Source organism: Enterobacter sp. JBIWA008 (assembly GCF_019968765.1).
In the GTDB taxonomy this organism is placed as follows: Bacteria; Pseudomonadota; Gammaproteobacteria; order Enterobacterales; family Enterobacteriaceae; genus Enterobacter.
On sequence record NZ_CP074149.1, the window covers coordinates 2,397,714 to 2,625,520 of the forward strand.

At 56.4% G+C, this 227,807-nt stretch carries 207 protein-coding genes and 3 pseudogenes (2 of these 210 cut by a window edge); 111 read left to right on the top strand and 99 right to left on the bottom strand.

The annotated features are described in order from the left end of the window. The 4 genes from KGP24_RS11655 to KGP24_RS11670 all read right to left on the bottom strand — a co-directional run. Nucleotides 1-1,721: the 5' portion of a glucose/quinate/shikimate family membrane-bound PQQ-dependent dehydrogenase gene (locus tag KGP24_RS11655; protein WP_223563428.1), read on the bottom strand. The gene continues 661 nt to the left of window position 1, outside the view; only the first 1,721 of its 2,382 coding nucleotides appear in the window; its start codon is at nucleotides 1,719-1,721; the stop codon falls past the left edge of the window. A gap of 258 nt (nucleotides 1,722-1,979) precedes the next feature. Then, entirely contained in the window at nucleotides 1,980-2,903 is a 924-nt protein-coding gene (locus KGP24_RS11660) for a LysR substrate-binding domain-containing protein (RefSeq protein ID WP_223563429.1), read from the bottom strand. Nucleotides 2,904-3,072: 169 nt separating this feature from the next. Next, complete coding sequence (locus KGP24_RS11665; RefSeq protein WP_223563430.1) at nucleotides 3,073-3,957, bottom strand: SDR family oxidoreductase; 885 nt, start codon at nucleotides 3,955-3,957, stop codon at nucleotides 3,073-3,075. Nucleotides 3,958-4,021: 64 nt separating this feature from the next. Next, a complete protein-coding gene (locus KGP24_RS11670; RefSeq protein ID WP_223563431.1) occupies nucleotides 4,022-4,411 on the bottom strand; it encodes a YdeI family stress tolerance OB fold protein in 390 nt (129 codons plus the stop codon). 131 nt (nucleotides 4,412-4,542) lie between these two features. Here KGP24_RS11670 and KGP24_RS24755 point away from each other — a divergent pair, with 131 nt between their 5' ends. Further along, on the top strand, nucleotides 4,543-4,674 hold the full coding sequence (locus KGP24_RS24755; RefSeq protein ID WP_262319566.1) for a hypothetical protein: 132 nt from the start codon (nucleotides 4,543-4,545) through the stop codon (nucleotides 4,672-4,674). A gap of 179 nt (nucleotides 4,675-4,853) precedes the next feature. On the opposite strand, the gene cydB (KGP24_RS11675) is transcribed toward KGP24_RS24755, so the two are convergent. From cydB (KGP24_RS11675) to KGP24_RS11690, 4 genes are all read right to left on the bottom strand, one after another. Beyond that, a complete protein-coding gene (gene cydB, locus KGP24_RS11675) occupies nucleotides 4,854-5,864 on the bottom strand; it encodes a cytochrome d ubiquinol oxidase subunit II (RefSeq protein ID WP_223563432.1) in 1,011 nt (336 codons plus the stop codon). Continuing rightward, on the bottom strand, nucleotides 5,864-7,267 hold the full coding sequence (locus KGP24_RS11680; protein ID WP_223563433.1) for a cytochrome ubiquinol oxidase subunit I: 1,404 nt from the start codon (nucleotides 7,265-7,267) through the stop codon (nucleotides 5,864-5,866). Before KGP24_RS11680 ends, cydB (KGP24_RS11675) begins: the two co-directional genes overlap by 1 nt. Before the next feature lie 307 nt (nucleotides 7,268-7,574). Then, on the bottom strand, nucleotides 7,575-8,069 hold the full coding sequence (locus tag KGP24_RS11685; RefSeq protein ID WP_223563434.1) for a ferritin-like domain-containing protein: 495 nt from the start codon (nucleotides 8,067-8,069) through the stop codon (nucleotides 7,575-7,577). A 93-nt stretch (nucleotides 8,070-8,162) separates the two neighbouring features. Continuing rightward, nucleotides 8,163-8,348 carry a general stress protein gene (locus tag KGP24_RS11690; RefSeq protein WP_014883792.1) on the bottom strand — a complete coding sequence of 62 codons (186 nt, stop codon included), beginning with the start codon at nucleotides 8,346-8,348 and terminating at the stop codon, nucleotides 8,163-8,165. Nucleotides 8,349-8,870: 522 nt separating this feature from the next. Between KGP24_RS11690 and KGP24_RS11695 the strand changes: the two genes are divergently transcribed. Continuing rightward, complete coding sequence (locus KGP24_RS11695; RefSeq protein ID WP_223563435.1) at nucleotides 8,871-10,214, top strand: VOC family protein; 1,344 nt, start codon at nucleotides 8,871-8,873, stop codon at nucleotides 10,212-10,214. 43 nt (nucleotides 10,215-10,257) lie between these two features. Next, nucleotides 10,258-11,763 carry a carboxylesterase/lipase family protein gene (locus KGP24_RS11700; RefSeq protein ID WP_223563436.1) on the top strand — a complete coding sequence of 502 codons (1,506 nt, stop codon included), beginning with the start codon at nucleotides 10,258-10,260 and terminating at the stop codon, nucleotides 11,761-11,763. On the opposite strand, the gene KGP24_RS11705 is transcribed toward KGP24_RS11700, so the two are convergent. After that, nucleotides 11,750-12,592 carry a LysR family transcriptional regulator gene (locus KGP24_RS11705; RefSeq protein WP_223563437.1) on the bottom strand — a complete coding sequence of 281 codons (843 nt, stop codon included), beginning with the start codon at nucleotides 12,590-12,592 and terminating at the stop codon, nucleotides 11,750-11,752. The two genes, KGP24_RS11700 and KGP24_RS11705, sit on opposite strands and share 14 nt — an antisense overlap. A 115-nt stretch (nucleotides 12,593-12,707) precedes the next feature. On the opposite strand from KGP24_RS11705, the gene KGP24_RS11710 reads away from it, so the two are divergent. From KGP24_RS11710 to rimL, 4 genes are all read left to right on the top strand, one after another. After that, nucleotides 12,708-13,877, top strand: coding sequence for a pyridoxal phosphate-dependent aminotransferase (locus KGP24_RS11710; RefSeq protein ID WP_045399212.1), 1,170 nt, complete (start codon nucleotides 12,708-12,710; stop codon nucleotides 13,875-13,877). 10 nt (nucleotides 13,878-13,887) lie between these two features. Beyond that, nucleotides 13,888-14,661, top strand: coding sequence for a transporter substrate-binding domain-containing protein (locus tag KGP24_RS11715; RefSeq protein WP_223560517.1), 774 nt, complete (start codon nucleotides 13,888-13,890; stop codon nucleotides 14,659-14,661). A 242-nt stretch (nucleotides 14,662-14,903) separates the two neighbouring features. Continuing rightward, nucleotides 14,904-16,559 carry a glucan biosynthesis protein gene (locus tag KGP24_RS11720; RefSeq protein WP_223560518.1) on the top strand — a complete coding sequence of 552 codons (1,656 nt, stop codon included), beginning with the start codon at nucleotides 14,904-14,906 and terminating at the stop codon, nucleotides 16,557-16,559. A 45-nt stretch (nucleotides 16,560-16,604) separates the two neighbouring features. Next, entirely contained in the window at nucleotides 16,605-17,153 is a 549-nt protein-coding gene (gene rimL, locus KGP24_RS11725; RefSeq protein ID WP_223560519.1) for a 50S ribosomal protein L7/L12-serine acetyltransferase, read from the top strand. Here the strand turns inward: rimL and ydcK are convergent. Further along, complete coding sequence (gene ydcK, locus KGP24_RS11730; RefSeq protein ID WP_223560520.1) at nucleotides 17,148-18,128, bottom strand: YdcK family protein; 981 nt, start codon at nucleotides 18,126-18,128, stop codon at nucleotides 17,148-17,150. The two genes, rimL and ydcK, sit on opposite strands and share 6 nt — an antisense overlap. Nucleotides 18,129-18,263: 135 nt before the next feature. On the opposite strand from ydcK, the gene tehB reads away from it, so the two are divergent. Further along, nucleotides 18,264-18,857, top strand: a complete 594-nt coding sequence (gene tehB, locus KGP24_RS11735) for a tellurite resistance methyltransferase TehB (RefSeq protein ID WP_223560521.1) — start codon at nucleotides 18,264-18,266, stop codon at nucleotides 18,855-18,857. On the opposite strand, the gene pepT is transcribed toward tehB, so the two are convergent. Then, nucleotides 18,854-20,083 (bottom strand): peptidase T, encoded by a 1,230-nt coding sequence (gene pepT / locus KGP24_RS11740; RefSeq protein ID WP_223560522.1) that lies wholly within the window; start codon nucleotides 20,081-20,083, stop codon nucleotides 18,854-18,856. The two genes, tehB and pepT, sit on opposite strands and share 4 nt — an antisense overlap. A gap of 111 nt (nucleotides 20,084-20,194) precedes the next feature. Here pepT and KGP24_RS11745 point away from each other — a divergent pair, with 111 nt between their 5' ends. Together KGP24_RS11745 and KGP24_RS11750 are read left to right on the top strand one after the other, a co-directional pair. Continuing rightward, the gene (locus KGP24_RS11745; protein ID WP_223563489.1) at nucleotides 20,195-21,790 is read left to right on the top strand and encodes an ABC transporter substrate-binding protein; all 1,596 of its coding nucleotides are present in this window, start codon (nucleotides 20,195-20,197) and stop codon (nucleotides 21,788-21,790) included. A gap of 135 nt (nucleotides 21,791-21,925) precedes the next feature. Beyond that, nucleotides 21,926-22,600 carry a DUF3313 domain-containing protein gene (locus KGP24_RS11750; protein ID WP_223560523.1) on the top strand — a complete coding sequence of 225 codons (675 nt, stop codon included), beginning with the start codon at nucleotides 21,926-21,928 and terminating at the stop codon, nucleotides 22,598-22,600. A 34-nt stretch (nucleotides 22,601-22,634) separates the two neighbouring features. On the opposite strand, the gene KGP24_RS11755 is transcribed toward KGP24_RS11750, so the two are convergent. Then, nucleotides 22,635-23,531 (bottom strand): EamA family transporter, encoded by an 897-nt coding sequence (locus KGP24_RS11755; protein WP_223560524.1) that lies wholly within the window; start codon nucleotides 23,529-23,531, stop codon nucleotides 22,635-22,637. A 175-nt stretch (nucleotides 23,532-23,706) separates the two neighbouring features. On the opposite strand from KGP24_RS11755, the gene KGP24_RS11760 reads away from it, so the two are divergent. After that, nucleotides 23,707-24,579: a helix-turn-helix transcriptional regulator gene (locus tag KGP24_RS11760; protein ID WP_223560525.1), complete on the top strand. Its 873-nt coding sequence runs from the start codon at nucleotides 23,707-23,709 to the stop codon at nucleotides 24,577-24,579. Here KGP24_RS11760 and KGP24_RS11765 read toward each other — a convergent pair. Next, the gene (locus KGP24_RS11765) at nucleotides 24,559-25,725 is read right to left on the bottom strand and encodes a benzoate/H(+) symporter BenE family transporter (RefSeq protein WP_223560526.1); all 1,167 of its coding nucleotides are present in this window, start codon (nucleotides 25,723-25,725) and stop codon (nucleotides 24,559-24,561) included. The two genes, KGP24_RS11760 and KGP24_RS11765, sit on opposite strands and share 21 nt — an antisense overlap. A 92-nt stretch (nucleotides 25,726-25,817) precedes the next feature. Here KGP24_RS11765 and KGP24_RS11770 point away from each other — a divergent pair, with 92 nt between their 5' ends. Continuing rightward, nucleotides 25,818-26,345, top strand: coding sequence for an XRE family transcriptional regulator (locus tag KGP24_RS11770; protein ID WP_223560527.1), 528 nt, complete (start codon nucleotides 25,818-25,820; stop codon nucleotides 26,343-26,345). Nucleotides 26,346-26,425: 80 nt separating this feature from the next. Continuing rightward, nucleotides 26,426-28,390 (top strand): U32 family peptidase, encoded by a 1,965-nt coding sequence (locus KGP24_RS11775; RefSeq protein ID WP_223560528.1) that lies wholly within the window; start codon nucleotides 26,426-26,428, stop codon nucleotides 28,388-28,390. On the opposite strand, the gene KGP24_RS11780 is transcribed toward KGP24_RS11775, so the two are convergent. After that, a complete protein-coding gene (locus KGP24_RS11780; RefSeq protein ID WP_223560529.1) occupies nucleotides 28,391-28,621 on the bottom strand; it encodes a DUF2554 family protein in 231 nt (76 codons plus the stop codon). A 244-nt stretch (nucleotides 28,622-28,865) separates the two neighbouring features. Here KGP24_RS11780 and KGP24_RS11785 point away from each other — a divergent pair, with 244 nt between their 5' ends. Continuing rightward, complete coding sequence (locus tag KGP24_RS11785; protein ID WP_223560530.1) at nucleotides 28,866-29,228, top strand: hypothetical protein; 363 nt, start codon at nucleotides 28,866-28,868, stop codon at nucleotides 29,226-29,228. A 268-nt stretch (nucleotides 29,229-29,496) separates the two neighbouring features. On the opposite strand, the gene ftrA is transcribed toward KGP24_RS11785, so the two are convergent. Then, complete coding sequence (gene ftrA / locus KGP24_RS11790; protein ID WP_223560531.1) at nucleotides 29,497-30,507, bottom strand: transcriptional regulator FtrA; 1,011 nt, start codon at nucleotides 30,505-30,507, stop codon at nucleotides 29,497-29,499. Between the two features lie 73 nt (nucleotides 30,508-30,580). Here ftrA and KGP24_RS11795 point away from each other — a divergent pair, with 73 nt between their 5' ends. The 8 genes from KGP24_RS11795 (at nucleotide 30,581) to zinT (ending at nucleotide 38,598) form a co-directional block, all read left to right on the top strand. After that, complete coding sequence (locus tag KGP24_RS11795) at nucleotides 30,581-30,994, top strand: rhodanese-like domain-containing protein (RefSeq protein ID WP_223560532.1); 414 nt, start codon at nucleotides 30,581-30,583, stop codon at nucleotides 30,992-30,994. Between the two features lie 156 nt (nucleotides 30,995-31,150). After that, nucleotides 31,151-32,254 carry a cobalamin-independent methionine synthase II family protein gene (locus KGP24_RS11800; protein WP_223560533.1) on the top strand — a complete coding sequence of 368 codons (1,104 nt, stop codon included), beginning with the start codon at nucleotides 31,151-31,153 and terminating at the stop codon, nucleotides 32,252-32,254. 201 nt (nucleotides 32,255-32,455) lie between these two features. Next, nucleotides 32,456-33,727: an urea ABC transporter substrate-binding protein gene (gene urtA, locus KGP24_RS11805; protein ID WP_014883816.1), complete on the top strand. Its 1,272-nt coding sequence runs from the start codon at nucleotides 32,456-32,458 to the stop codon at nucleotides 33,725-33,727. 24 nt (nucleotides 33,728-33,751) lie between these two features. Continuing rightward, complete coding sequence (gene urtB, locus KGP24_RS11810) at nucleotides 33,752-35,326, top strand: urea ABC transporter permease subunit UrtB (protein ID WP_223560534.1); 1,575 nt, start codon at nucleotides 33,752-33,754, stop codon at nucleotides 35,324-35,326. Continuing rightward, nucleotides 35,326-36,399: an urea ABC transporter permease subunit UrtC gene (urtC, locus tag KGP24_RS11815; protein WP_223560535.1), complete on the top strand. Its 1,074-nt coding sequence runs from the start codon at nucleotides 35,326-35,328 to the stop codon at nucleotides 36,397-36,399. Before urtB ends, urtC begins: the two co-directional genes overlap by 1 nt. Next, entirely contained in the window at nucleotides 36,399-37,196 is a 798-nt protein-coding gene (gene urtD, locus KGP24_RS11820; protein ID WP_223560536.1) for an urea ABC transporter ATP-binding protein UrtD, read from the top strand. The genes urtC and urtD overlap by 1 nt, the downstream gene beginning before the upstream one ends. A 9-nt stretch (nucleotides 37,197-37,205) precedes the next feature. Continuing rightward, entirely contained in the window at nucleotides 37,206-37,904 is a 699-nt protein-coding gene (gene urtE / locus KGP24_RS11825) for an urea ABC transporter ATP-binding subunit UrtE (protein ID WP_223563490.1), read from the top strand. Between the two features lie 52 nt (nucleotides 37,905-37,956). Then, entirely contained in the window at nucleotides 37,957-38,598 is a 642-nt protein-coding gene (gene zinT, locus KGP24_RS11830; RefSeq protein ID WP_223563491.1) for a metal-binding protein ZinT, read from the top strand. A 49-nt stretch (nucleotides 38,599-38,647) separates the two neighbouring features. Here zinT and ydeE read toward each other — a convergent pair whose 3' ends face one another. Continuing rightward, nucleotides 38,648-39,841 carry an efflux MFS transporter YdeE gene (gene ydeE, locus KGP24_RS11835; RefSeq protein ID WP_223560537.1) on the bottom strand — a complete coding sequence of 398 codons (1,194 nt, stop codon included), beginning with the start codon at nucleotides 39,839-39,841 and terminating at the stop codon, nucleotides 38,648-38,650. 194 nt (nucleotides 39,842-40,035) lie between these two features. Here ydeE and eamA point away from each other — a divergent pair, with 194 nt between their 5' ends. Continuing rightward, entirely contained in the window at nucleotides 40,036-40,941 is a 906-nt protein-coding gene (gene eamA, locus KGP24_RS11840) for an O-acetylserine/cysteine exporter (protein WP_223560538.1), read from the top strand. 32 nt (nucleotides 40,942-40,973) lie between these two features. Here eamA and marB read toward each other — a convergent pair whose 3' ends face one another. Genes marB through marR form a run of 3 tightly spaced genes read right to left on the bottom strand, consistent with a single transcriptional unit; the run spans nucleotide 40,974 to nucleotide 42,061 of the window. After that, nucleotides 40,974-41,192 carry a multiple antibiotic resistance protein MarB gene (marB, locus tag KGP24_RS11845; protein WP_223560539.1) on the bottom strand — a complete coding sequence of 73 codons (219 nt, stop codon included), beginning with the start codon at nucleotides 41,190-41,192 and terminating at the stop codon, nucleotides 40,974-40,976. A 33-nt stretch (nucleotides 41,193-41,225) separates the two neighbouring features. Continuing rightward, a complete protein-coding gene (gene marA, locus KGP24_RS11850; RefSeq protein ID WP_008502237.1) occupies nucleotides 41,226-41,606 on the bottom strand; it encodes an MDR efflux pump AcrAB transcriptional activator MarA in 381 nt (126 codons plus the stop codon). A 20-nt stretch (nucleotides 41,607-41,626) separates the two neighbouring features. After that, the gene (gene marR / locus KGP24_RS11855) at nucleotides 41,627-42,061 is read right to left on the bottom strand and encodes a multiple antibiotic resistance transcriptional regulator MarR (protein ID WP_008502236.1); all 435 of its coding nucleotides are present in this window, start codon (nucleotides 42,059-42,061) and stop codon (nucleotides 41,627-41,629) included. 256 nt (nucleotides 42,062-42,317) lie between these two features. Here marR and KGP24_RS11860 point away from each other — a divergent pair, with 256 nt between their 5' ends. Beyond that, entirely contained in the window at nucleotides 42,318-42,983 is a 666-nt protein-coding gene (locus tag KGP24_RS11860; protein ID WP_223560540.1) for a MarC family NAAT transporter, read from the top strand. A gap of 44 nt (nucleotides 42,984-43,027) precedes the next feature. Here KGP24_RS11860 and KGP24_RS11865 read toward each other — a convergent pair whose 3' ends face one another. Then, nucleotides 43,028-44,224, bottom strand: coding sequence for a sugar transporter (locus KGP24_RS11865; protein WP_223560541.1), 1,197 nt, complete (start codon nucleotides 44,222-44,224; stop codon nucleotides 43,028-43,030). Nucleotides 44,225-44,401: 177 nt separating this feature from the next. On the opposite strand from KGP24_RS11865, the gene KGP24_RS11870 reads away from it, so the two are divergent. From KGP24_RS11870 to KGP24_RS11880, 3 genes are all read left to right on the top strand, one after another. Next, nucleotides 44,402-45,190 (top strand): PhzF family phenazine biosynthesis protein, encoded by a 789-nt coding sequence (locus KGP24_RS11870; protein WP_223560542.1) that lies wholly within the window; start codon nucleotides 44,402-44,404, stop codon nucleotides 45,188-45,190. 27 nt (nucleotides 45,191-45,217) lie between these two features. Then, nucleotides 45,218-46,009: a PhzF family phenazine biosynthesis protein gene (locus KGP24_RS11875; protein ID WP_223560543.1), complete on the top strand. Its 792-nt coding sequence runs from the start codon at nucleotides 45,218-45,220 to the stop codon at nucleotides 46,007-46,009. An 83-nt stretch (nucleotides 46,010-46,092) separates the two neighbouring features. Continuing rightward, nucleotides 46,093-46,575, top strand: a complete 483-nt coding sequence (locus KGP24_RS11880; RefSeq protein ID WP_223560544.1) for a GNAT family N-acetyltransferase — start codon at nucleotides 46,093-46,095, stop codon at nucleotides 46,573-46,575. On the opposite strand, the gene KGP24_RS11885 is transcribed toward KGP24_RS11880, so the two are convergent. Further along, complete coding sequence (locus tag KGP24_RS11885; protein ID WP_223560545.1) at nucleotides 46,529-47,407, bottom strand: LysR family transcriptional regulator; 879 nt, start codon at nucleotides 47,405-47,407, stop codon at nucleotides 46,529-46,531. The two genes, KGP24_RS11880 and KGP24_RS11885, sit on opposite strands and share 47 nt — an antisense overlap. Nucleotides 47,408-47,505: 98 nt before the next feature. Between KGP24_RS11885 and sad the strand changes: the two genes are divergently transcribed. From sad to KGP24_RS11935, 10 genes are all read left to right on the top strand, one after another. Next, complete coding sequence (gene sad / locus KGP24_RS11890) at nucleotides 47,506-48,894, top strand: succinate-semialdehyde dehydrogenase (RefSeq protein ID WP_223560546.1); 1,389 nt, start codon at nucleotides 47,506-47,508, stop codon at nucleotides 48,892-48,894. Nucleotides 48,895-49,006: 112 nt separating this feature from the next. After that, nucleotides 49,007-50,596 carry a methyl-accepting chemotaxis protein gene (locus KGP24_RS11895; protein WP_223560547.1) on the top strand — a complete coding sequence of 530 codons (1,590 nt, stop codon included), beginning with the start codon at nucleotides 49,007-49,009 and terminating at the stop codon, nucleotides 50,594-50,596. Between the two features lie 62 nt (nucleotides 50,597-50,658). After that, a complete protein-coding gene (gene glsB / locus KGP24_RS11900) occupies nucleotides 50,659-51,585 on the top strand; it encodes a glutaminase B (protein ID WP_223560548.1) in 927 nt (308 codons plus the stop codon). After that, nucleotides 51,585-51,941, top strand: coding sequence for a DUF4186 domain-containing protein (locus KGP24_RS11905; protein ID WP_223560549.1), 357 nt, complete (start codon nucleotides 51,585-51,587; stop codon nucleotides 51,939-51,941). The genes glsB and KGP24_RS11905 overlap by 1 nt, the downstream gene beginning before the upstream one ends. A 113-nt stretch (nucleotides 51,942-52,054) precedes the next feature. Continuing rightward, on the top strand, nucleotides 52,055-53,503 hold the full coding sequence (locus tag KGP24_RS11910; RefSeq protein ID WP_223560550.1) for a GGDEF domain-containing protein: 1,449 nt from the start codon (nucleotides 52,055-52,057) through the stop codon (nucleotides 53,501-53,503). Nucleotides 53,504-53,622: 119 nt separating this feature from the next. Next, nucleotides 53,623-54,042 carry a hypothetical protein gene (locus KGP24_RS11915; RefSeq protein WP_223560551.1) on the top strand — a complete coding sequence of 140 codons (420 nt, stop codon included), beginning with the start codon at nucleotides 53,623-53,625 and terminating at the stop codon, nucleotides 54,040-54,042. A gap of 228 nt (nucleotides 54,043-54,270) precedes the next feature. Further along, the gene (locus KGP24_RS11920) at nucleotides 54,271-55,236 is read left to right on the top strand and encodes a sensor domain-containing diguanylate cyclase (protein ID WP_223560552.1); all 966 of its coding nucleotides are present in this window, start codon (nucleotides 54,271-54,273) and stop codon (nucleotides 55,234-55,236) included. Nucleotides 55,237-55,318: 82 nt separating this feature from the next. Continuing rightward, nucleotides 55,319-55,846: a GNAT family N-acetyltransferase gene (locus KGP24_RS11925; protein WP_223560553.1), complete on the top strand. Its 528-nt coding sequence runs from the start codon at nucleotides 55,319-55,321 to the stop codon at nucleotides 55,844-55,846. Nucleotides 55,847-55,964: 118 nt separating this feature from the next. Further along, nucleotides 55,965-57,416 (top strand): tagaturonate reductase, encoded by a 1,452-nt coding sequence (locus KGP24_RS11930; RefSeq protein ID WP_223560554.1) that lies wholly within the window; start codon nucleotides 55,965-55,967, stop codon nucleotides 57,414-57,416. Nucleotides 57,417-57,616: 200 nt separating this feature from the next. Continuing rightward, nucleotides 57,617-58,531, top strand: a complete 915-nt coding sequence (locus KGP24_RS11935; protein ID WP_202772993.1) for a bestrophin family protein — start codon at nucleotides 57,617-57,619, stop codon at nucleotides 58,529-58,531. On the opposite strand, the gene KGP24_RS11940 is transcribed toward KGP24_RS11935, so the two are convergent. After that, nucleotides 58,519-59,067, bottom strand: coding sequence for a GNAT family N-acetyltransferase (locus KGP24_RS11940; protein WP_223560555.1), 549 nt, complete (start codon nucleotides 59,065-59,067; stop codon nucleotides 58,519-58,521). The two genes, KGP24_RS11935 and KGP24_RS11940, sit on opposite strands and share 13 nt — an antisense overlap. Nucleotides 59,068-59,184: 117 nt before the next feature. Between KGP24_RS11940 and KGP24_RS11945 the strand changes: the two genes are divergently transcribed. The 6 genes from KGP24_RS11945 (at nucleotide 59,185) to KGP24_RS11970 (ending at nucleotide 64,659) form a co-directional block, all read left to right on the top strand. Next, nucleotides 59,185-59,655 carry a GNAT family N-acetyltransferase gene (locus tag KGP24_RS11945; protein ID WP_223560556.1) on the top strand — a complete coding sequence of 157 codons (471 nt, stop codon included), beginning with the start codon at nucleotides 59,185-59,187 and terminating at the stop codon, nucleotides 59,653-59,655. A 12-nt stretch (nucleotides 59,656-59,667) separates the two neighbouring features. Continuing rightward, the gene (locus KGP24_RS11950) at nucleotides 59,668-60,108 is read left to right on the top strand and encodes a GNAT family N-acetyltransferase (RefSeq protein WP_223560557.1); all 441 of its coding nucleotides are present in this window, start codon (nucleotides 59,668-59,670) and stop codon (nucleotides 60,106-60,108) included. Nucleotides 60,109-60,253: 145 nt separating this feature from the next. Next, the gene (locus KGP24_RS11955; protein WP_223560558.1) at nucleotides 60,254-61,249 is read left to right on the top strand and encodes an alpha/beta hydrolase; all 996 of its coding nucleotides are present in this window, start codon (nucleotides 60,254-60,256) and stop codon (nucleotides 61,247-61,249) included. A gap of 44 nt (nucleotides 61,250-61,293) precedes the next feature. Next, complete coding sequence (locus tag KGP24_RS11960; protein ID WP_223560559.1) at nucleotides 61,294-62,034, top strand: response regulator; 741 nt, start codon at nucleotides 61,294-61,296, stop codon at nucleotides 62,032-62,034. Continuing rightward, the gene (locus tag KGP24_RS11965; RefSeq protein WP_223560560.1) at nucleotides 62,031-63,329 is read left to right on the top strand and encodes an ATP-binding protein; all 1,299 of its coding nucleotides are present in this window, start codon (nucleotides 62,031-62,033) and stop codon (nucleotides 63,327-63,329) included. Before KGP24_RS11960 ends, KGP24_RS11965 begins: the two co-directional genes overlap by 4 nt. Before the next feature lie 139 nt (nucleotides 63,330-63,468). Beyond that, nucleotides 63,469-64,659, top strand: a complete 1,191-nt coding sequence (locus KGP24_RS11970) for a cytochrome c biogenesis protein/redoxin (RefSeq protein ID WP_223560561.1) — start codon at nucleotides 63,469-63,471, stop codon at nucleotides 64,657-64,659. 5 nt (nucleotides 64,660-64,664) lie between these two features. Here KGP24_RS11970 and tam read toward each other — a convergent pair whose 3' ends face one another. Further along, nucleotides 64,665-65,423 (bottom strand): trans-aconitate 2-methyltransferase, encoded by a 759-nt coding sequence (gene tam, locus KGP24_RS11975; RefSeq protein ID WP_223560562.1) that lies wholly within the window; start codon nucleotides 65,421-65,423, stop codon nucleotides 64,665-64,667. Nucleotides 65,424-65,864: 441 nt separating this feature from the next. On the opposite strand from tam, the gene KGP24_RS11980 reads away from it, so the two are divergent. Then, nucleotides 65,865-66,503 (top strand): acyl-homoserine-lactone synthase, encoded by a 639-nt coding sequence (locus KGP24_RS11980; RefSeq protein WP_223560563.1) that lies wholly within the window; start codon nucleotides 65,865-65,867, stop codon nucleotides 66,501-66,503. A gap of 14 nt (nucleotides 66,504-66,517) precedes the next feature. Here the strand turns inward: KGP24_RS11980 and KGP24_RS11985 are convergent, their stop codons facing one another. Then, on the bottom strand, nucleotides 66,518-67,210 hold the full coding sequence (locus tag KGP24_RS11985; protein WP_223560564.1) for a LuxR family transcriptional regulator: 693 nt from the start codon (nucleotides 67,208-67,210) through the stop codon (nucleotides 66,518-66,520). A gap of 213 nt (nucleotides 67,211-67,423) precedes the next feature. Further along, nucleotides 67,424-68,008 (bottom strand): NUDIX domain-containing protein, encoded by a 585-nt coding sequence (locus KGP24_RS11990; protein WP_223560565.1) that lies wholly within the window; start codon nucleotides 68,006-68,008, stop codon nucleotides 67,424-67,426. Between the two features lie 86 nt (nucleotides 68,009-68,094). Between KGP24_RS11990 and KGP24_RS11995 the strand changes: the two genes are divergently transcribed. The 3 genes from KGP24_RS11995 to KGP24_RS12005 all read left to right on the top strand — a co-directional run bounded on the left by KGP24_RS11995 (nucleotide 68,095) and on the right by KGP24_RS12005 (nucleotide 71,971). Then, the gene (locus KGP24_RS11995) at nucleotides 68,095-68,865 is read left to right on the top strand and encodes a DeoR/GlpR family DNA-binding transcription regulator (RefSeq protein ID WP_223563492.1); all 771 of its coding nucleotides are present in this window, start codon (nucleotides 68,095-68,097) and stop codon (nucleotides 68,863-68,865) included. Between the two features lie 2,256 nt (nucleotides 68,866-71,121). Further along, the gene (locus KGP24_RS12000) at nucleotides 71,122-71,541 is read left to right on the top strand and encodes an N-acetylmuramidase domain-containing protein (protein WP_223563493.1); all 420 of its coding nucleotides are present in this window, start codon (nucleotides 71,122-71,124) and stop codon (nucleotides 71,539-71,541) included. After that, nucleotides 71,528-71,971 (top strand): hypothetical protein, encoded by a 444-nt coding sequence (locus tag KGP24_RS12005; RefSeq protein WP_223560566.1) that lies wholly within the window; start codon nucleotides 71,528-71,530, stop codon nucleotides 71,969-71,971. Before KGP24_RS12000 ends, KGP24_RS12005 begins: the two co-directional genes overlap by 14 nt. Nucleotides 71,972-72,235: 264 nt before the next feature. On the opposite strand, the pseudogene KGP24_RS12010 reads toward KGP24_RS12005, so the two are convergent. Further along, a pseudogene (locus tag KGP24_RS12010) lies at nucleotides 72,236-72,312 on the bottom strand (hypothetical protein); the annotation flags it as partial. Nucleotides 72,313-72,425: 113 nt separating this feature from the next. On the opposite strand from KGP24_RS12010, the gene KGP24_RS12015 reads away from it, so the two are divergent. From KGP24_RS12015 to KGP24_RS12025, 3 genes are all read left to right on the top strand, one after another. Then, nucleotides 72,426-72,581 carry a hypothetical protein gene (locus KGP24_RS12015; protein WP_223560567.1) on the top strand — a complete coding sequence of 52 codons (156 nt, stop codon included), beginning with the start codon at nucleotides 72,426-72,428 and terminating at the stop codon, nucleotides 72,579-72,581. 87 nt (nucleotides 72,582-72,668) lie between these two features. Beyond that, nucleotides 72,669-72,905, top strand: a complete 237-nt coding sequence (locus KGP24_RS12020; RefSeq protein ID WP_223560568.1) for a hypothetical protein — start codon at nucleotides 72,669-72,671, stop codon at nucleotides 72,903-72,905. Nucleotides 72,906-72,913: 8 nt separating this feature from the next. Continuing rightward, nucleotides 72,914-73,498 (top strand): hypothetical protein, encoded by a 585-nt coding sequence (locus KGP24_RS12025; protein ID WP_223560569.1) that lies wholly within the window; start codon nucleotides 72,914-72,916, stop codon nucleotides 73,496-73,498. 42 nt (nucleotides 73,499-73,540) lie between these two features. On the opposite strand, the gene silA is transcribed toward KGP24_RS12025, so the two are convergent. Genes silA through KGP24_RS12045 form a run of 4 tightly spaced genes read right to left on the bottom strand, consistent with a single transcriptional unit; the run spans nucleotide 73,541 to nucleotide 79,709 of the window. After that, nucleotides 73,541-76,681 carry a Cu(+)/Ag(+) efflux RND transporter permease subunit SilA gene (silA, locus tag KGP24_RS12030; protein ID WP_223563494.1) on the bottom strand — a complete coding sequence of 1,047 codons (3,141 nt, stop codon included), beginning with the start codon at nucleotides 76,679-76,681 and terminating at the stop codon, nucleotides 73,541-73,543. Nucleotides 76,682-76,691: 10 nt separating this feature from the next. Further along, complete coding sequence (locus KGP24_RS12035) at nucleotides 76,692-77,942, bottom strand: efflux RND transporter periplasmic adaptor subunit (RefSeq protein ID WP_223560570.1); 1,251 nt, start codon at nucleotides 77,940-77,942, stop codon at nucleotides 76,692-76,694. A gap of 11 nt (nucleotides 77,943-77,953) precedes the next feature. Then, nucleotides 77,954-78,295 (bottom strand): cation efflux system protein CusF, encoded by a 342-nt coding sequence (cusF, locus tag KGP24_RS12040; RefSeq protein ID WP_223560571.1) that lies wholly within the window; start codon nucleotides 78,293-78,295, stop codon nucleotides 77,954-77,956. Between the two features lie 28 nt (nucleotides 78,296-78,323). Next, the gene (locus KGP24_RS12045) at nucleotides 78,324-79,709 is read right to left on the bottom strand and encodes an efflux transporter outer membrane subunit (RefSeq protein WP_223560572.1); all 1,386 of its coding nucleotides are present in this window, start codon (nucleotides 79,707-79,709) and stop codon (nucleotides 78,324-78,326) included. A gap of 162 nt (nucleotides 79,710-79,871) precedes the next feature. On the opposite strand from KGP24_RS12045, the gene KGP24_RS12050 reads away from it, so the two are divergent. Then, entirely contained in the window at nucleotides 79,872-80,555 is a 684-nt protein-coding gene (locus tag KGP24_RS12050; RefSeq protein ID WP_159515639.1) for a copper/silver response regulator transcription factor, read from the top strand. Further along, nucleotides 80,545-81,999: a Cu(+)/Ag(+) sensor histidine kinase gene (locus KGP24_RS12055; RefSeq protein ID WP_223560573.1), complete on the top strand. Its 1,455-nt coding sequence runs from the start codon at nucleotides 80,545-80,547 to the stop codon at nucleotides 81,997-81,999. Before KGP24_RS12050 ends, KGP24_RS12055 begins: the two co-directional genes overlap by 11 nt. Before the next feature lie 55 nt (nucleotides 82,000-82,054). Here KGP24_RS12055 and KGP24_RS12060 read toward each other — a convergent pair whose 3' ends face one another. From KGP24_RS12060 to KGP24_RS12070, 3 genes are read right to left on the bottom strand one after another with little or no spacing between them, the layout of a single operon-like run. Then, nucleotides 82,055-83,050, bottom strand: a complete 996-nt coding sequence (locus tag KGP24_RS12060) for a DUF2891 domain-containing protein (protein ID WP_223560574.1) — start codon at nucleotides 83,048-83,050, stop codon at nucleotides 82,055-82,057. A 9-nt stretch (nucleotides 83,051-83,059) separates the two neighbouring features. Next, nucleotides 83,060-84,046, bottom strand: coding sequence for a DUF979 domain-containing protein (locus KGP24_RS12065; protein WP_223560575.1), 987 nt, complete (start codon nucleotides 84,044-84,046; stop codon nucleotides 83,060-83,062). Continuing rightward, nucleotides 84,043-84,765 carry a DUF969 domain-containing protein gene (locus KGP24_RS12070; protein WP_047653331.1) on the bottom strand — a complete coding sequence of 241 codons (723 nt, stop codon included), beginning with the start codon at nucleotides 84,763-84,765 and terminating at the stop codon, nucleotides 84,043-84,045. The genes KGP24_RS12065 and KGP24_RS12070 overlap by 4 nt, the downstream gene beginning before the upstream one ends. Before the next feature lie 199 nt (nucleotides 84,766-84,964). On the opposite strand from KGP24_RS12070, the gene KGP24_RS12075 reads away from it, so the two are divergent. Continuing rightward, the gene (locus KGP24_RS12075; RefSeq protein WP_023335754.1) at nucleotides 84,965-85,510 is read left to right on the top strand and encodes a winged helix DNA-binding protein; all 546 of its coding nucleotides are present in this window, start codon (nucleotides 84,965-84,967) and stop codon (nucleotides 85,508-85,510) included. Nucleotides 85,511-85,512: 2 nt separating this feature from the next. On the opposite strand, the gene glgX is transcribed toward KGP24_RS12075, so the two are convergent. The 3 genes from glgX to treZ are packed head-to-tail and all read right to left on the bottom strand — an operon-like array spanning nucleotide 85,513 to nucleotide 91,856. Further along, nucleotides 85,513-87,588: a glycogen debranching protein GlgX gene (gene glgX / locus KGP24_RS12080; protein WP_223560576.1), complete on the bottom strand. Its 2,076-nt coding sequence runs from the start codon at nucleotides 87,586-87,588 to the stop codon at nucleotides 85,513-85,515. Nucleotides 87,589-87,603: 15 nt separating this feature from the next. Next, a complete protein-coding gene (gene treY, locus KGP24_RS12085; RefSeq protein WP_223560577.1) occupies nucleotides 87,604-90,072 on the bottom strand; it encodes a malto-oligosyltrehalose synthase in 2,469 nt (822 codons plus the stop codon). Continuing rightward, the gene (gene treZ, locus KGP24_RS12090) at nucleotides 90,069-91,856 is read right to left on the bottom strand and encodes a malto-oligosyltrehalose trehalohydrolase (RefSeq protein WP_223560578.1); all 1,788 of its coding nucleotides are present in this window, start codon (nucleotides 91,854-91,856) and stop codon (nucleotides 90,069-90,071) included. The genes treY and treZ overlap by 4 nt, the downstream gene beginning before the upstream one ends. A 132-nt stretch (nucleotides 91,857-91,988) precedes the next feature. On the opposite strand from treZ, the gene KGP24_RS12095 reads away from it, so the two are divergent. Both KGP24_RS12095 and KGP24_RS12100 read left to right on the top strand, forming a co-directional pair. Next, on the top strand, nucleotides 91,989-92,516 hold the full coding sequence (locus tag KGP24_RS12095) for a GNAT family N-acetyltransferase (protein ID WP_223560579.1): 528 nt from the start codon (nucleotides 91,989-91,991) through the stop codon (nucleotides 92,514-92,516). Nucleotides 92,517-92,593: 77 nt separating this feature from the next. Beyond that, nucleotides 92,594-93,346 (top strand): 5'-nucleotidase, lipoprotein e(P4) family, encoded by a 753-nt coding sequence (locus KGP24_RS12100; protein WP_223560580.1) that lies wholly within the window; start codon nucleotides 92,594-92,596, stop codon nucleotides 93,344-93,346. A gap of 335 nt (nucleotides 93,347-93,681) precedes the next feature. Here KGP24_RS12100 and KGP24_RS12105 read toward each other — a convergent pair whose 3' ends face one another. Both KGP24_RS12105 and KGP24_RS12110 read right to left on the bottom strand, forming a co-directional pair. Further along, entirely contained in the window at nucleotides 93,682-94,236 is a 555-nt protein-coding gene (locus KGP24_RS12105) for a hypothetical protein (RefSeq protein WP_223560581.1), read from the bottom strand. A 40-nt stretch (nucleotides 94,237-94,276) separates the two neighbouring features. Then, the gene (locus KGP24_RS12110) at nucleotides 94,277-96,511 is read right to left on the bottom strand and encodes a hypothetical protein (protein ID WP_223560582.1); all 2,235 of its coding nucleotides are present in this window, start codon (nucleotides 96,509-96,511) and stop codon (nucleotides 94,277-94,279) included. Between the two features lie 274 nt (nucleotides 96,512-96,785). Between KGP24_RS12110 and KGP24_RS12115 the strand changes: the two genes are divergently transcribed. Continuing rightward, nucleotides 96,786-97,772, top strand: coding sequence for an MBL fold metallo-hydrolase (locus tag KGP24_RS12115; RefSeq protein WP_223560583.1), 987 nt, complete (start codon nucleotides 96,786-96,788; stop codon nucleotides 97,770-97,772). Between the two features lie 53 nt (nucleotides 97,773-97,825). Here the strand turns inward: KGP24_RS12115 and KGP24_RS12120 are convergent, their stop codons facing one another. Then, nucleotides 97,826-98,710, bottom strand: a complete 885-nt coding sequence (locus KGP24_RS12120) for a LysR substrate-binding domain-containing protein (RefSeq protein WP_223560584.1) — start codon at nucleotides 98,708-98,710, stop codon at nucleotides 97,826-97,828. Between the two features lie 111 nt (nucleotides 98,711-98,821). On the opposite strand from KGP24_RS12120, the gene KGP24_RS12125 reads away from it, so the two are divergent. Continuing rightward, nucleotides 98,822-100,306 carry a UbiD family decarboxylase gene (locus tag KGP24_RS12125; RefSeq protein WP_223560585.1) on the top strand — a complete coding sequence of 495 codons (1,485 nt, stop codon included), beginning with the start codon at nucleotides 98,822-98,824 and terminating at the stop codon, nucleotides 100,304-100,306. A gap of 50 nt (nucleotides 100,307-100,356) precedes the next feature. On the opposite strand, the gene KGP24_RS12130 is transcribed toward KGP24_RS12125, so the two are convergent. Continuing rightward, nucleotides 100,357-101,799: a hypothetical protein gene (locus KGP24_RS12130; protein WP_223560586.1), complete on the bottom strand. Its 1,443-nt coding sequence runs from the start codon at nucleotides 101,797-101,799 to the stop codon at nucleotides 100,357-100,359. Nucleotides 101,800-101,971: 172 nt separating this feature from the next. Between KGP24_RS12130 and KGP24_RS12135 the strand changes: the two genes are divergently transcribed. Together KGP24_RS12135 and KGP24_RS12140 are read left to right on the top strand one after the other, a co-directional pair. Beyond that, the gene (locus KGP24_RS12135; RefSeq protein ID WP_033145603.1) at nucleotides 101,972-102,259 is read left to right on the top strand and encodes a VF530 family protein; all 288 of its coding nucleotides are present in this window, start codon (nucleotides 101,972-101,974) and stop codon (nucleotides 102,257-102,259) included. A 7-nt stretch (nucleotides 102,260-102,266) separates the two neighbouring features. Next, on the top strand, nucleotides 102,267-103,559 hold the full coding sequence (locus KGP24_RS12140; RefSeq protein ID WP_223560587.1) for a glycoside hydrolase family 10 protein: 1,293 nt from the start codon (nucleotides 102,267-102,269) through the stop codon (nucleotides 103,557-103,559). A 39-nt stretch (nucleotides 103,560-103,598) separates the two neighbouring features. On the opposite strand, the gene dsbG is transcribed toward KGP24_RS12140, so the two are convergent. The 14 genes from dsbG to KGP24_RS12210 form a co-directional block, all read right to left on the bottom strand. Next, complete coding sequence (dsbG, locus tag KGP24_RS12145) at nucleotides 103,599-104,357, bottom strand: thiol:disulfide interchange protein DsbG (RefSeq protein WP_223560588.1); 759 nt, start codon at nucleotides 104,355-104,357, stop codon at nucleotides 103,599-103,601. Between the two features lie 41 nt (nucleotides 104,358-104,398). Then, the gene (locus tag KGP24_RS12150) at nucleotides 104,399-105,010 is read right to left on the bottom strand and encodes a DsbA family protein (protein ID WP_223560589.1); all 612 of its coding nucleotides are present in this window, start codon (nucleotides 105,008-105,010) and stop codon (nucleotides 104,399-104,401) included. Between the two features lie 7 nt (nucleotides 105,011-105,017). Beyond that, nucleotides 105,018-107,042: a protein-disulfide reductase DsbD domain-containing protein gene (locus KGP24_RS12155; protein ID WP_223560590.1), complete on the bottom strand. Its 2,025-nt coding sequence runs from the start codon at nucleotides 107,040-107,042 to the stop codon at nucleotides 105,018-105,020. 48 nt (nucleotides 107,043-107,090) lie between these two features. After that, nucleotides 107,091-107,462, bottom strand: a complete 372-nt coding sequence (locus tag KGP24_RS12160; RefSeq protein WP_223560591.1) for a hypothetical protein — start codon at nucleotides 107,460-107,462, stop codon at nucleotides 107,091-107,093. An 87-nt stretch (nucleotides 107,463-107,549) separates the two neighbouring features. Further along, nucleotides 107,550-108,110, bottom strand: coding sequence for an RNA polymerase sigma factor (locus KGP24_RS12165; RefSeq protein WP_080277788.1), 561 nt, complete (start codon nucleotides 108,108-108,110; stop codon nucleotides 107,550-107,552). 5 nt (nucleotides 108,111-108,115) lie between these two features. Then, nucleotides 108,116-108,535: a hypothetical protein gene (locus KGP24_RS12170; protein WP_223560592.1), complete on the bottom strand. Its 420-nt coding sequence runs from the start codon at nucleotides 108,533-108,535 to the stop codon at nucleotides 108,116-108,118. Nucleotides 108,536-108,734: 199 nt separating this feature from the next. Then, complete coding sequence (locus KGP24_RS12175; protein ID WP_223560593.1) at nucleotides 108,735-110,285, bottom strand: methyl-accepting chemotaxis protein; 1,551 nt, start codon at nucleotides 110,283-110,285, stop codon at nucleotides 108,735-108,737. 89 nt (nucleotides 110,286-110,374) lie between these two features. Continuing rightward, nucleotides 110,375-111,391, bottom strand: a complete 1,017-nt coding sequence (locus KGP24_RS12180) for a LacI family DNA-binding transcriptional regulator (RefSeq protein ID WP_223560594.1) — start codon at nucleotides 111,389-111,391, stop codon at nucleotides 110,375-110,377. A 28-nt stretch (nucleotides 111,392-111,419) separates the two neighbouring features. Beyond that, complete coding sequence (locus KGP24_RS12185) at nucleotides 111,420-112,826, bottom strand: sucrose-6-phosphate hydrolase (protein ID WP_223560595.1); 1,407 nt, start codon at nucleotides 112,824-112,826, stop codon at nucleotides 111,420-111,422. Continuing rightward, nucleotides 112,826-114,196, bottom strand: a complete 1,371-nt coding sequence (locus tag KGP24_RS12190; RefSeq protein WP_194399281.1) for a sucrose-specific PTS transporter subunit IIBC — start codon at nucleotides 114,194-114,196, stop codon at nucleotides 112,826-112,828. Before KGP24_RS12190 ends, KGP24_RS12185 begins: the two co-directional genes overlap by 1 nt. A gap of 66 nt (nucleotides 114,197-114,262) precedes the next feature. Next, nucleotides 114,263-115,780, bottom strand: a complete 1,518-nt coding sequence (locus KGP24_RS12195; RefSeq protein WP_223560596.1) for a carbohydrate porin — start codon at nucleotides 115,778-115,780, stop codon at nucleotides 114,263-114,265. Between the two features lie 173 nt (nucleotides 115,781-115,953). Continuing rightward, nucleotides 115,954-116,844: an aminoimidazole riboside kinase gene (locus KGP24_RS12200; RefSeq protein ID WP_223560597.1), complete on the bottom strand. Its 891-nt coding sequence runs from the start codon at nucleotides 116,842-116,844 to the stop codon at nucleotides 115,954-115,956. Nucleotides 116,845-116,932: 88 nt separating this feature from the next. After that, a complete protein-coding gene (locus tag KGP24_RS12205; RefSeq protein WP_223560598.1) occupies nucleotides 116,933-118,144 on the bottom strand; it encodes a diguanylate phosphodiesterase in 1,212 nt (403 codons plus the stop codon). Between the two features lie 91 nt (nucleotides 118,145-118,235). Beyond that, a complete protein-coding gene (locus KGP24_RS12210; protein WP_223560599.1) occupies nucleotides 118,236-119,717 on the bottom strand; it encodes an alpha/beta hydrolase in 1,482 nt (493 codons plus the stop codon). Between the two features lie 266 nt (nucleotides 119,718-119,983). Between KGP24_RS12210 and KGP24_RS12215 the strand changes: the two genes are divergently transcribed. The 7 genes from KGP24_RS12215 to KGP24_RS12245 are packed head-to-tail and all read left to right on the top strand — an operon-like array spanning nucleotide 119,984 to nucleotide 126,818. Continuing rightward, nucleotides 119,984-120,838 carry a MurR/RpiR family transcriptional regulator gene (locus KGP24_RS12215; RefSeq protein ID WP_223560600.1) on the top strand — a complete coding sequence of 285 codons (855 nt, stop codon included), beginning with the start codon at nucleotides 119,984-119,986 and terminating at the stop codon, nucleotides 120,836-120,838. Between the two features lie 12 nt (nucleotides 120,839-120,850). Further along, entirely contained in the window at nucleotides 120,851-121,426 is a 576-nt protein-coding gene (ddpX, locus tag KGP24_RS12220; RefSeq protein WP_219322740.1) for a D-alanyl-D-alanine dipeptidase, read from the top strand. Nucleotides 121,427-121,441: 15 nt separating this feature from the next. Then, nucleotides 121,442-122,974 (top strand): ABC transporter substrate-binding protein, encoded by a 1,533-nt coding sequence (locus tag KGP24_RS12225; RefSeq protein ID WP_223560601.1) that lies wholly within the window; start codon nucleotides 121,442-121,444, stop codon nucleotides 122,972-122,974. Between the two features lie 23 nt (nucleotides 122,975-122,997). Further along, on the top strand, nucleotides 122,998-124,020 hold the full coding sequence (locus tag KGP24_RS12230) for an ABC transporter permease (protein ID WP_223560602.1): 1,023 nt from the start codon (nucleotides 122,998-123,000) through the stop codon (nucleotides 124,018-124,020). Then, nucleotides 124,017-124,910: a D,D-dipeptide ABC transporter permease gene (gene ddpC / locus KGP24_RS12235; RefSeq protein ID WP_223560603.1), complete on the top strand. Its 894-nt coding sequence runs from the start codon at nucleotides 124,017-124,019 to the stop codon at nucleotides 124,908-124,910. Before KGP24_RS12230 ends, ddpC begins: the two co-directional genes overlap by 4 nt. Continuing rightward, nucleotides 124,910-125,896, top strand: a complete 987-nt coding sequence (locus KGP24_RS12240; protein ID WP_223560604.1) for an ABC transporter ATP-binding protein — start codon at nucleotides 124,910-124,912, stop codon at nucleotides 125,894-125,896. The genes ddpC and KGP24_RS12240 overlap by 1 nt, the downstream gene beginning before the upstream one ends. Next, the gene (locus KGP24_RS12245; RefSeq protein ID WP_223560605.1) at nucleotides 125,889-126,818 is read left to right on the top strand and encodes an ABC transporter ATP-binding protein; all 930 of its coding nucleotides are present in this window, start codon (nucleotides 125,889-125,891) and stop codon (nucleotides 126,816-126,818) included. Before KGP24_RS12240 ends, KGP24_RS12245 begins: the two co-directional genes overlap by 8 nt. Here KGP24_RS12245 and KGP24_RS12250 read toward each other — a convergent pair. After that, nucleotides 126,815-127,564: an SDR family oxidoreductase gene (locus tag KGP24_RS12250; RefSeq protein WP_223560606.1), complete on the bottom strand. Its 750-nt coding sequence runs from the start codon at nucleotides 127,562-127,564 to the stop codon at nucleotides 126,815-126,817. The two genes, KGP24_RS12245 and KGP24_RS12250, sit on opposite strands and share 4 nt — an antisense overlap. 112 nt (nucleotides 127,565-127,676) lie before the next feature. Between KGP24_RS12250 and KGP24_RS12255 the strand changes: the two genes are divergently transcribed. Then, entirely contained in the window at nucleotides 127,677-128,582 is a 906-nt protein-coding gene (locus tag KGP24_RS12255; RefSeq protein ID WP_223560607.1) for a LysR family transcriptional regulator, read from the top strand. 23 nt (nucleotides 128,583-128,605) lie between these two features. Here the strand turns inward: KGP24_RS12255 and KGP24_RS12260 are convergent, their stop codons facing one another. Next, entirely contained in the window at nucleotides 128,606-129,034 is a 429-nt protein-coding gene (locus KGP24_RS12260) for an OsmC family protein (RefSeq protein WP_023311893.1), read from the bottom strand. 75 nt (nucleotides 129,035-129,109) lie between these two features. Then, nucleotides 129,110-129,991, bottom strand: a complete 882-nt coding sequence (locus KGP24_RS12265) for a LysR family transcriptional regulator (RefSeq protein WP_223560608.1) — start codon at nucleotides 129,989-129,991, stop codon at nucleotides 129,110-129,112. Between the two features lie 110 nt (nucleotides 129,992-130,101). On the opposite strand from KGP24_RS12265, the gene KGP24_RS12270 reads away from it, so the two are divergent. The 12 genes from KGP24_RS12270 to KGP24_RS12325 all read left to right on the top strand — a co-directional run bounded on the left by KGP24_RS12270 (nucleotide 130,102) and on the right by KGP24_RS12325 (nucleotide 144,039). Continuing rightward, entirely contained in the window at nucleotides 130,102-130,953 is an 852-nt protein-coding gene (locus KGP24_RS12270; protein WP_223560609.1) for a Vmh family MBL fold metallo-hydrolase, read from the top strand. 231 nt (nucleotides 130,954-131,184) lie between these two features. After that, entirely contained in the window at nucleotides 131,185-131,400 is a 216-nt protein-coding gene (gene bdm / locus KGP24_RS12275) for a biofilm-dependent modulation protein (protein ID WP_023335793.1), read from the top strand. Between the two features lie 95 nt (nucleotides 131,401-131,495). Beyond that, on the top strand, nucleotides 131,496-131,633 hold the full coding sequence (gene sra / locus KGP24_RS12280) for a stationary-phase-induced ribosome-associated protein (RefSeq protein WP_008501714.1): 138 nt from the start codon (nucleotides 131,496-131,498) through the stop codon (nucleotides 131,631-131,633). A 176-nt stretch (nucleotides 131,634-131,809) separates the two neighbouring features. Beyond that, entirely contained in the window at nucleotides 131,810-133,507 is a 1,698-nt protein-coding gene (locus KGP24_RS12285) for an NAD-dependent malic enzyme (protein WP_223560610.1), read from the top strand. Nucleotides 133,508-133,856: 349 nt separating this feature from the next. Beyond that, a complete protein-coding gene (locus tag KGP24_RS12290) occupies nucleotides 133,857-135,569 on the top strand; it encodes an ABC-F family ATP-binding cassette domain-containing protein (protein ID WP_223560611.1) in 1,713 nt (570 codons plus the stop codon). Nucleotides 135,570-135,764: 195 nt separating this feature from the next. Beyond that, nucleotides 135,765-136,775 carry an alcohol dehydrogenase AdhP gene (adhP, locus tag KGP24_RS12295; protein ID WP_032647362.1) on the top strand — a complete coding sequence of 337 codons (1,011 nt, stop codon included), beginning with the start codon at nucleotides 135,765-135,767 and terminating at the stop codon, nucleotides 136,773-136,775. A 149-nt stretch (nucleotides 136,776-136,924) separates the two neighbouring features. Continuing rightward, nucleotides 136,925-138,544, top strand: coding sequence for a TIGR04028 family ABC transporter substrate-binding protein (locus tag KGP24_RS12300; protein ID WP_223560612.1), 1,620 nt, complete (start codon nucleotides 136,925-136,927; stop codon nucleotides 138,542-138,544). A gap of 10 nt (nucleotides 138,545-138,554) precedes the next feature. After that, nucleotides 138,555-139,499 carry an ABC transporter permease gene (locus tag KGP24_RS12305; RefSeq protein WP_223560613.1) on the top strand — a complete coding sequence of 315 codons (945 nt, stop codon included), beginning with the start codon at nucleotides 138,555-138,557 and terminating at the stop codon, nucleotides 139,497-139,499. After that, nucleotides 139,496-140,344 (top strand): ABC transporter permease, encoded by an 849-nt coding sequence (locus tag KGP24_RS12310; RefSeq protein WP_032656932.1) that lies wholly within the window; start codon nucleotides 139,496-139,498, stop codon nucleotides 140,342-140,344. Before KGP24_RS12305 ends, KGP24_RS12310 begins: the two co-directional genes overlap by 4 nt. Beyond that, nucleotides 140,344-141,951 carry an ABC transporter ATP-binding protein gene (locus tag KGP24_RS12315; RefSeq protein ID WP_223560614.1) on the top strand — a complete coding sequence of 536 codons (1,608 nt, stop codon included), beginning with the start codon at nucleotides 140,344-140,346 and terminating at the stop codon, nucleotides 141,949-141,951. The genes KGP24_RS12310 and KGP24_RS12315 overlap by 1 nt, the downstream gene beginning before the upstream one ends. After that, the gene (locus KGP24_RS12320; protein ID WP_223560615.1) at nucleotides 141,948-142,937 is read left to right on the top strand and encodes a putative FMN-dependent luciferase-like monooxygenase; all 990 of its coding nucleotides are present in this window, start codon (nucleotides 141,948-141,950) and stop codon (nucleotides 142,935-142,937) included. The genes KGP24_RS12315 and KGP24_RS12320 overlap by 4 nt, the downstream gene beginning before the upstream one ends. 10 nt (nucleotides 142,938-142,947) lie before the next feature. Continuing rightward, nucleotides 142,948-144,039: an alkylhydroperoxidase domain protein gene (locus KGP24_RS12325; RefSeq protein WP_223560616.1), complete on the top strand. Its 1,092-nt coding sequence runs from the start codon at nucleotides 142,948-142,950 to the stop codon at nucleotides 144,037-144,039. Nucleotides 144,040-144,045: 6 nt separating this feature from the next. On the opposite strand, the gene araJ is transcribed toward KGP24_RS12325, so the two are convergent. From araJ to KGP24_RS12340, 3 genes are all read right to left on the bottom strand, one after another. Next, nucleotides 144,046-145,221 (bottom strand): MFS transporter AraJ, encoded by a 1,176-nt coding sequence (araJ, locus tag KGP24_RS12330; protein ID WP_223560617.1) that lies wholly within the window; start codon nucleotides 145,219-145,221, stop codon nucleotides 144,046-144,048. A gap of 190 nt (nucleotides 145,222-145,411) precedes the next feature. Continuing rightward, on the bottom strand, nucleotides 145,412-145,918 hold the full coding sequence (locus tag KGP24_RS12335) for a YbjP/YqhG family protein (RefSeq protein WP_223560618.1): 507 nt from the start codon (nucleotides 145,916-145,918) through the stop codon (nucleotides 145,412-145,414). Next, nucleotides 145,918-146,286, bottom strand: a complete 369-nt coding sequence (locus KGP24_RS12340) for a hypothetical protein (protein ID WP_223560619.1) — start codon at nucleotides 146,284-146,286, stop codon at nucleotides 145,918-145,920. Before KGP24_RS12340 ends, KGP24_RS12335 begins: the two co-directional genes overlap by 1 nt. A gap of 252 nt (nucleotides 146,287-146,538) precedes the next feature. Between KGP24_RS12340 and ppk2 the strand changes: the two genes are divergently transcribed. Then, nucleotides 146,539-147,357, top strand: coding sequence for a polyphosphate kinase 2 (gene ppk2 / locus KGP24_RS12345; protein WP_194399305.1), 819 nt, complete (start codon nucleotides 146,539-146,541; stop codon nucleotides 147,355-147,357). A gap of 60 nt (nucleotides 147,358-147,417) precedes the next feature. On the opposite strand, the gene fdnI is transcribed toward ppk2, so the two are convergent. From fdnI to fdnG, 3 genes are read right to left on the bottom strand one after another with little or no spacing between them, the layout of a single operon-like run. Next, nucleotides 147,418-148,074, bottom strand: a complete 657-nt coding sequence (gene fdnI, locus KGP24_RS12350; RefSeq protein WP_032640727.1) for a formate dehydrogenase-N subunit gamma — start codon at nucleotides 148,072-148,074, stop codon at nucleotides 147,418-147,420. Then, entirely contained in the window at nucleotides 148,067-148,951 is an 885-nt protein-coding gene (gene fdxH, locus KGP24_RS12355) for a formate dehydrogenase subunit beta (protein WP_194399306.1), read from the bottom strand. The genes fdnI and fdxH overlap by 8 nt, the downstream gene beginning before the upstream one ends. Nucleotides 148,952-148,962: 11 nt before the next feature. After that, nucleotides 148,963-152,010 carry a formate dehydrogenase-N subunit alpha gene (gene fdnG / locus KGP24_RS12360; protein ID WP_223560620.1) on the bottom strand — a complete coding sequence of 1,016 codons (3,048 nt, stop codon included), beginning with the start codon at nucleotides 152,008-152,010 and terminating at the stop codon, nucleotides 148,963-148,965. 244 nt (nucleotides 152,011-152,254) lie between these two features. Here fdnG and yddG point away from each other — a divergent pair, with 244 nt between their 5' ends. Then, nucleotides 152,255-153,133, top strand: coding sequence for an aromatic amino acid DMT transporter YddG (gene yddG, locus KGP24_RS12365; protein WP_223560621.1), 879 nt, complete (start codon nucleotides 152,255-152,257; stop codon nucleotides 153,131-153,133). A 629-nt stretch (nucleotides 153,134-153,762) separates the two neighbouring features. Next, nucleotides 153,763-154,872 (top strand): porin OmpC, encoded by a 1,110-nt coding sequence (locus KGP24_RS12370; RefSeq protein ID WP_047651000.1) that lies wholly within the window; start codon nucleotides 153,763-153,765, stop codon nucleotides 154,870-154,872. A 55-nt stretch (nucleotides 154,873-154,927) separates the two neighbouring features. On the opposite strand, the gene KGP24_RS12375 is transcribed toward KGP24_RS12370, so the two are convergent. Then, nucleotides 154,928-155,872 (bottom strand): LysR substrate-binding domain-containing protein, encoded by a 945-nt coding sequence (locus tag KGP24_RS12375; protein ID WP_223560622.1) that lies wholly within the window; start codon nucleotides 155,870-155,872, stop codon nucleotides 154,928-154,930. 170 nt (nucleotides 155,873-156,042) lie between these two features. Between KGP24_RS12375 and KGP24_RS12380 the strand changes: the two genes are divergently transcribed. Genes KGP24_RS12380 through KGP24_RS12410 form a run of 7 tightly spaced genes read left to right on the top strand, consistent with a single transcriptional unit; the run spans nucleotide 156,043 to nucleotide 162,493 of the window. Further along, the gene (locus KGP24_RS12380) at nucleotides 156,043-156,993 is read left to right on the top strand and encodes a branched-chain amino acid ABC transporter permease (RefSeq protein ID WP_223560623.1); all 951 of its coding nucleotides are present in this window, start codon (nucleotides 156,043-156,045) and stop codon (nucleotides 156,991-156,993) included. Nucleotides 156,994-157,001: 8 nt separating this feature from the next. After that, nucleotides 157,002-158,108: an ABC transporter ATP-binding protein gene (locus KGP24_RS12385; RefSeq protein ID WP_223560624.1), complete on the top strand. Its 1,107-nt coding sequence runs from the start codon at nucleotides 157,002-157,004 to the stop codon at nucleotides 158,106-158,108. Next, complete coding sequence (locus KGP24_RS12390) at nucleotides 158,105-158,872, top strand: ABC transporter ATP-binding protein (protein ID WP_223560625.1); 768 nt, start codon at nucleotides 158,105-158,107, stop codon at nucleotides 158,870-158,872. The genes KGP24_RS12385 and KGP24_RS12390 overlap by 4 nt, the downstream gene beginning before the upstream one ends. Further along, complete coding sequence (locus KGP24_RS12395) at nucleotides 158,865-159,584, top strand: ABC transporter ATP-binding protein (protein ID WP_223560626.1); 720 nt, start codon at nucleotides 158,865-158,867, stop codon at nucleotides 159,582-159,584. Before KGP24_RS12390 ends, KGP24_RS12395 begins: the two co-directional genes overlap by 8 nt. A 28-nt stretch (nucleotides 159,585-159,612) precedes the next feature. After that, nucleotides 159,613-160,770 carry a branched-chain amino acid ABC transporter substrate-binding protein gene (locus KGP24_RS12400; RefSeq protein ID WP_223560627.1) on the top strand — a complete coding sequence of 386 codons (1,158 nt, stop codon included), beginning with the start codon at nucleotides 159,613-159,615 and terminating at the stop codon, nucleotides 160,768-160,770. A gap of 17 nt (nucleotides 160,771-160,787) precedes the next feature. Then, nucleotides 160,788-161,270: an L-2-amino-thiazoline-4-carboxylic acid hydrolase gene (locus tag KGP24_RS12405; protein ID WP_223560628.1), complete on the top strand. Its 483-nt coding sequence runs from the start codon at nucleotides 160,788-160,790 to the stop codon at nucleotides 161,268-161,270. Then, on the top strand, nucleotides 161,267-162,493 hold the full coding sequence (locus KGP24_RS12410; protein WP_223560629.1) for a Zn-dependent hydrolase: 1,227 nt from the start codon (nucleotides 161,267-161,269) through the stop codon (nucleotides 162,491-162,493). Before KGP24_RS12405 ends, KGP24_RS12410 begins: the two co-directional genes overlap by 4 nt. A gap of 39 nt (nucleotides 162,494-162,532) precedes the next feature. Here the strand turns inward: KGP24_RS12410 and KGP24_RS12415 are convergent, their stop codons facing one another. Together KGP24_RS12415 and KGP24_RS12420 are read right to left on the bottom strand one after the other, a co-directional pair. Beyond that, a complete protein-coding gene (locus KGP24_RS12415) occupies nucleotides 162,533-164,416 on the bottom strand; it encodes a KUP/HAK/KT family potassium transporter (protein WP_223560630.1) in 1,884 nt (627 codons plus the stop codon). A 77-nt stretch (nucleotides 164,417-164,493) separates the two neighbouring features. Then, nucleotides 164,494-165,981: an MFS transporter gene (locus KGP24_RS12420; protein ID WP_223560631.1), complete on the bottom strand. Its 1,488-nt coding sequence runs from the start codon at nucleotides 165,979-165,981 to the stop codon at nucleotides 164,494-164,496. A 116-nt stretch (nucleotides 165,982-166,097) separates the two neighbouring features. Between KGP24_RS12420 and KGP24_RS12425 the strand changes: the two genes are divergently transcribed. Then, nucleotides 166,098-166,691: a TetR family transcriptional regulator gene (locus tag KGP24_RS12425; RefSeq protein ID WP_223560632.1), complete on the top strand. Its 594-nt coding sequence runs from the start codon at nucleotides 166,098-166,100 to the stop codon at nucleotides 166,689-166,691. A gap of 54 nt (nucleotides 166,692-166,745) precedes the next feature. On the opposite strand, the gene nhoA is transcribed toward KGP24_RS12425, so the two are convergent. Beyond that, nucleotides 166,746-167,591: an N-hydroxyarylamine O-acetyltransferase gene (gene nhoA, locus KGP24_RS12430; RefSeq protein WP_223560633.1), complete on the bottom strand. Its 846-nt coding sequence runs from the start codon at nucleotides 167,589-167,591 to the stop codon at nucleotides 166,746-166,748. A 108-nt stretch (nucleotides 167,592-167,699) separates the two neighbouring features. On the opposite strand from nhoA, the gene KGP24_RS12435 reads away from it, so the two are divergent. Together KGP24_RS12435 and KGP24_RS12440 are read left to right on the top strand one after the other, a co-directional pair. After that, the gene (locus tag KGP24_RS12435; RefSeq protein ID WP_223560634.1) at nucleotides 167,700-168,272 is read left to right on the top strand and encodes a flavin reductase family protein; all 573 of its coding nucleotides are present in this window, start codon (nucleotides 167,700-167,702) and stop codon (nucleotides 168,270-168,272) included. Nucleotides 168,273-168,621: 349 nt separating this feature from the next. Continuing rightward, the gene (locus KGP24_RS12440) at nucleotides 168,622-169,047 is read left to right on the top strand and encodes a DUF3828 domain-containing protein (RefSeq protein ID WP_223560635.1); all 426 of its coding nucleotides are present in this window, start codon (nucleotides 168,622-168,624) and stop codon (nucleotides 169,045-169,047) included. A gap of 83 nt (nucleotides 169,048-169,130) precedes the next feature. Here the strand turns inward: KGP24_RS12440 and fusA are convergent, their stop codons facing one another. Next, nucleotides 169,131-171,230 carry an elongation factor G gene (gene fusA, locus KGP24_RS12445; protein WP_139963423.1) on the bottom strand — a complete coding sequence of 700 codons (2,100 nt, stop codon included), beginning with the start codon at nucleotides 171,228-171,230 and terminating at the stop codon, nucleotides 169,131-169,133. Nucleotides 171,231-171,390: 160 nt separating this feature from the next. Here fusA and KGP24_RS12450 point away from each other — a divergent pair, with 160 nt between their 5' ends. Then, complete coding sequence (locus KGP24_RS12450; protein ID WP_024909591.1) at nucleotides 171,391-171,693, top strand: helix-turn-helix domain-containing protein; 303 nt, start codon at nucleotides 171,391-171,393, stop codon at nucleotides 171,691-171,693. A gap of 67 nt (nucleotides 171,694-171,760) precedes the next feature. On the opposite strand, the gene KGP24_RS12455 is transcribed toward KGP24_RS12450, so the two are convergent. After that, nucleotides 171,761-172,216 (bottom strand): GNAT family N-acetyltransferase, encoded by a 456-nt coding sequence (locus KGP24_RS12455; RefSeq protein ID WP_223560636.1) that lies wholly within the window; start codon nucleotides 172,214-172,216, stop codon nucleotides 171,761-171,763. A gap of 164 nt (nucleotides 172,217-172,380) precedes the next feature. Between KGP24_RS12455 and KGP24_RS12460 the strand changes: the two genes are divergently transcribed. After that, nucleotides 172,381-173,859: a PLP-dependent aminotransferase family protein gene (locus tag KGP24_RS12460; RefSeq protein WP_223560637.1), complete on the top strand. Its 1,479-nt coding sequence runs from the start codon at nucleotides 172,381-172,383 to the stop codon at nucleotides 173,857-173,859. 27 nt (nucleotides 173,860-173,886) lie between these two features. On the opposite strand, the gene KGP24_RS12465 is transcribed toward KGP24_RS12460, so the two are convergent. Further along, on the bottom strand, nucleotides 173,887-174,522 hold the full coding sequence (locus KGP24_RS12465; RefSeq protein ID WP_223560638.1) for a helix-turn-helix domain-containing protein: 636 nt from the start codon (nucleotides 174,520-174,522) through the stop codon (nucleotides 173,887-173,889). Between the two features lie 121 nt (nucleotides 174,523-174,643). After that, nucleotides 174,644-175,975 (bottom strand): 2-hydroxycarboxylate transporter family protein, encoded by a 1,332-nt coding sequence (locus KGP24_RS12470; protein ID WP_223560639.1) that lies wholly within the window; start codon nucleotides 175,973-175,975, stop codon nucleotides 174,644-174,646. A 348-nt stretch (nucleotides 175,976-176,323) separates the two neighbouring features. Here KGP24_RS12470 and KGP24_RS12475 point away from each other — a divergent pair, with 348 nt between their 5' ends. Next, the gene (locus tag KGP24_RS12475; RefSeq protein ID WP_223560640.1) at nucleotides 176,324-177,271 is read left to right on the top strand and encodes an AEC family transporter; all 948 of its coding nucleotides are present in this window, start codon (nucleotides 176,324-176,326) and stop codon (nucleotides 177,269-177,271) included. 32 nt (nucleotides 177,272-177,303) lie between these two features. Then, the gene (locus KGP24_RS12480; RefSeq protein ID WP_223560641.1) at nucleotides 177,304-178,989 is read left to right on the top strand and encodes an NAD-dependent malic enzyme; all 1,686 of its coding nucleotides are present in this window, start codon (nucleotides 177,304-177,306) and stop codon (nucleotides 178,987-178,989) included. Between the two features lie 44 nt (nucleotides 178,990-179,033). On the opposite strand, the gene KGP24_RS12485 is transcribed toward KGP24_RS12480, so the two are convergent. The 11 genes and pseudogenes from KGP24_RS12485 to KGP24_RS12535 form a co-directional block, all read right to left on the bottom strand. After that, nucleotides 179,034-180,035, bottom strand: coding sequence for a Kdo(2)-lipid IV(A) acyltransferase (locus KGP24_RS12485; protein WP_223560642.1), 1,002 nt, complete (start codon nucleotides 180,033-180,035; stop codon nucleotides 179,034-179,036). Nucleotides 180,036-180,223: 188 nt separating this feature from the next. Continuing rightward, nucleotides 180,224-180,454, bottom strand: coding sequence for a tautomerase PptA (gene pptA, locus KGP24_RS12490; RefSeq protein ID WP_223560643.1), 231 nt, complete (start codon nucleotides 180,452-180,454; stop codon nucleotides 180,224-180,226). A gap of 37 nt (nucleotides 180,455-180,491) precedes the next feature. Beyond that, a complete protein-coding gene (locus KGP24_RS12495) occupies nucleotides 180,492-181,109 on the bottom strand; it encodes a glutathione S-transferase family protein (RefSeq protein ID WP_223560644.1) in 618 nt (205 codons plus the stop codon). A 41-nt stretch (nucleotides 181,110-181,150) separates the two neighbouring features. After that, a complete protein-coding gene (locus KGP24_RS12500; protein ID WP_223560645.1) occupies nucleotides 181,151-182,038 on the bottom strand; it encodes an ABC transporter substrate-binding protein in 888 nt (295 codons plus the stop codon). 9 nt (nucleotides 182,039-182,047) lie between these two features. Next, the gene (locus KGP24_RS12505) at nucleotides 182,048-182,821 is read right to left on the bottom strand and encodes an amino acid ABC transporter ATP-binding protein (protein ID WP_223560646.1); all 774 of its coding nucleotides are present in this window, start codon (nucleotides 182,819-182,821) and stop codon (nucleotides 182,048-182,050) included. Continuing rightward, nucleotides 182,805-183,731, bottom strand: a complete 927-nt coding sequence (locus tag KGP24_RS12510; RefSeq protein ID WP_223560647.1) for an amino acid ABC transporter permease — start codon at nucleotides 183,729-183,731, stop codon at nucleotides 182,805-182,807. Before KGP24_RS12510 ends, KGP24_RS12505 begins: the two co-directional genes overlap by 17 nt. Before the next feature lie 9 nt (nucleotides 183,732-183,740). Further along, nucleotides 183,741-184,250 carry a GNAT family N-acetyltransferase gene (locus tag KGP24_RS12515; RefSeq protein ID WP_032656866.1) on the bottom strand — a complete coding sequence of 170 codons (510 nt, stop codon included), beginning with the start codon at nucleotides 184,248-184,250 and terminating at the stop codon, nucleotides 183,741-183,743. Nucleotides 184,251-184,259: 9 nt separating this feature from the next. Further along, nucleotides 184,260-186,523: pseudogene (locus KGP24_RS12520) on the bottom strand (NtaA/DmoA family FMN-dependent monooxygenase). A 16-nt stretch (nucleotides 186,524-186,539) separates the two neighbouring features. Then, complete coding sequence (locus KGP24_RS12525; protein ID WP_223560648.1) at nucleotides 186,540-187,661, bottom strand: M20 peptidase aminoacylase family protein; 1,122 nt, start codon at nucleotides 187,659-187,661, stop codon at nucleotides 186,540-186,542. Further along, nucleotides 187,658-188,659 (bottom strand): LLM class flavin-dependent oxidoreductase, encoded by a 1,002-nt coding sequence (locus tag KGP24_RS12530; RefSeq protein ID WP_223560649.1) that lies wholly within the window; start codon nucleotides 188,657-188,659, stop codon nucleotides 187,658-187,660. Before KGP24_RS12530 ends, KGP24_RS12525 begins: the two co-directional genes overlap by 4 nt. Nucleotides 188,660-188,769: 110 nt before the next feature. Beyond that, nucleotides 188,770-189,309, bottom strand: coding sequence for an AAA family ATPase (locus KGP24_RS12535; RefSeq protein ID WP_223560650.1), 540 nt, complete (start codon nucleotides 189,307-189,309; stop codon nucleotides 188,770-188,772). Between the two features lie 345 nt (nucleotides 189,310-189,654). Between KGP24_RS12535 and KGP24_RS12540 the strand changes: the two genes are divergently transcribed. Continuing rightward, complete coding sequence (locus tag KGP24_RS12540) at nucleotides 189,655-191,190, top strand: methyl-accepting chemotaxis protein (protein WP_223560651.1); 1,536 nt, start codon at nucleotides 189,655-189,657, stop codon at nucleotides 191,188-191,190. On the opposite strand, the gene KGP24_RS12545 is transcribed toward KGP24_RS12540, so the two are convergent. Continuing rightward, nucleotides 191,187-191,585, bottom strand: coding sequence for a cupin domain-containing protein (locus KGP24_RS12545; protein WP_223560652.1), 399 nt, complete (start codon nucleotides 191,583-191,585; stop codon nucleotides 191,187-191,189). The genes KGP24_RS12540 and KGP24_RS12545 overlap by 4 nt on opposite strands. Before the next feature lie 108 nt (nucleotides 191,586-191,693). Here KGP24_RS12545 and KGP24_RS12550 point away from each other — a divergent pair, with 108 nt between their 5' ends. Both KGP24_RS12550 and ansP read left to right on the top strand, forming a co-directional pair. Further along, complete coding sequence (locus tag KGP24_RS12550; protein ID WP_223560653.1) at nucleotides 191,694-192,608, top strand: LysR family transcriptional regulator; 915 nt, start codon at nucleotides 191,694-191,696, stop codon at nucleotides 192,606-192,608. Nucleotides 192,609-192,912: 304 nt separating this feature from the next. Beyond that, nucleotides 192,913-194,390: pseudogene (ansP, locus tag KGP24_RS12555) on the top strand (L-asparagine permease). A gap of 49 nt (nucleotides 194,391-194,439) precedes the next feature. On the opposite strand, the gene KGP24_RS12560 reads toward ansP, so the two are convergent. After that, a complete protein-coding gene (locus KGP24_RS12560; protein WP_223560654.1) occupies nucleotides 194,440-195,501 on the bottom strand; it encodes a YncE family protein in 1,062 nt (353 codons plus the stop codon). Nucleotides 195,502-195,743: 242 nt separating this feature from the next. Between KGP24_RS12560 and pqqU the strand changes: the two genes are divergently transcribed. Next, nucleotides 195,744-197,858 (top strand): TonB-dependent receptor PqqU, encoded by a 2,115-nt coding sequence (gene pqqU, locus KGP24_RS12565; RefSeq protein WP_223560655.1) that lies wholly within the window; start codon nucleotides 195,744-195,746, stop codon nucleotides 197,856-197,858. Nucleotides 197,859-197,969: 111 nt separating this feature from the next. Here pqqU and KGP24_RS12570 read toward each other — a convergent pair whose 3' ends face one another. From KGP24_RS12570 to KGP24_RS12580, 3 genes are all read right to left on the bottom strand, one after another. After that, complete coding sequence (locus tag KGP24_RS12570) at nucleotides 197,970-198,638, bottom strand: GntR family transcriptional regulator (RefSeq protein WP_223560656.1); 669 nt, start codon at nucleotides 198,636-198,638, stop codon at nucleotides 197,970-197,972. A gap of 255 nt (nucleotides 198,639-198,893) precedes the next feature. Next, the gene (locus KGP24_RS12575; protein WP_223560657.1) at nucleotides 198,894-199,934 is read right to left on the bottom strand and encodes an NADP-dependent oxidoreductase; all 1,041 of its coding nucleotides are present in this window, start codon (nucleotides 199,932-199,934) and stop codon (nucleotides 198,894-198,896) included. A 65-nt stretch (nucleotides 199,935-199,999) separates the two neighbouring features. Continuing rightward, nucleotides 200,000-200,575, bottom strand: a complete 576-nt coding sequence (locus KGP24_RS12580; protein WP_223560658.1) for a helix-turn-helix domain-containing protein — start codon at nucleotides 200,573-200,575, stop codon at nucleotides 200,000-200,002. A gap of 148 nt (nucleotides 200,576-200,723) precedes the next feature. Here KGP24_RS12580 and KGP24_RS12585 point away from each other — a divergent pair, with 148 nt between their 5' ends. Both KGP24_RS12585 and KGP24_RS12590 read left to right on the top strand, forming a co-directional pair. Then, nucleotides 200,724-201,242 (top strand): GNAT family N-acetyltransferase, encoded by a 519-nt coding sequence (locus tag KGP24_RS12585; RefSeq protein ID WP_223560659.1) that lies wholly within the window; start codon nucleotides 200,724-200,726, stop codon nucleotides 201,240-201,242. Next, on the top strand, nucleotides 201,239-201,688 hold the full coding sequence (locus KGP24_RS12590; protein ID WP_223560660.1) for a DMT family transporter: 450 nt from the start codon (nucleotides 201,239-201,241) through the stop codon (nucleotides 201,686-201,688). The genes KGP24_RS12585 and KGP24_RS12590 overlap by 4 nt, the downstream gene beginning before the upstream one ends. 3 nt (nucleotides 201,689-201,691) lie before the next feature. On the opposite strand, the gene KGP24_RS12595 is transcribed toward KGP24_RS12590, so the two are convergent. Then, nucleotides 201,692-201,925, bottom strand: a complete 234-nt coding sequence (locus KGP24_RS12595; RefSeq protein ID WP_223560661.1) for a YdcY family protein — start codon at nucleotides 201,923-201,925, stop codon at nucleotides 201,692-201,694. A 55-nt stretch (nucleotides 201,926-201,980) separates the two neighbouring features. Further along, nucleotides 201,981-203,579 carry an ABC transporter substrate-binding protein gene (locus KGP24_RS12600; protein WP_223560662.1) on the bottom strand — a complete coding sequence of 533 codons (1,599 nt, stop codon included), beginning with the start codon at nucleotides 203,577-203,579 and terminating at the stop codon, nucleotides 201,981-201,983. A gap of 283 nt (nucleotides 203,580-203,862) precedes the next feature. Between KGP24_RS12600 and KGP24_RS12605 the strand changes: the two genes are divergently transcribed. From KGP24_RS12605 to KGP24_RS12615, 3 genes are read left to right on the top strand one after another with little or no spacing between them, the layout of a single operon-like run. Next, the gene (locus KGP24_RS12605; protein ID WP_223560663.1) at nucleotides 203,863-205,209 is read left to right on the top strand and encodes an SrfA family protein; all 1,347 of its coding nucleotides are present in this window, start codon (nucleotides 203,863-203,865) and stop codon (nucleotides 205,207-205,209) included. A gap of 4 nt (nucleotides 205,210-205,213) precedes the next feature. Beyond that, nucleotides 205,214-208,195 (top strand): virulence factor SrfB, encoded by a 2,982-nt coding sequence (locus tag KGP24_RS12610; protein ID WP_223560664.1) that lies wholly within the window; start codon nucleotides 205,214-205,216, stop codon nucleotides 208,193-208,195. Then, the gene (locus KGP24_RS12615; RefSeq protein WP_223560665.1) at nucleotides 208,192-210,369 is read left to right on the top strand and encodes a virulence factor SrfC family protein; all 2,178 of its coding nucleotides are present in this window, start codon (nucleotides 208,192-208,194) and stop codon (nucleotides 210,367-210,369) included. The genes KGP24_RS12610 and KGP24_RS12615 overlap by 4 nt, the downstream gene beginning before the upstream one ends. A 30-nt stretch (nucleotides 210,370-210,399) precedes the next feature. Here the strand turns inward: KGP24_RS12615 and KGP24_RS12620 are convergent, their stop codons facing one another. From KGP24_RS12620 to KGP24_RS12660, 9 genes are all read right to left on the bottom strand, one after another. Then, nucleotides 210,400-211,155, bottom strand: coding sequence for an alpha/beta hydrolase (locus KGP24_RS12620; RefSeq protein WP_223560666.1), 756 nt, complete (start codon nucleotides 211,153-211,155; stop codon nucleotides 210,400-210,402). 86 nt (nucleotides 211,156-211,241) lie between these two features. After that, nucleotides 211,242-211,415, bottom strand: a complete 174-nt coding sequence (locus tag KGP24_RS12625; RefSeq protein ID WP_003856960.1) for a GhoT/OrtT family toxin — start codon at nucleotides 211,413-211,415, stop codon at nucleotides 211,242-211,244. Between the two features lie 182 nt (nucleotides 211,416-211,597). Further along, nucleotides 211,598-213,022, bottom strand: a complete 1,425-nt coding sequence (gene patD, locus KGP24_RS12630) for an aminobutyraldehyde dehydrogenase (protein WP_223560667.1) — start codon at nucleotides 213,020-213,022, stop codon at nucleotides 211,598-211,600. Nucleotides 213,023-213,046: 24 nt separating this feature from the next. After that, nucleotides 213,047-213,853 (bottom strand): ABC transporter permease, encoded by an 807-nt coding sequence (locus tag KGP24_RS12635; RefSeq protein ID WP_029741505.1) that lies wholly within the window; start codon nucleotides 213,851-213,853, stop codon nucleotides 213,047-213,049. Then, the gene (locus KGP24_RS12640; protein WP_223560668.1) at nucleotides 213,843-214,787 is read right to left on the bottom strand and encodes an ABC transporter permease; all 945 of its coding nucleotides are present in this window, start codon (nucleotides 214,785-214,787) and stop codon (nucleotides 213,843-213,845) included. Before KGP24_RS12640 ends, KGP24_RS12635 begins: the two co-directional genes overlap by 11 nt. Before the next feature lies 1 nt (nucleotide 214,788). Beyond that, the gene (locus tag KGP24_RS12645; RefSeq protein WP_223560669.1) at nucleotides 214,789-215,802 is read right to left on the bottom strand and encodes an ABC transporter ATP-binding protein; all 1,014 of its coding nucleotides are present in this window, start codon (nucleotides 215,800-215,802) and stop codon (nucleotides 214,789-214,791) included. Nucleotides 215,803-215,819: 17 nt separating this feature from the next. Next, nucleotides 215,820-216,965, bottom strand: coding sequence for a putative ABC transporter substrate-binding protein YdcS (gene ydcS, locus KGP24_RS12650; protein WP_223560670.1), 1,146 nt, complete (start codon nucleotides 216,963-216,965; stop codon nucleotides 215,820-215,822). Nucleotides 216,966-217,236: 271 nt separating this feature from the next. Then, nucleotides 217,237-218,646 (bottom strand): PLP-dependent aminotransferase family protein, encoded by a 1,410-nt coding sequence (locus tag KGP24_RS12655; protein WP_223560671.1) that lies wholly within the window; start codon nucleotides 218,644-218,646, stop codon nucleotides 217,237-217,239. 82 nt (nucleotides 218,647-218,728) lie between these two features. Beyond that, entirely contained in the window at nucleotides 218,729-218,917 is a 189-nt protein-coding gene (locus KGP24_RS12660) for a cold-shock protein (RefSeq protein WP_223560672.1), read from the bottom strand. Between the two features lie 384 nt (nucleotides 218,918-219,301). Here KGP24_RS12660 and KGP24_RS12665 point away from each other — a divergent pair, with 384 nt between their 5' ends. The 4 genes from KGP24_RS12665 to hslJ all read left to right on the top strand — a co-directional run bounded on the left by KGP24_RS12665 (nucleotide 219,302) and on the right by hslJ (nucleotide 222,406). After that, nucleotides 219,302-220,702, top strand: coding sequence for a cytochrome ubiquinol oxidase subunit I (locus KGP24_RS12665; protein WP_223560673.1), 1,401 nt, complete (start codon nucleotides 219,302-219,304; stop codon nucleotides 220,700-220,702). Further along, nucleotides 220,702-221,712, top strand: a complete 1,011-nt coding sequence (gene cydB, locus KGP24_RS12670) for a cytochrome d ubiquinol oxidase subunit II (RefSeq protein WP_223560674.1) — start codon at nucleotides 220,702-220,704, stop codon at nucleotides 221,710-221,712. Before KGP24_RS12665 ends, cydB (KGP24_RS12670) begins: the two co-directional genes overlap by 1 nt. Next, nucleotides 221,712-221,840 (top strand): DUF2474 domain-containing protein, encoded by a 129-nt coding sequence (locus tag KGP24_RS12675; protein WP_023618314.1) that lies wholly within the window; start codon nucleotides 221,712-221,714, stop codon nucleotides 221,838-221,840. Before cydB (KGP24_RS12670) ends, KGP24_RS12675 begins: the two co-directional genes overlap by 1 nt. A 128-nt stretch (nucleotides 221,841-221,968) precedes the next feature. Then, nucleotides 221,969-222,406: a heat shock protein HslJ gene (gene hslJ / locus KGP24_RS12680; protein ID WP_223560675.1), complete on the top strand. Its 438-nt coding sequence runs from the start codon at nucleotides 221,969-221,971 to the stop codon at nucleotides 222,404-222,406. Here the strand turns inward: hslJ and KGP24_RS12685 are convergent, their stop codons facing one another. Next, nucleotides 222,407-222,673 (bottom strand): DUF333 domain-containing protein, encoded by a 267-nt coding sequence (locus KGP24_RS12685; protein ID WP_023312003.1) that lies wholly within the window; start codon nucleotides 222,671-222,673, stop codon nucleotides 222,407-222,409. 272 nt (nucleotides 222,674-222,945) lie between these two features. Between KGP24_RS12685 and nifJ the strand changes: the two genes are divergently transcribed. Together nifJ and ompC are read left to right on the top strand one after the other, a co-directional pair. Then, nucleotides 222,946-226,470: a pyruvate:ferredoxin (flavodoxin) oxidoreductase gene (gene nifJ / locus KGP24_RS12690; RefSeq protein ID WP_223560676.1), complete on the top strand. Its 3,525-nt coding sequence runs from the start codon at nucleotides 222,946-222,948 to the stop codon at nucleotides 226,468-226,470. A gap of 398 nt (nucleotides 226,471-226,868) precedes the next feature. Then, on the top strand, nucleotides 226,869-227,807 hold the 5' portion of the coding sequence (gene ompC / locus KGP24_RS12695) for a porin OmpC (protein ID WP_223560677.1). Its footprint extends 171 nt past the window's final position; the window shows 939 of its 1,110 coding nt (coding positions 1-939); the start codon lies at nucleotides 226,869-226,871; the stop codon falls past the right edge of the window.

Consider the following 227,807-nt stretch of genomic DNA (forward strand, 5'->3'; position numbering starts at 1 on the left):
CCCTGGTGGCGCATCTCTTTAAACTGAATGCGGCACAGCAGCAGGTCGACAGGCGTCGCGCCCCACATGTCGGATTCGGTCAGCGTCTGGTTGCCAATCATCGGCATGCCAACGGAATACGGCTGGGTTGGAGAGTAGCGTTCACCTTCAACGTTACCTGCCGGAACAGGACGTTCTTCTACCTTCGCCACCGGCTTGCCGGTTTCACGGTTAAGCATGAAGATCATGCCCTGCTTGCTGGTCTGCACCAGCACCGGCGTGGTGCCGCCTTTACCGTCTGGCAGATCGTACAGCAGCGGCTGGGAAGGCAGGTCGAAATCCCACAGGTCGTGGTGTGTCGTCTGGAAATGCCAGCGCACCTGACCGGTGGTCGCGTCCACGGCGACGATGGAGGAGCTGTACTTATCGTCCAGCGCGGTACGTTCGCCCGCCCAGAAATCCGGGGTGGCGTTGCCGGTTGGCAAATAAATCAGATTGAGTTTTGCATCATAAGACATTGCTGACCAGACGTTCGGCGTGCCGCGGGTGTAGGTCTGGCCTTCCGGCGGCAGGCCGGTCAGGTTTGGATTGCCCGGATCCCACGCCCACGCCAGCTTACCGGTGTGAACGTCGTAGGCGCGCACCACGCCCGGCGGTTCGCCGGTGGAGAAGTTATCCGCGACGCGACCGCCGACTACGACGACATTGCCGGCGACCAGCGGCGTGGAGGTCTGCTGATAATATCCGGGCTTGATCTCGCCCATGCCGACGCTCAGATCCACGGTGCCATGGTCGCCGAAGTCCTCGCAGACCTTGCCGGTATCCGCGTTGATGGCAATCAGGCGGGCATCAGTCGTAGGCAGGAACAGGCGGCGAGGGCATGCCGCAGGCGGTGTCTCTGTCTGTGACGTTGTCACGCTTGAGCGATCTTCAAAATAGCCCAGACCGCGGCAGCGCTGCCAGTTAGGCGCCGTGGCCTTGGAATCATAGCGCCACTTTTCTTTACCAGAATCCACGTCCAGCGCCAGCACTTTACTGTACGGGGTACAGACATACAGCGTGTCGCCAATCTGCAATGGCGTGTTCTGATCTTCCGCGCCGGAGCCGTTGCTCTGCGGAATATCGCCGGTGTGCGCAACCCAGGCGACCTTCAGATCGCTGACGTTTTGCTTGTTAATCTGGTCCAGCGCGGCGAAGCGGTCGCCGTGGGTAGTATTGCCCCAGTGCTCCCAGTTCTTTTGCTGCTCGCCGGGGGCGACGGGTTTCACCGGAACGGGCTCGTTCGCGGCCACGAGGGTCTGCGGCTTAAACATCCAGCCCAGGCTGACCAGCATGGCTACCGCGAGCACGGCCGCGACGCCAAAAGCGGGGGCCTTGTTCGCGGCGCTGCGGTTCGCAGCACGCAGGAAAGGCCAGACGATGGCGCAGAGGAAGGCCAGTACGGCAAAGGTAAACAGGCGAGAGAAGAGCGGCCAGAAATCCCAGCCCGCATCGCTTACCGCCCAGAACAGCGAGGCAATAAAGGCGATGCCGTAAAGCACGATCCCGCTGCTGCGATTGAGGAAAATCAGGATCGCGGCAATCACCATCACCACGCCCATTATCAGGAAGTATCCACTTCCGCCTACGGTGGCGAGCTTAAAGCCCAGCCCGCCGACCGCCAGACCGATGAGCATCATCAGTCCGGCAAGAAGCCACTGCAGAATACGAGGTATCCCGCGCGGCGCGCTGCCAAATGCCATTTCTATCTCCTTTAGATCCCCCCGTCGTGCTGGGTGTGTACCAGTTGGGTAATAAATGCGAAGGGAATAATGATTAACACGAGTGAATTCGGAGTTGTAAAATGATTTACGAACCATCTGGTGAATTCGCCGCTATGATAAAACTGTTAAATTGTTTTACGCAATTGTTAATGATTTATTCCGCATTATTTGATTAACGCACAGGTCAAGCCCCTCGCCCCTAAGGGGAGAGGGTTAGGGTGAGGGGTGAAAAAGGCTTTAAACCGGCATCGATTTGCGGATAGCGCTTAGCAGCGTCTGTGCGCCCGTTGAGAGTGGCTTGTCTACCCGCGTCAAAATGCCGATAGGTTCACCGGGGCCAGGGGAGGTAATCGGCAGGGCGATCAGCGTTCCCTGGCGTAAATCATCTTTTACCGCGCCTGAGGGGACGAACCAGACGTAGTCATAATCCAGCGTAAGCTGGCGTGAAAGTGAGGCAGATAGCGTTTCGATGCATCCTGAAGGCAGCGTACATCCCTGCATTTGCAGCAAGGTTTCGGCGGTCTGGCGCGGGACGGTCCCTTTCGGGCAAACCACTACCGGCCACTCCATAACGCGGCTTAACGTTACCGTGTCGTGCAGCAGGGGATGATTGGGACGAACCACCAGCTTCAGGGACTCCAGGAACAGCAGTTCGTAATTAAGACCGCCCATCAGTTCAGGGTCGGACATTCGACCGATACCGATATCCAGCTCGCCCGATTTCAGCCCCGCGAGAAGCATGGTGTTATTCATGGTGGCAACCTGAATCGTGGTATGCCGTTGCTGCTTGTGGAACTGGCCAATCACCGGCGGAAGAATGCCCAGCGCGGCGGTAGGCAGGGCCCCGACGCGGACGACCTCGCTGCTGTGTGCTTCTTTTTGATGCAGGGACTGACCTGCGGTATTGAGCGCATCCAGCACTTTAACGGCGTGCGTGAGGAACTGTTCGCCCACGATGGTAAGCTGAGCCCCCAGCCGCCCGCGGTCAAAAAGACGGGCTCCTGTGAGCTGTTCCAGCTCGTTGAGGGTTTTTGAGAGCGCAGGCTGGCTCAGGTTAAGGGTTTCAGCCGCACGCCCCAGCGTTCCCTGTTGAGCGACGGCCACAAATGTATGCAAATGGCGCAAGCGTATGCGCTGACTGAACAGACCATTTTTTTCCATAGGCGATGTTAAAAACAGAGCGATGCGGGTGACAAGTTAAGTTGTTTAATTTTGATAACCTGATAGCAAAATATTTTTAACATTTGATCTGTTTGAGTTACAACATATTTTTCGGCAGGGAAATAATAGCGAACGTCCTTGTTCATTTATTGCTCATTGCTGAGAGGCGTTAGATCACGCCGTCACCGCCGTCAGAACACCACACCTGGCCGGAGGTAAATGAACATTCATCCGAGGCCAGCGTGACGTACAGCGGGGCGATCTCGACGGGCTGGCCCGGACGTCCCAGCGGGGTGTCGCCACCGAACTCCTTCACTTTTTCCATCGGCTGCCCGCCGCTGGACTGCAGCACCGTCCAGTAAGGACCGGGGGCAACCGCGTTGACGCGAATGCCTTTTGGACCGAGCTGTTTGGCTAAGGATTTGGTAAATACCGCCAGACAGGCTTTCGTCTGGGCGTAGTCCAGCAGCACGGGGCTGGGCTTCACCGCCTGAACGGAGGAGGTATTAATGATAACGGACGACGCTTTCAGGTGGCGCAGCGCCGCCTTCGTGATCCAGAAAGGAGCGTACACGTTGGTTTTGAACGTTGCGTCAAAATCCTCAGTGGTGAGTTCTTCAAGCGATTCACGGAACTGCTGACGCCCGGCGTTGTTGACCAGAATGTCCAGCCCGCCCAGTTTCGACACGGCATCTTCGACAAGATTCTGGCAGAAGGTTTCGTCCCGGACGTCCCCCGGCAGCGCGACGGCCTTGCGGCCTTCGGCTTCGATCAGCTCGATGACCTCAGCGGCATCTTTTTCTTCTTCAGGCAGATAGTTGATGGCAACGTCAGCGCCTTCACGGGCATAGGCGATTGCCACCGCGCGTCCAATACCGGAGTCTCCGCCGGTAATCAGCGCTTTTTTGCCGGCCATGCGGCCATGCCCTTTATAGCTGGTTTCCCCGTGGTCGGGTACAGGCTGCATTTCGGATGCCAGTCCCGGCGGCGTTTGCGGCTGTTCCGGGAACGGGGGCTGCGGGTAAGCGTTCGTACGTTGTTTGGTATCACTCATAGCTGACTCCTTAAGCCAAGGGGTGAGATTTGATGGATAACTGCAGCGTTAACGCTTCGCTGAATTATTTCTGCAAACGATCGACACGGACGACGGCAGGAGATGATTTTTTATCAAGCGAACCGTTGATACCGATCATCTGGTCGGGTTTTACCGTTCTGTCGTCGAAGACTGCCTGGGGAATAATAACGTCGATTTTTCCGGTTTTATCCTGAAATACAAACTTATCGCCGCTACCGTCAATAAGATTACCGCGTAATGAAATGGTCGCGCCGTCGTGCATTTGTTTTGCCTGATCGATGGTCATAATACGCGCGTCGTCGGTTCCGCGATATCCGCTATCAAGCGCGTGGGGAGGCGGTGGCGCTTCGCCTTTTTGTAATCCGCCGTTATTATCTGCCCAGGCGGCTGGAACCAGAAATATTAAAAAAGCGGAAATAAGCGATAATTTCATCCGATATCCTTCATTTTGCGTGTCTTGACTTATAAAGTATTGTTGCTGTTCCTTTATGTGGCAAATGTGATAAGTCCTAAAAACAATCGCGTTAGAAATAAAAGTTACCCGGGATAGAGGGGAATTATCGCTTGCTGGCGTTTGAATACGCGTTTCGTCAGGTGGGTTTTATTGGTCAGCTGGGCACTTCTGCTATTCTGGTATCAGCGCGTCAAAATAATGGCATTACAGAAATAAGTGACATCAAATATGCCATCGCTTGAGCGCGATGGCATATTTCAATCATTCCTTTCGAGAAATAAGAGGCGGCAAGATGAGCAATCTTTTTCACGCCAGCCAGTGAGCAGGCGGTGACCTGGTGGCAAAGGCGGTGCATCTATCGCTGGCCGAGCCGCTGACTGATAAATAATGACTCGTTTATGCCTCTCGGTCATAGCGTTCCTCAGTGATAGCCTTCAGTATCCGACACTTTGCCCCGAAAGACGTAGTAGCTCCAGGCGGTGTACACCAGAATCACCGGAATAATCAGCAACGTGCCTACCAGCATAAACAGCTGGCTGGCAGGCGGGGCCGCGGCTTCCCACAGGGTGATGCGCGGCGGAATAATGTTCGGCCAGAGGCTGATGCCGAGCCCGCTAAACCCGAGGAAAATCAGCCCCAGCGTCAGCAGGAAGGGGCGCGCGTGGCTGTCAGGGTTGCGGGTCAGGCGCCAGATCAGCACGCTGAAAAGCCCGACCAGCAGCGGAACCGGCAGGAACCAGAAGAAGTTGGGCAGGGTGAACCAGCGGTCGGCCACGTACTGCCAGCCGAGCGGCGTCCAGACGCTAACCACCGCGATAACCACCATCAGCGCCAGCAGCACGTGGCGGGTCAGCTCGCGCATGCGGACCTGCAGCGCGCCTTCGCTTTTCATAATGAGCCAGGTGGTACCCAGCAGCGTATAGGCGACGACCAGACCGATGCCGCAGAAGAGGTTGAAGGGGGTGAGCCAGTCCAGCGCGGAGCCGACGAAACGCCGCCCCTCAACGTCGAAGCCGTTGATCACGGCGCCCACCACCACGCCCTGGCTAAAGGTGGCGAGCAGGGAGCCGCCGGCAAAGGAGTAATCCCAGAATTTGCGGTGCGACGGCGTGGCTTTGAAGCGGAACTCAAAGGCGACGCCGCGAAAAATGAGGCCGATCAGCATCGCTGTGAGAGGAATGGTGAGCGCATCAATAATGACCGCATAGGCCAGCGGAAACGCGCCGAACAGGCCCGCGCCGCCGAGCACCAGCCAGGTCTCGTTGCCGTCCCAGACCGGCGCCACGCTGTTGACCATCACATCCCGCTCCTTCGCATCGCCCACGAAGTTAAACAGCAGGCCGATGCCCAAATCAAAGCCATCCATAATGATGTACATCAGCGTGGCAAAGACGATGATGGCAAACCAGATCACTGAGATATCGACGCCCATCAGATTCTCTCCTCTTCCGGAACAGACTCAGCGGCAGACAGCGGACGGGAAGGCGTGCCCGAGGTGTTTGACGTCAGCGTATCGACAGGCTGCGGTCCTTTCTTAATCAGCCGGATGAGGTAAACATAGCCCACCCCGAACACCGACGAATAGACGACGAAGAACGCCAGCAGGCTGATGCTCATCTGCAGGGTGCTGTGCAGCGATACCGCGTCGATGGTGCGCAGATAGCCATAGACCACCCACGGCTGACGGCCCACCTCGGTGGTCACCCAGCCGGCGAGCAGCGCAAGCAGCCCGGCAGGCCCCATGCAGAGGGCAAACCAGTGGAACGGACGCGAGTGGTAAAGTCGATGACGATAGCGCAGCCAGACGCTGATAAGGCCGAGGGTAATCATCAGCAGTCCCATCCCGACCATCACGCGGAACGACCAGAAAACGATGGTCGAGTTTGGGCGATCCTCTTTAGGGAAATCCTTCAGCGCCGGGACCTGCTTATCGAGGCTGTGCGTCAGGATAAGACTGCCAAGCGCGGGGATCTCAAGGCCGTATTTGGTGCGCTCCTCCTCCATATCCGGCAGGCCAAACAGCAGCAGCGGGGTGGCCTCGCCCGGCGGATTTTCCCAGTGCCCCTCGATGGCGGCAATTTTGGCAGGCTGATGCTCAAGCGTGTTCAGGCCGTGCATATCCCCCACGACCGCCTGGATGGGGGCGACCAGCAGCGCCATCCACATCGCCATGGAAAACATGGTGCGTACTGCGGGGGTATCGTTACCGCGCAGCAGGTGCCACGCGCCGGACGCGCCAACAAACAGCGCGCTGCTCAGAAAGGCGGCGATCGCCATATGAATAAGGCGGTATGGGAAGGAGGGGTTAAAGACGATGGCCAGCCAGTCCTGCGGGATAACCTGCCCGTTCTCGATAGTGAACCCCTGGGGCGTGTGCATCCAGCTGTTGGACGCGAGGATCCAGAAGGTCGACATCAGCGTGCCGAGCGCCACCATGCAGGTTGAAAAGAAGTGCAGGCCGGGGCCGACCTTGTTCCAGCCGAACATCATCACGCCGAGGAAACCGGCCTCCAGGAAGAAGGCGGTTAACACCTCATAGGTCAGAAGTGGGCCTGTAATGCTGCCCGCGAACTGGGAGAACCCGCTCCAGTTGGTGCCAAACTGGTACGCCATGACCAGCCCGGAAACGACGCCCATACCGAAGTTAACGGCAAATATCTTGAGCCAGAAATGGTAAAGCGATCGCCAGACGTCGTTTTTGGTGCGAAGCCACATGCCCTCCAGCACCACCAGATAGCTGGCGAGGCCGATGGTGATCGCAGGGAAAAGGATATGAAACGACACGGTAAAAGCGAACTGAATTCTGGCCAGATGAAATGCATCGAGTTCGAACATGGTCCGTACCTCTGAGACGATGGGGCACGCGAGTTGCCGGGCAGGTTAGCGCTGCCTGGCAATGCCGATGATGGTTTATCTCCACCTTCAGATAGAGTGTAGTACTTTGTGGATTATTTTTGGGCTTCCACACCCGATGCGTCCGATCTGATCGTAGCAGGAACTGTTCCGTCGTCTGAGGGTATGGGGGATCAACCAGTCGGCCATCTCGCCGTGGCGAGAATGAGTCATATTGTAGCTGCCGTTAAATGGCGCCGTTTAATTGTCCTGGGAGTGATGCTTATTTTATTCAACCTGTGTTATTGCGTCATTTATGCGCTTTTTGGTTAATATTTCCTACGGCCAGGTCGTTGAGTTTAAGGTCGGTCTCTTTTTCTTCTTCCAGCGTTTCGGCAAGAAGCTTAACGGCTTTTTTATAGCCCAGCCGTTCTGCTAATGTGGCAAGAGTACCGTAGCTGGCAATTTCGTAATGCTCGACTTTTTGCGCGGCGGCAATAAGCGCGGCATCACGTACTTCATTTTTTTCCGTACTTTCGATGACTTCGTTGGCTTCTTCAATTAAGCCTTCCATCGCCACGCACTTCATACGCTTGAGCTTGATACCGTCTTCCTGCTCGACGATCTGGTCGATACGTTCGATCTGACCCTGCGTTTCCTCAAGATGAGCGGTAAAAGCGGCGCTCAGCTTTTCGCTGGAGGCGGCGCGGGCAAGTTTGCTTAACGCTCGGGTAAGCTGCTTTTCTGCGCTATAGGTATCAGAGAGAAGATGAATAAATACGTCCTCTATACTTTTCATATTCATAATAATTACGCTCCGGTAAATAAATAAAGGTTACTGCGAGCTTTTCAGCCCGCAGCATGCTCTCGGGATTTATTAAAAGAGTATTAAATAAAATCAGGAGTTATCAGATTTACGGCCTCCGCCGTGACTGTTCTGTCCTCCTTTCTTACCCGCTTCAGAAGCGCGTTGTGGATCGTTTTTAAAGTTACCGCCGCTATGCTGGCCACCTTTACGGCCAGCTTCTGACGCTTTTTCACGGTCTTGCGCGAAATTACCGGAACCACCACGATGCTCTGCCATATTAAACCTCATAGTCATATATTGGTTATTTCAGTGCGATATGAAAATATTCCGTATCGCTCGTCGTTAGAGTAATAAATCTAGTCGCTGTGCGTCATCCGTCAAATGCGTTTTGCTATTAGCGGTTACGTTATTTTTAAATATCGACGAGATTACGCTTCGCTTAACGAAAAAATAGGGAGGAGTGGGAAGGACTTGTAAAAAAAGATCGGATTAGTCCTAAGTTTCTCTTAAAAGCTGTAAGCTGAGGATAAAAATAATGGTGTGATAAATCTGATTCATTTTCAGCCGACTCGGAGTGAAAAATTATTTTTTACAGCCAGGAAACGAAGCGCTAAATAATTATAAGGATAATCCTGTTAAAACAGGAGACGCGAAAGGTCGGTTCCGACAGGCCTGTTCATAGGCCTGTCGCACACGGTTTGACCACTGTCGTCTTAAGATCACAAATCAGAAATCTTTCCCCCCGGAAGGAACGGGTTTCTCTACACTCCAGGTAATATTCACTGGAGGCATGACATCATGGCGAACACCATCACGGCTGATGACATTCGGGAACACTTTTCGCAGGCAATGTCGGCGATGTACCAGCAGGAAGTTCCGCAGTACGGCACCTTGCTCGAACTGGTTGCGGACGTAAACCTGGCGGTGCTGGAAAATAACCCACTATTACATGAACAACTCGCAAACGCCGATGAGCTTGCGCGCCTGAACGTGGAGCGGCACGGGGCGATCCGCGTCGGTACGGCGCAGGAACTTTCAACCCTTCGTCGTATATTTGCCATTATGGGCATGTACCCGGTCAGCTATTACGATCTCTCTCAGGCGGGGGTGCCGGTCCACTCAACGGCGTTTCGTCCGGTTGATGATGCGGCCCTGTGTCGAAATCCGTTTCGTATCTTTACCTCGCTGCTGCGTCTTGAACTGATTGAAAACGTTGCGCTGCGCGAGCGTGCCGCAGAGATCCTGTCCCACCGGAACATCTTCACCCCGCGCTGTCTTGCGCTTCTCGATCTGTATGAATCAGAAGGGCAGTTTACTGACGAGCAGGCGCGCGAGTTTGTGCAGCAAGCGCTGGAAACCTTCCGCTGGCACCGCCATGCGACGGTCGATCGGGAAACCTATCTGGCCCTGAGCAACGAGCACCGGCTGATTGCCGACGTGGTCTGCTTCCCGGGCTGCCATATTAACCACCTCACGCCGCGCACGCTGGATATTGACCGGGTGCAGGAGCTGATGCCGAAGTACGGTATCGAGCCAAAAATTCTGATCGAAGGGCCGCCGCGTCGCGAGGTGCCCGTCTTATTGCGTCAAACCAGCTTCAAGGCGCTTGAAGAGCCGGTGCTGTTTGCCGGTGAACATAAAGGTACCCACACCGCGCGCTTCGGTGAGATTGAACAGCGAGGCGTGGCGCTGACCCCGAAAGGCCGGGAACTGTACGATAGCCTGCTTGCCCAGGCCGGTACCGGCAAAGATAACCTGACCCATCAGCTGCATCTGCGGGAGATCTTTAGCGTCTTCCCGGACAGCGAACTGTTAATGCGCCGTCAGGAGCTGGCTTATTTCCGCTACCGCCTGACGCCAGCTGGGGAAGCCCATCGTCATGCGTTTCGTCCGGGCGACGATCCGCAGCCGCTGATCGAGCGCGGATGGGTGGTTGCCCAGCCGATCACCTACGAAGATTTCCTCCCGGTCAGCGCCGCGGGGATTTTCCAGTCCAATCTCGGGAATGAAACACAGGCCCGAAGCCACGGTGATGCCAGCCGCGATGCGTTTGAAGCGGCGCTGGGCTGCCCGGTGTATGACGAGTTTACCCTCTACCAGGAGGCTGAAACCCGCAGCAAACAGCGTTGCGGTTTGCTCTGAAATCGTTACTCTGCTGGGGTGTGATGGAAAAATTAAGGTCGTTATGCAAAATCCTTCCGCCCCTGTGGTTGAAACGCGCCAGGGCGCACTGTCTGGTTTTACCAATGAAAATGTCAACGTCTGGTGCGGTATTCCCTACGCCGCACCGCCCGTGGGCGAGTGGCGCTGGCGCTCCCCGCGGCCGCCTGAACCGTGGGATGGCGTTCGCGAGGCCACCGCCTTTTCGGCATCAAGCTGGCAAAGCAGCGAATATTGTCAGGAGCTGGGCGGGGGCGATCCCGGCCAGTTCTCAGAAGACTGCCTCTATCTGAACGTCTGGTCTCCCACAGAACGCGCCGAGCCGCTCCCGGTTATGGTCTGGCTGCACGGAGGCGGGTTTACGATTGGTGCCGGAGGTCTGCCGCCGTATAACGGTAAAGCGCTGGCTACGCGCGACGTGGTTGTCGTGACGATCAACTACCGTCTCGGCCACCTCGGCTTTTTCGCCCATCCCGCGCTGGAAGGGGAGGAAGATCGCGTGGTGCATAATTTTGCCCTGCTGGATCAGATCGCCGCGCTCGAATGGGTGCGTGAGAACATCGCCGGGTTTGGTGGCGATCCCGCTAACGTGACCCTGTTTGGCGAATCCGCCGGCGCGCGCAGCGTGCTCTCTCTGCTGGCCTCGCCGCTGGCAGCTGGGTTGTTCCATAAGGCGATAGTGCAAAGCGGATACACCTTGCCGGACACGCCGCGCGAGCAGGCCCTGCAAAAAGGGGAGGCGCTGGCCGCCTATTTCGGCCTGAAAAATGCGACCGCCGGGGAGCTGCGCGCCATTCCGCCCGAGGCGTTCTGGCCGCTCACCGCGCCGCTGAACGTCGCCCCGGCGCCCATCGCTGGAGATTGTGTTCTGCCCGAAGCCATGCTGGACGTCTTTTTCGCCGCCCGTCAGCATCCGGTGCCGGTAATGATTGGCTCCAACAGCGATGAGGCCAGCGTGATGGCGGTGTTTGGCATCGATCTCGCCGGACAAATTCAGAAGCTTCGCCGGGAACGCCGCTTCGGGCTGGGGCTGATTAAGCTGCTCTACCCGGGCGTGAAAGGCGATGAAGAGCTGGGCAGACAGGTATGCCGCGACATGGCGTTTACCACCATGGGCTACGTGGTGATGCAGGCGCAGCAGCGCGTCGGCGGATTGTGCTGGCGTTACTGGTTTGACTATGTCGCAGAGGCGGAACATGCCACGTACATCAACGGCGCCTGGCACGGCAACGAAGTTCCCTATGTCTTCGATACGCTTGGTCAGGTGGAGCCTTCACGTCAGTACGTCAATGAGCGGGATCTGCAGTTTGCTGCCCACGTGGCGGATTACTGGGTGAGCTTTGCGCGTGAAGCTGGTCGTCGCGACATCCTGCCCGGGCCAACGCACTGGCCTGCGTGCCGCAAAGGGCGCGACGTTCTGTTACGCATTGGCGTGAATAAACATGCAGCTTTCAGGCTTGAAAACCGCTTTATGCGTGCCCGCATGAGCCTTTTCAAGCGGGTGATGAAGCACCACGTCAGCCTCGATTAAGCAAGCAGGCGCGAAACGCCGCGAGACCATTTTCCTCGCCTGGCGTTTCGCGCAGCACCAGCCGGTAGCTCGCGCCGGTTTTTATGCTTGTTTCATAGGGCCGTACCAGCCTTCCGGCACGAACATCTTCTGCCACCAGCGTTTCGTCGGCGATGGCGACGCCGAGCCCCTGAATGGCGGCCGTAATGGCGAGATCCATCGTGTCGAAGTGTTGATTTTTGTGCATGACAAAACCAGGACTTTCCTGTTTCGCCAGCCACAGCGACCAGTCTGTCTTATCCCTTGTCGGATGCAGAAACGTCAGCGAACCTAGTGCAGCACCCGCCCGCACCGGGCTTATCACCGGGGTGAGCGCCTCTTCGAAAAGCAGATCGCCTGCGCTCATGTGCGTGCCGAACACAATGGCCGCATCGTAAGATTCGGTTTTAAAATTGACGTTGTGATCGGTGGTGGTGGTGAGCGCGATCTGCAGATCCGGCTGCTCGCGCTCCACCTCCAGCAGACGCGGCACCAGCCAGCGCATGGCGCAGGTGGGGGCCTTGAGCCGAATCACGGTGTGCTGGCTTCGGGCCCGATCGGCCACGGACAGCAGTTGCCCGAAAGCGGACTGCAGTTCCGGAAGCAGGGCGCTTCCCTGCGGCGAAAGGCGCAGCCCGCGCGCGTGGCGTTCAAAAAGCGGAAAGCCAAACCACGCCTCCAGAGAGGCAATCTTACGGCTCACGGCCCCCTGCGTCAGACACAGTTCCGCGGCGGCATGGGTAAGATTAAGGTGACGCGCGGTAACTAAAAATGCGTCGATGGCATTAAGCGGGAGCGAACGGCGCGACATATAAAACACCTCAGCTATGCATTTTTCTCATGGCTATTATGACAACAATTCGATTGTCCCGACAGCTCAGATATTGTTTGAATAGTTATGCAATGTCCATGAGAAGGGAAAGAGGATGACTTTACGAACGCCTGTGCAAACGCGCTCCAAACTGCCGGATGTGGGAACCACTATTTTTACCGTTATCGGCCAGCTCTCGGCGCAGCATAACGCGATTAACCTTTCTCAGGGCGCACCAAATTTTTCCTGCGACCCGAAGCTGATTGCGGGCGTCACCCGCGCGATGGAGGCAGGGCATAACCAGTATGCGTCGATGACCGGCCTGCAGCCGCTCAAGGAGCGTATTGCCGATAAAATTGCCACCCTTTACGGCACGCAGTACGACCCTGCCAGCGAGGTGCTGGTGACCGCCAGCGCCAGCGAAGGGCTCTATTCGGCGATTAGCGGACTGGTGCATCCGGGCGATGAGGTAATCTACTTTGAGCCGTCCTTTGACAGCTACGCGCCGATTGTCCGTCTGCAGGGGGCAACCCCGATTGCCATCAAGCTCACCGTGCCGGATTTTGCCGTCAACTGGGATGAGGTCCGCGCCGCGATCACCCCGCGCACGCGCATGATCATCATCAATACGCCGCACAACCCGAGCGGTCAGGTCTTCTCCGCCAGTGACCTGCAGCAGCTGGCGGCGCTGACGCGCAATACCGACATCATTATTTTGTCTGACGAAGTGTACGAACACGTCGTTTTTGATGGCGAGCCGCACCACGGGATGGCCACGCACCCGCAGCTGGCCGAGCGCAGCGTGATTATTTCCTCTTTCGGAAAAACCTATCACGTCACCGGCTGGCGCGTAGGTTACTGTGTTGCACCGGCGGTACTGATGGACGAGATTTGTAAAGTGCATCAATTTTTAATGTTTTCTGCCGATACGCCAATGCAGCACGCGTTTGCTGAACATATGGTCGACCCGCAAACCTGGCTGTCGCTGTCGGCGTTTTACCAGCGCAAGCGCGATCTGCTGCACAGCCTGCTGGCCGATTCGCCGTTTACGCTGTTGCCGAGCGCCGGTTCGTTCTTCATGCTGGCGGACTACAGCCAGTTCAGCGACGAGCGCGACAGCGAGCTGGTGAAACGGCTGATCGTTGAGTACGGCGTTGCCACCATTCCGCTGTCGGCGTTTTATGCGGACGGCACGGATAATAAATTGATTCGTCTCTCTTTTGCGAAAGATGAGGCGACGTTACGGGCAGGTGCCCAGGCCCTGTGTCGGGTTAAACCACGCTGAGGAGTATTAGATGAAATTACGCGCGTTAGTTGTCGGCATGGGATTGCTGTGTACTTTTTCCTCCTTCGCGGCCAGCGAGCTGCGTTACGGTCTGGAGGCGGAATATCCGCCGTTTGAGAGCCGCAATGCGGCAGGCGAACTGGAAGGATTTGACGTTGAGCTGGGGAATGCCATTTGCAAAGCGGCTGCGCTGAAGTGCAGCTGGGTTGAAACCTCGTTTGATGCGCTCATCCCGGGCCTGGTGGCGAAGAAATTTGACGCCATCAACTCGGCGATGAACATCACCGAGCAGCGTCGCAAAAGCATTGATTTTACCCAGCCGATCTACCGTATTCCTTCTCAGCTGGTGGGCAAGGCCGGCACGGCGGTTGAGGCAACGCCAGAAGGGCTGAAGGGCAAAACCATCGGCGTGCTGCAGGGATCCATCCAGGAAACCTATGCCAAAGAGCACTGGGAAAAGCAGGGCGTCACCGTGGTGTCTTATAAAGATCAGAATATGGCCTGGGGCGATCTGCTGAATGGCCGTATCGACGCCTCGCTGGTCATGTCCGCGGCCGGGCAGGCAGGTTTCCTCAGCAAGCCACAGGGTAAAGGGTTTGGCTTTATCGGCAAACCGGTGTCTGACGACACTATCCTCGGCAGTGGAATTGGTTTTGGGTTGCGTAAAGGTGACGAGACCACTAAAAAGCAGCTTGATGCCGCGATCGATAAAGTACGTGCCGACGGCACGATCGCTAAACTCGCTGATAAGTACTTCCCGGGTATCGATGTCAGCGTAAAATAACCACCTCATTAGCCCCGTCTGCTGATGTCCTGACGGGGCATTTTTATACACATTTTCCAGGCTTTCTTTACACCACTTTCGGGCCGTTCTGGTCGACAGAAAATATTTCTCACTTTGTTCATATAATCACCGGCCAACAATTGGATTCTTAACCATTTTTGTTTAGGCTGTGCGTTCTTTCTTGCCGTCATTTCGCCGAGCGCGAAACACATTCACACGACCATAAGGACGTTTTTCCAGGCATGAATCGCAGACGTTTTCTAAAAGGCTCGCTGGCAGTGGCAGCCCTGAGCGGCACATCTGGCCTTGCTTCCCTGTTTTCCAAAGCGGCATACGCTACCGACTCTGACATTGCTGACGGTCAGAGTCGTCGTTTTGACTTCTCTGTACTGCAATCCATGGCGCATGACCTGGCGAAAACCCCGTGGGGTGGCGCGCCGCGCCCGCTGCCGGAGACGCTGGCAACTATGACGCCGCAGGCGTACAACGCCATCCGCTACGATGAAAAACAGTCACTGTGGAATAACATCGAAGGGCGCCAGCTGGACGTGCAGTTCTTCCATATGGGGATGGGGTTCCGCCGCCTCGTGCGGATGTTCTCGCTGGACCAGTCGACCTCAATGGCGCGCGAGATCCACTTCCGCCCTGAACTGTTCAGCTACGGTGAAACGGGTGTGGATACCAAACAGCTGGAAGGGCAAAGCGATCTTGGCTTTGCGGGCTTCCGCGCATTTAAGGCGCCTGAACTGGCGCGTCGCGATATCGTCTCTTTCCTGGGCGCGAGCTATTTCCGCGCGGTGGATGACACCTACCAGTACGGCCTTTCCGCGCGCGGTCTGGCGGTAGATACCTTTACCGACACCCCGGAAGAGTTCCCGGACTTTACCTCCTTCTGGTTTGAAACCGTCAAACCCGGCGACACGACATTTACCGTCTATACGCTGCTGGACAGCCCGAGCATCACCGGCGCCTATAAGTTCGTGATCCACTGCGAGAAGAGCCAGGTGATTATGGAGGTGGAAAATCACCTTTACGCACGCAAGGACATCAAGCAGCTCGGCATCGCGCCGATGACCAGCATGTTCAGCTGCGGCAATAACGAACGCCGCATGTGTGACACCATTCACCCGCAAATTCATGACTCCGACCGCCTGGCAATGTGGCGCGGCAACGGGGAATGGATCTGTCGTCCGCTGAACAACCCGCAGAAGCTGCAGTTTAACGCCTATATGGACAAAAACCCGAAAGGGTTCGGCCTGCTGCAGCTCGACCGCGATTTCTCGCACTATCAGGACGTGATGGGCTGGTATAACAAACGCCCGAGCCTGTGGGTTGAACCGCGTAACGACTGGGGTAAAGGCGCGGTTGGCCTGATGGAGATCCCGACCACCGGCGAAACGCTGGATAACGTGGTCTGCTTCTGGCAGCCGGAAAAAACGGTCAAAGCGGGCGACGAGCTGGACTTCAAATATCGCCTCTACTGGAGCGCCATGCCGCCGGTGCGCTCCCCGCTGGCCAACGTCTTCGCCACCCGTACCGGCATGGGCGGGTTCCCGGAAGGCTGGGCACCGGGCGAAAATTACCCGAAAGTGTGGGCCCGCCGCTTTGCTATCGACTTCGTTGGTGGCGACCTGAAGGCCGCTGCGCCAAAAGGCATTGAGCCGGTGATTACGCTCTCCAGCGGCGAAGCGAAGCAGGTTGAGATCCTCTACGTTGAGCCGTTTGATGGCTATCGCATTCTGTTTGACTGGTATCCAACTTCGGATTCCACGGAGCCGGTGGATATGCGCCTGTTTCTGCGCTGCCAGGGCGATGCAATCAGTGAAACCTGGCTGTACCAGTATTTCCCGCCAGCGCCGGATAAACGTAACTACGTTGACGACCGGATAATGCGTTAACGATCGATTCCCTCTCCCTCCGGGAGAGGGTTAGGGTGAGGGGCAATGACCGCAGCAAAATCCGAAGTTATCCCGGTATCTGACGCTCTCGAGCTTCGCGCCGTCGAAGAGCGCTACACCGCCGATCTGCACAATCTCGTCGTCAAAAACAAAATCTTCCTGCAAACCGCCTTTGACTGGGCGCAGCACGCGGGCAGCGAAGAGGATACCCGCCGCAACGTGCAGAGTAACCAGATGCTGCACCAGCGCGGCTACGCCAAAATGTTTTTGATCTTCAAGAGCGATGAACTGGTCGGCGTGCTGTCGTTCAATACGATTGAACCAGCTAACAAAGCCGGGTACATCGGCTACTGGCTGGATGAAGGCCACCAGGGGCAGGGCATTCTCTCCCGGTCACTGCAGGCGTTTATGCGCTACTACGTCGAACGCGGTGAGATCCGCCGTTTTGTGATCAAATGTCGGGTGGACAATCAGCACAGCAACAGCGTTGCCGTGCGCAACGGTTTTACGCTGGAAGGGTGCCTGCGGGAAGCTGAATACCTGAATGGCCGCTTTGACGATGTGAATATCTACGGCAAGATTTATACCCTATAACGCACCGAGCAGCGGGGTGCGGGTGATGCGCTGGTCGCCGTTAATCACCTTTTCGCCGCGCAGGTGAATGCTCTCCCCGGCAAAGGCTTCGATGACCGCATCGTCGGTGATTTCAATCCGGTGCTCGATGAGCACATCCCCGCTTATCCGCGCGCGTCCCTGGATCACCACCTTATCGTCCAGCATGATCGGCCCGCCGCGCAGCCATGCCTGACCGCCAATCAGGACGTGGTGCTTGATGACGCAGTTTCCTTCCACCACGGCATTTTCCGCAATCTGAGAGCTGTAGCGCACCGTCGGGATGGCATCGTCGTCAAAGCCGGCAATCACGCGGGCGTTGCCATAGACTTTTGCGCAGTCGCACACCCAGACGTTGTTCAGATCGTTACCTTCAAGAATGGCGTTATCGAATATTTCGGCGCGGTGCTCAACAAAGGCAAAATTAACCATCGCCTCACCGTAGATTTGCGCCTGGTGAACAATGCGCGACTGGCTGACGGTCGCCTTATCATAGATTTTCAGAATCTGGTCATGGTCCGGCGTCAGCCCTTTGGCGGCAATCACCACGCTGTGATGCAATACACGAGCTTCGCCGAAAATATGGCACTCGCCGCGTACGCAGGATTGCTGGATGGTGACGTTGTCACTTATTCGTGCGCCGTGACTGACTTCTGCCGCGTCCAGCCAGCAGCTGCCGCTGATATGCGCATCGTGGCTGATGGTGCACGGCAGGGTAAGACGCGCGTTGCCAGACACGGTTGCACCGGCGAACACCACGCTGTTTTCGTCGTAGATCCAGCAGTCGCCGTCCTGCGCTAGGGCACGCGCGTCATCAATCCAGCCGCCTCTCGTGCCGGCCGTGACATCGTTAAAATCCGCCGTGGCGATGATTTGCCGTAAGGTTGTCGTGTGGGTCGTTTCGCCGTTTTTCCATTGCCAGAGGCGTGTTTCGTCGCTAAGGCGATATTTGTTCATCTTTATGTCTCTGATAAGCGTCTTAACTAAACGTAGCAAATTTTTCGGTTTTCGAACGGTTGGCAACCAGGCGGCAAACACCTTAAAATGGCATTCAGGATGCACTTTCAACTTATGCAGGCTCAGGAAAAAATAATGACCGTCGACGAGAATTACTTTACAGAGAAATATGGCTTAACCCGTACACACTCAGAGGTGGTGTACAGCGCCGGGATCGTGAAACCGGGTAAAACCCTGGATCTGGGCTGCGGCAATGGCCGCAACAGCCTTTATCTGGCGGCCAACGGCTATGATGTGACCGCGTGGGACAAGAACCCGATGAGCATCGACAATATCGAGCGCATCAAGGCGGAAGAAGGGATCGATAACCTCCGCACGGCGATTAAAGATCTCAACAACCTGAGTTTTGACGGCGAGTACGATTTCATTCTTTCCACCGTGGTGCTGATGTTCCTGGAGTCAAAAACCATCCCGGGACTTATTGCCAACATGCAGCGCTGCACCAAACCCGGCGGCTACAACCTGATTGTTGCCGCGATGGACACGGCGGATTACCCATGCACCGTCGGCTTCCCGTTTGCGTTCAAAAGCGGCGAGCTGAGCAACTACTATGAAGCCTGGGAGTTGCTCAAATACAACGAAGACGTTGGCGAACTGCACCGCACCGATGAAAACGGTAACCGCATTAAGCTGCGCTTTGCCACCCTGCTCGCACGTAAGCCCGCTTAACGCGCGGCCAGCAGGCAGATCTGCAGCGCAGTGTTGTAAGACGCCTCGAACGATGACAGCGGCAGGAATTCAAACTTCGAGTGGAAGTTATGCGCGCCGGTGAAGAAGTTCGGCGTGAGCAGCCCTTTTGCCGAGAGCGCCGCGCCGTCGGTGCCGCCGCGCATCGGCGTCGGTTTCGGCGTGATGCCGAGTGAGTCCATCGCCTCAAACATCAGGTCGATGGCGCGTCGGTCTTCGCCAATCGCATTGCTGATATTGCTGTAGGTATCTTCAATGCGATAGTCCACCCTGGCCGTTGGGTGTTGGGCGGCAATCAGCGCGGCAGCGTCGGCAATCTGCTGCTTGCGGGCAGCAAAGTTGTCCTTGTCAAAATCGCGGATGTTGGCCTTAAGAATGGCCTCGTTCTGCCCGGCCTGAATGCCGTTAAACCAGATATAGCCTTCACGTCCCTCGGTGCACTCTGGCGTTTGCTGACGATCAAAATGGTTGATGTAGTCAGTCGCCATCAGCAGAGGATTCACCAGCACGCCTTTGGCGGACATCGGGTGCGCCGTCACGCCGGTAAAGCGGATTTCAGCGGCTGCCGCATTAAAGTTCTCATAGACAATTTCCCCCAGTTCGCAGCAGTCGATGGTCCAGGCGAAGTCGACGTCAAAGCGCCTAAGGTCCAGCGCCTTGGCACCGTTCAGGCCGATCTCTTCGTCAGGCACAAACGCCACGACGATATCCCCGTGCCGATGTTCCGCCGTCAGGTTTTCCAGCACCGTCATGACCACCGTGACCGCCGATTTATTATCCGCGCCCAATACGCTGGTTCCGTCGCTGAAAATAATCTCCTCATTCGGATAAGCCAGAATTTCAGGATGCTCCTTAACCCGCAGCCAGATGTCTTTCTCTTTATTCAGACAGAGATCTTTACCGGTAAACATTAATATTTGTGGATGAATATTCGGTGATAATCCCACGTCCACGGTATCAATATGGGTAATAAAGCCGATGCGCGGCGCACCGGGCACGTTGCCTTTTTTTACCGCCGTTACCGTGGCGAATTCATCAATTACAATGTCGTCTAACCCCAGCTGCGCCAGCTCCTGCGCCAGTTCCCGCGCCATGTCGTGCTGGCCCGGCGTTGAGGGCAGGGTTTTAACTTTGGGATCGCTCTGGCTGGCAATCGCGAGATAGCGGAAAAAACGGTGCGTTAATTGTCTGGAAAGCGGCGAGCCCATAGTGATTTGTTCCTTATTTATTTTTCGGGTGTTTGCCACATCACTTTAATGTTATTTATGAAATGGCAAAAGAATTAATTAGCCGTCGAATTAAAAAGACAGGAATAAATGATGAAAAGCAAACTCACAACTATAGCGCTGGCGCTTGCTGCACTCACGGTCAGTTCCACCGTTGCCGCGAAAACGCTGGTGTATTGCTCCGAAGGATCGCCGGAAAACTTTAATCCTCAGCTATACACCTCGGGAACCAGCGTGGACGCCAGCGCCGTGCCGGTCTATAACCGGCTGGTCGATTTCAAACCCGGCACCACGGAGATGGTGCCGAGCCTGGCGGAGCGCTGGGATATCAGCGACGACGGCAAGGTTTATACCTTCTATCTGCGTAAAGGCGTCAAATTCCAGAGCAATAAATCCTTTACGCCGACCCGCGACTTTAACGCCGACGACGTGATTTTCTCGTTTATGCGGCAGAAAGACGTGAATCATCCTTACCACAACGTCTCTAACGGCAGCTATTCCAACTTCGAAAGTCTGGAGTTTGGCAGCCTGATTACCGGGATTGATAAAGTGGATGACCACACCGTGCGCTTTACGCTGGCACACCCGGAAGCGCCGTTTGTCGCCGATCTGGCCTGGTATTTTGCCTCGATCCTGTCCGCGGAATATGCCGACGCGATGCTCAAAGCGGGCACGCCGGAAAAGGTGGATATGGAGCCTATAGGTACCGGACCGTTTAAGCTGGCGCAGTATCAGAAGGATTCGCGGATCCTGTTTACGGCATTCGCAGACTACTGGCAGGGGAAATCGAAGCTGGATCGGCTGGTGTTTAGCATCACACCGGATGCCTCCGTGCGTTTTGCCAAAATTGAGAAGAACGAATGTCAGGTGATGCCGTTCCCGAACCCGGCGGACCTGCCGCGCATGAAGGCGAACAAAGAGATCAACCTGATGAGCAAAGCCGGACTGAATACCGGTTTTCTGGCTTTCAATACCCAAAAGCCGCCGCTGGATAACGTAAAAGTCCGTCAGGCGCTGGCGATGGCCATCAATAAACCGGCCATTATTGACGCGGTGTTCCATGGCACCGGCACCGCGGCGAAGAACCTGCTGCCGCCGGGCGTCTGGAGCGCAGACAGCGAGCTTAAAGATTACGATTACGATCCCGAAAAGGCGAAAGCGCTGCTGAAAGAGGCCGGTTTTGCCAGCGGCGTGAGCGTCGACCTGTGGGCGATGCCGGTGCAGCGTCCGTACAATCCGAATGCGAAGCGCATGGCGGAGATGATTCAGGCCGACTGGGCGAAAGTCGGCGTACAGACCAAAATCGTCACCTATGAATGGGGCGAATACCTTAAGCGCGTGAAGGGCGGCGAACATCAGGCCGCGCTGATGGGCTGGACGACGGCCACCGGCGATCCGGATAACTTCTTTGGTCCGCTGTTTACGTGCACCTCGGCAAACGGTGGGTCAAATTCGGCGAAATGGTGCTATAAGCCCTTTGATAAAATTATTGCGGAAGCAAAATCAACGACCGATCGCGATAAACGCGTGGCGCTGTATAAACAGGCTCAGCAGATGATGCATGACCAGATGCCCGCGGTGATGATTGCGCACTCAACCATTTTCGAACCGGTGCGCAGGGAGGTGACGGGCTACGAAATCGACCCGTTTGGCAAACATCTGTTCTGGCAACTGGATATAAATCAGTAGTTTTTTACTGCCCGGCACGCCTCCGGGCAGTCTTTTTGCAATTTGTGCTCCCCGCATCATTTTTTGTCACAACAAACCCGCCAGTATTTTGCTATAACTTCAAATGCATACTTGCAGATAACACGGAAAACTATCATGCGTACTCAAACTTTTTTAAAAGTTGCAGTGCTTACTGGTCTGTTGGCGCTGGCGGGCTGTTCTTCAAAAGTCGCCGCTCCCGAACAATACTCCGGCTTTTTAAAAGATTACTCAGGCTTACAACAGACAACGTCTTCGACGGGAAAACCAACGCTGCGTTGGGTTGACCCTTCCTATAACGAAGCGAATTACGACAGTATTCTCTGGACGCCGATTACTTATTATCCAACGCCAAAACCAACCACTCAAATTGGGCAAAAAACCCTTGATGAGCTGTTGAATTACACCAATACCAAAATGAAAACGGCTATTGGTACGCGTAAGCCAATTGTGACCACGCCGGGTAAACGCAGCCTGATTTTCCGCGGTGCAATTACCGGGGTGAGTTCGCAGAAAGAGGGTCTGCAGTTCTATGAAGTGGTGCCGGTCGCGCTGGTGGTGGCGGGTACGCAGATGGCAACCGGGCATCGCACCATGGACACGCATCTCTTCTTTGAAGGTGAGCTGATCGATGCGGCCACCAACAAACCGGTCATGAAGGTGGTGCGTAAAGGCGAAGGTAAAGATCTGAACAACGAAAGTACGCCAATGACCTTTGCGACGCTGAAGCAGGTTGTTGATGATATGGCAACGGATGCCACCATGTTTGATGTGAAAAAAACCGCTAAATAAAATAAAAAGGCCTGCGCAATGCAGGCCTTTTTATTTACGCCATTCGTAAGCGCCTGAACCAGGTTTCTGGTTTGGTAAACATCACCATATTTCCCCCCAGAATCAGCAATAATCCCACTATGCCGTTGATATGCCAGACGTAGCCTTCATACACCGTGGAGATGGATAGCGCCACCAGCGGGAAGAGCAGCGTACTGTAGGCCGCTTTACCCGGACCGATACGTCCGACCAGCGTGAAGTAGGCGCCAAAGGCAATGACCGAACCAAACAGGGCCAGATAGAGCAGCGCACCAATGTAGCTGATGGTCCACTCTGGTGCGAAGCTGTCGCCTCTGACCAGGGCAATGCAGCCCATCACCAGCGTACCGTAAAGCATCGCCCAGGCGTTGGTGGTCATGGTTTCAAGGCCTCTACGCTGATGGCGCATGCTGATCATATTGCCCAGCGAGAAGCCGTAGGTACCGAGCGCGGAAAGACCAATCCCGGTCAGGAGCGACGCGCTCCAGCCGCTGGCCAGAAGATCGTCCCAGAAGAGGGTGACGATCCCGATCAGCCCAAGGGCCGCCGCCGTCCAGAATCGCGTCGGCGGGCGCTGCCCAAAGAAAATAAAGCTGTTAATGGCGTTATAGAGCACGGCCATAGAGAAGATCACCGATTCCAGACCGGTGTTGATGTGCGAGGCTGCGGTGTAAAAACACCAGAAGTTAAAGCAGAAAACGCAGCATCCCTGGAGAATACAAAAGAGGTGATCCCGCAGCTTCAGCGTGCGCAGGCGGCGCAGGGCGATTAACACTACCATCATCGTGAGGCTGGCGACGGCGAAACGCCAGAAAATAGAGACGGGTGCCGCCACGGGCGCCTGCTGCAGGAAAATCGCAATCCAGGTGGTTCCCCAGATGACCACCACCAGTCCGTATAAAAATGCGTTCATACTTTTTTCTCTTCTCAAACCTCTGAAGCCCGCAGTATGGCGCTGCAATTTATAAAGGGCTTTCACCGGCTTGCGGCAGACTTGCAAAATCTTGCGCTTTTTTCTTTCCCCGGCACTGGCAACGGGAGACAACTCTTTTTAGACTGAGATTCCGATTCATCACGCGCTAACGGTTATGTCTTACGCTTACGATACCTTTGAAACGCTTTGCCAACAGAATGCGGTCCTGCGGGAAACCGTCTCGCTGAATTCGGGTATTCAGCTGGCAGCGTGGTACAACAAGCACGATACGATAACGGTAAAAAGTAACCATCATACCCTGAGCCTGTACGTGGCGGACGGCTACGAAAGCTATCAAAAAACGCCGGGCGGCTGGAAGAACGGCGGGGGACCGGACCGTTTCTGCCTGATGCCAAAAGAGAGCGAATCGACGTGGGATATCCGTGACGATCTGTCGTTTGTGCATCTCTACTGCACCGATGAACACCTGCGTGACGTGGGGGAAAGGATCTGGGACAAGCGGCCGCTTTCGCTGACGCTGGACGAGCGCATTTTTGGTAGCGATCCGAAGATCACCGCGCTGTATCGCCAGTTTTTGCTCGGCTGCGACTGGCAGCAGCACGCCAACCAGCTCACCCTGAGCACGGCCTCTACGCTGCTCCTGACCCATCTGCTGCAAAACTACTCTAACGTTCAGTGGAAGCTGCCGGTCGTCACCGGCGGGCTATCGCCGTTCGTGCTACGCAACGTGCTGGCCTTTATCGAAGAGAACCTGGGCCAGCCCCTGACGCTGGCTGAACTGGCAGCGCAGGCCGCCCTCAGCGAATACCATTTTGCCCGCATGTTCCGCCAGTCGATGGGGCTGGCGCCGCATCAGTACGTGATGCAGAGGCGAATGGAAAAAGCAAAGGCTCTGGTGCAGCACACGGCGACGCCGCTGACGGACATCGCCCTTGCCTGCGGGTTTAACTCCGCCAGCCACTTCAGCAACCGCTTTCGCAGCGTTATGGGGATCACGCCTTCCCAGCTACGCGCGGCGAGCGCGTGAAAACAGGGCATAGCAGACGCCGCCCAGCACCAGTCCCCAGAATGCCGAACCGATGCCGAGGATCGTGACGCCGCTTGCGGTCATCAGAAACGTGACGATGGCCGCGTCGCGCTCCGCCTCGTGGCTCAGCGCCTGATATAAACTCCCGCTGATGGTGCCCAGCAGCGCCAGACCGGCGAGCGTCTGGATCCAGCTGAGCGGCAGAGCGGCCATCAGCCCGGTAATCGAGCCGCCGAAAATCCCCGCCAGCAGATAAAACCCTCCGGCTGCGATGGCCGCCAGCCAGCGTTTATCGGCGTCCGGGTGCGCATCCGGACTTTGGCAAATGGCGGCAGTAATGGCCGCGATACAGATAGAAAAGACGCCAAAAGGGGAAAGCAGCAGCGCCAGCGCACCCGTAACGACGATGAGCGGTGAGACTGCCAGCGGGTAACCGGAGGCTTTCATCGTGGCGAAACCCGGCGCGTTTTGCGATGCCATGGTCACCAGGAAGAAGGGCAAGCCAATACTCACCAGACTGGTGAAGGTAAACGAGGGCGCAATAAACTCAGGCATCACAAGGGAGAGCGCGAGCTTATCAGTGACAACGTCACCTCCCGCCCATGCCACGATACCGCCGACCAGCAGCGTGACCACGATGGCGTAGCGCGGGGCCAGCGCTTTTGCCAGCAGCCACGCCGCAATCATGCTGCCGCACAGCAGAAAATGTCCCTCAAGATGCGCAAACGCGTGCAGGCCAAACTGTAGCAACACCCCTGCCAGCATGGCGGCAGCAAGCGAATGGGGGATCATCCTCATCAGACGGGCGAAGAGCCCGGTGATGCCGCAAAGTAAAATGAGCGCGTTAGCAAAGATGAACACGCCGATGGTTTCCGGCAGCGTCACGCCGTGCAGGCTTGTTGCGAGCAGCGCCGCGCCGGGCGTTGACCAGGCGGTCAGCACCGGCGCTTTGTACCACCAGGAAAGCGCCAGCGTGCTGACGCCCATCCCAACACCCAGCGCGGTCATCCAGCCCGCAATCTGCTGTGCGCTGGCACCAGCCGCAGCGGCGGCCTGCCAGATGATGGCGGCCGAGCTGGCGTAACCGACCAGCACGGCCACAAATCCAGCCAGTGCGACTGGAACAAGGTGAGAGGTAGGGCGCATGAAAACTCCGTTGTGCGTTATAACGTCCGGAGTAAGGTAGCACTGTGCGCTATAGCGTACAAGTGGTATGCTGATCGCCATCAGGAGGGAACATGGACATCACGCTACACCTTGCAACAACGCTGAAAACGCTGCGTCAGGCGCGCGGCTGGAGTTTGTCGAAGCTCGCAGACGAGACCGGCGTGTCAAAAGCCATGCTCGGGCAAATCGAGCGCAATGAATCCAGCCCGACGGTGTCAACGTTGTGGAAAATTGCCACAGGACTGAACGTGCCGTTTTCCGCGTTCATCACCCCGGAGGCGGACCGGCAGGCAGTGTTTGACCCGCAGCAGCAGGCGATGGTGGTCAAACCACTCTTTCCGTGGGACGAGACGCTAGGGTTTGATTATTTCTCCATTACCCTGGCGCCCGGCGCGCTGAGTGAATCCACGCCGCATGAGGCCGGGGTGATTGAACATGTGGTGGTGGTCAGCGGCGAGCTGGAGATGAAGCTTGACGGCAAGTGGCAGACGATTTCTGCCGATTCGGGCGTCCGTTTTGCCGGCGATAAACCGCACGCCTACCGCAACGGCAGCGACCGGACGGTGCATTTTCACTCCCTGATTCATTATCCCCGCTGACGCTACGCAAAACTGTTTCGCTGACGCATACTTCTGACTACAATAGCCGCCATTTTGACCATAACGGATAACGACGAAGTATGCGCCTGCAATCCCATCATCTTGAACTTTTAAGCCCGGCCCGCGATGCCGCCATTGCCCGTGAAGCGATCCTTCACGGCGCTGACGCCGTCTACATTGGCGGCCCAGGCTTCGGTGCCCGCCATAACGCCAGCAACAGCCTGAGCGATATTGCTGAACTGGTGCCGTTCGCCCACCGTTTCGGGGCGAAAGTGTTCGTGACCCTGAACACCATTCTTCATGATGATGAGCTGGAGCCTGCGCAACGTCTGATCACCGATCTCTACCAGACCGGCGTTGATGCCCTTATTGTTCAGGATATGGGCGTGCTGGAGCTGGATATTCCGCCCATTGAGCTCCATGCCAGTACCCAGTGCGACATCCGCACGGTCGAGAAGGCGAAGTTTCTCTCCGACGTCGGCTTTTCGCAGATCGTTCTGGCGCGCGAGCTGAACCTGAATCAGATCCGCGATATTCACCAGGCGACAGACGCAACGATTGAATTCTTTATCCACGGTGCGCTGTGCGTCGCTTATTCCGGTCAGTGCAATATTTCCCACGCGCAGACGGGCCGCAGCGCCAACCGCGGCGACTGTTCTCAGGCCTGCCGTCTGCCGTATACCCTGAAAGACGATCAGGGCCGCGTCGTGGCGTTCGAAAAACACCTGCTCTCCATGAAGGATAACGATCAGACGGCCAACCTGGGCGCGCTGATCGACGCAGGCGTGCGTTCCTTCAAGATTGAAGGGCGCTATAAAGATATGAGCTACGTGAAGAACATCACCGCGCACTATCGCCAGATGCTGGACGCCATTATTGACGATCGCGGCGACCTGGCGCGCGCGTCGGCCGGCCGTACCGAGCATTTCTTTATTCCGTCGACGGACAAAACGTTCCACCGCGGCAGCACGGACTATTTTGTGAATGCCCGTAAAGGGGATATCGGCGCGTTTGACTCGCCGAAGTTTATTGGTCTACCGGTCGGTGAAGTGCTGAAAGTGGCGAAAGATCACCTTGATGTTGAAGTGACGGAACCGCTGGCGAACGGCGATGGCCTTAACGTGATGATTAAGCGTGAGGTCGTAGGCTTCCGTGCCAATACGGTCGAGAAAACCGGCGAGAACCGCTACCGCGTTTGGCCGAATGAAATGCCCGCCGATCTTTACAAAGCGCGGCCGAACGCGGCGCTTAACCGTAACCTCGATCACAACTGGCAGCAGGCGCTGCTGAAAACCTCCAGCGAACGTCGTATCGCCGTGGACATTGAGCTGGGCGGCTGGGAAGAGCAGCTGATTCTGACCATGACCTGTGAGGACGGCATTAGCGTGACGCATACGCTCGATGGTCTTTTCGAGGTGGCAAATAACGCGGAAAAAGCGCTTAACAGCCTGAAGGATGGCGTGGCGAAGCTGGGTCAGACGATTTACTACGCGCGTGCTATCGACGTGAATCTGCCGGACGCGCTGTTCGTGCCAAACAGCCTGCTTAACCAGTTCCGCCGTGAAACGGCAGAAATGCTGGATGCCGCGCGCCTGGCACAGTACCCGCGCGGAAGCCGTAAAGCGGAAGCCGTCCCTGCACCCGTATACCCGGACACCCATTTATCTTTCCTGGCTAACGTCTACAACCATAAAGCCCGTGAATTTTATCATCGCCATGGCGTGCAGCTGATCGACGCCGCCTATGAAGCGCATGAAGAGAAGGGCGATGTGCCCGTGATGATCACCAAGCACTGCCTGCGCTTTGCGTTTAACCTGTGTCCTAAGCAGGCGAAAGGGAACATTAAGAGCTGGAAGGCCACCCCCATGCAGCTGGTAAACGGGGACGAAGTGCTGACCCTCAAATTCGACTGCCGTCCTTGCGAAATGCATGTGATCGGCAAGATGAAAAACCACATTTTCAAAATTCCGCAGCCCGGCAGTATCGTGGCGTCCGTCAGTCCGGACGATCTGATGAAAACCCTGCCAAAACGCAAGGGCAGCTAACTACCTAACGTGCGTGTCCGGTTTGCGCGACTTCTGCCACAGGTGGTGTTCGCGCAAACCCTCCGCCGACTCTTCCGCAGCGCTTCGCAACTCATCGCTGTCGGCTTCATGACGAAGCTGATGCGACACATTCTTGACCCATAAATATTCGTGTCCTTTGTGCCCGGCCATCAGCTGACCTGAAAACAGCGCACAAATAAGCATGACCAAAGATAACCCTTTTTTAATCATGGATTCACCGCTGAAAAACAATGCGGGTTAATCATGTCGATTATTTTCTGGTGTTATTATTCAAAAATTAAAATTAACGAAAAGAAATTGTCAAATAGTGTGGGTTCGGAATAAGTGATAAGATTTTTCCTAAAAAAAGTCCGAATCTTTGTAAAGTCCAGTTCCTTGTCCGTAGCTGGATATTTGCTTTAGGAATAAATCTTTTATAATACCTATCTCAGGCTAAGGAACAGGTCATTTATAAATGAAAAAAATAATAGCGCTTGCGCTTCTGGCGGTTGCAGTTGGAGCTGTTGCTGGGATTCGTTATGCAGGCAATGACGAACCAGAATATATTCGATCTGCAGAAATTCGCGTGGGTTCCTATTTAACCAGCGATTATGGTGGCGTTGCCTGCACCAGCAAAAAAGTGAACGAACAGCGTTGGGAATTAGATTGTACTCATCAAGCAAGAGGAAAAACATTCCAGTTCGCGGTGTATCCCTCTGAAAAAGCACCCTATGGTGTCGCACGCTCCTTTTATCTTGAAGCCCTTAATGACGATGCAAAACAGAGCGCTGAGCAGGGGCTTATGCGTTATTTGCAGATTAATACCCATGCAGGTTAATAAGGTTGTTTAGCGTTCGTTAAGGCAACAGATGTTAGGTTGTAAGAGATCCGCTGCCCGGCCATGGAGTGTCGGGACGTAGAGACCAAAACACAAATCTATCCATGCAAGCATTTACCGCCATTTTTTGGCGGTTTTTTTTGCGCAGTGTTTACCGTGGTTATATGGCATCAGCCGATAGAGCGACTGCACCAGACCCGAAGGTAAGCTGCGGCCGGATACCAGCGTTAAATCGATGTCCCCTGGCAGGGTGCCAGACGGTGATTTTTCAGAACCGGGCAGTACCGGAATGAGAAAATTGTTTGCGGTACTGGGCCGGGGAAATCGCGAACTGCTGGCGAAAATGATGGCGCAGCGTCGATGCCTGGCCAAACCCGGTCTGTTCAGCGATGCTGTCGATGCTTAACCGGCTGCTTTCCAGATAATCTTTTGCTCTTAGCAGGCGCTCATTGATTAACCAGCGTGCGGGCGTCGTCCCCGTTGCCGCCTCGAAGCGACGAAGAAACGTGCGCTGGCTCATTCCGACCCTGCGCGCCAGCGAGTCGACGCTGTGCGGCTCTGTAAGATGCGTGTGCAAAAAATCAAACAGCTGGCCCAGACGCTGGCTCTCCCGCAGTTGCGCCACCGGCCGGCTCAGCTGCTGCGGCTGTGAACCATCCCGGTGAGGCGGAATAACCAGCCGTCGCGCCACGCTGTTGGCGGTTTCCATGCCATAATCCCGACGCACAACGTGAAGGCAGAGATCGATCCCCGCCGCGCTGCCCGCGGACGTCAGAATATCGCCTTCGTCATGGTAGAGCACATCCTCAACCACGTCGATGTCAGGGTAACGGGCTTTAAGCGCGTCAATGTAGCGCCAGTGCGTCGTGGCTTTGCGCCCGTTCAGCAGCCCCGTAGCGGCCAGTACAAACACACCCGAACAGATGGACAGCAGCTGGCATCCTCGCGCGCTGGCCTGGCGCAGTGCCTCGCAGAACGCGTCCGGAACCGGTGAATCCAGCCCCCGCCAGCCGGGAACCACAATCAGGTCAGCAGACGCAAGCAGGCTTAGATCACCATCGGTAACGATGCGGATCCCGCCTGTCGCCCGGAGTTCACCGCTGTCAACGCTCGCCACCGCAAAACGATACCATTCATCGCCGAATTCGGGACGCGGAAGACCGAAGATCTCCACCGCTACGCCGAACTCAAAGGTACACAGACCGTCATACGCCAGCACCACCACCTGCGGGCGGGCAATTTGTCTTAAGTTTGTCATCTTTTTGCTGTTTTCTGGCATAAGCGAACGCATTCACGGGCTGAATTTGTGGATAGAGTAGTGTTAACACAAACGCCAAAGATGAGGAAGGATCATGAGTTATGTTACTGAATTTCCGGCTGCCGAGCCGCAGGAAGCCGTTACCCATTTTCTGCGCCGCCTGAGCGTCGAAACCGACTGCGCAGATGTGCATCACGCCATCGTCAACCATGAGCAGGACTTCGTGCTGCTGCACGTAGTGGGGAGCCCGGAGCAGTTTGCCCGCCGTCATGTGCCTGGCGCAGTACATCTGCCGCGGAGCCAGATTACCGCTGAGCGCATGGCCCAATGGCCTGAAGGCACGCTGTTCGTCGTTTACTGCGCTGGGCCGCACTGCAACGGCGCGGACAGAGCCGCGTTGAAGCTCGCGCGCCTCGGGCTGCCGGTCAAAATCATGCTCGGGGGGATAACCGGCTGGGAAGATGAAAAATTCGCCTTTGCCAGTAGCGAAACCGCCGCCGCGCTGTGAACATGAATTTTTTTCAACACTCGTGAAATTTTCTCGTTTGCCGGAACAGGACAGGTATGACATCTTTTTTGGACATTTAGACACCCAGAAGTCTAAAAGTTCAAATGATGAATTATCACTGCTGGCAATTATCGCCGGCAGACTGAGGAGATTTCCATGCAACGACACCACGCCCCGTATCGCGCCGATGTAGTCGGCAGTTTTTTACGCCCGGATGCCATCAAGCAGGCGCGCCTGAAGTTCGCCAGCGGCGAAATTGACGCCGGACAGCTTCGCGCGGTGGAAGACGATGCCATTCGCCAGGTCGTTGAGCAGCAGTGCGCGTGTGGCCTGCATGTTGTGACCGACGGTGAATTTCGCCGCGCCTGGTGGCACTTCGACTTCTTCGACGGTCTGCAGGGCGTTGAGCGTTACGATTCACAGCAGGGCATCCAGTTCAACGGGGTACAAACCAAAGCCCACGGCGTGCGCGTTAACGGCAAGCTGGGCTTTGGCGACCATCCGATGCTGGACGATTTCCGCTACCTGAAAAGCATCAGCGGCAATGCTCAGCCGAAGATGACCATTCCCAGCCCGAGCGTGCTCCATTTCCGCGGGGGCCGCAAAGACATCGATGCGACGGTGTACCCGGATCTGAATGACTATTTCGACGATCTGGCGACCACCTGGCGCGACGCCATCCGCGCGTTCTATGATGCGGGCTGCCGTTACCTTCAGCTGGACGATACCGTCTGGGCCTATCTCTGTTCGGACGATCAGCGCCGTCAGATCCGCGAGCGCGGTGATGATGCCGATGAGCTGGCACGCATCTATGCCCGCGTCCTGAACAAGGCGCTGGAAGGCAAGCCCGACGATCTGACCATCGGCCTGCACGTTTGTCGCGGTAACTTCCGTTCAACATGGATTTCCGAAGGCGGCTATGAGCCGGTGGCGGAAGTGCTGTTCGGGACGGTCAACGTTGACGCGTTCTTCCTTGAATACGACAACGACCGCAGCGGGGATTTCGCGCCATTGCGCTTCATTCGCCCGGGCAAGCAGCAGGTGGTGCTGGGCCTGATCACCACGAAAAACGGCGAGCTGGAGAACCCGGAGGGGATTAAAGCCCGTCTGGAAGAGGCGGCGAAATACGTGGCAAAAGAGCAAATTTGCCTCAGCCCGCAGTGCGGCTTTGCCTCTACCGAAGAGGGCAACAGCCTGAGTGAGTCCCAGCAGTGGGACAAAGTCCGTCTGGTCACGCAGATCGCCAGCGAAGTCTGGTAAAACATCCTCCTCAGCGCTGCATTATAAAAGTGCAGCGCTGTGCCATTCTGAGTCGTTCTCTTTACATCCTGCGTTCTCCCTCCTGAAATAGCGCTTCCTCCATTCTGGCATCCTTTTTGCTGCTGCTTCGCTGACACATTTTTTCCGCGTCCACGCCGTAACGGACGTTTTCGCACAGCGTTCTTTTTCAGGAGTGAAAATATGCAGCGTCGTACCTTATTAAAAGCCTTTGCGTTATCCGCGTCCGTCGTGGCGATGGGAATGAGTTTTGGCGTGCAGGCGGCCGATACCATCAAAGTGGGGATCATGCATTCTCTTTCCGGCACCATGGCCATCTCCGAAACGCCGCTGAAAGACGTCGCGCTGATGACCATCGACGAGATCAACGCGAAAGGGGGCGTGCTGGGTAAAAAACTGGAGCCGGTGGTGGTGGATCCGGCCTCAAACTGGCCGCTGTTTGCCGAGAAAGCCCGCCAGCTGTTAAGTCAGGATAAAGTGGCGGTGGTATTCGGATGCTGGACGTCGGTATCGCGCAAATCCGTGCTGCCGGTCTTCGAGGAGCTGAACGGTCTGCTGTTCTATCCGGTGCAGTATGAAGGCGAAGAGATGTCGCCGAACGTCTTCTATACCGGCGCGGCACCGAACCAGCAGGCCATTCCGGCGGTGGAATACCTGATGAGTGAAGATGGCGGCGCGGCGAAGCGCTTCTTCCTGCTGGGCACGGACTATGTTTACCCACGCACTACCAACAAGATCCTGCGCGCTTTCCTGCATTCGAAAGGGGTGGAGGATAAGGACATCGAGGAGGTTTACACCCCGTTTGGCCATAGCGACTACCAGACCATCGTCGCCAACATCAAGAAATTCTCTGCGGGCGGTAAAACCGCCGTGGTGTCGACCATCAACGGTGATTCCAACGTTCCGTTCTACAAAGAGCTGGCTAATCAGGGGCTGAAGGCAACCGACGTGCCGGTGGTGGCGTTCTCCGTGGGAGAAGAAGAGCTGCGCGGGATTGACACCAAACCGCTGGTCGGCAACCTCGCGGCGTGGAACTACTTTGAATCCGTGGATAACCCGACCAACCAGGCCTTCGTGGCGGATTACAAAGCCTATGCGAAGGCGCACAAGCTGCCGAACGCCGATACCGTGGTGACCAACGACCCGATGGAAGCGACTTACGTGGGGATTCATATGTGGGCGCAGGCGGTGGAAAAAGCGGGCACTACCGACGTGGACAAAGTGCGTGCGGCGATGGCCGGCCAGTCCTTTAAGGCGCCGTCAGGCTTTACGCTCACCATGGATGCCACCAACCACCATCTGCATAAGCCGGTCATGATCGGTGAAATCGAGGGCAACGGTCAGTTTAACGTTGTGTGGCAGACGGAACAGCCGGTACGCGCCCAGCCGTGGAGTCCGTTCATCGCCGGGAATGATAAAAAGCCCGACCAGCCGATGAAAACCGCCAGCAACTAAGACATCACCGCAGGGAGAAACGTCATGAACGCCATGCGCATGTTCATCGCTTTTGTATGGCTTTCCGGACTGCTGCCAGGGATGGTGCAGGCATCGGATGCCGATCGTTTTGTTGCCGCCAGCCGCAGCCAGCAGGCGGATTTGCTGACGCAGTGGGCCGCCGCGCCGGATGCGTCAAGGCTGCCGCTCCTTGAGGCGCTGCAACAGGAAAACCTCTACGTTGATACGCAAAAGCACGCCTTTGCGCAGCGCAACGGTCAAATGGTCTCGCTCGGTGACGCTCAGGCGGCTGAAGGGGCAACCAAAGCCGTTCGTCTGACCAACCGGCTGCGCGTGCTGGCCGCCACGGCCATCGCTACGCATCAGCTGGTGAGTGACGGTGTCACAGAAAGGCGTGCGGCAGCCCGTCAGCTGCAGCGGGATGCCCAGCCCGGGATGCTCGCTTTTCTGGAGAAACGGGTAAACGATGAAACGGACGCGGTGGCGCGTCAGGCGCTGCTGCTGGCGGTGGCGAATCTCCAGCTGGCCAGCCCGCAGGCAGAGGTGCGCCGTAAGGCCGTCGAGTTATTAGGGCAGTCCGACGATCCGGACGTGGAGTCCAGACTCACCCCGTTTACCCAGGCGCAGACGGAGCCGGATAGCGGCGTTCGCGCGGCCGCAGAGGAGAGTCTTAGCCAGATCCAGCATCGACTGATGTGGGGCGATCTGCTGGGCCAGGCCTTTATGGGGCTGTCACTGGGGTCGGTGCTGCTGCTGGTGGCGCTGGGGCTTGCCATTACCTACGGCCTGCTGGGCGTGATTAACATGGCCCACGGCGAGATGCTGATGCTTGGCGCGTATGCCACCTGGATGGTGCAGCAGGCGGTGGCCGGGCTTGCGCCCCAGTGGCTGGCGCTCTATCCCGTTATCGCGCTGCCGGTCGCGTTCTGCCTGACGGCGGGCATCGGGATGGTGCTGGAGCGCACCGTGATCCGTCATCTGTACGGTCGTCCTCTGGAAACGCTGCTGGCGACGTGGGGCATCAGCCTGATGCTTATCCAGCTGGTGCGCATGACCTTTGGCGCCCAGAACCTCGAGGTCGCGAACCCGGCATGGCTCTCCGGCGGGGTGCAGGTTTTTGCCAACCTGACGCTGCCGTGGAACCGCATTGTGGTGCTGGGCTTCGTGCTGCTGGTGCTGTTCTTTACCTGGCTCATTCTGAACAAAACCCGCCTGGGGCTGAACGTGCGCGCGGTAACGCAGAATCGCAGCATGGCCGCCTGCTGCGGGGTACCGACAGGGCGCGTGGATATGCTTGCCTTCGGGCTTGGCTCCGGGATTGCGGGGTTAGGCGGCGTGGCGTTATCGCAGCTCGGTAACGTCGGGCCGGAGCTGGGCCAGGGCTATATCATCGACTCTTTCCTTGTGGTGGTGCTCGGAGGTGTAGGCCAGCTGGCAGGCAGCGTGGCCGCGGCGTTTGGTCTGGGGATCTTTAATAAAATCCTTGAACCACAGATGGGGGCGGTACTGGGCAAGATCGTGATTCTGGTGGCGATCGTGCTGTTTATTCAGAAACGCCCCCAGGGGCTGTTTGCGCTGAAAGGGAGGGTGATTGACTGATGAGCCAGCCGCTGACCTTAACGCTGGCGCGCAAAGCGCCACGCACCACGCAGATTGCGGGCAGCCTGATGGTGGTGTGCTTACTGATATTGCCCTTTTTCGCCTTACTGCCTGCGACGCATCCGCTGGCGCTATCGACCTGGATGCTGACGCTTATCGGCAAGATCCTCTGCTACGCCATCGTTGCGGTGGCGCTGGATCTGGTGTGGGGCTATGCGGGTATGCTATCGCTTGGGCACGGCATCTTCTTTGCCCTGGGCGGCTACGCGATGGGCATGTACCTGATGCGCCAGGCCGCGGGTGACGGTCTGCCTGCGTTCATGTCGTTTCTCTCCTGGAGCGAACTGCCGTGGTTCTGGTGGGGAACCCAGCATTTTGCCTGGGCGCTGGTGCTGATTGTGCTGGTTCCGGGGCTGTTGGCGCTGATATTTGGCTGGTTTGCCTTCCGCTCAAAGATCAAAGGGGTCTATTTCTCGATTATGACCCAGGCGCTGACCTACGCCGGGATGCTGCTATTCTTTCGCAACGAAACCGGTTTTGGCGGCAATAACGGCTTTACCGGCTTCACCACGCTGCTCGGGTTTTCGGTAACGGAAACGACCACCCGTATCGCGCTGTTTCTGGCAACCGTGCTGTTGCTGCTCCTGGCCCTGGGCACGGGATTTGCGCTGGCGAAGAGCAAGTTTGGCCGCATCCTGACCGCCGTTCGCGACGCCGAAAACCGCCTGACGTTTTGCGGCTACGATCCGCGCGGCTTCAAGCTGCTGGTCTGGACGCTCTCTGCCGTGCTGTGCGGCCTGGCGGGGGCGCTGTACGTCCCGCAGGTGGGCATTATCAACCCGGGCGAAATGTCACCCACGAACTCGATAGAAGCCGCCATCTGGGTGGCGCTGGGCGGGCGCGGGACGCTGGTGGGGCCGGTGATTGGCGCGGCGCTGGTGAACGGGGCTAAGAGCTTCTTCACCGTTGCGATGCCCGAATACTGGCAGCTATTTCTGGGGTTAATTTTTATCGCCGTCACGCTGTTTTTACCGCGCGGCGTCTACGGTCTGTTTCGAAAGGGAGACAAATAATGCAGCCAGCCGAAGGGTTATTCACCCGCCAGTTGCCCGGCGATCGTTACCGTGAACAGACCGATCCGGTGCTTCAGCTTGAGGCCATCAACGTCAATTTTGATGGCTTTCAGGCCCTGACCGATCTGTCGCTGAATATCGGCGTGGGCGAGCTGCGCTGCTTGATTGGCCCCAACGGAGCCGGTAAAACCACGCTGATGGACGTCATCACCGGCAAAACGCGGCCAAAAAGCGGCAGGGCCATTTACGATCAGTCCATCGACCTGACCGCGCTGGAGCCTGCAGCCATTGCACGCCAGGGCATTGGGCGTAAATTCCAGAAACCCACGGTTTTTGAAGCGCTGACGGTGTGGGAGAACCTGGAGATCGCCATGAAAAATGATAAATCCGTCTGGGCGAGCCTGCGGGCAAAACTCAACGGTGAACAGCGCGACCGCATTGATGAGATGCTGGTTTTGCTGCGTCTTAGCAGCGAACGCGATCGCCGCGCCGGGCTGCTTTCGCACGGGCAAAAACAGTTTCTGGAAATCGGTATGCTTCTTGTTCAGGACCCGCACCTGCTCCTGCTGGATGAACCGGCCGCCGGGATGACCGACGCGGAAACCGAATACACCGCCGAGCTGTTCAAAACGCTGTCGGGTAAGCATTCTCTGATGGTGGTGGAGCACGATATGGGTTTTGTTGAGACCATCGCTGACCACGTGACGGTGCTGCATCAGGGGCGAGTGCTGGCGGAAGGTTCGCTTCGCGAGGTGCAGGCCAACGAGCAGGTGATTGAGGTCTATCTGGGGCGCTAAGGAGCGATGATGTTACAGGTTAACGAACTGAATCAGTATTACGGCGGCAGCCATATCCTGCGCGGCGTGAGTTTTGAGGCCGTCACCGGAGAAGTCACCTGCCTGCTTGGGCGCAACGGCGTCGGGAAAACCACGCTGCTGAAGTGTCTGATGGGGCTGATCCCGGCGAAAACCGGGGAGGTCATCTGGCAGGGTAAAAAGATCACTCACAGCAAGCCGCACCAGCGGGTGCAGTCCGGAGTAGCGTACGTCCCGCAGGGCCGCGAGATTTTCCCGCGCCTGACCGTAGAAGAGAATCTTCTGCTGGGGCTGTCGCGATTTTCCGCCCGCGAGGCGAAGCAGGTTCCGGATGAGATCTGGCAGCTGTTCCCGGTGCTTAAAGATATGAAAAATCGCCGCGGGGGCGATCTCTCCGGTGGACAGCAGCAGCAGCTGGCGATTGGTCGCGCATTGGCGAGTCGTCCGCAGCTGCTGATTCTGGATGAGCCGACCGAAGGCATACAGCCGTCGGTGATTAAAGAGATAGGCCACGTGATCCGCACCCTGGCGGATCGGGGAGATATGGCGATCCTGCTGGTGGAGCAGTTTTACGACTTTGCCGCCGAGCTGGCCGACAGCTATCTGCTGATGTCGCGCGGCACCATTATCCAGCGCGGACGGGGTGAAAACATGGAGCAGGAAGACGTTCGCGGGCTGGTTGCGATTTAAAATGTTATAATATAACATTCGCATTCTTATAAAACGGAATGAGGGTGTTATGTTGGCTGCACATATTGGGAAATTTGCCATGACTCTGGGGGCGCTGCTGGTCAGCGGCCAGCTGTTTGCTCACTCGCACGGCCATCAGATGACCGAAGCGGAACAGAAAGCGGCGAACGGCGTGTTTGAGGATAAGGACGTGAAGGACAGAGCGCTGTCTGACTGGGACGGAACATGGCAGTCGGTCTATCCGTTCCTGCTGGACGGCTCTCTGGATCCGGTCTTTAAGCAGAAAGCGCAGAAGGATAAAAGCAAATCCTTTGACGAGGTGAAAGCCTACTACCGCACGGGTTATGCGACGGACGTGGATGCCATCGGCATCGAAAACAACGTGATGGAATTCCATAAAGGCAAAGCGGTCAGCCGCTGTCAGTATGATTACAGCGGCTACAAAATACTGACCTACGCATCGGGCAAAAAAGGCGTTCGCTATCTGTTTGAGTGTAAGGATGCCGGCAGCAAGGCACCGAAGTTTGTTCAGTTCAGCGACCATACCATCGCACCGAAGGCCTCATCACATTTCCACATTTTCATGGGCAACACCTCTCACGAGGCGCTGCTGAAAGAGATGGATAACTGGCCGACCTATTACCCGAATGAGATGTACAAAGAGCAGGTGGTGGAGGAGATGTTGCACCACTAGGTTGTTTCTTTTGCCGGGGGGCGGCTTCGCCTTACCCGGCCTGCATTCGCTACGCCGCTTTGGGTGACTCGCACCACGCCTTCACGCTCATCCCGCGCAAAATCATCAGCCAGGCTATGACGATGGCGACCATCATGATCGCAAAGAGCGACCAGTGCGGCAGGTTGGTCAGAATGATACCGGTGATCATCGGGTTTGCCGCCGCGCCGAGCCAGCCCAGCGCCTGCGCGGAGAAATAGCTCGCCTTCATTCCCGGTGGAGCAATGTTGTCGATCAGCATGTATTCACCCGGAGCATAGATAATCTCACCCAGGGTAAAAATGGCGGCAGCGATGCCCCAGTAAACCAGGTTTTCTCCGGAGAGCATAAAGCCCCCCAGCCCCACGATAAAAAACAGGGTGGCGAGGGTCATCAGCGGGCGAATATTGCTGGCAGAGATCTTACGACCCAGCGCATATTGCAGCGTCACCACCACCGCGGCGTTGACTGGCAGCACCACGGCGACCACCTTTTCGGCGAAATCACTGTCCGCATGCGCGGCCAGAACGTATTGCGAAATACAGCTCGCGAACGACCCGCCCACGTATGACGCCAGCAGTCCAGAGAGCGTATACCAGAACAGCGCGCGGTCTTTCAGCAATACCGACGGCTGCCACGGCGTCTTCTCCTCTGCGGTATCTAACGCTACGCTTTTTTGCACAAAGAAATGGATAAAGCCCAGCGGCAGGGCGGCGCAGAAGGCCGCCAGCCAGAACGGCAGCTGCAGGCTGTACATCACCAGCAGGGTGCCAATCGGCGGGCCGACCGTCCAGCCAATGTTAAGGAAGCTGTAGTTCAGCGAGAAGACCCGCGCCTTCTGGCTGGAGGTGAGTACGTCTGAGAACCATGCTTTCAGCACCGTCGAAAAGACGGAGTAGGCGCAGTTGATCAGCGCAAAGAACAGCACCACCAGCGTGACGTTATCGACCAGCGGGATCGCCACAAATCCGGCGATAAACGCCACAATCGCGATCAGCATGTAGCGTTTTTTATCAAACTTATCGGCCAGAATGCCAAATCCCAGGCTAAACACCACGCCTATAGTCAGCGCAATCGTCAGGGCATAACCAATATTCTCGACGCTCATGCTGTAGACGCGCGTGAGATAAATGGTCATAAACGGCAGCGTTGCCCCTCTACCGATGGTTAACAACAATGACGATGCCAGCAGCGCTGCGGTTGAGCGCCTGAGAGATGGTTTCATATTCCTGCCCGACAGTTGCTTATGCTTTTATTAGACGTGTGTTAACAGGATTACCATGACATAAGGGGCTTGTATAGCGCCTGATTTATCCCTAAGTGCTTCAGCTGCCTGCCAGAATTAATGATCTTCTCGCAGCGTACTTTTTTCTGTTACCTTGAAGTGTTAACAAATTATTAATAATTCAGGGGCAGGGTATGACGCGGAAAGACGGGCTGCTGGCATTGCTGGTGGTCGTAGTATGGGGGCTCAACTTTGTGGTCATTAAGCTGGGGCTGCACAACATGCCGCCGCTGATGCTGGCCGGTTTACGTTTTATGCTGGTCGCTTTCCCGGCCATCTTCTTTGTGGCTCGTCCAACGATCCCCTTTAAACTGCTGCTGGGCTACGGTCTGACCATCAGCTTTGGCCAGTTCGCGTTTCTCTTTTGCGCCATCAAGTTCGGTATGCCAGCCGGTCTTGCCTCGCTGGTGCTACAGGCGCAGGCGTTCTTTACCATTATTCTCGGCGCCTTCGTGTTTGGCGAACGTTTGCAGGGCAAACAGCTGGCAGGCATTACGCTCGCGGTGTTCGGCGTGCTGGTGCTCATTGAGGCCAGCCTGAACGGTCAGCATGTGGCGCTGCTCGGGTTTATGTTGACGCTGGCGGCGGGGCTGAGCTGGGCGTGCGGGAATATCTTCAACAAGCTGATTATGCAGCACGAGGCGCGCCCGCAGGTGATGTCCCTGGTGGTCTGGAGCGCGCTGATCCCGATAATTCCGTTTCTGGCGGCGTCGTTTATTCTGGATGGTCCTGATCTGATGCTGAAGAGTCTGGTCGACATCGATCTGACCACGATCCTTTCTCTTGTCTATCTGGCCTTTGTCGCCACCATTGTGGGCTACGGAATTTGGGGATCGCTGCTGGGGCGTTATGAAACCTGGCGCGTGGCGCCGTTATCCCTGCTGGTGCCGGTGGTGGGGCTTGCCAGCGCGGCACTCTTGCTGGATGAAACGCTGAGCGCGCTGCAGCTGTTTGGCGCCGTGCTGATCATGGCCGGGCTGTACATTAACGTGTTTGGTCTACGGGTTCGTCGGGCGACGCGGGTAAGCGAAAAGGCATAAAAAAAGCCCCGCGTCTGCGGGGCAAAAACGAATCAGAGGCCGTGCTGATTATAATAAGGCACGCCTAATTCGTCGGATTTGTCGCTACCAGCACCCATATGGTTGAAATCATAAGGCGACTGGCCATGTGCTGACGGCAAAATCATCGTATCAGGATTATTTTGCTGCGTTGCACGAGGGGGTTGCTCCGCGAAGGTCTGGCTGGAGAACAGCACCAGCAAGGCGAGGGCGGCGGAGGCGGTAACTTTCATGATTTCCTCGGTTACGTCTGTTACAGGCGATGATTAACTACAGTGTTTTAACGGATACAGGTATCGGGATTCGCCCGGCACGCTGGTGATTCGGTACTTATGAGGCGGCACGTCAAAATAGTTCTTGAACGTACGCGTCAGGGTTTGTTGCGATTCAAATCCGTAACGCTCCGCCAGATAAAGGATCGGCTCATTGCTTTCTTTCAGTTTCTGGGCAATTTCCGTCAGCTTGCGGCTGCGAATATATTGACCTAATGAATGACCGGTCTCTTTTTTGAACATCCGTTGCAGGTGCCATTTGGAGTAACCTGAACGCTCTGACACTTTTTCAAGGGAGAGCGGCGATTCCAGGTTGTCCTCGATCCAGTCCAAAATGCTATGAATGGTGATAGCGTCAGTATTGCGTCTGGACATCGTCATACCTCTTTTTCTGTTTACGGCAGTATTTTCTTAAGCAAAAGCTCAAGGGTTGCCACTTCATCTGCCGTTAAGTTTTTTGTTAGTTCCTGATGCAGTGTTTGTCCTACTAATTGATGACATTGCTCGCACATGGCCGCGCCATCGCTGGTCAGCTTCACCAGTACGCCGCGTTTGTCATTCGGGTTAGGGCTTCGTTCTATCCATCCTTTGCAGACGAGACGATCGAGCATGCGGGTTAACGCACCCAGATCGACAGAGAGCACCTTTTTCAGCTCAACCGGTGTGATACACACTTCGCAGCGAATGGAACACAGCACTTTGAACTGTGTTGCGGTGATATCCAGCGGTGACAGATAGTCGTTGAGCAGGCGATCTTTTTTCTGATTGACCATATGTATAAGACGACCCAGCGGAACAACGTCGTTAAAGATATCACTGGTGCTTTTCACAATGGTTGCCCTGGCAAGTAGTTTAGTCACGGCAGATATTATTGCTCAGGCAAGTATAAGTCAACTGAATGAGTCAGCCGATGCCACGAATAGCTAAAACGTTTCATGAACTTTTTTTGAGGTATTTCAAATCATATAGATAACTCAGGGTTATCCTTTTTCAGGGAAAATAATCGTTACGTTGCACTGATGGCCTAACGCCACGCTTTCCCCCTATACTTGCGGGAATCAATATGGATAAGGACGACGAGGCATTATGTTGGATTTGATTAAAGCAGTGGGTCTTGGGCTGGTGGTGTTGCTGCCGTTGGCTAACCCGTTAACGACGGTGGCGCTTTTCCTCGGGCTGGCAGGGAATATGAACAGCGCCGAGCGTAACCATCAGTCGATGATGGCCTCGGTGTATGTGTTTGCCATCATGATGGTGGCTTATTACGCTGGACAGGTGGTGATGAACACCTTCGGGATTTCTATCCCTGGCCTGCGCATCGCCGGGGGGCTCATTGTCGCCTTCATCGGTTTCCGCATGCTGTTCCCGGCGCAAAAAGCGCATGAGTCGCCGGAAGCGGCCAGCAAATCGGAAGAGCTGGAGACCGAACCGAGTGCCAATATTGCCTTTGTGCCGCTGGCCATGCCGAGCACGGCGGGGCCGGGTACCATCGCGATGATCATCAGCTCTGCATCAACGGTGCGAGACAGCGCAACTTTCCCGGACTGGGTGCTGACGGTTGCGCCGCCGCTGATTTTTGCGATTATCGGGGTTATCGTGTGGGCATCGCTGCGCAGCTCTGGCGCCATTATGCGCTGGGTTGGCAAGGGGGGAATCGAGGCGATTTCCCGTCTGATGGGCTTCTTGCTGGTCTGTATGGGCGTACAGTTTATTATTAACGGCGTGCTGGAAATTATTAAGACCTATCATTGATGTGATTGCCGGGTGGCGCTGCGCTTACCCGGCACAAACACACCTCACCCGTGCTGCCCCTGTTCCTCCAGCGCCACCGGCCATTTACGGAAGATGAGCACCGACCAGATAAACGCCGCAAGTGCCGGAATGGCCCCCAGATAGCCAATCGACGACATCGATACGTGAAGTATTACCTGATTTCCCACCAGCGCGCCCGCGCCAATCCCGAGATTGAAAATTCCGGAGAACAGCGACATCGCGACGTCCGTAGCATCCGGTGCCAGGGCCAGAACTTTCACCTGCATGCCCAGACCAATAATCATGATCGCCACGCCCCAGAACAGGCTGAGGATCGCCAGATGACTTTCCCTGCCTGCGGCAGGCATCAGCAGCAGCAGGCAGGCCAGCAGCAGACCGATAGCGCAGTTCACCAGCGTCGAGGCATGCCGGTTACCCAGCTTACCGAACAGCACGCTGCCGATAATGCCCGCGCCGCCGAGGATCAACAGTAAAACGGTGGCAAAGTTGGCGCTAAAGCCCGCCACCACCTGCACAAACGGTTCAATGTAGCTATACGCCGTGTAATGGGCCGTCACCACAATGACGGTAAGCAGGTAGATACTCAGCAGCGCCGGGCGACGCATCAGCAGCGGAAGGCTTTTTAGGGAGCCGGAATGTTCGCTCGGCAGCGCGGGCAGCAGCTTAATCAGGCACACCAGCGTGACCAGTGCGCCCATACCAATGGCGAAGAAAGTAGTACGCCAGCCGAAGTATTGCCCTACGATGCGGCCAATCGGCAGACCCAGCACCATCGCCAGTGCGGTACCGGTGGCAATCAGGCTCAGCGCCTGCGCGCGTTTCCCCGCTGGCGCGAGTCGTATAGCCAGCGACGCGGTGATCGACCAGAACACCGCATGGGCAAATGCAATGCCGATACGGCTAATGACCAGCACCGTAAAATTCCACGCCATAAACGACAGGACATGGCTGGCGATGAACAGCACAAAAAGACCGATCAGCAGCCTGCGCCGCTCCATCTGGCTGGTCAGCAGCATAAAGGGCAAGGACATCAGCGCCACTACCCAGGCGTAGATGGTCAACATAATGCCCACCTGCGCCGTTTCCATCTGGAAACTTTCAGCGATGTCAGACAACAGCCCAACCGGAACAAATTCTGTGGTGTTAAAAATAAACGCGGCAATGGCCAGCGTGACCACGCGTAGCCACGCAACCCTGCGGGAAACTGTGTTCGTTGTCATAGGGATGTCGGAGGTTCGTTGCTGAAAAGAAGAGGAGTCGATCTTAAAACGTTGAACGGCGAAAACTCAACCATTATGTGACGCAGATCGCAATATTTACCTTATGAAAGCGGTAGCCGGGAACCCAGTTTTCATTGAAGATAACGGAACAACACAATAAAAACAGGCGGTAAGGCTATGCAGGAGATTGATTTTTATCTGGTAGATGCGTTCAGCGATACCTCATTCGGCGGCAACCCGGCGGCCGTTTGCCCGCTGAAGTCGTGGTTGCCCGATGAGACCTTACTGAAAATGGCGCAGCAGCATAATCAGTCGGAAACGGCTTTTTTCGTCTGCGGTAAAGGGGGCATTGAGCTACGCTGGTTTACCACGCTCACCGAAGTCAATCTCTGCGGCCACGCTACGCTTGCGGCCGCGCACGTGTTGTTTACCGAGCTGGACTACCCGGACTCGCGGATCCACTTTGAAACCGCCTCTGGCCGCCTGACGGTCAGCCGGGAGGGGGAGTGGATGACCCTGGACTTCCCGGCATGTCCAACCCATGAAGAGACGCCCCCACCGGAGATGCTCTCGGCGCTGGGCATCAGCCGCTACGTTGAAGCCCGTAAAGGGCGCGCCTGGCTGATCGTTCTGGAGAATCACCAGCAGGTTGAAGCGCTTGCGCCACGCTACTCGGCGATGACGCCGGGCGAGCATAAGGTGAGCGTTACGGCGCGCGGTGAAGGGGAATATGATTTTGTCAGCCGCTTTTTCTCCCCGGGCGTTTCCGTCCCGGAAGACCCGGTCACCGGCTCCGCGCACACCATGCTGATCCCGCACTGGAGCGAAAAGCTGGGCAAAACGACGATGTTCGCTCGTCAGGTTTCAGCGCGCGGTGGCGACGTGCGCTGTGAGCTGAAAGGTTCGCGCGTGCTGATGAGCGGGCAGGCCGCGCTTTATCTGAAAGGCACAGTTTTTCTGCGCTAAAAACCCATAACAAGAGAGGAAGAGACAATGCAGGAAATTGATTTTTATCTGGTGGATGCCTTCAGCGACAAAACCTTTGGCGGCAACGCCGCAGCGGTATGTCCTCTGGAAGAGTGGCTGCCGGACGAAACGCTGCTCAAAATGGCGCAGCAGCATAACCAGTCTGAGACCGCCTTTTTCGTGCGCACCGACGGCGGGTTTGAGCTGCGCTGGTTTACCACGCTGGATGAAATTAACCTGTGCGGTCACGCTACGCTTGCCGCATCGCACGTTATTTTCGAATACCTTGACTACCCGCACACCGAAATCACCTTCACCACCCGCTTCGTGGGTGAACTGACGGTTAAACGCAGCGGCGACTGGCTGACGCTAAACTTCCCCACGTGGTCGACGGAGGTTGTGGAGAATCCTCCCGAGGTGCTGTTTAGCGCGCTGGGCATCCCGGCGGCAAAAGAGGTGCGCGTCGGACGGGATTACATGGTGGTGCTGGAGAGCCAGCAGCAGGTGGAAGCATTAACGCCGGATATTGGGGCGATGCTTCCGCTGGATAAAATGGTCTGCGTGACCGCGCCGGGAGAAGAATATGACTTCGTCAGCCGCTTCTTCTGCCCGGGCGAAGGGGTGCCGGAAGACCCGGTTACCGGATCTGCCCACAGCATGCTGATTCCCTACTGGAGCGAAAAGCTGGGCAAAACGTCACTCAATGCCCGCCAGGTCTCGCACCGTGGCGGGGATCTGCGCTGCGAACTGAAGGGCGACCGCGTGCTGATTGGCGGCCAGGCTACCCTGTATCTGAAAGGGCGAATCTTCCTGCGCTAGCTTAGTGACGCGCTATAAGTTAATACTATGAACCACCCCGGCAGGCCTGAGCTATGTTGATATAAAAAAGCAAGGAGCCTGCCATGTATTCCATTACCTCTGAATCTGCACGTCATCCGGACATTCTCAGGTTGATCGCGGCGCTTGACCGCTACCAGAGCGAACTCTATCCCGCCGAAAGCAACCATCTGCTCGACCTCGCTGCGCTGCCGGAAGCCTCGCTGATCCTGATGGTCATTCGTGACCAGCAGCTTCAGGCCGTGGGTTGCGGTGCCATCGTTCTCAACGGCGACGGAACGGGGGAGATGAAGCGGGTCTATATCGATCCGGCCCATCGCGGGCAGCATCTCGGCGAGACGCTGCTGGCCGCCCTGGAGGATGAAGCTCTGAGCCGCCATTGCCACACGGTAAGGCTGGAGACGGGCATCAAACAGCGCGCCGCGGTTGGTCTTTATGAACGGTGCGGATACGATTTGCGCCCGGCGTTTGCCCCGTACGCTGACGATCCGCTCAGCCTGTTTATGGAGAAGGCGCTGGTTGAAGACGTTCGTTTAGCAGCGCTATAAAGGCCTCCAGCTGGCGGGTCATCGCCCCGCGTCGCCACACCAGCCAGGTAGTAAGCCAGCGCCAGTTTTCCGCCAGCGGCCAGGCTTCAACCTGATGATGTCCCGGCATACTCTCCAGCATTGAGCGCGGCATCAGCGCGATGCCCGCGCCAGCAATGACGCAGGCGAGCATGCCGTGGTAGGACTCCATCTCATGAATGCGGCCGGGAGTGGCGCGGTCAGCGTGAAACCAGCTCTCCAGGTGTCGGCGATACGAACAGTTGGCGCGAAAGGCATAAACGTCGCTGCCGCTCACCTGCGTAGCGCGTGAGATTTCCGCGTGCCCGGCAGGCGTGACCAGCATCATCTCTTCCCGGTAGACCGGCATGCCCTCCAGCTCCGGATGCGAGAGTGGCCCGTCGACAAAGGCGGCGCTTAGGGTTCCCTCCAGTACGCCATCAATCATTGTCCCGGAAGGCCCGGTAGAAAGGGCAAACTGGATGCGCGGATAGCGCTGGTTAAACTGCGCCAGCGTTTCAGGAATGCGCACGGCGGCGGTACTTTCCAGCGCGCCGAGGGCAAATAGCCCCTGCGGCTCATCGCCCGCGACGACCATCCGCGCTTCATCCACCAGGGCAAGGATTTGCCTGCTGTAGCGCAGGAAGTTATGCCCGGCGGGGGATAGGCGCAAACGCTGGTTCTCACGAATAAACAGCTCAACGCCAAGATCGGCTTCCAGCTGGCGGATGCGGGTCGTCAGGTTAGACGGCACGCGATGCACCTTCTGCGCCGCCTGGGTGATACTGCCCGTCAGCGCGACGGCGTTGAACATTTCAAGCTGGGTTAAGTCCATAATATTCTCGTTTCGTGAATAAGGTGGTTAGTATTATTCATTTTTAAGAAATAGCAGAGTGGGCCACAATGAATCAACCGAAATACGTGGAGAACATCATGACTTATTCATCTGCTACACATGCCCTCTCTGTCAACCCGGCCACGGGGGAAACCCTCGCCGCTTATCCGTGGGCGACGCCGGAAGAGGTTGAACGCGCGATTTCTCAGTCCGATGCGGGGTATCGCCAGTGGCGACGCCAAAGCGTTGCCCACCGGGCGCAGAAGCTGCGGGATCTCGGCGCCGCGCTGCGAAACCGCGCGGAAGAGATGGCGCAGACAATCTCCCGTGAAATGGGGAAACCCATCCTGCAGGCGCGGGCGGAAGTGGCAAAATCCGCCGGCCTGTGCGACTGGTATGCCGAGCACGGCCCGGCGATGCTGCGTGCGGAGCCTACGCAGGTGGAAAACCACAACGCGGTTATTGAATACCGTCCGCTGGGGCCGATCCTCGCGGTAATGCCGTGGAACTTCCCGCTCTGGCAGGTGCTGCGCGGCGCGGTGCCTATCCTGCTGGCAGGGAACAGCTATTTGCTCAAACACGCGCCAAACGTGCTCGGCTCGGCGGATCTTATTGGGCAGATCTTTGCGGATGCCGGTTTCCCTGAAGGCGTATTCGGCTGGGTGAACGCCACCAATGACGGCGTAAGCCAGGCGATTAACGATCGCCGTATTGCGGCCGTGACCGTCACCGGAAGCGTGCGAGCCGGTGCGGCCATTGGCGCTCAGGCGGGGGCCGCGCTGAAAAAATGCGTTCTTGAGCTGGGCGGCTCCGACCCGTTTATCGTCCTTAACGATGCCGACCTGGACCTTGCCGTGAAGGCTGCGGTGGCGGGTCGCTACCAGAACACCGGGCAGGTGTGCGCGGCGGCGAAACGTTTTATCGTCGAGGAGGGTATCGCAGAGACCTTTACCCGGCGTTTTGTGGAGGCCGTTTCTGCGCTGAAGCTGGGCGCACCGGATCGGGAAGAGAACTTTATTGGCCCGATGGCGCGTTTTGACCTGCGCGATGAACTGCATCAGCAGGTGCAGGCCACCCTCGCCGAAGGGGCAACCCTGCTGCTGGGCGGAGATAAGATCGGCGGAGAGGGCAATTACTACGCGCCAACCGTGCTGTCGAACGTCACCCCGTCGATGACGGCGTTCCGCCAGGAGCTGTTTGGTCCGGTCGCGGCCATTACTGTTGCGAAAGACGCGGAGCACGCCCTGGCGCTTGCCAACGACAGCGACTTTGGCCTGTCCGCCACCGTCTTCACCGCTGACGCGGCGCTTGCGGATAAATTCTCCCGCGAACTGGAGTGCGGCGGCGTGTTTATCAACGGCTTTAGCGCCAGCGACGCGCGCGTGGCCTTCGGCGGCGTGAAGAAAAGCGGCTTTGGCCGCGAGCTTTCCCACTTTGGTTTGCACGAGTTCTGCAACGTGCAGACGGTGTGGAAGGATCGCGTGTAATCTTGTGATTTCGGCCCTCATCGCGAGGGCCGTTGTCATTAATCTGCAATGGTTCTGTCATTTTCATTTCGTAGACTCGCTCGCGTCTAACGCCTTGTTAATGAAGATGATTATGAACCTAACGCAAATTTTTCGCCGTATTGCGCAGCGTCTCACCCCCCGTCACTTTGGCCTGCTGACGGGGATCTTTTGCATTATTGGCCTTTTCTCCGCGCTGCAGCTCTCCTCGTCATTCCTGCTTAACGCCTCCCTGAACGACGCCAAGCGCAACGAGCAGCAAAACCTGCTGGCCTGGCAGCAGCAGAGCAAGCTGGATCTGGCCCGTGTTTCCCTGCTGGCGGCAAGCGATCTTGTTAACCGGTCCGGCGTCTGGTTTATGCAGGATAAAGAGACCGGCTCCGACGGAAGCTGGCACAGCCTGATGGATGACGCGCAAAAGGCGCTGAAGGTTTCTCAGCAGGCGTGGAAGGCCTGGCTGGCGCTGAATCCGCCGAAAGACGACGCCCTGGTGAACAGCTATCAGCTCTTCTACGGCGCGATCGACGAGCAGGCTGAAGGTCTGGTAAAAACCAACACCATTGACGCGTTTTTTGCCGTACCGGCTCAGGCGTTTCAGACTGATTTTAACGACAACTATGCGCGCTATCAGCAGGCAAGCGAGAAGCAGGCCATGCAGGGACGCCAGAGCTTAATGGCACAGCTCTCCGGCCTGCAAACGTTGTTCCTGTTTGCGCCGGTGCTGCTGCTCGCCATCGCGGTTTCCGTCTGGTTCGGCATGTCCAGATGGGTAATTACGCCGCTGCGTCGGTTGATTGCGCATATTAACCGGCTGGCGGCAGGGGATCTCTCCGGCACGCCGCCGGACGTCACGCGCTTCAACCGGGAGATAGGGCAGCTTAGCGACAGTGTTGCGACGATGCAGCGCGGTCTGCAGCAGCTGGTGACGCAGGTCCGCCATGCCACTGCCACCATGGTGGAGAATATTGGCTCCCTGGCGGAGGGTAACCAGAAGCTGTATCAGCAGTCAGCGCGCCAGGCGAAAGAGCTTGAGGATGTGACGGCGCATATCGCGTCGCTGGAAAGTCATGTAGAGGGGAATACCGGCTATGCCAGGCTCGCCAGCTCGCGCGCCGATGAAGCGCGGCAGGCCGCCTTGGGCGGCGACCAGATGATGTCTACCGTGAATGCGTCTATGCAGGCGATCGTCGACCGATCTTCTGAGATGCGTGGGATCGTGGCGATGATCGACAGCGTGGCGTTTCAGACCAACATCCTGGCGCTGAATGCGGCCATCGAGGCGGCCCATGCCGGAAACCAGGGGCGCGGATTTGCCGTCGTCGCGCGGGAAGTCGGGCTTTTGGCCAGAAAGAGCAGCCACTCGACGCAGACCATTCAGGAGCTTATCAACCGCTCGCTGCAGGGCATTGAAGACGGTTCTCGCGCCGTTACCCTGATGGAAGATAATTTACAGCAGGTCACCGGTCTGGTGGGCAATTTAAGCAGTTTGCTGAATGAGATCTCAACCGCCACGCTCAGCCAGGGAGAGAGTATTCACCTGATGACGCGTCAACTTCAGGCGCTGAATCAGGTCTCCCGTCAGACGGACCAGCTGGTCTCTGACGCCTCGGATGCCTCTGAGCGGCTGCAAAAGCAATCCGATCTTTTATTGCAGGCCGTTTCGCGTTTTCGTCTTAGCGCCTGACGCAATACATAAGCCTCTGTTATACTCGCAGCCCGTTTTAGCCTGAGGGCAAGGAGCAAAGTGTGGCTGCGGTCATCCATAATGAGATGTTGGACGAGATTCTGGCGCAGGTTCGTCCGTTACTTGGAAAGGGGAAGGTTGCCGACTATATTCCGGCCCTTGCCTCGGAGAGCGGGAATAAGCTGGGGATTGCTATCTGTACCATCGACGGACAGCGATACCAGGCAGGCGATGCAACGGAACGTTTTTCCATTCAGTCCATCTCGAAAGTGCTGAGTCTGGTTGCAGCGATGCGCCAGTATGAAGAAGAAGAGATCTGGGCGCGTGTCGGTAAAGATCCTTCTGGCCAGCCTTTTAACTCGCTGCTTCAGCTTGAAATTGAACAGGGTAAACCGCGAAATCCCTTTATCAATGCCGGGGCGCTGGTGGTCTGCGATATGCTGCAAAGCCGCCTCAGCGCACCGCGACAGAGAATGCTTGAGATTGTTCGCCAGCTCTCGGGCGTTGACGATATTGCCTATGATGCGGTGGTGGCCCGCTCGGAGTTTGAACACTCCGCCCGTAACGCGGCCATCGCGTGGCTGATGAAATCCTTCGGTAATTTCCACAACGACGTGGCGACCGTGCTGCAAAACTACTTCCATTACTGCGCCCTGAAAATGAGCTGCGTTGAGCTGGCTCAGACGTTCCTGTTCCTTGCGCACCAGGGGCACGCGCCGCATCTCGATCAGGAGGTCGTTTCTCCGCTTCAGGCCCGGCAGGTTAACGCGCTGATGGCCACCAGCGGGATGTATCAAAACGCCGGTGAGTTTGCCTGGCGCGTTGGACTTCCGGCTAAATCGGGCGTCGGCGGCGGGGTCGTGGCGATTGTGCCGCATGAAATGGCGATAGCCGTCTGGAGCCCGGAACTGGATGAAACGGGAAATTCCCTTGCCGGCGTGGCGGTTCTGGAGAAACTGACCCAGCGTCTGGGACGTTCCGTATACTGATGTCCGATCTGGATCCTCTCTTTTCCCGCCTGGCGCGATCGACATTTCGCTCGCGCTTTCGCCTGGGCGATAAGGAACGACGGTACTGCTGGGACAAAGGCCCCGACACCATTGACCAGCATGCCGCGGATTTTGTCGAAAAGCGCCTTGCGCCCGCGCACCCAGCAAACGACGGTAAACAGACGCCCATGCGCGGTCACCCGGTGTTTATCGCCCAGCATGCCACCGCCACCTGTTGTCGGGGCTGTCTGGCAAAATGGCATAATATTCCACAGGGTGTAACGCTCACTGCGCCGCAACAAAATTATATCGTCAGCGTCATCCACCACTGGCTGGTGCTGCAGATGAACGCCTAAATTTGACGAGTTATGCTCCAGCGGTATTTGTGCTATAGATGCATCCCAGGTTAGTCCCGATCATGCTGACGACCGCAATAATTGCCATAAGCTTTCATATGGAATGATATTTAATGCGTTCTGCTCTTACCGCTTTCAGGCCGTTCCAGCCCAACACGCCGCTGCGAAATGCATCGACGATCTTCATCCTCACCACCTTATTCTATTTTGTGGGTGCGGAATTACGGCTCGTTGAGGCCCTGTCCCTGTTCTGGCCGCTGAATGGCGTCATGGCAGGGATCTTCGCCCGCTATATTTACCTGAATCGCCTGCACTACTATGCGGTATGTTACGTCGCGATGCTGTTGTACGACGCGGTGACGACCAACTGGGGGATAGCCTCCGTGGTGATCAACCTGTCTAACATGATTTTTATCGTTGTCGTCGCCATACTGGTTCAGCGCGACAGGCGGCTGATGAAGAAAACCCCCGATCCGCTTAACGCATTACGCCTGTTTAACTACTGTCTGATTGCGGCGCTGCTTTGCGCCTTGCTCGGCGCGGTGGGGTCGGTCGGGATTGACAGTCACACCTTCTGGCCGCTGTTTGCCGACTGGTTTAGCGAGCAGTTCTCAACCGGCGTGCTTGTTGTGCCCTGTATGCTCACGTTACGTATGCCCGGGCGTGAACTCAGGCTACGTCTGGAGCAACTGCTGCCGGTGATGGCGTTGATCGTATCGGTGGTCGCGTCGGTGGTGATTGGTGGAGCGGGGAGCCTCTCGTTTCCTCTGCCTGCGCTTATCTGGTGTGCGGTTCGTTACTCATTGCCTGCGACCTGTCTGCTGACGTTTATCACGGGTGCCACTGAAATTATTCTGGTCGCCAACTCGATTATTAATATTGCCGTGGCCACGCCGTTTACGACGCCAATGATGTTTTCAGCCCGGCTGGGCATCGCCACGATGGCGATCTGTCCGGTTCTGGTCTCCGTCAGCATGGCGGCCATTAATTCCCTGATCCGCCAGGTTTCCCTGCGAGCGGATTATGACTTCTTAACGCAGGTTTATTCGCGTTCCGGGCTTTATGAGGCGCTAAAACACGAAGAGACGCACCGCCATTCGCGTTTCCTGACCGTTATGCTGTTGGATATTGATTACTTCAAAAGCATTAACGATAACTACGGCCACGAGTGCGGCGACCGCGTGCTGGCGTCGTTTGCCCGAGAGGTTCAGCAGGTTGTCGGCGAAGACGGCATGGTGGCGCGCATGGGCGGGGAAGAGTTCGCGGTGGTGGTCAACTCTGGCGACGCGCAGCACGGTTTTGAACTGGCTGAACGCATCCGATCCACCGTCGCCAGCCATCCTTTTACATGGCGTCAGCAAACGCTCTCTCTGACGGTAAGTATTGGCCTTGGAAGCGGGAAGGCGGAGGCATGGCAGTTGACCGAGGTCTTCAACAAACTCATGACCGAAGCGGACGATCAACTCTATCGTTCAAAAAAAGCGGGGCGAAATCGTACCAGCGCCCGGGTAGCGGACGAGCATATTACTGCCACCACCGGACATGAAGCAGAGCCGCGTTAATCGTCACAGGGCATTGACGTGAATAGCAAGTGGCTTAATTCCAGTCAGCTTTTATGAAAGTTTCCAATGGCAGCCCATGGTGTAAAAGTGACCTGAATCTCTCCAGAAGAAGGTTACCCATGTTTGTATCCAGAACAGGCAGTACCCTAAACGCTATTTTCGGCATGAATGAGCAAGGTAAGCCGGAAGCAACATCCATGAGTGACCCACAAGGAGTTACCTTGTCCGACGCTCAGAAACTGGCAGTTAAAAACAGTAAGTTCTTCGAGGCAGGTGCCAGCATGTCGCTTCTGGACCAGCCAGGCAAGATGGGCCATGTTTTCGATCCAATGCCGACGCTTGTGCTGCGCTGCTACGCGAGGTCGGTTTGTCCTTATTGCCCGGAAGGCTGCGAGCAGGAGGGGAATTACCTGAATGCACACAAAGAAACGCTGGTTCCGCTACAGGCGCAACACCCCGACCTTGATCTGAGCATCCGAGTGCATGATGTCGAGTTCCACGGTTCTCCTGAGATGATAGAAAACTGGCGTCTAATTTGAGCCAGCGGTTCTGGAGGTATGTCTTCTGGATGGATTGCAAGTCCAGTGGCAGTAAGTTTGAGCTGCTACAGCTAATGAACGGCATGAGTGACTAGTGATAGTGCGAAAAATGTATTTGTGTACCTTTTCGTACGATTGGGCTTCAGACCTCCTTATCAGGATGTCTGAACGCTGACAATGTCACTGTTTAAGCTATGCTTTTAGTAACGTTTTACGTCAGGAGACATTATGAAAGCACCTGCAACCCCTGAAAATGAAACAGACAGACTGAACTCGCTGCGCGAATCAGGCCTGCTTGAGATCGACAGTTCCCCGGCGTTTGACCGGTTAACGCGTCTGGCAAAACGCTTCTTCCAGGTGCCGCTGGCGATGGTCAATCTCATTGATGAGCATTCGCTAATCGTTAAGTCGGCTGATGGTCAGGCACCGGGCTCCGTTCCGCGTAACATTTCGTTTTGTGGCCATACGATCCTTACCGAAGCGCCGCTGGTGGTGGGGGACATGCTGCAGGACGATCGTTTTGCGGATAATCCGCTGGTGGCGGGTGAACCTCGCGTGCGTTTTTACGCGGGCTTCCCGCTGCGCTTACGGGATGGCGCAAGCGTGGGCTCGCTGTGTCTGATCGATTACGCCCCCCGCGAGTTCTCCGCGGCCGATCTTGCCGTGCTGGGAGACCTGGGCGCGCTGGCGGAAGATGAGTTTGCCGCCATCAGCGCGGCGACTACGGATGAGTTAACCGGCTTATTCAACCGCCGGGGCTTTAATCAACTGGTGCGGTTCACGCTTTCGGTTGCCCGACGCCGGGCCGAGCCGCTGACTCTCGGATGGCTTGATTTGGATCGCTTTAAGGAAATTAACGATCTCTACGGGCATGAAGAGGGCGATAGGGCGCTGAAAGTTATGGCGCAACTGATGCGCGCCTCTTTCCGTGAAGCGGATCTGCTGGTTCGTTTTGGCGGGGACGAATTCGCGGTGATGTTCGCGGATACTGACGAGCAGGGCGCCTGGGTAGCCATGCATTATCTCGCCGAGCAGGTGGAAAGCTATAACGCCCGCAAGCTTCATCCGTGGTCGCTACACTTCTCATGGGGGCTCAGTGAATTCGATCATAACGGCAACGACCTGCAACAGTGGTTAAAAGATGCCGATGAAAAGATGTATGCCATGAAGCAGCAGCACCAGCGCTCCCGGTGACATAATAAAAGCCTATGTCCGAACCGCTTGCGTTAATAAGTTGTTAAATCCAAAGTGAGCGTATTCACCGTAAGGAAAAACAATGAATACCTCACTGCAAATCAAAACCCTCACCCGGGATGAGATCCTCATCCATCTTGATGCGCTGGCCGGGATCCTCGAAAACTGCGTAAACGGCGGGGCATCCGTCAGTTTTATGCTCCCTTTTAGCCTCGATAAGGGCCGTACTTTCTGGCGCGGTATTGCCGAAAGCGTTGCGCGAGGGGAGCGTCTCGTGCTTGCCTGCGTCGATGGTCAGGACGGCGTCATTGGAACGGTGCAGCTGATTGCCGACCAGCCGGAAAACCAGCCGCACCGTGCGGATGTGGCAAAGCTGCTGGTTCATGAAAAAGCGCGTCGAAAAGGGGCCGCAATGGCGCTAATGGAAGCGCTGGAGGCTGAGGCCCGGGCCAGAGACATTTCTGTGCTGGTGCTCGATACCTCCACCGGCAGCGGGGCCGAAACGTTCTACCAGCGTGCCGGCTGGCACAAGGTGGGTGAGATCCCGCGTTACGCGCTGATGCCGGACGGTGCCATGACCGCCACCTCGGTGTTCTATAAGTTCTTATAATTATTTTGCACAACCGCACCGCGGATTGATCAAAACAGGGTTTCTGGTCGTTAAGTTTTGATAAGTTATCGTACCAATCTTATCAGGCTGTATGACTAATCATAAAAGGAACCCCCTTGTGAACACGCTCAACCGTCGTGATTTTCCCGGTGCGCACTACCCAGAACGCATCATTCAGTTTGGTGAAGGAAATTTCCTGCGTGCGTTTGTCGACTGGCAAATTGACCTGTTAAATGAACATACCGATCTTAACGCTGGCGTGGTAATCGTTCGCCCGATTAAGAGCGACTTCCCGCCGTCGTTAAGCACACAGGATGGGTTGTACACTACGATCGTTCGTGGCCTGAATGAGCATGGCGAGGCGGTGAGCGAGGCCCGGCTTATCCGCTCCGTTAACCGGGAAATCAGCGTCTACGACGACTATGGTGCGTTTCTGAATCTGGCACACAACCCTGATATGCGCTTTGTCTTCTCGAACACCACCGAAGCGGGTATCAGCTACCACGCGGGTGACAAATTCGATGATGCCCCTGCGGTGAGCTATCCGGCGAAGCTGACGCGTCTGCTGTTTGAGCGCTTTAACCACTTCAACGGTGCGCAGGATAAAGGCTGGATCATCATTCCTTGCGAGCTGATTGACTACAACGGTGACGCATTGCGCGAACTCGTCTTGCGCTATGCGCAGGAGTGGGCGCTGCCTGCCACCTTTATTCAGTGGCTCAACGTCGCTAACAGCTTCTGCTCGACGCTGGTCGATCGTATCGTTACCGGTTACCCGCGCGACGAAGCGGCCACGCTTGAAGCTGAGCTGGGCTATCACGATGGGTTCCTGGATACGGCTGAACATTTCTATCTGTTCGTTATCCAGGGTCCAGCATCCCTTGCTCAGGAACTCCGTCTGGAAAAGTACCCCTTGAATGTCCTGATTGTCGACGACATCAGGCCCTACAAAGAGCGCAAAGTCGCTATCCTGAACGGTGCTCATACGGCGCTGGTGCCGGTGGCATTTCAGGCAGGGTTAGATACGGTAGGCGAGGCGATGAATGATGCCGAAGTCTGCGCTTTTGTCGAAAAAGCGATTTATCAGGAGATCATTCCGGTCCTCGATCTGCCGCGTGACGAGCTGGAATCATTCGCCAGCGCGGTAACAGGGCGTTTTCGTAATCCCTACATCAGGCACCAGCTGCTTTCCATTGCGCTTAACGGCATGACCAAATACCGCACCCGCATCCTGCCGCAGCTGCTGGCAGGGCAGAAGGCAAGCGGACAATTGCCTGCACGTCTGACGTTCGCGCTGGCTGCATTGATCGCGTTTTATCGAGCGGAACGTAACGGGGAAAACTATCCGGTGCAGGATGATGCATTCTGGCTGGAACGTTATCAGCAGCTCTGGGCGCAGCACCGCGACCGTCAGTTGAGCACCCGTGAGCTGGTGCAGTCCGTGCTGAGCGTGAGCGAGCACTGGGAACAGGATCTGACGCAGGTCTCCGGACTTGTCGACCAGGTTACCCTTGACCTGGATGCTATTCTGCTGAAAGGTATGCGCGCCGCGGTTAAACCGCTTTGCTGATGCGTTCACCCGGCTTCGGCCGGGTTTGAATGCGATCTATTTAGTTACAACATACTATAGGCTTTGTTTTTAAAAAGCACATGCAACACCGTGCCAGTTGCGCTAATCAGTGGAGAAAATGCAATGTCCCGTTAACAAGCTTGCAACGGTGAAAGGGATCACGTTTAATAGCCACGCTCTTTTCTTTCCTGAAACTCACTATGATTGTTCGTCCTAAACAACACTGGCTACAGCTGATTTTCGTCTGGCACGGCTCGGTACTTCCGAAAATCTACACTCGATTGCTGCTCAACTTCCTGCTTTCTATCGCCGTTATCCTGATGCTGCCCTGGTATACCTCGTTGGGCATCAAATTTACCGTGGCGCCATTTAGTATTCTCGGCGTGGCGATCGCTATCTTTCTGGGTTTCAGAAACAACGCCTGTTACTCACGCTACGTTGAGGCCAGGCTGCTCTGGGGGCAGTTGATGATAGCGGCGCGCTCACTGTTTCGCGAGGTAAAAAACACCTTGCCTGACGATAAGCACCTTGGGGAATTTGTCCGCCTGCAGATTGCTTTTGCTAACTGCCTGCGCATGACCCTGCGCCGGGACCTGAACGCTGAGCAACTTTCTCGCTATCTTGCTGCGGATGATTTACGTCACGTGATGAGCGCCAACTCGCCGGCGAACCGTATTTTACTGATCATGGGGGAGTGGCTGGCCGTGCGGCGGCGAAACGGGCAACTCTCAGACATTTTGTTCCACAGCCTGAACAACCGCCTGAACGACATGTCCATCGTCCTTTCCGGCTGCGAGCGCATTGCGACCACGCCGGTGCCGTTTGCCTATACGCTGATTTTGCACCGCACGGTATATCTGTTCTGCATCATGCTGCCGTTCGCGCTGGTTGTGGACCTGCACTACATGACGCCCTTTGTCTCGGCGCTGATTTCCTACACCTTTATCTCACTGGACACCCTGGCGGAAGAGCTGGAAGACCCGTTTGGCACAGAAGATAACGACCTGCCGCTGGACGCCATCTGCAACATGATGGAACGCGATCTGCTGCAGATGAACGACGAAGAGAATATTCCAGAAAGGCTGATGCCTGATAAGCACTATCAGCTGACCTGACGGGCGTTCCACTCGTCGCGGGTGATCTCCCACAGCTCGGAGTCCAGCATCCCGCTGACGTAGGCTTTCTTCTCCTTCCTGATAAGCCGCATGCCGCTGCTGTCTGAAATACGACGGGAGCGGCCGTTGGCGGCAGCCTTCGGTGCGCGCAAGACGGATTTGTTTAGCGTGTTGAACCAGTAGTCCGTAGCGGCAATGCTGGCTTCGCGCATATATCCCTGACCCTGAAACTCCGGCGCGAGCCAGAACCCACGGTTGTTATCCTCGACGTCGTACAGACAGATAATGCCCATCAGCGCGTCCGGCACCTCGCGACGACGAATGCTCCAGAACCAGGCAATCCCTTTTGCCATATCCGGCAGCGCCACGTTGTTGACATAGTTTTCCGCGCCGTTATCAGGGTAGGGCCAGGGCACGGAAGAGACCATATAGCGGACGATCTCCCAGCGTGGATACAGCGTTTGTATCTGGACGGCATCTTCTGCAACCAGCGGTTTTAGCAGTAAGCGTTCTGTCGTGAGCGTCGGTATCGTCATCCGCAGATCTCCATATTTAAGCGTTATGCTTTTGTTTGCGTTCTGGTATTTTCATCTTCACGGCACTCTATCCCAGCGAGCTCTTTTCCCATACTACTAACAATTGCAGAGGTCAGCATGGTATTAAGACGGGCCAACCCGCAGGAAGCCGAAATACTCTGGACTATTCGCAATCAGGCGATCCGTCACGGCTGTAAAACCAGCTACGACGCCGACGTCATTGCGCGCTGGACGCCCGATCTCATGCCCGAACGCTATCGGCAAATGGTCATTGAATATCCTTTTTACGTAGTGGAAGATGAAAAGGGCGATATTGCGGCAACCGGCTATCTGGATCTGGATACCCATCGCGTGGAGGCGATATTCACCTTGCCTGCAGCATCCGGTAAAGGCATGGCGACCAGGATTATTGAGGCGCTCAAAAATGAGGCCCGCAGCCGGGGGATAACCCGCCTGACGCTCGACGCAACGCCTAACGCCCAATCGTTTTATCAAAAACTGGGGTTTGCTACGCTAAGCGAAAAATACCATCACTCGCGCATGGCGGGAGCTGATTTACGCTGTTTTGAAATGGCGATCGAGTTGTAATGTGAGGAACATATGGCTGTCACGGTAAGACCTTTACGCGCCGAAGATTACTCCCACTGGCGACCATTGTGGGATGGCTATACCCATTTTTATGATTGCTACCTTGAGGAATCCGTCACCGCATCCACATGGGAAAGGGCGCTTTCAGCACATTCACCGATGTTCTGCCGGGTGGTCGAGAAGGACCAAAAGGTCATCGGTTTCGCGATGTGCATTCTGCATGAAGGAACCTGGTCAACGGCCCCCGTTTGCTATCTGGAAGATCTGTTTGTTGATGCCGACGAACGCGGGGTCGGCGCAGGTAAGACGCTCATTGACGCTCTGATTGAGGAAGGCAAGCGCGAAGGGTGGTCAAAACTGTATTGGGTCACCCGGGAGAATAATCCGGCGCGTAAGCTCTATGACAAATACGGTGAAGCTGACGATTACGTCCGCTATCGGCTCTCCCTTTAAGGCGACAATGCCTGGGTTTGTATCACACTGTATCAGCGTCCCGGATGCATACACAGGCTTGCAATAAAGCCGCTTTCGCACATATCCGCTATACATTGCCGTGTTGTTATATCCCCGTGAACTTTACTCAACAGGAGATACCAACATGTTTAGCAAACTCGCGTACTCAACTCTTGCACTGAGCGTTTCGCTTGGCACCGTGATGTCCTGTCAGGCTGAGGTCACAGGCACAAACTTCGCGGCCGCTTTTGACCATCCGCAGCAAATTAACGCCGGCGATCTGAATATCGGCTATGTCGATATCGGCCCTAAAGACGGTCAACCGGTCATTTTACTGCACGGCTGGCCCTACGATATTCACAGCTACGCCGAGGTCGCGCCCGCTCTGGCGGCAAAAGGCTATCGGGTGATTGTGCCTTCTCTGCGCGGCTACGGCACCACGCGCTTCCTGTCAGCCAAAACGCCGCGCAACGGCCAGCCTTCAGCCATGGCGAAAGATATTGTCAACCTGATGGACGCCCTGAACATTAACCAGGCGGTATTTGCAGGATATGACTGGGGCGCTCGTACCGCGGATATCGTTGCGGCGCTGTGGCCAGAGCGCGTTAAGTCACTGGTGTCGGTGAGTGGGTATCTCATCAGCAGCCAGCAGATTGGCAAACAGCCGTTGCCGCCAAAAGCGGAGCAGCAGTGGTGGTATCAGTTCTATTTCGCCACCGCGCGCGGCGCTGAAGGCTATGCCAAAAACACGCATGACTTCGCGCGCTTAATCTGGTCGCAGGCATCGCCTGACTGGAAGTTTAGCGACGCGGTCTTTAACGCCAGCGCTAAATCGCTCGATAACCCGGATCACGTCGCGGTCACGCTCAGCAACTATCGCTGGCGTTTAGGGCTGGAAAAAGGCGAGCGCAAATATGACAGCTACGAGCAAAAACTGGCCGCCTTGCCGAACATTACCGTCCCAACCATTACCATAGAAGGCGGAAACAACGGTGCGCCGCACCCAGCACCGCAGGCCTACGCGGGTAAATTTACCGGTAAATATGAGCATCGCACCTTTGGGGCAACCGTGGGGCATAATCCGCCTCAGGAAGATCCGCAGGATTTCGTCAAGGCCGTCGTTGACGCTGACAAGCTCTGAAATGTGCTATTTTCAGTACGTTACCCTTCGGTCTGGAGATTTCGGTGGAGCATATTGATCATATCCTTGTCGTCGATGACGACAGGGATATTCGTGAACTGATTGTCGATTATCTCGTTAAGTCTGGCTATCGCGCGACGGGCGCGGCTAACAGCAAAGAGATGCGCGTCGTGCTGGATAAACAGCATATCGACCTGGTGGTGCTGGATGTCATGATGCCCGGCGACGACGGACTTACGCTCTGTCGAGAGCTACGCGTCGGGAAAAATAAAGATCTGCCCATTCTGATGCTGACGGCGCGCACCGAGGAGACAGACAGGATTCTTGGTCTGGAGATGGGCGCGGATGACTACGTGGTGAAGCCGTTTGTCGCCCGCGAACTGCTGGCACGTATCAAAGCGATTTTACGGCGTTTTCGCACGATGCCGCCCAATCTACAGGTGACAGAGGCAGGGCGGCTGGTGATGTTCGGTGAATGGCAGCTCGATACCGTCGCCCGACACTTAATCGATCCGGAAGGGGTGATTGTGGCGCTCAGCGGGGCGGAGTATCGCCTGCTGCGCGTTTTCCTTGACCATCCTCAGCGGGTGCTGACCCGCGATCAGCTGCTCAACCTGACGCAGGGGCGCGATGCCGAGCTGTTTGAACGTTCTATCGACCTGCTGGTTAGCCGGGTTCGTCAGCGCCTGAACGAAGATGCCCGTACGCCCGCCTATATCAAAACCGTGCGCAGCGAAGGCTACGTCTTTACGATGCCGGTGACCATCAAAGAGGTGAACGAATGAGGCTATGGCCACGCTCGCTGCTGGCCCGTTTGCTGATCGTCGTGCTGCCCGGTCTGCTGCTGGCTAACGCCCTGAGCCTGACGCTGGTCATGATTGAACGAATGCACAGCGCCCGCACGGTGATGCTCGGTAATCTGGAAAACGACGTCGCAACCAGCGTCGCCATTTTAGATCGCCTACCGGCCAGCGAACGCGCGGCCTGGCTGCCGCGTCTTGAACGGGGTAACTATCGTTATATTCTGGGCAAGGGGGAGCCCGGTGGAGCGCCGACGGATAAGCGTTCGCAGGATGCCATCCGAACCTTAAAAGCGACGCTCGCGGCAGAATATCCGCTCAGCTTCACCGCCGTTCCCGGCGCCATTTCACACATCCAGGCGCATCTTACGTTGCGCGATGGCTCGCCGCTGACCATTGACCTGATCCCGCGCATGCCGCCGGTCGCCAGCTGGTTGCCCGTTGTGCTCCTCCTTCAGCTGCTGCTTCTGGCGGCCTGCTCCTGGATTGCCGTGCGGCAGGTGGTACGACCTTTTTCACAATTTACCCGCGCGGTGGATTCGCTGGATCCGGCGGCCAGCACGCCAATGACTGAGAAAGGGCCGCTGGAGGTGCAGCGGGCAGCGCACGCCTTCAACGCGATGCAGGCGCGCATTCAGTCTTATCTCAGGGAGCGCGCGCAGATCCTGGCCTCTATTTCTCACGATCTCCAGACGCCCATTACCCGCATGAAGCTTCGTGTTGAAATGACGGAGCAGCCAGAGCTGCGGGACAAGCTCTTAAACGACCTTGATAACATGTCGCGTCTGGTGCGAGAAGGTATTGCGTATGCCCGGTCATCAGAATCACTGGAAGAGACCTCGCTGAAGCTGGAGCTGAATGCCTGGGTCAACAGCATCGCCAGCGATTATCAGGACATCGGAAAAAACGTGCAGTTTCAGGCAAGCGATGCCCGCCTGCCGATCGTTACGCGTCCGCAGGCGCTTCGCCGTGTGATGACCAACCTGCTGGATAATGCCCTCAAATTCGGCGAGAGTGCCGCGATTGCCATAGATGATTCGTCTGACAGCGAGGTGATTATTCACATTGTGGACGACGGACCAGGCATACCCGAAGCCGAGCTGGAGGCGGTATTACAGCCGTTTTACCGGGTTGAAACCTCGCGCAACCGCGATACCGGCGGAACAGGGCTCGGACTGGCGATTGCCGCGCAGCTCACCGCTCAACTTAACGGAAAGCTGAACCTGGAGAACCGCGCCGAAGGCGGGCTGGACGTCTCCATTACGCTACCGCGCCGTTAGCTAATTGTACGGTTTTGTATCTCGCTGCCGGGGTGATACAGAACCAGACAAAATCTGCGTTGTTACACATATCCTGAACACATCCGCACGATGAAATAGCCTCACTGCAGCGTCGCAGGACTTGTTTTGTGAGGTGTCTATGTTTCTGGTAATCGCTTTTCTGGGCGGGATGATAAGCCTGCTCAGTCCATGTACCCTCCCGGTTATCCCGCTTCTGTTCGCCGGTTTTCAAGGGCAAAGACGACATATTCTGGCCCTGCTCGCGGGGATGATCGTGATGTTCACCCTGGTGGCGATGGTCGTCACCGTCGCCAGCGAGTGGATAACAGAGGCGACCATCGTCGGGCGCTGGATCGCCCTCGTCATTCTGGCCACCGCCGCGCTGTCCTTAATTTTCCCGTCTTTCGCCCAGCGTATTGCAGGACCTGCCGTCAGCGCGGGAAATGTCCTCAACGCCCGAAGCGGACAAACGCGCGGAATGGCATCGGCTTTTCTCGCCGGGCTTGCGGTAGGACTGCTCTGGTCTCCGTGCGCCGGCCCCATACTGGGGGCGATTTTCAGCATTAATATCGCGGGACATTCAGCCATTACGACTGGCGCGCTGCTGGCCGCCTATGGCAGCGGGTGCGCGCTGATGCTGGGATTACTCGTCATCGGAGGCCGCACGCTCATGACCCCGCTGAGAGCAAAATCGGCGCTGATGGCGAAGCTGCGTCAGGGTGCTGGCGTGATGATGCTGGCGGCGGTCGTCTTCAACGCGACGGGGATGACCTCGCTGCTGAAGGGAGCAAACGGCGTTGCGGACCGTCTGGAGACAACACTCCTGATGCTGGCGAAACCCATAACCACGCCGGTGAAGCTCCAGCCGGTCGTGATGGCAGAACCCAGCAGCCAGCTGCCTTCGTTAAGCGGCGGGACAGGGTGGATTAACGGTGACCCTGTCACGTCTGAATCATTGCGAGGGAAGGTGGTGTTGATTGATTTCTGGACGTGGGATTGCATCAACTGCCAGCATACGCTCCCGCACGTGCGCGACTGGGCCACAAAGTACCAATCTCAGGGTCTGGTCGTTATTGGGGTTCACACTCCGGAATATCCCTGGGAAAAACCGCTTTCGTCGGTAAAAAATGCGGTGAATAAATGGCAACTGCCGTATCGGGTAGTGACGGATAACAACTATCAAATCTGGAATGCTTTCGGCAACCAGTACTGGCCAGCGCATTACTATTTTGATGCCAAAGGTCAGCTACGCTATACCGCCTTTGGCGAGGGAGATTATGAGCAACAGGAAATGGTTATCCAGCAGTTGCTGAAAGAAGCCCGCTCATAATCGGATCAGGGCTGGCGTTGAGCCACGATAAACAACCGAGGAAAAGCCAGCAGTATCTGCCCGTTTTCCTGGAGCGGATACTGCTCTTGCAGCAGTTCATGGTAGCGTTTCAGAAAACGTTTCTGCTCGCTCTCGTTCAGTTCCTGGAGCCAGGGGCGCAAACCGGTGGCGCTTACCCAGTCAATAATGGCCTGGTGAGAGCTCATTTTGTGATAATAGGTTGTTCGCCAGATATCCACGTCACAGCCAGCCTCCGATAGAATATCGTAATAAGCATGTACACCAGGCAGAGGTTCGCGACCACGGTCCGGGTAGTCTTGCTCCAGCGCCACTTCACGCATTGCCACATGAGTAGGTTCCAGCCAGTTGTCAGGCATCTGGATCGCCAGCACGCCATTTAACTTAAGCAGGGAGACAAGGTGCGGCAGGAGATCGTAATGGTCCGGAACCCATTGCAGCGAAGCATTGGCATAAATCAGGCTCAGCGGTTGACCAGGTTTGTACTGACGGATATCGGCCTCAACAAAGCGGCAGTCAGGTAAGGCGGCGCGTGCTTCCTCGAGCATGGCAGGGGAGTTATCGACTCCGGTGATTTGAGCAGAAGGCCAGCGATGCTTCAACAGCCCGGTGCTGTTTCCTGGCCCGCAGCCCAGATCAGCGATAGTAGCGGCCTCATCCAGAGGAATTCTGGCGAGCAGCTCTGCGGCTGGACGCGTTCTTTCTGCGCCATATTGCAGGTAAAGAGAAGGATTCCAGTCGGCCATCGTCAATTCTCCGTTTTGCATGATTCTGCAAGAATAGCACAGGCAGATGCCAGGGAAGCCATACCGGCGAGGATGTTTGGGTTGATGACGCCAGGAAAGTATGTAAAACGAAGAGGGGGGCAAAAAAAACAAGAAAGCGAAAATATTACCCCTTAAAAAATTAAGGGGCAATGCTTTTATTGTTATTATTTTATGATTATTGTTTTTTAATATTTTATCGGCAAAGTGCTTCTTATGCTCTGTACCCGAAACTTTAAATATTAGATAATCATCGATGGGTATATCCCTGGTGTTTCGTAGGTCTTTGACCTCCTGACCACTTAGTTTTGCGAGAACTTCGTGGTCAGGTACTTTTTAAGTATAGGGAATATGCGGCACAATGAAAGCTGTCCGAAAAGACAGGTGATAATAGTTTCAGGTGTTATTATCAGGAACAAGAGAATGAATTCTGTCATTGAATTTTTTTTACACGACTACGATGATTTACCTCCAGCATTAGCGCGCGAACTCTATCGACTCAGGAGAAAAACTTTTCGAGACCGCCTCGACTGGAAAGTGGAATGTGTCGAAGGTATGGAAAAGGATCAATTTGATTCCCATAACACGACATACTTACTGGGTATGTATGATGGACAGCTTTTATGCGGCGCGCGATTTATTAACTCAACGCAGCCGACAATGATAAGCGAAATCTTTCACAATTATTTCGATAACCCCATTGTTTTTCCAGCAGATGTTCCCAGCTGTGAAGTGAGCCGTTTATTTTTAGATAAAGAAACACGAGACTCCGCAAGCCTGCAGAGCGTGCCCGCCAGTAAGGCATTGTTTCTTGCAATGAATATTTATTGCATAAAGAAAAAATATCACGGGATGTACGCTGTAGCCAGTCGTGGTATGTATGCCATTTTTCGCCATGCGAACTGGAAAGTTGAAGTTATTCAGCGCGGTGTCTCTGAAAAAGGGGAGGTTATTTATTACATTTATATGCCTGCCAGCACCAGCGTTATTGAAGACATTATTAGCAAAGACAAATCCAGTCACTGGCTTCGCGAAATGCTCGAGCATCTACGCCATTTATAGCCAGTGGCGGAGGCTCAGTCCTCCAGTAACCGGAGTTCTGTTCCAAGTTTTATTGCGTGTCTGGCATTATTCACACCGAGTTTTTTCATTATATTGCCCATGTGAAATTTAACGGTGCGCTCAGCAATAGACAAAATAACAGCAATTTCTGCGTACGTTTTCCCGGCGCTGACCCATTTAAGTATTTGGCGCTCACGCGGCGATAAGAAAACATTCTTTTTCTGTTGATGCTGACTATACAGATTGAGTGTCTTCTGATGTAACTGAAAAAGGAAGCGTAGAAATTGCGGTCGATATTTCTCTATGTCAATGCCAGAATGCTTGGGACTGATGACGGATAAGACAACAAGATTATTCAGATAGTCATGCAGAGGAAAAGTTTGTCCCTGGTAAATATCATACTGGACACTTTCGTCGAAAATGCGTGTCAGGTTATAACCATCCGACAGGACGACATCACTTTCCCAGAAAAAATCTTCAACACAGCGCAAAGCCCGAATAATGACAGGGTCAATGAACTGATATTTTCTCTCAAGGTAGATATTAAACCACTCAGGGCTGTTATTGATTATCCTCATCTGTGAAGGGTCTTTCTTGTTCATAATAGCGTAGGCGAAAACGATCCCTTTGAAGTCCTCAAAAAACGCGTCCAGCTCACTCTGAATTAGCGTATTGATCGTTATGTCGTTGTAATATGTATCCTTCACGTGAGTTGCTGCCTCCTGTTCGAGTGGAGGAGCAAGTATAATATGCTTCGTTATCTGTAGCGAGTCGCATTTTAATCCAAACAACAGTTAAGACAGGCTACCTCAGCAGGCAGCCTGGTGAACGTTTGGCATTTTTGAATGATAAAAGCAGATGATTCAGGGAATTGTTGATGATTTTATCGAATTTAGAAATTGCTCATTAAATATAGTAGGTTACAGAATACCTTTAAGGGCAACATGATAAAGCAGCATGATGGTTTTACCGTCGACAATCTTGCCCGTTTCAATGCTGCGTAATGCCTCTTCAAGCGTCATTTCCAGCACGTCGATATCTTCTCCCTCTGCCTTGATCCCGCCACCTGCGCCGGTTCTGTCTTTCGGATGGTACTCGGCAAGATAAAAATAGAGTTTTTCCGTGACGGAGCCAGGACTCATGTAGGCTTCAAAGATTTTCTGCACGCGCGAAACGTGAAATCCTGTCTCTTCTTCCGCTTCTGCTTTTATGCGGCTTTCGGGATCCATGTTGTCCAGCAGTCCCGCCGCGGCTTCAATTAAATCGTCCTCATGGCCGTTGATAAAGACAGGGAAGCGGAACTGGCGCGTCAGGATCACCGTCTTTTTCTCACGGTTGTAGAGAAGAATAGTCGCACCGTTGCCACGGTCGTAGACCTCCCGTTGTTGCCGCTGCCATTCACCATCACGGCGCTGAAGGTCGAAGGTGTATTTTTTAAGGTTGTACCAGTTATCTGACAGGGTTTCACTATCAATGATGCGCACATCTGCACGTTTTGATTGCACGTTTGTTCCTCCTTACGTAGAGTTATAATCATAAACAGCATTATCGTGCATCTTCAAGATAAAACATGCAACACCAGGAATTCATGATGCTCACCAGTCAGCGAAAACAATTGATCCTCGAAAAGCTCGGCGCCGAAGGTCAGGTCCAGTCAAAAGCGCTCAGCATTCTCTTTGACGTCTCTGAAGACACCATTCGGCGTGATTTACGCGAGCTGGCGGCAGAAGGGCGTTTACAGCGTGTTCACGGCGGCGCGCTACCGTCATCTTCCGCTATTGCTCCATTTGCCGAACGGCAATCCGTAAAAATGGATGCAAAAAAAAGGGTGGCCCGGAAAGGGGTACAGCTGATTTCATCAGGCCAGGTGGTGATCGTTGACGGTGGTACGACAACCTCAGAGTTGATTACGTTTTTCCCTCCTGACTTGCGTATCACCGTGGTTACGCACAGCCCTGGTATTGCTCTGGGTCTCGTTGATCATCCTTCCATTGAGGTGATTTTGATCGGCGGACGCTTGTATAAACACTCGATTGTTGCGGTCGGTGCTGCGGCCATCGAAGGCATAGAGAATATTCATGCAGACCTGTTCTTTATGGGCGTGACCGGTATTCATCCTGACGCGGGGCTGACAACCGGTGATTTTGAAGAGGCATGCATCAAACGTGCATTTTCCGGCAGAGCCGCGGAGACGGTCGTCCTGGCTTCTCCGGAAAAGATCAACACCGCGTCTTCGTTTGTGATTGGCGATGTGTCTTCGGTGAATACCATCGTCGTTGAAGACAGTACCGATAAGGACTGGATCCGCGCGGTATCGGAAAAAGGGGTATCCGTCTTGTTGACCTCAGACCGCGACAGATGAACATGCTCTGTAAGATGGTCAGCTAAGACGCTTTAAGAGGCCATCATCAACGAGGCCAGCGATGTCTACAAAACGCCAGATACCCGTGAAAAGCAGGACATAAAAATGCTTAACGAGATGAATGATACCCCCTGGGACTGGCCGGAAGATATCAACTGGTGAGACGGAAGTTCTCAAGCCCGAGAGTAATGTTTTCAGTTAGCTCTTTATCAACATTTCTGGTGGCCGTCGCCAGCGGCGAACGGATGTTATCCCGCTTGCTCTGCTTCAGGCGATGGCAGTAATAAAATTTGCATAAATTATGCTCCCCTTCGTCTTAACTCCCTGCGATGATTATGGTTTTGAAGATTTCACTTAAGGAAAGGTGATGAACATACGTTATCCGGTACGGAAAGCCGACGGATGGGACTATAAGAACTATGACCAGCTGCTGACCGACATCCGCAAAAACGCCCACGGGTGGTGGTTACTTGGAGTAAACCGTTACTGGCACGGGGGGATCCATGTTGGGATGTCATCATCTCCGGCCTCGGTGCTGGATCAGGAAACGCCGGAAAAATCGGTGCCGCTACAGTTCATGATGGACGGCGAGGTGGTGGCATGGCGGGTTAATCGGGACTACGCGGCTATCGAGTGTTACCAGGAACGCCCCCTGCGCCAGTCCGGCACCTTTGTGCTGGTCAAATCAGTGTACAAGCCCGACGAACAGGATGAATCGTCCTGGCTGACGCTGTACCAGCTTTACATGCACATCGCGCCATTGTCAGAATTTCCGAAACGCCCGCTTTACCGGGTCACGCAGAAAGGCCAAGGCGTGCGGATGCGTAAACATTCCCGCCATGATGACAGCCGCGAAATCGCGTCGGACGTGCTGGCAAACAAACACGGTCACGCCAGAACGCTGATGCAGGGTGACACGCTTGCCGTGCTGCAACAGAAATCGTTTCTGCTGGAACAACAGCAGGAGCCGTTTGCTCTGGTGCAGCGTCTTCAGGACGGTAAACCCGCCGGGGCGCTGTTCTGGGTCTCGATGCGCCCGGAATTTCTGGAGCCTGACGGAGAATGTTACGTGTACCTGCCTGACTGGATGCACAGCGCACTGAATCACGGCGTGTTTGATGATGTGGTGGTGCCGCCCGCGCCGCTGAAAGTGACGGTGAAAGCAGGGGATGCGGTCGGGTTCCTCGGCGCTCAGGATCTGGCTGACGAAGATAACCATCCGCAGACTATCACCACGGACTATAAAGCTCATATAGAGCTGCTGAGTCTCGACGAGCATGTGCCGGATGTGGTGGCAAACGTGAAGGGCATCAAAACGGGCAAACAGTTCATTAAGCTGAAGCTGAAACGGCCGCTGTACCTGCGAAACGGGGAAGGCGAGGAAAGTACCTTTGAGCAGATGAGCGCCATTACCCGTGCCGATGCAGGGAAAATTATTCCGCGTGATGCCACGTCCTCGTTTACGGATAAAACCGGGGTCACTTACTTTCAAATCCGCCCGCATACGTGGATGCATCAGGACGATGTGGATCAGCTCAGTCAGCATGATTTAGCGGGACTCAACTTTCACTGTATTGAAGCTGAACACACAACCGATTTTACGCGCACGCTGGATGAACGCTGGCTGATTGATGCCCTGAGAAGCATCAGCTCTCACTTTGACGGTGAAAAAGGACCACAGTTCGCACAGGCCAAAATGTTTTATGACAGCCTGATCCACAATGCTGAAAACAGAAGACCGCCGAACCCGTATCCCGATAAATCTCAGGACCAGTATTTGTTCGGGGCACTGCATACCAACCAGATGAACATCCCGGAATATGCGCGGCGGCTGATAGTGAAACACGACAGCGACTGGCACAGTACCCAGGATGATACACGCTGGTCGTCGGTATTTAAGGTCAGGGATGAAAGTCCTGTTGTGAAGATGGCCAACGGGGGATTTCTGGATGCGACGCGCTGGATGGATAAGGTGCCGCCGTTCGCGAGTGAGCGGTCAGTATGGCATTTTCATCCGCTTGAGTTTATGGAAATATTACGGAGTACAGAGTTCCCCAAGACTCCTGTTAATGGGGAATTAACTCCTATAGAATTTATTAATTTCTATAATGGAGACAAAATTGATGATACTGATTATGAAGAGGCTGCAAAAGAATTGGGATGCGAAGTTGCAGCAATTAAAGCTGTAGCAAAAACAGAAACTGGTTCTTATGGCTCCTATTTTAAATTTGAAGATAACGATGATTATGTTCCGCGATATTATTTGAAAGGCATCATTTTCATAAATATACAAATGGAAAATATGATCAGTTCGAAGATATATCAAACTCTGTTGCAGGTGGATATGGTGCAACATCAGTACAGTATACTAAACTAGTCAAAGCATATGCCTTAGACAAGAAAGCTGCTTTGAAAGCGGCATCTTGGGGTAAGTTTCAGATTTTGGCATCGAACTTCGCCACAGCAGGCTACGCCAGCCCTGCGGATTTCGTTTTTGCATTAAGCAAATCTGAAAAAAATCAGTTAAAAGCATTCGTTAGCTTCATTAAGGCTGATAGGGTTTTATTGCATTCCATTCGGACTAAAGATTGGCTTTCATTTGCAAAAAGATATAACGGACCAAAACACAATCGATATGATTTGAAAATGGAGAGAAATTACAATGCGTCATTATAAATTACTTGCGTTAGCGGCAATGTTTCTGTGTGGTTCATCGTTTGCGAGTGATGTATATTTTGTGTGCGACACTGCGAAAGGAACAATCAAACTAGATGAAAACAACGGTGTAATTCGGTACACCTTATCGAAAGACCGCAAAACTGAACTTAACTATGAGTCGAAAGGTAATGATTATTCAGGATTTAAATACAATCATTACTCACGATTTCAAACTGATTACTTCAACGTGTCGTTTGTAAATACAGGGTATAAATACACGATATTTAGTAATTATGAGGATGAGAGTGAAAGCCGTGGGGTTAGTGTTACGAACCTGAATAGCAAGAAGGAATCAGTTTACGATTGTAAGTCCGTTGGCATTGATCGCCTTAGTGATTTGTCGGCAAAACTGGCCTGTGATAAGGACAATGCTCTTGGTTGTGAGTAGCATCAGGTAAACTTCAGAAGTTCGTAAGCACACAAATCTGAAAGGGTCACTGCGGGGATGTATCTCACGCAGTGAACTCTTAGTAAAACGAACCATGCGGACATTACTATTGAACCTTCACATCATTAGTGCGCATAATGTATATTATGTTAAATTGAATGTGGGCATCAGAAAATAAGCCATAAACCGTTCAGTCAAAACCCTCATAGTTGCCTTCCCTCTCACATCAATGCAGTGACCTAGGTCACTGCATCGGTTACTGATGTTGTAGGCTGGCTGGTAGGCCGGTTTGCCGCATCTTCCCAGCGCTGTACGCTCATCTTCTCCAGGGCCTGTTGCTGGCATTAGTTTAGTAATAAATATCCGGAGTTATTCTCCGACCTGAAGCCAAGGGCTTAACAGGCGTGCCTCAGTCTGCGTTACGCTTGTTATGGCGTTTGGTGCCGGTGCGGCAGTGCCTTTTACCGCAGGCGGGTCCGGTGTGATTGCCGCGATTAGCCTGTCCGGTACGCTGGCAACTGGCGCACAATGCATGATTGGCGCGGGCCGTCTGCTGGCTATCCATAACGATCATGGTTCCGATGTTGCCTGGCTCGACAGCCAAGACTAGTATGTAGCTACCACGACGGTTCTGGATGTCATTTCGCTGGCTGCGGCAGGAACCGCACTGCGAGGTACTTTAGAAACGTACAAGCTGATGAAAGCTGCATCCTCAAGTAAAGTTACCGCCTGGTTCCAAAGCCTGAGCCGTGCTGAGCGTAAGCGCATCACGGAAGAGATCATTAAAGCGCAGAATCCAGGTATCTCCAGTGCCGGCGTGAAGGCAGCGATCCGCGCAGGCGTCTACCCGAAACGTTTCCCCAGCGAATCATTACAAAAATCACTGCAACGTGAGCTGATGAGTGCTGTGAACAACGGCCTAACTAAACGCTGAGTATTCAAATGGTTAAAGTTTTTTCCCGTCACCTGCAACGCTGTAACGAGGTGGCTACCAGCATAAGCAATGCCTCTCCGACACAGCTGCAACAGCTAAAGACTGAGTTGGCTGACGAAATGGGCAAACCTGTAGGTCTACACACCATGGGTATTCCAGCGGCGCTCAGTACCCTCGGGGTGATTGTCAGTTTCGCTATTCCTCAGCTGTGGCTGGGGTATGGCGTACTCGCCGGACTCGACCAGCCAGCGGAACACGTATTCGTCTGGGTTGTCCTGATCGCCCTTCTGTTCGCTGGCCTTAACGGCGTGACCATGTTTATGATTGGCAAAGGCAGCATGCGCGCCGTGAAGTTACACCTTACGCTGGCGGTGATAAGCCTGGTTTTAACAGCAGCCTATCTGCTGGTCGCGCTGAGCGGTAGCGCAGCTCCGGGCGTCAGTCTTACCGCGGCGCTAGTGAGTATCGGCATGCTACTGCTTAGCGGCAGTTGTATCCTTTCAACCGCCTTCTATAAGATGCTGCTGTTTACTCTGCATAATCGTGCCTGGCGCAAGCTTCTCAGCCAGACGCGTGCTAAAACAGTGCGCTAAGCGTTCATCCCGTCAAAAACCCGCCATCGCTGGCGGTTTTTTTTATGGTTTTTTATGCCTGCGCAACCAAATTAACTTATACGCCGCAGGAATAATAAACAGCGATAGCAGCGGCGCCGTGATCATCCCGCCAATCATGGGCGCCGCTATCCGGCTCATGACTTCTGACCCGGCACCGGTACCCCAGAGAATGGGCAGCAGACAGGCAATGATCACCGCCACGGTCATCGCCTTTGGCCGCACGCGCAACACGGCGCCATGATAAAGCGCCTCATCAAGCCCCTGTTCGGTGAACGTTTCCCGATGGAACAACGCCGGTTGCGCTTCAATGGCATGACGCAAATACATCAGCATGACCACCCCAAATTCTGCCGCTACCCCGGCCAGGGCGATAAAACCAGTGCCGGTTGCCACAGACATATGGAAGCCCTGCCAGTAGAGGAACCATATCCCCCCGACCAGGGCGAACGGCAGACTCATCAGGATCAGCAACGCCTCATCCACGCGACGGAACGCCAGGTACAGCAGAATGAAGATGATCATCACCGTCATCGGCACCATCAGCTTCAGTTTCTTGTTGGCGTGCTCAAGCAGTTCAAACTGTCCGGAGAATGAGACGCTGGTGCCCGGCCTCAGCTTTACGTTCTGACTGATGGCCGTCTTAATGTCGTTCACCACCGACACCATATCCCTGCCGCGGGCATCAATATAAATCCAGCTTGCAGGCCGGGCATTCTCCGTTTTCAGCATCGTGGGACCGGAAACTACTTTGATATCAGCCACATCGCCCAGCGTGATCTGCTGCTTCATCGGCGTCAGGATCGGCATCTGCTTCAACGCGCTCGGGCTGCTCCGGTAGTCCTGAGGATAGCGAATATTAATCGGATAACGGGCGACGCCTTCCACCGTTTCTCCCACCGTCGCCCCGCCGATTGCCGAGGAGACAAACAGCTGAACATCGCCCACCGTCATCCCGTAGCGCGAGGCTTTTTCCCGGTTGATATTGATATCAATATAGCGCCCGCCCTCCAGACGTTCAGCCAGGGCAGATACCACGCCCGGCACCGTTTTCGCCACCGACTCGATGCTCTGGGCCGTGGCGTCGATATGCGCCAGAACGGTACCTGACACCTTGATGCCGATGGGACTTTTGATCCCGGTGGAAAGCATATCGATGCGGTTACGAATGGGCGGAACCCAGAGGTTAGCCAGACCGGGCAAACGAACGGTCTTGTCGAGCTCGTCAATAATCTTGTCAATCGTCATGCCGGGCCGCCACTCATTCTCAGGTTTCAGCTGAATGGTGGTTTCAACCATTTCAAGCGGCGCGGAGTCCGTTGCGGTCTCTGCTTTACCCGTTTTACCAAAAACAGAGGCCACTTCCGGAACGGTTTTGATGAGCTTGTCCGTTGTCTGTAACAGCGAGGCTGCTTCTGCCGGAGAGACGCCCGGCAACGTCGACGGCATATACAGCAGATCGCCCTCATTAATCTTCGGCAGGAACTCACCGCCCACCTTGCTCAGCGGCCAGATAACCGTGAAGATGGACAAGGCCGCGACCAGCAGGGTTGTTTTTGGCCAGTGGAGCACCCTAATCAGGAGCGGATGGTAGGCTTTAATCAGCAGCCTGTTCAATGGGTTACTGGTCTCTGCGGGAATTTTACCCCGGATCCAGAATCCCATCAGGATAGGGATAACGATGATAGCCAACGCGGCCGCGCCCGCCATGGCGTACGTTTTGGTGAAGGCCAGCGGGCCAAACAGCCGCCCTTCCTGACCCTCAAGGGTAAAGATCGGAATGAACGATAAGGTAATAATCAACAGGCTGATAAACAGCGCTGGCCCCACCTCCACGGAGGCATTGGTGATGACGTTCCAGCGCGTGGCGTTGTCAATGTCTTCCCCGGGATGCTGACGATCCCACTCTTCCAGCCGTTTGTGCGCGTTTTCAATCATGACGATGGCGGCATCCACCATCGCGCCGACCGCAATGGCAATGCCTCCCAGCGACATGATATTGGCGTTCAGCCCCTGGAAGTGCATGACGATAAAGGCGATACACAGGCCAAGCGGCAGAGAGATAATCGCCACCAGCGCGGAACGGACGTGCCAGAGGAACAGGGCGCAGACGATGGCCACCACGATAAACTCTTCGAGCAGCTTGCCGCTCAGGTTATCAATGGCCCGGTCGATGAGCTGGCTGCGATCGTAGGTCGTCACAATCTCAACGCCTTCCGGCAGGCTGGCCTTCAGCGTCTCCAGCTTGTCTTTTACCGCTGTGATGACCTCGCGCGCGTTTTTGCCCGAACGCAGGATCACCACGCCACCCGCAACCTCCCCCTGCCCGTTTAATTCGGCAATACCGCGCCGCATTTCCGGCCCCGTTTGTACGCGAGCCACATCACGAAGGTAAATAGGTACCCCGTTATCTGCGGTTTTCAGAACGATGTTATTGAAATCGTCCATCGTCTGCAGATAACCGCTGGCGCGGACCATATACTCCGCTTCCGCCATTTCAACTGACGATCCCCCCGCCTCCTGGTTAGACGACTCAAGGGCCTGCTTAACCTCGGGCAGGCTGATGCCGTACTGAGCCAGTTTTAACGGATTGACCTGAATCAGATACTGCTTTACCACGCCGCCGACAGAGGCCACTTCAGCAACGTTCGGGATAGTTTTCAGCTCAAATTTCAGGAACCAGTCCTGCAGCGAGCGCAACTCTGCGAGATCGTGTTTTCCGCTGCGATCCACCAGCGCATACTCAAATATCCAGCCCACGCCCGTGGCGTCAGGACCGATTTCAGAGCTCACGCCGGCAGGCAGCTTGCTCTGAACCTGGTTCAGATACTCCAGCACGCGCGAACGGGCCCAGTACAAATCGGTGCCGTCTTCAAAAATGACGTACACGTACGAATCACCAAACTGCGAAAAACCGCGCACGGTCTTTGCGCCGGGAACCGATAGCATGGTGGTCGTGAGTGGATAGGTGACCTGGTTTTCAACAATCTGCGGGGCCTGGCCGGGATAGCTGGTTTTGATAATCACCTGAACGTCAGAGAGATCGGGCAAGGCATCGACCGGGGTGTTGATGATGGTCCATGTCCCCCAGACGCTGAGGAATAGCGCTCCCATCATGACCAGGAAACGGTTAGCGACCGACCGCCGGATAATCCATTCAATCATCATCGTCTCCTTAATGGCCTGAATGCGCGTCGTCAGCTGCTTCAGCGTGGCGCATGCGCTCCAGCGCGCCGGTAATATTGGCCTCCGAGTCAATCAGGAACAGACCGCTGACCACCACCGACTCCCCCTCTTCCAGTCCGCTACCAATACCGGACTGCTGCTGAGATTCATGCAGAACGTGGATCCTTTTCGGCACAAAATTCCCGTCCGCATCAACCGTAATCACGCGCTGTTCTTTGCCGGTATCGATAACGGCCTGGGAGGGGATCAGCAGCATTTCCTGACTTTGGGTATTCAGCTTCAGGTAGGCGTTCATGCCCGGTTTAAGCAATTCATCCCTGTTAGAGACCTGCAGGCGCACCTGCAGCGTACGGGTGTTCTGATCCACGCTCGGCAGGATGTTCCATTTTTCAACCGGGAAGGTTTTGTCCGGATAAGCCGGTATCGAAACAGCAAACTGCGAGGTATCTTTCAGCAGATAAGCAATGGATTCAGGCACTGCCGCGCCGATCCAGACCGGATCCATCCCCTGAATTTGCGCTACTACCTTATCTTTGGAAATATTCATGCCGGTACGCAGATCAAAGGCCGTGATCGCTCCGTCGATCGGCGCCCTGATGGTAAACCGGGTCTGGATAGTGCGGGTCGCACGCAGCCTCTGAATATCCTCATCCGGCATACCAGCCAGCCGAAGCCGTTCCAGAACCCCTTTTATTTGCGTTGGCGTTCCGCCGGTGCCGGATAACAGCAGAAACTCGCTCTGCGCCTCTACCCAGTCAGGAATGGTAATATCAATAAGCGGCGTGCCTTTCTTTACCTTATCGCCCGTCGTCAGCGGGTACACTTTCTCCACGAAGCCTTCCGCGCGCGCCTGCACAATGACAAACTGATAGTCGTTATAGCTAACGTTCGCCGGGATAGTCTGGGAATAATTCAGCGTTTCGCGCGTCACTTTTTGCGTTTTTAATCCCAGATTCTGAACCTGCGTCGGATCGATACGGATACCGGCACTGCTTTTATTTTCGTTTTCATCCGCATATTTCGGTACCAGATCCATATCCATAAACGGCGATTTACCGGGCTTATCGAATTTAACGTCGGGTTTCATCGGGTCATACCAGAAAAGCACCTTTCTTTCAGAGGCGCTATTTTCTGTTTTTTCAGATGAATAAAGTGCCTGCCATGCCGTCACCGATAGCAGCCCTCCCGCAATAAGGCTGCTGACTATCATGGCAGCATATTTTATTTTGAATGAGGCCATGCCGTTTCTCGCTATTTAATGCTCTTGAGTAAAGAGATATTGCCCTGCTGAACAAACGAAAAATTCACGTGACTGCCGACTTTTAAGGCATTGATACTCTCGTCAGCCTGAATGAACGTGAAACGCATGGTCATCGCGGGCCAGCCAATTTCCGGGATGGCTTCATGGGAAATCGTGACTTTTTTATTCTTGAGATCAATGTCCTTCACGATGCCGGTTCCCGTGATGACCTGCTCTGAGGTCCCTTCGCTGGCAGCACTCATCATCTCGTGCTGATGAACCTCAGCCTGGAGGCTGGCAGAAAACACAATGGAGATCGCACCAAATACAACGGCCTTAAGTGAATTGCGCATGGTTATTTTCCTGTTTAATTAAATAACGTTATTCGACCCATCCGCCGCCGAGCGCGGTGAAAAGATTAATCTCATTAACCTGCCGGGCATAAATAAGGTCGAGAATATTTTGTTGGGTGGAGAAAAGAGAACGTTGCGCGTCAAGCACGTCGATATAGCTGACCGCGCCGCTGGAATATAGCCCTCTGGCACGTTGAAGCGTGATACGGAGTGAATCCAGATACCGCTGTTGTGCAGCAAGCTGCTGGTTAATGCTGTCCCGCAGCGCGAGCGCGTCGGCAACCTGTTTAAAGGCGGACTGAATTTTTTGTTCGTAATTAACCACCGACTGCTGCTGGCGAATTTCGGCCAGCTTCAGGTTGGCCTTATTCCTGCCTGCATTAAAAATGGGAAGTTCAATTTTAGGAATGAAATTCCACATCCCGCTTCCTGACGTGAAGAGGCTGGACAACTCCGTGCTGCCTGTTGAAAGCCCGCTGGTCAGCGATATGGACGGGAAAAAGGCGGCGCGCGCAGCGCCGATATTCGCATCGGCCGCTTTAAGCTGATACTCCGCCTCCATAATATCCGGGCGCTGCAGCAGTATCGCTGAGGAAAGATGGGGAGGCAGTTTTACCGGCGCAACGTCGCTGGCGTTCATGCCGCCGTCGCCCGGCAGCGCGCGATACGTGCCGAGGACCAGCTGCAGGGCATTATTGGCCTGCGCCAGCTCCCCCTCTCTCTTGGCTATATCTGCCCGCGTGCTTTCGATCTGTCCCCTGGCCTGTTCCAGCGCCAGGACGGTCGTACTGCCGGTCACCAGCTGCTGCTCTACGAAAGCGTAAGACTGCCGGTAATTGTTCAGCGTTTCCCGCGCGATACGCAGCTGTTTATACGCCAGCTGCTGGTTGAAATAGCTCTGTGACACGTTAGAGACGAGCAGGATATGCACGGCTCGACGGGCCTCTTCGCTGGCGAAAAAGTTTTGTCGGTCGGCGTCGCTCATGCTCCTCAGCTTGCCGAAAAAGTCGAGTTCATAGCTAAGCGCAAGACCGGCGTCGTACTGCTGTGAGGTCGGTTTGTCACTTTTCAGCCCGCCGCTGTACGTGATGCCCGCGGATCCATTCAGCTGTGGATAACGATCCGCATCCGTCACGCTGAACTGCGCCCGGGCTTCCTCGACCTTCAGGGCGGCCATTTTTACATCGCGATTGTTCTTAAGGGCTTCCGCAATCAGCCCCGCAACCTGAGGATCGACAAAAAAGCGTCGCCAGCCGGCGTCCTGATACCCCGTCGCTGCGGGCGTCAGGCCATTACGGGAGAGCGAAAACTGCTGGGGTACAGGTGCTTCCGGTCGCTGGTACTCTGGGGCCAGTGAGACGCAGCCTGCCAGAATAAATACCGTACTGATGCTTAGTCGTTTTAACAGAAACATAACGGTTCAAATGAAGTCCAGAGTAGATTGAGGGCTACTCTACGGAACGCATCCTGTTTGACGGGTGACAGGATAATGACAATGTTGTCATTTTTAGCGTAAGTCATTGTTAACGGTCGCAGGCTCACTAGAATGTCATCAGCAGCCAGTCAGGGGAGCACGATGAAAATACTGATCGTCGAAGACGAAATTAAAACCGGTGAGTACCTGAGTAAGGGGCTGACTGAAGCGGGGTTTGTTGTGGACCACGCTGATAATGGCCTGAACGGCTACCATCTCGCCATGACCGCTGAATACGATCTGCTGATTCTGGATATCATGCTCCCCGATGTGAACGGCTGGGATATTGTCCGCATGCTCCGCTCGGCCGGCAAAGGGATGCCTATCCTGTTGCTTACGGCTCTTGGCACGATTGAACACCGGGTTAAAGGGCTTGAGCTGGGCGCGGATGATTACCTGATTAAGCCTTTCGCCTTTGCTGAGCTGCTCGCCCGGGTAAGAACGCTGTTGAGACGCGGGAATACGGTGATCGCGGAAAGCCAGCTTCAGGTGGCAGACCTGACGGTTGACCTCGTGTCGAGAAAGGTAAGCCGGGCCGGAAGCCGCATCCTGTTAACCAGCAAAGAGTTCAGCCTGCTGGAGTTTTTCATGCGTCATCAGGGAGAAGTGCTTCCCCGCTCCCTGATTGCCTCCCAGGTATGGGACATGAATTTTGACAGCGACACAAACGCGATTGACGTGGCGGTAAAGCGGCTTCGCGCGAAAATCGATAACGATTATGAACCGAAGCTGATCCAGACGGTGCGCGGCGTGGGCTATATGCTGGAGGTGCCGGATGCACGTTAAGCTTCCCAGGCGGCCTTTTTCGCTTGCCCTGCGGCAGACCTTTTTTATTAGTCTCTCCACGATACTGGCCTTTTTCGCCTTTACCTGGTTTATGCTCCATTCCGTTGAACAGCATTTTGCCGAGCAGGATATCAACGATCTGCAGCAAATCAGCATTAAGGTGCGCCACATACTGCAATCACCGGTCGATTCCGATCAAAATAAAATCAGCAAGATCAAAGAGTCGATCGCCGGCTACCGCAGCGTAGCCGTCCTGCTCCTGGATCGACAGGGAAATACGCTGTTCAGCTCGTCGCAAGGGGCGGCACTGCGCCCTGCAATGAACACGGCGGATTTTAGCGAACACTGTCGCATGCAGGATGTGTTTCACTGGACGGTTGAAGATCCTGCCACGCCTGTGCACGCCGGGTCCGACATGAACAGGGAAACGTACCGGATTATCGCCTCGTCAGGAACGGCGACGCTGGAGGGCAAAACGCAGGACTACGTCATGCTGATCGGGCTCTCCATTAATTTTCATCTACACTACCTTGAGGCGCTGAAAAAGAATCTCCTGGCGATTGCCGCGGCAATCAGTCTGCTGATTATTCTTGTCATTCGCATCGCGGTTCGTCAGGGGCATTTGCCCCTGCGTAACGTCAGCAACGCCATTAAAAATATCACGTCAGAAAACCTGGACGCACGGCTGGAGCCGTCCCGCGTGCCCGTTGAGCTGGAACAGCTGGTCATCTCCTTCAACCATATGATCGAAAAGATTGAGGATGTCTTTACCCGTCAGGCGAATTTTTCCGCCGATATCGCGCATGAAATCAGAACCCCCATCACCAACCTGGTGACGCAAACGGAAATCGCGCTGAGCCAGAACCGCTCACAGAAAGAGCTGGAAGATGTTCTTTACTCCAGTCTGGAAGAGTACAACCGGATGACCCGAATGGTCAGCGATATGCTTTTCCTGGCACAGGCGGATAACAACCAGCTGATCCCTGACCGGGTGATTTTTGATTTAAGTGCGGAGGTCATGAAAGTCTTCGATTTCTTCGAAGCCTGGGCGGAAGAACGCAACATCACGCTGAAATTTAACGGGATGCCCTGCCTGATAGAAGGCGATCCTCAGATGTTCAGAAGAGCAATGAATAATCTGCTCTCTAATGCCCTGCGCTATACGCCAGCAGGAAAAGCGGTGACGGTCTCCATCAGAAATCAGGATAACGACGTTGAACTGATGATAGAAAATCCCGGTACGCCGATCCCTCAGGAACATCTGCCAAAGCTGTTTGACCGTTTCTATCGCGTCGATCCGTCAAGACAGCGCAAAGGCGAAGGCAGCGGGATCGGGCTTGCCATCGTGAAGTCCATCGTCACCGCGCACCACGGAAAAGTACGCGTGGAATCGGATGAGGTGTCGACACGCTTTATCCTCTCCGTGCCGATAAAAGTGGGCTGAGCAGGCTGCGCCCTGCGCTTAGGGCATCAGCCTGATTCGCCCGGCGGCGCCAGGCTTACTCCAGCGCCAGCAGCGCAAAGCTCGCCAGCCAGTGCCCGCCGCTGTAGTGGCTGCCGACCACATGCTCGACGCTCGCCGTCAGGTGTTTCGCCACCGCCTCGCGCAGCGCCTGCTGCGCCGAATGGTCTGCGGGAAGCGCGCGGGCAATATGCTTCATGCACCAGGCGCGGCTGAGGTTTAACCCGTCCAGATGGGCAATTTTCGGGTCGGTACGGTCGCTCACCTCCGCCGGGTTCATCAATGCCGCGACGGATCCAACCTCCGGAAGAAACGCGTCAAACCAGGCCGGGAAGTCCTCCGCCACCTTGCTCATCAGCAGCGCTTCCGTCAGCGCCCCGGAAATGTACTCATCACCGCCGGGTTCGTAGTGCGCCGGATAGCGCGTGTCGGCGAGATAAAACCGCTCCGCCGCCGTCACAATCGCCTGCTCAAGCGCGCTATCTTCTACGGCTCGGGCGTAGTCCAGCCCCAGCGCGAGGGCAAACGCCGTGTTGTAGTGCGTCCCGACGCGGATCGGATAGGTGAGCTTACCGAGGTAATCCATCAGCCGGTTACGAATATCCCGGGTTAACGGCTCAAGCGTCCGGTACCAGCCTGCGGCCTGCGGCAGCGACGACTGTTTTAGCTCCTGGGCCAGCGCCAGCAGCCAGCCGTAGCCATACGGGCGCTCAAACGAGGCGCGGAACGGCGCGGTGAAATAGGCCAGCTCCTTCGCCACGTTCTCTTCCGTCAGGTGCTCGTCGAAAAGCGCGACGATCGCGTCCCGGCCCGGCAGTTCCGGATAGAGCCGCACGCAGCGCAGCAGCAGCCAGTAGCCATGCACCGCCGAGTGCCAGTCGAAACAGCCGTAGAAAATCGGGTGCAGTTCGCGCGGCGGCAGCACGTCGCCATCATCATTCAGCAGGTGCATGATGTGGTTCGGGTATTCCTGGCGCAAATAGGTCAACGGCATGCGAGCAAACGCGTCAGCCTGATGTTGCGTTAATTCCATAACAGCTCCTTAGCGAAACACGAGGAAATACATGAGGAACACGTTCACCAACAGCAGGGTTAACGCGGTCGGGATCTGGATCTTGATCACCTGATATTTGTCTTTCAGCTCCAGCAGCGCGGCAGGAACAATGTTGAAGTTCGCGGCCATCGGCGTCATCAGCGTGCCGCAATAGCCCGCGTACATGCCAATCGCCAGCAGCGGCGCCGGGTTCCCGTGATGCACGTTGATCAGGAACGGCAACGCGATCCCCGCGCTCAGCACCGGGAAGGCCGCAAACGCATTCCCCATGATCATGGTAAACAGCGCCATCCCCACGCAGTAAATCACCACCAGCATAAAGCGGTTATCCGGGTTAACGAACAGGCTCACCACCTTCTGCACCGAATCACCGGTGTTGGCCGCCACGAACACGCCGCCAAGCATCGCCAGCATCTGCGGCAGGATCACAGCCCAGCCGATGGTATCGACAAGACGACGAGACTGACGAATAGCGTGCAGCGGCGTGCCTTTGGTGAGCCACCATCCGGTGAGGATCGCCGCGACGCAGGCCACGCACAGCGCCGCCAGGGTAAGCTGTTTCTGATCGAGCAGGAACACGCCGCCAACCGACACGCCCTTCAGGAACAGGGTGCCGATAACCGTCACCACCGGGATCATCAGCGCGGGCAGGAATAGCCAGTTTTTAAGGCGGTTTGACGAGGCGAGACGTTCGTCTTCGGTGGACATTTTATAGTGCCCTTTACCGACCAGACCAAAACCCGCCAGCAGCGCGATAGCGATGACGCCGCCGCCGATTATCCGGTACGCCAGCGATTTCCCCAGCCCCTGCACCATCAGGTCCCCAAACAGGAAGATCCCGCCGAATAAAAACCAGAACAGCGCCGTAGTAAAACGCTTCGGATTGGCGCGATCGCGCAGGGTCATCACAACCAGCAGCATCACGACAAAGCCGATCAGGTAGTACACGCGGTTAATGGTGATAAGCGTCATCATTGCGCGGCCCCCTGCGTGCCCTGCTCTGCACGCCAGGCCATCACGTCGCGACGGATGCTGGCATCCAGACGCAGCAGGCGCGTCATATGAATAATTAATGCCGCAATGGCGGTTGGGATAGCCCACAGGCCGATATGCAGCGGTTCAATGCCCGGAATACCGTTCTCTTTCAGGAACGCGTCGATCAGCAGCACCGCGCCAAAGGCAATAAAGATATCCTCCCCAAAGAAGACCGCGATATTGTCACACGCGGCGGCATGGGCTTTGATTTTGTCGCGGATGTGCTGCGGCAGCTCGCCGTATTCGTTCAGCGCCGCCCCTTCGGCCATCGGCGCCAGCAGCGGGCGAACCGTCTGGGCATGGCCGCCCAGCGACATCAGCCCCAGCGCGGCGGTGCCTTCACGGGCGACAAAATAGAGCATCAGAATACGCGCCGAGGTGGCGCTGGCGATCTTCGCCACCCAGGCCTGGGCACGCTCCTTTAGCCCGTAATATTCCAGCAGACCAATCACGGGCAGGATCAGAATGAATGTCGCCAGCGATCGGCTATTCACAAACTTTTCGCCAAAGGTCTCCAGCAGCATGCCGAAATCCATACCGACCAGCAGACCCGTCGCCAGCCCCGCCACCACGACCACCAGCAGCGGGTTGAAGCGCAGTGCAAAACCAATAACCACGATCGGTATCCCGATCAGCGGCAACAGCGTAGTACCGTCCATAACGTTTACCCTATCCAAAGTGAGCGTTGCGCGCCGACGGCTATTTTTTTATTTTGCGGCGAGCGATGTTGTGTTTTTCGTCAGGCTTCGCAAAACCTGCGCTAAAAAGCTATATCTGAACCTCAAAAACATGTAAACAAATTATCAATAAAATGTTCTTATTTTATCGATGAGTTTACATTTCTGGTTAAGGAACGTTATGACCTCCAAAAAGAGTGCTTCACCCGATCGCGACGATATTAACGACGGTCGGATCGTCTCTTCACGCCATCTGGTATCCGAGCGCTGCGCGGAACTGTCAGAGCTGGAGTACGCGCTGATCATGACCAGCAACGCGTTCAATAAATGGATGGTGCGCTGCATGGCCGCAGCCGGTGAACCGGATATGGGCGCATTTGACGTGTCGCTGCTGCATCATGTGAACCACCGCGACCGCAAGAAAAAGCTGGCCGATATCTGTTTCGTTCTCAATGTGGAAGATACCCACGTGGTGACCTATGCCCTGAAAAAGCTGGTCAAAGCGGGCTACGTGACGAGCGAGAAAGCGGGCAAAGAACTCTTTTTCTCCACCACCGAGGAAGGGAAAGCGCTGTGCATGAAATACCGGGACGTGCGGGAGGCGTGTCTGATCGCAATCCACGCGGAGAGCGGCATTGCCGGGAAATCGATTGGCGAGACCGCGCAGCTGTTACGCACGATCTCCTCCCTGTATGACACCGCCGCCCGCGCGGCGGCATCACTCTAGGGTTAAGGACGTCGGAACAGCGTAATACTGCGTCCGGCCAGTTCATACTCTACGGCGTCGGTGATCGCCGTCCCGGCGGCAGCGTCATCTGCCGTAGACAGCTCCAGCACCCATCCCCCTTCGCCAAACTGCGGGATCTGGAACGGCACGGTGCCTTCAAACGGGTTGAACAGCATCAGCACGTCGTGCCAGATGCCGTCCTCCTGCCTGAGATCAGGCCTGCTGATGGAGACCCCGAGCGTTGAACCTTCATCCCACTGCTCGGCCTGCTGCGCGCCGCCTCCGGCATTGAACCAGCGGATCTCCAGCCCGTCGCGCCAGCTTTCACGGCGCAATAAAGGCTGCTGCGCGCGAAGGGCAATGAGCCGTTGGGTAAACTCGCGCAGCGCGGCGTCGTTTTCGGTTATCCCGTTCCAGTCGATCCACGAGATCTCGCTGTCCTGGCAGTAGCCGTTGTTGTTGCCCTTCTGCGTGCGGCCAAACTCGTCCCCGGCCAGCAGCATCGGCGTGCCGTGGGAAAACAGCAGCGTGGTCAGGAAATTACGTTTCTGCCGTTCGCGGGTAGCAATAATATCCGGGTTCTCCGTCGGCCCTTCTTCGCCATAGTTGTACGAACGGTTATCGTTATGCCCGTCGTTATTATCCTCGCCGTTGTCGGCGTTATGCTTTTCGTTGTACGACACCAGGTCATTCAGCGTAAAGCCGTCGTGGGCGGTGATGAAGTTGACGCTGGCCCACGGACGACGCCCGCGCTGGTCGTACAGATCGCCGGAGCCGAGCAGACGCGCGGCAAAATCGGTAGAGACGTTATCGCCCTTCCAGTACTCGCGGACGGTATCGCGGTATTTGTCGTTCCACTCCCCCCAGCCGGGCGGGAATCCGCCCACCTGATAGCCGCCGGGACCGATATCCCAGGGTTCACCAATCAGCTTCAGTCGGGATAAGACCGGATCCTGAGTCATGGCGTCAAAAAAACCGCCGCGCGGGTCAAACCCTTCGGGCTCGCGGCCCAGGATCGTCCCGAGGTCGAAACGAAAACCGTCAATATGCATTGATTCCGCCCAGTAGCGCAGAGAGTCCATCACCATCTGCAGCACGCGCGGGTGCGAGGTGTTGACCGTATTTCCCGTCCCGGTGTCGTTGATGTAATACCGGTGCTGGTCCGGGAGCGTGCGGTAATAGCTGTAGTTATCAATCCCCTTAAACGAGAGCGTGGGGCCAAGCTCATTTCCTTCCGCCGTGTGGTTGTACACCACGTCCAGAATCACATCGATGCCCGCATCATGATACGCGCGCACCATGTCGCGAAAGCCCTGGATACCCGCCGGGCCGTAGTAGCGCGACGCCGGAGCAAAAAAGCCGAGGGTGTTATAGCCCCAGAAGTTCTTCAGGCCGCGGTCGAGCAGATGCTGGTCGTCCGGGAACCAGTGAACCGGCAGCAGCTCCACCGAGGTAATGCCCAGGCTCTTGATGTAGTCCACCGAGGCTTTGTGGCCCATCCCCTCAAACGTGCCGCGCAGCTCGGGCGGAATGGCCGGGTTCATCTGGGTAAAGCCCTTCACGTGGCTTTCATAAACGACGGCGTGCGGCCAGGGAACGTTTGGCCGGTTAGTGTCCTGCCAGTCGAAGGCGTTCGGGTCGATAACCCTGCATTTTGGCGTGAACGGCGCGCTGTCGCGGGTATCAAAACTGAGATCCCGTTCATCATGCCCCAGCTCATAGCCGAAATGGGCGTCGTTCCAGTCGATATCGCCCACCAGTTCTCGGGCGTAGGGGTCGATAAGCAGCTTGTGCGGGTTAAAGCGGTGACCGTTTTCCGGATCGTAAGGGCCGTAGACGCGATAGCCGTACAGCGCGCCGGGCTTCAGGTCGGGCACATAGCCGTGCCAGACCTCATGGGTATATTCCGGCAGCGTCAGCCGGGCGATTTCCGTTTTTCCTGACGGGTCAAACAGGCAGAGTTCCACCCGCTCGGCGTGAGCGGAGAACAGCGCGAAGTTGACCCCTTTTCCGTCATAATTCGCCCCCAACTGCTGGCCATGACCGGCCCGAATTTCAAACGTAGTTTCCTTTGCCATTTTCGTTCTCCACGATTATTCGCAGGTAAGCAGAACCAGTACACATCCCTTTTCTGACGTTAAATCCAGCGTCTCTTGCAGAGTGCGGCTTTCACCGCTGAACAGATCCCGATAGCGTTTCCCCGCCAGCTCCTCGGGTATCGCCACGGTGGTATTGCCCCACAGCTGATGATTATCGGTGACATCAAAAACCAGACGCGGCACGGCGACAATCAGCGCCTCCTCGTCCTTAACGCGCGCATAGACAATCAGGTTCTCCTCGCGCTCGCCGCTGACCTTAAGCGGCAGCCAGTCGCCATAGCGGAAAAGCGCGGCGTAATGCGGTCGAAGCCGCAGCAGCGTGGCGGTGACGAACTGCTTAACGCGCCCGTCTCGCCAGCAGGCCGGGTTGTCAAACACCGTGGCATCCGCCGCGCTGAGGTTGTGCACCAGCGTCGGGAAGTCCGGCTCACGTCGGTTATCCGGATCGACGAGGCTAAAGTTAAGCGCCTCGCTGCCCTGGTAGATATCCGGCACGCCGGGAGCCGTCAGCTTGATCACCGTCTGGCTGAGGCTGTTCATCAGCCCGGCACGGATAAAGGGCCGCATCGCCTCGCTAAAGTCATGCAGGAACAGGGTGTTGTCCGGCGAAAGCAGGTGCTGTGCATAGCTCAGCACCACGCTCTCATAGCTCTCGTTGCTGTCTATCCAGTCGGTGCGCTGTTTTGCCTCGCGCAGCGCTTTCTCGAGGAAGCCAATGAAACGCGCTTCGAGTGATTTAAGCCCTTCGGCGTCGCCCGGAGACTGCGTGGCGGGCCAGACGCCCGCCAGCGCCTGATAGATCATCCAGGTATCGGCGGCGTTCGGCGCGGTACCGTCATTGAGAAAACGCACCTGGGTCTGGTTCATCTGCCGCCAGCGGGCCAGATTCTCTCCCCACCGTTCCGGCGCCTCCGTCAGGGTGTAAAGACGCGCCCGGGCGTCTTCTCCGCGCTTGGTATCGTGCGTGGAGGTGCCCAGCAGCGCGTCGGGCTGACGGGCCAGGCGAATGCGCATCTCCTGGTGGAAGCGGGATAATGAAAACGCGCGCGGCGTCGGGTCGGCGCCCACTTCATTGAGCGCCAGCTCCAGGTTGTGGCGGAAGAACAGCGTGTCCTCCACAGACTTCGCCATCAGCGGCCCGGTAAGCTGCTGGAAGCGGGTTCTGAAAAGCGCGGCGGACTCGCGGCACGCTTGCGGAAGGTCGCCGGTAAGAATGCGTACAATCAGGCTCAGCGCCGCTTCAGACGTCTCCACGCTGGCGACCACGCGGTTAAGCAGCGCCACGTCCGGCGGGGTTAATCCCTCCCGGGTGCCGTAGGTGCGGTAGACCGGAAAGGCGATAAGCAGCTCGCGCAGCGCGTGGCGGATCTCCTCGCGCGGCAGCGCAACCTCATTGTGGCGGGCCAGATCGTCTGCAAGGTTTAGCAGCGTGGTGAATTCACCCTCAAAATTGCGATCGGTCATCAGGCCCTTGGCATCGCGCAGTTCCGCATGGCGATCGACCGTTATTCCAGGCGTCTCGTCGTGGATTTTCTCCAGGCGCGGCAGGCTATAGTCGTCGACCAGCACTTCGGCCAGCGAGGCGATAAACTCGTAGCCGGTGGTGCCGGATACCGGCCAGTCTGCTGGGAGCTGTTCTCCCTTCGCGAGAATTTTTTCAACCGTGATGTAGCAGTCGGGTCCGGTTTTCTGCCGCAGGCGCTGCAGATAGCCCAGCGGATCCGCCAGGCCGTCTACGTGGTCGATTCGCAAACCATCAACCACGCCCGCGTGGACCAGCTCCAGGCTCAGCCGGTGCGAATCGTCGAAGACCGCGTCGTCTTCAACCCGAACGCCGACCAGCCCGGTGATTTCAAAGAAGCGCCGCCACGAGAGCTGCTTCGGCGCCTCCCGCCAGGACATCAGCCGCCAGCTTTGCGCCTCATGCAGTTCAGCAATGCTCTTATCCTCGCTGTACGTGCCCGGGTTGAGCGGATACGCCGCGTCGTAATAGACCAGAGAGGCTTTTCCCGTGACAGTGTCACGATGAATGCTCAGCGCACCCTTCTCCAGCTCCGCCTCAAAGGTGTCGCCGAGGAACGGCAGCGTCAGCGGGCGCGACCCGTCGATATCGAAATAGCGGAAATAGCGGCTCTGCTGACCGTATTCAATAACGTCCCGCCACCAGGGGTTTTCCAGCGAGGTCGACATATGGTTAGGGACAATATCCAGAATCAGCCCCATACCGGCCTGCTTTAGCGCCTCGGCCATGCGGTCGAAACCTGCTCGTCCGCCAATCGCGGGGTCGATTTCATTCGGGTTGGTCACGTCATAGCCGTGGGTAGATTCTTTTGTGGCGGTAAACACCGGCGAGGCGTAGAGGTGGCTGATGCCGAGATCTTTCAGATACGGTACCAGCGCCGCAACGCGGTCGAAGGTCATGCCATTACGGAACTGAATACGGTACGTGGCGGAAGGGATCATAACGATGCTTCTCCATCAGCAAAGCGAACGACAATACCGTTCGGCGGTAAAACGTCAGTGACATCCGGCCAGGCAAAGCGCGTCTCACCCGCGAGATCGGGCAGCGCGACGGCCTTATTACCGATATTTAGCGCCAGAGAGAGCGTCCCCGACGGGAAGCGCCAGCTCACCGCCACCATGCCGGGCGCAGTGCCGATCACCTTGCCCCCAGCGGCGCCGCCATGACGCAGAAGCGGAACGATATGGCGATGGCGCAGCGTCAGCAGGTGGCGCGTGAAGCGCAGCCACGTTTTGCCTTCGTCGGTGGCAATCTTGTTCCAGTCGAGCTTTGAGCGAACAAAGGTGTTCACGTCGTTCGGGTCCGGGACGGCTTCATCGTGGCCGGCGTGGCCGGTAAACTCTTTCGCGCGCCCTTCCCGCACCGCCTTAGCCAGATCGCCGTGAAAATCGGTGAAGAACAGGAACGGGTGCGTTTCCCCAAACTCCTCGCCCATAAACAGCAGCGGGATATGGGGGGAAAGCAGCAGCGCGGCAAGCAGCACCCGCGTCTTATCGACCCCCGCCAGGGTGATAAGCCGCTCGCCCTGGGCGCGATTCCCGGTCTGATCGTGGTTCTGAATAAAATCGACGAAGAACTGCGGCGGCTGCGTGCGGCATTCTACCCCGCGGGATTCGCCGGTTTGCAGCGACACTTCGCCCTGGTAGACAAAGCCTTCCGCCAGCGCCCGGGCGAACTTTTTCTCCGGCTCAAAGGCAAAATCCTGGTAGTAGGCGTGCGTTTCGCCGGTGGCAAACACGTGGGCGGCGTTGTGGAAGTCATCATTCCACTCGGCGGTGAACAGCGGCGTGTTGCCCTGTTCATCGCGCGGATGCAGGAAAATCACGTTGCGGCTGTCTTCCGTCGTCAGGTGAACGTGGCGGTGCGGGATCGCCTTGCGGATCCTCTCTGCGATTTCCTCAAGAATATGTGTCCCGGAGGTGTCTTTAATCTGGTCAATAGCATCAAAGCGCAGGCCATCCAGACGATACTCCGTCAGCCAGAAGAGCGGCGCATCGGTAATGTACTGCCTCACCGGCTCGCGCTCGTAAGCGATGCCGTTGCCCCACGGCGTCATCCGCTGTGCATCGAAAAACGCGGGCGACAGCAGAGGCAGATAGTTCCCCTCCGGGCCGAAGTGGTTGAGCACGATATCCAGCACCACGGAAAGCCCCAGCCCGTGCGCGGCGTCGATAAACGCGTGGAAATCCTCCGGCGTACCGTAGGCAGAGTGCGGGGCATACAGCAGCACGCCGTCATATCCCCAGCCGCGGGCTCCGCCAAACTGGGAGACGGGCATCACTTCAAGCTGGGTAATACCGAGCTCTGCCAGATACGGAAGCCTGTCGATGGCTGCCCGGAAGGTGCCCTCCGGGGTAAAGGTGCCGATGTGCAGCTCGTAGACGATCGTCTCTTCCCACGGCCGCCCTGACCAGTCCCGGTTGACCGGCTGGTAACGCTGGGGATCGATAACGACGGATGGGCCGTTAACGTCGACCTTTTGCGCCTGCGAGGCGGGATCGGGCACCGCCATGCCGTCCTGAAGCACAAACTGATATTCTGCACCGTGCCTGACGCCGGGAACATCCGCCTGGAACCAGCCGTCCCCGGTTGCCGTCATCGGCACGTTGGCGGCCGCCAGACGTAGCGTAAGTTCTTTCTGTCCTTCTGCCCAGACGCGAAAACGTACAACGTCATCGGAAATAAACTCAGCACCCCACTGCTTTTGAAATGTCCTGAATTCCATTCATTGTCCTCGAATGACCCACATTTTACGCGGAACGAAGTACAAGCTTAGTTCAGGATTAAAAGTGTGTTAGCCCAGCGGATTTAACCGCTTCGTCTATTCTTTATGAAATAACTTACTACCGGGAAAATTATGCAGATTCGAAAAGGATTAAATACCGACCTCGCTCGCCTTGAATGTTGTGACTTTTCTTTCACCGTTACCCACATTGCGCGAGAACCCTTTATCCACTGTGATTTGCATATCGAAGCCGTCGCCGAACCCTGGACAAAAATCTACGAGCTCGACATCCAAACACTTGAAAACCATTGCGTTAATCCGGACGCCATATTTCTTATCGCCGAAACGGATGACGGGGAAATTGCGGGATTTATTACCGCGTCAATTAGCTGGAATAAGTTTATCTCGGTGGATTACATTGCCGTAGAGCGCACGAAACGCAGAACCGGCGCCGCGCAAAAATTAATGGCCGCTGCCCACGTGTGGGCCCGAAGCGTAAACGCGCCGGGATTACGGCTTGAAACCCAAAACGTGAACGTGTCTGCCTGTCTGTTTTACCGTCACTACGGGTTTACCCTCGGTGGATACGATCGTTTTCTTTACAACGCCCTACCGGAAAAGGACGAAGTCGCCCTGTTCTGGTATTACATGCTGGTCTAGCGACGCGGCCTTCATATTTCTGTCACTGAATTTCATTACGCTTTCGGGATTTTAACCACGGTGTTGAGGAAAGAAGTGTGAATTCAATGGCTAAGGCATTACTGCTGGCATTACCTGTTTTGAGTGCAGCGGCGACGGCCGCCGGGCGAGACCTGTGTGAACCGAAAGCGTACGAAATGGCGCTGCGCTATCAGCAGAAATCGGCAGAGATCATGGCTCTTCAGCTGCAGACGTATCGGTTTGCCACCGAGCGTTTCAACGAAAAGTTAAAAGATCTGAAAACGCCCGAAAACTACGCCGTGGTGATGGACCTCGATGAAACGGTACTGGATAACACCCCTCTGCTGGTGCGCGACACGGAGCAGTGTCACGACTATACACAATGGGACACCTGGAGCGACTGGGAGAAACAGGGTAAACCCGGTTTAATTGCGGGTGCGAAGGCGTTTCTTGACCATGTGAACCAAAGCAAGGTCCGTATCTATTATGTCTCGGACCGCATGCAGGAAAATAAAGCCGATACGCTCAGAACGTTAAAAGCCCTCGGACTTCCGCAGGTGTCCGATGAAAGCGTGCTTCTGGACACGGTCAGCAAGGAAGAGCGTCGCCAGAGCATCCTCAAAAAGCAGCAGATCGTGATGCTGTTTGGCGACAGCCTGCCGGATTTCGCCGTGCAGTTTAAAAATAAAAAGCCGAGCGAGCAGCAGCGTGAGCTGGTTGAGGCCAGCGCGGAACACTTCGGCAACGACTGGATTGTACTGCCTAATACCGCTTATGGCTCCTGGTCCAAAGCCACGCCTGACAGCTGGAACGCACCGCTGAAAAAATAAGGTCTTACTGGCCGGGAAAGGCATCATCTCCCACCCGGCTTTTTCACATCGTCATTGTTTCTTTACCAACTGGTATTACAAGACTTTCTGAGGCCGTTAATGATCTGCCTTTTTTACACGGTATTTACTCAGCGGCACGGCCAGATAAAGTGCGATGCCTGTAAAGAACTTCGCTCAAAACACGCAGGCAACACGAGATTCCTGAATTTTGTCTCAACGGGAGCGAAATATAACATTTTACAAAACGAGCGGGGTGCTGAAGTTAAAGATGTAAAAAAGGATCTCAAGAAGATCCTTTTGTTTCATCAGGCTGCACCACTCTAAGTGATTAAATATCAATCAACCGAACATCCTTGGTTATCCTCAAACACTTTAGAAAATTGGTTATTTTTCAAAATGTAGTAAGTCGTATTACATAGATAAGTTATCGGGATACCATTTTCATCATGCTCAATTTTTTGTGGGATCGCTTGGCCGGTTAATATCATTAGATAGCTACTCTTCTGTGTAACGATCCTGAAATCCTCACCAACAGGAGTACCATTATCAGCAACTTGCTGATAAACATTAGTTCCAGCAACAGCAGGAAGTTGTGACACAACCTTCCCTGATAACTTATCTATAACCCAACCACACACACCACCTTGATGGTCGAGACATTCATTTCCACTGCTCTTATCATCAGTGTATATGCGATAATGCCCTCCGAAATTTACTGATTCTTTCAATTCACTGCTAGTTATTTTCTTCCAGTGACTGGAGTATTTCGCCTGTTCACTAGAAAGATCTAACCTGGTGGCAAATGGGCCTTTGCTTATATCAGCCGGATAATCTTTAAATTCAGGTATGCCTTTAACATGTAACTCAGCCGCATGAATAAAGGGGAGCATCAGACATGCTGCTCCACTAAGTAAGTAGGGGAAGATTCTGCTAGTTCGCGCCATTTTTTGACTCTCTCAATATATTAACCATCTGATTAGGTGACAGATGTGCATGATTAAGACCATCACCAGAGTAATAAGAAACACCTTCTTCTTGCGCAATCCCCCCTTTACTAATAGTATTCCCCTTGCGAACTCCAGCGGAAGCAAACTCTTTAGCCCAGTCATATATTGCGTCTTCAACGCTCCCATTACCTTCCAAATAGGCAATAATCGCAGGCCGTTTGACCTTAATAAGGTACTCTTCAAAAATCCGATCCTGTGTGGCCTCATCATACAAGGAGTTAACATCAAGATTGAGTGTTCTTACCGCATCTATTAACGTTCCCGGTATGATCTGAAAACGACCAGTAGCAAACATCACATTCGTATGCAGCTGACTTTCCATAATTTGTTTAATAGTCATAGATGTTAGGTTTGTATGATATTTCGCTACCGTTCGCTTAGGATTTTGGTGAATTTGGTTGTACGCCGTGTAGTCATTTTTTGACTCAACGCTTCCCAGCAACTCAGCAAACTGACTGTGCGCCCATCCTTGTTTCTTTGCTTCACGCAGCGCATCCAGAAAAACCAGCGGATGCATATGCCATGGATTTTCCACCATCCCTGCAACACGGTGCATCCAGCGCAGGTCAATCAGGAACTTCTCGCTATAGGCGTACCATTCCGGCTCCTCCTTCTTCTTCTGCGGTGTAAAGAACGTTTTCCACACCGGTGATTCCGACGAGTAGTACCAGTCGCTGGGGTGCTTTACGCACATCCGGTACAGATGGTCGCGCATTGCCGGGTTCTGGACCGCGCGCCGGTATTGTTCCGGGTTATAGTGGGGGGATTTCGCGTCGTCAATCCTGTCCAGCAACTGCCGGTAGTTGAACGCATCCCCTTTGCTCCAGGGCTTCCCGTCATTGTCCGCCACGCTGAAAAACCGTTCAAAAATCGTCTTCACCAGCCCTTTCGGCTGCGTCTTCCCGTCGAGATGGTCAAAGCTCACCGGGCTGTCTTCTGTCGTCTCAAAACCCCGACCAGCCAGGTCATACCGGGACAGCAGCTGCACATCCGACTCCGCCAGCAGCCCGCGCGACGTCCCGTCCGGCCAGTAGCGTTTTCCTTCTTTGTCCATCACCGCCTGACCGGACAGCGCCATCACCGTTTCGGTATGCGTGGTTATCAGTCCCTTCTGTATTTCCCCGCCGCTGAATTGCAGGTACACCGGAATGTCCTTCGGGCAGCGGGCAAAGGCGGGCGTGTCACGACCCGTGCCTTCCGGGTTGCTCAGAAAATGCGGCAGGTCTTCCGTCGTCAGACATTCGATATGCACCTGATAGCGTTTTTCATGCCCGTCTTCACTGGGTATCTGAAACCAGCCCAGATGCCCCACTGGGTCCCCGGCCTTAATCGGATAAGGGGTCGGACACACCACCGTATCGAACTGCACGGTTTCGCGTGATGGCGGCAGGAACGGCGACCACCACGCCGGACGGGTGGCGCTGTCACGGGCTGGAACCAGATTCCCTTTGTCGCACACCGTCCACACCCGATCCCCGGCGTTCAGGCTCATGCTGCCCGCGACCGGCTCTTCCAGCGTGACGTGCGCATACTGCCGCCCGTTGCTCCCGGTCATCGTGTCGGTGCTGACCGCCTTATTCCATGTTACCCGCGTGCCGGACGGCAGCTCCGCCGCCACCCACTGCCGGGACGCGTCCACATACGCATTCAGGCGCTGGCCGTCTGCCACTTTGAACGCCGTGCTGTCCTGCTCCGGGTAGGCCAGCCAGGGCGCAAGGTGCATATACAGGGTGTAAAAGGTCAGCCCGCTCTCTGCCGTTTTCCCCGGCTGAACACGGTGCCGAACCAGCACAAAAGATCCGGAGTAGCGTAAATCCCCCCAGTACCACGGCACGCTGAGGTAATCCCGGTTAATCCGGTACGCCACTACTTCACCATCCGCCATGCAGCGCACGGCCTGTTCCCCCTTAAACGGCACCGGAAAATCCACCGCCTCATTCATCGCCTGACCGCTGAGCGCACACCACGGTGTGGTGGTGTCGGTGATGTGAATACCGCCGTGCCACATGCCATTACGGCCAATCAGCCAGTGCCCGCTAGCTTCCCCCTCCAGATGCGCAAGCATTTCTTCGAGATTACTGAACTCTCCGCCCCGGTTGTTTTTTGGCACCGGCCAGCGGATGGCCGGGAGCTGCGGGCTATTTTCCGGTTGTGACATATAAAATCCCTTTATTTAATATGGTTAAATGCCAGGCCATCATACACCTGCTCCTCCCTAACCAAAACTTCACGTTTCTGCGTGTCAGCACAGCAACTGGATGAGGTATAGCTGAGAGGGAATTAGCCGCCGCTTCACGAATACTCAGTTTCTAGACATGCCAGTAATAATATCGTCCATTTCCTATACACAGCCCTTATAGGTCCTATCATTTCTGGGCAGGTTCTTATAATTTTACGAAGAAGTAAGATGTGTGCTTTCAAAGGAGACTCGTATGCTTACCGTGAAAAAACTTGCTCTTTCCACGCTGATTTCCAGTTCATTGCTTTTCTACCCCGCGCTGCAGGCGTCGGCAGAAACGCCTCAGCACGTCGTTAAACAACCGGCGGGTGGATACAGCGTTCAGGTCGGCGACGTTCTGGTCACCTCGTTCACGGACGGGACCGTCGCGCAGGATCTGCACAAGCTGCTGCGCCGGACAACGCCGCAAAAAATTGATGCGCTGCTCGCGAAAAACGTCCAGACCAACCCGGCTGAGGTCTCTATCAACGCGTTCCTGATTGCGATACCTGGACATAAAATCCTGGTGGATACCGGCTCGGGCCAGCTCTTTGGTCCTGATACCGGCGGACGTCTGGTTGAAAGCCTCGCCACGCAGGGGATTAAACCCGAGGACATCACTGAAGTCCTGCTGACCCACGCCCACTCCGATCACGCGGGCGGTCTGGTGAAAGACGGCAAGGCGGTATTCAGCAACGCGCGCGTTTTCGTTGGCAAACCGGACATCGACTTTTTCTTTAACGACGACAACCAGAAGAAAACAGGCTACGGCAAGAACTACTTCGACGTCGCGCAGAAGACCTTAAAGCCCTATCTTGACGCGGGGAAAGTGGTGCCGTTTAGCGGCACATCGGAGATTCTTCCGGGGCTGACCGGCACGGTTCATCCCGGACACACGCCGGGTTCAGCCTTCTACACGCTGACGAGCAAAGGCGAGAAGATCACCTTTGTCGGCGACATCATTCATGCCGCGGCGGTTCAGTTCCCGCAGCCGGACGTGACCATTACCTACGATGAAGATCAGAACAAAGCGGCAAGCGTTCGCGAGCATGCGTTTGCGGACTTTGTGAAAAATAAAGACCTGGTTGCCGCCCCGCACCTGCCTTTCCCGGGCATCGGTTATGTCACCAAAGGCGAAAACGGCGGCTATGCATGGGTCCCTGTCACTTATACCAACCGGGACACCAGCGTCGCGAAATAGAGAAATTCGGCGAATACCTGGCTGCGCGAGCTGCTGCTGCAGGCCGCCGGGCGTCAGGTGTGATCGAGGGTAATCAGGAATTTTTTAAGCACTTCTGAGCGAATAATCCGGTGGCAAACCAGCGTCAGCTCGCTTTCCCGCAGCCGGTCGAGGATGTCCACGTAAACCACATTCTCGACGCTCACCGCCTTTGCCGAGGCGGGCAGCAGCGCCAGCCCAAACCCCGCCGAGACCAGGCTTATCACCGTGGGCACGTCGGTCGCGTTTTGCACCACGTCCGGCTGAAAACCCGCCCCGCTACAGGCGTCATAGAAGTACTGTTCCAGCCCCATTCCCTCCGGGTCGCGCAGGGAGATCCACTTTTCGTCTTTCACCGACGAAAGCGTCAGGGCGGAAGATCCCGCCAGCGGATGCTGACGATACAGCGCCAGCACCGTTTTCTCTGCCGTGAACGGGCGGCTTTGCAGATCGTCAGGCAGCGACGGCAGCGGCGCGCGGATGATGGCCACATCGAGCTGGTTGCTCTGCACGGCCGCGAAGAGCGTCTGCACATTTCCCGTCACCAGCGACATGGTAATGGCCGGCCAGCGCGTATGCATCTGGCGCAGTACGGCGGGCAGCCTGCCGTCGAACATCGCGCTCGACACGCACCCCAGGTTTAATACCCCCTGCTCGCCCCTTGCCGTTTGCCTGGCGTCCAGAACCGCCTGCTCGGTCAGGGAGATGGCGAGCCTGGCTTTCACCAGAAACGCTTCACCCGCGGGCGTCAGGGTTAATCGGCGGTTCGCCCGGCTAAAAAGCGTTACGCCTAAACGTTCTTCCAGCGCCTTTATCTGCTGGCTCAGCGCCGGTTGCGCTATGTTCAGACGCTCAGCGGCCCGGTGCATGTGGAGCTCTTCGGCAACGACGATGAAATGGCGCATCTGACGAAACTGCACGGAACACTCCTTTTTTGATATTAATTTACTTATCAATTTAGCATTAATGATGCAATTGATGCTATTGGTCATTGCCATGAAAATGGAGGTATTCAAACCAGGGAGGAAAATATGGAAAACCAGATCAACGATCTCCGCAGCGCCATCGCCCTACTTCAGCGCCACGAAGGGCAGTATCTTGAAACCGATCATCCGGTCGATCCCAACGCGGAGCTGGCGGGGGTCTATCGCCATATCGGCGCGGGTGGCACGGTAAAACGTCCAACCCGTACGGGCCCGGCCATGATGTTCAACAGCGTGAAGGGCTATCCGGGCTCCCGCATCCTGGTGGGCATGCACGCCAGCCGCGATCGCGCGGCGCTCCTTCTGGGATGCGAGCCCTCTGAACTGGCAAAACACGTCGGCCAGGCGGTGAAAAAGCCGGTGGCACCCGTTGTCGTCCCGGCCTCGCAGGCCCCCTGTCAGGAACAGGTCTTCTTCGCAGACGATCCTGACTTCGACCTGCGCAAGCTGCTTCCGGCACCCACCAACACGCCGATTGATGCCGGCCCGTTCTTCTGTCTGGGGCTGGTACTGGCAAGCGATCCGGAAGACAGCTCGCTGACGGACGTCACCATTCACCGCCTCTGCGTTCAGGAGCGCGACGAGCTTTCGATGTTCCTTGCCGCCGGTCGGCATATCGAAGTTTTCCGCAAAAAGGCGGAAGAAGCCGGAAAACCGCTGCCGGTGACGATCAACATGGGTCTCGACCCCGCCATCTATATCGGTGCGTGCTTTGAGGCCCCCACCACGCCGTTTGGCTATCACGAGCTGGGCGTCGCCGGTGCGCTGCGCCAGCAGCCGGTCGAGCTGGTACAGGGCGTGGCGGTAAAAGAGAAAGCGATCGCGCGGGCGGAAATCATCATCGAGGGCGAACTGCTCCCGGGCGTGCGCGTGAGAGAAGATCAGCATACCAACACCGGCCACGCGATGCCGGAGTTCCCGGGCTACTGCGGTGAGGCGAACCCGTCCCTTCCGGTGATCAAAGTGAAAGCGGTGACCATGCGAAACCACGCGATCCTGCAAACGCTGGTGGGACCGGGAGAAGAACATACCACGCTGGCCGGTTTGCCGACCGAGGCCAGCATCCGCAATGCCGTAGAAGAGGCGATTCCCGGCTTCCTGCAAAACGTCTATGCCCATACCGCGGGCGGCGGTAAGTTCCTCGGGATATTGCAGGTGAAAAAACGCCAGCCATCAGACGAAGGACGCCAGGGCCAGGCTGCGCTCATCGCCTTAGCCACCTATTCGGAGCTGAAAAACATTATTCTTGTCGACGAAGACGTGGATATTTTCGACAGCGACGACATCCTGTGGGCGATGACCACCCGCATGCAGGGCGATGTCAGCATCACCAATATCCCGGGGATCCGCGGCCACCAGCTGGATCCGTCCCAGTCGCCGGATTACAGCACCTCGATTCGCGGCAACGGCATTTCCTGCAAGACCATCTTCGACTGCACGGTGCCGTGGGCGCTGAAGGACCGCTTCGAGCGCGCGCCGTTTATGGAGGTAGATCCGCGTCCATGGGCGCCGGGATTATTTGGCGGGAACTAATCACTAAAGGCCACGTTAACGTGGCCTTTATCGTTATCCTCCTGGTGATTTTAGCGTTTCATCCGAGGTTTTTTCCGTTTAATGCTCTGCGCCAGTGTCCAGGGGTCGTCATAGCCTGGTAATGGTGCTTTACGAGTTAAACCACCCCATGGTGAACGGTGTTCCTTTATCGTTTCCGGTAAATCATTAACTAACCGCTTCTCTTCCTCTAGAATTTTTTTTGTTAGTTTTGGAAGTCCTAAATATTGCGATAATGCATTAAAGTAATCGCCATAATTCTTATAGGATATTTTGCGGAACATAAAAGGACTTAATGCGTCGATCACTCTGCGCTGTTTAACTGAAGAAGGAAGTAATGCAGCGAGTTTTTCATTAACTTCTGTAACGTTTACAGCATCTATATTCTTTGAAAGATTAAGATCAATTACCTCCTTGATTAAAAGGTATACTCCAAGCCTTAATTTTAATTTATCCTTAAAACCCAGGTACATCTCTGGAATACCATAATGGACATCATCATATTCAGGTGCGCCCACAAATATCCAGTCATCCATTCCGGGTATCTTTTGTATACGGCTTGTTTTGATGGCAGACAGCGCATCGAAAAGACTGATTAACGTTAGTTTCGAGAGAAGGACGCAAACGTCGGGATTGATAATAATGGGCTGCACGAGATCCGGGACCGGATCAACGACGTTGATGACAATATCCTTGTCTGCATCGATCGACGTATGAGTACAGACAAAGGTCCCGATCTTTTCAGGCGTTCCATTGTTACGAACAATATGAGTCACACTATCTAATTGTGCCACCGCCTCCTCTATTCTCTGCCATCGGGGGGTATGCTCGCCCCCTTTACTCTCAAATACATGCCATTCACCCGCCTGGGTCTCAATAAGATAATCAGGCGTTTTTCGCTTGTGCTTATCCGGGTAAAATTGCAAAGACGCTTTATTAATCAGCCCGGCGTGAATAAAATGTTGTATCTGCTCATGTCTGGACCTGAGCCAGTAAACTGCCGACTGGAAGCAAAAAAAACCGCCGAGAATAAACGAGATAGTGGATTTTTCAGAAGTCTCAATGCACTTATAAAATTTTCGCATTTTAAACGCCTTGCCCTGACTTATTTCAACGCATGATCCGGCAAGTTTTAATCTGGAGCGTGCATACCAGCCAATCCATTTGTAAACTTTTTCATCTAAAATGCCGTCAGCCGTCCAGTCTATACACTGCGAATATCCGCATTCCAGTGCACCAGGGGTTGCAAGCAAGGACGTTTCAGCTACAAGCCTGTTCTCAGGCGGGGCCATGTCATTTTGTGGGACATAAGTAATGCAGGCAATTTCGTAGGAGGGATAAAGGATCCTTTTGTTAATCCCTTTTTTCTTATTGCTTAATTTTATTTCGTCAACTTCTACTTTTTTTTGATTCCATGCAGCCACGGACTCCGTTGAAACCTCCCAGTATTCAAAAACGTTCCCACTGTTTTTCATATTCTGTTTTTTCCTGAGCGCTAATTGCAGGTTATTGAGCCACCATTATTATACCGTTTTGGGTAAAATTCATGACGCTCAAATAAGGTAGGTTTGTTGCCGCTTCCCCCACTTTCTTGTACCCTTTCACCGGTAACCCTGCCCCCACAAACATTGAGACATCCGGACACCTATGACTGCACATATTTCCAAAGATCCTTTGCATGGCGTAACGCTGGAGATGATGGTCAACGCCCTGGTGGCGAAATATGGCTGGAGCGAGCTGGGTGACCGCATAAAAATTAACTGTTTCAGAAAAGACCCCAGCGTTAAATCGAGCCTGAAATTTCTGCGCCGCACCCCGTGGGCGCGCGCGGAGGTTGAAGCCCTGTATCTGGACTCCCTCAACGATGAGGTAAGCACCGAACAGGCGGCGCCCGCCTTTAATCCCTGGGCCAACAGTCGGATTATCAAGAGCTAATACGCACATGACGCGACACGTAAAACGGATTGGTGCGCTGGCTGCCTGCGCGCTTTTACTTGTGAGCTGCTCCTCCAAACCACCCAAATCACTGGTTACCCCTCTTCCCAGCGTCAGTAAACCGACGCAGCAGGCAAACGAGCCAATGCGCGGGATCTGGCTGGCGACCGTCTCGCGTCTCGACTGGCCGCCGGTGGCCTCGGTGAATGGCCGCAGCGCGGACCAGCGCATCGCGATGCAAAAGCAGGCCCTGATAGCAAAGCTCGACAACCTTAAGCAGCTCGGCATCAACACGGTCTTTTTCCAGGTGAAGCCGGACAGCACGGCCCTCTGGTCATCCAAAATTTTACCGTGGTCGGATATGCTGACCGGCAACATCGGCGAGTATCCTGGATACGATCCGCTGCAGTTTATGCTGGATGAAGCGCACAAGCGCGGCATGAAGGTCCATGCCTGGTTTAACCCCTATCGCGTGTCGACCAACACGAAGCCGTCCACCATCGCCGCGCTGAACCGGACCGCCTATCAGGCTCCGTCCAGCGTCTATGTCCAGCATCCGGAGTGGGTGCGCATCTCAGGCGACCGCTTTGTGCTCGATCCGGGCATTCCCGACGTGCGGGACTGGATAACCAAAGTAGTTACCGAAGTGGTGGCGAACTACCCGGTAGACGGCGTGCAGTTTGATGATTACTTCTATGCCGAATCGCCGGGCTCCGCGCTCAATGATTCGCAGACCTGGCGGCAGTACGGCCAGGGATTTGCCTCAAAGGCCGACTGGCGAAGACACAACACGCAGCAGCTGATCGTCCAGGTCTCCCGGGCGATTAAACAGACCAGGCCCGACGTGGAGTTTGGCGTCAGCCCGGCGGGCGTGTGGCGTAACCGCTCCTTTGACCCGGCAGGTTCGGACACCCGCGGCGCCGCGGCCTACGATGAATCCTACGCCGATACGCGTCAGTGGGTGCAGCAGGGCCTGCTGGACTACATCGCTCCGCAGATTTACTGGCCCTTCGCCCGGGATGCCGCGCGCTACGACGTGCTGACCAAATGGTGGGCCGACGTGGTAAAGCCGACCCACACTCGCCTGTATATCGGCATTGCGTTCTACAAGGTGGGCGAGCCGTCGAGAAACGAGCCGGACTGGACGGTTCAGGGCGGCGTGCCGGAGCTGAAAAAGCAGCTCGATCTCAACGATTCGCTGCCCAACGTCAACGGCACCATCCTGTTCCGGGAAGATTACCTGAACCAGCCGCAGACGCAGCAGGCGGTGAACTACCTGAAAGGACGCTGGGGAAGCTAAGTAACTACCAGGCAGAAACGCCCGTTTCTGCCTGTTTTTTTACGGCTTCGGCCCGAACATCGCCTCAAGCTGCTGCGCATCCGGCATACCGACCACCTGCTGCAGCTCATTTTCCGCATTCAGATAGTAAATGGCCGGCGTGGCGTTAGCGCCCAGGCTGTCCATCAGCGTCTGGTGCTTCTGCAGGATCTCTACCGTTTCACGCGAAGCGTCCCCTTCTGGCTTGGGTAACTTTTTCCCACCGGAAAGCTCGTATTCGCGCCAGGCCGAAACAGGATCTTTCGCATTCATAATCGCTGAGGCGTTACGCCCGCTGTTGGGGTTGAGAAACGCCACCAGCAGCGTGTTGAGCTGAACCTTGCCCGCCTTCACCCACGGCTGCGCTTCGGCCCAGAACTGCTTGCAGTACGGACAGAACGGATCGGCGAAGACAAAGACTTTACGCGGAGCGTTTTCAGCACCTTCCTTCAGGGAATGTGTCGCGTTGAGCTTTTTCCACATCTCGCGCCCTATTGGGGCGTAGATCTCTTTCTGGAAATAGCCCTCGCTAAGGTTCTTCCCTTTGTCATCATAAAGATAGCCCGAGATCACGTGCTTGCCGTCCGGGGTTAAAAAGAGCGTCACGCCCATATCCTGATACTGCCCCAGCCAGGCGGGCGCGCCGCCGGGCGCATCCAGCCTCTTGATGATTTTAATGTCCTGCTGCTCGCTGAAGTGCTTCACCACGTCCGGTATGGCATCAGCCGCCTGTACCAGCCCTGACGTCGCCAGCGCCGAAAGTAACAGTAATTTTTTCATTTCCCTCTCCGGTTTGTCGGGGGCATTCCGCCCCCTTCAGGTTAGCGGTTTTTCAGTGCGTCACTGACCATTTCGTCGAACTGTTCAAAAGGCACCCAGCCGGGCAGCAATCCCTCGCCGATGAGCGTGGCGGGCGTGCCCTGAATACCCATTTTTTCCGCGACGATCAGGCTGCGCTTAATCGTCATCAGACTCTCGTCATCCGGCATCGCGACGCTCACGCCCGCCCGCTTCTGCGCCTCCTGAATGCTGGCGTCATCGTGGTAACCTTTTTTGGCCATCAGGGTATGGTTCAGCTTCATAAACTGCCCGGGCTCCTGACGCCAGAGCGTTAACGCATCGCGCGCGGCGGTTAGCGAACTTTCCGAGCGGAAAGGCAAAAACTTAAAGACCACCGCGACGTCCGGATGCTTTTCAACAATCTTCTCCAGGTACGGATCGAATTTTTTACAGTACGGACAGTTGTAGTCGGTAAACACCACCAGGGTGAGCTTTGGGTTTTTCGCGCCGATGCGCGGGGAGTTCGGATCGTTAAACAGGAAATCAGCGATCGTCTTCTGCGCCCACTGCTCCTGGTCCGGCGTCAGCGGCTGGGCAGAGAACGCCTGAACCGGGGCCAGCAGGAGCAGAAGCGTAATAAGGAATTTTTTCATAACACAGTTAGCCTTTTGCGTTGTTCAGGGTGGCGATCAGAGTGCGCTTGTCCAGCAGCGGCGAGAGGATTTCCCCCCCAGACAGGCCGGGGCCATACACCGCGTTAAACGGAATGGCGTAACGGTTTCGCTTCGCCAGAAAATCCGCGATAAACGCGGACGGCTGGCTCCAGTCTCCGCGCAGGGCGACCACGTCCGGCTCGCGCAGCGCGGCAATAATGTCCGGCTGATTGAGCACCCGATGCTCGTTAACTTTGCAGGTCACGCACCAGTCCGCCGAGATATCCACAAACACCCGCTTCCCCTGCGCCAGCGCCTGCTGGATGGCTTCCTCGCTGAGCGGCTGCCACGGGATGGTCTGAGCGGCATTCTGCGCCATAGCGTCAGACGGCGCGCTAAGCAGCCCGCGCGCCTGATACCCGCCGAGTGCCGACAGCGCGATCATAACGATCCAAAACAATGGGGAGGATTTTTGCCCCTTCAGCGCGAACAGCGCCAGCGCGACGGCGATTAGCACCAGCATCACAATCTGGCTGACCGCCTCGCCCAGATGCACGCTTAACAATGTTGCCAGCCACAGGCTGGAGGCCAGCATCATCAGGCCAAGAACGACTTTTAGCGTATTCATCCAGCGGCCAGGTTTCGGCAGCAGCGTGGCCGTTTTCGGCACCAGGGCAACAAACAGCCACGGCAGGCTCATGCCCACGCCGAGCATCAGGAAGATCAGCCACAGGGAGTGCAGCGGCGCGCCAAGGGCAAAGGCGACCGCCGTACCGAGGAACGGCGCGGAGCACGGCGTCGCCAGCAGCGTGGCGAACATCCCTTCGCAGAAGCTGCCGCCGATCCCCGCTCCTCCTGCCGTAGCCAGCCGTTCCGTGGCGGCGGAAGGCAGCAGCATCTCAAACACGCCAAACAGGTTCAGCGCAAACAGGAAGGTGACGGTGACCATCAGGCCGATAAACCACGGGTTCTGGAACTGAATGCCCCACCCCAGCGACGCTCCGGCCAGCTTCAGCGCGGTCACCATCCCCGCCAGCAGCATAAAGGAGGTGAGGATCCCGGCGCTGGTGGCCAGAAAGCGCAGCCTGATCGCGCGCCTGTCCGATCCCGCCTGCAGGATGCCGTTAAGCTTCATGCCCATGACCGGCAGCACGCAGGGCATCAGGTTGAGGATCAGCCCGCCCAGCAGGGCAAAGAGCACCATTTTTCCCGTCCCTTCAGGCGCAGAAGACGTAGCTGGCGTCGCGCCAACGGTCATGGTGGTTTGCTGCGCATTGCCGCCACTGGTCAGCACAAACGACAGCCTCTTGCCTTCCAGCGAGGTGGGCTTATCGCCCCATTCGTCGGTCACGGGTACCGTCACCCGAAGGGTATTGCCGTCATGTTTGATAACCGGCTCGCCGGGAAGAATGTCGCCCTCCAGCGGGTCAAAGTAGATCCCCGGATTATCCCACTTCCCGTCCGTCGTGCCGGTAATCACCAGCTTGTCGCCAGAGAGCCAGGCGGTGAGATCCGTGGATACGCCAGTCGTACCGGGCACGGCGCGCATCGCCTGCTTGAACTCACTGCGGAAGCCCTCATCCACCGGCTGGGTAAAATCGAGGTGCAGCGGGTAGTCCGTCAGCAGGCAGACGTTACTGCACGTCGAGAGCGTGAGCGTTCCGTCGAGCGTATCGCCCTTCACCCCGTCGAGCGCGATCGGGATAGTGACCTTATCGTGATAGCCCTGCGTGGTCATGCCGGAGATATCGAAGCGCGACGGGACCGGCCAGGACCAGCTATCCGTTACGCCTTCCGGCCAGCTGATTTTTGGCGCGACGCCGCCCTCGCCCGGCGATCGCCAGTAGGTTTTCCAGCCGGGCTTTAGCTCAACGGTGAGCAGGCCCTTAATGTGCGTTTGTTCCCTCTCCGCCTGAAAGCGGATGCGGGCGTGATCGTTTTGTGGGGAGACCAGCCAGCCGGTGTCTGCCGCATGGGCAACGCCGATGCAGAACAGCCACAGGAAGACGAATCCCCTGAAGAGGTTAACCATGTTTTACTCCGTGATCAGTGAAAAATTATCGTGTGGAGACGATGGTTTTCATTCACGGAAAACGCAGTTTTTAAGGTGTATTCGGGGAGGCGGTGCCTGAACGGGCTGTTCTGCGGGAGCGAATGCCCGCCCTTGCGTAAACAGCTGCAGCAGCGCGAAGAAGATAATGATGGCCGGCAGCGCGCCGTCGAAGAACAGCGGCTGGGCACAAAGCAGCGAGTGTGCGCCCAGCTGACAGGGCGACAGGCCAGGCTCTTCCGTGTTGCTGCTTTGAGCCGGGGCATCAGCACTCAGGGAAATCTGCGGATCCAGTCCCTGTAAAAAATGGTTGAGCATCACAGCACGCTGCACGAGGCAAAGCGCCATCGCGAGACTGGTGACGATCAAAAGCCATTTTCCGAGGAGCTGACGGTTGCGCATAATATTCCAGAGTGACGAGACGCCCAGATCATAAACCATAGTGATGAATCTACAAGTGCCGGAAGTGTAAGGTTTTGTCTGTCGCCGCTATTCGCCCGTCAGCGCGTCGTAGACGTCCCGCAGCCGCGTGCGCAGAAACAGAACCGCCTTGTGCTTGCGGGATAGCAGCGCCTGTTCGCTGGCACCGGTTTCCTCTGCCAGCATTTTAATGCTGTAGCCGTGGAGTTCGGTCTTTTCAAACACCTCCCTCTGCGGCGGCGGCAGTTCAGACAGCGCCTGCCCCAGCTCTTCCCACAGCAGCGTTTTGAGGTACTCCTCTTCCGGCGTGTGCGGCACGCCGAACAGGGTTTCAGCCAGCTCGTCCTCCGGGAACCCCTCTTCGTCTTCGCCCGTAAAATAGCCGGAGAGCGACACCTCGCGCTTTTTACGCGCCCGGTCGGTCATCTCGTTACGCGCCGCGCGGAACAGCCAGGCGGCGACGTTTTCGACCGGCTGCTCCACTTTCATCAGCTGATACGTCACTTCCTGCAAAATGTCGTCGGCATCATCGCGAACGGACGTCCGCCCGCGAATGAAGGCTGTCAGCCGGGCGCGGCAGGCATTGAGCGCCGACATCAGCATGGATCCGCCCGCCTCCCCGGCTTTCATCTCGCTCACTCTGCGTCCGGCGCTTTTGGCGTGCTCTCATCGCGCCTATCGTCACGATGACCGTGCCAGCCGCAGTGGCCGCGACCGTGGCGACCAAACCCTTCGCGGCGCTGCTGAATAAACGCTTCGCGCTGCTCGGGCGTCATGTTCATCCAGCGCTCGTGCATGCGGCGGTGCGCGCCAAACATCCCCGGGCGGAAACCCAGCCCGCCAAACAGAATGCGGCTCAGCACCAGAATGCCCAGCGCCTGCCAGAATCCGATGGCCTTCACGCCCAGGATCGCCGGGAGCAAGGCGTTCCACAGGGTCATCACCAGCAGGCCGAGCACGATGAAAATCACCGCGCCAATGACTAAACCCTTACCCATACGGTGGCGACCAAACCCGCGCCCGTGACCTCTGCCGTGCATTTCAAAATCTCTCATGGTGTTTACCTCGTTTGCAGTAACTGATTATGGCTTGTGATGAGGTAGACGGATGAGGTAGGGAAATATTGCTGGGGTGAATGAAAAATTGTTGAGACGCACATAACCGCTGTTACTGCCCGGCGGCGCTACGCTTGCGCGGGCCTACAAGTTTCGTAGGCCGGGTAAGCGCCAGCGCCACCCGGCACATGTCAAAGGCTTACGCCTGCACCGGCAACCTAAAACTCGAAATACTCCGCGAAAGCTGCTGCGCCTGCTCTTCCAGCGAGGCCGCTGCCGCGGCGGACTGCTGCACCAGCGCGGCGTTCTGCTGGGTTACGCCATCCATCTCGGTCACCGCCTGGCCGACCTGGCCGATCCCGCGGCTCTGCTCTTCGGAGGCGACGGAGATCTGCTCCATCAGCGTATTCACTTTATTCACCGATGAAATAATCGAGTCAATCACCTCGCCCGAGCGGCTCACCAGCTCCGCACCGTTTTTCACGCTGGAAACCGACTGGGCAATCAGGCTCTCGATATCCTTGGCCGCCACCGCGCTTTTCTGCGCCAGGGTGCGCACTTCGCTGGCCACGACCGCAAAGCCTCGGCCCTGCGTGCCGGCGCGTGCGGCTTCAACCGCCGCGTTCAGCGCCAGGATGTTGGTCTGGAAGGCGATGCTGTTGATCACGCTGGTAATGTCTTCGATGCGCTTCGAGTTCGCCGCGATGGTATTCATCGTATCGATCACTTCACGGGTCACCGCTTCACCGGTGTGGGCATTTTTCACCGCGTCCTGCACCAGTTTTCCGGCCTGATACACGTTGTCGGTATTGTTCGCCACCGTCGCGCTCAGCTCCTCCATGCTGGCCGCCGTCTGGGTTAACGCGGAGGCCTGCTGTTCGGTACGTGAAGCCAGGTCGATATTCCCGGAGGCAATCTCCTGGGCCGCGTGCGTCACGGTATGGCTCGCATCGCGCACCTGGGCGATGGTCGCCAGCAGCGCCTGACGCATCTGCTCCATTGAGCTCATGAGATGATCGATTTCGTTACTGGAACGTCCCTTGACCGGCACCGGCACGTCCAGCTTGCCCGCCGCAATCTGGCTGCAGTGCTCGCGCGCCAGGTTTACCGGCGCAAAGACAAAGCGCTTCATCAGCAGGCTGACGGCAACAATCACCACCACAAACAGGCAGGCAATAGCGGCAATAATCGCCAGACCGGAGACGAAATTGCTGCTCGCATCCTCGTTCAGGCTTTTGGCGTATTTCTGGTGGACGGAAAGGACCTGGTCGAGAACGATTTCGTACTGACGGTCAAGACGGGAGACTTCCGGGATCAGCGCGTTGAATTTGGCCACATCGTGCGCCTCGGCAGCATCGATCAGCGGCGCCAGCCCCTGGTTGCGGTAGTCTTGCCAGGCGTCCTGATAGGCAGTCACCAGCGACGCTTCATCCGTCAGACGCGGCGAAGCCATAAAGGCCGCAAAGGCGTGGTCTGCTTTGGTCAGCGCCTCTTTAACGGCGGTTAGCTTTGCAGCTCCGTCTGCCGGGTTACCCGCTTCCACCATCTTCACATACTCCATCACCCGCACGCGCAGCGTACGGCTGTGGTTGATGGGGTCAATAATGGACAGCACAACCTGGATCTCTTTGTTGACGTTATCCAGCGAATTATTACTTTTAATGATGAGGCCAACGCTGGTCACAATGCTGACAACAAAGAAGAAAAGCAGTGAGAACAGGACAATCAGGGACGACTTTTTCAACGACATAAACCAATACCTCAAGGAGAATTATTCCTTATGGTTATCGGCCATTCCAAAACTTAAATTAATTAAAGTTATTGAAGTATCGAACCGGGCTATTTCGCTGACTTATAGCGTCGCTGCAGGGTGGCATCGAGCTTGCGCTGCAACGGCTGCGGCGTCTCCCCTTCGATCAATTTGCTAATCAGATCAAAGCAGTGCCACGCCAGCTGGCGGTTATCCTGGCGAATGGTATCCACCGGGATCGTCAGCGAATCGTAGAGATAGTGATCGTCAAAACTGGCTAACCTGATATCACTTTGCAGCAGGTTGTGCTGGCCCATATAGCGCAGCACCCCTTCCAGCAGCCCGCAGGCGGCGGCGAACAGCGCTTTCGGCGGACGCCCCAGGCGTGCGCAGAGTTCAGCAAACATCTCGTAACCGGAGCTCGGGTGATAGTTGCCGTGAATGATCCACTCGGGGCGCAGTTCCACACCGGCATTACGCAGACCTTGTCTGAACCCTTCCAGACGGTCGCGCGTGGGGGATAAGCGGGGCTGCCCGCCGAGGAAGTAGAACTCATCAGGATGCTGACGCGCAATGTCGGCCACCAGTTCAGCCGTTGGGGTGATGGAATCGGTGATAACCAGCGGCAGCGCGCTGTCGTTCATATGGCGGTCAAAAAGCACCACGGGCAGCTGTTCGCTGAGCTTCAGGTAGTCCGCATCGTTAAGCATGCTGGAGGCCACTATCAGCCCGTCCACCTGACGCGCCGCCATGTTGTTCACCACCACCGTCTCCTGCCCCGGGTTTTCATCGCTGCAGGAGATCAGCAGCTGAACGCCCGCCTCGCGGCACAGCGTCTCAAGCTCGTGAGAAAACACGGCAAACCCGTAGTTAGTGATCTCCGGAACCACCAGACCAATGGTGTGGCTGCGGTTATCGCGCAGCGACCGGGCGTGAATGCTGGGCTGATAGTGGTGCTCTTTTGCAATCGCCAGCACGCGCTCGCGCGTATCTTCCGCCACGCGAAGCTCTTTGCTGCGCCCGTTCAGGACCAGGCTGGCGGTGGCTTTTGATACGCCCGCCAGCTCCGCGATGTCTTTAATGGTGACGCGTTTTGTTTTTCTCACAACGACTTAGATCCGGCTGCCAAAACCCTCATTCTATCATGCAGGCGCGCAGCGACCAGTAGCGTAATGTGATATCGGACGCACCTTCGAATCGCACCCGGGCCGGATGGTCAGGAAAATAGCGGCTGCTCATCACCCCTTCACCGTGATTGATGAAAATTTCAACGCTTGAGCGGTCGCACAGAACGCGCAAATGGCAGACGTCGCCCTGCCAGTAGCGGGTCAGCGTTTCACCGGTTTTCAGGCTCGCGCGTTCAAGACGTATACCCTGCTCATCGACCGTGAGACGCAGCGCGCCGCCAAAATCGACATTTACCTGCGATGCGCTCAGCTCAAACTCCAGGCGCGTCGCGTCCAGGTCAGGCGCCTCGCTGGCGCGCCCCTGCCAGCGCTGCTCATCTTCACGCAGCGCCGCCAGCTCGCGCGCCGGTGTCTGCCAGAGCCTGCCGTCGCGATAGCGTAGTTCGCGCGGGCAGGTCATCTGGTGCATCCAGCCGTGCGCCCGGGTTGGCTGAAGTATCTCTTCCCCGTCCGGTACGCCCATCCAGCCGATCAGAATGCGTCGACCGTCTTCCGCCAGCGTCGTTTGCGGAGCGTAAAACTCAAAGCCCGCGTCCAGCTCGTGCAGCTCCCCGTGATCGAACGCGGCGCTGGTATAGTCAAACGCCCCGCTCATCCAGGTAGCCGGATAGGTGTTGAGATAGCGGTGCGGCTCGCGCGCCAGCCCCTGCGGACAGCTTATCAAGACGTGCGTTCCGTCGAGCGCGAACAGGTCCGGACACTCCCACATATACCCCGCATCCGTCAGGCCGTTAACCCCGTGACCGGCGATTTCCCCGCAGGGCGCCCAGGCGTGCAAATCGGCTGATTTAAACAGCAGCACCTTGCCGCGCTTTTGCACATCCTGCGCGCCGAGCACCATGTACCACTCCCCGTCGTGCTGCCACACCTTCGGGTCGCGCACGTGGCCGGTGTAGCCTTCCGGCAGCGCCAGCACAGGCCCCAGCTTCTTGAAGGTTCCGTCCGGCTGTTCCACCGCCAGACACTGCCAGGCGGTGCGGCTGCCGTCATCAAACTTAACGTTGCCGGTGTAGCACAGGGTCAGTACCCCGTGGTTGTCAACGGCGCTACCGGAGTAGCAGCCGTTGCGGTCATACTCTTCATCCGGTATCAGCGCCAGCGGCTCGTGCTGCCAGTGCACCAGGTCCGCAGAGCTCCAGTGCCCCCAGCATTTAAACCGATGCTCGCAGCCCAGCGGGTTCCACTGATAGAACAGGTGGTAGCGGCCGGCAAACCAGATAAACCCGTTGGGATCGTTCATCAGCCCCGTCACCGGCGCGGGGTGCCACTGCGGATAGTGGCTATCCGCCAGCGCCCGCGGCTGACCTTTCATAACGGCCTGCAGAATCGCAGGCCAGCGGGAAGGTAACGTCATTATTCAGAGTCCGTTTTATATTTCAGCAGCAGCGAGACGGTAAACGCCACGCCGAAGGCAATCACCATGCCGATAATATAGTTGAGCAGCGAGCTGGCCTGCACGATGGCCATCCCCGGAATGGCGGTCAGCCCCACGGCGGTCATATACACATGCACGGAGACCACCCAGGCTCCACCCACCGCGCCGCCGATCAGCGCGGCGATAAACGGCTTCACGAAGCGCAGGTTGATACCAAAAATGGCCGCTTCGGTGATGCCCAGCATCGCCGAAAACGCGGACGGTAAGGTAATGGCTTTGATTTTGGCATCTTTGGTTTTGAACCACACCGCCAGACAGGCGCCGCCCTGCGCCACGTTCGCCATGGCCCAGATCGGCAGCAGGAAGTTAACGCCAATCGACGGGTTACCCAGCAGCCCGGCTTCAATCGCGTGGAAGCTGTGGTGAATACCGGTGATCACAATCACCGAGTAAAGCCCACCGAACAGCAGCCCGGCCAGCCAGCCCGCGTGTTCAATTAACGTACTCAGGATAAAGGAGATGCCGTCGCCCAGAGCGCGCCCCGCCGGGCCGATAATCAGCAAGGCGATAAAGCCGGAGATAACGACGGTGAGGAACGGCGTCAGGATCAGGTCTAAGGCGTCCGGAATCACGCGGCGCAGGTTTTTCTCCACGATGCTCATGAACCAGACGGCCAGCAGCACCGGAAATACCGTGCCCTGATAGCCAATCATCGCAATCTCAAGGCCGAAGAAGTTCATGGTGTGGAAGCCGGAGGCCACGCCCCAGGCGTTGGTCAGCGCCGGGTGGGTCAGGATGCCGCCCAGCGTCGCGCCGAGATACGGGTTACCGCCAAATTCACGCGCGGCGGTAAAACCAATCAGAATAGGCAGAATGATAAACGCCGCGGAGCTACACATATCCAGCATGATGTAGATGGCGTTATCCGCATTAACCCAGCCGTAGGTTTTCACCATGCCAAGCAGGCCCATCAGCAGGCCGGATGCCACAATTGCGGGAATGATCGGGACAAAGATGTTGGAGAGCAGACGGGCAATGCGCTGGAACGGGTTCAGCTTGCGCGCCGCCAGATCCGCGGCCTCAGATTTACTGGATTCGCCGATCCCCGCCGCCTGAATAAACGCGGCGTATACCTTGTTGACCACGCCCGTACCAAAAATCACCTGCATCTGTCCGGCGTTACGAAAACAGCCTTTTACGCCGTCGACCTTGCCGATAGCCTGCTGATCGGCAAGCGCGTCATCGACCAGCACCAGACGAAGACGCGTTGCGCAGTGCGCCGCGCTGGCGATATTTTCCTTGCCACCGAGCAGCGGAATAAGCTCGCGGGCGATTTGATTAAAATCCATAGATACCTCTGCCTGACTTCTTTTTATGATGTGCGAAACGCTCCCGACTGGCGGGAGCGTGATGGGTTAAAACCAGGTTTCCATCTGGACCCCAAAGTTCCATTCCCCGCCGGCGTTAAAGCCGCTGCTGCCAAAGGCATCATCGCTGGCGTAATGATCCAGTTTGCTGCTCCAGTCCATCCAGGTGGCAAACAGACGCAGCTCCGGACGGCTGAAGAAATCGCCAATTTTGCTCGCTTTTAACGTCGGCGCAAAGGTCAGCTTGTAGAAACTGCCGTTGACGGCGTTGCGGTCCTTATAGCCTTCCGGATTTAAGTCCATGTACTGATAGCTTCCCTCAAACGCCAGGGCGAAGTTCTGCGTCACCTCTTTAATCAGGCGGGTGTTGAGCGTCACCCACTCGTAGCTGTCGCCCTTCACGTAGCGATCTTTACTGCTCTGCGCAAGGACAGCGGGCGCAACGCTCCAGCCACCGCCGATTGGCGTGACACCGTAACTTGCGAAGCGCCAGGTATCCGCTTCAGACAGCAGCGCGCCGTCGGAGCCGATGCTTTTCACCTCCGCACCCAGCCCGTGACCATACAGCAGCGCCGTTTTGGCGGTCCCTTCCCGCAGGCCGTAGAAGCTCTCGTTATGCAACCCGACCAGCGCATGAACGCCGGTATTGGCGGCATCGGTTTTGATGAGATCGCCGTTGGTGTCTTTACGGTCGTCGTTATCCTTCGCCCGCAGGCCGCTCACCATCAGCTGGAGCGGTCCGGCGAAGTGGTTCATGCTGAGGATATAGTTCTGAACGTTATTGTCAGTCTGCTCCACGCTGCCGAAGTTGCGGCCATAGATGGAGAAGTTGCTGCGCAGCGAATCGTTCCATTTCACGTCGTAGACGCCGCCGCCGGTACCGGCCAGGAACACCACGTCGGAATCCAGCCAGTGAATGTCAAAGTTGTCGCGGTCGAAGCGTTTACCCGCCCAGAAGGTGCTGCCCTTCAGCGCGCCGGTAAAATCAGGCAGATTGCCGAGTTCCGCGAAGGCCTGACGAATATTGAGATCGCTGGTATCGGCTGACCAGTCGTTATAGGTTCTCTGACCGTCGGCCAGCATCGCCTTAAAGCGCGTGGTGGCCCCGTTATCCAGAGTTTGCTTGTGCTCCAGGTTCAGCTCAACGTAGGTGTCTGCTTCATTACCCAGACGCCCTACCGCACCGCCGGTTTCACCGGCCGGGGTCAGATACGGGCCGCTTTTGCTGCTGGAAGCTGCATCGTTCATCAGCAGGCCAGAGCGGGCGTAGCCATGGAACTCAAACCCGCTGCTTTGATCCGCCTTCTTCTCCAGCGCGGTGGTGCGCTGCGCCACCGCCTGGGCTGTCGTTTGCGTCTGCTGCTGCGCGGCAACCAGCTGCTGGGTTTTTTGTTCTGCATCGGCGGCGCGTTTCTCAGCCACCTGCGCGCGCGTTTCCGCAGCCTGGAGGCGCTGCTCCATGGTGGCAAGACGCGCTTCGATACTTGTCATATCCGTTTGGGCAAAAACAGAGGTACTTCCGGCCAGCATGCCTATCATCACGGCAAGTCTGCGTTTTTTATACATTTTGTCGCATCCCTAAAAGAAGTCATTAAACGTGCTAAATTGCTAAACCGGTTTAGGTTGCTGATACTAAACCTCTGAATTTTGGATCGGCAATCTTTTTTGCTAAACCGTTTTAGTAAGTGTGATCGAGGCGACAATTCAGGCCGCCGGAAGGCGGCCAGAGAAGGACGGAATTACAGTTCGTGCTGCCAGGGCAATGCGGTCATCGCCCCCTTGGCCGTGGTGGCTAATGCGCCGCAGCGCTGGGCTAAGGCGATGACCGGCGTCAGGTCCAGCCCGGCGGCCAGGCCGTAGAGCAGCCCGGCGACGAAGGCATCGCCCGCGCCGGTAGTATCGACACACTGAACGGGGGTTGCCGGATAGTGCTTCACGGCGCCGTCATGCCAGGCGATGACGCCCTCTTTACCCATGGTGATCAGCACCAGACGCGCCGGGCAGCGCGCCATCAGCGCATGCAGACCGACGTTTACCTCTGCATCTCCGGTTAAAAACGCCAGCTCCTCGACGGAGAGTTTCACCACGTCGGCGCTCTGCAGGGCCTGTTCCAGGCAGCGGCGCAGTTCGTTTTCATCCGGCCAGAGATCCGGGCGAATATTGGGATCGAAACTGACGCAACCGCCCGCCTCGCGAATGGCAGCCATCGCCTGAAATGTCGCAGAACGGCTCGGCTCGGCGCTTAACGCTATGGAACAAACGTGCAGCCACTCCCCGGCGCTGAACGTCGGCAGATCGGCGGTTTCCAGAAACAAATCGGCGCTCGGACGCACCATAAAGGTAAACGAGCGTTCGCCGTGCTCGTCGAGATCGACCACCACCGTTGAGGTGCGGTGCGCCGGATCAAGGCGCATCCACTTCACGTCGACCCGCTCGTCGGCTAATGTCTTAGACATAAAACGTCCGAAAGGATCGTTGCCAACTCTTCCGATAAAGGCGCTCTGGCCGCCCAGCCGGGCAATGCCCACCGCGACGTTTGCCGGTGCGCCGCCGGGACACTGCAGCAATCTGCCTTCTCCATCGGGCAGCAGATCCACCACCGCATCGCCAAGTACCCAAATTTTCTTCATGTAATCCTCTTAGCTAAACTATATTAAACCGTTTTAGCTATTTAAGCACAGGCAGGACGAAGGGGAAATAACGCGGGAGGAAAATTGGCTAACGCACCAGATGCGGCCAGTGAATATCACCGACGCCATTAATCTGCGGACGGGCAAACAGAAAGCCCTGGAAACGGCGGATACCGGCAGACTCGAGCCAGCACCACTCCTCTATCTTCTCGATCCCTTCGGCCACCAGGGTAATTTCAAGATCGGCGCAACAGCTGACGATGGAGCGCACAATCGCCTGCTTCGGGCCGCTGAGGTGGATATCGCTAACTATCTCCCGGTCGATCTTAATTTTGTCCGGCTGGAACCGGGTCAGCAGCGAAAGACCGGCATAGCCGGAACCAAAATCATCAATCGCCAGACCTACCCCCTCACCGCGAAGCTGTTTAATGGCGCTATTGAACTGGTTGAACCCGGATATCATCTCGTTTTCAGTGACTTCAACGACCACCTGCTCCGGCTGAAGACTATGTTGCTTAATCTGATCGACCAGAAATTCCACTGCGTTGGGGACATTCACCAGCGACATGGGCAGCAGATTGACCGCAATTTTATGGCTGCCAATCCCCAGTTTTTCCGCCAGCACAAATGCATACGCTTTTGTCTGGAGATCGACTTCGTAGATTTTTTCCGGGTCGAGGGTGCTGAAGAAATGCTCCGGGCTGCCGCCGTCATTGCCGCGAATAAGAGCTTCCAGAGAACTGATCTTCCCTTCCGAGGGCTCAACGATGGGCTGGAGCGCAAACTGACAGGTTTGGTTGGCCATCAGCCCCAGACGTTCGCCAAAGGGTAACGCCTCGGGTGACAGCGTCCATTTTTCAGGGACGTAGCGTGCGCCCGACACGGCCGGACGTTTGCCCATAATAAAGGTCTGAATAAACTTGAACACCCGATCGTCGGAAGTCAGATAGCTATCCAGCTTGCTGTAATGCAGGATCGACTGCAGCACCTCTTTCGGCGACTGCGTCTGCAGATCGAACAGCAGCATACCGACGTTTTCAAAGCGTCTGCGCGGGCCATAGTCCCGCATCAGTTCCACCACTCCAGTGTGCCGCTTATCTTCGCGGATTTTATGGAACAGCTTAACCACGCTCTCTTCCGACCCTTCCAGGATTTGCAGAACGTCACTCCCTTTAGCAAGGAGTACACCGGTAATATTCAGATTTGCGTTACGGCCTCTGGCGCGCTCCACTAGCTCCCGCAGCTCGGTGGAGGGCCGGGATAAATTCAACTGGCTTCGGTAAATCAGGGTCGTCAGCACAAAAAGGTATTCCGATGAATGAAAGTGCCTAAAAGCTACTGTTTAACATATTTAATCAATGCGACCTAACATATTCACGCTACAAGAAACGTTACTTTTCCCCGTCCCCGATCCGGCTATCAATCCTCTCCTGCATGTAGTCGTAGAACGGGTTCGAGGTGACCCGCATCAGCGCCTCTTTTCCGACGCTCAACACGGACGTTTCGCCCCAGAGCGCAATTGTCCCCAGGCTGATGCCGTAGCGGTTTTTCACCCCTGGCTCACGGCCATAGAGATCGTCATCCGGCGGGAACGGAACCGCAACGTGCGACAGCGAATAGACATCCTGCGGCCAGGCCTGCGCAAGCGGCACGACAGTCTCCCGGGTGCTGCCTGCCGGGGTGATTTTCGCCACCGTCGAGAAACTGTGTGCGTCCGCATTGGTAATAATCGTGACACCGTAACGCCTCTGCTCAACCGGCAGCAGCGCCGAGGTTGCCGTCCACGACGACGGTTTGAACAGCGGACGGAAGCTCGCCGCCTGGTTGATATCAAACACCACCAGCTCGCTGCCGTTTGCCGGAAGCTGGTCAAACAGGCCGGTCACCACCGCGCGGGTGCTGACCGTGGAGTCCATGACCGACTGAAACGCCAGGATCGGCGGCAAATTTGCCAGCCTTTGTTCCCGCCCCGTGCGGCCAATCTGCTCCTGCAGGGCCTTCGTCAGCAGCCACGACTGGCGGGCGGCGTTCACCGGGAACGAGTTGTATTTATACGGATTATATTCCGGAGAGATATTCAGCCAGGCCGCTTTGGCAAACGCCGGCAGCAGCGCCGGTAGCCCGGCGAAACCGGCAAACCGAGCAAAGGCCGTCACGCCGATCATCGGTGAGAGCAGTATCACCTGCTGCGGTTTACGCAGCGCAGGCGCGTCCAGCGCATCGAGGGCATATTTCATCGCCAGCGCCCCGCCGTTGGAGTAGCCCACCAGATGCAGAGGCGCAGCCTCGCCCGCCAGACGCGTGGCTTCCCGCACGGCAAGGCGCGTTGCCGCGAGCCACATCTCCCAGTCAACGTCCGTCAGCGCGCCGGGCGCGGTACCGTGCCCGGGCAGGCGCGGCACCACGGCCACAAAGCCGTGCTGCTGATAGTTCACCGCAAGGCGCCGGACGCTGTAAGGCGAGTCCGTCAAACCGTGCAGCAGCACTACCGCGCCGCGCGGCTTTCCGACAGGCATCAACACCAAGGAGCGGTTGGCATCAGGCGTAAACTGTCCCGGCCACACCAGGCTCTGGCGATAATAGCGGTTTAACGGGGTTTGTTCCTCGCCCGCTGTTTTCGCCGTCACCGCGCTATCAAGATCGGCGAAAATCGCCTTTTCCCGGGCGAGATACCCGGCAAAATCGGCGTTATTCATCTCGCGGACGGACATCTCATCGGCCCGCCAGGTGTGCCAGAGGTGCAGTTCCGGTCCCTGCTGCGAGAGATAGACCCGAACCGCCAGCAGGACGACCAGGACGATCCCCACGACCATTCCTGTTTTCTTTGCAAGCGCCATCAGGCGCACGCTGATTCGCCAGGGCAAATTCGCCATGTAGGGATCCCTTTTATGTTCTCAGTACATCTATCTTATCAAAAATGTGAACAGGCTGACTTATTCACCAAATTCATACCTGCCGGATCGGCCAGCGCACCAAAAGTGAACTACGCTGCACAAATGTTGATCATTGGTTAAACAAATATTGCATGAAGTTTACCGCGCAGCGGGTTTCATCCGCCCTGTGAATATGGCACGCGTCATGCATTGTTAACCAGGTAACACAAATTCGGCTATTGACAGCCTGTTAACAGCGAGGCGGTATGACGACGAAACCTGAGATGTTCAGCCGTATCGAAGCGACGTTCAGCCAGCTCACGCCCAGCGAAAAGCGGGTCGGAAGCTGGCTGCTGGCGCACGCCGCGCAAATCCCGTTTGAAACGGCGGAGAGCGTCGGTCAGGCGAGCGGGACCACCGGAATTACCGTCGGACGCTTCCTGCGCAAGCTGGGGTATCGCAATCTGGAAGATGCCAAAAAGAGCCTGCGCGATCCGTATCAGCCCTGGGGCATGAACGAGAGGCTGGACTCCTGGCAGCAGCAGCGCCACCTGTCCAGCCGCCTTCAGCATGCCCTGTCGCTGGAAGTAGATGCCATCACGCAGGTGTACCAGCTGGCGCAAACGGACGCCTTTCGTCAGGTGGTGCACAACCTGGCCCACGCGGACGCAGTTTTTGTGCTGGGGATCCAGTCCACGCGCGGGATTGCCAACGCCTTCTTCAGCCACCTCGAGTACCTCCGCCCGCGCGTGAGCTATTCGGAGGGCGCTTCCGGCAGCTGGGTGGAATCGCTGAACTCGGGGTTTTCGCACCCGTACGTTGTGCTGACCGATACGCGCACCTACTCCTCGATGGCCCGCCAGTACTGCCGCGTCGCCAGCGAGAAAGGCATTCCGCTGGCTTTAATCACCGATATCTGGTGCCCGTGGGCGCGGGATTACCCGATGGATTTACTGCAGGTGAAAACCGATACCGGTCATTTCTGGGATTCACTTGCTCCCGTGAGCTGTCTGTTCAACCTGCTGCTGTCGGGCGTGGTGGAAGCGCTGGGTGATGCGCTCCCGGCGCGCCTGGCGATAAACCGACAATTACAACAAGAGTTTGGTCAATTCGAACGCTAAAGGAGCGGAGCTATGCCCGAAGAGAGTGAACTGATTGATGTGGCGAAGACGTTTCCCACGCTGCATATCGATCTGAAATACGCCACCGCAGACAACATTACCGGCCGCCCGATCTATCAGGAGGCGCTGTGCCTGCTGCATACCGACGCGGCCACCGCGCTGGCAAAAGCCATCAGCATTGCCTCACTGGCCGGGCTGAAGCTCGTGGTCTACGACGCCTATCGTCCGCAGCAGGCGCAGGCACAGCTGTGGGATGCCTGCCCGAACCCGGAATATGTGGTCGACGTGGCGATTGGCTCCAACCACAGCCGCGGTACGGCCATTGACGTCACCCTGATGGATGAACATAACGCCGTGCTGGATATGGGTGCCGGTTTTGACGAAATGCACGACCGCTCGCATCCGTATCACCCCTCCGTGCCGCCGCACGCCCAGCGCAACCGTCTGCTGTTGAACGCCATCATGTTTGGCGGTGGTTTTGTGGGTATCAGCAGCGAATGGTGGCACTTCGAACTGCCGAACGCCGCCAGCTACCCGCTGCTTGACGACCGTTTTGCCTGTTTTTCCCTGACGCACACCCCTCTTTAAACCTGGAGCACTGCCATGAAAACATCGCTTCTCTCGACCGTAATTGCCGCCACGCTGGCCCTGAGTGCACCGCTGGCGCTGGCTGCCGTCCCGAAAGACATGCTGGCGATCGGTAAAGCCGCCGACCCGCAAACGCTCGATCCTGCCATCACCATTGATAACAACGACTGGACCGTCACCTATCCGTCCTACCAGCGTCTGGTCAAGTACAAGCCAGGCTCTACCGAGGTGGAAGGCGATCTGTCGACGGGCTGGAAGGCGTCCGACGATCAGAAAGAGTGGACCTTTACCCTGGCGGATAACGCAAAATTCTCCGACGGCACGCCGGTCACCGCTGAGGCGGTCAAACTCTCCTTTGAGCGCCTGCTGAAGCTCGGCCAGGGGCCGTCTGAAGCCTTCCCGAAAGACCTGAAAATTGATGCCGTCGATGACCATACGGTTAAATTCACCCTCAGCCAGCCGTTCGCGCCTTTCCTGTACACGCTGGCAAACGACGGGGCGTCCATTATTAACCCAGCGGTGCTGAAGGCCAATGCGGCAGACGATGCGCGCGGTTTTCTGGCGCAAAACACCGCCGGCTCCGGGCCGTTTATGCTGAAAAGCTGGCAGAAAGGCCAGCAGCTGATCCTGGTGCCTAACCCCCACTGGCAGGGTGAGAAGCCGCACTTCAAGCGCGTATCGGTGAAAATTATCGGTGAGAGCGCCTCGCGCCGATTGCAGCTTTCCCGCGGCGATCTGGACATTGCCGACTCCCTGCCGGTCGATCAGCTCGCGGCTCTGAAGCAGGAAGGCAAAGTCGCCGTCGCGGAATACCCGTCCCTGCGCGTGACTTACCTCTATCTCAACAACAGCAAAGCGCCGCTCAATCAGGTGGATTTACGCCGGGCAATCTCCTGGGCGACGGATTACCAGGGGATGGTGAAAGGCATTCTGAGCGGCAACGGCAAGCAGATGCGCGGCCCGATCCCGGAAGGCATGTGGGGCTATGACGCCACGGCAATGCAGTACAGCTTTGACGAGGCCAAAGCCAAAGCGGCGCTGGACAAGGTCAAAGACAAACCCGCCAGCCTGACCTTCCTCTACTCGGATAACGACCCGAACTGGGAGCCGATCGCCCTCTCCACTCAGGCCAGCCTCGGCAAGATCGGCATTAGCGTGAAGCTGGAAAAACTGGCCAATGCCACCATGCGCGACCGCGTTGGAAAAGGCGATTACGACATTGCCATCGGCAACTGGAGCCCGGACTTTGCCGATCCGTACATGTTCATGAACTACTGGTTCGAATCAGACAAAAAAGGGCTGCCGGGCAACCGTTCGTTCTATGAGAACAAAGAGGTCGATTCACTGCTGCAGGCGGCGCTGAAAACCACCGACCAGGCGGAACGCACCAAAGATTACCAGCAGGCGCAAAAGGTGGTTATCGACGAGGCGGCCTACGTTTATCTGTTCCAGAAAAACTACCAGCTGGCGATGAACAAAGAGGTCAAAGGCTTCACCTTTAATCCGATGCTCGAGCAGGTGTTCAACATCGCCACCATGAGCAAATAACGGTTCTCGCCGGGGGAAAGCGTATGACGTTCTGGAGCATAGTGCGCCAGCGCTGCTGGGGGTTAATCCTGGTGGTGGCCGGTGTCTGTATTATCACCTTTATTATTTCACACCTGATCCCCGGCGATCCGGCCCGCCTGCTGGCCGGCGATCGTGCCAGCGACGAAATCGTGCAGAACATTCGCCAGCAGCTAGGGCTGGACCAGCCGCTGTACGTTCAGTTTGGCCGCTACGTGGACGCCCTGGCCCACGGTGATTTAGGCACGTCCATCCGTACCGGACGCCCGGTCGCGGAGGACCTGAAGGCCTTTTTCCCCGCCACGCTGGAGCTGGCCTTTTGTTCTCTGCTGCTGGCGCTGGTCATCGGCGTGCCGCTGGGGATTTTGTCGGCGGTGTACCGCAACCGCTGGCTGGATCACCTGGTGCGTTTAATGGCGATGACCGGGATCTCCACCCCGGCTTTCTGGCTTGGGCTGGGCGTCATTGTCCTGTTCTACGGGCACCTGCAGATCCTGCCGGGCGGCGGCAGGCTGGACGACTGGCTAGACCCGCCGACGCACGTCACCGGGTTTTATCTGCTGGACGCCCTGCTGGAAGGCAATGGAGAGGTCTTTTTCAATGCGCTACAGCACCTGATTTTGCCCTCGCTGACGCTGGCGTTTGTGCATCTCGGCATCGTGGCGCGCCAGGTGCGCTCGGCGATGCTGGAGCAGCTTAGCGAGGACTACATCCGCACGGCCCGCGCCAGCGGCCTGCCCGGCTGGTACATCATCCTGCGCTACGCCCTGCCGAATGCGATGATCCCGTCGATTACCGTTCTCGGGCTGGCGCTGGGCGATCTGCTCTACGGCGCCGTGTTGACCGAAACCGTCTTTGCCTGGCCGGGAATGGGCGCGTGGGTGGTGACGTCCATTCAGGCGCTCGATTTCCCTGCCGTGATGGGCTTTGCCGTCGTTGTTTCGCTGGCCTACGTGCTGGTTAATCTGGTGGTCGATCTGCTTTATCTGTGGATTGACCCGCGAATCGGGCGCGGAGGTGCCGAATGATGTTAACGCAGGAAACGACCGTCCCGGTTAAAACCGCCAGACAACGCATCAACTGGGCAAAGCTGCTCTGGATGCTGCGTCAAAGCCCGCTCACGATCGTTGGCGGCGTCATTATGATTGCGATGCTCTTCCTGATGGTGGCTTCGCCGTGGATCGTGCCCCATGACCCGAACGCGCTGGATCTTACCGCCCGGCTGCAGGCGCCGTCCGCGCAACACTGGTTTGGTACCGACGAGGTGGGACGCGACCTGTTCAGCCGCGTGCTGACGGGCAGCCAGCAGTCGATTACCGCCGGGCTGGCGGTGGTGGCGATTGCGGGCGGCATTGGCTCACTGCTGGGCTGTTTTTCCGGCGTGCTGGGCGGGCGCGGCGACGCCATCATCATGCGGGTGATGGACATTATGCTCTCCATTCCCTCCCTGGTGCTGACCATGGCGCTGGCCGCCGCGCTCGGCCCGAGCCTGTTCAACGCCATGCTGGCGATTGGGATTGTCCGCATCCCGTTTTACGTCCGCCTGGCGCGCGGGCAAACCCTGGTGGTACGCCAGTTTACCTACGTGCAGGCTGCCCGCACGTTTGGCGCTTCCCGCTGGCATTTGATCCGCTGGCATATCCTGCGCAACGCCCTGCCGCCGCTGATCGTGCAGGCGTCGCTGGATATCGGCAGCGCCATTCTGATGGCCGCCACGCTGGGGTTTATTGGCCTGGGCGCGCAGCAGCCCACCGCCGAGTGGGGCGCAATGGTGGCCGTTGGCCGGAACTACGTTCTCGATCAGTGGTGGTATTGCGCCTTTCCCGGTGCGGCGATTTTGATTACCGCCGTGGGCTTTAATTTGTTTGGCGACGGTATCCGCGATCTGCTGGATCCGAAATCGGGAGGCAAACAGTGATGACCGACTCGGTACTCAATATTGAAGACCTGCACCTGAGCTTTCCGATTTTTCGCGGGGAGGTCCACGCGCTTAACCACGTCTCGCTGGAAATCAACAGGGGCGAAATTGTCGGCGTGGTGGGCGAGTCGGGGTCGGGTAAATCCGTGACCGCCATGCTCGCCATGCGCCTGCTGCCGGAAGGGAGCTACCGCATTCATCACGGTCAGGTGAAGTTACTCGGCGAAAACGTCCTGACGGCGTCCGAGAAGCAGCTTCGCCAGTGGCGCGGAGCCAGAGTGGCGATGATTTTTCAGGAGCCCATGACCGCCCTCAATCCGACGCGGCGGATTGGCAAACAGATGGTGGAGGTGATCCGCCAGCATCAGCAGCTTTCGCGGCGCGAGGCGCAGCAGAAGACGATTACCCTGCTGGAAGAGATGCAAATCCCGGACGCGAAGCAGGTCATGGAGCGCTATCCGTTTGAACTCTCCGGCGGCATGCGCCAGCGGGTGATGATCGCCCTTGCCTTCTCCTGTGAGCCGGAGCTGATCATTGCCGACGAACCGACCACCGCGCTGGACGTTACCGTCCAGCTGCAGGTGCTGCGCCTGCTGAAGCACAAGGCGCGGGCCAGCGGGACCTCGGTGCTGTTTATCAGCCACGATATGGCCGTGGTGTCCCAGCTCTGCGACAGAATGTACGTGATGTATGCGGGCAGCGTGATCGAGAGTGGCGCCACGCAAACGCTGATCCACCGCCCTGTACACCCTTATTCCATTGGCCTGCTGCAGTGCGCGCCGGAACACGGCCAGCCGCGCGCCCCGCTTCCCGCCATCCCCGGGACGGTGCCCAACCTCAGCCAGCTTCCGCAGGGATGCGCGTTTCGCGAGCGCTGCTTTGCAGCCGGGGCGAAATGCAGCGAAACGCCGCGCTTAGCGCCCACTGGCGCAGAAGGCCAACAGGCCGCCTGCTGGTATCCGCAACGGGAGAAACACCATGACTGATGTACTGCTGGAACTGGATAGCGTGCACGTGAACTTTGCGGCGCGCAAAAACTGGCTGGGGCGCGTAACTGAACAGGTCCATGCCCTCAACGGGCTCGATCTCCAGATCCATCGGGGGGAAACGCTGGGCATTGTCGGGGAATCCGGCTGCGGGAAAAGCACGCTGGCACAGCTGCTGATGGGCATGCTTAAACCCAGCACCGGTGCGTGCCAGCGGGCGCACCACGCGGGCGGCATGCAGATGGTGTTTCAGGATCCGCTCTCCTCGCTCGATCCGCGATTGCCGGTCTGGCGCATCATCACCGAGCCGGTGTGGGTGCAAAAACGTAGCAGCGAGCGCGAGCGCCGCCAGCTGGCGGAGGATCTGGCGCTGCAGGTGGGCATTCGCCCGGAATATCTCGACAGGCTTCCGCACGCCTTCTCCGGCGGGCAGCGCCAGCGCATCGCCATCGCCCGGGCGCTCTCGTCCGATCCCGATATCATCGTGCTCGATGAACCCACCAGCGCGCTGGATATCTCCGTGCAGGCGCAAATCCTCAACCTGCTGGTGACCCTGCAGCAGCAGCGTAATCTGACCTACGTGTTAATCTCGCATAACGTCTCGGTGGTCAGACACATGAGCGACCGGGTGGCGGTGATGTACCTCGGGCAGATTGTGGAGCTGGGCAGCGCCGCGCAGGTGCTTGGCGATCCGCGCCATCCCTACACCCGCCTGTTGCTCGACTCGGTTCCCCGCACCGGTGAACCGCTGGATGAAAATCTGGCGTTACGCAAAACGGACCTTCCCGGCAACCGTCATCTACCCGAAGGCTGTTTTTTCCGCGACCGTTGCCCGATGGCAGCGCAGGGGTGTGAACGGCCGCAGCCGCTACAGCCCTCACTCGAGGGCCGTAACGTCCGCTGCTGGCGCAGTCTGGATTAGATTTGCGCCATTCCGCCGTCCACAAACAGCTCGGTGGCGTTTATAAAGCTGGCCGCATCGGAGGCCAGAAATGCCACCGCCTTACCCACCTCGCCCGGCGCGCCTAAACGTCCGAGCGGTACCTGCGCGGCCAGCGCGTCGTACAGCCCCTGACGGTGTTCTTCCGGCACCAGATCGCCGAGACCTGGCGTTTTGATCGGGCCCGGGCTCACCACGTTGACGCGGATCCCGCGGCCCTGCAAATCCAGCGCCCAGGAGCGGGCAAAGTTGCGCACGGCGGCCTTACTGGCGCTGTAGACGCTGAAGTTGGCCGTCCCTTTGATGGAGACCGTCGAGCCGGTAAGAATAATCGACGATCCGGCGGACAGCAGCGGCAGCGCCTTCTGCACCGTAAACAGCACCCCGCGAACGTTGGTACCAAAAATCCGGTCAAACTGCTCTTCGGTGATCGCGCCCAGCGGCAGCATATCGCCGCCACCGGCATTGGCGAACAGGATATCAAGACGGCCTTCTTCTTTGGCTATCCGGGCATAAACCTCATCCAGATCGGCAAGCTTTGAGACATCCGCGCGAATGCCTGTTGCGGTGGAAGCAATTTCCGCCACCGCCGCGTCCAGCTCGGCCTGGCGACGCCCGGTGATGTAAACCTTCGCGCCCTGCGCCGCCAGCTCCTGCGCCGTGGCAAGACCAATACCGGTGCTGCCGCCGGTGACCAGTGCGATTTTTCCTGCGAGAGTCGTGTTCATGTCATTTACCTTTTTGTGTTTGCGTTGGACAAACTTTAGCCCTTGCGGCATTTGTGAAAAACGGGCAAAAATGAAAATGACTATTCACCCACAGAAATAATCAGAGGTCATCATGGACCAGCTCATGGCGATGCGCGCCTTTACGCGGGTGGTGGAGTCCGGCAGCTTTACCCGCGCGGCGGACTCGCTGAATATGCCGATCGCCACGCTGAGCAAGCTGGTTAAATCGCTTGAGGCGCACCTGGAGATACGCCTTCTGCACCGCACCACTCGCCGGGTGGTCGCGACGCCTGAAGGGATGGAATACTACGAAAAAGCGCTCAGGGTCTTGATTGATATCGAAGATATCGACACCTCGTTTCGCGTTTCCCGCGCGACGCCAAAAGGGCATTTGCGGGTTGACGTGGGCGGCTCCACCGCCCGGGACGTGCTCATCCCCCTGCTTCCGGACTTTATGCGGCGCTACCCGGAGATCCGCATCGACCTTGGCGTGGCCGATCGGCCGGTCGATCTCATCAGCGGTAACGTAGACTGCGTGATCCGCGGCGGGCCGCTGGACGACTCGACCCTCATTGCCCGCCATCTCGGTAACGCTGAGATGGTCACCTGCGCGACGCCGGGTTACCTGAAAAATCACGGCGTTCCGGCCTATCCGCAGGAGCTGTGCAACGGGCACAAGCTTATCAGCTACCTTTCGCCCGTCACCGGACGGCCATTTCCGTTTCGTTTCCGGCAGAACGGCGAGGCGCTGGAGATCAATATTCCGCACTATCTCGGCGTCAATGAAAGCAATGCCCATCTGGCGGCTGCCGCGGCGGGGCTGGGGATCGTTCAGACCTTTGAGTATTCGGCAAAGTCGTATTTGCAGGCGGGAGCGCTGGGGGCGATCCTGGGCGACTGGCGCCCTGCCGCGTATCCGTTTCATGTGGTTTACCCGCAGAACCGGCATTTGACGCACCGTCTGAAGGTGTTTATTGCGTGGCTGGCGGAGGTGTTCCCCGCCGCGCTGAAGGGGTAGCCGGGCGCGAACCCGGCGGTGGTTTAATTGAGCTTATAGTCCAGCGTAATCTCAGCTTTCAGGAGTTGCGATACCGGGCAGCCCGCTTTTGCTTTCTGAATAATGCCGTCGAACTGCTGCGGGGCGATGCCGGGAACCGTCACCTTGCTTTTCAGGGCAACCTTAGTGATGGCAAAGCCGCCGTCGGTTTTATCCAGAGAGACGTCCGCCGTGGTATCAATGGAATCGGCGGTATAGCCCGCTTCCCCGAGCATCAGCGACAGCGCCATCGAGAAGCAGGCCGCATGCGCCGCGCCAATCAGCTCTTCGGGGTTGGTCCCCTTTTCGCCCTCAAAGCGGGTATTGAAACCATAAGGCTGTTGATTGAGAACGCCGCTCTCGGTGGAAACCGTTCCCTTTCCGCGCTTAATGTCGCCAGACCAGTGTGCCGAACCGTGCTTATGAATAGTCATTCTTGCTCTCCTTTTGGCTTACAAAGGGTTAAGTATAGAAGGCTGTCCGGATTCTGCGGGGAAGACAGACGAGTCTTAGTCACTGAGTAAATGGTGCGCCAGCGCGTCGAGGAACACGCGCAGCGCGGCAGGCTGGTATTCCCGGGACTGATAAATACCATGGATGGCAAGCGGTTTCGGCTCCAGCGCCTCCAGTATCGGCACCAGTAATCCCTGTTCCAGCGCGGCACGCGCTTCGCGCTCCGGCAGCATGGCGATACCGCAGTGCTTAATCGCCGCGTCCATCAACAGCGAAGAGATGCTGGCGCTCAGGTTGCCGCTGACGGCCACGCTCAGGCTTTCCCCTTCCGGCGTCAGAAAGTGCCAGGACTGCCCGGCGAAAAAGCTGTAGTGCAGGCAGTTGTGCTGCGCTAATTCTTCAAGGCTCATGGGGGTACCGTGCTGCGCAAGATAGTCCGGCGAGGCGCAGAGCACCGACCGACACTCCCCCACCCGGCGGGCAATCATGCCGGGTTCGGGGTTATCGGTAATGCGCACGGCGACATCAATGCGCTCTCCCACCAGACTGACCGGGTGGTTATTCACGTCCAGCTCGATGCGCAGTTGCGGGTAACGCAAGAGCAGCTCAGGCAGGACCGGCGCAATCAGGTGCATGGCGGTAAAGTGCGCGCAGGCGACCCGCAGGGTGCCGGACGGGAGATCTTTTTCCGACTGGCCTTCGATTTCCTGCGAGATCTGCGAGAGCGTCCGCGTTTTTTGCAGCACCTTCTCCCCTGCCGCGGTCAGCGTCAGCTTGCGCGTGGATCGGTTTACCAGCCGCGTTCCCGCCCACTTCTCCATTTGCTCAAGGTAGCGGCTCACCATCGGTCTGGAAATGCCCAGCGCGCGGGCCGCCGCGCTCAAGCTTCCCAGCTCGCATATCCGGTTATAGACCTGAGCGGCGATAACGCGATCCATATAAGCTCCATTTGCTCGATTTATGAAACTAAGCATGTCCTGTTTCAGGAATTCTGGCAAATGCAAATATCCGTACAATAGAGGCATTCCTGAACAACAGAGACAACAGTATGAAATTTACTCACCTTGCCCTGCTTTCCACCCTCTTCACACCGGCTGTTTTTGCCGCTCCATTGACCATCGATACCTATAACCCGCAGGAAAAAGGCATTTTCCCGGTCTCCTCCACGCTGGTTTCCGGCCCGAAAGAAGCGGTGCTGTTTGACGCGCAGTTCAGCGTGAAAGATGGGGAAGCGCTGGTAGAAAAAATTCGCCGCAGCGGTAAGACCCTGAATAAGATTGTGATCACCTCCGGCGATCCGGATTTCTATTTTGGCCTGCAGCCGCTGGTCAAAGCCTTCCCGAATGCCAAAGTGGTGGCCACACAGCATGTGGTTGACCATATTAAAGCCACCAAAGACGCCAAGCTCGCCTTCTGGGGCCCGCAGATGAAGGACGGCGCGCCAACGGAGCTGGTCGTCCCGCAGGTGATTGCCTCCACCACGTTCATGATTGACGGTGAAAAGGTCGATATCGAACAGCCAGACAGCTACGCGGCCTACGTGTGGATCCCGTCAGCAAAAACAATCCTCGGCGGCACCGGGGTAGCCTGGGGTATTCACGTCTGGACGGCAGACACCCAGACGGCGGCAAGCCGCAAGCAGTGGCAGGAAACGCTGGAGAATATGGCCGCGCGCAGGCCTGAACGCGTGATCCCGGGCCACTATCTGGGCAACCCACCAGCGGGCACTGGCGCGATTGATTTTACCCGCGACTATCTGCAGCGCTTTGAAAAGGCCTTATCCGCGCATAAAGATTCCGCAGGCGTCATCAGCACCCTGAAAAAACAGTATCCGAACCTGGCTGATGATAGCTCGCTGGAATTAAGCGCCAGGGTGAATACCGGCGAAATGAAGTGGTAATTTAAAATCTGCTCCTGCTATATTTCCGCGATAGCAGGAGCACCGCCAAAATATCCACGCTGTTACCCTTCGATATATCCACACCTTTTAAAAGCGCATAAAAGCATGCACTTATGTCATTTTTATTTCTAAGATGAATCTGAACCACAACCGGGGAAATATTTGCCATTCTGTTTATGAATTAAATTTTTGCGAGCCGTACCAATAAACAGACAACGACACGGAGGCAGCATGTTTACTTATTACCCGGCTAATACCACAGCAGCACAACCCGAACTCGTTAACGCGATTGCGCAGGGTCTTCACGCCGAGCACGGTGCTGTGACTGAAGATGACATTTTGATGGAACTGACTAAGTGGGTGGAATCCACAGATAATGACATCCTCAGTGACATCTACCAGCAGACCATTAACTATGTCGTCAGCGGGCAAAACGCACCCTTGTAAAAACCTGCTAAGCTGGATCTGCAACCTAAGGGGTTACATTTCGTTTGCGTAAGCAAACTGGTCCTTAAAACTATCAACAGGATTGAGGAGTTAACATGAAATCGAACCGTCAGGCACGCCATATTCTGGGACTGAACTACAAGCTTTCGAATCAGCGTAAAGTGGTGATTGAAGGCGACCATGAAACGCAGGTCACTCACGCCACCGGCAGAAAACGCCACGCCGGCAAGTAAGTTCCAGGCTGAGATCCAGAACACCATCGGTAATCCCGATGGTGTTTTTGTTTATGTGTTGCGGTAATTAATATTTAGCTCCTTTATAATACCGCCTGACCGCACCCCATCGCACAGGCCAGAAAGATGACAAACAGCAGTGTCAGGGACGGATCTTCATAAAAAGAGTGAGTGACATGGACAACAAACTGAAAAAACATCGTTCCTTATACATCCCATACGCCGGACCGGTTTTACTCGAATTCCCCCTGCTCAACAAAGGCAGCGCCTTCAGCATGGAAGAGCGCAGCAGCTTTAACCTGCTGGGTTTACTGCCCGAAGTGGTTGAAACCATTGAAGAACAGGCGGAGCGCGCGTGGATCCAGTATCAGGGTTTCAAAACCGAAATCGACAAGCACATCTACCTGCGCAACATTCAGGACACCAATGAAACCCTCTTCTATCGCCTGGTGCAAAACCATCTCGAAGAGATGATGCCGGTGATATACACCCCGACGGTGGGTGCGGCCTGCGAGCGTTTCTCAGAGATCTACCGTCGTTCACGCGGGGTATTCATCTCTTATCAGAACCGTCACAACATGGACGATATTCTGCAGAACGTGCCGAACCACAATATCAAAGTGATTGTGGTGACCGACGGCGAACGTATTCTCGGCCTCGGCGACAAGGGCATTGGCGGGATGGGGATCCCAATCGGTAAACTCTCACTCTATACTGCCTGCGGCGGCATCAGTCCGGCGTATACTCTGCCGGTAGTGCTGGACGTCGGCACCAACAACCAGCAGTTGCTCAACGATCCGCTCTATATGGGCTGGCGCCATCCGCGTATTACCGACGACGAGTACTATCAGTTTGTCGACGACTTCATCCAGGCCGTTAAGCACCGCTGGCCGGACGTTCTGCTGCAGTTTGAAGACTTCGCGCAGAAAAACGCGATGCCGCTGCTGAACCGCTATCGCGATGAGATCTGCTCATTTAATGACGACATCCAGGGCACCGCAGCCGTGACCGTGGGTACGCTTATCGCCGCCAGCCGCGCGGCCGGCAGCCAGCTGAGCTACCAGAAAATCGTCTTCCTGGGCGCAGGCTCTGCGGGCTGTGGTATCGCCGAACAAATTATCGCCCAGACGCAGCGCGAAGGCTTAAGTGAAGAGCTTGCCCGCTCCCGCGTCTTTATGGTGGACCGTTTCGGCCTGCTGACCGACGCTATGCCGAACCTGCTGCCGTTCCAGAACAAGCTGGTGCAGAAGCGCGATAACCTGAAAAACTGGGATACCGACAACGAAGTCCTTTCCCTGCTGGACGTGGTGCGCAACGTGAAGCCGGATATTCTGATCGGCGTTTCCGGGCAAACCGGTCTCTTCACCGAAGAGATTATTCGCGAGATGCACAAGCACTGCGAGCGCCCTATCGTGATGCCGCTTTCCAACCCGACCTCCCGCGTGGAAGCGACGCCACAGGACATCATCGCCTGGACCGAAGGTAACGCGCTGGTTGCCACCGGCAGTCCGTTCGACCCGGTGGTGTGGAAGGATAAAACCTATCCGATTGCCCAGTGCAACAACTCCTATATCTTCCCGGGCATTGGTTTGGGCGTTATCGCCTCCGGCGCGTCCCGCATTACCGATGAAATGCTGATGTCGGCGAGCGAAACTCTCGCGGGCTACTCGCCGCTGGTCAACAACGGTGAAGGACTGGTGCTGCCGGAGCTGAAAGACATTCACAAGGTGTCGCGCGCTATCGCGTTCGCGGTAGGAAAAATGGCACAGCAGCAGGGCGTGGCGGTGAAAACCTCTGCCGACGCGCTGCAGCAGGCCATCGACGACAACTTCTGGAAGCCTGAATACCGCAGCTATCGCCGTACCTCGATTTAATTCTGCGCTGCGACCTAACCCTCTCCCTGTGGGAGAGGGTTAGGGTGAGGTCATCAGACCGCACCATCGAATACCCACTAGCCAAACCCCTTTTCCCCCGCTACACTCCTTTCACCCATTTACCTACTGAATATATAAGGAGGCCAATTATGCTGTACTGTGAAATTTTCAATGTTTCACATACATTTGGTGATCGCACCAGCTCAAGCGTTATCGGTATCGTGCTGCGATAACTTCTGCTTGAGCGAAGACACCAACCCCCTGAAATCCCTTCTCTCGGGCTTACTGAGTTATCGTCAGCGATGTTTGACGAGGCATAAACATGCCTGTAACTCTTGGGTAAGCAACAATGAGCACTTTACTCACTGCACAATCTTTACGCGTTGATACGGCGTTTGGCACGCTCTTCGACTCACTCTCCTTTACGCTGAAAAAAGGCGACCGCATTGGCCTGCTGGGCGACAACGGCTGCGGAAAAAGTACGCTGCTGAAGGTGCTGGACGGCACTGACTCCCCCGCCGCCGGAACGGTCGCGCTGGCCGGGCACTGCCTGATGGCGCGCGTTGAGCAACATCTCCCGGACGCCATTTTCCCGATGACCATGCTGGATGCCGTGCTCGCACAGCTGCCTTTAGCCGAGCGCGACAGCCTGAGGTGGAAAGCCGAAACGCTGCTGGCAAGCATGGGCTTCACGCCGCAGGATATGGCGCTGCGCGCGGCCACGCTGAGCGGCGGGCAGCACACCCGCCTGCTGCTGGCGCGGGCGCTGATTCACGAGCCAGACCTGCTCCTGCTCGATGAGCCCAGCAACCACCTCGATTTGCCGACCATGCTCTGGCTGGAACACTTTCTGCAGAACTGGTCAGGCAGCTTCGTGCTGGTCTCGCATGACCGACAGCTGCTGGATGCCGTCACTAACGGCAGCTGGATCCTGCGCGATAAAACGCTGCACTACTTCGCCCTTTCCTGCACGGCCGCCCGCAAGGCGCTTGAAGCAAAGGATGAAAGCGACGCGCAGCGCCATAAGGCGGAGCAAAAGGAGATCGACCGCGTGACCGCCAGCGCGAAGCGGCTGGCGACCTGGGGCAAGGTTTACGACAACGAAGATCTGGCCCGCAAAGCCAAACAGATGGAAAAACAGGTCGAACGGCTGAAGGAGAGCCAGACGGCGCTCACGGCAGGCAGCCAGTGGACGCTAACCCTGCGCGGCGACGCGCTGCGGGCCGACCGTTTGCTGGAAATGGAAAACCTCGACGTGCCTCCTGCGCCTGGCCTGCCGGCCTTGTTCAGTATCGACGTAGCGCGGCTAAAAAGCGGCGATCGCGTGGCTATTGTCGGTCGTAACGGCTGCGGCAAATCGTCGCTGATGAGGCTTATCTGGCAACAGTTTGCCGATATGCCCGCAGACAGCGGGTTGAAAATCCATCCGCGCGTCTCGCCGGGCTATTATGACCAGACGCTTCATCAGCTTGCGGACAACGCCACGCTGCTCGACGCGCTGGAGCCTTTCGCACCGGATCCGCAAAACCGCAAAATGGCACTGATTAGCGCGGGTTTCCCGTGGTCACGACACGGGCAAACGGTCAGCACGCTCAGCGGTGGCGAACGCTCGCGCCTGCTGTTCGTTGGCCTGACGCTTGCCCGCTACAGCCTGCTGATGCTGGATGAACCGACCAACCACCTCGACATGGAAGGCAAAGAGGCGCTGGCGCAAACCCTTCAGCAGTTTGAAGGCGGCGTTCTGCTGGTTAGCCATGACCGTCAGTTAATTAGCCAAAGCTGCAACCGTTTCTGGCTAATTGAAGAGGGGAAGTTGAGCGAGTGGCACGATGCAGAAGCGGTGTTTGAGCGGCTGCGTGAAAGCGCGGGGCTGGTGACATCCACCGCGGCAGTCATCGATACTACGGCGGTTCAATCCTCGCCGTATGACGATCTGCTCGAACGGCTGGTCGCGCTGGAAACGCTGCTGGAGGACGATCTGGCGCGTAAGCCGAAGCATCAAAAGCCGCACCTGCAGGCGCAATGGCGTAAAGAGATTGAGGAGATAGAAGCACTGCTGTAAGTCTGCGCCCGACGAGGTTCTCGTCGGGCCAGTAGTTTCCCCCTAAATTATTAGAGGAACACCCTTTTCTTAATCTGAAAACGGATTAATTGATGACATTATGTTGCTGCAGCCTTGCATTACCAGGCTAATGTATCAATCCTTAAGGGGTATTACCCTGCTATGCAGATTCTTATCATGAACAAGGAGATACACATGAAGGCTGCTGTTGTTACTCAGGATCATCAGGTTAACGTCACCGAAAAGACCTTACGCCCGCTAAAGCACGGGGAAGCCCTGCTGAAGATGGAATGCTGTGGCGTATGCCATACCGATCTCCACGTGAAGAACGGTGATTTCGGCGATAAAACCGGGGTTATCCTTGGACACGAAGGAATTGGTATCGTAAAAGAAGTCGGCCCTGGCGTGAAATCGCTGAAAGTCGGCGACCGCGCAAGCGTGGCCTGGTTTTTTGAAGGCTGCGGCCACTGCGAATACTGTAATACCGGCAACGAAACCCTGTGCCGCGACGTGAAAAATGCCGGTTACTCCGTTGACGGCGGGATGGCGGAAGAGTGCATCGTCACCGCGGATTACGCGGTAAAAGTGCCGGACGGACTGGATTCGGCTGCGGCCAGCAGTATTACCTGCGCCGGCGTTACCACCTACAAAGCGGTGAAGGTCTCGGGTATCAAACCGGGCCAGTGGATTGCAATTTATGGTCTGGGCGGGCTGGGCAACCTCGCGCTGCAGTACGCCAAAAACGTCTTTAACGCCAAAGTCATCGCCCTTGACGTTAACGACGAACAGCTGAAGCTGGCAGCCAGCATGGGTGCGGATTTAACCATCAACTCCCGCAGCGAAGATGCCGCGAAAATTGTGCAGGAGAAAACGGGCGGCGCGCATGCCGCAGTCGTCACTGCCGTCGCAAAAGCAGCATTCAACTCAGCCGTTGATGCCGTGCGTGCCGGTGGCCGAGTGGTTGCGGTTGGCCTGCCGCCGGAAGCGATGAGCCTCGACATTCCGCGTCTGGTGCTGGACGGCATTCAGGTAGTGGGTTCGCTGGTTGGCACTCGTCAGGATCTGCAGGAAGCCTTCCAGTTCGCCGCTGAAGGTAAGGTCGTGCCGAAAGTCACGATGCGCCCAATCGAGGACATCAACGCTATCTTTAAAGAGATGGAACAGGGCCAGATCCGCGGCCGTATGGTGATCGACCTACGTTCATAATCGTTCATCTTTCATTACCGCTCCTCGCTGGGGCGGTTTTTTTATAGCCATTTTCCGGCAATCCTTATCTTAATTCCTTTGTTCCCTTGTTTTCCCCCGCGCCCGATGATGAATCCGACGCTAACAAGAAGATAACAAAGGAATTCACCATGCAAACCCCATTTCGTCTGCCGCTGCTGACGGCGCTGATCCTGGCGACAACCGCAGCCTGGGCAGCTGATGCGCCCGTCAAAGGCGGCACGCTGATTTATCTGGAGCAACAGGCGCACACCAACCTCTATCCGCCCGCCGGCGGCTTCTACCCGAACGGCGGCATTCTGAACCAGATTACCGATAAACTGACGTGGCAGAATCCAAAGACGCTGAAGGTCGAACCCTGGGTGGCCGAAAGCTGGACCACCAACGCCGATAAAACCGAATACACCTTTAAAATTCGCCCGGGGATCACCTTCTCCGACGGCACGCCGCTCGACGCCAACGCCGTAGCGAAAAACTTTGATACCTACGGCTTAGGCAACAAAGCACAGCGCCTGCCGGTGTCAGAAACGATCAATAACTACGATCGCAGCGAAGTGGTCGACCCGCTGACCGTGAAGTTCTACTTCAAAAAACCGTCGCCGGGGTTCCTGCAGGGCACCGCCACCATTGGCTCGGGTCTGGTTTCGCTCAGCACGCTGAAGCGCAACTTCGAAGAGCTGGGGGATGCCCGCCATATCATCGGTTCCGGCCCGTTTGTGGTGAAGGACGAGAAGCTGGGTCGTGAAGTGACGCTCGAAGCGCGCAAAGACTATCAGTGGGGCCCTAAAAATCTGGCGCAGCAGGGGCCAGCTAATCTTGATGGCATCAAGTTTATCGTGACTCAGGAAGACAGCGTGCGCGTCGGCGCCCTGCTGGCGGGTCAGGCCGACTTTATTCGCCAGGTGCAGGCGTATGACGAAAAGCAGGCGACCGATCAGGGCTATAAGATCTACGCCGCCCCGACGCGCGGGGTGAACGACAGCATCAGCTTCCGCCCGGATAACCCGCTGGTCTCCGATATTCGCGTCCGCCAGGCGCTGCTGCACGCCACGAATGCAAAACAGGTGGTCGAGACCCTCTTCTCGGCCAACTATCCGCAGGCGAAGTCGGTGATTGCCGATTCCGCCGCAGGCTTTGTCGATCTCAGCGACAAATTGACCTTTGACCCGGCTAAAGCTAACCAGCTGCTGGACGAGGCGGGCTGGAAAGCAGGCAGCGACGGGATCCGCGCCAAAGACGGGCAGCGGCTGGCGCTGACGGTGTATGAATCCCTGCCCCAGCCGCAAAACAAAGAGGTGCTGCAGCTGGTTGCCCAGCAGTGGCGACAGGTGGGCGTGGCGCTGAGCGTCAAAGCCGGTGACGCAGGCAGCCGCACGCTGGATAACCTTGACCCGCAGAAAACCCCGTTAACCGTCTCCGAAGTTGGCCGCGCCGATCCTGACGTGGTGAAAAGCATGTTCTACCCCACTAACCGCGACGCGCTGCTGCAAAAAGGCGGATCCAGCGACAAGGTCAAAAACTTCCGTGACGACAGGCTGAATGAACTGCTGGTGAACATTTCGGCTGAGGTCGACCCGCAAAAACGCCTGCAGCTGACGGGAGACGCCCAGCGCTACCTGCTGGATAACGCCTACGTCATTCCAATTTTCGAGGAGCCGCAGGTCTTTGCCGGTGCGCCGTGGCTGAAAGGCGTCAATTTTGAAGCGGTAGGCCGCCCGTCGTTCTACGGCGCGTGGATTGAGAAACACTGAGGAGCTGACGATGCGCCACGCACTTCTTCAACGCTTTGGGCACGGGCTGCTGGTACTGTGGGCCGCCTTTACCCTCTCGTTCGTGTTGCTCCAGGTGCTGCCGGGCGACGCGGTGCTGATTAAATTTCAGAACCCGGACCTGGGCTTAAGCCCGGCGCAAATCGAGGAGATGCGCGTGGCCTACGGCGCGGACAGCCCGCTGTGGCAGCAATACGGCCACACGCTGCTGGCGATGCTGCGCGGGGATTTCGGCTATTCGCTACAGGCCGGCGTGCCGGTCAGCGAGCTGATTGCCAGCAATCTGCCGGATACCCTGAGCCTCGCCCTGCCCGCGTTTGTACTGGCGGTCCTGCTGGCGTTTGCGCTGGCCTTTGCATCGCGTCTGCCGGGTCTGCGCTGGCTGAGCAATACCCTCCAGTCTCTGCCGGTCCTGTTTATCTCCTTACCCACATTCTGGCTGGGGATCGCCCTCATCCAGCTCTTTTCTTTTCAGCTGCGGCTGATCCCGGTAATTAACCCGACGCCGCTGCAGGGGCTGATCCTGCCGATCGTGACCGTCGCGATCCCGATCTCGGCCCCGCTGGCGCAAATTCTGATGCGCAGCCTGGACCAGGTGGCGACGCAGCCGTTTGTCGCCGTCGCCCGGGCCAAAGGGCTGAGTGAAACCGCCGTCCTGTGGCGTCACGTTACCGGCAACGCCCTGCTGCCGGTCCTGAACATTGCCGGGCTGCTGCTGGGCGAGCTGATTGCCGGGGCGCTCATCACCGAAACCGTTTTTGGCCGCAGCGGGCTCGGACAGCTGACCCAGCAGGCGGTGAACAACCAGGACATCGCCGTGCTTCAGGCGGTCGTGATGATTTCCGCCCTCGGTTTTGTCTTAATCAATCTGCTGGTGGATCTGCTGATGCCGGTGCTGGATCCCCGTCTGCAAACCGTTACCGGAGGTGCATCATGAGTCTGGTCGATTACGCTGCCGCCGCGCGAAAACGCGTTCCTGCCTGGCAGGGAGTGGAATGGCAGCCGGGACTGTGGCTGGCATGGGGGGTGATTATTCTCGCCGCTTTTGCCGCCGTAGCGCCCGGCCTGTTAACCCACTACAGCCCGATTGAGGGCATCGCCGGCGCACAGCGCCTGGCGCCGCAGGCGGGACACTGGCTCGGGACCGATCAGCTTGGCCGCGATGTTTACACGCGTATCGTTTATGGCGCCTCCCATTCCCTGAGCGCGGCGCTGGCCGCCGTGACGATGGGGCTGGTGGTCGGCACCGGCTTAGGGGTGGTTGCCGGGGCGTTCGCCGGACGCGTCGAGTCTCTGCTGATGCGTTTCGTCGACGTGTTGCTCTCCATCCCGTCTCTGCTGCTCTCGCTGACGGTGATTATTCTGCTCGGGTTTGGCACCGTTAACGCCGCGATTGCCGTCGGCGTGGCCTCTATTGCCAGCTTCGCCCGCCTCGCGCGCGGTGAAGTCGTGCGCATTCGGCACACGGATTATGTCGAGGCAGCGTTTGGCAGCGGCGGGACGTTTTTCGCCGTGCTGTGGCGACACATCCTCCCCAACGCGTTAACCGCCGTCCTGGCTTTTGCCACGCTGCAGTTTGGTCAGGCCATCCTGGCGCTCTCCACGCTGAGCTTTCTCGGCTACGGCACCCCGCCGCCCGTGCCGGAATGGGGCTTATTGATTGCCGAAGGCCGTAACTATCTCTCTACCGCCTGGTGGCTCACCACCTTCCCCGGCGTGGTCGTCATCGCCGTGGTGCTGGCCACCAACCGCATCAGCCAACAGTTCAGCGGAGGTCGCTAATGACCGTTCTCTCAGTGGAAAATTTGACGATTAGCTACCGTACCGCGCGCCGGTGGCGAGAGGTGGTGCATAACGTCAGCTTCACGCTCGGGCGAGGGGAAATGCTGGCGTTCGTCGGCGAATCCGGATCCGGCAAGACGACCACGGCGCAGGCGATCATTGGCCTGCTGGCCGATAACGCCCGGCGCGATGCGGGAAAAATATCGCTCAACGGCGAGGAGATTAGCCAATGGTCCGCGAAGCGTCTCGATACCCTTCGCGGGGCGCGAATCAGCCTGGTTCCGCAGGATCCGGGTAATTCACTCAACCCGGTGAAGACGATCGGCGTGCAGGTCGGGGAAATTATTCAGCTACACCAGAAGGTGACCCGCGCCGAGCGCGACGAGCAGGTGCTCGCCCTGCTGACAAAGGTCGGCCTGAGCCACCCCGAACAGCGCATGACGCAGTATCCCCATCAGCTCTCGGGCGGGATGAAACAGCGCGTGCTGATTGCCATCGCCATTGCCCTGCGCCCGGACGTGATTGTTGCCGATGAGCCCACCAGCGCGCTGGATGTGACGGTGCAAAAACGCATTCTCGATCTGCTGGATATCCTGCGCCGGGAGTCGGGTACCGCCGTTCTGTTTGTCACCCACGATCTGGCGCTGGCCGCACAGCGCGCGGACAGGCTGCTGGTTTTTCGCGATGGCGAGGTTCAGGAACAGGGCGACACCGCCGATATCGTCCGCACGCCGCAGCACGCCTACACCCGCCAGCTGCTGAGCGATCTCCAGGGCCAGCGCCTGACCATCGCCCCGGTAGCCGGCCTTCCGCTTGCGTCACCGGCCATTCGCGCCCGCGCCATCAGCAAACAATTTTCTCTGGGCAAAGGTCATCAGCTTCAGGCGCTGGATCGGGTGACGTTTGACGTCAGGCGAGGCAGTACGCATGCGCTGGTCGGTGAATCCGGCTCCGGGAAAACCACCCTCGCCCGTATTTTGCTCGGTTTTGAACAGGCCGACAGCGGACAGGTCATTATTGATGATATTGATGCCACCGCCCTCAGCCGCGAGGCTCGCCGTCAGCTGCGGCAGAAGATCCAGTTTGTTTACCAGAACCCGTTCGCCTCTCTCGATCCGCGTCAGACGCTGTTTGACATCATCGAAGAGCCCCTGAAGAACTTTTCTCGCCTCGCTAAGGCGGAGCGAAAGGCCCGGGTGGAAACCGTGGCGCAGCGGGTTGCCCTGCCGGTCGATATCCTGACCCGTACGGCCAGAGAGCTCTCTGGCGGTCAGCGCCAGCGCGTTGCCATCGCCCGGGCGCTGATCCTGGAGCCGACTATTCTGGTGCTGGACGAAGCCACCTCCGCGCTGGACGTCACCGTACAGGCGCAGATTCTGGCTCTGCTTCAGCAGCTGCAGCAGCAGCTGGGATTAACCTATCTCTTTATCACGCACGATCTGTCTACCGTTCGGCGGATCGCGCACAGCGTCACGGTGCTGCGCAGCGGTCAGGTAGTCGAACAGGGCGACGTCGGAACCTTATTCGCGTCGCCGCAGAACGATTACACCCGCGAGCTCATTGACGCCATCCCTCATTTTTCACCCGCTACGGAGGAGTTCGCATGACGCGAAAACGCCTGGGATTTTTCACCCGTCTGCTTGAAGACGCTACGGCGAAGGAACGCTATCGTCTGGCAACAGAACAGATCCGCCACGCCGAACGCCACGGTTTTGACAGCGCATGGATTGCGCAGCACCATTTCCACGAAAGTGAAGGCGGCCTGCCGTCGCCGCTGCTGTTCCTGGCGCACGTAGCCGCGCACACCGAAACCATCCGACTGGGCACGGCCATCATTACCCTGCCGATGGAAAACCCGCTGCGCGTCGCGGAAGATGCCGCCGTGCTCGATTTACTCGCCAATGGTCGTCTTGAGGTGGGTTTTGGTTCGGGAGGTACACCGACCTCATTTCTGCCGTTCGGCCTGACGTTTGAGGCGCGCGGCGCGGCGTTTGCTGACCATTTGCATGTGATCCAAAGCGCCTGGCGCGGGGATTCGCTGACCCATCCGGATAACCACCTTTACCCGCCAGCGCCACAGCTGGCCGACCGTATCTGGATTGCCACCTTCTCTGTAGACGGTGCCGTTCGCGCCGCCCGGGCCGGACACGGTTTAATGCTTTCCCGTACGCAGCCGCGCCCGGCAGACAAGTTAGATTTAACGCTCGACGCGATCCAGAACCCGATTGTGGATGCCTACCTTGAGTCACTGCCCGCCGGTATTGCACCGCGCGTTCTGGCCTCCCGTACCGCGTTCGTCGCCGACAGCGATGACTATGCGCTGAAGGTTGCCACACCGGGCCTCACCAGGCAGGCCCGGCAGCATCGCGCTGCCGGACACGTGGTTAAAGGTGACACCGTCACAGATTTTCGTCGCCAGTTCGACGCCCACATCGGTTCGCCCGAGACGGTGCTGCGTTCGCTGCAGGCCGATTCAGTTCTCCGGCGCGCCACGGACATCTCATTCCAGGTCCATTCGGTCGAACCTACGCATCGCGACACGCTGCGGTCCATCGAACTGATCGCCGAACGTATTGCCCCCCACATACTTTGAGGAGACACCTATGTCATTAAGTCAGGACATTCTCGCCGAGCTGGCGGAAATTAAACCCGGTTCCCCTCTGGCAGAGGCGCGCGCCACGCGTGATGCCGCTACGCGCCACGCCCAGGGCAGCTACGAAATCCTCTTTAGCCAGCAGGATGATGATTTTGCACTCGACGAGCGCTTTGCCGTGGCGGCAAAAGTCGCCAGGTGGCACAACGCGGAGGCGCTGGCCGCGCACTATGCAGGGTTTGGCCTGGCAGACCCGACCTCAGACCGTCTGACCCCGGCGCTTAACTTCGCTCGCCTGCTGACGTTCTCCCCCGTCGAAGCGACGCCGACATCGTTAAAGGCGCTGACCCTGGCGGGATGGAGCAAGGAAGGCATCGTTACCCTGGCGCAGCTTATTGCGTTTGTCAGCTTCCAGAGCCGGGTCATCGCCGGTCTGCGGCTGCTGAACGACAGGCCCGTCGCCAAAAGCGATGCACCGGTGGCGGCAGGCGTCTGGCACACGACCGCAACAACGGTCACCGGGAAGGCGGCCCCCGTCGCGTTTACCCAGCAGGAGCTGGGATGGGAACCGTGGATAGCGGCCAAACCGCTGGCGGACTTCCGTGACGACGAAGTTGCCATCCTGGCGAAGTTTGGCCATACCGATTCCGACTACTTCCGCCTGCTGGGGCGCAACCTGCCGGTGCTTGAACAACGCACGCTAACGGATAAAGGGATTTTTTACACGCCGGGGGGATTGCCGCGCGCCGAGCGCGAGCTGGCCGCAACGGTAGTCAGTAAAATCAACGGCTGCATTTACTGCGCATCTGTCCATGCGCGTAAAGCCAGCCAGCTGTCAAAGGATGACGCTGCGGTAGAGGCCCTGCTGGCCGTGAGGCCGGGGAGGTCCCTGAGCGAGGGGCAGCCCGCACGCTGGCAGGCGGAAATCGATTTTGCGGCGGCGCTGTCGGTCACGCCGCCTGCCGCTACGCCGCTGCACCTGGCCGCGCTGGAAAAAGAGGGGCTGGATACCCTGGCGCAGCTTGATCTGGTGCAGTCCGCGGCGTTCTTCGCCTGGGCCAACCGCCTGATGCTGGCCCTTGGTGAGCCCTGGCTTGCCTGAAACCTGTCAGGCTAGCGCGCGAGCGTTAGCCTGAGCCCGTCTGGCCCGCAGGTGACCGTAGATCAGCAGTGCACTCATGGCCGAGAAAGAGAGTATCGCCGCAGGAAGCGTGACGTAGTTCCAGCTAAAGCCGAGAGTAATCATCATCCCGCCAAAGTACGCGCCAATCGCGCTGCCGAGATTAAACGCCATCTGCCCGCCCGCGGCCCCCAGCATCTCACCGCCCTTCGCATTTTGCAGAAGCAGAATTTGTAGCGGCGCAGAGAGCGCGAACAGCCCGGCACAGCAGATAAAGCCCATGACCAGCGAGGCCGTTTTCAGTTCGCCAAAGGCAAAAAGCAGCAGCAATGAAGCGACAATCACCATGTCGGTGGTGGCCGCAATGCGCAGCGGGCTAAAACGCCCAGAGAGCTTACCGCTCAGCAGATTGCCCAACACCATGCCAAGCCCCATCAGCATCATGATGATGGTCATTACGCCATCCGGGAAGCCCGAAACGTTGACCATAAACGGCTTAACGAAGCTGAACCACGCGAACACCCCGGCGTTGCCAAACATGGTGGCGGCAAAAATCAGCCAGGGTTCTGGTTTTTTCAGAAAGTGGAACTGCTCGGTCAATTTGATTTCTGATGTGTCTCGTATGTCCGGCACCCAGAGCAGAACCGAGAGGATCACCAGCGCATCGAACACGGCAATCAGAAAAAAGGTATAGCGCCAGCTGAACTGGTGCCCGAGCCAGGTGCCGAGCGGGACGCCCACCAGGTTGGCCACGGTCATGCCGGCGATCATCCCGGCCACCGCGACCGTCACCCTACCCGGCGGCGCAATTTTAGACAGGATAATTGCCCCGACGCCGAAAATAGCCCCGTGCGGAAAGCCGGAAATTAAGCGCCCCGCCGCCAGCCAGAAATACGACGTTGAAAACGTAAACAGGGCGTTCCCAACCGCGCACATGGCTACCAGAAACAGCAGCGTGGTTTTTAACGAGAACTTGCCTGAGAACAGCGCCACTATCGGGGCGCCTATCACCACGCCGAAGGCATAAAACGAGATCATATTCCCGGCGGAGGGAATCGTAATACCGGTGTCGTGCGCCAGCTCGGTGAGCACGCCCATAATGCCAAATTCAGCCATGCCCAGGCCAAATGTGCCAAGCGCCAACGAAAATATTGTCTTTTTCATACCTCAACCACGTGTTAATCACTCGCAACGGGCATTATTGGATAATCTTGTATGGTGAGCCAGTTCAAATCAGCTGGCTGACACGTTAATCCATTAATTCAGGAGTTTTCTCCAATTGCTACGCGGCAGGAATGGCAAATAAAAAGCCCCGGCAGGTGTCAGGGGCTTCAAAAGGTTTAAGGTCTAGCTTTTACAGTGCGCTTTCTGCCGCTGCTTTGGCGTATGTAATAGCACCAGCATTGAAAATGGGGTGCTCATGATTGTTCGTTATGTCACGCACGCGGTAGATTTTCCATGCATCACCTTCACGACGAAGAAATACTTCAAGATGTATGCTTCTCCCGTTACCTGCCCCTTCAGTGACCTGGACTACTTCACCGTTTAAAAATGGCCTGGCGTTTTCCACTCGTAACGCAGGTATCCATTCGCGAGAGTAATCCTGGGTATACGTAAAATAGTCAGACTCTATTAACTCTTGTTCAGAGATTTCCTGAATGGCATTAATGCGAGCAAGAGTATCTGCAGAAACATATTTACGCAGTTCATCGGCAGGATAAGGCCTGGCTTCATCGCTACCGTATGCGGAAAGATAGGATTTATAAAATGATTCGGTAGCATCTTGCGCACTATGATCTTGATTGGCAGCAGAACTACAACCCACCAGCAAAATAACGAATGATAAAAATATCCTTTTCATCAATGCATCCTGTAAATTTTAAAGGACGGTTGCATTTTGCGGTACCCAGGCCCCGGATACATGCTTTTTTGAACAAAGTCAGAAATCCACTGCGTACCGTCATACATAGTCATGTGACCTATACCATTTCCACCGGGATACGGCTGTATCACAGCCACATCGCCAGAAAGTAATGTTGAACCGGACGGCAGCTCACTGAATCCAGCGCGTAATAATTCCGCCCCATAATCTTTTGCATAATCTATGTTCGGCACCTTAACACCTCCAGCCAGAATGGCCAGGCGGGTAAACTTAGCACATTCACTATGAGAGTGCCCCAGAGCGTGTGAACGGAGATACGAAACTGCAGCTTCTTTATTCCAACTCATTCTTAGTTCCTTTAAGTAAATAAGAATGAAATTATCACGCTAACCACATATAGCGTGTGGGATTAAAAGTGCTGATTTGATTGCATCTGCATAGGGGAACGGGTGCTAAACACCTTCGCGAAGACCTAAGTACCTGCTTAAAAAAGTGTTGTGAAATTAATTACCTAAAAACATTACGCCTAATATCAGGTGGATTACACTTCATAGTGCGGCCTCGCTTTTTCTGCGCCGGACAATCTGAGGATGACCATCATGGGAAACAAAAAGAAAACCAGTGTCGCTGTTGATGTCGCAAAGAATGCACCGCTCAAGACCAAAGAGTATGAACAAGAGCTACGTCGCCTGCACGTTGAACTGGTTAAGCTCCAGCAGTGGGTCGTCGCCAAAGGGCTCAAAGTGTGTATTGTTTTTGAAGGACGCGACGGGGCCGGCAAAGGCGGCACCATTAAAGCGATCACCGAGCGCGTCAGCCCTCGCGTGTTTCGCGTTGTTGCGCTCCCTGCGCCGACAGAAAAAGAAAAAAGCCAGCTCTACTTCCAGCGCTATGTGCCCCATCTGCCCTCGGCTGGCGAAATCGTGATCTTCGATCGCAGCTGGTACAACCGCGCGGGCGTGGAACGGGTGATGGGGTTCTGCACGGAGGAACAGGCGGAGAAATTTTTGGACGGCGCACCGGTCATGGAAAAAGCGATGGTGGATGCCGGTATCATCCTGCTGAAGTACTGGCTGGAGGTGACGCCCAAAGAGCAGGAGCGCCGCCTGCGCGACCGTATTAACGATGGCCGTAAAATCTGGAAGCTATCGCCGATGGATATTAAATCCTTTAACCTGTGGGACGAGTATACCCTCGCGCGCGACGCCATGTTTGAAGCCACCGATACCGCCTGGGCGCCGTGGTTTGTGGCGCGTTCAGAAGATAAAAAACGCGTGCGCCTGAATATTATTTCGCACCTGCTAACCCAAATTCCGTATAAAGAAATACACGTAGACAAGGTGGATTTACCGAAACGTAAAATCGGTAAAGTCAAACCCACGAAATACCCGTTCCGGTATGTGGAAGAGCGGTTCTGATCTGGCAGATGTAGGCCCGCGCAAGCGCAGCGCCGCCGGGCAAAGCCGACGGCGCAGGTCTTACTTCATTCCTTCTGTGCTTTCCTGTTTCGCTTCCAGACGTTCCACATCACGATACCAGCGCGGGTGGTGTTTCTGCGCCCAGCGGCGGCTCACCTTTCCTTCAATCATCCCTTTAATCGATCCCTTCACCCAGAACGCCATATACATATGGATCAGGATGGCGTGGATCAGAATAATGGCCGACGTGGCGTGGATCAGCAGCGCGTAGCGAATCACCTGAATCGGGAAGTAGTGCGCAAAATACGGACGCCAGATAATCACGCCGGTCACCAGCAGCACAAAAATCATGCTCATGATGGTCCAGAACATCATCTTCTGCCCGGCGTTGTATTTCCCCACCTTCGCGACCTTGTGCTCGTTACCCTTCAGGACTTCGACGATCCCTTTCACCCACGGGATATCCTGCTTGTCCGGGATGTTATGGTGAACAAAACGCACGAACATAAACATCAGCACCACGAAAATCAGCACGCCGAAGAACGGGTGCAGAATGCGCCCCATTTGCGGGGTACCGAAGGTTTCGGTCAGCCACTGCAGCGTCGGGAAGAAGAACGAAATCCCCGACACCGCCACCAGGAAGAAGCAGATCACCACCGTCCAGTGACAGGCGCGGTCGACAAACTTCGTGCGCACGATCATTTTCGACTTACTCATGATGCTCCTCCTCCTCGTCATCCACCTCTTTGTTTGGCCCGATCCCGATGTAGTGATAGATCAGCCCCGCAAAGGTGGCGATAAACCCCGCAGCCGAGAGCGGTTTAAGCGCTCCTTTCCACAGGTTGATGGAGGTATCGATCGCCGGATCCTTCGGCAGGTTGTGATACAGCTCCGGCTGGTCGTTGTGGTGTAGCACATACATCACGTGCGTACCGCCCACGCCCTGCGGGTTGTAAATGCCCGCATTCTGGTAGCCACGTGCTTTCAGCTTGTCCACCCGCGCCTGCGCCACGTCCAGCATCTCTTTTTTGGTGCCGAAGTGGATCGCCCCGGTCGGACAGGTTTTCACGCAGGCAGGCTCCTGCCCGACGCTGACGCGGTCTACGCACAGGGTGCATTTGTATACCCGGTTATCCTCTTTATTGAGGCGCGGGATATTAAACGGACAGCCCGCGATGCAGTAGCCGCAGCCGATGCAGTTGTCCTGCTGGAAGTCGACGATCCCATTGGCGTACTGAATAATCGCGCCAGCAGACGGGCACGCCTTCAGGCAGCCCGGATCCTCACAGTGCATGCAGCCGTCTTTGCGGATGAGCCACTCCAGCCTGCCGTTCTGCTCGGTTTCGCTAAAGCGCATCACCGTCCAGGACTTGGCGCTCAGATCCGCCGGATTGTCGTATACCCCAACGCAGTGCCCCACCTCGTCGCGAATGTCGTTCCACTCCGAGCAGGCCACCTGGCAGGCCTTACAGCCCACGCAGGAGGAGACGTCGATAAGCTTAGCAACCTCTGCCTTGTAATCCCGCGCGCGGGGCGCGGGAGTTATCGGGTTAGTCGCGGAGCGTTTGATAACGTCTTGTGTTTCCATCGCCATTGAATCGCTCCTTACGCTTTCTCGATGTTGACCAGAAACGCCTTGTACTCCGGCGTTTGCGAGTTGGAATCGCCGACGTTTGGCGTCAGGGTATTCGCGATGTAGCCTTTCTGCGCCACGCCCTCAAAGCCCCAGTGCAGCGGGATACCGACGGTTTCCACCTGCTGCCCGTGCACGTTCAGACTTTGCAAACGACGGGTCACCACCGCCACCGCGCGGATAAAGCCGCGCTTGCTGCTCACCTTCACGCGGTCGCCGTTGGCGATGCCTTTCGCCTTCGCCAGCGTTTCGCTGATCTCCACAAACTGTTCCGGCTGCGCGATGGCGTTAAGCCGCGCGTGCTTGGTCCAGGTATGGAAATGCTCGGTCAGGCGGTAGGTCGTTCCTACGTATGGGAACTTGTCCTTTTTGCCCAGGCGCAGGACGTCGTCTTCGTAGATGCGCACCACCGGGCTGGAGATCACGTTCGGGTGCAGCGGGTTCGTGCCCAGCGGCGTTTCCATCGGCTCGTAGTGTTCCGGGAACGGCCCTTCTGCCAGCTTGTCGAGGGCAAACAGGCGTCCCAGCCCTTCGGGCTGCATGATGAACGGCCCGGTGCGGCTGCCCGGCGCGGCGGTGTTGTAGTCCGGGATATCGTTCCCCGTCCATTTCGCCCCGTTCCACTGGATCAGCATCCGCTTCGGATCCCACGGCTTGCCGTTTACGTCTGCAGACGCGCGGTTGTAGAGCACGCGACGGTTCAGCGGCCATGCCCATGCCCAGCCCAGCGTATTGCCCAGCCCGGACGGGTCAGCGTTGTCGCGGTTGGCCATCTGGTTGCCCTGCTCCGTCCAGCTGCCGGTGTAGATCCAGCAGGACGACGCCGTCGTGCCGTCGTCGCGCAGCAGCGCGAAGCTGTTCAGCAGCTGGCCTTTCTTCGCCACCAGGCTGCCGCTCGCGTCGTAGAGATCTGCCAGCGCTACGCCGTTGTTCTCTTTGGCGACTTCCTCTGACTCAGGATGGTCAGGCTGCTTGTAGTTCCAGCTCATCTTCAGCAGCGGCTCGGCACCCTTGCCGCCTTCGGTGCGGTACATCTCGCGCAGACGATGGTAAATCCCGGCCAGGATCTCGCCGTCATTACGCGCTTCGCCCGGGGCGTCCTGGCCTTTCCAGTGCCACTGCAGCCAGCGGCCAGAGTTAGCAATCGAACCGTCCTCTTCCGCAAAGCAGGTGGACGGCAGGCGGAACACTTCGGTCTGAATCGACGCCGGATCGACATCGTTTGACTCTCCGTGGTTCTGCCAGAAGGTGGACGTTTCGGTCACCAGCGGATCGATAACGACCATGTACTTCAGCTTGCTCAGGCTGCGAACGACTTTGTTTTTGTCCGGGAAGGAGGCCACCGGGTTAAAGCCCTGGCAGATATACCCCGTGACGTTACCTTTATCCATCATGTTGAAATACTTGATGACGTCGTAGGCCTGGTCCCACTTCGGCAGCCACTCAAAGCCCCAGTCATTCTCCTTCTGCGCCGCATCGCCGTAGAAGGATTTCATCAGGCTGACGTAGAACTTCGGATAGTTGCTCCAGTAGTTCACCTGATCCGGCAGCGTCGCTTTCGGCGTATTGGCCTCAAGATACGTTTGCAGATCGGCCTGCTTTTCCGACGGCAGCATCAGGTAGCCCGGCAGGCTGGTGGAGAGCAGACCGAGGTCGGTTAGCCCCTGAATGTTGGAGTGCCCGCGCAGCGCGTTTACGCCGCCACCGGCCATGCCCATATTGCCGAGCAACAGCTGGATCATCGCCATGGTGCGGATGTTCTGCGCGCCCACGGTATGCTGCGTCCAGCCCAGCGCATACAGGAACGTGGTGGTTCTGTCGGCGGCGCTGGTTGAGGCCAATACTTCACACACCTTCAGGAAGTCCGCTTTCGGCGTGCCGCAGATGTTTTCCACCACCTCCGGCGTATAGCGGGAAACGTGCTGCTTCAGCAGGTTCCACACGCAGCGGGGGTGCGTCAGGGTTTCATCACGCAGCGCATAGCCGTTTTCGTCGAACTGATAGTTCCAGGACGTTTTATCGTACTGGCGCTTTTCAGCGTCATAGCCGCTAAACAGCCCGTCATCGAAGGCAAAATCATCCCGCACCAGCAGGTTCGCGTTGGTGTAGTGCTTAACGTATTCCGCGTTAATTTTGTTGTTTTCGATCAGGTACAGCAGCACGCCGGACAGGAACGTAATGTCCGTACCGGAGCGGATCGGCGCATAGATATCGGCCACCGATGCCGTGCGCGTAAAGCGCGGATCGACGACGATAAGCGTCGCATCGTTGTTATTTTTCGCCTCCATCGCCCAGCGGAACCCCACCGGATGAGCTTCTGCGGCGTTACCGCCCATCACCACCACGACGTTAGCGTTTTTGATATCAACCCAGTGGTTGGTCATCGCACCGCGACCAAATGTTGGAGCAAGACTTGCTACCGTTGGTCCGTGTCAGACGCGCGCCTGGTTGTCTACCGCCAGCATGCCGAGAGAGCGCACAAACTTTTGCGTCAGCATGCCGGTTTCATTACTCGCCGCAGAGGCGCACAGCATGCCGGTGGAAAGCCAGCGGTTGACCGTTACGCCCTGCGCATTCTTTTCAATAAAGTTGGCGTCGCGGTCGGCTTTCATTAATTTGGCAATACGGGAGAAGGCCTCATCCCAGGAGATACGCTGCCATTTATCTGAACCCGGCGCGCGGTATTCCGGGTAGCGCAGGCGGTTTTCGCTGTGAACGTAGTCCAGCAGCCCCGCCCCTTTCGGGCAAAGCGCCCCGCGGCTCACCGGATGATCCGGATCCCCTTCTATATGGTAAATCGCTTCTCTGGCGTTCTTCGCGCCATCGCCCAGGCTATACATCAAAAGCCCACAACCTACGGAGCAGTATGTGCAGGTGTTACGGATCTCTTTCGCGCGCAGCAGCTTATAGTTGCGTGCCTGAGCCAGCGCCATTTTGGGAGCAAATCCCAGCATGGCTGCCGTTGTTCCGGCCATACCGCCCGCGCAGATTTTAAAAAATTGTCTGCGGCTGACGTCCATTGTTGTCCTCGTTTCGAATAAGAGCCTAATGGGATAGGCGCTAAGACTTCCCGCCGCAAACTAGCAGTAATGCCCCTGTTTTTTTTTGCGTCAAATCAAGGTCATCTATCTTCACCCCATTAATAGTCACCCCCGGTACATTTAAATACCCCTTTTTGATTAACGGTTTAAGAGAATAATTGACGACAGCGTCAGGATGAATGCGATACATTTTTCCTTTGGTTTTAATTGCAATGGCTACGTAATGGACAGAAAAAGAGCAACGCTTATTGGGCTGGCAGCGATACTGTTATGGAGCACCATGGTCGGCCTTATTCGCAGCGTGAGTGAGGGACTAGGCCCGGTAGGCGGTGCGGCGATGATCTACACCCTCAGCGGATTACTGTGTCTGGTGACGGTAGGATTTCCTGATATCAGGCGGTTTTCACCCCGCTATCTTATTGCCGGCAGCGTTTTATTTGTCAGCTACGAAATATGCCTGGCGCTGTCGCTGGGCTACGCTGCAACGCGATCGCAGGCTATTGAAGTGGGCATGGTCAATTACCTTTGGCCAAGCCTGACCATTGTGTTTGCCATCTTGTTCAACGGGCAGAAATCGACCCTGTGGGTGATCCCCGGCTTAGCCGTCTCATTGCTGGGCGTCTGCTGGGTATTGGGCGGTGAACAGGTTTTACATCTTGATGAAATAACCCGCAATATCGTCTCCAGCCCGCTGAGCTACGCGCTGGCGTTTGCGGGAGCATTTATCTGGGCCGCGTACTGCACGGTAACCAGCAAATTTGCGAAAGGACAAAACGGCATTACCCTGTTTGTTTTACTGACCGCGCTGAGCCTGTGGGTAAAATATTTCCTGAGCGATCAGCCTGAGATGGTGTTCACGCTTCCGGTGGTGGTGAAGCTCGTCATGTGCGGTATTGCACTTGGGTTTGGTTACGCCGCATGGAATATTGGCATCCTTCACGGTAACGTCACGGTACTGGCTGCCGTATCCTATTTTACCCCTGTCCTCTCCGCCGCGCTTGCCGCTGCAGTGCTGAGTTCGCCCCTCTCATTTTCGTTCTGGCAAGGCGCGCTGATGGTCTGCGCCGGGTCGTTGCTCTGCTGGTACGCAACAAGAAAATAATGCTTCTCCAACGGCCGGGGGAATTTCAGCCCGGCAACATAATTAACATAAATTTAAAATGTGATCGCACCTCAGAATATTTATCATAATTATCGTGCTTCCGTTTAAATTCGGTTTATATTTGGCGCCTTATGTAAGCGGCCAAAAAGATAATTGACACAAACTGACAACCCTATGAAATTAATCAGTCGCAAATATTAACGTTATGGATAGCATTGTGTGTAATAATTCAACTCTGATGTGTTTATCGCAATGTTCGTAATATACGTCTTAATCACCAGCTAACCCACTGTTATTAAGTAAAAACAGTAATGACCACCCCCTCAAAGCATCGACAATGCCGAAATCTAACGCAATATACTAAAACTCGCAGAAATTATAGCGATAGCAATAGTCCCGCAGAACACATAATTAATAATCGTATAAAATTCGGGCATATTGTTTGAATAACCCCCATTTCGCACGATCGAGATCACACTAATTGAAATTATCTCTAATATTTTGAAACTTATTATTGAAATAAGACTACGAGATTTTTAAAAATAGCATGCCATTGACGATCAGCCTCGTTTAGAAATCGTTCACAGTGGTTCAGGAAATACTCAAAAAAATTATAAGGAACATTTAAGATGAAACTTAAATTAGTTGCAGTGGCAGTCACTTCCATGCTGGCAGCAGGCGTTGTTAACGCTGCCGAAATTTACAACAAAGACGGTAACAAGCTGGATCTGTACGGTAAAGTAACAGGTCTGCACTATTTCTCTGATGACGCTGGCGCAGATGGTGATAAAACCTACATGCGTATCGGCTTCAAGGGCGAAACCCAGGTTAACGACCAGCTGTCCGGCTACGGCCAGTGGGAATACCAGATTCAGGGTAACAAAGACGAAGGCGACAACCAGTCCTGGACCCGTGTGGCGTTTGCAGGTCTGAAGTTTGCTGAAGCAGGCTCCTTTGATTACGGTCGTAACTACGGCGTAATTTACGACGTGACCTCCTGGACCGACGTTCTGCCAGAATTCGGCGGTGATACCTACGGTGCCGACAACTTCCTGCAGTCTCGTGCAAACGGCGTTGCGACCTACCGTAACCAGGACTTCTTTGGTCTGGTTGATGGCCTGAACTTTGCTCTGCAGTATCAGGGCAAAAACGGCAGCGTAAGCGGTGAAAACACCAGCGGTCGCAGCCTGCTGAATCAGAACGGCGACGGTTACGGCGCGTCCCTGACTTACGATCTGGGTGAAGGCTTCAGCGTGGGTGGCGCAATGTCCTCTTCACGTCGTACCGCTGACCAGAATGCCGCTGGCGTATACGGTGAAGGCGACCGTGCTGAAGTGTACAGCGGCGGTGTGAAATACGACGCGAACAACATTTACCTTGCTGCGCAGTACTCTCAGACCTATAACGCAACCCGCTTCGGTACCTCTAACAACAAGCGTACCGACATTTACGGCTTTGCAAACAAGGCGCAAAACTTCGAAGTTGTGGCTCAGTATCAGTTCGACTTTGGCCTGCGTCCATCCATTGCTTACCTGCAGTCCAAAGGTAAAGACATCGAAAACTTCGGCGACCAGGATCTGGTTAAATACATCGATGTTGGCACGACCTATTATTTTAACAAAAACATGTCCACCTACGTGGATTACAAAATCAACCTGCTCGACGACAACCAGTTCACTCGCCAGGCAGGCATCGGTACCGACAACATCGTTGCGCTGGGTCTGACCTACCAGTTCTAAATCTTGTCTGTACAAAAGCCAGCTGAATAAGCTGGCTTTTTTTTATCTGTCACTTTTACCCGGCTGACGACTCCCCGCTCGCAGCCCGGCGCAGCCAGGTTTGGAGCAGCTTACCGTCCTCAGTCATCTCTGAATCTGAACGAACGCAGAGATAATAGTCGCGCCCGTCATCAATAGGTAAGTCAAATATCTTCACCAGCTCGCCGCTCTCAAGATAGGGCGCAATCAGCGGCTCACGCATTAGCGCGCAGCCTAGCCCGGCCTGTACGCCCGCCAGCGTTAACAGCCCGTCTTCAAACAGGGGGCCGCTGCGCCGTAGAGATCGTTTTACCCCCTGCAACTGGAACCACTGCGGCCAGCTGGCACGCTCCTCATCATGCAGAAGCGGCATTTGCAGCAGTTGCTCAGGGGTGTCGATATGGCCATGCACGCGCAAAAACGCGCGGCTGCACACCGGCACCATCTGGCCGGAAATCAGCTTTTCGCTCTGATAGCCCGCCCACTGACCGTTACCAAAACGAATCGACATATCCGACGCATCGCTTAGGTAGTTACGATGGTTGGCATACACCACGTTGATCTCGGTCTGCGGATTGGCGCGCATAAAAGCAGGCAGACGCGGGATAAACCACCCCATGCCAAAGAGCGGGATCAGGCTGATGGTAACCTGACGCGTTTGCGCCTGCTCAGCCAGATGCTCCGTCGCCTGGCGCAGCACGTTAAACGCCGCGCGAATCGAGCGGTAATATTCACGTCCGTGCTGGCTCAGCGCCAGCCTGCGCCCCTGACGCTCCGTTAATGGCATTTGCAGATACCCTTCGAGCACCTTGAGCTGATGACTGACCGCCGACGGAGAGATATCCAGCTCCTGCGCGGCCAGCGTGACGCTGCCCAGCCGGGCGATGGCCTCAAATGCCCGTACAGCCCGAAGCGGCGGATCGTTTGCCAGGCGACTGTCTGCATACGCAGACGAACCCGCTGATTGTTCTGTTTTATTCATATGTTGATTTCTTTAGGCTTTTCACCCCAAAACAGGCATTAACTATTCTTATATAAATCATATATATAACACAATATTTATTTATCATAAGAAATAATAGATGTGTATTTTACAATTTAATTCATTTATTGGATGGTAGCCGCAGAACGAGCACTTTGCGGGTACAAACGTTGGATACACTCATACAACAACTGATCAACGGTGTGATGCTGGGAAGCATTTACGCGCTGATCGCGCTGGGCTATACCATGGTGTATGGCATCTTGCGCATTATTAACTTTGCTCACGGCGATATTTTGATGGTCGGCGCGCTCACCACGCTCTCCGTCATTAACGCCCTGAATTCCACCTTCCCGCACATGCCGCTGCTGTTGCAGCTCGGCGTTGCCCTGGCGGTTGCCATGGCCGTTTGCGCCCTGCTGGCCATGGCCGTTGAGCGCTTTGCCTACCGCCGACTGCGCAACGCCCCGCGCCTGGCACCGCTGATCTCGGGTATCGGCGTCTCGGTCCTGCTGCAAACCGTAGCGATGATTATCTGGACGCGCAACCCGCTGATGTTCCCGCAGATCCTGCCCATGGACCCGATCGCCGTGACATCGGGAAGCGAACTGCATCCCCCTGCCATTGTGACCGTCACCGGCATTGTTACCGTGGTGCTGGCGCTTGCGGTGATGACGGGGCTGTGGCTGCTGGTGGAATACACCCGCCTGGGCCGCGGCATGCGCGCCGTGGCGGAAAACCCGCGCGTTGCCGCGCTGATGGGGGTTAACCCCAATGCCATTATTGCCCTGACGTTCGCCATTGGCGGCGTATTTGCCGCGCTGGCAGGCGTCATGATGGCAAGCAACTACGGCAACGCCAGCTTCTCGATGGGCTTTTTACCCGGCATTAAAGCCTTTACCGCCGCCGTGCTGGGGGGCATTGGTAACATCCGTGGCGCCATGATTGGCGGGATCCTGCTCGGCATTATCGAAGCGCTTGGCGCAGGTTACCTGGGTGAACTGACCCACGGCGTCTTCGGCAGCAACTATCAGGACGTCTTTGCCTTCATGGTGCTGATTCTGGTGCTGGTCTTCCGTCCGGCGGGCCTGCTGGGCGAGCGCGTGGCAAACAGAGCGTAAGGGACACTATGACAACTCTTCAACTCCAGACTCCGGCGTCGACGCGCAAGTTCTGGTCCGGCATGACATTATTCTGCCTCGCGCTGCTGGTTGCCCCCGTGGTAGCCACGCAGCTTGGCGGCAACTACTGGGTGCGCGTCATCGACTTCGCGCTGCTCTACATCATGTTGGCGCTGGGGCTCAATATTGTGGTCGGCTATACCGGCCTGCTGGACATGGGCTTTATCGCCTTTTATGCGGTCGGCGCCTACCTCGCTGCGCTGATGGCCTCGCCGCACCTGCTGGAGGTATTTCCGATACTCGGCGTCTGGTTCCCGGACGGGCTGCACACGTCATATCTGCTGATTATTCCGCTGGCGGCGCTCGTCGCTGCGGTGTGCGGCATTTTACTGGGTGCTCCCACGCTGAAGCTGCGCGGGGACTACCTGGCGATAGTGACCCTCGGCTTTGGCGAAATCATCCGCATCCTGATGCGCAACCTCGACCGTCCGGTGAACATCACCAACGGTGCAAAGGGCATTACCGGGGTAGATACGCTGAATCTGTTCGGCCTGAAGTTCAGCGGCGTATATCACTGGTTTGGTTTTAAAGTTCCCGCCCTGTGGCTGTGGTACTACCTGCTGATGCTGGTGATTGTGGCGATTATTTTTATCTGTCTGCGCCTGCAGCATTCCCGTATTGGTCGCGCCTGGCACGCCATCCGTGAAGATGAGGATGTGGCCCGCGCGATGGGCATCAACGTGCGTAACTATAAGCTGCTGGCCTTTGCGATGGGTGCCTCCTTTGGCGGCGTGGCGGGCGCCCTGTTCGGCGCGTTCCAGGGCTTTGTTTCCCCGGAATCCTTCACGTTACAGGAATCCATTGCCGTACTGGCGATGGTGGTGCTGGGCGGCATGGGGCACATTCCGGGCGTGATCCTCGGCGCGATACTGCTTACCGCCCTGCCGGAACTGCTGCGCAGCCAGGCAGCGCCGGTTCAGCAGGCGCTGTTCGGTACGGTGCTGATTGACCCGGAAGTGCTGCGCCAGCTGTTCTACGGCCTGGCGCTGGTGCTGGTGATGCTGGTGCGTCCTTCCGGCATCTGGCCGGTACGCCACAAGGAGGTGAAAGCATGAGCCTGTTAAGCGTACGCAACATGTCCAAACGCTTCGGCGGCCTTACCGCCGTGGATGACGTTTCGATTACCGTGAACAGAGGCGAGATCTACGGGCTGATCGGCCCCAACGGCGCGGGAAAAACCACCTGCTTTAACCTGATCACCGGGCTTTATCCGGCGGACAGCGGCGAGTTTTCGATTGCCGATAAGCCCTATTTTCCAAAGCACATTGAGAAAGTCACCGCCGCCGGGATTGCGCGCACCTTCCAGAATGTACGCCTCTTCAACGACATGTCGGTGCTGGAAAACGTGATGGTGGGCCGCCACGTGCGCACCCGTAACGGCCTGTGGGCAGCGCTGAGCCGCCACAAAGGCGCTCGCGCGGAAGAGAAGCAGACCCGGGAACAGGCCTGGCACTGGCTGGAGTACACCGGCATAGCGAAGTTCGCCCACTACCGCGCCTGCGATCTGCCGTATGGCCATCAGCGACGTCTGGAGATTGCTCGCGCGCTGGCAACGGATCCGCTCCTGCTGGCGCTGGACGAACCCGCCGCCGGGATGAACGCAGCGGAAAAAGTGGCGCTCGGCGAGCTGCTTATCCGCCTGCGCGATGACGGCAAAACCCTGCTGATGATTGAACATGACGTCAAGCTGGTGATGGGCATCTGCGATCGCCTGACGGTACTTGATTACGGCAAAACGCTCGCCAGCGGCGCGCCGGAGAACGTGCGTCGTGACCCGGCAGTGATCGCCGCCTGGCTTGGAGGCAACGCCCATGTCTGAATTACTGAAGGTGGAACGTCTGGACGTGCATTACGGCGGTATTCAGGCCGTACGCGATGTCTCTTTTACCCTGCACGAGGGCGAGCAGGCTACGCTGATCGGCGCTAACGGCGCGGGAAAAAGCTCCACCGTGCGCGCTATTACCGGGCTGGAAAACTTTAGCGGCCGTATTGAATTCAACGGTAAAGCGGTGCGTAAGCACACGCCCGAAACCCTGCTCCGTGACGGACTGGTAATGGTCCCGGAGGGCCGGGGGATCTTCTCCCGAATGACGGTGCTGGAGAACCTGCAGATGGGCGCCTGGCTCAGGCGCGACACTGTCACCATCAGGCAGGAGATGAATGACATTTTTGAACGCTTCCCGCGCCTGGGAGAACGCCAGCATCAGCTCGCCGGCCTGCTTTCCGGCGGAGAACAACAGCTGCTGGCCCTTAACCGCGCCCTGCTGAGCCGCCCGCGCCTGCTGATCCTCGACGAACCCTCGATGGGCCTCGCCCCGAAGATGGTAGAAAACATTTTTGCCGTCATTGCTGGCCTGCGCGAGCGCGGCGTTGCCCTGCTGCTCATCGAACAAAACGCCCGTCTCGCGCTGGAAGTGACCGACAGCGCGTGGGTGATGGACAGCGGCAGCATCGTCCATCATGGCGAATCGAAAGCGCTGCTCAATGACGACCGGATTGCACAGATTTATTTGGGCGAAATGCCCGTTTAACCACACCAGCCAACATCAGGGAAATACAATGAAAACAGTAAAAATCAGTGCGCTCAGCGCCGCTATTCTGCTCAGTAGTGTTGCCACTACCGGTGCATGGGCCGCCGACGGTGAAACCGTGGTTATCGGTCTGGCAGGCCCGCTCACCGGCCCGTCCGCCCGTATCGGTAAAGATCTGGAGAACGGCGCGCAGCTGGCAATTGACGACATTAACAAGCAGCACCCGACCATCGGCGGCAAAGCGGTGACCTTCAAACTGCAGTCCGAAGACGATCAGTCCGACCCGCGGACAGCCGTGGCCGTTGCGCAGCGTCTGGTGGATAGCGGCGTGGCGGGCGTGGTTGGGCACTGGAACACCGGTACCAGTATTCCTGCGGCCCGCGTTTATCACGATGCGGGTATTGCCCAGGTGGCACCGGTCGCGACCGGACACGCCTATACCAAACAGGGTTTTGACACCAGCTTCCGCGTGATGGGCCACGACGACGACGGCGGCCAGTTTGCCGGTCAGTACGCGGTCAATACGCTGAAAGCGAAACGCATTGCGGTGATCGACGACCGTACCGCCTTCGGCCAGGGGCTGGCGGACGAATTTATCAAATCGCTGGAAGCTCAGGGCGTGAAGATTGTCGATCGTCAGTACGTGGATGACAAAACGGTAGACTTCAGCGCCGTGCTGACCGCTATTCGCAGTAAAAATGCCGATCTGATCTTCTTCGGCGGCGTAGACAGCCAGGCCGCACCGCTGGCGCGCCGCATTAAACAGCTCGGCATGAACGCCACGCTGATGGGCGCAGGCGGGTTTGTCAGCCAGACGTTCCTGCAGCTGGCGCAGAAAGAAGGTGAAGGCGTTGTCGCCCTGGAGCCTGGCCTGCCGGTTGACCAGATGCCGGGCGGTAAAGCGTTCGAGCAGGCGTATCAGTCGCGCTACCACACGCATATTGAGCTGCACGCGCCGTTCGCCTATGACGCTACCCGCGTGCTGGTCGCGGCCATGGAAAAAGCCGACTCCGTCGATCCGTCGGAGTATCTGCCTGCCCTTCGCGCCATCAGCTACTCAGGCGTGACCGGACAGATCGCGTTTGATAAAGAAGGCAACCTCAAATCGCCGTCGTTCACCGTCTATAAGGTTGTCGACGGCAAATGGCAGCCGCAGACCGTGCTGGGCGGCGCAACAGCGAAGTAACGCAGCGAGGCAATGTGATGAGTGATAATAACGAGCTGGGCATTCTCGCCCGCCGCAAAATTGAAGCCGAAATTATTAAGCCAATTTATGAAATCCTGGTGCGCGAGATAGGGAAAACCCGCGCCCAGGCGGTCATTGGCGAGGCTATTGAGCAGGCCGCCATTGACGCGGGCAAAGCCTTTGCCAGCAAAGAGCCTGACGGCGCGGACGTAAAGAGTTTTATCGCCCTGCAGTATCTGTGGGAGAAAGATAACGCCCTGGACGTGAAGGTGATCGACGCCGACGACCAGCAGTACAACTACAACGTCACCCGCTGCCGCTACGCGGAGATGTATCACGAAATGGGGCTGGGCGAGATTGGTCATCTGCTCTCCTGCGCGCGCGATGAAAAATTCATCGTTGGCTATGCGCCGGACGTGAAGCTGACCCGCACCACCACCATCATGCAGGGCGGTTCGTGCTGTGATTTCCGTTACCGCAGCAGTAAGGACAAGACATGATACGCATCAACGCCGAACGGCTGTGGTCAACGCTTGAGATAATGGCGCAGATCGGCGGCACGCCCGCCGGTGGCGTGACCCGCCTGGCACTGAGCGAGGAAGATCGTATCGCGCGTAACCTGCTGCGCGACTGGGCGCTGGACGCAGGTTTTACCTGCGACGTTGACAGCATGGGCAATATGTTTATCCGTCGCGCGGGGAAAAACCCGCAGCTTGCCCCGGTCATGACGGGTTCACATGTCGATACCCAGCCGCTGGGCGGTAACTACGACGGGGTTTACGGCGTGCTGGCCGGGCTGGAACTGCTGCGTACCCTCAATGACCATCACGTTGAGACGGAGCGTGACGTTGTGCTGGTTAACTGGACCAACGAAGAAGGCGCGCGCTTCGCGCCAGCCATGCTCTCTTCAGGGGTCTGGACTGGGCAGTTTAGCGAAGCCTACGCACTTGCCCGCGCGGATAACGATGGCATCACCGTGGGTGAAGCGCTGGATAATATCGGCTACCGGGGTGAAGCCCCTGCCCGCGCGTTTCCCGTTCACGCCTGCTACGAACTGCACATCGAACAGGGCCCGATCCTGGAGGATGAAGCCATCGACATCGGGTTAGTCCGCGCGGCAATGGGCCAGCGCTGGTTTACCCTGACGCTGGACGGATTCGCCGCCCACGCGGGCACGACGCCGATGCACAGCCGCCGCGACGCGCTGACCGCCTTTGCTGAGCTGGCGCTGAAGGTGGAAGAGATTGGCTATCGGCACGCGCCGGACGGACGCGCGACGATCGGTATGGCGAAGGTTACGCCAAACTCGCGCAACGTCGTGCCGTCTCGCGTGGAATGCAGCGTTGAGTTTCGCCATCCGGCGCAGCAGGCTCTGGAAACCATGGAAGCGGCGCTGCATAAGGTGGCTGAAAGCCTGACCCTGCGCGGCGTCACTGCTGCCGTTGAGCGCATTTTTGACTACGCGCCCATTGCGTTTAACGCCGAATGCCTGGCTCGTTCGGAGAAGGCCGTAGCGGAACTGGGCTATTCGTCGAAACCGATGGTCTCCGGTGCAGGACACGACGCCTGTTATGTCAGCAAAATTGCGCCCGCCAGCATGATCTTTATCCCCTGCGTGAAAGGTATCAGCCATAACGAAGCGGAAAGGATCCTGCCAGAGTGGTCGGAGAAAGGGGCGAATGTGTTATTGCATAGCGTCCTGTCTGCGGCCCTTGAGAGATAGAACGGTGCGAAAGCAGAGGAGATCTGCTTTCGCCAGCGTCTACACGGCAACGCGTCGGCTGATTTCAACCACCCGATCGCTGGGAAGGTGGTAGTGGTTGATGACGTGCGTGCAGTTGCGCTTCATGAAAGCAAAGATGTGCCGTTGCCAGGCCGCCATACCTGCCTCACCCTCGCCTGCCACAATGGTTTCATGCCCGACATACCAGGTGGCGTCATCCGTGGCAAAAATAGCGTTAATCTCGCTGACCCCCTGCAACAAACGCGGGATGTCAGGGTGTTCCATAAAGCCATACTGCGCCACGCCGTGCCAGTAGCCAGGCGCGCGCTGCTCTACCCTGATACGTTGTTCTTCCCCCACATAGGGCACATTCAGAATATCAATGGTCAGCGACAGCACATCCTGCTGTAGCGCCCGGTTTCGCGCGACGTGCCAGCGCATTACCGGTGGGATATTGTGCCGCGTGCGGGTCAAAAAGACGGCAGATCCCGCCACTCTGGGGACCGTCTTTTGCTGAAGCTGGGCAAAGAACGCATCCACGCTGACGCCCTTTTCGCCCACCGACGCGGATACCGCCTTAACCCCACGGTGCCAGATGAGCATCACCGTACAAATAGCTGCTGCCATAAGCAGCGGAATATAGCCCCCCTCCAGGACCTTAATCAGATTGGCAAACAAGAAGGTGGCATCAATCACCAGGAAACAGAGGGCAATCACCGCGCTGCTGGCCAGGCTCCAGCGCCACACTTCCCGCATGGCGACAAACAGAAGCCCCGTGGTCATCAGCATGGTTAACGACACGGCGATGCCGTACGCCGCCGCAAGCTTATCGGAGGATTTAAAGAACACCACCAGCCCGATGGTCACCCCCATCAGCAGCCAGTTTATGATCCCGATATAAATCTGACCGTAGCTTTCTGCCGCCGTCTGTTTGATGCGTAATCGGGGTAGCCAGCCAAGCTGAATGGCCTGGCGCGTCATGGAAAAAGCGCCGGTAATAATCGCCTGACTGGCGATGATCGTTGCCAGTGCGGCAAGAATGATGAGCGGAACCTGGAGCACAGGCGGACAGAGCGTGTAGAAAAGGTTTTGCTTGCTGTCGGCACCGGCCAGAATCAGCGCTGACTGGCCGGCATAGTTGAGCAGCAGCGAAGGAAAGACGATGCCGTACCAGGCAAGCCAGATCGGCTTTTTGCCAAAATGCCCCATGTCTGCATAAAGGGCCTCGGCACCCGTCACGCAGAGAAAAACGCCGCCCAGGACCAGGAAACTGGTGTACCCGTTCGAAAACAAAAACGCGATGCCGTACGCAGGGTTGAGGGCCAACAGTACCGAGGGGTGTTGGACTATCCCCCGCACGCCCAGGGCAGCAATCGCCAGAAACCACAGCGCCATAACCGGGCCAAATATTTTCCCTATGCGGGCGGTACCAAAAGGCTGGATCAGGAACAGCGCCAGCAGCACCGCAACCGTGAGAGGCAGGATGTACGGCTGGGATTCCGGAATGACCATCTCCAGCCCTTCCAGGGCGGAAAGCACGGAGATGGCCGGGGTTATCGCGCCGTCACCGTAAATTAAAGCGGCACCAGTCAGGGCGGAAAAAATGACCCAGCGCCCGCCTTTGCCTTTCTCTACCAGAAGCGACATTAACGCCATGATGCCCCCCTCGCCATGATTATCAATTCGCATGGCGAAGGCGGCATATTTTATGGACGTTACCAGGATGAGGGTCCAGGTAATCAGGGAGAGCAGGCCCAGGATGACGCCGGGCGTAGGGTCATGCTCAGAGAGCGACAGCACCGTGCGGAAGGTATAAAGCGGGCTGGTGCCGATATCACCAAAAACGACGCCCAGCGCGCCCCCTGCAAGCAGGGTTAACCGGGAGAGCGGCTGGGACGGTTCACTGCTGTGGCGAGGGCGCATATTTTCCAGCAAGAGTCAGATAATCCTTTAAAAAACATAGCCCATCTGCCCCGCCCGCGCCAACCGCGCCCCCTGTTTTACTGCGGCTTGACCTTCGCCAGGCTGAACCAGATCCCAACGGCCAGAAACAGCAGCATTCCGCCCGCGCTGCCCAGCGCCACGCTGTGCGAGGTGATAAACGCGCTTTTCGCCGCCTCAATCACCGGCTCCGCCAGGGACGGCGTCAGATCCTGCGCCACCTTCATCGCCTCACCAATGGATGACGAGGCTTTATCGGCGAGCGAGGCGTTCAGCCCCTGCGGCAGGTCAATCGACGCCGAGAAGCTGCGGGTCAACAGCAGACCAAAGATGGCGATCCCCAGCCCGGCGCCCAGTTCATAGGACATGGTTTCAATGGCCCCCGCAGCGGCGGCTTTCTCTTTCGGCGCAGCGGCCATAATCGCCGAGGTCGAGGCCAGCAGCGCGCTGGCGGCGCTGAAGCCGAGCAGAACCATCAGGGCAGAAGCCAGCAGTTGCTGCGTGCTGAAGTCGAGCATCGACAGGCCGATAAAGCTAACGGCGCTGAGCCCCATTCCTCCGGCCGCGACGATGCGTAGCCCTAATCGCCCTACCAGCACGCCCGCGATCGGCCCGCTAAACCCGCTTGCCACCATCAGCGGCAGCATGAACATTCCCGCTTCAAACGGCGTAAAGCCATGTACAAACTGCAGCTCCTGGGCCATCAGCAGCTCAAACCCGACAAGGGCAATCATGGCGGTCATCGCCATCACCACGCCGCTTAAAATGATGCGATGGCAGAACAGACGCATGTCGATCATCGGTACGCGGGCGCGGAGCTGAATACGCACGAAGATAAAGAGCAGCACCGCGCCGGTAACCAGCGCGGACGCGACCACCCACGGTGAAAGGACGCCTTTGAGGGCTGTTTTTGCGCTGTAGACCAGCAGCAAAATCGCCACAATCAGCATAATGGCATGGCTGATATTCAGCGGCTGCTCCGGGCGGCCCTGCTGAGGAGGCACAAAACGCGCGGCCAGCAAAACCACCACCAGCACGATCGGCACGTTGATTAAAAACACCGAGCCCCAGTAAAAATGCTCAAGCAGCATACCGCCAATCAGCGGGCCAAACGCCGCGCCACCGGAACCGACCGCCGCCCAGACGCCGAGCGCAATGTTACGATCCCGCACGTCGATAAATAGCGTGCGGATCCCAGCAAGCGTGGCTGGAATAATCATCGCCGCACCGATTGCCAGCGAGGCGCGCGCCGCAATCAGCCAGCTTGCTGAAGGAGCAAACGCTGCCGCCAGCGACGACAGGCCAAACAGCGTGCTGCCAATCATGAGCAGTCGTTTAAACCCAATGCGGTCACCCAGGGCGCCCATCGGCAGCACCATCCCCGCCATCACCAGCGAGTAGATATCGATGATCCACAATAATTCGTTACCGCTGGCACCCAGCGTCATGCTCAATGTTGGCGCAGCAACATGCAGCACCGTCGCGTCGATCGCGACCGGGATATACACCAGCACGATAATCACTAACGCTAACCATTGACGAAACATAAACTTCCTTTTCATTTTAAACCTGGACACATGTCCAGATTGCGATCCTACGTAAAGTTGAACGAGTGTCCAGCTTTTTGTTACACTCGTTTCATTCCCATTGAGAGTGAGTAAAGATGCGATATCTGAGCAAGGATGAACGGCGCGAAGCCATCTTACAGGCCGCCATGCGCGTGGCTCTGGCCGAAGGACTTGCGGCAATGACGGTACGCCGTATTGCCGCCGAGGCTGGCATCGCCACCGGCCAGGTGCATCATCACTTCACCTCTGGCGGGGAGCTAAAATCGCTGGCCTTCGTACGGTTAATTCGCGAGCTGTTAGATGCGGATGTCGCGGGTAAACGGGCCGGATGGCGAGAGCAGCTTCATGCCATGCTCGGCAGCGATGACGGCAGGTTTGAGCCCTATATTCGCCTGTGGCGTGAAGCACAGATCCTGGCCAGCCGTGATGACGACATCAAGGGCGCCTATGTGATGACCATGGAGATGTGGCATCAGGAAACGGTGGCGCTAATCAAGGCGGGAACGGAGGCCGGAGAATTGAATCCGGGCGATCGGGCGGAAAATATCGCCTGGCGCTTGATTGGTCTGGTGTGCGGTCTTGACGGAATGTATATCTTAAACATGCCCGAAATGGATGAGGTCGCGTTTAACAATCATCTGGATAAGTTAATCACGCTCGAGTTGTTTACTACCCCGTCTCAGCAGTGATGGTGCCGGGTGGCGGCTTCGCCTTACCCGGCCTACAGCCCACCTCTTTGCGCATTATTTCCCGGCCTGAGGGTGCGTATCAAAGCCCGCCATTACCGCCGTCAGCTCCGCGAGTGAAAAACCGTGTTTCGCATCGTCAACGCCCAGCCCAAAACGTTCCTGCATCAGCTGGTAAAGCGCTTCAGCATCCGGCAAGTGGATCTGCTCCTCCACGTGACCGTTCTGCCAGTGGGTAAAGTTGAAGTTGGTTAGCGTCAGCTTGCCGCCGTCCGGCAGATGGCGACACATCAACAGATGATGGCGGAAATGCGACTGCGGCCAGTGCGCCGACCAGAAATTCCCCATCACGTAATCGCTGAAATACTGCGTCGTCAGGTCAAACTGGTACATTGACTGCCAGTGCTCGTGGTGACGGAACTGCAGCACCCAGTCGTTCCCCTCGCTCAGCAGACGATACAGCCCGTGAGGCGTCTCCTGTTCTTCATTAGCCAGCAGTCGAATCGGCGCCGTCAGCGTCTGGCCGCCAAACCCCACATCCGCGATCCAGCGCTCACCGTGAAGCTCAACCAGCAGCAGGCGATGCGTGCGCGGCGGCATTTGCGGCGGATTCGCCAATACCACGCGTCCCAGCACGCTACGCGCCGTAAACCCGACTTCACGCAGGACGCGTTCGAACAGGCCATTTTGCTCGAAGCAATATCCCCCGCGGCGAGCGGTGACCAGCTTGTCGACCAGGCACCGATCGTCAAGCTGGATTTCGCGCGGCAGAACGACATCAATATTCTCAAAAGGGATCGCGCAGTTGTGATGTAAATGCAGCGCGCGCAGGGTGTCAATATCCACCCGCGTCGGTTGCGCCCAGCCGGTGCGTGCGAAATAGGTGGTCAGAAATGGGGACATTCATCAGTTTCCTTTGATTGAGATGTTCTGTTTATAAACTAATTTTATGCACCCACTTTGATTTACGTGCTTTTTCGTCATACTCATCGGTGTAGATGAGGAGATCCTATGAGCCACTTTCGCCCTGTTGAACTACGTCATGCCAGCCGTCTGCTGAACCACGGCCCTACTGTGCTTATCACCAGTCGGGATGAAAACCTCGACAGACGCAACGTGATGGCAGCCGCATGGTCAATGCCCGTTGAGTTTGAACCGCCGCGCATCGCAATAGTCGTGGATAAAAGCACCTGGTCGCGCGAGCTGATTGAACGCAGCGGGAAGTTTGGCATCGTCATCCCCAGCGTGGCGGCGGCCAACTGGACATACGCGGTCGGTAGCGTCAGCGGGCGCGATGAGGACAAATTCAACTGCTACGGGATCCCGGTCGTGAACGGTCCCGAACTTGGCCTGCCGGTGATAGAAGAAAAATGCCTGGCGTGGATGGAGTGTCGGTTATTACCCGTCACCTCCGCGGCTGAAAAATACGATACGCTGTTTGGTGAAGTGGTTTCAGCGGCAGCCGATGAACGCGCGTTTATCGCCGGGCGCTGGCAGTTTGACGGGGATAAGCTGAATACCCTGCATCATCTTGGGGCCGGAACGTTTGTCGCGAGCGGGAAGATGGTGAAGGCGCCGGATTGATTTACTTAATCATATCCTACTGAATTATAGTAAATTTATATGGAATTTTATGTTTACCATTGCGTTTTAAAACGGAGGATATTTCCGGAGTTGCTGCATTAGCACTCTCGCGTTAAGGAAATATAAATGACATGGGGCGGACATTGGTCAATGCTGGATTCCGCCAGGTATACGATCAACCTCATGCCGGTGACATAGCCGTTATCCAAAATATTGTGGGCCACGATAGCGGCCACGTTTGCATATACGATGGTCAGCAGTGGATCAGCGATTTTGTACAACGCTCTCTGTATCCAGGACAGGCTTACCGAAACATACAGCCTCATTACGAGCTGTTCAGGCATGACTAATGAAAACACTCTTCTTTTTACTTTTCGCCCTGTCTCCGTTCGCTGTCGCGGATAACATTTATGCACCGGGCCAGGCGGCGCTTAAATTCAATCAATGGTATATCGCGCAGTTAGATCAGAACAAACCGCCCGTACTCAATCCGGACATTATGAATGATTACGTTGCCGCAGAGACTATCGCAGCAATTAAAGAAATGTACTCTGGCGACAGTAACGAAAAAGACATGCCAGATGCGGATATGTTCATCAAATCGCAGGATTGGGATGAAGACTGGAATCAGATAACCGTCTTATATTCTGATTTTGATGCCGTTTGCACAAACGTCTATATCGCGTTTGGTAAGAAACAAGATCACGTTGTAGCAGATTGTCTCATTCAGGAAAAAGGCGTATGGAAAGTTCGCTCGGCCACGCTGATAAAGTAACAACCTGATATGAAAGGAAACGCCCTCTGTTGCAGAGGAAAAAGCACACGATAGCCCAGCGGCTACCGTGTGCAATTAATTAACTACTTCGCACGCCGCGCAATAATCTCATCCGCAACATTCCGCGGGGCTTCCGCAAAATGATGGAACTCCATCGTATACGTCGCGCGTCCCTGGGACATCGAGCGCAATGTCGTGGCATAACCAAACATCTCTGCCAGCGGCACGTCAGCGCGAATAATCTGGCTTCCGTACTGCTCCGCCATCCCCTGCACCATGCCGCGACGGGAAGAGAGATCGCCCATGATGTTACCCGCGTACTCTTCCGGCGTTTCCACCTCTACATGCATGATCGGCTCGAGAATCACCGGATCTGCCCTACGGGCGCCCTCTTTGAAGCCGAGGATCGCCGCCATGCGGAACGCCATCTCAGACGAGTCGACGTCATGATACGAGCCAAACGTCAGCGTCGCTTTGACGTCGACTACCGGATAGCCCGCCAGCACGCCGCTGTTCATCGCTTCCCGCAGCCCTTTCTCAACGGACGGGATATACTCGCGCGGCACCACGCCGCCCTTAGTGGCATCTTCAAATTTAAAACCACTTCCGGGCTCCAGCGGCTCCAGGCTCAGCACCACATGGCCGTACTGCCCTTTACCGCCGGACTGACGGACAAACTTGCCTTCGATGTCCTTCACCGTTTTACGCAGGGTTTCACGGTAGGTTACCTGTGGGCGGCCAATGTTCGCCTCGACGCCAAACTCACGCTTCATGCGGTCAACGATAATCTCGAGGTGTAGCTCACCCATCCCGGAGATAATGGTCTGGCCGGACTCTTCGTCAGTATGCAGGCGGAAAGACGGATCTTCCGCCGCCAGACGCTGCAGCGCGATCCCCATTTTTTCCTGATCGCCTTTGGTTTTCGGCTCGATCGCCAGCGAGATAACCGGATCCGGGAACTCCATGCGTTCAAGCGTGATGACGGCGTTCGGATCGGTGAGCGTGTCGCCGGTGGTCACGTCCTTCAGCCCAACGCAGGCAGCAATATCCCCGGCGCGCAGTTCGTCCACCTCGTGGCGATCGTTGGCATGCATCAGCACGATACGCCCGATGCGCTCTTTCTTCCCTTTCACCGGGTTATACACCGCGTCGCCTTTGCGCAGCACGCCAGAGTACACGCGGATAAAGGTCAGTTGCCCGACGTACGGGTCGCTCATCAGCTTGAACGCCAGGGCCGAGAACGGCTCATCATCGCTTGGATGACGCTCCGCGTGCTGCCCTTTTTCATCCACGCCATCAATGGCAGGCACGTCCAGCGGCGACGGCATGAGCTCAATGACCGCATCAAGCATGCGCTGCACGCCTTTATTTTTGAACGCGCTACCGCACAGCATCGGCTGGATTTCACCCGAGATGGTGCGAATACGCAGCCCTTTGATAATTTCCGCTTCTGTCAGATCGCCGGTTTCCAGGTATTTGTCCATCAGCTCGTCGCTGGCTTCCGCCGCCGCAGAGACCATTTTTTCCCGCCATTCCTGGGCGGTACTGACTAAATCATCCGGCACGGGCGCATAGGTAAACACCATGCCCTGCGTCGCATCGTCCCACAGAATGGTGCGCATCTTGATGAGATCCACCACGCCGGTGAAATGATCTTCTGCGCCAACCGGGATGACAATCGGCACCGGATTGGCCTTCAGGCGCTCCTGCATCATCCGTACGACGCGGAAGAAATCGGCCCCCGGACGGTCCATTTTGTTGACGAATGCCAGTCGCGGAACGTGATATTTATTGGCCTGACGCCAGACGGTTTCCGACTGCGGCTGCACGCCGCCCACGGAGTCATACACCATCACGGCGCCGTCGAGCACGCGCATGGAACGTTCCACCTCAATGGTGAAATCCACGTGACCCGGGGTGTCGATGATGTTGATCCGGTGCGGTTCATAGCCTCTGTCCATACCCGGCCAGAAGCAGCTGACGGCCGCGGAGGTAATCGTGATCCCGCGCTCTTGCTCCTGCGCCATCCAGTCAGTGGTTGCCGCACCATCGTGTACTTCACCCAGCTTGTGGCTCATCCCGGTGTAAAACAGGATGCGCTCAGTGGTGGTGGTTTTACCGGCATCGATATGCGCGGAGATACCGATGTTGCGATAACGTTCGAGAGGGATGGGTCGGGGCATGATATTTCCTTAGTCACTATGACTTGTCTGTGACGACCAGGATGGTCGTGCATTCATTCGTTTGCTATAATAGTCCTATTGTACGAGTATTATCGAACTATCTTTTAACGGTTGACCTATTGTTGATATAGCTCAATCTGACGCCAAACGCAGGAAAACGATGATCCCAAACCACCCTGAAACTGAGCAAATACTGCTGGAAAATGTGCTGTTTGCCCTCGGCAACCCGCTCCGGCTGTCGATAATTCGCCGGTTGGCCGATGGCAGCGAACTCAGCTGTAACGCGCTTCGCCCGGAAGATGTAGTGAAATCCACGATGACCCATCACTGGCGCGTACTGCGCGACAGCGGCGTTATATGGCAGCGCCCGCAGGGGCGGGAGAACATGATTTCATTGCGAAGAGAGGATCTTGATGCCCGTTTTCCGGGGCTGATGGCGATACTTTTACAGGCTAAGTCATAAGGACGTGCCTGTTTTTCCCTGAGAAATGCCCCTTAAGATGTAAGGGGCATAGCGTCAGCTGAGGGATTTATCTTACGTGCATACGATATTCAATCATTCCACTTTTCTTCGCAATCCAGTCGTACAATCGTTGCCCGCGATAATTGGCTTCATGCGTATGCCAGTAAAGATGACTGGCATGATGTTTTCTGGCTTCTCGCTGAACACATTCTATTAACTGTTTGCCAATGTGTTTGCCTCTGAGCGAATCGCAGACGTATAAATCTTCGAGGTAGCAATAATCGCTCTCAGCCCAGGTCGAACGGTGAAAAAGATAATGCGCAAAGCCTACTACGTCGCCATTACACCGTGCCACCACGCAGAATAGCGGCTCAACGGGGCTAAAAAATCGTTGCCAGGTTCGTTCCGTAATTGCCCCGGACAGATCGACATTGTAAAACGCCTGATATTTTCTCCACAGTGGCATCCAGCTTTCAAAATCACGTTCTTTAACTGCCTCAATTGTTACGCTCAAATTGTTCATATTGCCTCTTCTCTCACCCGTTTATTCGTTTCAGGAAGAGTGTATTCGCTGAATGGCACGTTTTGCCCCGCCAATTTTTGTCATAAAGGCAGACCAATTTTTCATCCTGCTACATGCAATATTGCTTTAGAATCAAGAGACACAGAGGAAAAGTGGACAACGTTATGTTTAAGCACGCGCAGCTTGAAACGGTTAAGGCATGGATTATCGACCCTGCAAACGGTTCGCTACCGCTTCATGAAAGGATCCAGAGAGCGATACGGACGCTGATACTGGAAGGGATCTTAGCTAACGGTAAGGCTCTTCCTGCTTCACGCGCTCTGGCGGCTTCTCTCAGCGTTTCCCGGGATACCATAGAAGCGGCCTACTCCAGCCTGCATGCCGAAGGTTTTATTGAGAGACAAACAGGCAGAGGGAGTTTCGTCTCTTCCAGCGCGCGTTTTTTAAAACCCCGTCCTCGACAGCATCAGCCAACCGCTGAGATACGAAAAGCAAAGCTCAGCGCTCGTGGAAAAGTCATCTATGGAAGCGGCGGGATCCGCGAGTTTTCCTCGCCTCGCCCTCTGGCGCCCGGCATTCCTGAAACCCGCATGTTTCCCATTCCAACCTGGGAGCGTCTTCAGCGGCAGGTCCTGAAGGAGTTTCAACACCAGGCATTAGAGCAAAGTCCACCCCAGGGTATAGAGCGCCTGCGGCGGGCAATTGTGGAATATGTCAACCTTGAACGCGGGACGCGTGCGAGGGCAGAACAGGTCATCGTTCTGACAAGTTCTCAACAGGCGCTTGCGCTCTGTTCCCACGTGCTAATGGACGCCGGGGATGGCATTGTCATTGAAGATCCCTCCTATCAAGGAGCACACAAAGCGTTCAACGCTGCTGGACTGCGCTGTATTCCGGTTCCTCTTGATGAAAAAGGCATCTCGATTGACGGTCTTAATTCTCTGATCGAGCCTGCCAGGGCGATCTACCTTACGCCTTCTCATCAGTACCCTACCGGCGTGACGCTCTCTCTTGACCGACGACTGGCAGTTGTTAAATGGGCAAACCGTTACGGAGCCTGGATCATTGAGGATGACTATGACAGTGAGTTTCACTACGAAGGTAAGCCGATGGCCAGTCTTCAGGGGCTTGATACTTACAACCGGACGATTTATATCGGCACGTTCACCAAGTCTCTTTTCCCGGGGCTGCGTATTGCCTACATGATCGTCCCCTCAGAATTGACAGAGCCCTTCACCATGGCGAGGACATTAATGGATGGGCACACCGCCTCAATAACCCAGCTGACGCTGGCTAAATTTCTGGAGGGAGGTCATTTTGGCGCCTATGTTCGTAAGATGCGGAGTATTTACGTTGCTCGTCGAGACGCGCTGGCAAGCATGATGGACGCATATCTTTCCGGGTATGTTGCATATGAAACGCCAGCGGGGGGAATGCAAATGCCTTGTCACCTGAAGCACGGAATATCCGAGAAAGAGATGGCCGCCGCCGCCCGACGCGCGGGTGTTGATATACTTGGGCTTTCCGATTTATATGCAGGTACCCCCGCTTCCACCGGTTTTTTGATGGGATTTGCTGCTTACACGGAGAGGGAAATAGAAGACGCTGTAAAAAAACTAGCCGCAATTTTTCGTCATGTTTGATGCTGTCGACCGGTCAGCGGCTAATACTCATTCCGGGCGAGCAAGGCTATAAACAGGGATCCGCCGGCTGGTCTTTGTAAGCGTATCAAATACCTCGGTCTCCGAAGTCACAATTCTCACGCCCATTTTCCTTAACCTCAGTACATCGGCCGCAATGCGCTGAATGCCAAACCAGAAAAGCCCGTCGAGCGCCGTCACAGACAGCCCGTTTTCCAGCGCCAGCCTGAGTCGTTCCTTTGGCGCTTTTACCTGCCGGGCAATTTGCCTGTAAGGCTCTTCATTACACCCTGTTGCGTCACTGCGCTGGATACGCGTTTTCAGCTGATAGGTAAATTCATCAGGTATTCCGTCGAGATCCCTTTTAAGGCTATAGACGCAGCCAAAGCGCTTGCCGTTGAACAGAACATTTTTCTGACTGAGCTGAAGTTCTTTTCTGACAACGTCTATTAACTGGGGCGCACGGGTAAGGAGTAGCCTGAACGGCAGCTCGAAGCTGGTGACGTAATCCACATTAAGCAACGCAAGACGCAGCCGCTCCTCTGCACCGGACTTTTGCTCACGACACTCCTCCAGCACCTCTGCCCACTGGCGCGTCAGACGCTCCGGTTCGGCAGCTTCGGTAAGGAGGTATTTTTCAATTTGATAATCAACTCTTCCGGTCATGGTGTGATATCCCGTCGCTGTGGATGCGGTAATTCTATACAGCAAGGTGATATTTATAAAGGACTGAACCGCAACGGCATCCTGAAAATGTCGTTGCGATTCAGCATCCTGACGTTTCGGATCAGTGCGCCATAATCCAGCCCATCAGCAGCGTGGCGAAAATCACCGTCGATGCGCCGCCGATGCGGGTGGCGATCTGCGCGAACGGCATGAGCGACATCCGGTTAGACGCGGACAAAATGGCCACGTCCCCCGTTCCACCCAGCCCGCTGTGGCAGCAGGTCACAATGGCCGCCTCCACGGGATACATATTCAGACGCGACGCGATAACGTAGCCGCTCAGCGCCATCGCAATCACAACCGAACCGCATACCACGACGTATCCCACCGAGAAGACGGACACCACGCTCTCAAGCGGCACGTATAACATCCCGAGGCCGATCATCAGCGGCCAGACCAATGCAGCCGAGACGAATTTATAGCAGCTGTGCGCGCCCTGCTCCATTGAGGCCGGGATCACCCTGAAGTATTTACACAGGACGGCAATCAGGATCATCAGCACCGGGCCGGGAATGTGGACCAGTTTTTCAAACAATCCGCCGACGATGAAAAACGCGCACACCATCAGTAATCCACCGCCCATCAGATGAAAATCCGTCTGCTGCGTGCTCTGCGCCCCTGCAAACAGGCTGGCGTCGTCTTTACTCCGCGTGAGCATGCCATTTCCCGAAAGCGCAGGACGTTTCGCGCCGAGACGCGCCAGCAGGCCCGCACAAATAATGGCGAAGATATTCCCCACAACCGCAGCGGGTGCCAGCTGCGCAACGTAGACGTCCGGCGTCTGCCCCAGTATTGCCGAATAGGCCAGGGACAGAGGCAAAATCCCCTCGCCAATCCCGCCGCCAATGATGGGCACAATGATGAAGAAGAAGGTGTGGTAAGGCGTATAACCAAACAGTGAGCCCACGATGAGACCGCTCAGCACGGCCATGCATGTTCCCGCCACCAGCGGAACAAACATGCGCATCATGCCCTGGATCAGCAGCACCCGGTTCATCCCCAGAATGCTGCCGACCACCAGGCAGGCGATGACGAAATAGAGCAGATTCGCCTCTTTCATCAGCAGATGCACGGTATCAAGGGTATGTTTCCCGAATACGCCAAAATAGACCAGTATGGAGGGGACCATCAGGCACAGGATCGCCGGGCCGCCGATATCCTTCAGCACCGGGATTTGACGCCCCACTTTGGCAAACGCGAAACCGAGGGTCATGATGACCGCGAGTCCACCGATCATATTTTTGGGCAGCAGCCCTGCCCAGGCAGACGTCGCCACGATCGCGGCAATCCCGACGAACAGCATCAACGGGACCGTGCCTACCTCGGTATTGTTGAGCCCAAAGGCAAAACGCGAGGTCGACAGCTCGGAAGTCGGTACAGGATTATCTTTCATATAATCACCTGAAAATTGTGTTCGGATATGCAGAGAAAGGAATAACTGAAACTATTCCTGATACGAAAAAATGTTCTTAAATATAAATAATGATTTAGATGGCCTTTTCTAAAAACAGGCTCAGGGTGAAATTAGCATGCGATATCGGAGAGAAATGTGAACAATACTACCCTTTCCCTTTAAATAACTTAATTCATCATTAAGTAACTAAAGTATCCGTGGCAGTTAATGCAATCTTTTGAAATTAATAAAACCAGAAAGAGTGTGACACTTGTCACTCTTGCCCTGCTATCTAAGCGCTAGATTAGCGCTGCAATAAAACACATAAAATACCCTACAGGAAATACTATGCCTTCATTACTATTACAATCACTGTTTCCGCTCGTCTTTATTATGTTACTTGGATGGCTAAGTGGAAAGCTGGGATATTCCCGGCGTGAAGATGCAAACGTCATGGCAACCGTGGTGATTCGCTTTGCCCTTCCTTTCCATCTTTTTATTGGTGCATTGCATACCGATCCCAATAAAATTAAAAATCTAACCTTTATGGCCGTTTTGGTTGTCGGTTTAATGGGGTCGTATTTACTGACGCTATTTATTTCACGCTATGTTTTTCGTCACGATATCAAGACCAGCGCCATTCAGTCTCTGGTTTGCGCCTTTCCCGATATGGCCTACTTTGGCGCACCGGTCCTGGCGGTTTTGATTGGGCCGGAAGGATTTATCGGCGTGCTGATTGGTAATATTATTACCAGCGTTATCATGATCCCGTTGACTATCGTCCTGATTCGTATGGGTGATAAAAACGGTCATGATGGCCTGGAGGCGCTGCACCCGGGGGCGATGATCGTGCAAAACCTTATCAAAGCGGCACGCAATCCTATCGTCTGGATCCCGGTATCCGGCGTATTACTCAGTCTTGCCGGTGTGCAAATCCCTTCCATTCTCAGCATGCCTATTGAGATGGTTGGCAAGGTTTCAGGCGGACTGTCCCTGTTTGCCCTCGGCCTGCTGTTTTACGGTGAACGTCCAAAACTGAACGTGCAGACATTTACTAATATCAGTATTAAAAACCTGATTCAGCCGGCAATAATGGCCGCCGCAGGGCTCGCCTTTGGCCTTAGCCATACTTTACTGCAGCAGGTCGTAATTATTGGCGCAACGCCTTCCGCTATTGCCGCGGGGATGTTTGCCTTACGCAGCGATACCTATATTGATACCGCATCCTCTTCCATATTAATTGGCACTGCCGTCGGGGTCGTGACCGAAGGCATTATGATCTACTTAATCTCTTAATCTGTTTTATTTTAAAAAATTCAGGAATTACCATGTCCCGGAAAGAAATTTTGTATACCCCCTATAACGGGGCCGTATTGCTGGAGAACCCGCTGCTCAATAAAGGGCTCGCATTTATTAAAGAGGAGCGCGACAATTTTAATCTGCATGGGTTATTGCCGCACAACGTTGAAACCATTGAAGAACAAACCGAGCGCGCCTGGGTGCAGTTCTGTCATTTTAAAAGCGATATTTCGCGTCATGTTTACCTGCGAAATATTCAGGACACCAATGAAACGCTCTTTTATAACCTCCTGCGTTCGCATCTGAAAGAGACATTACCGATTATCTATACCCCGACGGTCGGTGAAGCCTGCGAGCATTTCTCCACGATTTATCGACGCGCGCGCGGCCTGTTTATTTCATGGCCTAATCGCCATCGTATTGATGAGATGCTGCAAAGTTTTTCGCGAAACGACGTTCGCGTGATTGTGGTGACGGACGGGGAACGTATTTTAGGGCTTGGCGATCAGGGTATCGGCGGAATGGGCATTCCGATTGGTAAGCTATCGCTGTATACCGCCTGCGGAGGGATCCATCCGGCCTCTACCCTCCCGATTATGCTGGATGTCGGCACCAATAATCAGCAACACCTCGACGATCCGATGTACATGGGATGGCGTCATCCGCGCATCAGCGACGATCAATACGCTGAATTTATGGATATGTTTGTCAGCACCGTCAAAGCGCGCTGGCCCAACGTTCTTCTGCAGTTTGAAGACTTTGCGCAGAAAAACGCCACGCGACTTCTCCAGCGCTACCGCGACCAGCTGTGCTGCTTCAATGATGATATCCAGGGCACGGCCGCCGTCACCGCCGGTACGCTGATGGCGGCGGCCCATGCGGCGGGCACGCGCATTCGCGACCAGCGCGTGGTCTTCCTGGGCAGCGGCTCTGCCGGATGTGGGATCGCTGAAAAAATTGTTGCGCTGATGGTGGATGACGGTCTGACCGAGCCGGAAGCGCGCAGCCGGATCTTTATGGTCGATCGCTTCGGCCTGCTGACCGACGACATGACTAACCTGCTCGATTTCCAGAAAAACCTGCTTACCGCGCGCGACGCCGTTTGCAGCTGGCAGGTAGACGCGAAGAATATTTCTCTGCTGGACGTGGTGAAGAACGCGCATCCCACGGTGATGATTGGCGTTTCAGGCCAGCCGGGGCTGTTCAGCGAAGAGATAGTCAAAGAGATGCATCGCCACTGCCCGCGCCCGATCATCATGCCGCTCTCGAACCCGACCTCGCGGGCGGAAGCCCAGCCGCAGGATCTGATCGCCTGGACCCAGGGTGCGGCACTGGTGGCCACCGGCAGCCCGTTCGCCCCGGTATTCTGGGAGAATGAACACTACGAGATCGCCCAGTGTAACAACGCCTATATTTTCCCGGGCCTGGGGCTGGGCGTGCTGGCCTGCAACGCGCGCCGGGTGACGGAAGAGATGCTGATGGCAGCAAGCCGCAGCCTGGCCGCGCAGTCTCCGCTGGTCACCACGGAAAAAGGTGGATTGCTGCCGCCGGTAGATCAGATTGAAACGGTCTCACGCCAGATTGCCGTCGCCGTCGCCCGGGCCGCGATTGAACAGGGCATGGCTCCGGCGATAGATGATGAGACGTTGATGGCGCGCATCGAGAAGACCTGGTGGAAGGCGGACTATGCGCCGTACCGCCGGTCTGCGCTGTAGCGCCGGTCATGCCCTCACCGCAGGGTGAGGGCATCGCTGTGGTTTTAGTGCTGTATGCCTGAGCGGTCAGAAAAATCGCTGGCGGAGAGACTATCATCCCGAGTTGCCGCCTGTTTCAGACGGGCATACCGGTCAGGTACCCCTTCAGGACGCGTTTTGAAGCGACGATGCAGCCACATATACTGCTCTGGCGCCATGCGTACGGCCTGCTCAATTGCCCTGTTCATCTGCGTCGCCACGGCTTCTTTATCGCCGCCCTGCAACGCCTCGCTGATATCCTCAAGAATAATCAGTTCGTAACCGGAGCCATCCGCCCTGCGGCGCGGCACAAAGGGAATGACGGCAGGCTTGGCGCTTTTGACCAGCATATAGCTTCCAGCGGTCGTGGCCGCATCCGGAACCGCAAAAAACGGCACAAATACGCTATTGGTTTTGCCATAGTCATGGTCCGGGGCGTACCACAAAATCTCATTCTGCTTCAGCGAGCGGATCATGCCCTTTAAATCATGGCGATCGAGCATGGTTTTATTGGAACGCAGGCGTCCACGCGTCTGAAGCCAGTCCAGCAGCGCATTATTGTTGGGACGATATACCCCAATACCGGGGTTAAGCATGCCAAAGATCCGCGCGCCGAGCTCAAGCGTCAGAAAATGCATCCCCACCAGCACCACGCCCTTTCCTTGCGCCCTGGCCTTTTCCATGTGTTCATAGCCCGTCACGGTAAAGCATTTCCTCACCCGCCACGCGGGCCAGAACCATGCCATCCCGGTTTCGATTACCCCCATTCCTACCGATTCAAAATTACGCTGCAGCAGGGACTCTCGCTCCGCCTTTTTCATCTCCGGGAAACAAAGCTCCAGGTTGCGGCGGGCAATTTCGACGCGGCGGGGAAGCAGGCGCATCGCCAGTCGACCAAGGCCATGACCGATTCTGAACAGAAGCGGATAAGGGAGCAGCATGATGAGCCACAGAGCCGCAATGCCGGCCCAGCTTAGCCAGTAACGGGGATGAAGAAAGGCGAATGAAAAACGGGGTAATTTTGTCATGCGAAAATTATCCTTTAACGTGTCTGTCCTTAATTGATTCTGTTGAAGATCTTTCCTAAGGATTAATAATATGTCAGCCAGAAACGTTAATTGTAGCGGATAAAACAAATCGCATTTTTATCGATTTTTGCGAAAAGCGGGAAAACAAGACGGGAAAAACCGGGGAGGAGAGCCCCCGGCAATTGCGCTTACATTGAATAACCTGGCTTTTTAATTAACTCGTCCAGCTTCGGGCCTATTTCGGTATCCCAGACCTGCGCTTTCCAGTCCTCAGGATCCACCTGATTCAATGCAACGGACACCGAACTGTCTTTGCTGTTGAAATGGCGAATAATCACCTCAGCAATATCCTCGGCCAGGGCGGTTTTTTGTTCGTCGTTCAAATCGCGGGGAAAACATTTGATATCTACGTGTGGCATATGCAGGCTTCCAGTTGTGAGTCAGGCCTCCACGTTATCAGATAATACCGTTGGCCTTTAACACCTTGTGCAGTTCCGGCAGCAGACATACGGCGTTCGCAATCGCCGTGAATTTAGGGGTATTTTCAGCAAACCAGGCGTGACGTGGCCCCCAGGTGCGCGCCACCGCGATATATACATCCAGCAGCGTCAGCCGTTCACCCAGCGCAAACGGGGCGGCCTTGAGCTGAGTTTCGAACCACAAATAGAGGGACTTCCGGTATTCGATGCAGCTTTTCTGCAGCTGTTCCGGCGCATCCGGCGCCCAGCGTTCTGGATAGTCCGCATACGTAAACGTGGGATAGACGTTGGCCACAAACCAGATCAGCAGACGCTGAAACTGCTGGCGTTCGGCCTGCCCCACGGGAGGAGCGAGATCGGGGCATCTGTCGAGCACCATCAGGGCCATCGCCGCCGTTTCGGTCATGATGGCGCCATTTTCCAGCTCCAGCGTGGGCACCTGACACAGCGGGTTGAGCTTTTGCAGCAGCTCGCGCTGCGGGCCGGGCTGGTCAAACCCGTCCACGTTGATAAATTGATAAGGGATATCGGCCAGGGTTAGCATCACTTCACCGATCGCCGAGCCCCAGCCGGGTACGCCATAGAGTTTAATCATGTTGCCCCCTCAGGGATGAAAACCCTAAGTGTAGAGCACCATTAGTAGGTTATCCCAGGCGGGTTGACCTCCGACTGCGCCACCGCTTCGCCCTGCTCGCCCCAGCGCGCCAGCACCTTCTGGTAATCACCCCGCTTAATCGCGCCGTCCAGCGCGGCCTGCAGCGCGTACACCAGCTCATTGCCTTTTTTGGTGGTGGTCGCGACATAGGCTTTTTTCGGACCTAAACCGACGACGCGGGTTTTGCCCGTGAGCGCAGCCTTATAGGCCGATACCGACTGCGGACCAAAGAACACGTCCGCCCTGCCGGACTGAATATAGAGATTGCCCGAGGCATCGTCGTGGAGATAGACCGGCAGCGCAGGCGCTCTTCCCGCCTTTTTGTTCTCTTCGTTCCAGCCCAAAAGGATGCGTTCCTGATTAGTACCAGAGCCGACAATCACCTTTTTCCCGGCCAGATCTTCCGCGCTTTTGATTGACTGGATCTCGCTGGTGGATTTCACCGAAAACGCCAGCGAATCGACGCGGTAGGTCGCAAAATCAAACTTCTCTTTACGCTGTTCGGTCACCGCAATGTTCACCAGCGCCACGTCGTAGCGCCCGGAGGCGATCCCCAGCGGCCAGTCTTCCCACGCCGTTGGCACCAGCTTCAGCTTTAATCCCAGGCTGCCCGCCAGCAGGCGGGCGATATCCGGATCGCTGCCGATGCGCGTGCGGTTATCGCTGGCAAGCAGCGCCAGCGGCGGAGAATTCAGCGCCGAAACGGCGACCGTCAGCGTACCCGGCTCAACGAATTTGTAATTGGCGGGGATCTTCGCCACGGCCTGCCGATCCACCGTCACCGGCAGCGGCTGCTCGTTGGCTTTCAAATCAATGCTGGCGTGGCTCACCGTCGTGAAGACCAGCCCCGCCAGAAGTCCATATTTCATTGGCGCTCCTTACAGCACTTTTGACAAGAACTGGCGCGTTCTGGCATGTGACGGACGGTTTAATACCTCGTCACTGCTTCCCTGCTCGACAATTTTTCCGTCGACCATAAACACCACCTGATCCGCCACCTCCCGGGCAAAGCCGATCTCGTGGGTCACCACCACCAGCGTGGTGCCGGACCGGGCCAGCTTTTTGATCACGTCAAGCACTTCCCCCACCAGCTCCGGATCCAGCGCCGAGGTGGGCTCATCAAACAGCATCACGCGGGGACGCAGCGCCAGCGCGCGGGCAATGGCAATGCGCTGCTGTTGCCCGCCGGAAAGATGGCGTGACCAGGCATCGGCTTTATCCCGTAGCCCAACCACGTCCAGCAGGCTGTACGCCCTGTCCACCGCCTCTTTTTTGCTGAGCTTTTTATGCGCGATGGGCGCCTCTATCAGGTTTTCCAGCACCGTGAGATGCGGAAACAGATTGAAGTTCTGGAACACATAGCCCACGTTGACGCGCTGCTTGAGGATCTCCTTCTCCTTTAGCTCATAGAGCTTATCGCCCTGACGACGGTAGCCAATGTAGTCTCCGTCGATCTGAATAAAACCTTCGTCGACGCGCTCCAGGTGATTAATGGTGCGCAGCAGCGTCGATTTACCGGAGCCGGACGGCCCGAGGATGACCGTCACGGACCCGGGCAGGATCTCAAGCGAAACGTTGTCGAGCGCTTTATGGCGACCAAAATACTTGCTGACGCCGGTAATCGAAATATGTCCTTCAGGAGAGGCTTGCATGGACGGGCTCCTGTGCTGGCGTGGTGGTGACTGAACGGGTGCGACGGGCGGCACGGTTCTGATTAACGGCAGAGCGGCGTTCGCTGCGGGCAAGCGCGCGCTCGACGCCATACTGGATAGCGGACAGGACGGTGGTGATCGCCAGGTACCAGGCGGCACCGACCATCAGCAGCGGGATCACCTCCTGCGTGCGGTTGTAGATCATCTGGATGGTATAGAACAGCTCCGGCATCGCCAGGACATACACCATCGCCGTGCCCTTGGCGAGGCTGATGATTTCATTGAACCCCGACGGCAGAATGGTGCGCAGCGCCTGAGGTAAAATGATCCGCACCGTGCGGCGCCAGGCCGGCAGGCCGAGCGCGGCGGCGGCCTCATACTGCCCGTGATCGACCCCGAGGAATCCGCCGCGAATAATCTCGGCGGTATAGGCGCTCTGCACCAGAGTGAGCCCCACCACGGCGGTAGAAAACTGACCCAGCACGTTGATGGTTTCAAAGCTGCCCCAGGTGATGCCGGTGAACGGCACGCCGAGAGAGAGCGTGTCGTAGAGATAGGAAAAGTTGTACAGGACGATCAGCACCACAATCAGCGGCAGCGATCGAAACAGCCAGATGTAGCCCCATGCCAGGCTGCTCAGAAGCCATGACGAGGACAGTCTCGCCAGCGCCAGCATGCCGCCCAACACCACGCTCAGCGCGGTGCCGATCAGGGTAAGCAGCAGCGTCTGACCGACACCTTCGAGGATCACCGGGTCAAAGAACCAGCGGGCGAACACCGCCCACTCCCAGCGCGGGTTAAAGGCCACGGACTGAATCACGACCGCCAGGACAAACAGCGCCACAGCGGCACCGACGGTCCGCAGCGGATAACGCGCCGGGACCACCTTAATGGTTTCAACGTTGCTCATCGTCGTTCCTCATGCGGTTTTACTGAACGCTTCGCGTACCAGCGTTTTGGTGAAACGCAGCCGGCCGTCAAACGGCGGCTGGCTGTACTCTTCCGGATCGCGGTTCAGATCGAACTGCGCCTGATAGCCCTGGCTGAGATAGAGCCGTACCGCTTCCGGCTGGCGAAAGCCGGTCGTCAGGTAGATTTGGCTATATCCTGCCAGCACCGCCCTGCGCTCCAGCTCCTGCACCACGCGCCCGGCAAGCCCCTGCTGACGCAGGGTTTTGTCCGTCCAGATGCGTTTGATTTCCGCGGTGCGTTCGTCGAAAGGTTTGTACGCGCCGGTGGCGATAATCTTCCCGTCACGCTCCAGGACGATAAACAGCCCCTGCGGCGCTAAATACCACTCGGTGAGTTCAACTTCCGCGTCTTTAGAGAAGTAGTCCCCGTAACGGGCGGCATATTCACCGAACAGCCCCTCAATGATGGGCTGAAGTTCGGCATCTTCCGGGGAAACATCACGAAATCGTTCGCTCATCACGCCTCCTTAATCGCCCAGGCCAGCCGGGTTCACTTCGGACTGAGGAATGCGCTCAACCCCTTCACCCCAGCGGTTCAGCACTTTGTCGTAATCACCGTTTTTGATGACGCCGTTCAGCGCGGTTTGCACCGGCTCAACCAGCCCGCTGCCTTTTTTCAGCGTCACGGCAATGTGCGCCGCCTTCGGCCAGCCGCCGTCGACGCTACCCACCAGTTTGGTTTTCCCGTTTAGCGCCGCTTTCCATGCGCCAATCACGTTCGGACCGAAGTACGCATCCGCGCGTCCGGACTGCAGCGCCAGCGTTTGTGCCGCATCGTCTTTGTTATAGATCGGGGTAAAGGGTTTCAGCCCCTTCTTCAGGTTTTCGGCATTCCATGCCAGCAGGATGGCCTCCTGGTTGGTACCGGAACCGACGATAATCCGCAGCCCGGCGATATCCTCAGCCTTCTCAAGCGACTTGATCGGGCTGTTTGATTTCACGTAGAACCCGAGGGAATCTTTTCGGTAGGTGGCGAAGTCAAACTTCTCTTTACGCTCTTTGGTGACGGTGATGTTGCTGATGGCGGCGTCATATTTCCCGGAGGCCACGCCCAGCGGCCAGTCTTCCCAGGAGGTTGGCACCACGTTCAGCTCCAGCCCCAGGCTGTCAGCGACCAGACGGGCGACGTCAACCTCGCTTCCCAGCAGCGTTTTGTTGTCATCGGAAAACACCGTCAGCGGCGGCTGATTGAGGCCCGCCACCGCAACGGTAAATTTTCCCGGCACGGCAAAGCGATAGTCTTTCGGCAGCTGTGCCACCGCATCATTGTTTTTAGCGGTATTAACCGGCGTTTTATTGGCCTCGATGCTCACGCCGGTGCCGTTAATATTCACATTCTCTGCCCAGACGGCAGGGGTAAAGGCCAGCGCGAGCGCCAGAATAAGCGATGTTTTCTGCATAGCGGTGTTCTCTTTTATTGTTGTGTGAACTGGTTTTTGGGTTCGTCTAAGCCGAGGCTTTCGCGCAGCGTGGTGCCCGGGTAGTCGGTGCGGAACAGGCCGCGGGCCTGCAGAACAGGAACCACCTGGTCAACGAAGCGCGGGAAGGTGTCCGGCGTACCGCCCTGAATGATGAAGCCGTCTGCGGCATAGCCTTCAAACCAGGCCTGCAGGCCGTCGGCCACCTCTTCTGGCGTACCGGAAAAGCGCGGACGCGGTGATGCGGCTTCAAGGGCCACCTGACGCAGGGTTAAGCCGCGCTCGCGGGCGTTACGCTTAATTTCATCGGTGGTGCTGCGGAAGCTGTTTTTGCCTAAGTCGCCGATATCCGGGAACGGCTCGTCGAGCGGATACTGGCTGAAATCGTGATGTTCGAAATAGCGCCCGAGGTAGTTGAGGGCATCGTTAATCGACACCAGCGCCGCCGTGGTTTGATACTGGTTTTCCACGTCATCGGCGTCTTTTCCCACAATCACGCTGACGCCCTGGAAAATATGGAGATCCGAGGCGCGGCGGCCGTTTGTTTCCAGCTGCTGCTTCACGTCGCGGTAAAAGGCTTTTGCCTCGTCGAGGGTGTCGTGATGGGTAAAAATGGCGTCGGCATGTTTCGCCGCCAGCTTTTTCCCGTCGTCCGACGCGCCCGCCTGAAAGACAATCGGCCGTCCCTGCGGCGTGCGGCCAATATTTAGCGGACCGGCAACCTGGAAGAAATCACCGCGGTGGTCGAGCGTATGCAGCCTGGCCGGGTCAAAAAATTGACCGCTATCTTTATTGCGCACAAAGGCGTCGCCCTCCCAGGAATCCCACAGCCCTTTCACCACGTCGAGGTACTCATCCGCAATGCGGTAGCGCAGCGCATGCTCGGGGTGTTTTTCGCGAGAGAAGTTCTTTGCCGAACCTTCCAGCGGCGAGGTCACCACGTTCCAGCCCGCGCGCCCGTTGCTCAGGTGGTCGAGGCTGGCGAACTGGCGCGCCGTGGTGAAAGGCTCGCTGTAGGAGGTGGATAAGGTTCCCACCAGCCCCAGACGCGAGGTAATGCTGGCGAGAGCGGATAACACCGTCAGCGGTTCAAAGCGATTTAAAAAATGCGGGATCGACTTCTCGTTGATATAGAGACCGTCGGCAACGAATAAAAAATCGAGTTTGCCCTCCTCCGCCTTTAACGCCGTCGCTTTGACGAAATCAAAATTGATGCTGGCATCGGCGACGGCCTCAGGGTGACGCCAGGCGGACATATTTCCGGATGCACCATGCAAAATGGTCCCCAGCCGCAGTTGACGATGTGCAGACATATTCACCTCTTAAGAATTAAACGTGTTGCAGGGCTTTTTCCGCAAGCTGTGCAAAATAGCGGGCAGCGGGCTCAATTAAGGCTTCATCCGGGTTGAATGCCGGATGATGTAAACCATACGGGCTGTTGCTGCCGATGCTGACAAACGCCCCCGGGATCTGCTGGAGATAGACCGCGAAATCTTCCCCGCCCATATGCAGCTCGGCGTGTCGGGTTTCGTAACCGGCTTCCCGGGCAACCGAGGTGGCGAAGTCGGCCCAGCGTTCGTCATTTACCAGCGCGGTAGGCCCGGCATACCAGGTGATATCAATCTGCGCGCTAAAGGCGCTGGCAAACCCGGCAGCGATTTCGCCCACGCGGGCCTTCACGTTATGCTGCACTTCCGGGCGGTGGGTGCGCAGCGTGCCTTCCAGCTCGACGCTTTCCGGCAGCACGTTCCAGGTGTTACCGCCTGCAATGCGCGTCACGCTCAGCACCACCGAATCCAGCGTATTGACGTTGCGGCTGGCGACGCTTTGCAGCGCCGTCACCAGCTGGCTCGCCAGCACGATGGCGTCATTGCCTTCGTGCGGACGTGCGGCGTGCGCGCCCTTACCGGTAATGCGGATCACGAAGCGGTCGACGTTGGCATAGAACGGCCCGCCGCGAGTGGCGAACTCACCGACCGGCAGGCCGGGCTCGTTATGCATGCCGAAGATGGCGCTGACGTCACGCAGGGCACCGGCCCGCACCATGCTCTTCGCACCGCCAAAGTTCTCTTCGGCAGGCTGAAACAGGATCCGCACCCGGCCGTTAAGCGAGGCTTCCCGCTCTTTCAGCTTTAACGCGGCGCCGAGGATCACGCTGGTGTGGATATCGTGTCCGCAGGCATGCATCACGCCTGCACGCTGCGAGCTAAACGGCACGCCGCTGCGCTCTTCAATCGGCAGGGCATCGATATCTGCGCGCAGCGCAATCAGTTTGTTGCCCGAGCCGATTTCCGCCACCAGCCCGGTCGACAGGTCGTAAGGCTGTGGGGTAATCCCGGCATTTGTCAGCCACTGGCGCAGACGCGTCGTGGTTTCCACTTCCTGGCCGGACAGCTCCGGGTTCTGGTGCAGCTCGCGACGCCAGGCAATCAGCTGTTCGCCAAAGCTCATACGGTGACCTCCTTGTTAAGACGCGCCTCGGCAAGCAGGCGCAGCGACGCGACGCGCGCTGCCCCCTCCGCTACCGGCGTGTCGATGATAAATTCGTCAATGCCCCACTTTTCATGCAGGGCGTTAAGCTGTACGAGCACCGACTCAGCCGTCCCCGCCAGCAGCGACTGCGCCCGACGTGCAATGCGCACCGGCTCGCTGCCTGCCTGACGCGCAAAGGCGTAGGCCTGCTCTTCGCTGGCCACGGTGACGCGCTGGCCGTTTGCCAGCTCAACGCCCCACACTTCAACCTTCTGCGCCAGCTCATCTGCCTCGGCCTGCGTCGGCGCGACAATCGCCTGTACCGCCACAATCACATCCCGCGCGCTGTTCTTACGCCAGGTCGATACCACCTCGCGCAGCAGCTCCGGGTCACCGTTAAGATGCGCGGCAAACACAAAGTGCCAGTCGAGCCTGGCGGCCAGCAGCGCGCTATCGATGCTCGCACCCAGCAGGAAACCCTCTGCAGGCAACGGCGGCAGCGGCGTGGCGCGAACGGCCTCTTCATCAGACGGATGCACAGGGCGGATCCAGCGATCGAGCTGGGCCAGCTGTTCGGCAAAGCTGCCCTTTTCCTGTTGATTCAGACCCTGCTGAAGCGCGCGGGTTGAGAGCGGTAGCCCGCCGGGGGCTTTACCGACGCCAAGATCCACGCGGCCGGGCGCCAGCGAGGCCAGCACGTTGAAATTCTCAGCGACTTTATAAGGGCTGTAGTGCTGGAGCATCACGCCGCCTGATCCAACGCGGATGCGCGTGGTCTGCCCGAGGATCCATGCAATCAGCAGCTCCGGCGAGGGGCTGGCAAGATGGGGAGTGTTGTGGTGTTCGGCAATCCAGAAGCGGTGATAGCCCAGATTTTCTGCCTGCTGCGCCAGCGCCAGGGTACGCGCCAGCGCATCGGCAGCCGTTTCGTTTTCAGCTATGGGGCTTTTATCCAGAATGCTGATTCGCCATGACATGTTGCGTTCTCGTTTGACTTAACATGTCGACATTATTAAAGGCGTATTTCACCACTGAGAAACAATTAATTTACATTTGGTTTGCCGGAAATCAGATATATAAAACCATGCTAAGAATAAGACTTTAAGGAGGCGATCAGCGTTTCCACCTGCTCGCGACGGGTAATGCGGACGAAGCGAATATGTCCATACTGCGGGTTTTGCAGATCGGCTTCATAACGCGTGCGGTTGTTACGCCAGGTTTTCATCGTCCAGATGAGAATGGACTCTCTGCTGAAAAACGCGCGCCGGAAACTCTCTTTGTTCCCGGTTCCGGGCCAGAGCTCGTGCTTATGCCAGGCCCGTTTGATTGCCCTGGTGACGGCCTGCCAGAGGGTGCGGGCAAAGCCATAATCCACCCACACCACAACGTCGACATTACGCCATTTCACGGGCCGCGTGCGGTTATAGTTGCCATCGAGCACCCAGTCAGGCGAAGCCAGCAGCGCCTGCTCCAGCCTTTCCTGAAACACATCGTCCGGCGTTCCCTGCCAGTCGGGTCGCCAGTAGAGTCTGTCCATCTCAATACAGGGAATAGCCAGTTCGGTCGCAATCTGCTTCGCCAGCGTGCTTTTTCCGCTCCCGCTGGTTCCGATGACGTTAATTTTCACCTCAGCCTCACTGTGTTAAGAAAAACTGACCAAATCATAGCGTTTTGATCCTGTTAACGAAACGCTATTTCAGCATGGCAATTTTTCCTGAGAGACGATCTCCCCCTTTCAATTTGGCTTATGTCATTTATTTACGGCACCACCCAAAAATGCCCCTGAAAATATTTTCATTTTTATTACATTCGATAGTATTAACAGATTAAAAATAATTAACGATGGGTATTTCAGGCGGTCAGAATTTCAGAGAGAATAAGCAAATTATAGTTATAAAAAATAATCATATTCATCTTACCGGAGCGTTTTCCGGACGTTTTTTTATTCTTGCACATCATCATGGAGTTACTCATGAGGCGTAACATTCCCGTTACACAATCCGAGTATTTGCTTAACGATGGTTCGACGTTAATGTCGACCACCGATACAAAAAGTCATATTACCTATGCTAATTCCGCTTTTATTGAAGCCAGCGGATATAAAGAAGAACATCTTCTGGGTGAGCCGCATAACCTCATCCGCCACCCCGATATGCCTGCCGAAGCGTTTGGTGACATGTGGTTTACCCTGCAGCAAGGTGAGACCTGGACGGGGCTGGTGAAGAACCGTCGTCATAATGGCGATCACTACTGGGTGCGGGCTAACGTGACGCCGGTCTGGCAGGGTGGATCCCTGACGGGGTATATTTCCGTGCGAAATATACCCGCACGGGAAGAGATTGCGGCCAGTGAAAAACTGTATGCAAAAGTGCGTAATAACGAATTAAAACATTACCGCTTCTATAAAGGGTTACTGGTTCGCCGCGGTTTATTTTCGTTTATGTCGCTTTTTAAATGTCTCAGCACCCGTAAACGAATTCATCTTGGTATTGCGACGACGGCGTTACTCTCCTGCCTGGCGGTGTATTTATTCCCTGATAAATTTGTGCAATCGGCAAGTCTGGTGCTGCTGTTTACTTCCCTGGCCTGGTATCTTCATGCGCAGATCGCCACTCCGTTAAAATCCATTGTGCAGCAGATGCAGCGCGTGGTTTCAGGACGTAAAACGGACTATTACCATTTTGACAGGATCGATGACATCGGGCTGATGATGCGCCTGGTAAATCAATCAGGTTTGAACCTGAATTCGCTGGTTGACGATGTCGGGGCGCAAATCAGCGGGATTGGCACCATCAGCCAGCAGGTCGCGAAAGAAGGTGCTGCACTGCAGACGCGTTCTGAGGAAACCGCAGACTTTCTGCAGCAAACCGCGTCAGCGGTGGAAGAGATCGCCAGTGCGGTAAAGCAGACGGCAGAAACCGCGAAAGAAGCCACGGAGATGGCGGATCGCACCCGCGACAGCGCCCACCGCGGTGAAGCGATGATGAAAGAAACCATCGGTATGATGCAATCCGTGTCGCAGGATAACAGCCAGATCGTCGATATTATCAGCGTTATCGATCGTATTGCTTTCCAGACAAACATTCTTGCGCTGAATGCTGCCGTGGAAGCGGCGCGCGCGGGTGAAGCCGGGCGCGGGTTCGCCGTGGTGGCGGCTGAGGTGCGCAACCTTGCGCAGCACTCCGCGACGGCGGCGAAAGAGATTAAAACGCTGATTGAGAAAAACGTCGCCAGCGTCAACGCTGGGGTGGAGAAAGTAGAACAAACCGAAACGCAGCTGACGGTGATGATCGACAACGTGCTGCAGGTTTCCACCTTGATTAAGGAGATCGGCCACGCCACGCAGGAGCAAACCCAGGCGCTGACGCTCATTAACGCATCCATCTCCCGTATCGGCGCAATGACCCACAACAATACGGGAATGGTGGATAACGTCACTCATGCCGCGAATCACCTGACGCAGCGCACCACGCGCCTGCAGCAGGCGATTGCCGTTTTTGGCGGTTAGCCGTTCGGGTACTGCTCGTCGGTCACTTTTTCCAGCCATGTTACCGGGCTGCCGTTAACGGATTCGGCGATGGCAATATGCGTCATCGCCGTTTGCGCGCTCGCGCCGTGCCAGTGCTTTACGCCCGGTGGGATCCAGGCGATATCGCCCTGATTCAATACTTCCGCCGCTTTGCCCCACTCCTGTAACCAGCCGCGCCCCTGCGTCACAATCAGCGTTTGTCCAAGGGGATGCGTATGCCACGCGGTGCGCGCACCCGGCTCAAAGGTCACGGTTGCCCCGCCGACGCTGGCAGGTTCGGTCGCCTGAAAAGGCGCGTCAATGCGAACGGTGCCGGTAAACCAGGCTTCCGGTCCCTTTGCCGAAGGTAATGACCCGCTGCGGATAATTTTCATCTTATGCTCCTCGTTGGCTGTTGCGTTAACAGTAGCGCAAAGCAATCCGGAGCATTAGGGTGCATAATCAGATAGAACACATGACTTAAATTCATAAATAGAAACGCGATGCTAAAAGATAATTTCAACGACCTGCTCTCTTTTATGGTAGTCGCCCGCGAGCGCAGCTTTACGCGCGCGGCGGCGCAGCTGGGCGTCTCGCAATCGGCGCTAAGCCATGCCATGCGCAAGCTTGAAGCGCGATTAGACGTTCGCCTGTTAACCCGCACAACCCGCAGCGTGGTTCCGACGCCAGCAGGTGAGCAGCTCTTTTCGCGCTTAAGCCCGCATCTGCTGGAGATCGAACAGGAACTCACGGCGCTTCGTAGCACCCGCGACAAACCCGCAGGCTCTATCCGCATCGTCGCCGGCGAGCACGCGATGGACTCCGTGCTCTGGCCGGTACTGAAGGCTTTTATGGTGCAGTATCCTGAAATTAACGTCGAAGTGACGGTAGATAACGGCCTGACGGATATCGTGGATGGCCGTTTCGACGCGGGAGTACGCCTGGGTGAACAGGTGGCAAAAGATATGATTGCGGTACGGATCGCGCCGGATATGCGCATGGCCGTGGTCGGTTCCACGAATTATCTGGCACGCTTTGGCGTACCGCAGACGCCGGAGCAGCTCGCTGACCACCGCTGTATCAATATGCGCCTGCCCACGCGCGGGGGATTGTATCACTGGGAATTTGAACGCGACGGGCGCGAGCTTCGCGTGCGGGTTGAGGGGCAGCTTACGCTGAGCAACCTGTCGCAGCGCATCGACGCCGCTGAGCATGGCCTCGGATTAGCCTACGTGCCGGAGGCGTCGGTTTTGGGGGCGCTGAGTGACGGACGGCTGGTCAGGGTCCTTGAATCGTGGTGCCCTACTTTCGAGGGGTATCACCTTTATTATCCGAGCCGTCGCCAGCACACTACAGCCTTCAGGTTACTGTTAGATGCTCTGCAGCAGTCAAAATCTTTACCGTCTGGTAATAATTAAGCGAATCTGATGATTAAACAATCAACCCACCGACCGTTTTGTCTAAAAACTCACCACGATTCAGCGTGTTGTGATCGCCGTCTGCTCTGACCACACGATTTCCTTCGACGTGCATCACTTTCGGCACGGTTATATTTTGCGTCGCTTATGAATTGCAGGTAGGATGCCTCGCCATGTTTCGCCTTATCCATACGCAGAATGACTGGGAAGGCGACATGTGTTTGCGCAGAAGCAATCGTTTGTATTGCGCTCTGCCAGACAGGACTATCACGATAATGGTTCAGACAGGCAAACAGGTAACTCAATGAAAACAAGCAATAAAAGCGCAGCCGATCATCATGCTGCTAAACGTCGCTGGTTGAACTCCCACGAAGAGGGCTACCACAAAGCGATGGGCAACCGTCAGGTTCAAATGATCGCCATCGGCGGCGCTATCGGAACGGGTCTGTTTTTAGGTGCTGGTGCGCGTCTGCAAATGGCTGGCCCGGCTCTCGCCCTGGTCTATCTGGTGTGCGGGATCTTCTCTTTCTTCATTCTACGCGCGCTGGGCGAACTGGTACTGCATCGCCCTTCCAGCGGAAGCTTCGTCTCTTACGCCCGTGAATTCCTCGGTGAAAAAGCGGCCTACGTTGCGGGCTGGATGTACTTCGTCAACTGGGCGATGACCGGTATTGTCGATATCACCGCCGTTGCGCTCTATATGCACTACTGGGGCGCGTTTGGCGATGTGCCGCAGTGGGTCTTTGCGCTTGGCGCGCTGGCGATTGTCGGCACCATGAACATGATCGGCGTGAAGTGGTTCGCGGAGATGGAGTTCTGGTTTGCGCTGGTAAAAGTGCTGGCCATCGTGGTGTTCCTGGTCGTGGGTACCGTCTTCCTCGGCAGCGGCAAACCGCTGGACGGCAATGCCACCGGCTTCCACCTGATAACCGACAACGGCGGATTCTTCCCGCACGGTCTGCTGCCTGCGCTGGTACTGGTTCAGGGCGTCGTGTTCGCCTTCGCCTCTATCGAACTGGTGGGCACCGCAGCAGGTGAATGTAAAGATCCGCAGACGATGGTGCCAAAAGCCATTAACAGCGTGATCTGGCGTATCGGTCTGTTCTACGTCGGTTCCGTGGTGCTGCTGGTTCTGCTTCTCCCGTGGACTGCCTATCAGGCGGGTCAGAGTCCGTTCGTGACCTTCTTCTCTAAGCTCGGCGTGCCTTACGTGGGCAGCATCATGAACATCGTGGTCCTGACGGCGGCGCTCTCCAGCCTGAACTCCGGATCCTGCGCTCCATGTCGATGGGCGGTTCTGCGCCGAAGTTCATGTCGAAGATGAGCAAGCAGCAGGTTCCCTATGCGGGGATTCTGGCAACGCTGGTGGTTTACGTTTTTGGCGTGTTCCTGAACTATCTGGTGCCGTCCCGCGTATTTGAGATCGTTCTGAACGTGGCTGCACTGGGGATTATCGCCTCCTGGGCCTTCATCGTGGTCTGCCAGATGCGTCTGCGCAAAGCGATCAAAGAAGGCAAAGCGGCTGATGTGAGCTTCAAGATGCCGGGCGCACCGGTGACCTCCTGGCTCACCCTGCTGTTCCTGTTCAGCGTGCTGGTGCTGATGGCGTTTGACTACCCGAACGGTACCTACACCATCGCGACCATTCCGCTGCTGGCCGTGCTGCTGATTGCCGGCTGGTTCGGCGTGCGTAAGCGCGTTCACGAGATCCACAGCACCGCGCCGGTTCATCACGACGATGAAAAACACGACGCACCGCTGGTAGAAGAAACCTCGCGTTAAGTATCCAGTAAGCATCAAATAGGGAAGGCAACTGCCTTCCCTTTTTTATTTACAGCGCGATACGAATGACGTCGTCAGGCTGGGTGGCTTCCTGCTGGCGAGTCGATTTTTGTTTCACCGTCACGTACAGGGTTTTGCCATCCGCAGAGAGAGCCAGGCTGTTCGGGTAGACCGGCGTGTCGAAGGTTTTTGTGACCTTATAAGATTTCGCGTCGATCACGCTCACCTTACCGGCTTCACGGTGCGTCACATAGGCTTCATTGCGGGCCGGGTTGAACAGGACCGCCAGGGACTCTGGCGCGGCGATTTTCTCGATCACGCTGCCGTCTTTCAGGCTCACCACCAGCACTTCAGGCTGTTTTGAATCGGTCAGGAAGGCACGCTGCCCGGCGGTGTCGAGGCTGAGGTTCAGGTAGAAGTGCTCTTTTCCGTCATCCTGCACTTTTTTACGGCTCAGGATTTTGTTCGTGGCCGTATCAATCGTCACCAGCTCGCCGTCCGCATTCGTGGTGTACAGACGTTTTGCCTGCGCATCCAGCGCCAGGCCGGTGCTGTACGTACCGGTTTTTGCAATTGTCTCTTTAAGCTTCAGCGTTGCGCCATCCACGACCCAAATCACGCTCTCTTTGCCGACGCCGGTGATGTAAATTGTATTGCTCGCGTCATCCGCTACCAGCTGGCGCGGCTGCAGCGGTTTGACGGTTTCACTGCGCTGGCGATTATCAAGCACCAGACGCCCTTTCACGTCGCCGGTTTTCGCATCAATGGCAGTCACCGCGCCGTTGATGGTGTTACCGAACCACAGCGTTTGAGTCGCCTTGTCAAAGGTGGCACCAAAGGGTTTCAGATCGCTATGAATCGCCTGCGTCACATCCAGGGTGATCGGGTCAAGGCGATAGATAACCCCGCCCTTATCGGTTTTACGGCTTTGCGAGGTCGCCACCCACAGCGCGTTCTCCTGCTGGCTGACCGCCATTTCATACGCCCCTTTGCCCACCGCTTTACGCAGCACCTCTTCGGCGGCATGCACCTGGAACGTCCCGGCAAGCAGTAAAGTGGCAGACAGCAGCGACAGGCTCAGACGCGGCGAGCACAGATGACGTAAAGACATAACAATTCCTTTTCTGAAAAGAGGGGTTTGGGCTGACATCACTTCCGGCAGGCAACGTCATGGCATCGCCTTTTGATAATGAGAATAGTAATCATTAATCAACTGAATGTGGAGTTTTTCTTTCACATCTCGCCTTTCATTAACGCAATGTGCGGTTATAGTTTTCAAAACATTTACAAAACCTTTAACATGTATGGACATGTTCCATTTGGTTCGTTTACACACCACAACCGGTTTTATTCATGAAAATCATTTCTGCCCGTAAGGCCTCTCTCCCGCTGCTGCTGGTTCCCGTTACTTTCGCGCCGCTAACCGCAATGAGCGCGGAGGAACAGACCATGATCGTCAGCGCCACGCCGCAAACCGTATCGGAACTGGATACCCCGGCCGCGGTCAGCGTCGTCAATGGCGACGACATGCGCCAGGCCGCGCCGCGCATCAACCTCTCTGAATCCCTCGGCAGCGTCCCGGGACTGCAAATTCAGAACCGCCAGAACTACGCCCAGGATCTCCAGCTTTCGATGCGCGGGTTTGGCGCACGCTCAACGTTTGGCGTGCGCGGTATCCGTATGTATGTCGACGGTATTCCTGCCACCATGCCGGACGGACAGGGCCAGACCTCCAACATCGATCTCTCCAGCGTGGAGAGCGTTGAAGTGCTGCGCGGTCCCTTCTCTGCCCTGTACGGCAACGCCTCCGGTGGCGTGATTAACATCAACACCCAGACCGGTCAGCAGCCGCCGACCATTGAAGCCAGCAGCTATTACGGCAGCTACGGTACCTGGCGCTACGGCATGAAGGCCACCGGCGCGATGGGTGACGGCACCCACGCGGGCGATGTGGATTACACCGTTTCCACCACCCGTTTCACCACCAAAGGCTACCGTGACCACAGCGGCGCGCGGAAAAATCTGGCCAATGCGAAGCTGGGCGTGCGTATTGATGACGTCAGCAAGCTGACGCTGATTTTCAACAGCGTGGACATGAAGGCCAACGATCCGGGCGGTCTGAGCTATCAGGAGTGGCAGAATAATCCGCGTCAGTCTCCGCGTGGCGATCAGTACAACACGCGTAAGACCATCAAACAGACCCAGGCCGGTCTGCGCTACGATCGCCAGCTCAGCGCGCAGGACGACCTCAGCGTGATGATGTACGCCGGTGAGCGCGAAATGACGCAGTACCAGTCGATTCCGTATCAGCCGCAGCTCAAACCCTCCCACTCCGGCGGGGTGATTGATATGCAGCGTCATTATCAGGGCATTGATACCCGCTGGACGCACCGCGGCGAGCTGCTGGTACCTGTCACCTTTACCACCGGTCTGAACTACGAAAACCTGAGCGAAGATCGTCGCGGATACGAGAACTTCGTGATGAACAACGGCGTGCCGGATTACGGCGTGAAGGGTGACAAGCGTCGAAACGAACGTAACCTTATGTGGAACGTTGACCCTTACCTGCAAACGAGCTGGCAGCTGACGCAGAAGCTGTCCGTGGATGCGGGGGTGCGCTACAGCTCGGTCTGGTTTGATTCCAACGACCATTACGTTACGCCGGGCAACGGTGATGACAGCGGTGACGCGAGCTATCACAAATGGCTCCCGGCTGGCTCCGTGAAGTATGCGGTGACGGACGCATGGAACCTCTACGCTGCCGCAGGGCGTGGATTCGAAACGCCAACCATCAACGAACTCTCGTATCGCGCCGATAACCAGGGCGGTCTGAACATTGGCTTGAAGCCATCCACTAACAACACCTATGAAGTGGGCAGCAAAACCCGCATCGGCAATGGCCTGCTGACCGCAGCCCTGTTCCGCACCGATACGGATGATGAGATCGTGGTAGATGCCAGCGCGGGCGGACGTACCAGCTATAAAAATGCCGGTAAAACCCGTCGTCAGGGTGTGGAGGTCTCCCTCGATCAGCAGTTTGCTGAGAACTGGAAGCTGAAGCTGGCGTGGACTTACCTGGACGCCACCTATCGTACCAACGTCTGCGGCGACGCTAGCTGCAACGGTAACCGGATGCCGGGCATCGCCCGCAACATGGGTTACGCTTCATTTGGCTGGCAGCCGGAAGAAGGCTGGTACGCGGGTACTGACGTGCGTTACATGAGCGACATCATGGCCGACGACGAGAACACGGCGAAAGCGCCGTCGTATACGGTGGTCGGGCTGAATACCGGGTATAAATTCAACTATGGCAACTGGGGCATGGACGTCTTTGGCCGCGTCGATAACCTGTTTGACAAAGAATACGTTGGCTCGGTTATTGTCAACGAGTCGAACGGCCGTTATTACGAGCCTGCACCTGGCCGTAACTACGGCGTCGGGCTGTCGGTTTCTTATCGCTTCGAATAAGTCACGTTGACGTATAAACGAAATAACCCTCCTGATGGCAATAAACCATCAGGAGTTATTCACCAGATAAATAATTAGGTGCGGTATATAGTCGCTTTGCTAAATAATCTCTCAGTTAAAATATTGTCGCTGTAAAAGCACATTCGCTTCGTCAATCAACTTATCAATCGCCCTCTGGCTGGAATCGACATCGCGGCGTTCCAGAGCGGAAAGCAGCTCCTCGTAGTGATACGCTGACTCTTTAATGTCGTTCAGCTCCTGGTGCAGATAGTTAATGCAGGGCCCGATGCGCACCCAGAGCTGTTCAATTAAGGCGTTGAGCGTCGGCATTTCCGCATACTGATAAAGCGTAAAGCGGAAGACCCGATTTGCATGAAGAGCCTGCTGAACGTTTCCGTTGCGCATGGCCTCATGAAAGGCATCCGACAGTTTGCGCAATGTCTCCAGCTTGCTATCAGACATATTCTGACAGGCTGCGGCGACTGCCATGGGCTCAAGCTGCTTGCGGATAGCGTTAATCTCGTTATAACGCTCCAGCGTGACCTCCGGAACCAGAAATGCCTGCGCGGGCGTGGCGTGTAAAGCCCCTGCTGACACCAGGCGCAAAAGCGCCTCGCGAACCGGGGTAATACTGGTTCCTAATTTATCGGCGATCTCTTTCGTAATCAGTCGTGCCCCAGGTTTGAGTGAGCCTGTAATTAACGCACCTTTCAGACTGAGTTCAACCTGCATGGTAAGACTAACCCTTTGGGCTTTTTCTAAGTGATCCAAATCAAGCATGTGGAATTCCTGTAGCTAAAACTTAATGCTATTTTTAAACGCCAGTTTTAATAAAACGACGCCGGTACGATATATCCTGTATCGTCATGCCTGGTGGTGGGAAGTACATAAAAACAGCAAAAAAAAGCAAAATTTATTTTTTATCGGTTTCGGGCCCATTCGGGATGCAGGCGCGAAATGCCATGTCCATTAATTAAAGACAATATATCGTATCTTCACAAATAAATATGGCGGGAAACCCCGCCATCGTACTCTTTATTTATTGTCACTCGCGACGCGAATCACGACTTTGCCGAAGTTTCGTCCTTCCAGCAGGCCAATCAGCGCCTCAGGTGCGTTTTCCAGCCCGTCCGTCACCTGTTCACGATAGTGGATTTTCCCCTCCTGCACCCAGCGCCCCATCTCTTCCTGGAACTCCTTAATGCGGTGCCCGTAATCCTGGCCGATGATAAAGCCCTGCATACGAATGCGTTTCTTCAGAATGGTCGCCATCAGGAGCGGCAGGCGATCCGGCCCTTCAGGCAGGCCCGTCGCATTGTAGCCGCTTACCAGGCCACAAACCGGCACGCGGGCAGAGGTGTTAAGCAGGGGCAGCACGGCGTCAAACACTTTTCCGCCGACGTTTTCATAATAGACATCAATTCCTTTCGGGCAGGCGTGTTTCAGCTGTTCGGCAAAATCGGCCGCGTGGTGATCCAGACACAGATCAAACCCCAGTACCTCAACGGCATGGCGGCATTTTTCAGCGCCACCGGCGACGCCGACCACACGGCAACCTTTGATTTTGCCGATTTGCCCGACGGTTGCGCCAACCGGGCCCGTCGCCGCGGCAACCACCAGCGTTTCACCCGCTTTGGGTTGCCCGATATCCAGCAATCCCATATAGGCGGTAAAGCCCGGCATGCCAAGAATACCCAGCGCCCAGGAAGGATGTGACGGATTTTCGCCCAGCTTCACCAGGCCGCTACCGTCTGAAAGTTCATACTCCTGCCAGCCGCTGTAGCCCAGCACCCACTCACCCGGTTTGAAATCGGGATGGTTTGACTGCTCAACCCGGCTGACCGTTCCCCCCACCATCACCGCGCCAATCTCAACCGGAGGGGAATAGGATGGCGCATCGCTCATGCGGCCCCGCATGTACGGGTCCAGCGACAGCCAGACGGTGCGGAGCAAAAGCTGCCGCTCGGCGGGGGCAGGAACAGGCTGCGTTTCGAGACGAAAATTTTCCGCGACCGGCGCGCCCTGTGGACGCGAGGCCAGTACCCAGCGGCGATTTTGCGAAACAGGTTGATTCATCGGGATCTCCTTCTGGTACAAATGTCATTACAGCCTGGCTCACGATCGGCGTTACCGCATTAGCATTACGAGCCGGACTGGTTCAGCCGTACAACAAGATAGACACAGGTTTCATTCGTTTCGTTGATGAACCTGCAGTCATTTGGCGGCCCCAGCTCGAGACAGTCTCCGGCGTGCATTTCGTGGCGCGTGTCGCCCTCCTGAAACACCAGCTCACCGGACTGGAGCCAGATAAGCTGACGTGCAAGCGCGTAAGAAGATGCAGGCATCGGAACATCGCTGCCCGCAGGCAGTTCAACCTGAACAAGGTCGATGGGCAGATCGGTGCGGGGAGAAATATGGCGGCGGAGATAGTGCGTCTGCGGGTCGCGCCAGACGGGCTGATTTGCCAGGCGCAGCAGCTTTCCTTCCTGCATCTCGGCCCGGGCAATGAGCGTGGACATGCTGATGCCAAACGCGCCTGACAGACGTGCCAGCAAGGTGGCTGTCGGGCTGCTGTCTCCGCGCTCTATTTTGTGGATCATCGCGCGAGAGACCCCTGCCCGGTCAGCAAGCTCGCTCAGGGACCATCCGCGAGACTCGCGTTCAAGGCGAATTCTTGCGCTAATCCGTTGATTCATTGTGTCTGTTATGGTGTTCATGACGTCATACTATAGTGTATGAACGGCTTTTCAATGGGCTTTTGATAACAAAAAAATATGGCTTATGCCGTAGCGATCGGGTAACACGGTTGTGTAATATCGTAGCTACATCGTAATACTATAGTGAACAACACACAGAGGGTTAATCATGATCGTTCGTCATGCCTGCAAGGAAGACTGCGCTGCGATAGGAGAAATCTACAACCACGCGGTGCTGCATACTGCCGCGATCTGGAACGATAAAATCGTCGATACCGATAACCGAATCGCGTGGTTTGAGGCGCGCGCGCTCGCGGGTTACCCGGTTCTGGTGAGTGAGGAAGACGGTACGATTACCGGCTACGCCTCTTTCGGCGACTGGCGCGCCTTCGACGGGTTTCGTCATACGGTTGAGCATTCGGTCTACGTCCACCCGGACCATCAGGGCAAAGGCATTGGCCGCACGCTGATGATCGCGCTGATAAACGAGGCCCGTGCTATCGGTAAACACGTGATGGTGGCCGGTATTGAAGCGCAAAACCATGCCTCTATTCATCTCCACGAAACGCTCGGTTTTGTCACTACGGGGCAGATGCCGCAGGTGGGAACCAAGTTTGGCCGTTGGCTGGACTTAACCTTTATGCAGCTGCAGCTGGACGAGCGCAGCGATCCGGACGCTATCCCATGAATCAGTCACTGACGCTGGCGTTTCTGGTGGCGGCGGGGATCGGTCTGGTGGTGCAGAACACACTGATGGTGCGTATCACCCAGTCCTCCTCCACCATTCTCATCGCGATGCTGCTGAACTCCCTGGTCGGCATTGTGCTGTTTGTCAGCATTCTGCTGCTGAAACAGGGCGCCGCCGGATTTAGCGAGCTGGCCGCAACGGTGCGCTGGTGGACGCTTATCCCGGGGCTACTGGGGTCATTTTTCGTGTTTGCCAGCATCAGCGGATATCAGAACCTTGGCGCGGCGACGACTATTGCCGTGCTGGTAGCAAGCCAGCTGATTGGCGGGCTGGTGATGGACGTGCTGAGGAGCAACGGCATTCCGCTCCGCGCCCTGATCGGCCCGGTGTGCGGCGCGGTGATGCTGGTTGTCGGGGCCTGGCTGGTGGCACGACGCCAGTTTTGATCGTTACAGTATAGTGCCGCCTTTGGTCAGCTGTTCCTCACGCGCGTCCAGCTCCTCTTTATGCTGCTTACCGTGGTGCGAAATCGCGGTACGCAGACGCTGCTGCTGGGTGTAGCGTTCTTCACGGCTCAGCTCTGCGTCATCGCTTAATTCGATCAGCAGTTCGTTCATATGGGTGATGACGCCCTCTTCAATGGCGGCATCCACACGGGCGGTAACTTCGCTTAAACGTGACATTGTCACTCCTTGTTATGTGCCCGGTGGTGCCACGCCGTACCGGGCAATAAAACGCTTAGTTTAGCTTCGCTTTCGAGAAATCGCTGCCCATCAGGCTCACGCTGTATCCGGTAACGTTGCTGCGGGTCGCATAGAACGTTTTCCCGTTTGCCAGTGCGATCCACGGCGCCTGCTGATAGAAGATCTCCTGCGCCTGCCCGTAGAGTTTTGCGCGCTCGGCCGGGCTGCTGGTCAGCTTCGCTTTTTGCACCAGATCATCATAACCCTTATCACACCAGCGCGCGGCGTTTGATCCGGTTTTGATACTGTTGCAGCCCAGCAGCACGTCAGCAAAGTTGTCCGGGTCGCCGTTATCAGACATCCAGCCAAACAGCGCGGAGTCATGTTCGCCTTTACGCATTCCGGAGAGATATTCGCCCCATTCGTAAGAGACAATTTTGGCCTTCACGCCGACTTTCGCCCAGTCGCTCTGGATCATCTCCGCGATACGGCGCGAGTTCGGGTTATACGGACGCTGAACCGGCATTGACCACAGCGTGACTTCCGTCCCCTTCTCCAGCCCCGCCTGCTTCAGCAGCGCTTTCGCTTTTTCTGGATCGTAGCTGTAGTCCTTCAGGTCTTTATTAAAGCCCAGCATATTTGGCGGGATCGGCGATTTTGCCACCGTACCGGACCCCATAAAGACCGCATTGACGATAGCCTTCTTGTCGGTCGCGTAGTTAAGCGCCTGACGCACCAGCACGTTATCAAACGGTTTTTTCTCGGTGTTAAACGCCAGATAGCCGACGTTCAGGGCATCGACCGAGTGCAGCGTCAGGTCTTTGTTGTTCTTGATGACGTCAAACTGAACCGGGGACGGTGCAGGAATAATCTGGCACTCGTTGGTCTGCAGCTTCGCCAGACGGGTTTCCACGTTCGGCGTGATGGAGAAGATGAGATGCTTAGTCGGCACCTCGCCTTCCCAGTAGTTCGGGTTAGCAACATAGCGGATCAGCGAATCCACCTTGTACTGCTGCAGGACATAAGGCCCGGTACCAATCGGCCAGGTGTCTACGTTCTCAGGCGTGCCTTTTTTCAGCATCGCATCGGCGTATTCGGCGGAGAGAATGGAGGCGAAATCCATCCCCCAGTCGGCCAGAAACGCGGCGTTGGGCTCGCTGAGGGTGAACTGAACGTGATAATCATCGACCTTTTTCACGTCCTGAATCAGCTTATCGAGCCCGACATCGTTAAAGTATTCGTAGTTGCCCTGCGACACGTTGTGATACGGGTGTTTAGGGTCTTTCTGACGCATGACCGAGAAAATAACGTCATCGGCGTTAAAGTCGCGCGTCGGTTTGAAGTATTTGTTGCTGTTGAACTTCACCCCTTTGCGCAGGGTAAAGGTATAAGTCTTACCGTCCGGCGAGATCGTCCAGGACTCCGCCAGCGACGGCACCGGGGTGTTTTTCACCGGGTCGAAATTGATCAGGCGGTTATACAGCACCTGCGAGCTGGCCACAAACGACGGGCCAGAGCTGGCGATTTGCGGGTTGAAGGACTCGGGGGACGCTTCTGAACAGTAAATAAGGGTGTCGTTGTTTGCCGCCCATGCGGCACCGGCTGGTAAAAGAGCGCTCAGCGCGAGGGCGAGCAGTGTTTTCCCTGTAGACATGGTTATAACCCTGATAGTTTTATTATATAAGACAGTAATAACAGCACAGGCGATATGACCTGGCAAATAACGAAACACTATCAGGTTATTCTAAAGCCGCGTTTTTTGCTGTTTTAACAGTCAGCGCCCGAAAAGGTGATTTGCCTTAAGGGCCATTATTCGTCAAGCACAACCGTCACTTTCTATGCCGCAAGAAATCGGTCCTTTTAGCGTCTCTTCCCCCGTTTGGTTGCTTCCTCGTTTCGTTAAAGTAACGGTGTGAAGAAGTATATGGGATCAAATCGTGGCAAAAACTCTTTTACGCAGCGGTAACCTGGATGACTTTCAGGCCGTTGGCGGCGGCGGACAAGCCGTTTTTGAATCAGCGTTACAAATCCGGGAAGCGCTCCGGTTGCGCAAACAACAGGCCATCGTCGACTGTCTGGCTATTCCTCAGGTCAACGACAGCGGTGACCGCGTGGACTGGTATTCCCCTGTTGAAGGGAGCGTAACCAGCTGGAAAGCGGCCGATGAGGATGACCGTTATCGCGCCCTGCGCTATCTGGAAAACACGCTGGCCAGCGTTGAGTCGTTAAGCAAGAAATGCCTCCAGTCCCCCAAAACCGCGCAGCAGCTTTTTGGTTCTCTGCTGTCGAAGGCGTTTCAGTTCCCGGGTGAGAACTTCCTCTTCCTGGTGGACGGAAAGCCGGTCATCAGCTTCTGGGGTTTTGTAAACCTGAACGAAAATGCGCGCGACGATGTTCTCGACTGCCTGCGTGAATCGCTGGTCCCTGAGCCCGCCCCCGTTGTGATTGAAGATCCTGAGCCCGAGCCTGAGCCAGAACCGGTGGTGGCCTTTGAACACGCCGACGAGCCGCTGATCGCCCCTTCCACGGTGGTGCGCATCACGCCGGAAGAACTGTATGAGCCTGAGCCGGCACCGGCCGTTGCGCAACCCGTTCAGGAACCGGCTGTGCCGATCGTCGCGAAAAAGCGCCGCGTTCCCCTGTGGACGCTGCCGGTTGCCGCCATGATCGTTGCCGCCATTGCCGCACCGCTGCTGTGGCCAAAACAGTCGCCTTCCGCTGAGCCTGCACCGGCGCCCGCACCTGAGCCCGTGGAGATTGCGCCGAAGCCGATCAAGGCGGTTGAGCCGCTGGCATTGAAATTACCGCTGCATCAGGCAGAGGTCCTGGCAAGCAAAGAAAAAGAAGCCGCTCCGGTGCCTGCGCCACAGCCTGCCCCGGTGGTGATTGTCGCCATCCCGAAAGACGCCATGGTGATGGAAGCGAATCAGGTGAAAGCGGGATCGACGCGTTTCCTGAACGGTACCTGGCGTGCGGTTCTCGACGTGAAAGATCCGGTCACCGGCAAACCGCCGTCAATGCGTTATCAGATCCAGAACAATAAAGGTTTCGCCCGGGTTGTCCATGGCGACAACGTTGTCTGTCGCGCGGAAGTGTTCTCCGGCCTGCACAGCAACGGCGAGCTGATGATTAAAAGTCGCGGTACTGCCCGATGCACCGACGGCTCCCGCTACCCGATGCCGGAGGTTGCCTGTAAAGCAGGCGCCAGCGATATCGCAGAATGTCGCGCCCGTTATGATGCCAATACCGTCGTTCCACTGACGTTCAAGAAAGCAGGTGCCTGATCCTATGCTGGTAAATCTTTGCGACTATAAACAAAGCGTCACGCTTATTGCCAACAGCGGTGTGCAGTTTCTCGATTTCGGGCTGACGCCACAGGACACCGCCAGCAACGGGCGCTTCGTACGTAAAACCGCGAACGGCCCGCTTTTGCGACTCGATTTCGACCTGGTTAACGGGCGCTATACCGTGCCGGGAACGAACGGCGGGCAGCCTGAAGTGGTTAAACCGGAAACCACCATCCCGCTGCATCAGTCCCTGGCGGTACTGGACGGCGTCTGGCTTCCGGTTCCGTTCCTGCGCTTCAACCCTCCGCGAACCTTCGTTGAGGGGCCGGATAACTGGGCCCGCGTTCAGGTGCGCAGGCTGGATACACCCGACACGGCAGGCAATACGCACCGCGTCACTCTCGCCCTTGACAGCCAGATTGCCGAACACGCCACGTCAGCCCTCTCCCCGGTGGAAAACGATATTCTGAACGGGACCCGATTCGCGCTGGCCTGGCGAGACAATGAGGTTGAAAGTTTCCTCGACCAGACCTGGATTGACGGCTGGCTGCGCGAGGCATTTACCCAGTATGCCGACGGCGTTGAAAACCGCTCAGAACGCGATCTCCAGCAGGCGATGCGCGGGTTTGAATATCAGGCCCACTGGCTTAACCTGATGACCATGCTCGGTGAACAGCTTACCGTGCCGGAAGTGAAATTTGTTACCCATACGCTCAGCACGCCTGCCATTCCGGTCGACCTGATCCTCGACGTGGGCAATACCCACACCTGCGGCGTCATTATTGAAGACCACGGCGATGCAAACGATGGACTGCGCCAGACCGCCGAGCTGCAGGTCCGCTCGCTAAGCGAGCCGCAGTTCCTGAATGCGCCGCTGTTTACCAGCCGTCTTGAGTTTTCGGAAGCGCGCTTTGGCAAGCAGCACTTCTCTGTTGAAAGCGGTCGCGAAGATGCCTTTGTCTGGCCGTCGATTGTTCGCGTGGGTGATGAAGCCCGCAAGCTGGCGATGCAGCGTCTGGGGACCGAAGGCAACAGCGGCATCTCCAGCCCGCGTCGCTACCTGTGGGATGAAACGCCGGTCGTGCAGGACTGGCGCTTTAGCCAGATGAACAGCAAAACCCAGCGTGAACCGCTTGCCACCGCGTTTCCGCTGATGAACCTGATGAACGATGACGGCGAGCCGCTCTTCACGCTGCCGCAGGACGAGCGGCTGCCGGTCTTCTCGCCGCAGTACAGCCGAAGTACGCTGATGACGCACATGCTGTGCGAGCTGCTGGCACAGGCGCTGGGGCAGATCAACAGCGTCGCCACGCGCCTGCGTCTGGGCTTCCCGGCATCGCCGCGACAGCTCCGCACCCTGATCCTGACCCTGCCCTCGGCCATGCCAAAGCAGGAGCGAGAGATTTTCCGACGCCGCATGTTTGAAGCCATCGCCATCGTCTGGAAAGCGATGGGCTGGCACCCGCAGGATGAGGATTTTGTCACCCGCAAACAGCAGGATAAAAGCGTGGTGCCGGTTCCTGAAATCCAGATGGAGTGGGATGAAGCCAGCTGCGGTCAACTGGTCTGGCTGTATAACGAAGCGATCTCCCGCTTTGGCGGTCAGACCGAAGCCTTCTTCGCCTCCCTCGCCCGCCCGGACCGTGAGCCAGAGCCGGGTAGCCAGCCGGGGCGCGCGCTGCGCGTCGCGTCTATCGACATCGGCGGCGGCACAACGGATATGGCGATCACCCATTACCAGCTGGATGACGGTTCCGGCAATAACGTCAAGATCACCCCGCAGCTGCTGTTCCGTGAAGGCTTTAAGGTCGCGGGTGACGATACGCTTCTGGACGTGATTCAGCGCTACGTGTTGCCTGCCCTGCAAACGCAGCTGCAGAAATCCGGCATTGCGGACGCCTCGCTGCTGATGGCTTCGCTGTTCGGCGACTCCGGGCGCATCGATACCCAGGCCGTACTTCGCCAGCAAACGGCGCTTCAGCTCTTTATGCCGATTGGCCATGCCATTCTTGCCGCGTGGGAATCGAGCGACGTTGACGATCCGCTGGCCGGTCTGCATGCCACCTTTGGCGATCTCGTGGCGCAGAAACCGACCCGTAACGTGATGAATTACCTGCAGCAGGCGATCGATCATGCCCTGCCTGCGGGTTCAGACGCGTTTGACCTGTTCGCCGTGCCGCTGCACGTGAATTTCCGCGAAATGCAGGATGCGATGCTGGCCGGGCAGTTTACGCTGGCCTCGCCGCTTCACGCGGTGTGCGAGGCGATATCCCATTACAGCTGCGACATTCTGCTGATCACCGGACGCCCCGGCTGCCTGCCCGGCGTTCAGGCGCTCATTCGTCATCTGCAGCCGGTGCCGGTCAACCGCATCGTCTGGCTGGATAAATACCAGGTGCACGAGTGGTATCCGTTCAGCCAGCAGGGACGCATTGGCAACCCGAAATCGACAGCCGCGGTGGGAGCCATGCTCTGCAGCCTGGCGCTCGACCTGCGCCTGCCGCGCTTCAACTTTAAAGCCGCGGACATTGGCGCGTATTCAACCGTGCGGTATCTCGGCGTGCTGGATAACACCGTCAATACCCTGCGCGAGGAAAACGTCTGGTATCAGGATATCGATCTTGATAAACCCGGCGCGAAACTCGACGCACGTCTGCACTTCCCGCTGCGCGGTAGCGTCACCCTCGGCTTCCGCCAGCTGGCGAACGCGCGCTGGCCCGCCACGCCGCTCTACACGCTCAGCATCAACTCGGCTGAACTGGCGAAAGCCATTGCCGGTGACGGCGTGCTGAACGTGCGGCTCAAACTCTGCGGCGGCAGCAAGCAGGAAGGGCCTGAGGCCTTCGAGCTGAGCGATGCCTGGCTGCAGGACGGCACGCCGGTTGCGCCTGACGCATTAACCTTCAAACTGAATACTTTGGCCGATCGCCGACACAGCGGTAGCCACTACTGGATCGACAGCGGGAGCGTATACCTGAAATGACAGCGACGACGACCACCACTCAGGCCTTAATCGGGTGGATTAATGAGACGCGCCTGAACGCCCCTGTGCTGGATAACGATGCTGACGCCCTGCTTGCTCGCATCAACGCGGCGCAGGCGCGGGAGCAGGCCATTGAACGCGCCATGACCCGCCAGAGCAGCGTTGGGCTTTACGGTCATTCGCAGAGCGCGAAAGCGCACCTGCTGCTGTCTCTGTGCGGCAGCGGTAATGGACGCCTGAACGTGACGCCGGGCCAGCGCACCTTTGACTATTTTTCGCATATCAATCCGGGACATGCCCTGACCAACATGGCGGTCCGCTTCACCCGGGAGAACCCGGAGGTGGCGGATGAGGCATTCCCGCTGCGTCTGAGCCTGGTCACCGAGGCCGAGCTGGTACAGCTGTTTATTGCCCGAACGACGCTGCATCCACAGATGCGCGCGGTAGATAAGGCGGTCATTGAGACACGTCTGGAGAAATGGCGCGGGCTGCGCCAGCCGCAGGGCGTGCCCGGGATCACGGCTCAGGAAGTGGGTGCGATTGCCCGCTTCTGGCAAAGCACCGTACCCGCCGCTAAGCAGCAAATTGATGATGCCCTGTGGCATGAGTTCGCCCGGCTGGTGCCTTCTCTCGATCTCAGCACGCGGGCCAGCGTCTGGTCGCTGCTGTGGGGCGAGCAGCAGGAGCTGACCCAGCAGTGGTTAAAAATGGCCCATGTGCTGCACCAGACCAGCCATGCCTGCGAGCTTGCTGCCCCGCTTAGCCTGCTGGTGGACAGCTTTGGGCTGCCGGGTGAAGGGTTCCTGACGCACGACGGCACGTTAGACCTTCAGGACGCGCAGGAGACGCTGCTTCATCCGCTGAATAGCGGCGAAATGCTTAACGCCATCAGCATCCCCGTCGACGTGCTGGCCTTCCTGACCCGCGAGCTGGTGCTGCCGGTGGAGAACGGCGCGCTGGATAACGTCGATATTATTGATATCCCGGTTTTTGAAGATAACCGTGCCGACCCGCTACGCCAGGCGAAGTCCCAGTGGCTGCTCGAGCATTACCGTCAACAGCTTCAGCCGGATGTGCTGGTGATTTGTAATGCGACGGCGCATCACGAGCAGACGGCAAAAAAAGCAAAAGTGCTGATGAACTGGGTCAAGGAGACGCAGCCTGCTGAAGAATCTGCCCTGCCGGGGCTGGTGTGGGCGATCACTCCGCATGACGCCCGCTTTACCACCCGGCAGAATCTCGATGAAGCCGTACAGCATCTGCTCGGGAAGCCTGGCCTGCGCTGGGGCACGCTGCAGGCGCTGGACAGCCACAGCATGCAGCGCGTCATCGAATGGCTGTCTCAGGCCACGCTGCCCGCGCAGCGACAAAAGCGTCTCAGCACGCTGAAAGGCCTGTTGCGACAGGAGCTCTCGTCGCTGATGCAAAGCTATCTGGCGCCGCTGGTTGAGGAGCCGGGGACAAGACGTGCTCAGGCCGAAAACATGGTGCGCACGCTGCAAAGCAGCGCCGCCCGCCACGGCGAACTGCTTGAAGGCCTGCTGCCGCCGCTGAAAGCCTTTGAAACGCTGCTCGCCGTTCAGCAGCCCCGCGAGGAGCAGGTGAACGGGCTGTTTACGGACGCCATTGACCTGTTTGCCGATAGCGCCCAGGAAAGCGCCGGACTGTTCCAGACAAAAGATAAAGCGCGCCTGGCGCACAGAGTCTGGATAAATCATCTGCGCCAGTGGAGCCGCAATGAGGCCACGGCTGCACGCCTTGGGCTGGAGCCTGCGGTATTACAGCAAATCGCGGATGTGCTGGTGGTCACCAGCTACCGGCTGGATCTGCCTCAACAGCTTCAGCGCATTGTCGAAGCGGATAAAAGTAGCGCTGCGCAGCTGCATGCAGTGATGGGCAATTTCATTGGCTGGCTCGGTTTTGACCAGACGCCCGTGGCTACACGTCCGGCAAGCCGCATCCGCAAGGGTCAGGCAATCTTCGTTACGCCGGTGGTCAGCAGCGCGGAGCCTCGTTTGACGCGCCTGGGAGAACAGCCTGTGCATGCGGCCACCGCGTACGTTTACGACTGGCTGGTCGCACTCTATAGCCGCGCGATAGAGAACATTGATTACCAGCATCCACATGATGTTCAGCCGGGTGCTCGCCGGGCCTTACAGGCGTTATTACGCTGAGATTTCGGCCCGCAGCCATGCGGGCCATTTTCACCGCGCCATACACTCCACGAGCGTCTGCGCCAGCGCTGAGGGATTTTCCCACGACATTGAATGCCCTGCCGCAGGAATGATTTTCACCTCGACGCCCTTTTGCTTCAGATTATCTACATCGTCATCCGGAAGAGACAGCTCGCCGAAAATCAACGTTACCGGGCAAGGGAGTGACAGGAACTGCGCTTCCCATTCCGGCTCAACGCCCGCCACCAGGCTCGATGCACCGCGCCAGACGGCATAAGCGGCATTGCTCTGCAGACACCCCGCCCACGGCGTTTTTTCCGCGCTGAGCATGGCGTCATAGCCCTGGTTCAGAAACTGCAGCTCGGTTTGCGCTGCAATCGACCGGCTAAACATCCCTCCACCTGCATGAAAATTGGGCTCTGACACCATCAGCCCCTTCACGCGCGACGCCAGCAGCCCCGCCGTTTCGATAGCAATGCTGCCGCCCATGCTGTGCCCGTATAACCAGAAGGCATCCAGCTTAAGGTGGTCAACCAGCTCCGCCACGACGTGCGCCTGGTCGGTGGTTTTATAGCTGTAGTGCTCTGGTTTGTCGCTGTAGCCGCTGCCGGGCAAATCGATGAGAATCGCTCTGCGCGCGCCAAACAGCGGGTCATGAACGACACGGGGATATTCATAGGAAGAGGCGCAGCCCAGCCCGTGAATGAACACCACGGGATCGCCGGTGCCGGGCAAGTCATGCCAGCGCACGGTGCAACCGGCCTGCTGCGAGTAAAAACTGTTCATAAGCACTCCTTTTACGATGCACTGTATATTTATACAGTTATCGTATCTGGAATGCCATATTCATCTTTTAAAAATGGAAGCGTGCTTCAGAAAAGCGAGATCAGCAGCGCAACGGGAAAGCTCATTGGCCAGGTTGACCCCACCAGAAAAGCACTGAGCAGGCGGATACGTTTGCGGTCTTTAGAGAGGAACCAGGTAATTAATGCGCAGATGGAAGCCATGATTGCGTAAAAAACCAACATCTTTTGATACAACGTCATTCTGTATACCAGAGCCGAAAAAATAACCGCACGCAATATGCGTCATATGTTGATACAGATCAAGTTTTTTCGTTACAGAATAACCACTTAAATACTACGGATAATAACAAATGAGTATCTTGCGTAACACTCATGGCGGGCGTGGGGAACGCCTGGCCGCGTATGCGACCAGGCTAGCGGGATTAGTGTTTTATCATCACATGCCGTACGACCGTATAATCCTCAAGCCCGTAGACCGACATATCTTTGCCGTAGCCGGATAATTTCATGCCGCCGTGCGGCATTTCGCTAACCAGCATAAAATGGGTATTCACCCAGGTGCAGCCGTACTGCAGGCGCGCGCTCAGACGATGGGCGCGGCCCACGTCTTTGGTCCAGACCGATGACGCCAGGCCATACTGCGAATCGTTCGCCCAGGCCAGCACCTGCGCCTCGTCATCAAACTCGGTGACGCTCACCACCGGGCCAAACACCTCGCGCTGAACGATGGCATCGTCCTGTTTTGCCCCCGCCAGCAGGGTTGGCTGGAAGTAGTATCCCGCCCCTTCTTCTTTGCTACCGCCCGTGACAACGCGGATATGGCCGAGCGCTTTCGCCTCATCGACGGCCTGACAGACGCGTGCAAGATGGGCGGCGGAGCTGAGCGGTCCCAGTTCGGTAGAGGCATCCTCCGGCGCCCCCATTTTAAGGCTGGCGACCGCTGCGCCCAGCTTTTCCACCAGCGCGGCATAGATGCCCTTCTGGGCATAAATCCGGCAGGCCGCCGTACAGTCCTGCCCGGCATTGTAGAAACCAAACGTCCGCACCCCTTCGACAACCGCATCAAGGTCGGCATCATCAAAGACGATAACCGGCGCTTTACCGCCCAGCTCCATGTGGGTGCGTTTAATGGAGGATGCCGTATGGCCGATGATATGTTCCCCGGTCGCAATCGAACCGGTCAGCGAGACCATACGGACTTTTTCATGCCCGGTCAGCGGATCGCCCACCGTTTTCCCCCGGCCAAACAGGACGTTCAGAACGCCCGCCGGGAAGATATCTTTTGCCAGCTCTCCCAGCTTCAGCGCGGTCAGCGGCGTGATCTCTGAGGGCTTAATCACCACGCAGTTCCCTGCCGCCAGCGCGGGGGCCAGTTTCCATGCCGCCATCATCAACGGATAGTTCCAGGGGGCAATAGAGGCAACCACGCCCACCGGATCCCGGCGGATCATCGACGTGTGGCCGTCAAGGTACTCCCCGGCGGCCAGCCCGTTAAGACAGCGGGCGGCCCCGGCGAAGAAACGGAAAACGTCGACCACCGCCGGAATTTCATCACCCAGAGCACAGTGCAGCGGCTTGCCGCAGTTGAGGGATTCGAGCCGGGCAAACTCCTCACCATGCGCTTCAATCGCATCCGCCAGCTTCAGCAGGCACTCGGCACGGGTTTTTGGCGTTGTTTGTCCCCACGCCACAAAAGCATGGTCGGCCGCCTGAACCGCGGCGTCGACCTGAGCCGCTGACGCCTCAGCAATCTCCAGCAGGAGCTCTCCAGTGGCCGGGTTATAGACCGGCTGTTTTTCTCCCTCTCCGGTTACCAGTTTTCCCTCTATCAGCAGTTGTGTTTGCATAGCATTTTCCTGTTGAATTCACTGTTATTTCCCGCTGCCGGCGATGTTCTCGCCGTCGCGGGTTAGCCACCAGGCTCCCAGAATGGGGATAGTTGTCACCAGCATCACCAGTAGTGCTACAACGTTGGTGACCGGCACGTCGCGCGGACGGCCGAGCTGATTGAGCAACCACAGCGGTAGCGTTCGCTCGTGTCCCGCCGTAAATGTTGTGACGATTATCTCGTCAAACGACAGGGCAAACGCCAGCATTCCCCCGGCCAGCAGCGCGGAACCCAGATTGGGCAGCACCACGTAGCGGAAGGTTTGCCATCCGTCGGCCCCGAGATCCATCGACGCTTCCACCAGGCTCCAGGAGGTGCGTCTGAACCGGGCAATCACGTTGTTAAACACCACCACTACGCAAAAGGTGGCGTGTCCGACTACGATGGTGAAAAAGCCAGGCTCAAGGTCGATCGTTTTGAATGCAGTCAGCAGCGCCAGGCCGGTAATGATCCCCGGTAACGCAATCGGCAACAGCAGCAGAAGTGAGATCGCATTCTTGCCAAAAAACTCGCTTCGCCACAGCGCCGCTGCAGCAAGCGTGCCAAGCACGAGGGCAATGGCGGTGGATAGCGCCGCAATTTGAAGTGACAACGTCACGGATTCAATAATATCGCCGCGCCCCGCCGCTACGCTAAACCACTTCAGCGTCAGCCCCTGCGGCGGAAAGCTGAAGGCCGCGTCTTCGGTATTAAAGGCGTAGGTCGCGATAATCAGCAGCGGGAAGTGCAGGAAGATAACGCCCCCCCAGGCTGCCACTTTCAGAAACAGCGGTGCGCGTTCAGAGTGCATCGAATGCTCCCAGACGTTTCACGAACGCCAGATAGAGTGAAATCAGCACAATGGGTACCAGCGTGAACGCGGCGGCCATAGGCATATTGCCAATGGCGCCCTGCTGTGAGTAGACCATATTACCGATGAAGTACCCCGGAGGCCCCACCAGCTGCGGAACGATGAAATCCCCCAGCGTCAGGGAAAAGGTGAATATTGAACCTGCGGCAATACCCGGGATCGCCAGCGGCAGAACGACGTAGCGAAAGGTCTGGCGAGGACGCGCGCCGAGGTCGGCTGAGGCCTGCAGTAGCGAGGCCGGAAGGCGTTCCAGCGCCGCCTGGACGGGCAGGATCATAAACGGCAGCCAGATGTAGACGAAGACCAGAAAACGCCCCAGCCCGGAAGTGGATAAGGTGTTGCCGCCAATCGCCGGGAGCGTAAGGAGTGAGGTCAGGATCGGCTCCAGCCCCATGTGTTTGAGAAACCACTGCGCAACCCCATCCTTCGCCAGCAGCAACGTCCAGGCGTAGGCTTTGACGATGTAGCTCGCCCACATTGGCAGCATCACGGCGATATAGAAAAACGCTTTCCACTTGCCGCGGGTGTATCGCGCCATGTACCAGGCCATCGGGAATGCCAGGATGGCGCTGGCTATCGTCACCGCAATCGCCATGGTTAACGTGCGCAGGATGATGTCGTAGTTTGCCGGGTTGAAAAGCGCCTGAATGTTCGCCAGGGTCAGATCCGGCGTGACGGCCATGGTGAAATCGTCAAAGGTGTAAAAACCTTGCCACAGCAGGGTCAGCAACGATCCTAAATAGACGATGCCAAACCACATCAGCGGCGCAAGCAGAAGCAGGAACAGGCCGAGCGACGGTTTACGCCAGAACAGCGCCGTCATGCGGCTTAAGCGGCCGCGCGGGGCGGGAGGATGCGCGACACTCATAGACATTTCACCTCTCCTCGTGCAGGCGGATCATCGCGTCGCGTGGCCACGACGCCATCACCGCCTGCCCCGGCGCAATACCGCTCAGCGGCGAGGCTTCACTGAGATTAGCCTGGCTCACCAGCAGTTTGGCGCCATCGGCAAGCTTCAGCTCCAGCCGCGTGGCCGCCCCCTGATACTGAACGGCCTGCACGATGCCCTGAACCTGAACGTCTCCGCCCTCATTCAGGCGAATATGTTCCGGGCGCAGGGAATAGCTGCCTTCCATACCGCAAATTCTCTGCGCAAGTGCTGCATCAAAGACGTTGGATGTGCCCACAAAACCGGCGACAAACGGCGTGCGCGGACGCATATAGAGATCGCGTGGGGTATCCACCTGCTCGATGCGCCCGTTATTGAACACCGCCACCCGGTCCGACATGGAGAGCGCTTCGCCCTGATCGTGGGTGACGAAAATAAAGGTAATGCCCAGGTCCTGCTGAAGCTTCTTCAGTTCAAACTGCATCTGTTCACGCAGTTTGAGATCGAGCGCACCCAGGGGTTCGTCCAGCAGCAGGACGCGCGGCTCATTGACCAACGCCCGGGCGATGGCGACACGCTGCCGCTGACCGCCGGAAAGTTGCGAAGGCTTGCGGGCAACGGCAAAGCTCAGGCCCACTTTTTCCAGGGCATCACGGGCCTGCGCATGGCGTTTTTTCCTGTCGATGCCTTTGACCATCAAACCGTAAGCGACATTGTCGAGGATCGACATATGCGGGAATAGCGCGTAGTCCTGAAAGACGGTGTTCACATCCCGCTCCCAGGGAGGCAGTTCGCTCGCCTCTTTGCCGAAGATAGAAATCGTGCCGCCTGACAGCTGCTCAAAGCCGGCAATCAGACGCAGGCAGGTGGTTTTGCCGGAGCCCGAAGGCCCCAGCATGGAGAAAAATTCTCCGTCACGAATAGCAATGGTGACCCCATCCACCGCCCGTACGTCGCCGTACAGACGGGAAACGTTGTTAAACTCTACCGCGTACGTCATGTTCTGCTCCCGGGCAATTAACGACCGCCCATGATGGCGATGTAATCCTGCGTCCAGCGGCTGTAAGGGACAAATTTGCCGCCTTCTGCGATGGGGGTTTTCCAGAACATGATTTTGTCGAACTCGTTATAACCGTTTGTTTCGCAGCCTTTCTCACCCAGCAGCGTGCTGGCCTTACACCCTTGCGCAACCACGGGCAGGGAGCCAAACCATGCCGCCAGATCGCCCTGCACTTTCGGCGTCAGCGACCAGTTCATCCACTTGTAGGCGCACATCGGGTGTTTTGCCTGCGCGTGCAGCATGGTGGTGTCCGCCCAGCCGGTCACTCCCTCCTTCGGGAAGACGGTGGCAACGGGCTGGTTTTCGGCCTTCAGGGCATTCGCCTGATACGGCCAGGCGCTGGAGGCCACGACGCCTTCGTTTTTGAAGTCGCTCATCTGAACGGTGGTGTCATGCCAGTAGCGGTGGATCAGCGCGTGCTGATCGCGAAGCACCTTGAGCACGGCGGCATACTGTTCCTCATTGAGCTGGTACGGATCTTTAATACCCAGCTGAGGCTGCGTGGCTTTGACGAACAGCGCGGCATCGGCGATATAAATCGGGCCGTCGTATGCCTGCACGCGTCCCTGATTGGTTTTACCGTCCGGCAGATCCTGTTTGGTAAAGACCACGCTCCAGCTGTCCGGTGGCGTCGGGAAGGTTTTGGTGTTGTACATCAGCAGGTTTGGCCCCCACTGATACGGCGTGCCGTAGACTTTCCCGCCGACGTTAAACCATTCCCCTTTCACAATCCGCGCGTCGAGGGTTTTCCAGTTGGGAATGAGGTCGGGGTTAATAGGCTGAACGCGTTTCCCCATGATCAGGCGCAGGGAGGCATCACCCGAGGCGGTGACAAGGTCATAGCCCCCTTTCGCCATCAGGCTGACCATTTCATCCGACGTGGCCGCCGTCTTGACGTTGACCGCACACCCGGTCTCTTTTTCAAACTGGGTGACCCAGTCGTAGTTTTTATCCGTCTGACCCCGCTCGATGTATCCCGGCCAGGCGATAATATCCAGTCGACCTTCGCCGTCGCCAATGGCCTTTGGTGGTTCTGCGGCTTGCGCTGTCATGATAGTCATGCCGAGCGCGCACAGGCTGCTGCGGGCAAAATGTTTGCTCATAAGAGTTACTCCTGTCGCAATGAAATTTAGCGGCAGCCGTGCCGTAAAAATATCTCCCTTATTAAACGTAGACCGCGCAAATGCGCCGCACCGTACGGCTTCAGGAAATTTCATCAAGGTGTGACCGAGGGCGCATTCCCCGTTAACTGGATTATAGACAAGGAGTTAGCCGCGAGAGACGGTATGCAGATTTCCTATGACCGGGCACCGCGAAATATTCGCCGTGCCGTCATCAGGATAAGAATTGATTATTTAAATAACGGAGAAAAGATTATTCCAGCATCGCGCTAATTAATTTTCCTAACTGAACAACCGCCTGCTCTTCTCGCTCTCCCCAGGCCCAGGAGGTATTAAATCGGAAGAACGGCGTCCACGCGTCGGAGGTAGAAAACATCTTTCCGGGGGCAATGCTGATGTGGTGCGTTAAGGCTTTTTCGCTGAGCAGCCCCGCATCCAGCTGCGCCGGAAGCTCCAGCCATAAAAAGTAGCCGCTGTCGTTATGGTGGATTTTGACGCCGGCAGGCATATGGCGCAAAAGTGACTGCCAGGCCTGCTGCTTTCGCTCGGCGAGCGTACGCCGCAGGCGGCGCAGATGGGCGTCGTAGCGTTTAGTCGCCAGGTAATCCACCAGCGCCAGCTGCACAGGAGAGCTGGTGGAGAGCGTGCTCATCAGCTGCAGCTGCTGAATGCGTCGCGCGTGTTTTCCTGCCGCGACCCAGCCGATGCGAAAACCGGCCACCAGACATTTTGAAAAGGACGAGCAGTGCAGCGTCATGTCCTGGCGATCCCACGCTTTCGCCGGAAGCGGCTTTTCGCGGCCAAAATAGAGCTCGCTGTAGACATCGTCTTCAATAAGGGGGACATTGTGCTGCGTTAACAGCGCGACAAGCTGCGCCTTTTTCTCCGCGTTCAGCGTGAAGCCAAGCGGGTTTTGACTGTTGGTCATGATCCAGCAGGCTTTAACCGGGTACTCATTCAGCGCCTGTTCAAGGGCATTCAGGTCAATCCCCTCGCGGACATCCGTCGCAATCGACAACGCTTTGAGTTTCAGGCGTTCCAGCGCCTGCAGCGCGCCGTAGAAACACGGGTTTTCGACGATCACCCAGTCGCCCGGCTCGGTCACGGCCTGCAGGCTGAGATTGAGCGCTTCAAGCGCGCCTGCGGTGATCACGATCTCTTCCGGGGAGATGTTCATCCCCTGCTGCGCGTAGCGACGGGCAATGGCGTGGCGAAGATCGACGTTTCCCGGCGGCAGGTTCTCAATCACGCTCATCGCCGTCGCGGTTTTACTGACGTTAGCCAGCGAGCGGTTAAGCTGCTGAAGCGGGAAAAGCCGGGGGTCGGGAAATGCGGAGGCAAAAGGGACAACGGACGGGTCGCGGCTGGCCTGTAAGACGTCGAAGATGTAGGTGTTAATATCCACCACTTCGTCACGCATCACCTGGGCAGGTGGAGCAGGCTGTTGTGCGGTCGGGCGCGAGGCAACGTAATAGCCCGACTGCGGTCTGGCGACAATGCGCCCCTGACTTTCCAGCATCTGATACGCGTGGCCAACGGTCATAAAACTCATGCCGCTGCTCGCCACCTGCTCTCGCAGCGAAGGCAGCTTATCGCCCGGCAGCCATACGCCAAGCTCAATCTGCGAGATAATTTGTTGCGCCAGACGCTGGTATTTTTTCATCAGATTCTCCTTATAACCGACAGTGTATATCAGCAGGAGAAAAAGTGAAGATTTAGCTAACTGTTATAGTTTCTAAAATGAATTACTTACGGTACTCGGTAACGTGGCTTTGCGCGTGACGCGCTGCGGCCAGATGATCGAGCGTGATCATCGACGATTTGCAAAAAATGCATTTCGCGCCGAGTGGATTTTTCTCAGACACATCGAAGACTGAGGTACGGTACTGCGAGCCATGACAGCATGGGCAGCGAAAATGAATATAAGAAGTCATAGAATTCTCCTGAAACATAAATTACTAATGGGCCGATAGGGCAATAATGGTTTTAAACAAAACGAATCGGAATGTAGATAAAGACCCAAGAGAGGCTGCGGAGAGGCACAACGTGATGAGAACTGCTTTATAAAACTACGTCAGATATTTATTTGGACTCAAAACCAGAAGACCATTAACGCACGGCACAGACGACAAGGCAAGCAGTTTTATGCAGAAAATTCATAAAAATACTGTTTTTATTCCTCATCCTCGAGGTATATCAGATGGCTAAAGTATGAGTTTTAAGCCAACTGTTATGGTTAAAAATCACTTTTCTGCGTCTGATAGTCCGAACTTTGCCCCTATACCATAACAGCACACCGTTTGACATTGAGGTTGTGCATGTTTGGTTTAGATGCTTTTCACCTTGCACGGATACAGTTTGCCTTTACCGTATCCTTTCACATTATTTTCCCCGCCATCACCATCGGCCTGGCAAGCTATCTTGCCGTACTCGAAGGGCTGTGGCTGAAAACAAAAAATCCGGTCTGGCGCTCGCTGTACCATTTCTGGTCGAAGATTTTTGCCGTCAACTTCGGCATGGGCGTGGTCTCCGGGCTGGTGATGGCCTACCAGTTTGGCACCAACTGGAGTGGATTTTCACAGTTTGCGGGCAGCATTACCGGTCCGCTGCTGACCTATGAAGTGCTAACCGCCTTCTTCCTCGAAGCCGGGTTCCTCGGCGTGATGCTGTTCGGATGGAACAAAGTCGGACCGGGTCTGCACTTCTTCTCTACCTGTATGGTGGCGCTGGGCACCATCATCTCCACCTTCTGGATCCTCTCGTCGAACAGCTGGATGCAAACCCCGCAGGGCTATGAGATCGTCAACGGTCAGGTGGTGCCGGTGGACTGGTTCGCCGTGGTGTTTAATCCCTCCTTCCCTTACCGCCTGCTGCATATGTCGATAGCCGCATTCCTGAGCAGCGCCCTGTTTGTGGGCGCATCGGCGGCATGGCATCTGCTGCGCGGCAATAATACCCCTGCCATCCGCGCGATGTTTTCGATGGCGCTGTGGATGACGCTAATTGTCGCCCCCATCCAGGCCATGGTTGGCGATATGCACGGGTTGAACACCTTAAAACACCAGCCCGCCAAGATTGCCGCCATTGAAGGCCACTGGGAAAATCCTCCGGGTGAGCCTACCCCCCTGCTGCTGTTTGGCTGGCCGGATATGGAACAGGAGCGCACCCGCTTTGGGCTGGAGATCCCCGCACTCGGCAGTCTTATTCTGACGCACAGTCTGGATAAACAGGTTCCGGCCCTCAAAGAGTTTCCGAAGGAAGACCGACCGAATTCCACTATCGTCTTCTGGTCATTCCGCATTATGGCGGGCCTGGGCATGCTGATGCTGCTGCTCGGGGTGATGGCACTCTGGCTGCGCTATAAAAAACGCGTTTATTCGTCGCGCCCTTTCCTGTGGTTTACGCTGCTGATGGGGCCATCCGGGCTGATTGCTATTCTGGCCGGGTGGATCACCACCGAAGTGGGCCGCCAGCCGTGGGTGGTCTACGGACTCCAGCGAACGAAGGATGCGGTTTCTGCTCACGGTGACCTGCACATGAGCGTGAGCCTGCTGGCCTTCTTCGTCGTCTATACCTCGGTATTCGGCGTGGGTTACAGCTATATGGTGCGCCTCATCCGAAAAGGCCCGCAGCCGCATGAGTCTTTCGCCACCGAGTCCGACGGACGTCCGGCGCGCCCGCTTTCTGCCGTCACAACTGAACATAAGGAGCAGCCATAATGGGTATCGATCTTTCCATTATCTGGTTTGTGATCATCGTCTTTGCCACGCTGATGTATATCGTGATGGACGGTTTTGATCTGGGGATCGGTATTCTGTTCCCGGCAACGCAGGACGCCGACGATCGCGACGTGATGGTCAACAGCGTCGCGCCGGTCTGGGACGGAAATGAAACCTGGCTGGTGCTAGGCGGTGCCGCCCTGTTCGGCGCATTCCCGCTGGCCTATGCGGTGATCGTTGATGCCCTGACCATTCCGCTAACATTAATGCTGATCGGACTTATTTTCCGCGGTGTAGCATTTGAGTTTCGCTTTAAAGCCACGCCGGCCCACCGCCCCTTCTGGGATAAGGCGTTTATTGGCGGCTCAATTCTGGCAACGTTTACCCAGGGCGTGACGGTAGGCGCCGTCATTAACGGTTTTGCCGTCACCGGCCGGGCCTATACCGGCGGACCCTTTGACTGGTTTACCGCGTTTAACCTGTTTTGCGGCGCGGGTCTGGTGGTGGCCTACGCGCTGTTAGGCTCTACCTGGTTGGTGATGAAAAGCGAAAACGCGCTGCAGCAGCGGATGCGTGATGTGTCGAAAACGCTGTTAATCGTACTGCTGGCGTTTATTGCGGCGATCAGCCTCTGGACGCCGCTGGCGCAACCGGCCATCGCTGCGCGCTGGTTTACGCTGCCGAATCTGTTCTATCTGCTGCCTGTCCCTGCCCTGGTGGTGATTTTTAGCCTCTACCAGTGGCGCTGCCTGAATAATCCCGACAGCCATAGCCGTCCGTTTATCCTGACGCTGGGGCTGATATTCCTCGGCTTTAGCGGGCTTGGGATCAGCATATGGCCGCATATTATTCCACCGTCGATCACCCTGTGGCAGGCCGCCGCCCCGACGCAAAGCCAGGGCTTTATGCTGGTGGGCGCGCTGTTGATCATTCCCGTTATTCTGGTCTACACCTTCTGGAGCTACTACGTGTTTCGCGGCAAAGTTCAGCATGGGGAGGGTTATCACTGATGCAACAACCGGTCTGGAAAAAATTGCTGTGGCTGGCCATTATCTGGGGCGGCAGCGTACTGGCGCTGGCTGCGGTCAGTATGCTCTTCCGTATGCTGATGACGGCGGCAGGGTTTAAATCACATTAACGTCATTCCGGGCAACCGCTGCGTTGCCCGGTACCTACCCCCGCACTTTCAGATAAACCCCATTAACGCAGGTCAGAGTATCGTTACACTAGGAAAAGATTCACGGTATTTATAATTTGAGAAGCAAAATGAAAAAGCTCATTGCGTTAAGCGTTATTAGTCTTGTCCTTACCGGCTGCGTTAATCCGGGTAAAGCCTCCGTTCAGCCGGAGCAACTTAAAAACCACCGCTTTGTGCTGGAAAATGTAAACGGTAAGGCCGTGAAGACCGCGACAATGCAACCTGAGATCGGTTTTAGCGCGCTGCCAGATATCAGCCTGGTGAATAACATCAGCGTTTCTGGCCAGATGTGTAATCGCTTCAACGGACAGGGAAAATTGTCCGAAGGCGAGCTTAAGGTTAAAACGCTGGCCATGACGCGCAAGCTCTGCACTGAACCGCAGCTGAATGAGTTGGATCAGGCCATCGGCGACATGCTGCGCAAAGGGGCGCAGGTCGACCTGACTGAGGACCAGTTAACGCTGGCGACAGCCGATAAAACGCTGATGTTTAAGCGTGTAGAATAATCAGTAGTTACCGCAGCTTCCAACGGCAAGCGACTGTTCGCTACAGCGTTTGCCGTTTGGCAAGGCGCACATCCCAATAGCAGAACCATCAAGCTGGCGGGCGACAGACAGCGAGCCGCCAATCATTGCGCAGTTGGCTTGACCAGAACTGGACATCGCCGCTTTCATTCCCGGCGCCACGTGGGCTGCCGTTGCCTGCTGGACTGGTTCACTGCTACATGCCGACAACAATAACGCGGCACACCCTACCCAAAATGCTGAGCGCATGCTCTCTCCCCCATGAATAATGCGAAACCTATGCATAATAGGCATCACATCCCGTGTCGTCGAGAGCAGAAGTGCGTATTTATGCGCTCCGGAAACAATTTCTCGCAATTTTTTCGCCAAAAGTTTGATCTACTCATTGATGGAGAGAATAGCAAGGACACAAAAGCGAAAATCGTAAAATCCCTCGTTTGCTAGAATACACAGATAATATTCAGGGTTTGTTGCCGTAATACAGACCCCTATTTTTTTGCGCAATGTAAGGGTGTTGTCCTATGCAAACTATTGACGGTAATGGTGCAGTTGCCTCAGTCGCGTTTCGCACCAGTGAAGTTATCGCCATCTACCCGATTACGCCAAGTTCTACCATGGCCGAGCAGGCGGATGCCTGGGCGGGTAACGGGTTAAAAAACGTCTGGGGCGATGTCCCGAGAGTGGTTGAAATGCAGTCTGAAGCCGGTGCGATTGCCACGGTACACGGTGCGCTTCAGACCGGCGCGCTTTCCACGTCGTTTACCTCCTCTCAGGGATTGCTGTTAATGATCCCTACGCTGTACAAACTCGCCGGTCAACTGACCCCCTTCGTTCTGCACGTTGCTGCGCGTACCGTTGCTACCCACGCGCTCTCTATCTTTGGCGATCACTCAGACGTGATGGCCGTGCGCCAGACCGGCTGTGCGATGCTTTGCGCCAGCAGCGTTCAGGAAGCCCAGGACTTTGCCTTAATTTCCCATATCGCCACGCTCAAAAGCCGCGTGCCGTTTATTCACTTCTTTGATGGTTTCCGCACCTCTCACGAAATCAATAAAATCGTCCCGCTGGCTGACGATACTATCCTGAATCTTCTCCCGCAGGCGGAAATCGACGCGCATCGCGCCCGGGCTCTGAATCCTGAACACCCGGTTATTCGCGGGACATCGGCAAACCCGGATACTTATTTCCAGTCCCGCGAGGCCACGAACCCCTGGTATAACGCGGTTTACGACCATGTTGAACAGGCAATGAATGACTTCGCCGCCGCGACCGGTCGGGAATACAAACCCTTTGAGTATTACGGCCATCCGCAGGCGGAACGGGTGATTGTGCTGATGGGGTCAGCCATTGGGACCTGTGAAGAGGTGGTTGACGAACTGCTGACGCGCGGCGAAAAAGTTGGCGTGCTAAAAGTGCGTCTCTATCGCCCGTTCTCGGCGAAACACCTGCTCTCTGCCCTGCCGGAGAGCGCGCGTACCGTTGCGGTGCTCGATCGTACCAAAGAGCCGGGGGCGCAGGCGGAACCGCTGTATCTGGATGTGATGACGGCCCTGGCCGAAGCCTTTAATCATGGCGAACGTGAAACGCTGCCGCGCGTGATCGGGGGGCGCTATGGTTTGTCCTCTAAAGAGTTTGGTCCGGACTGCGTGCTGGCGGTATTCAACGAGTTAAGCGAAGCGAAACCCAGGCCGCGCTTTACCGTCGGCATTTATGATGATGTGACGAATCTGTCCCTGTCGTTGCCGGAAAACACCTTGCCCTCGACAGCCAAACTTGAGGCTCTGTTCTATGGTCTGGGCAGCGACGGTAGCGTCTCTGCGACCAAAAACAACATCAAAATCATCGGGAACTCCACGCCGTGGTACGCCCAGGGGTACTTCGTTTACGACTCCAAAAAAGCAGGCGGCCTGACCGTTTCCCACCTGCGCGTGAGCGAACAGCCCATCCGCTCTGCGTATCTTATTTCTCAGGCCGATTTTGTTGGCTGTCACCAGCTGCAGTTTATCGATAAATACCAGATGGCCGAGCGCCTGAAGCCCGGCGGTATTTTCCTCCTCAATACGCCGTACAGCGCAGATGAAGTCTGGTCGCGCCTGCCGCAGGAAGTTCAGGCGGTGCTGAACCAGAAAAAAGCCCGTTTCTACGTGGTCAACGCGGCGAAAATTGCTCGCGAATGTGGCCTTGCCGCGCGTATCAATACCGTTATGCAGATGGCCTTCTTCCATCTGACGAATATCCTGCCGGGCGACAGCGCGCTGGCGGAACTGCAGGGTGCGATTGCCAAAAGCTACAGCAGCAAGGGCCAGGAGCTGGTCGAACGTAACTGGCAGGCGCTGGCGCTGGCGCGCGAGTCGCTGTTTGAAGTACCGCTGCAGCCGGTCAATGCCGCAAGCCCAAACCGCCCTCCGGTGGTCTCCGATGCGGCACCTGATTTCGTGAAGACCGTGACGGCGGCGATGCTGGCAGGTCTGGGGGATGCCCTGCCCGTCTCTGCGCTGCCGCCGGATGGCACCTGGCCGATGGGTACCACCCGCTGGGAAAAACGTAACATTGCCGAAGCGATCCCTATCTGGAAAGAAGAGCTGTGTACCCAGTGCAACCACTGCGTTGCGGCATGCCCGCATTCTGCCATTCGTGCCAAAGTGGTTTCACCGGAAGAGATGGAATCCGCCCCGCCCAGCCTGCATTCGCTTGATGTGAAATCCCGCGATATGCGCGGACAGAAATACGTTCTGCAGGTCGCGCCTGAAGATTGCACCGGCTGTAACCTGTGCGTCGAGGTCTGTCCGGCGAAAGACAGGCAGGATCCAGAGATCAAAGCCATCAACATGATGTCGCGTCTGGAGCATGTTGAAGAGGAGAAGGTCAATTATGATTTCTTCCTGAATCTGCCGGAAATCGATCGCAGCAAACTGGAGCGCATTGATATTCGTACCTCGCAGCTGATTACGCCGCTGTTTGAATACTCCGGTGCCTGCTCAGGCTGCGGTGAAACACCGTATATCAAGCTGCTTACCCAGCTGTACGGTGACAGGATGCTGATTGCCAACGCTACCGGCTGTTCGTCTATCTATGGCGGTAACCTGCCCTCCACGCCGTACACCACCGATGCCAACGGTCGCGGTCCCGCGTGGGCAAACTCGCTGTTCGAAGACAACGCCGAATTTGGTCTGGGCTTCCGCCTGACCGTTGACCAGCACCGCGCACGCGTGATGCGCCTGCTGGAACAGTTTGCCGGACAGATCCCTGCCGGGCTCAATGAAGCGCTTCACGCTGACGCGACGCCAGAGGTACGTCGTGAGCAGGTAGCTGAGCTGCGTCAGATGCTTCAGGGCGTGGCGGGCGCTGAACAGCTGCTGACCGACGCGGACGCGCTGGTTGAAAAATCAATCTGGCTGATCGGCGGTGACGGCTGGGCTTACGACATCGGCTTTGGCGGACTGGATCACGTGTTAAGCCTGACCGAAAACGTCAATATCCTGGTTCTGGATACGCAGTGTTATTCCAACACCGGTGGTCAGGCCTCGAAAGCAACGCCGTTAGGCGCTGTGACGAAATTCGGCGAACACGGTAAACGCAAGGCGCGCAAAGATCTCGGTGTAAGCATGATGATGTATGGTCACGTTTACGTCGCGCAAATCTCGCTGGGTGCCCAGCTTAACCAGACGGTAAAAGCGATCCAGGAAGCTGAAGCGTATCCTGGCCCGTCGCTGATCATTGCCTACAGCCCTTGCGAAGAGCATGGCTACGATCTGGCACTCAGCCACGACCAGATGCGTCAGTTGACCGCGACCGGCTTCTGGCCGTTGTACCGGTTCGACCCGCGTCGTGCTGACGAGGGTAAATTACCGCTGGCGCTGGATTCGCGTCCGCCGTCCGATGCCCTGGCCGAGACGTTAATGCAGGAGCAGCGCTTCCGTCGCCTTAACGCGCAGCAGCCGGAAGTGGCCGAACAGCTCTGGAAAGATGCCGCTGCTGACCTGCAAAAACGTTATGACTTCCTGGCGCAAATGGCGGGTAAAGCCGAAAAACCGACCAGCGACTAGTACCTCTGCCCGGCTTGTCCGGGCATTTTTTTCACCATAAAAAAGCCCGGCGTATTCACACCGGGCGGATCCAGATAATCAATATAATCAATGAATATCTATTTACTTTACTTAATAACATTCATGTTAATTATTGATTAATTATCTTAAAAGCATATAAGACCATCAAAACCACCATAATTAACGCCTGATTAATAATTTTAATTTAATATACTTACTTTTAAATCATTCATACAGCCAATGACTATTTCCGCTGATTTATTCGGTATAGATTTTACTTGATTCGTAACAATTATACTTTATTACTCTTACACAGGAGTGATTTAGCATGAGACAACTTTCTCATTCTGAAAGTTCAACAGGTAATCAAATAAAAACAACCACAAAGGAATATCAAAATGCAAAGAAAAGTACTGGCCCTGATGATTCCGGCTCTGTTAATGGCTGGCGCAACTCATGCCGCAGAGATTTATAATAAAGACGGCAACAAATTAGATCTGTACGGAAAAGTAGATGGTCTGCACTATTTCTCCGACGATAAAGGCGCTGACGGCGATCAAACGTACATGCGTCTGGGCTTCAAAGGCGAAACCCAGATCAACGACATGATGACCGGTTACGCACAGTGGGAATACAATATTCAGGCTAATAACACGGAAGGGTCTGATAATCAGTCCTGGACGCGTCTGGCCTTCGCTGGTGTCAAAGTGGGCGACTACGGCTCCTTCGATTATGGCCGTAACTACGGCGTGCTGTACGACGTGGAAGGCTGGACCGATATGCTGCCTGAGTTTGGTGGCGACTCCTACAGCAAAGCCGACAACTTCATGACCAGCCGCGCCAACGGCGTGGCAACCTACCGTAACACCGACTTCTATGGTCTGGTGCAGGGCCTGAACTTTGCTCTGCAGTATCAGGGCAAAAATGAAGATGCCAGCAACAATCAGGAAGGCACCAACAACGGTCGCGACACGCGTCACGAGAACGGTGACGGCTTCGGTATTTCTACCACCTATGACTTTGGCATGGGGATTACTGCGGGTGCGGCCTACACCTCTTCTGACCGCACCAACGAGCAGGTCATGAACACCACTGCGGGTGGTGACAAAGCTGATGCGTGGACTGCTGGTCTGAAATATGACGCCAATAACATCTATCTGGCGGCAATGTACTCTGAAACCCGCAATATGACACCGTATGGTGATAATACTGACGCCGTAGCGAATAAAACCCAGAACTTTGAAGTGACCGCGCAGTACCAGTTCGACTTCGGCCTGCGTCCTGCTATTTCCTATCTGCAGTCTAAAGGTAAGGACCTGGGCAACGGTCAGGGCGAT

What these genes read in the sequence shown, in the direction of transcription:
- KGP24_RS11660 (WP_223563429.1), bottom strand. Translation starts at nt 2,903, where the DNA reads ATGGAAAAAAATGGTCTGTTCAGTCAGCGCATACGCTTGCGCCATTTG.
- KGP24_RS11665 (WP_223563430.1), bottom strand. Translation starts at nt 3,957, where the DNA reads ATGAGTGATACCAAACAACGTACGAACGCTTACCCGCAGCCCCCGTTC.
- KGP24_RS11670 (WP_223563431.1), bottom strand. Translation starts at nt 4,411, where the DNA reads ATGAAATTATCGCTTATTTCCGCTTTTTTAATATTTCTGGTTCCAGCC.
- cydB (WP_223563432.1), bottom strand. Translation starts at nt 5,864, where the DNA reads ATGGGCGTCGATATCTCAGTGATCTGGTTTGCCATCATCGTCTTTGCC.
- KGP24_RS11680 (WP_223563433.1), bottom strand. Translation starts at nt 7,267, where the DNA reads ATGTTCGAACTCGATGCATTTCATCTGGCCAGAATTCAGTTCGCTTTT.
- KGP24_RS11685 (WP_223563434.1), bottom strand. Translation starts at nt 8,069, where the DNA reads ATGAATATGAAAAGTATAGAGGACGTATTTATTCATCTTCTCTCTGAT.
- KGP24_RS11690 (WP_014883792.1), bottom strand. Translation starts at nt 8,348, where the DNA reads ATGGCAGAGCATCGTGGTGGTTCCGGTAATTTCGCGCAAGACCGTGAA.
- KGP24_RS11695 (WP_223563435.1), top strand. Translation starts at nt 8,871, where the DNA reads ATGGCGAACACCATCACGGCTGATGACATTCGGGAACACTTTTCGCAG.
- KGP24_RS11700 (WP_223563436.1), top strand. Translation starts at nt 10,258, where the DNA reads ATGCAAAATCCTTCCGCCCCTGTGGTTGAAACGCGCCAGGGCGCACTG.
- KGP24_RS11705 (WP_223563437.1), bottom strand. Translation starts at nt 12,592, where the DNA reads ATGTCGCGCCGTTCGCTCCCGCTTAATGCCATCGACGCATTTTTAGTT.
- KGP24_RS11710 (WP_045399212.1), top strand. Translation starts at nt 12,708, where the DNA reads ATGACTTTACGAACGCCTGTGCAAACGCGCTCCAAACTGCCGGATGTG.
- KGP24_RS11715 (WP_223560517.1), top strand. Translation starts at nt 13,888, where the DNA reads ATGAAATTACGCGCGTTAGTTGTCGGCATGGGATTGCTGTGTACTTTT.
- KGP24_RS11720 (WP_223560518.1), top strand. Translation starts at nt 14,904, where the DNA reads ATGAATCGCAGACGTTTTCTAAAAGGCTCGCTGGCAGTGGCAGCCCTG.
- rimL (WP_223560519.1), top strand. Translation starts at nt 16,605, where the DNA reads ATGACCGCAGCAAAATCCGAAGTTATCCCGGTATCTGACGCTCTCGAG.
- ydcK (WP_223560520.1), bottom strand. Translation starts at nt 18,128, where the DNA reads ATGAACAAATATCGCCTTAGCGACGAAACACGCCTCTGGCAATGGAAA.
- tehB (WP_223560521.1), top strand. Translation starts at nt 18,264, where the DNA reads ATGACCGTCGACGAGAATTACTTTACAGAGAAATATGGCTTAACCCGT.
- pepT (WP_223560522.1), bottom strand. Translation starts at nt 20,083, where the DNA reads ATGGGCTCGCCGCTTTCCAGACAATTAACGCACCGTTTTTTCCGCTAT.
- KGP24_RS11745 (WP_223563489.1), top strand. Translation starts at nt 20,195, where the DNA reads ATGAAAAGCAAACTCACAACTATAGCGCTGGCGCTTGCTGCACTCACG.
- KGP24_RS11750 (WP_223560523.1), top strand. Translation starts at nt 21,926, where the DNA reads ATGCGTACTCAAACTTTTTTAAAAGTTGCAGTGCTTACTGGTCTGTTG.
- KGP24_RS11755 (WP_223560524.1), bottom strand. Translation starts at nt 23,531, where the DNA reads ATGAACGCATTTTTATACGGACTGGTGGTGGTCATCTGGGGAACCACC.
- KGP24_RS11760 (WP_223560525.1), top strand. Translation starts at nt 23,707, where the DNA reads ATGTCTTACGCTTACGATACCTTTGAAACGCTTTGCCAACAGAATGCG.
- KGP24_RS11765 (WP_223560526.1), bottom strand. Translation starts at nt 25,725, where the DNA reads ATGCGCCCTACCTCTCACCTTGTTCCAGTCGCACTGGCTGGATTTGTG.
- KGP24_RS11770 (WP_223560527.1), top strand. Translation starts at nt 25,818, where the DNA reads ATGGACATCACGCTACACCTTGCAACAACGCTGAAAACGCTGCGTCAG.
- KGP24_RS11775 (WP_223560528.1), top strand. Translation starts at nt 26,426, where the DNA reads ATGCGCCTGCAATCCCATCATCTTGAACTTTTAAGCCCGGCCCGCGAT.
- KGP24_RS11780 (WP_223560529.1), bottom strand. Translation starts at nt 28,621, where the DNA reads ATGATTAAAAAAGGGTTATCTTTGGTCATGCTTATTTGTGCGCTGTTT.
- KGP24_RS11785 (WP_223560530.1), top strand. Translation starts at nt 28,866, where the DNA reads ATGAAAAAAATAATAGCGCTTGCGCTTCTGGCGGTTGCAGTTGGAGCT.
- ftrA (WP_223560531.1), bottom strand. Translation starts at nt 30,507, where the DNA reads ATGCCAGAAAACAGCAAAAAGATGACAAACTTAAGACAAATTGCCCGC.
- KGP24_RS11795 (WP_223560532.1), top strand. Translation starts at nt 30,581, where the DNA reads ATGAGTTATGTTACTGAATTTCCGGCTGCCGAGCCGCAGGAAGCCGTT.
- KGP24_RS11800 (WP_223560533.1), top strand. Translation starts at nt 31,151, where the DNA reads ATGCAACGACACCACGCCCCGTATCGCGCCGATGTAGTCGGCAGTTTT.
- urtA (WP_014883816.1), top strand. Translation starts at nt 32,456, where the DNA reads ATGCAGCGTCGTACCTTATTAAAAGCCTTTGCGTTATCCGCGTCCGTC.
- urtB (WP_223560534.1), top strand. Translation starts at nt 33,752, where the DNA reads ATGAACGCCATGCGCATGTTCATCGCTTTTGTATGGCTTTCCGGACTG.
- urtC (WP_223560535.1), top strand. Translation starts at nt 35,326, where the DNA reads ATGAGCCAGCCGCTGACCTTAACGCTGGCGCGCAAAGCGCCACGCACC.
- urtD (WP_223560536.1), top strand. Translation starts at nt 36,399, where the DNA reads ATGCAGCCAGCCGAAGGGTTATTCACCCGCCAGTTGCCCGGCGATCGT.
- urtE (WP_223563490.1), top strand. Translation starts at nt 37,206, where the DNA reads ATGTTACAGGTTAACGAACTGAATCAGTATTACGGCGGCAGCCATATC.
- ydeE (WP_223560537.1), bottom strand. Translation starts at nt 39,841, where the DNA reads ATGAAACCATCTCTCAGGCGCTCAACCGCAGCGCTGCTGGCATCGTCA.
- eamA (WP_223560538.1), top strand. Translation starts at nt 40,036, where the DNA reads ATGACGCGGAAAGACGGGCTGCTGGCATTGCTGGTGGTCGTAGTATGG.
- marB (WP_223560539.1), bottom strand. Translation starts at nt 41,192, where the DNA reads ATGAAAGTTACCGCCTCCGCCGCCCTCGCCTTGCTGGTGCTGTTCTCC.
- marA (WP_008502237.1), bottom strand. Translation starts at nt 41,606, where the DNA reads ATGTCCAGACGCAATACTGACGCTATCACCATTCATAGCATTTTGGAC.
- KGP24_RS11860 (WP_223560540.1), top strand. Translation starts at nt 42,318, where the DNA reads ATGTTGGATTTGATTAAAGCAGTGGGTCTTGGGCTGGTGGTGTTGCTG.
- KGP24_RS11865 (WP_223560541.1), bottom strand. Translation starts at nt 44,224, where the DNA reads ATGACAACGAACACAGTTTCCCGCAGGGTTGCGTGGCTACGCGTGGTC.
- KGP24_RS11870 (WP_223560542.1), top strand. Translation starts at nt 44,402, where the DNA reads ATGCAGGAGATTGATTTTTATCTGGTAGATGCGTTCAGCGATACCTCA.
- KGP24_RS11875 (WP_223560543.1), top strand. Translation starts at nt 45,218, where the DNA reads ATGCAGGAAATTGATTTTTATCTGGTGGATGCCTTCAGCGACAAAACC.
- KGP24_RS11880 (WP_223560544.1), top strand. Translation starts at nt 46,093, where the DNA reads ATGTATTCCATTACCTCTGAATCTGCACGTCATCCGGACATTCTCAGG.
- KGP24_RS11885 (WP_223560545.1), bottom strand. Translation starts at nt 47,407, where the DNA reads ATGGACTTAACCCAGCTTGAAATGTTCAACGCCGTCGCGCTGACGGGC.
- sad (WP_223560546.1), top strand. Translation starts at nt 47,506, where the DNA reads ATGACTTATTCATCTGCTACACATGCCCTCTCTGTCAACCCGGCCACG.
- KGP24_RS11895 (WP_223560547.1), top strand. Translation starts at nt 49,007, where the DNA reads ATGAACCTAACGCAAATTTTTCGCCGTATTGCGCAGCGTCTCACCCCC.
- KGP24_RS11905 (WP_223560549.1), top strand. Translation starts at nt 51,585, where the DNA reads ATGTCCGATCTGGATCCTCTCTTTTCCCGCCTGGCGCGATCGACATTT.
- KGP24_RS11910 (WP_223560550.1), top strand. Translation starts at nt 52,055, where the DNA reads ATGCGTTCTGCTCTTACCGCTTTCAGGCCGTTCCAGCCCAACACGCCG.
- KGP24_RS11915 (WP_223560551.1), top strand. Translation starts at nt 53,623, where the DNA reads ATGTTTGTATCCAGAACAGGCAGTACCCTAAACGCTATTTTCGGCATG.
- KGP24_RS11920 (WP_223560552.1), top strand. Translation starts at nt 54,271, where the DNA reads ATGAAAGCACCTGCAACCCCTGAAAATGAAACAGACAGACTGAACTCG.
- KGP24_RS11925 (WP_223560553.1), top strand. Translation starts at nt 55,319, where the DNA reads ATGAATACCTCACTGCAAATCAAAACCCTCACCCGGGATGAGATCCTC.
- KGP24_RS11935 (WP_202772993.1), top strand. Translation starts at nt 57,617, where the DNA reads ATGATTGTTCGTCCTAAACAACACTGGCTACAGCTGATTTTCGTCTGG.
- KGP24_RS11940 (WP_223560555.1), bottom strand. Translation starts at nt 59,067, where the DNA reads ATGACGATACCGACGCTCACGACAGAACGCTTACTGCTAAAACCGCTG.
- KGP24_RS11945 (WP_223560556.1), top strand. Translation starts at nt 59,185, where the DNA reads ATGGTATTAAGACGGGCCAACCCGCAGGAAGCCGAAATACTCTGGACT.
- KGP24_RS11950 (WP_223560557.1), top strand. Translation starts at nt 59,668, where the DNA reads ATGGCTGTCACGGTAAGACCTTTACGCGCCGAAGATTACTCCCACTGG.
- KGP24_RS11955 (WP_223560558.1), top strand. Translation starts at nt 60,254, where the DNA reads ATGTTTAGCAAACTCGCGTACTCAACTCTTGCACTGAGCGTTTCGCTT.
- KGP24_RS11965 (WP_223560560.1), top strand. Translation starts at nt 62,031, where the DNA reads ATGAGGCTATGGCCACGCTCGCTGCTGGCCCGTTTGCTGATCGTCGTG.
- KGP24_RS11970 (WP_223560561.1), top strand. Translation starts at nt 63,469, where the DNA reads ATGTTTCTGGTAATCGCTTTTCTGGGCGGGATGATAAGCCTGCTCAGT.
- tam (WP_223560562.1), bottom strand. Translation starts at nt 65,423, where the DNA reads ATGGCCGACTGGAATCCTTCTCTTTACCTGCAATATGGCGCAGAAAGA.
- KGP24_RS11980 (WP_223560563.1), top strand. Translation starts at nt 65,865, where the DNA reads ATGAATTCTGTCATTGAATTTTTTTTACACGACTACGATGATTTACCT.
- KGP24_RS11995 (WP_223563492.1), top strand. Translation starts at nt 68,095, where the DNA reads ATGCTCACCAGTCAGCGAAAACAATTGATCCTCGAAAAGCTCGGCGCC.
- KGP24_RS12005 (WP_223560566.1), top strand. Translation starts at nt 71,528, where the DNA reads ATGCGTCATTATAAATTACTTGCGTTAGCGGCAATGTTTCTGTGTGGT.
- KGP24_RS12020 (WP_223560568.1), top strand. Translation starts at nt 72,669, where the DNA reads ATGAAAGCTGCATCCTCAAGTAAAGTTACCGCCTGGTTCCAAAGCCTG.
- KGP24_RS12025 (WP_223560569.1), top strand. Translation starts at nt 72,914, where the DNA reads ATGGTTAAAGTTTTTTCCCGTCACCTGCAACGCTGTAACGAGGTGGCT.
- silA (WP_223563494.1), bottom strand. Translation starts at nt 76,681, where the DNA reads ATGATTGAATGGATTATCCGGCGGTCGGTCGCTAACCGTTTCCTGGTC.
- KGP24_RS12035 (WP_223560570.1), bottom strand. Translation starts at nt 77,942, where the DNA reads ATGGCCTCATTCAAAATAAAATATGCTGCCATGATAGTCAGCAGCCTT.
- cusF (WP_223560571.1), bottom strand. Translation starts at nt 78,295, where the DNA reads ATGCGCAATTCACTTAAGGCCGTTGTATTTGGTGCGATCTCCATTGTG.
- KGP24_RS12045 (WP_223560572.1), bottom strand. Translation starts at nt 79,709, where the DNA reads ATGTTTCTGTTAAAACGACTAAGCATCAGTACGGTATTTATTCTGGCA.
- KGP24_RS12050 (WP_159515639.1), top strand. Translation starts at nt 79,872, where the DNA reads ATGAAAATACTGATCGTCGAAGACGAAATTAAAACCGGTGAGTACCTG.
- KGP24_RS12055 (WP_223560573.1), top strand. Translation starts at nt 80,545, where the DNA reads ATGCACGTTAAGCTTCCCAGGCGGCCTTTTTCGCTTGCCCTGCGGCAG.
- KGP24_RS12060 (WP_223560574.1), bottom strand. Translation starts at nt 83,050, where the DNA reads ATGGAATTAACGCAACATCAGGCTGACGCGTTTGCTCGCATGCCGTTG.
- KGP24_RS12065 (WP_223560575.1), bottom strand. Translation starts at nt 84,046, where the DNA reads ATGATGACGCTTATCACCATTAACCGCGTGTACTACCTGATCGGCTTT.
- KGP24_RS12070 (WP_047653331.1), bottom strand. Translation starts at nt 84,765, where the DNA reads ATGGACGGTACTACGCTGTTGCCGCTGATCGGGATACCGATCGTGGTT.
- KGP24_RS12075 (WP_023335754.1), top strand. Translation starts at nt 84,965, where the DNA reads ATGACCTCCAAAAAGAGTGCTTCACCCGATCGCGACGATATTAACGAC.
- glgX (WP_223560576.1), bottom strand. Translation starts at nt 87,588, where the DNA reads ATGGCAAAGGAAACTACGTTTGAAATTCGGGCCGGTCATGGCCAGCAG.
- treY (WP_223560577.1), bottom strand. Translation starts at nt 90,072, where the DNA reads ATGATCCCTTCCGCCACGTACCGTATTCAGTTCCGTAATGGCATGACC.
- treZ (WP_223560578.1), bottom strand. Translation starts at nt 91,856, where the DNA reads ATGGAATTCAGGACATTTCAAAAGCAGTGGGGTGCTGAGTTTATTTCC.
- KGP24_RS12095 (WP_223560579.1), top strand. Translation starts at nt 91,989, where the DNA reads ATGCAGATTCGAAAAGGATTAAATACCGACCTCGCTCGCCTTGAATGT.
- KGP24_RS12105 (WP_223560581.1), bottom strand. Translation starts at nt 94,236, where the DNA reads ATGCTCCCCTTTATTCATGCGGCTGAGTTACATGTTAAAGGCATACCT.
- KGP24_RS12110 (WP_223560582.1), bottom strand. Translation starts at nt 96,511, where the DNA reads ATGTCACAACCGGAAAATAGCCCGCAGCTCCCGGCCATCCGCTGGCCG.
- KGP24_RS12115 (WP_223560583.1), top strand. Translation starts at nt 96,786, where the DNA reads ATGCTTACCGTGAAAAAACTTGCTCTTTCCACGCTGATTTCCAGTTCA.
- KGP24_RS12125 (WP_223560585.1), top strand. Translation starts at nt 98,822, where the DNA reads ATGGAAAACCAGATCAACGATCTCCGCAGCGCCATCGCCCTACTTCAG.
- KGP24_RS12130 (WP_223560586.1), bottom strand. Translation starts at nt 101,799, where the DNA reads ATGAAAAACAGTGGGAACGTTTTTGAATACTGGGAGGTTTCAACGGAG.
- KGP24_RS12135 (WP_033145603.1), top strand. Translation starts at nt 101,972, where the DNA reads ATGACTGCACATATTTCCAAAGATCCTTTGCATGGCGTAACGCTGGAG.
- KGP24_RS12140 (WP_223560587.1), top strand. Translation starts at nt 102,267, where the DNA reads ATGACGCGACACGTAAAACGGATTGGTGCGCTGGCTGCCTGCGCGCTT.
- dsbG (WP_223560588.1), bottom strand. Translation starts at nt 104,357, where the DNA reads ATGAAAAAATTACTGTTACTTTCGGCGCTGGCGACGTCAGGGCTGGTA.
- KGP24_RS12150 (WP_223560589.1), bottom strand. Translation starts at nt 105,010, where the DNA reads ATGAAAAAATTCCTTATTACGCTTCTGCTCCTGCTGGCCCCGGTTCAG.
- KGP24_RS12155 (WP_223560590.1), bottom strand. Translation starts at nt 107,042, where the DNA reads ATGGTTAACCTCTTCAGGGGATTCGTCTTCCTGTGGCTGTTCTGCATC.
- KGP24_RS12160 (WP_223560591.1), bottom strand. Translation starts at nt 107,462, where the DNA reads ATGCGCAACCGTCAGCTCCTCGGAAAATGGCTTTTGATCGTCACCAGT.
- KGP24_RS12165 (WP_080277788.1), bottom strand. Translation starts at nt 108,110, where the DNA reads ATGAAAGCCGGGGAGGCGGGCGGATCCATGCTGATGTCGGCGCTCAAT.
- KGP24_RS12170 (WP_223560592.1), bottom strand. Translation starts at nt 108,535, where the DNA reads ATGAGAGATTTTGAAATGCACGGCAGAGGTCACGGGCGCGGGTTTGGT.
- KGP24_RS12175 (WP_223560593.1), bottom strand. Translation starts at nt 110,285, where the DNA reads ATGTCGTTGAAAAAGTCGTCCCTGATTGTCCTGTTCTCACTGCTTTTC.
- KGP24_RS12185 (WP_223560595.1), bottom strand. Translation starts at nt 112,826, where the DNA reads ATGACGTTACCTTCCCGCTGGCCTGCGATTCTGCAGGCCGTTATGAAA.
- KGP24_RS12190 (WP_194399281.1), bottom strand. Translation starts at nt 114,196, where the DNA reads ATGGATTTTAATCAAATCGCCCGCGAGCTTATTCCGCTGCTCGGTGGC.
- KGP24_RS12195 (WP_223560596.1), bottom strand. Translation starts at nt 115,780, where the DNA reads ATGTATAAAAAACGCAGACTTGCCGTGATGATAGGCATGCTGGCCGGA.
- KGP24_RS12200 (WP_223560597.1), bottom strand. Translation starts at nt 116,844, where the DNA reads ATGAAGAAAATTTGGGTACTTGGCGATGCGGTGGTGGATCTGCTGCCC.
- KGP24_RS12210 (WP_223560599.1), bottom strand. Translation starts at nt 119,717, where the DNA reads ATGGCGAATTTGCCCTGGCGAATCAGCGTGCGCCTGATGGCGCTTGCA.
- KGP24_RS12215 (WP_223560600.1), top strand. Translation starts at nt 119,984, where the DNA reads ATGACGACGAAACCTGAGATGTTCAGCCGTATCGAAGCGACGTTCAGC.
- ddpX (WP_219322740.1), top strand. Translation starts at nt 120,851, where the DNA reads ATGCCCGAAGAGAGTGAACTGATTGATGTGGCGAAGACGTTTCCCACG.
- KGP24_RS12225 (WP_223560601.1), top strand. Translation starts at nt 121,442, where the DNA reads ATGAAAACATCGCTTCTCTCGACCGTAATTGCCGCCACGCTGGCCCTG.
- KGP24_RS12230 (WP_223560602.1), top strand. Translation starts at nt 122,998, where the DNA reads ATGACGTTCTGGAGCATAGTGCGCCAGCGCTGCTGGGGGTTAATCCTG.
- ddpC (WP_223560603.1), top strand. Translation starts at nt 124,017, where the DNA reads ATGATGTTAACGCAGGAAACGACCGTCCCGGTTAAAACCGCCAGACAA.
- KGP24_RS12240 (WP_223560604.1), top strand. Translation starts at nt 124,910, where the DNA reads ATGACCGACTCGGTACTCAATATTGAAGACCTGCACCTGAGCTTTCCG.
- KGP24_RS12245 (WP_223560605.1), top strand. Translation starts at nt 125,889, where the DNA reads ATGACTGATGTACTGCTGGAACTGGATAGCGTGCACGTGAACTTTGCG.
- KGP24_RS12250 (WP_223560606.1), bottom strand. Translation starts at nt 127,564, where the DNA reads ATGAACACGACTCTCGCAGGAAAAATCGCACTGGTCACCGGCGGCAGC.
- KGP24_RS12255 (WP_223560607.1), top strand. Translation starts at nt 127,677, where the DNA reads ATGGACCAGCTCATGGCGATGCGCGCCTTTACGCGGGTGGTGGAGTCC.
- KGP24_RS12260 (WP_023311893.1), bottom strand. Translation starts at nt 129,034, where the DNA reads ATGACTATTCATAAGCACGGTTCGGCACACTGGTCTGGCGACATTAAG.
- KGP24_RS12265 (WP_223560608.1), bottom strand. Translation starts at nt 129,991, where the DNA reads ATGGATCGCGTTATCGCCGCTCAGGTCTATAACCGGATATGCGAGCTG.
- KGP24_RS12270 (WP_223560609.1), top strand. Translation starts at nt 130,102, where the DNA reads ATGAAATTTACTCACCTTGCCCTGCTTTCCACCCTCTTCACACCGGCT.
- bdm (WP_023335793.1), top strand. Translation starts at nt 131,185, where the DNA reads ATGTTTACTTATTACCCGGCTAATACCACAGCAGCACAACCCGAACTC.
- sra (WP_008501714.1), top strand. Translation starts at nt 131,496, where the DNA reads ATGAAATCGAACCGTCAGGCACGCCATATTCTGGGACTGAACTACAAG.
- KGP24_RS12285 (WP_223560610.1), top strand. Translation starts at nt 131,810, where the DNA reads ATGGACAACAAACTGAAAAAACATCGTTCCTTATACATCCCATACGCC.
- KGP24_RS12290 (WP_223560611.1), top strand. Translation starts at nt 133,857, where the DNA reads ATGAGCACTTTACTCACTGCACAATCTTTACGCGTTGATACGGCGTTT.
- adhP (WP_032647362.1), top strand. Translation starts at nt 135,765, where the DNA reads ATGAAGGCTGCTGTTGTTACTCAGGATCATCAGGTTAACGTCACCGAA.
- KGP24_RS12300 (WP_223560612.1), top strand. Translation starts at nt 136,925, where the DNA reads ATGCAAACCCCATTTCGTCTGCCGCTGCTGACGGCGCTGATCCTGGCG.
- KGP24_RS12305 (WP_223560613.1), top strand. Translation starts at nt 138,555, where the DNA reads ATGCGCCACGCACTTCTTCAACGCTTTGGGCACGGGCTGCTGGTACTG.
- KGP24_RS12310 (WP_032656932.1), top strand. Translation starts at nt 139,496, where the DNA reads ATGAGTCTGGTCGATTACGCTGCCGCCGCGCGAAAACGCGTTCCTGCC.
- KGP24_RS12315 (WP_223560614.1), top strand. Translation starts at nt 140,344, where the DNA reads ATGACCGTTCTCTCAGTGGAAAATTTGACGATTAGCTACCGTACCGCG.
- KGP24_RS12320 (WP_223560615.1), top strand. Translation starts at nt 141,948, where the DNA reads ATGACGCGAAAACGCCTGGGATTTTTCACCCGTCTGCTTGAAGACGCT.
- KGP24_RS12325 (WP_223560616.1), top strand. Translation starts at nt 142,948, where the DNA reads ATGTCATTAAGTCAGGACATTCTCGCCGAGCTGGCGGAAATTAAACCC.
- araJ (WP_223560617.1), bottom strand. Translation starts at nt 145,221, where the DNA reads ATGAAAAAGACAATATTTTCGTTGGCGCTTGGCACATTTGGCCTGGGC.
- KGP24_RS12335 (WP_223560618.1), bottom strand. Translation starts at nt 145,918, where the DNA reads ATGAAAAGGATATTTTTATCATTCGTTATTTTGCTGGTGGGTTGTAGT.
- KGP24_RS12340 (WP_223560619.1), bottom strand. Translation starts at nt 146,286, where the DNA reads ATGAGTTGGAATAAAGAAGCTGCAGTTTCGTATCTCCGTTCACACGCT.
- ppk2 (WP_194399305.1), top strand. Translation starts at nt 146,539, where the DNA reads ATGGGAAACAAAAAGAAAACCAGTGTCGCTGTTGATGTCGCAAAGAAT.
- fdnI (WP_032640727.1), bottom strand. Translation starts at nt 148,074, where the DNA reads ATGAGTAAGTCGAAAATGATCGTGCGCACGAAGTTTGTCGACCGCGCC.
- fdxH (WP_194399306.1), bottom strand. Translation starts at nt 148,951, where the DNA reads ATGGCGATGGAAACACAAGACGTTATCAAACGCTCCGCGACTAACCCG.
- yddG (WP_223560621.1), top strand. Translation starts at nt 152,255, where the DNA reads ATGGACAGAAAAAGAGCAACGCTTATTGGGCTGGCAGCGATACTGTTA.
- KGP24_RS12370 (WP_047651000.1), top strand. Translation starts at nt 153,763, where the DNA reads ATGAAACTTAAATTAGTTGCAGTGGCAGTCACTTCCATGCTGGCAGCA.
- KGP24_RS12375 (WP_223560622.1), bottom strand. Translation starts at nt 155,872, where the DNA reads ATGAATAAAACAGAACAATCAGCGGGTTCGTCTGCGTATGCAGACAGT.
- KGP24_RS12385 (WP_223560624.1), top strand. Translation starts at nt 157,002, where the DNA reads ATGACAACTCTTCAACTCCAGACTCCGGCGTCGACGCGCAAGTTCTGG.
- KGP24_RS12390 (WP_223560625.1), top strand. Translation starts at nt 158,105, where the DNA reads ATGAGCCTGTTAAGCGTACGCAACATGTCCAAACGCTTCGGCGGCCTT.
- KGP24_RS12395 (WP_223560626.1), top strand. Translation starts at nt 158,865, where the DNA reads ATGTCTGAATTACTGAAGGTGGAACGTCTGGACGTGCATTACGGCGGT.
- KGP24_RS12400 (WP_223560627.1), top strand. Translation starts at nt 159,613, where the DNA reads ATGAAAACAGTAAAAATCAGTGCGCTCAGCGCCGCTATTCTGCTCAGT.
- KGP24_RS12405 (WP_223560628.1), top strand. Translation starts at nt 160,788, where the DNA reads ATGAGTGATAATAACGAGCTGGGCATTCTCGCCCGCCGCAAAATTGAA.
- KGP24_RS12410 (WP_223560629.1), top strand. Translation starts at nt 161,267, where the DNA reads ATGATACGCATCAACGCCGAACGGCTGTGGTCAACGCTTGAGATAATG.
- KGP24_RS12415 (WP_223560630.1), bottom strand. Translation starts at nt 164,416, where the DNA reads ATGCGCCCTCGCCACAGCAGTGAACCGTCCCAGCCGCTCTCCCGGTTA.
- KGP24_RS12420 (WP_223560631.1), bottom strand. Translation starts at nt 165,981, where the DNA reads ATGTTTCGTCAATGGTTAGCGTTAGTGATTATCGTGCTGGTGTATATC.
- KGP24_RS12425 (WP_223560632.1), top strand. Translation starts at nt 166,098, where the DNA reads ATGCGATATCTGAGCAAGGATGAACGGCGCGAAGCCATCTTACAGGCC.
- nhoA (WP_223560633.1), bottom strand. Translation starts at nt 167,591, where the DNA reads ATGTCCCCATTTCTGACCACCTATTTCGCACGCACCGGCTGGGCGCAA.
- KGP24_RS12435 (WP_223560634.1), top strand. Translation starts at nt 167,700, where the DNA reads ATGAGCCACTTTCGCCCTGTTGAACTACGTCATGCCAGCCGTCTGCTG.
- KGP24_RS12440 (WP_223560635.1), top strand. Translation starts at nt 168,622, where the DNA reads ATGAAAACACTCTTCTTTTTACTTTTCGCCCTGTCTCCGTTCGCTGTC.
- fusA (WP_139963423.1), bottom strand. Translation starts at nt 171,230, where the DNA reads ATGCCCCGACCCATCCCTCTCGAACGTTATCGCAACATCGGTATCTCC.
- KGP24_RS12450 (WP_024909591.1), top strand. Translation starts at nt 171,391, where the DNA reads ATGATCCCAAACCACCCTGAAACTGAGCAAATACTGCTGGAAAATGTG.
- KGP24_RS12455 (WP_223560636.1), bottom strand. Translation starts at nt 172,216, where the DNA reads ATGAACAATTTGAGCGTAACAATTGAGGCAGTTAAAGAACGTGATTTT.
- KGP24_RS12460 (WP_223560637.1), top strand. Translation starts at nt 172,381, where the DNA reads ATGTTTAAGCACGCGCAGCTTGAAACGGTTAAGGCATGGATTATCGAC.
- KGP24_RS12465 (WP_223560638.1), bottom strand. Translation starts at nt 174,522, where the DNA reads ATGACCGGAAGAGTTGATTATCAAATTGAAAAATACCTCCTTACCGAA.
- KGP24_RS12470 (WP_223560639.1), bottom strand. Translation starts at nt 175,975, where the DNA reads ATGAAAGATAATCCTGTACCGACTTCCGAGCTGTCGACCTCGCGTTTT.
- KGP24_RS12475 (WP_223560640.1), top strand. Translation starts at nt 176,324, where the DNA reads ATGCCTTCATTACTATTACAATCACTGTTTCCGCTCGTCTTTATTATG.
- KGP24_RS12480 (WP_223560641.1), top strand. Translation starts at nt 177,304, where the DNA reads ATGTCCCGGAAAGAAATTTTGTATACCCCCTATAACGGGGCCGTATTG.
- KGP24_RS12485 (WP_223560642.1), bottom strand. Translation starts at nt 180,035, where the DNA reads ATGACAAAATTACCCCGTTTTTCATTCGCCTTTCTTCATCCCCGTTAC.
- pptA (WP_223560643.1), bottom strand. Translation starts at nt 180,454, where the DNA reads ATGCCACACGTAGATATCAAATGTTTTCCCCGCGATTTGAACGACGAA.
- KGP24_RS12495 (WP_223560644.1), bottom strand. Translation starts at nt 181,109, where the DNA reads ATGATTAAACTCTATGGCGTACCCGGCTGGGGCTCGGCGATCGGTGAA.
- KGP24_RS12500 (WP_223560645.1), bottom strand. Translation starts at nt 182,038, where the DNA reads ATGAAATATGGACTTCTGGCGGGGCTGGTCTTCACGACGGTGAGCCAC.
- KGP24_RS12505 (WP_223560646.1), bottom strand. Translation starts at nt 182,821, where the DNA reads ATGCAAGCCTCTCCTGAAGGACATATTTCGATTACCGGCGTCAGCAAG.
- KGP24_RS12510 (WP_223560647.1), bottom strand. Translation starts at nt 183,731, where the DNA reads ATGAGCAACGTTGAAACCATTAAGGTGGTCCCGGCGCGTTATCCGCTG.
- KGP24_RS12515 (WP_032656866.1), bottom strand. Translation starts at nt 184,250, where the DNA reads ATGAGCGAACGATTTCGTGATGTTTCCCCGGAAGATGCCGAACTTCAG.
- KGP24_RS12525 (WP_223560648.1), bottom strand. Translation starts at nt 187,661, where the DNA reads ATGAGCTTTGGCGAACAGCTGATTGCCTGGCGTCGCGAGCTGCACCAG.
- KGP24_RS12530 (WP_223560649.1), bottom strand. Translation starts at nt 188,659, where the DNA reads ATGTCATGGCGAATCAGCATTCTGGATAAAAGCCCCATAGCTGAAAAC.
- KGP24_RS12540 (WP_223560651.1), top strand. Translation starts at nt 189,655, where the DNA reads ATGAGGCGTAACATTCCCGTTACACAATCCGAGTATTTGCTTAACGAT.
- KGP24_RS12545 (WP_223560652.1), bottom strand. Translation starts at nt 191,585, where the DNA reads ATGAAAATTATCCGCAGCGGGTCATTACCTTCGGCAAAGGGACCGGAA.
- KGP24_RS12550 (WP_223560653.1), top strand. Translation starts at nt 191,694, where the DNA reads ATGCTAAAAGATAATTTCAACGACCTGCTCTCTTTTATGGTAGTCGCC.
- KGP24_RS12560 (WP_223560654.1), bottom strand. Translation starts at nt 195,501, where the DNA reads ATGTCTTTACGTCATCTGTGCTCGCCGCGTCTGAGCCTGTCGCTGCTG.
- pqqU (WP_223560655.1), top strand. Translation starts at nt 195,744, where the DNA reads ATGAAAATCATTTCTGCCCGTAAGGCCTCTCTCCCGCTGCTGCTGGTT.
- KGP24_RS12570 (WP_223560656.1), bottom strand. Translation starts at nt 198,638, where the DNA reads ATGCTTGATTTGGATCACTTAGAAAAAGCCCAAAGGGTTAGTCTTACC.
- KGP24_RS12575 (WP_223560657.1), bottom strand. Translation starts at nt 199,934, where the DNA reads ATGAATCAACCTGTTTCGCAAAATCGCCGCTGGGTACTGGCCTCGCGT.
- KGP24_RS12580 (WP_223560658.1), bottom strand. Translation starts at nt 200,575, where the DNA reads ATGAACACCATAACAGACACAATGAATCAACGGATTAGCGCAAGAATT.
- KGP24_RS12585 (WP_223560659.1), top strand. Translation starts at nt 200,724, where the DNA reads ATGATCGTTCGTCATGCCTGCAAGGAAGACTGCGCTGCGATAGGAGAA.
- KGP24_RS12590 (WP_223560660.1), top strand. Translation starts at nt 201,239, where the DNA reads ATGAATCAGTCACTGACGCTGGCGTTTCTGGTGGCGGCGGGGATCGGT.
- KGP24_RS12595 (WP_223560661.1), bottom strand. Translation starts at nt 201,925, where the DNA reads ATGTCACGTTTAAGCGAAGTTACCGCCCGTGTGGATGCCGCCATTGAA.
- KGP24_RS12600 (WP_223560662.1), bottom strand. Translation starts at nt 203,579, where the DNA reads ATGTCTACAGGGAAAACACTGCTCGCCCTCGCGCTGAGCGCTCTTTTA.
- KGP24_RS12610 (WP_223560664.1), top strand. Translation starts at nt 205,214, where the DNA reads ATGCTGGTAAATCTTTGCGACTATAAACAAAGCGTCACGCTTATTGCC.
- KGP24_RS12615 (WP_223560665.1), top strand. Translation starts at nt 208,192, where the DNA reads ATGACAGCGACGACGACCACCACTCAGGCCTTAATCGGGTGGATTAAT.
- KGP24_RS12620 (WP_223560666.1), bottom strand. Translation starts at nt 211,155, where the DNA reads ATGAACAGTTTTTACTCGCAGCAGGCCGGTTGCACCGTGCGCTGGCAT.
- KGP24_RS12625 (WP_003856960.1), bottom strand. Translation starts at nt 211,415, where the DNA reads ATGACGTTGTATCAAAAGATGTTGGTTTTTTACGCAATCATGGCTTCC.
- patD (WP_223560667.1), bottom strand. Translation starts at nt 213,022, where the DNA reads ATGCAAACACAACTGCTGATAGAGGGAAAACTGGTAACCGGAGAGGGA.
- KGP24_RS12635 (WP_029741505.1), bottom strand. Translation starts at nt 213,853, where the DNA reads ATGCACTCTGAACGCGCACCGCTGTTTCTGAAAGTGGCAGCCTGGGGG.
- KGP24_RS12640 (WP_223560668.1), bottom strand. Translation starts at nt 214,787, where the DNA reads ATGTCTATGAGTGTCGCGCATCCTCCCGCCCCGCGCGGCCGCTTAAGC.
- KGP24_RS12645 (WP_223560669.1), bottom strand. Translation starts at nt 215,802, where the DNA reads ATGACGTACGCGGTAGAGTTTAACAACGTTTCCCGTCTGTACGGCGAC.
- ydcS (WP_223560670.1), bottom strand. Translation starts at nt 216,965, where the DNA reads ATGAGCAAACATTTTGCCCGCAGCAGCCTGTGCGCGCTCGGCATGACT.
- KGP24_RS12655 (WP_223560671.1), bottom strand. Translation starts at nt 218,646, where the DNA reads ATGAAAAAATACCAGCGTCTGGCGCAACAAATTATCTCGCAGATTGAG.
- KGP24_RS12660 (WP_223560672.1), bottom strand. Translation starts at nt 218,917, where the DNA reads ATGACTTCTTATATTCATTTTCGCTGCCCATGCTGTCATGGCTCGCAG.
- KGP24_RS12665 (WP_223560673.1), top strand. Translation starts at nt 219,302, where the DNA reads ATGTTTGGTTTAGATGCTTTTCACCTTGCACGGATACAGTTTGCCTTT.
- cydB (WP_223560674.1), top strand. Translation starts at nt 220,702, where the DNA reads ATGGGTATCGATCTTTCCATTATCTGGTTTGTGATCATCGTCTTTGCC.
- KGP24_RS12675 (WP_023618314.1), top strand. Translation starts at nt 221,712, where the DNA reads ATGCAACAACCGGTCTGGAAAAAATTGCTGTGGCTGGCCATTATCTGG.
- hslJ (WP_223560675.1), top strand. Translation starts at nt 221,969, where the DNA reads ATGAAAAAGCTCATTGCGTTAAGCGTTATTAGTCTTGTCCTTACCGGC.
- KGP24_RS12685 (WP_023312003.1), bottom strand. Translation starts at nt 222,673, where the DNA reads ATGCGCTCAGCATTTTGGGTAGGGTGTGCCGCGTTATTGTTGTCGGCA.
- nifJ (WP_223560676.1), top strand. Translation starts at nt 222,946, where the DNA reads ATGCAAACTATTGACGGTAATGGTGCAGTTGCCTCAGTCGCGTTTCGC.